General features: G+C 72.8%; 188 protein-coding genes and 2 pseudogenes. 93 read left to right on the forward strand and 97 right to left on the reverse strand.

Annotation, left to right across the window (positions count from 1 at the left end):
* A partial coding sequence (locus tag ACZ5CW_RS10595; protein WP_468599922.1) for a WD40 repeat domain-containing protein occupies positions 1-484 on the reverse strand: 484 nt, incomplete at its 3' end.
* A gap of 166 nt (positions 485-650) precedes the next feature.
* On the opposite strand from ACZ5CW_RS10595, the gene ACZ5CW_RS10600 reads away from it, so the two are divergent.
* Both ACZ5CW_RS10600 and ACZ5CW_RS10605 read left to right on the forward strand, forming a co-directional pair.
* On the forward strand, positions 651-1,631 hold the full coding sequence (locus tag ACZ5CW_RS10600; RefSeq protein ID WP_468599923.1) for a hypothetical protein: 981 nt from the start codon (positions 651-653) through the stop codon (positions 1,629-1,631).
* Positions 1,628-2,758, forward strand: coding sequence for a pyridoxal phosphate-dependent aminotransferase (locus ACZ5CW_RS10605; RefSeq protein ID WP_468599924.1), 1,131 nt, complete (start codon positions 1,628-1,630; stop codon positions 2,756-2,758). Before ACZ5CW_RS10600 ends, ACZ5CW_RS10605 begins: the two co-directional genes overlap by 4 nt.
* Positions 2,759-2,771: 13 nt before the next feature.
* On the opposite strand, the gene ACZ5CW_RS10610 is transcribed toward ACZ5CW_RS10605, so the two are convergent.
* Positions 2,772-3,782, reverse strand: coding sequence for an NAD(P)-dependent oxidoreductase (locus ACZ5CW_RS10610; protein ID WP_468599925.1), 1,011 nt, complete (start codon positions 3,780-3,782; stop codon positions 2,772-2,774).
* 129 nt (positions 3,783-3,911) lie between these two features.
* Complete coding sequence (locus ACZ5CW_RS10615) at positions 3,912-5,207, reverse strand: MFS transporter (RefSeq protein WP_468599926.1); 1,296 nt, start codon at positions 5,205-5,207, stop codon at positions 3,912-3,914.
* A gap of 222 nt (positions 5,208-5,429) precedes the next feature.
* On the opposite strand from ACZ5CW_RS10615, the gene ACZ5CW_RS10620 reads away from it, so the two are divergent.
* Positions 5,430-5,756, forward strand: a complete 327-nt coding sequence (locus ACZ5CW_RS10620; protein WP_468599927.1) for a hypothetical protein — start codon at positions 5,430-5,432, stop codon at positions 5,754-5,756.
* A gap of 58 nt (positions 5,757-5,814) precedes the next feature.
* On the opposite strand, the gene ACZ5CW_RS10625 is transcribed toward ACZ5CW_RS10620, so the two are convergent.
* Positions 5,815-6,900, reverse strand: a complete 1,086-nt coding sequence (locus tag ACZ5CW_RS10625) for a DUF8017 domain-containing protein (protein ID WP_468599928.1) — start codon at positions 6,898-6,900, stop codon at positions 5,815-5,817.
* Between the two features lie 128 nt (positions 6,901-7,028).
* Here ACZ5CW_RS10625 and ACZ5CW_RS10630 point away from each other — a divergent pair, with 128 nt between their 5' ends.
* Positions 7,029-7,487, forward strand: a complete 459-nt coding sequence (locus ACZ5CW_RS10630; protein WP_468599929.1) for a DUF4442 domain-containing protein — start codon at positions 7,029-7,031, stop codon at positions 7,485-7,487.
* Between the two features lie 52 nt (positions 7,488-7,539).
* Here the strand turns inward: ACZ5CW_RS10630 and galU are convergent, their stop codons facing one another.
* Positions 7,540-8,613: a UTP--glucose-1-phosphate uridylyltransferase GalU gene (galU, locus tag ACZ5CW_RS10635; RefSeq protein ID WP_468599930.1), complete on the reverse strand. Its 1,074-nt coding sequence runs from the start codon at positions 8,611-8,613 to the stop codon at positions 7,540-7,542.
* A gap of 299 nt (positions 8,614-8,912) precedes the next feature.
* Here galU and ACZ5CW_RS10640 point away from each other — a divergent pair, with 299 nt between their 5' ends.
* The 7 genes from ACZ5CW_RS10640 (at position 8,913) to ACZ5CW_RS10670 (ending at position 27,138) form a co-directional block, all read left to right on the forward strand.
* Entirely contained in the window at positions 8,913-10,895 is a 1,983-nt protein-coding gene (locus tag ACZ5CW_RS10640) for an RICIN domain-containing protein (RefSeq protein ID WP_468599931.1), read from the forward strand.
* 273 nt (positions 10,896-11,168) lie between these two features.
* Positions 11,169-18,698, forward strand: a complete 7,530-nt coding sequence (locus tag ACZ5CW_RS10645; protein WP_468599932.1) for an SDR family NAD(P)-dependent oxidoreductase — start codon at positions 11,169-11,171, stop codon at positions 18,696-18,698.
* Position 18,699: 1 nt separating this feature from the next.
* On the forward strand, positions 18,700-23,772 hold the full coding sequence (locus ACZ5CW_RS10650) for a type I polyketide synthase (RefSeq protein WP_468599933.1): 5,073 nt from the start codon (positions 18,700-18,702) through the stop codon (positions 23,770-23,772).
* Positions 23,769-24,089: an acyl carrier protein gene (locus ACZ5CW_RS10655; RefSeq protein WP_468599934.1), complete on the forward strand. Its 321-nt coding sequence runs from the start codon at positions 23,769-23,771 to the stop codon at positions 24,087-24,089. Before ACZ5CW_RS10650 ends, ACZ5CW_RS10655 begins: the two co-directional genes overlap by 4 nt.
* A 3-nt stretch (positions 24,090-24,092) precedes the next feature.
* Positions 24,093-24,893, forward strand: coding sequence for an alpha/beta fold hydrolase (locus ACZ5CW_RS10660; protein WP_468599935.1), 801 nt, complete (start codon positions 24,093-24,095; stop codon positions 24,891-24,893).
* Positions 24,890-26,071 carry a glycosyltransferase gene (locus ACZ5CW_RS10665; RefSeq protein WP_468599936.1) on the forward strand — a complete coding sequence of 394 codons (1,182 nt, stop codon included), beginning with the start codon at positions 24,890-24,892 and terminating at the stop codon, positions 26,069-26,071. The genes ACZ5CW_RS10660 and ACZ5CW_RS10665 overlap by 4 nt, the downstream gene beginning before the upstream one ends.
* Complete coding sequence (locus ACZ5CW_RS10670) at positions 26,068-27,138, forward strand: class I SAM-dependent methyltransferase (protein WP_468599937.1); 1,071 nt, start codon at positions 26,068-26,070, stop codon at positions 27,136-27,138. The genes ACZ5CW_RS10665 and ACZ5CW_RS10670 overlap by 4 nt, the downstream gene beginning before the upstream one ends.
* Before the next feature lie 294 nt (positions 27,139-27,432).
* Here the strand turns inward: ACZ5CW_RS10670 and ACZ5CW_RS10675 are convergent, their stop codons facing one another.
* A complete protein-coding gene (locus tag ACZ5CW_RS10675; protein ID WP_468599938.1) occupies positions 27,433-28,494 on the reverse strand; it encodes a lysylphosphatidylglycerol synthase transmembrane domain-containing protein in 1,062 nt (353 codons plus the stop codon).
* Positions 28,495-28,743: 249 nt separating this feature from the next.
* On the opposite strand from ACZ5CW_RS10675, the gene ACZ5CW_RS10680 reads away from it, so the two are divergent.
* Positions 28,744-29,388 (forward strand): DedA family protein, encoded by a 645-nt coding sequence (locus ACZ5CW_RS10680; protein WP_468599939.1) that lies wholly within the window; start codon positions 28,744-28,746, stop codon positions 29,386-29,388.
* A gap of 66 nt (positions 29,389-29,454) precedes the next feature.
* Here ACZ5CW_RS10680 and ACZ5CW_RS10685 read toward each other — a convergent pair whose 3' ends face one another.
* Complete coding sequence (locus ACZ5CW_RS10685; RefSeq protein WP_468599940.1) at positions 29,455-29,982, reverse strand: gamma carbonic anhydrase family protein; 528 nt, start codon at positions 29,980-29,982, stop codon at positions 29,455-29,457.
* 111 nt (positions 29,983-30,093) lie between these two features.
* Between ACZ5CW_RS10685 and ACZ5CW_RS10690 the strand changes: the two genes are divergently transcribed.
* The gene (locus ACZ5CW_RS10690; RefSeq protein WP_468599941.1) at positions 30,094-30,858 is read left to right on the forward strand and encodes an acyltransferase; all 765 of its coding nucleotides are present in this window, start codon (positions 30,094-30,096) and stop codon (positions 30,856-30,858) included.
* A 29-nt stretch (positions 30,859-30,887) separates the two neighbouring features.
* On the opposite strand, the gene ACZ5CW_RS10695 is transcribed toward ACZ5CW_RS10690, so the two are convergent.
* Positions 30,888-31,745, reverse strand: coding sequence for an EamA family transporter (locus ACZ5CW_RS10695; protein WP_468599942.1), 858 nt, complete (start codon positions 31,743-31,745; stop codon positions 30,888-30,890).
* Between the two features lie 108 nt (positions 31,746-31,853).
* Here ACZ5CW_RS10695 and ACZ5CW_RS10700 point away from each other — a divergent pair, with 108 nt between their 5' ends.
* Positions 31,854-32,426 carry a helix-turn-helix domain-containing protein gene (locus ACZ5CW_RS10700; RefSeq protein WP_468599943.1) on the forward strand — a complete coding sequence of 191 codons (573 nt, stop codon included), beginning with the start codon at positions 31,854-31,856 and terminating at the stop codon, positions 32,424-32,426.
* Between the two features lie 32 nt (positions 32,427-32,458).
* Positions 32,459-33,016 (forward strand): YbaK/EbsC family protein, encoded by a 558-nt coding sequence (locus tag ACZ5CW_RS10705; RefSeq protein ID WP_468599944.1) that lies wholly within the window; start codon positions 32,459-32,461, stop codon positions 33,014-33,016.
* Between the two features lie 179 nt (positions 33,017-33,195).
* Here the strand turns inward: ACZ5CW_RS10705 and ACZ5CW_RS10710 are convergent, their stop codons facing one another.
* Entirely contained in the window at positions 33,196-34,254 is a 1,059-nt protein-coding gene (locus tag ACZ5CW_RS10710; RefSeq protein ID WP_468599945.1) for a cation diffusion facilitator family transporter, read from the reverse strand.
* A 61-nt stretch (positions 34,255-34,315) separates the two neighbouring features.
* On the opposite strand from ACZ5CW_RS10710, the gene ACZ5CW_RS10715 reads away from it, so the two are divergent.
* Positions 34,316-34,699, forward strand: coding sequence for an ArsR/SmtB family transcription factor (locus ACZ5CW_RS10715; protein WP_468599946.1), 384 nt, complete (start codon positions 34,316-34,318; stop codon positions 34,697-34,699).
* A gap of 38 nt (positions 34,700-34,737) precedes the next feature.
* Positions 34,738-34,878 (forward strand): hypothetical protein, encoded by a 141-nt coding sequence (locus ACZ5CW_RS10720; RefSeq protein ID WP_468599947.1) that lies wholly within the window; start codon positions 34,738-34,740, stop codon positions 34,876-34,878.
* 96 nt (positions 34,879-34,974) lie between these two features.
* Here ACZ5CW_RS10720 and ACZ5CW_RS10725 read toward each other — a convergent pair whose 3' ends face one another.
* From ACZ5CW_RS10725 to ACZ5CW_RS10735, 3 genes are all read right to left on the reverse strand, one after another.
* Positions 34,975-36,204 (reverse strand): 4-hydroxybenzoate 3-monooxygenase, encoded by a 1,230-nt coding sequence (locus ACZ5CW_RS10725; RefSeq protein WP_468599948.1) that lies wholly within the window; start codon positions 36,202-36,204, stop codon positions 34,975-34,977.
* A gap of 65 nt (positions 36,205-36,269) precedes the next feature.
* Positions 36,270-37,904: an APC family permease gene (locus ACZ5CW_RS10730; protein ID WP_468599949.1), complete on the reverse strand. Its 1,635-nt coding sequence runs from the start codon at positions 37,902-37,904 to the stop codon at positions 36,270-36,272.
* A 151-nt stretch (positions 37,905-38,055) separates the two neighbouring features.
* Entirely contained in the window at positions 38,056-38,517 is a 462-nt protein-coding gene (locus ACZ5CW_RS10735) for a CoA-binding protein (protein ID WP_468599950.1), read from the reverse strand.
* Positions 38,518-38,671: 154 nt separating this feature from the next.
* On the opposite strand from ACZ5CW_RS10735, the gene ACZ5CW_RS10740 reads away from it, so the two are divergent.
* From ACZ5CW_RS10740 to ACZ5CW_RS10765, 6 genes are all read left to right on the forward strand, one after another.
* Entirely contained in the window at positions 38,672-39,571 is a 900-nt protein-coding gene (locus tag ACZ5CW_RS10740; protein ID WP_468599951.1) for a hypothetical protein, read from the forward strand.
* Positions 39,568-40,116 carry a SixA phosphatase family protein gene (locus ACZ5CW_RS10745; RefSeq protein WP_468599952.1) on the forward strand — a complete coding sequence of 183 codons (549 nt, stop codon included), beginning with the start codon at positions 39,568-39,570 and terminating at the stop codon, positions 40,114-40,116. Before ACZ5CW_RS10740 ends, ACZ5CW_RS10745 begins: the two co-directional genes overlap by 4 nt.
* 48 nt (positions 40,117-40,164) lie before the next feature.
* Complete coding sequence (locus ACZ5CW_RS10750; RefSeq protein WP_468599953.1) at positions 40,165-40,797, forward strand: YigZ family protein; 633 nt, start codon at positions 40,165-40,167, stop codon at positions 40,795-40,797.
* 101 nt (positions 40,798-40,898) lie between these two features.
* On the forward strand, positions 40,899-42,062 hold the full coding sequence (locus tag ACZ5CW_RS10755; protein WP_468599954.1) for an exonuclease SbcCD subunit D: 1,164 nt from the start codon (positions 40,899-40,901) through the stop codon (positions 42,060-42,062).
* A complete protein-coding gene (locus ACZ5CW_RS10760; RefSeq protein ID WP_468599955.1) occupies positions 42,059-45,052 on the forward strand; it encodes an AAA family ATPase in 2,994 nt (997 codons plus the stop codon). The genes ACZ5CW_RS10755 and ACZ5CW_RS10760 overlap by 4 nt, the downstream gene beginning before the upstream one ends.
* A gap of 392 nt (positions 45,053-45,444) precedes the next feature.
* Entirely contained in the window at positions 45,445-47,013 is a 1,569-nt protein-coding gene (locus ACZ5CW_RS10765) for a LamG domain-containing protein (RefSeq protein ID WP_468600150.1), read from the forward strand.
* An 83-nt stretch (positions 47,014-47,096) separates the two neighbouring features.
* On the opposite strand, the gene ACZ5CW_RS10770 is transcribed toward ACZ5CW_RS10765, so the two are convergent.
* A complete protein-coding gene (locus ACZ5CW_RS10770) occupies positions 47,097-47,543 on the reverse strand; it encodes an Lrp/AsnC family transcriptional regulator (protein WP_468599956.1) in 447 nt (148 codons plus the stop codon).
* Positions 47,544-47,637: 94 nt separating this feature from the next.
* Here ACZ5CW_RS10770 and ACZ5CW_RS10775 point away from each other — a divergent pair, with 94 nt between their 5' ends.
* Positions 47,638-48,114, forward strand: a complete 477-nt coding sequence (locus ACZ5CW_RS10775) for a rhodanese-like domain-containing protein (RefSeq protein ID WP_468599957.1) — start codon at positions 47,638-47,640, stop codon at positions 48,112-48,114.
* A gap of 26 nt (positions 48,115-48,140) precedes the next feature.
* Positions 48,141-48,656 (forward strand): immunity 21 family protein, encoded by a 516-nt coding sequence (locus ACZ5CW_RS10780; protein ID WP_468599958.1) that lies wholly within the window; start codon positions 48,141-48,143, stop codon positions 48,654-48,656.
* 30 nt (positions 48,657-48,686) lie between these two features.
* Here ACZ5CW_RS10780 and ACZ5CW_RS10785 read toward each other — a convergent pair whose 3' ends face one another.
* From ACZ5CW_RS10785 to ACZ5CW_RS10800, 4 genes are all read right to left on the reverse strand, one after another.
* Positions 48,687-49,922: a cytochrome P450 gene (locus ACZ5CW_RS10785; protein WP_468599959.1), complete on the reverse strand. Its 1,236-nt coding sequence runs from the start codon at positions 49,920-49,922 to the stop codon at positions 48,687-48,689.
* 35 nt (positions 49,923-49,957) lie between these two features.
* Positions 49,958-51,349, reverse strand: a complete 1,392-nt coding sequence (locus tag ACZ5CW_RS10790; protein ID WP_468599960.1) for an NAD(P)/FAD-dependent oxidoreductase — start codon at positions 51,347-51,349, stop codon at positions 49,958-49,960.
* Positions 51,339-51,596 (reverse strand): ferredoxin, encoded by a 258-nt coding sequence (locus tag ACZ5CW_RS10795; RefSeq protein WP_468599961.1) that lies wholly within the window; start codon positions 51,594-51,596, stop codon positions 51,339-51,341. The genes ACZ5CW_RS10790 and ACZ5CW_RS10795 overlap by 11 nt, the downstream gene beginning before the upstream one ends.
* 162 nt (positions 51,597-51,758) lie before the next feature.
* Entirely contained in the window at positions 51,759-52,436 is a 678-nt protein-coding gene (locus ACZ5CW_RS10800; protein WP_468600151.1) for a hypothetical protein, read from the reverse strand.
* Positions 52,437-52,539: 103 nt separating this feature from the next.
* Here ACZ5CW_RS10800 and ACZ5CW_RS10805 point away from each other — a divergent pair.
* Positions 52,540-52,818: pseudogene (locus ACZ5CW_RS10805) on the forward strand (SDR family oxidoreductase); the annotation flags it as partial.
* 49 nt (positions 52,819-52,867) lie between these two features.
* Here the strand turns inward: ACZ5CW_RS10805 and ACZ5CW_RS10810 are convergent.
* Both ACZ5CW_RS10810 and ACZ5CW_RS10815 read right to left on the reverse strand, forming a co-directional pair.
* Complete coding sequence (locus tag ACZ5CW_RS10810) at positions 52,868-54,559, reverse strand: DUF885 domain-containing protein (RefSeq protein WP_468599962.1); 1,692 nt, start codon at positions 54,557-54,559, stop codon at positions 52,868-52,870.
* Between the two features lie 53 nt (positions 54,560-54,612).
* Positions 54,613-55,098, reverse strand: a complete 486-nt coding sequence (locus ACZ5CW_RS10815; RefSeq protein WP_468599963.1) for an Lrp/AsnC family transcriptional regulator — start codon at positions 55,096-55,098, stop codon at positions 54,613-54,615.
* A gap of 60 nt (positions 55,099-55,158) precedes the next feature.
* Here ACZ5CW_RS10815 and ACZ5CW_RS10820 point away from each other — a divergent pair, with 60 nt between their 5' ends.
* Entirely contained in the window at positions 55,159-56,394 is a 1,236-nt protein-coding gene (locus ACZ5CW_RS10820; protein WP_468599964.1) for a trans-sulfuration enzyme family protein, read from the forward strand.
* Between the two features lie 727 nt (positions 56,395-57,121).
* On the opposite strand, the gene ACZ5CW_RS10825 is transcribed toward ACZ5CW_RS10820, so the two are convergent.
* The 6 genes from ACZ5CW_RS10825 to ACZ5CW_RS10850 all read right to left on the reverse strand — a co-directional run bounded on the left by ACZ5CW_RS10825 (position 57,122) and on the right by ACZ5CW_RS10850 (position 66,127).
* Positions 57,122-58,600, reverse strand: coding sequence for a GNAT family N-acetyltransferase (locus ACZ5CW_RS10825; protein WP_468599965.1), 1,479 nt, complete (start codon positions 58,598-58,600; stop codon positions 57,122-57,124).
* Positions 58,601-58,707: 107 nt separating this feature from the next.
* Entirely contained in the window at positions 58,708-61,389 is a 2,682-nt protein-coding gene (locus ACZ5CW_RS10830) for a DUF7824 domain-containing protein (RefSeq protein WP_468599966.1), read from the reverse strand.
* Positions 61,390-61,452: 63 nt separating this feature from the next.
* Complete coding sequence (locus tag ACZ5CW_RS10835) at positions 61,453-62,844, reverse strand: SWIM zinc finger family protein (protein WP_468599967.1); 1,392 nt, start codon at positions 62,842-62,844, stop codon at positions 61,453-61,455.
* 147 nt (positions 62,845-62,991) lie between these two features.
* Positions 62,992-64,578, reverse strand: a complete 1,587-nt coding sequence (locus ACZ5CW_RS10840) for an alkaline phosphatase D family protein (protein ID WP_468599968.1) — start codon at positions 64,576-64,578, stop codon at positions 62,992-62,994.
* 471 nt (positions 64,579-65,049) lie between these two features.
* Positions 65,050-65,880, reverse strand: a complete 831-nt coding sequence (locus ACZ5CW_RS10845) for an alpha/beta fold hydrolase (RefSeq protein ID WP_468599969.1) — start codon at positions 65,878-65,880, stop codon at positions 65,050-65,052.
* Between the two features lie 106 nt (positions 65,881-65,986).
* On the reverse strand, positions 65,987-66,127 hold the full coding sequence (locus ACZ5CW_RS10850) for a hypothetical protein (RefSeq protein WP_468599970.1): 141 nt from the start codon (positions 66,125-66,127) through the stop codon (positions 65,987-65,989).
* Between the two features lie 113 nt (positions 66,128-66,240).
* Between ACZ5CW_RS10850 and sigJ the strand changes: the two genes are divergently transcribed.
* Both sigJ and ACZ5CW_RS10860 read left to right on the forward strand, forming a co-directional pair.
* A complete protein-coding gene (sigJ, locus tag ACZ5CW_RS10855; RefSeq protein WP_468599971.1) occupies positions 66,241-67,122 on the forward strand; it encodes an RNA polymerase sigma factor SigJ in 882 nt (293 codons plus the stop codon).
* Positions 67,123-67,360: 238 nt separating this feature from the next.
* Positions 67,361-68,122 (forward strand): GntR family transcriptional regulator, encoded by a 762-nt coding sequence (locus ACZ5CW_RS10860; protein WP_468599972.1) that lies wholly within the window; start codon positions 67,361-67,363, stop codon positions 68,120-68,122.
* Positions 68,123-68,412: 290 nt separating this feature from the next.
* Here ACZ5CW_RS10860 and ACZ5CW_RS10865 read toward each other — a convergent pair whose 3' ends face one another.
* From ACZ5CW_RS10865 to ACZ5CW_RS10875, 3 genes are all read right to left on the reverse strand, one after another.
* Positions 68,413-69,570, reverse strand: a complete 1,158-nt coding sequence (locus ACZ5CW_RS10865; RefSeq protein WP_468599973.1) for an ROK family transcriptional regulator — start codon at positions 69,568-69,570, stop codon at positions 68,413-68,415.
* A 412-nt stretch (positions 69,571-69,982) separates the two neighbouring features.
* Complete coding sequence (locus ACZ5CW_RS10870; protein ID WP_468599974.1) at positions 69,983-70,639, reverse strand: response regulator; 657 nt, start codon at positions 70,637-70,639, stop codon at positions 69,983-69,985.
* 14 nt (positions 70,640-70,653) lie between these two features.
* Complete coding sequence (locus ACZ5CW_RS10875; RefSeq protein ID WP_468599975.1) at positions 70,654-71,826, reverse strand: sensor histidine kinase; 1,173 nt, start codon at positions 71,824-71,826, stop codon at positions 70,654-70,656.
* A 107-nt stretch (positions 71,827-71,933) separates the two neighbouring features.
* Between ACZ5CW_RS10875 and ACZ5CW_RS10880 the strand changes: the two genes are divergently transcribed.
* Genes ACZ5CW_RS10880 through ACZ5CW_RS10890 form a run of 3 tightly spaced genes read left to right on the forward strand, consistent with a single transcriptional unit; the run spans position 71,934 to position 74,091 of the window.
* Positions 71,934-72,854 carry an ATP-binding cassette domain-containing protein gene (locus tag ACZ5CW_RS10880; protein WP_468599976.1) on the forward strand — a complete coding sequence of 307 codons (921 nt, stop codon included), beginning with the start codon at positions 71,934-71,936 and terminating at the stop codon, positions 72,852-72,854.
* Between the two features lie 2 nt (positions 72,855-72,856).
* Entirely contained in the window at positions 72,857-73,573 is a 717-nt protein-coding gene (locus tag ACZ5CW_RS10885) for an ABC transporter permease (protein ID WP_468599977.1), read from the forward strand.
* Between the two features lie 41 nt (positions 73,574-73,614).
* Positions 73,615-74,091 carry a hypothetical protein gene (locus ACZ5CW_RS10890; RefSeq protein WP_468599978.1) on the forward strand — a complete coding sequence of 159 codons (477 nt, stop codon included), beginning with the start codon at positions 73,615-73,617 and terminating at the stop codon, positions 74,089-74,091.
* A gap of 127 nt (positions 74,092-74,218) precedes the next feature.
* Here ACZ5CW_RS10890 and mug read toward each other — a convergent pair whose 3' ends face one another.
* From mug to ACZ5CW_RS10940, 10 genes and pseudogenes are all read right to left on the reverse strand, one after another.
* Entirely contained in the window at positions 74,219-74,707 is a 489-nt protein-coding gene (gene mug, locus ACZ5CW_RS10895) for a G/U mismatch-specific DNA glycosylase (protein WP_468599979.1), read from the reverse strand.
* A 62-nt stretch (positions 74,708-74,769) separates the two neighbouring features.
* Entirely contained in the window at positions 74,770-76,212 is a 1,443-nt protein-coding gene (gene purB, locus ACZ5CW_RS10900) for an adenylosuccinate lyase (protein ID WP_468599980.1), read from the reverse strand.
* A gap of 59 nt (positions 76,213-76,271) precedes the next feature.
* Positions 76,272-76,645 (reverse strand): annotated as a pseudogene (locus ACZ5CW_RS10905) (DUF4326 domain-containing protein).
* Between the two features lie 10 nt (positions 76,646-76,655).
* Positions 76,656-77,444, reverse strand: a complete 789-nt coding sequence (locus tag ACZ5CW_RS10910; RefSeq protein WP_468599981.1) for an SGNH/GDSL hydrolase family protein — start codon at positions 77,442-77,444, stop codon at positions 76,656-76,658.
* 225 nt (positions 77,445-77,669) lie between these two features.
* On the reverse strand, positions 77,670-78,683 hold the full coding sequence (locus ACZ5CW_RS10915; protein ID WP_468599982.1) for a hemolysin family protein: 1,014 nt from the start codon (positions 78,681-78,683) through the stop codon (positions 77,670-77,672).
* Entirely contained in the window at positions 78,680-80,023 is a 1,344-nt protein-coding gene (locus tag ACZ5CW_RS10920) for a hemolysin family protein (protein ID WP_468599983.1), read from the reverse strand. Before ACZ5CW_RS10920 ends, ACZ5CW_RS10915 begins: the two co-directional genes overlap by 4 nt.
* A gap of 151 nt (positions 80,024-80,174) precedes the next feature.
* A complete protein-coding gene (locus ACZ5CW_RS10925) occupies positions 80,175-80,600 on the reverse strand; it encodes a GNAT family N-acetyltransferase (RefSeq protein ID WP_468599984.1) in 426 nt (141 codons plus the stop codon).
* Positions 80,601-80,645: 45 nt separating this feature from the next.
* Complete coding sequence (locus tag ACZ5CW_RS10930; RefSeq protein WP_468599985.1) at positions 80,646-81,566, reverse strand: LLM class F420-dependent oxidoreductase; 921 nt, start codon at positions 81,564-81,566, stop codon at positions 80,646-80,648.
* 82 nt (positions 81,567-81,648) lie between these two features.
* Positions 81,649-84,216 (reverse strand): ABC transporter permease, encoded by a 2,568-nt coding sequence (locus ACZ5CW_RS10935; protein ID WP_468599986.1) that lies wholly within the window; start codon positions 84,214-84,216, stop codon positions 81,649-81,651.
* 3 nt (positions 84,217-84,219) lie between these two features.
* Positions 84,220-85,062, reverse strand: a complete 843-nt coding sequence (locus ACZ5CW_RS10940; RefSeq protein ID WP_468599987.1) for an ABC transporter ATP-binding protein — start codon at positions 85,060-85,062, stop codon at positions 84,220-84,222.
* 164 nt (positions 85,063-85,226) lie between these two features.
* Between ACZ5CW_RS10940 and ACZ5CW_RS10945 the strand changes: the two genes are divergently transcribed.
* Positions 85,227-85,469: a toxin-antitoxin system HicB family antitoxin gene (locus tag ACZ5CW_RS10945; protein WP_468599988.1), complete on the forward strand. Its 243-nt coding sequence runs from the start codon at positions 85,227-85,229 to the stop codon at positions 85,467-85,469.
* Between the two features lie 4 nt (positions 85,470-85,473).
* On the forward strand, positions 85,474-85,848 hold the full coding sequence (locus tag ACZ5CW_RS10950; RefSeq protein ID WP_468599989.1) for a fic family toxin-antitoxin system, toxin component: 375 nt from the start codon (positions 85,474-85,476) through the stop codon (positions 85,846-85,848).
* On the opposite strand, the gene ACZ5CW_RS10955 is transcribed toward ACZ5CW_RS10950, so the two are convergent.
* The 4 genes from ACZ5CW_RS10955 to bioB all read right to left on the reverse strand — a co-directional run bounded on the left by ACZ5CW_RS10955 (position 85,849) and on the right by bioB (position 90,059).
* A complete protein-coding gene (locus ACZ5CW_RS10955; RefSeq protein ID WP_468599990.1) occupies positions 85,849-86,541 on the reverse strand; it encodes a class I SAM-dependent methyltransferase in 693 nt (230 codons plus the stop codon). It lies immediately after the preceding gene.
* 312 nt (positions 86,542-86,853) lie between these two features.
* Complete coding sequence (gene bioD, locus ACZ5CW_RS10960; RefSeq protein ID WP_468599991.1) at positions 86,854-87,570, reverse strand: dethiobiotin synthase; 717 nt, start codon at positions 87,568-87,570, stop codon at positions 86,854-86,856.
* A 1-nt stretch (position 87,571) separates the two neighbouring features.
* Positions 87,572-88,861, reverse strand: coding sequence for an adenosylmethionine--8-amino-7-oxononanoate transaminase (locus ACZ5CW_RS10965; RefSeq protein WP_468599992.1), 1,290 nt, complete (start codon positions 88,859-88,861; stop codon positions 87,572-87,574).
* On the reverse strand, positions 88,854-90,059 hold the full coding sequence (gene bioB / locus ACZ5CW_RS10970) for a biotin synthase BioB (protein ID WP_468599993.1): 1,206 nt from the start codon (positions 90,057-90,059) through the stop codon (positions 88,854-88,856). The genes ACZ5CW_RS10965 and bioB overlap by 8 nt, the downstream gene beginning before the upstream one ends.
* 147 nt (positions 90,060-90,206) lie before the next feature.
* Here bioB and ACZ5CW_RS10975 point away from each other — a divergent pair, with 147 nt between their 5' ends.
* A complete protein-coding gene (locus ACZ5CW_RS10975) occupies positions 90,207-91,334 on the forward strand; it encodes an 8-amino-7-oxononanoate synthase (protein WP_468599994.1) in 1,128 nt (375 codons plus the stop codon).
* A gap of 78 nt (positions 91,335-91,412) precedes the next feature.
* On the opposite strand, the gene ACZ5CW_RS10980 is transcribed toward ACZ5CW_RS10975, so the two are convergent.
* Complete coding sequence (locus ACZ5CW_RS10980; RefSeq protein ID WP_468599995.1) at positions 91,413-91,634, reverse strand: DUF397 domain-containing protein; 222 nt, start codon at positions 91,632-91,634, stop codon at positions 91,413-91,415.
* Positions 91,635-91,643: 9 nt separating this feature from the next.
* Positions 91,644-92,504, reverse strand: coding sequence for a helix-turn-helix domain-containing protein (locus ACZ5CW_RS10985; RefSeq protein ID WP_468599996.1), 861 nt, complete (start codon positions 92,502-92,504; stop codon positions 91,644-91,646).
* A gap of 213 nt (positions 92,505-92,717) precedes the next feature.
* On the opposite strand from ACZ5CW_RS10985, the gene ACZ5CW_RS10990 reads away from it, so the two are divergent.
* Positions 92,718-93,176, forward strand: a complete 459-nt coding sequence (locus ACZ5CW_RS10990) for an ATP-binding protein (protein ID WP_468599997.1) — start codon at positions 92,718-92,720, stop codon at positions 93,174-93,176.
* Between the two features lie 66 nt (positions 93,177-93,242).
* On the opposite strand, the gene ACZ5CW_RS10995 is transcribed toward ACZ5CW_RS10990, so the two are convergent.
* On the reverse strand, positions 93,243-94,166 hold the full coding sequence (locus ACZ5CW_RS10995) for a LysR family transcriptional regulator (RefSeq protein WP_468599998.1): 924 nt from the start codon (positions 94,164-94,166) through the stop codon (positions 93,243-93,245).
* An 83-nt stretch (positions 94,167-94,249) separates the two neighbouring features.
* Between ACZ5CW_RS10995 and ACZ5CW_RS11000 the strand changes: the two genes are divergently transcribed.
* A complete protein-coding gene (locus ACZ5CW_RS11000) occupies positions 94,250-94,867 on the forward strand; it encodes a LysE family translocator (protein ID WP_468599999.1) in 618 nt (205 codons plus the stop codon).
* A 7-nt stretch (positions 94,868-94,874) separates the two neighbouring features.
* Here ACZ5CW_RS11000 and ACZ5CW_RS11005 read toward each other — a convergent pair whose 3' ends face one another.
* The 3 genes from ACZ5CW_RS11005 to ACZ5CW_RS11015 all read right to left on the reverse strand — a co-directional run bounded on the left by ACZ5CW_RS11005 (position 94,875) and on the right by ACZ5CW_RS11015 (position 96,871).
* Positions 94,875-95,348, reverse strand: a complete 474-nt coding sequence (locus ACZ5CW_RS11005) for a C40 family peptidase (protein ID WP_468600000.1) — start codon at positions 95,346-95,348, stop codon at positions 94,875-94,877.
* Positions 95,349-95,922: 574 nt separating this feature from the next.
* The gene (locus ACZ5CW_RS11010) at positions 95,923-96,228 is read right to left on the reverse strand and encodes a hypothetical protein (protein WP_468600001.1); all 306 of its coding nucleotides are present in this window, start codon (positions 96,226-96,228) and stop codon (positions 95,923-95,925) included.
* Positions 96,229-96,235: 7 nt separating this feature from the next.
* Positions 96,236-96,871, reverse strand: a complete 636-nt coding sequence (locus ACZ5CW_RS11015) for an ATP-dependent Clp protease proteolytic subunit (RefSeq protein ID WP_468600002.1) — start codon at positions 96,869-96,871, stop codon at positions 96,236-96,238.
* Between the two features lie 87 nt (positions 96,872-96,958).
* On the opposite strand from ACZ5CW_RS11015, the gene ACZ5CW_RS11020 reads away from it, so the two are divergent.
* The 8 genes from ACZ5CW_RS11020 to ACZ5CW_RS11055 all read left to right on the forward strand — a co-directional run bounded on the left by ACZ5CW_RS11020 (position 96,959) and on the right by ACZ5CW_RS11055 (position 103,810).
* Positions 96,959-97,246 (forward strand): type II toxin-antitoxin system Phd/YefM family antitoxin, encoded by a 288-nt coding sequence (locus ACZ5CW_RS11020; RefSeq protein ID WP_468600003.1) that lies wholly within the window; start codon positions 96,959-96,961, stop codon positions 97,244-97,246.
* A 227-nt stretch (positions 97,247-97,473) separates the two neighbouring features.
* Positions 97,474-97,776 carry an urease subunit gamma gene (locus ACZ5CW_RS11025; protein ID WP_361252808.1) on the forward strand — a complete coding sequence of 101 codons (303 nt, stop codon included), beginning with the start codon at positions 97,474-97,476 and terminating at the stop codon, positions 97,774-97,776.
* 11 nt (positions 97,777-97,787) lie between these two features.
* Positions 97,788-98,099 carry an urease subunit beta gene (locus ACZ5CW_RS11030; protein ID WP_468600004.1) on the forward strand — a complete coding sequence of 104 codons (312 nt, stop codon included), beginning with the start codon at positions 97,788-97,790 and terminating at the stop codon, positions 98,097-98,099.
* The gene (locus ACZ5CW_RS11035) at positions 98,092-99,813 is read left to right on the forward strand and encodes an urease subunit alpha (RefSeq protein WP_468600005.1); all 1,722 of its coding nucleotides are present in this window, start codon (positions 98,092-98,094) and stop codon (positions 99,811-99,813) included. Before ACZ5CW_RS11030 ends, ACZ5CW_RS11035 begins: the two co-directional genes overlap by 8 nt.
* A 10-nt stretch (positions 99,814-99,823) precedes the next feature.
* Positions 99,824-100,498 (forward strand): urease accessory protein UreF, encoded by a 675-nt coding sequence (locus tag ACZ5CW_RS11040; RefSeq protein WP_468600006.1) that lies wholly within the window; start codon positions 99,824-99,826, stop codon positions 100,496-100,498.
* 80 nt (positions 100,499-100,578) lie between these two features.
* On the forward strand, positions 100,579-101,256 hold the full coding sequence (gene ureG, locus ACZ5CW_RS11045) for an urease accessory protein UreG (RefSeq protein WP_468600007.1): 678 nt from the start codon (positions 100,579-100,581) through the stop codon (positions 101,254-101,256).
* Entirely contained in the window at positions 101,253-102,011 is a 759-nt protein-coding gene (locus tag ACZ5CW_RS11050) for an urease accessory protein UreD (protein WP_468600008.1), read from the forward strand. The genes ureG and ACZ5CW_RS11050 overlap by 4 nt, the downstream gene beginning before the upstream one ends.
* 203 nt (positions 102,012-102,214) lie before the next feature.
* Positions 102,215-103,810, forward strand: coding sequence for an alpha/beta hydrolase (locus ACZ5CW_RS11055; protein ID WP_468600009.1), 1,596 nt, complete (start codon positions 102,215-102,217; stop codon positions 103,808-103,810).
* A 66-nt stretch (positions 103,811-103,876) separates the two neighbouring features.
* Here ACZ5CW_RS11055 and ACZ5CW_RS11060 read toward each other — a convergent pair whose 3' ends face one another.
* The 7 genes from ACZ5CW_RS11060 to ACZ5CW_RS11090 all read right to left on the reverse strand — a co-directional run bounded on the left by ACZ5CW_RS11060 (position 103,877) and on the right by ACZ5CW_RS11090 (position 113,590).
* On the reverse strand, positions 103,877-104,917 hold the full coding sequence (locus ACZ5CW_RS11060) for an NAD-dependent epimerase/dehydratase family protein (protein WP_468600010.1): 1,041 nt from the start codon (positions 104,915-104,917) through the stop codon (positions 103,877-103,879).
* 61 nt (positions 104,918-104,978) lie between these two features.
* Complete coding sequence (locus ACZ5CW_RS11065) at positions 104,979-105,704, reverse strand: lysophospholipid acyltransferase family protein (RefSeq protein WP_468600011.1); 726 nt, start codon at positions 105,702-105,704, stop codon at positions 104,979-104,981.
* Between the two features lie 247 nt (positions 105,705-105,951).
* Positions 105,952-106,512, reverse strand: a complete 561-nt coding sequence (locus tag ACZ5CW_RS11070) for a hypothetical protein (protein WP_468600012.1) — start codon at positions 106,510-106,512, stop codon at positions 105,952-105,954.
* 61 nt (positions 106,513-106,573) lie between these two features.
* Positions 106,574-108,529: a PLL family lectin gene (locus tag ACZ5CW_RS11075; RefSeq protein WP_468600013.1), complete on the reverse strand. Its 1,956-nt coding sequence runs from the start codon at positions 108,527-108,529 to the stop codon at positions 106,574-106,576.
* A 188-nt stretch (positions 108,530-108,717) separates the two neighbouring features.
* Complete coding sequence (locus tag ACZ5CW_RS11080; protein WP_468600014.1) at positions 108,718-109,845, reverse strand: acyltransferase family protein; 1,128 nt, start codon at positions 109,843-109,845, stop codon at positions 108,718-108,720.
* Positions 109,842-112,673, reverse strand: coding sequence for a stealth conserved region 3 domain-containing protein (locus tag ACZ5CW_RS11085; RefSeq protein WP_468600015.1), 2,832 nt, complete (start codon positions 112,671-112,673; stop codon positions 109,842-109,844). The genes ACZ5CW_RS11080 and ACZ5CW_RS11085 overlap by 4 nt, the downstream gene beginning before the upstream one ends.
* Positions 112,670-113,590 carry a hypothetical protein gene (locus ACZ5CW_RS11090; RefSeq protein WP_468600016.1) on the reverse strand — a complete coding sequence of 307 codons (921 nt, stop codon included), beginning with the start codon at positions 113,588-113,590 and terminating at the stop codon, positions 112,670-112,672. Before ACZ5CW_RS11090 ends, ACZ5CW_RS11085 begins: the two co-directional genes overlap by 4 nt.
* 316 nt (positions 113,591-113,906) lie before the next feature.
* On the opposite strand from ACZ5CW_RS11090, the gene ACZ5CW_RS11095 reads away from it, so the two are divergent.
* From ACZ5CW_RS11095 to ACZ5CW_RS11110, 4 genes are all read left to right on the forward strand, one after another.
* A complete protein-coding gene (locus tag ACZ5CW_RS11095) occupies positions 113,907-115,733 on the forward strand; it encodes a stealth family protein (RefSeq protein ID WP_468600017.1) in 1,827 nt (608 codons plus the stop codon).
* Between the two features lie 59 nt (positions 115,734-115,792).
* Positions 115,793-117,025: a hypothetical protein gene (locus tag ACZ5CW_RS11100; RefSeq protein WP_468600018.1), complete on the forward strand. Its 1,233-nt coding sequence runs from the start codon at positions 115,793-115,795 to the stop codon at positions 117,023-117,025.
* Between the two features lie 280 nt (positions 117,026-117,305).
* On the forward strand, positions 117,306-117,719 hold the full coding sequence (locus ACZ5CW_RS11105; protein ID WP_468600019.1) for a DUF6153 family protein: 414 nt from the start codon (positions 117,306-117,308) through the stop codon (positions 117,717-117,719).
* 97 nt (positions 117,720-117,816) lie between these two features.
* Complete coding sequence (locus ACZ5CW_RS11110) at positions 117,817-118,443, forward strand: DUF305 domain-containing protein (RefSeq protein ID WP_468600020.1); 627 nt, start codon at positions 117,817-117,819, stop codon at positions 118,441-118,443.
* 51 nt (positions 118,444-118,494) lie between these two features.
* On the opposite strand, the gene rocD is transcribed toward ACZ5CW_RS11110, so the two are convergent.
* The 8 genes from rocD to ACZ5CW_RS11150 all read right to left on the reverse strand — a co-directional run bounded on the left by rocD (position 118,495) and on the right by ACZ5CW_RS11150 (position 125,808).
* Positions 118,495-119,712, reverse strand: coding sequence for an ornithine--oxo-acid transaminase (gene rocD, locus ACZ5CW_RS11115; protein WP_468600021.1), 1,218 nt, complete (start codon positions 119,710-119,712; stop codon positions 118,495-118,497).
* Positions 119,712-120,521: a dimethylargininase gene (ddaH, locus tag ACZ5CW_RS11120; RefSeq protein WP_468600022.1), complete on the reverse strand. Its 810-nt coding sequence runs from the start codon at positions 120,519-120,521 to the stop codon at positions 119,712-119,714. The genes rocD and ddaH overlap by 1 nt, the downstream gene beginning before the upstream one ends.
* Positions 120,522-120,674: 153 nt before the next feature.
* On the reverse strand, positions 120,675-121,160 hold the full coding sequence (locus tag ACZ5CW_RS11125) for an Lrp/AsnC family transcriptional regulator (protein ID WP_468600023.1): 486 nt from the start codon (positions 121,158-121,160) through the stop codon (positions 120,675-120,677).
* Between the two features lie 36 nt (positions 121,161-121,196).
* Complete coding sequence (locus tag ACZ5CW_RS11130; protein WP_468600024.1) at positions 121,197-121,376, reverse strand: hypothetical protein; 180 nt, start codon at positions 121,374-121,376, stop codon at positions 121,197-121,199.
* A 71-nt stretch (positions 121,377-121,447) separates the two neighbouring features.
* On the reverse strand, positions 121,448-122,398 hold the full coding sequence (locus ACZ5CW_RS11135; protein WP_468600025.1) for a cytochrome c oxidase assembly protein: 951 nt from the start codon (positions 122,396-122,398) through the stop codon (positions 121,448-121,450).
* Between the two features lie 108 nt (positions 122,399-122,506).
* Positions 122,507-123,532 (reverse strand): 6-phosphofructokinase, encoded by a 1,026-nt coding sequence (locus ACZ5CW_RS11140; protein ID WP_468600026.1) that lies wholly within the window; start codon positions 123,530-123,532, stop codon positions 122,507-122,509.
* Positions 123,533-123,819: 287 nt separating this feature from the next.
* Positions 123,820-124,548: a type 1 glutamine amidotransferase gene (locus ACZ5CW_RS11145; RefSeq protein ID WP_468600027.1), complete on the reverse strand. Its 729-nt coding sequence runs from the start codon at positions 124,546-124,548 to the stop codon at positions 123,820-123,822.
* A 21-nt stretch (positions 124,549-124,569) separates the two neighbouring features.
* A complete protein-coding gene (locus tag ACZ5CW_RS11150) occupies positions 124,570-125,808 on the reverse strand; it encodes a DUF1727 domain-containing protein (RefSeq protein WP_468600028.1) in 1,239 nt (412 codons plus the stop codon).
* A 152-nt stretch (positions 125,809-125,960) separates the two neighbouring features.
* Between ACZ5CW_RS11150 and def the strand changes: the two genes are divergently transcribed.
* Complete coding sequence (gene def, locus ACZ5CW_RS11155; RefSeq protein ID WP_468600029.1) at positions 125,961-126,500, forward strand: peptide deformylase; 540 nt, start codon at positions 125,961-125,963, stop codon at positions 126,498-126,500.
* Positions 126,501-126,527: 27 nt separating this feature from the next.
* Here the strand turns inward: def and ACZ5CW_RS11160 are convergent, their stop codons facing one another.
* Complete coding sequence (locus tag ACZ5CW_RS11160) at positions 126,528-127,172, reverse strand: TetR/AcrR family transcriptional regulator (protein ID WP_468600030.1); 645 nt, start codon at positions 127,170-127,172, stop codon at positions 126,528-126,530.
* A 168-nt stretch (positions 127,173-127,340) separates the two neighbouring features.
* On the opposite strand from ACZ5CW_RS11160, the gene ACZ5CW_RS11165 reads away from it, so the two are divergent.
* Complete coding sequence (locus tag ACZ5CW_RS11165) at positions 127,341-128,570, forward strand: acyl-CoA dehydrogenase family protein (RefSeq protein ID WP_468600031.1); 1,230 nt, start codon at positions 127,341-127,343, stop codon at positions 128,568-128,570.
* Between the two features lie 84 nt (positions 128,571-128,654).
* Here ACZ5CW_RS11165 and ACZ5CW_RS11170 read toward each other — a convergent pair whose 3' ends face one another.
* From ACZ5CW_RS11170 to ACZ5CW_RS11205, 8 genes are all read right to left on the reverse strand, one after another.
* Positions 128,655-129,176 carry a cupin domain-containing protein gene (locus ACZ5CW_RS11170; RefSeq protein ID WP_468600152.1) on the reverse strand — a complete coding sequence of 174 codons (522 nt, stop codon included), beginning with the start codon at positions 129,174-129,176 and terminating at the stop codon, positions 128,655-128,657.
* Positions 129,177-129,270: 94 nt separating this feature from the next.
* Positions 129,271-130,485 carry a cytochrome P450 gene (locus ACZ5CW_RS11175; protein WP_468600032.1) on the reverse strand — a complete coding sequence of 405 codons (1,215 nt, stop codon included), beginning with the start codon at positions 130,483-130,485 and terminating at the stop codon, positions 129,271-129,273.
* On the reverse strand, positions 130,482-131,546 hold the full coding sequence (locus ACZ5CW_RS11180) for a type III polyketide synthase (RefSeq protein WP_468600033.1): 1,065 nt from the start codon (positions 131,544-131,546) through the stop codon (positions 130,482-130,484). Before ACZ5CW_RS11180 ends, ACZ5CW_RS11175 begins: the two co-directional genes overlap by 4 nt.
* 178 nt (positions 131,547-131,724) lie before the next feature.
* Positions 131,725-131,958, reverse strand: coding sequence for a DUF6213 family protein (locus ACZ5CW_RS11185; protein ID WP_073894992.1), 234 nt, complete (start codon positions 131,956-131,958; stop codon positions 131,725-131,727).
* Positions 131,959-131,984: 26 nt separating this feature from the next.
* Positions 131,985-133,370, reverse strand: coding sequence for an NADP-dependent succinic semialdehyde dehydrogenase (locus ACZ5CW_RS11190; RefSeq protein WP_468600034.1), 1,386 nt, complete (start codon positions 133,368-133,370; stop codon positions 131,985-131,987).
* A gap of 75 nt (positions 133,371-133,445) precedes the next feature.
* Positions 133,446-133,919: an NUDIX hydrolase gene (locus tag ACZ5CW_RS11195; RefSeq protein ID WP_468600035.1), complete on the reverse strand. Its 474-nt coding sequence runs from the start codon at positions 133,917-133,919 to the stop codon at positions 133,446-133,448.
* Positions 133,916-135,454: an ATP-dependent DNA ligase gene (locus tag ACZ5CW_RS11200; protein WP_468600036.1), complete on the reverse strand. Its 1,539-nt coding sequence runs from the start codon at positions 135,452-135,454 to the stop codon at positions 133,916-133,918. Before ACZ5CW_RS11200 ends, ACZ5CW_RS11195 begins: the two co-directional genes overlap by 4 nt.
* 113 nt (positions 135,455-135,567) lie before the next feature.
* Positions 135,568-136,491: an NAD(P)/FAD-dependent oxidoreductase gene (locus ACZ5CW_RS11205; protein ID WP_468600037.1), complete on the reverse strand. Its 924-nt coding sequence runs from the start codon at positions 136,489-136,491 to the stop codon at positions 135,568-135,570.
* A gap of 79 nt (positions 136,492-136,570) precedes the next feature.
* Between ACZ5CW_RS11205 and ACZ5CW_RS11210 the strand changes: the two genes are divergently transcribed.
* From ACZ5CW_RS11210 to ACZ5CW_RS11235, 6 genes are all read left to right on the forward strand, one after another.
* Positions 136,571-137,152 carry a helix-turn-helix domain-containing protein gene (locus tag ACZ5CW_RS11210; RefSeq protein WP_468600038.1) on the forward strand — a complete coding sequence of 194 codons (582 nt, stop codon included), beginning with the start codon at positions 136,571-136,573 and terminating at the stop codon, positions 137,150-137,152.
* Positions 137,153-137,293: 141 nt separating this feature from the next.
* The gene (locus ACZ5CW_RS11215) at positions 137,294-138,265 is read left to right on the forward strand and encodes an NADPH:quinone oxidoreductase family protein (RefSeq protein WP_468600039.1); all 972 of its coding nucleotides are present in this window, start codon (positions 137,294-137,296) and stop codon (positions 138,263-138,265) included.
* Positions 138,262-139,443 (forward strand): acyl-CoA dehydrogenase family protein, encoded by a 1,182-nt coding sequence (locus tag ACZ5CW_RS11220; protein ID WP_468600040.1) that lies wholly within the window; start codon positions 138,262-138,264, stop codon positions 139,441-139,443. Before ACZ5CW_RS11215 ends, ACZ5CW_RS11220 begins: the two co-directional genes overlap by 4 nt.
* Complete coding sequence (locus tag ACZ5CW_RS11225; RefSeq protein ID WP_468600041.1) at positions 139,440-140,522, forward strand: acyl-CoA dehydrogenase family protein; 1,083 nt, start codon at positions 139,440-139,442, stop codon at positions 140,520-140,522. The genes ACZ5CW_RS11220 and ACZ5CW_RS11225 overlap by 4 nt, the downstream gene beginning before the upstream one ends.
* 167 nt (positions 140,523-140,689) lie before the next feature.
* Positions 140,690-141,553, forward strand: coding sequence for a phosphatidylinositol-specific phospholipase C/glycerophosphodiester phosphodiesterase family protein (locus ACZ5CW_RS11230; RefSeq protein ID WP_468600042.1), 864 nt, complete (start codon positions 140,690-140,692; stop codon positions 141,551-141,553).
* A 102-nt stretch (positions 141,554-141,655) separates the two neighbouring features.
* The gene (locus ACZ5CW_RS11235; RefSeq protein WP_468600043.1) at positions 141,656-141,850 is read left to right on the forward strand and encodes a hypothetical protein; all 195 of its coding nucleotides are present in this window, start codon (positions 141,656-141,658) and stop codon (positions 141,848-141,850) included.
* 15 nt (positions 141,851-141,865) lie between these two features.
* Here the strand turns inward: ACZ5CW_RS11235 and ACZ5CW_RS11240 are convergent, their stop codons facing one another.
* The 3 genes from ACZ5CW_RS11240 to ACZ5CW_RS11250 form a co-directional block, all read right to left on the reverse strand.
* Positions 141,866-143,101 (reverse strand): phosphodiester glycosidase family protein, encoded by a 1,236-nt coding sequence (locus tag ACZ5CW_RS11240; protein ID WP_468600044.1) that lies wholly within the window; start codon positions 143,099-143,101, stop codon positions 141,866-141,868.
* Positions 143,102-143,176: 75 nt separating this feature from the next.
* The gene (locus ACZ5CW_RS11245; protein WP_468600045.1) at positions 143,177-143,536 is read right to left on the reverse strand and encodes a DUF779 domain-containing protein; all 360 of its coding nucleotides are present in this window, start codon (positions 143,534-143,536) and stop codon (positions 143,177-143,179) included.
* Between the two features lie 181 nt (positions 143,537-143,717).
* Positions 143,718-145,169: a purine-cytosine permease family protein gene (locus ACZ5CW_RS11250; protein WP_468600046.1), complete on the reverse strand. Its 1,452-nt coding sequence runs from the start codon at positions 145,167-145,169 to the stop codon at positions 143,718-143,720.
* A gap of 92 nt (positions 145,170-145,261) precedes the next feature.
* Between ACZ5CW_RS11250 and ACZ5CW_RS11255 the strand changes: the two genes are divergently transcribed.
* Together ACZ5CW_RS11255 and ACZ5CW_RS11260 are read left to right on the forward strand one after the other, a co-directional pair.
* Positions 145,262-145,897, forward strand: coding sequence for a TetR/AcrR family transcriptional regulator (locus tag ACZ5CW_RS11255; RefSeq protein WP_468600047.1), 636 nt, complete (start codon positions 145,262-145,264; stop codon positions 145,895-145,897).
* Between the two features lie 450 nt (positions 145,898-146,347).
* Positions 146,348-147,967: an amidohydrolase gene (locus ACZ5CW_RS11260; protein WP_468600048.1), complete on the forward strand. Its 1,620-nt coding sequence runs from the start codon at positions 146,348-146,350 to the stop codon at positions 147,965-147,967.
* A gap of 31 nt (positions 147,968-147,998) precedes the next feature.
* Here the strand turns inward: ACZ5CW_RS11260 and ACZ5CW_RS11265 are convergent, their stop codons facing one another.
* The 6 genes from ACZ5CW_RS11265 to ACZ5CW_RS11290 all read right to left on the reverse strand — a co-directional run bounded on the left by ACZ5CW_RS11265 (position 147,999) and on the right by ACZ5CW_RS11290 (position 157,767).
* On the reverse strand, positions 147,999-148,637 hold the full coding sequence (locus ACZ5CW_RS11265) for a DedA family protein (protein WP_468600049.1): 639 nt from the start codon (positions 148,635-148,637) through the stop codon (positions 147,999-148,001).
* Positions 148,638-148,727: 90 nt separating this feature from the next.
* Positions 148,728-149,753 (reverse strand): 2,3-diaminopropionate biosynthesis protein SbnA, encoded by a 1,026-nt coding sequence (sbnA, locus tag ACZ5CW_RS11270; protein WP_468600050.1) that lies wholly within the window; start codon positions 149,751-149,753, stop codon positions 148,728-148,730.
* A 36-nt stretch (positions 149,754-149,789) separates the two neighbouring features.
* Positions 149,790-150,860, reverse strand: a complete 1,071-nt coding sequence (gene sbnB / locus ACZ5CW_RS11275) for a 2,3-diaminopropionate biosynthesis protein SbnB (protein ID WP_468600051.1) — start codon at positions 150,858-150,860, stop codon at positions 149,790-149,792.
* Positions 150,857-151,861 carry a TauD/TfdA family dioxygenase gene (locus tag ACZ5CW_RS11280; protein ID WP_468600052.1) on the reverse strand — a complete coding sequence of 335 codons (1,005 nt, stop codon included), beginning with the start codon at positions 151,859-151,861 and terminating at the stop codon, positions 150,857-150,859. Before ACZ5CW_RS11280 ends, sbnB begins: the two co-directional genes overlap by 4 nt.
* Before the next feature lie 40 nt (positions 151,862-151,901).
* Positions 151,902-155,165 carry a non-ribosomal peptide synthetase gene (locus ACZ5CW_RS11285; RefSeq protein WP_468600053.1) on the reverse strand — a complete coding sequence of 1,088 codons (3,264 nt, stop codon included), beginning with the start codon at positions 155,163-155,165 and terminating at the stop codon, positions 151,902-151,904.
* A gap of 13 nt (positions 155,166-155,178) precedes the next feature.
* Positions 155,179-157,767: a Pls/PosA family non-ribosomal peptide synthetase gene (locus ACZ5CW_RS11290; RefSeq protein WP_468600054.1), complete on the reverse strand. Its 2,589-nt coding sequence runs from the start codon at positions 157,765-157,767 to the stop codon at positions 155,179-155,181.
* Between the two features lie 395 nt (positions 157,768-158,162).
* On the opposite strand from ACZ5CW_RS11290, the gene ACZ5CW_RS11295 reads away from it, so the two are divergent.
* From ACZ5CW_RS11295 to ACZ5CW_RS11330, 8 genes are all read left to right on the forward strand, one after another.
* Positions 158,163-158,831 (forward strand): GTP cyclohydrolase II, encoded by a 669-nt coding sequence (locus ACZ5CW_RS11295; RefSeq protein ID WP_468600055.1) that lies wholly within the window; start codon positions 158,163-158,165, stop codon positions 158,829-158,831.
* Positions 158,828-160,513, forward strand: a complete 1,686-nt coding sequence (locus ACZ5CW_RS11300; RefSeq protein ID WP_468600056.1) for a WD40 repeat domain-containing protein — start codon at positions 158,828-158,830, stop codon at positions 160,511-160,513. Before ACZ5CW_RS11295 ends, ACZ5CW_RS11300 begins: the two co-directional genes overlap by 4 nt.
* Positions 160,514-160,630: 117 nt before the next feature.
* Positions 160,631-161,332 (forward strand): SAM-dependent methyltransferase, encoded by a 702-nt coding sequence (locus ACZ5CW_RS11305; protein ID WP_468600057.1) that lies wholly within the window; start codon positions 160,631-160,633, stop codon positions 161,330-161,332.
* A complete protein-coding gene (locus tag ACZ5CW_RS11310; RefSeq protein WP_468600058.1) occupies positions 161,329-162,678 on the forward strand; it encodes an SGNH/GDSL hydrolase family protein in 1,350 nt (449 codons plus the stop codon). The genes ACZ5CW_RS11305 and ACZ5CW_RS11310 overlap by 4 nt, the downstream gene beginning before the upstream one ends.
* Complete coding sequence (locus tag ACZ5CW_RS11315; protein ID WP_468600059.1) at positions 162,675-163,658, forward strand: formylglycine-generating enzyme family protein; 984 nt, start codon at positions 162,675-162,677, stop codon at positions 163,656-163,658. The genes ACZ5CW_RS11310 and ACZ5CW_RS11315 overlap by 4 nt, the downstream gene beginning before the upstream one ends.
* Before the next feature lie 83 nt (positions 163,659-163,741).
* On the forward strand, positions 163,742-164,839 hold the full coding sequence (ribD, locus tag ACZ5CW_RS11320) for a bifunctional diaminohydroxyphosphoribosylaminopyrimidine deaminase/5-amino-6-(5-phosphoribosylamino)uracil reductase RibD (RefSeq protein ID WP_468600153.1): 1,098 nt from the start codon (positions 163,742-163,744) through the stop codon (positions 164,837-164,839).
* Positions 164,836-166,620 (forward strand): flavodoxin family protein, encoded by a 1,785-nt coding sequence (locus tag ACZ5CW_RS11325; RefSeq protein WP_468600060.1) that lies wholly within the window; start codon positions 164,836-164,838, stop codon positions 166,618-166,620. Before ribD ends, ACZ5CW_RS11325 begins: the two co-directional genes overlap by 4 nt.
* Positions 166,617-167,354 (forward strand): class I SAM-dependent methyltransferase, encoded by a 738-nt coding sequence (locus tag ACZ5CW_RS11330; RefSeq protein ID WP_468600061.1) that lies wholly within the window; start codon positions 166,617-166,619, stop codon positions 167,352-167,354. The genes ACZ5CW_RS11325 and ACZ5CW_RS11330 overlap by 4 nt, the downstream gene beginning before the upstream one ends.
* Positions 167,355-167,741: 387 nt before the next feature.
* Here ACZ5CW_RS11330 and ACZ5CW_RS11335 read toward each other — a convergent pair whose 3' ends face one another.
* Positions 167,742-169,196, reverse strand: a complete 1,455-nt coding sequence (locus ACZ5CW_RS11335; RefSeq protein ID WP_468600062.1) for an MFS transporter — start codon at positions 169,194-169,196, stop codon at positions 167,742-167,744.
* Positions 169,197-169,260: 64 nt separating this feature from the next.
* Here ACZ5CW_RS11335 and ACZ5CW_RS11340 point away from each other — a divergent pair, with 64 nt between their 5' ends.
* Both ACZ5CW_RS11340 and ACZ5CW_RS11345 read left to right on the forward strand, forming a co-directional pair.
* Complete coding sequence (locus tag ACZ5CW_RS11340) at positions 169,261-169,920, forward strand: TetR/AcrR family transcriptional regulator (protein WP_468600063.1); 660 nt, start codon at positions 169,261-169,263, stop codon at positions 169,918-169,920.
* 54 nt (positions 169,921-169,974) lie between these two features.
* On the forward strand, positions 169,975-172,893 hold the full coding sequence (locus ACZ5CW_RS11345; RefSeq protein ID WP_468600064.1) for a helix-turn-helix transcriptional regulator: 2,919 nt from the start codon (positions 169,975-169,977) through the stop codon (positions 172,891-172,893).
* 105 nt (positions 172,894-172,998) lie between these two features.
* On the opposite strand, the gene ACZ5CW_RS11350 is transcribed toward ACZ5CW_RS11345, so the two are convergent.
* Positions 172,999-173,346, reverse strand: a complete 348-nt coding sequence (locus ACZ5CW_RS11350; protein WP_468600065.1) for a VOC family protein — start codon at positions 173,344-173,346, stop codon at positions 172,999-173,001.
* Positions 173,347-173,538: 192 nt separating this feature from the next.
* Here ACZ5CW_RS11350 and ACZ5CW_RS11355 point away from each other — a divergent pair, with 192 nt between their 5' ends.
* Complete coding sequence (locus ACZ5CW_RS11355) at positions 173,539-174,915, forward strand: FAD-binding oxidoreductase (protein ID WP_468600066.1); 1,377 nt, start codon at positions 173,539-173,541, stop codon at positions 174,913-174,915.
* A 78-nt stretch (positions 174,916-174,993) separates the two neighbouring features.
* Here the strand turns inward: ACZ5CW_RS11355 and ACZ5CW_RS11360 are convergent, their stop codons facing one another.
* Positions 174,994-176,214, reverse strand: a complete 1,221-nt coding sequence (locus tag ACZ5CW_RS11360; protein ID WP_468600067.1) for a cytochrome P450 — start codon at positions 176,212-176,214, stop codon at positions 174,994-174,996.
* A gap of 179 nt (positions 176,215-176,393) precedes the next feature.
* On the opposite strand from ACZ5CW_RS11360, the gene ACZ5CW_RS11365 reads away from it, so the two are divergent.
* Both ACZ5CW_RS11365 and ACZ5CW_RS11370 read left to right on the forward strand, forming a co-directional pair.
* On the forward strand, positions 176,394-177,581 hold the full coding sequence (locus ACZ5CW_RS11365; protein ID WP_468600068.1) for a cytochrome P450: 1,188 nt from the start codon (positions 176,394-176,396) through the stop codon (positions 177,579-177,581).
* A 572-nt stretch (positions 177,582-178,153) separates the two neighbouring features.
* Positions 178,154-178,582, forward strand: coding sequence for a helix-turn-helix domain-containing protein (locus tag ACZ5CW_RS11370; RefSeq protein WP_468600069.1), 429 nt, complete (start codon positions 178,154-178,156; stop codon positions 178,580-178,582).
* A gap of 38 nt (positions 178,583-178,620) precedes the next feature.
* Here ACZ5CW_RS11370 and ACZ5CW_RS11375 read toward each other — a convergent pair whose 3' ends face one another.
* Together ACZ5CW_RS11375 and ACZ5CW_RS11380 are read right to left on the reverse strand one after the other, a co-directional pair.
* The gene (locus ACZ5CW_RS11375) at positions 178,621-179,322 is read right to left on the reverse strand and encodes a 4'-phosphopantetheinyl transferase family protein (RefSeq protein WP_468600070.1); all 702 of its coding nucleotides are present in this window, start codon (positions 179,320-179,322) and stop codon (positions 178,621-178,623) included.
* Positions 179,309-180,916, reverse strand: a complete 1,608-nt coding sequence (locus ACZ5CW_RS11380; protein WP_468600071.1) for a (2,3-dihydroxybenzoyl)adenylate synthase — start codon at positions 180,914-180,916, stop codon at positions 179,309-179,311. Before ACZ5CW_RS11380 ends, ACZ5CW_RS11375 begins: the two co-directional genes overlap by 14 nt.
* 224 nt (positions 180,917-181,140) lie before the next feature.
* Between ACZ5CW_RS11380 and ACZ5CW_RS11385 the strand changes: the two genes are divergently transcribed.
* The 8 genes from ACZ5CW_RS11385 (at position 181,141) to ACZ5CW_RS11420 (ending at position 189,292) form a co-directional block, all read left to right on the forward strand.
* Positions 181,141-182,712, forward strand: a complete 1,572-nt coding sequence (locus ACZ5CW_RS11385; RefSeq protein WP_468600072.1) for an AMP-binding protein — start codon at positions 181,141-181,143, stop codon at positions 182,710-182,712.
* 7 nt (positions 182,713-182,719) lie between these two features.
* Positions 182,720-182,998 carry a hypothetical protein gene (locus ACZ5CW_RS11390; RefSeq protein WP_468600073.1) on the forward strand — a complete coding sequence of 93 codons (279 nt, stop codon included), beginning with the start codon at positions 182,720-182,722 and terminating at the stop codon, positions 182,996-182,998.
* 133 nt (positions 182,999-183,131) lie between these two features.
* Complete coding sequence (locus tag ACZ5CW_RS11395; protein WP_468600074.1) at positions 183,132-184,106, forward strand: ATP-binding cassette domain-containing protein; 975 nt, start codon at positions 183,132-183,134, stop codon at positions 184,104-184,106.
* Positions 184,103-184,891: an ABC transporter permease gene (locus tag ACZ5CW_RS11400; protein WP_468600075.1), complete on the forward strand. Its 789-nt coding sequence runs from the start codon at positions 184,103-184,105 to the stop codon at positions 184,889-184,891. The genes ACZ5CW_RS11395 and ACZ5CW_RS11400 overlap by 4 nt, the downstream gene beginning before the upstream one ends.
* Positions 184,888-185,691 (forward strand): ABC transporter permease, encoded by an 804-nt coding sequence (locus ACZ5CW_RS11405; protein ID WP_468600076.1) that lies wholly within the window; start codon positions 184,888-184,890, stop codon positions 185,689-185,691. Before ACZ5CW_RS11400 ends, ACZ5CW_RS11405 begins: the two co-directional genes overlap by 4 nt.
* A gap of 74 nt (positions 185,692-185,765) precedes the next feature.
* Positions 185,766-186,977, forward strand: coding sequence for an FAD-dependent oxidoreductase (locus tag ACZ5CW_RS11410; protein ID WP_468600077.1), 1,212 nt, complete (start codon positions 185,766-185,768; stop codon positions 186,975-186,977).
* Between the two features lie 6 nt (positions 186,978-186,983).
* Positions 186,984-188,444: an NAD(P)/FAD-dependent oxidoreductase gene (locus ACZ5CW_RS11415; RefSeq protein WP_468600078.1), complete on the forward strand. Its 1,461-nt coding sequence runs from the start codon at positions 186,984-186,986 to the stop codon at positions 188,442-188,444.
* A gap of 14 nt (positions 188,445-188,458) precedes the next feature.
* Positions 188,459-189,292, forward strand: a complete 834-nt coding sequence (locus tag ACZ5CW_RS11420; protein ID WP_468600079.1) for an alpha/beta fold hydrolase — start codon at positions 188,459-188,461, stop codon at positions 189,290-189,292.
* A 53-nt stretch (positions 189,293-189,345) separates the two neighbouring features.
* Here the strand turns inward: ACZ5CW_RS11420 and ACZ5CW_RS11425 are convergent, their stop codons facing one another.
* Positions 189,346-190,437 carry a methyltransferase domain-containing protein gene (locus tag ACZ5CW_RS11425; RefSeq protein ID WP_468600080.1) on the reverse strand — a complete coding sequence of 364 codons (1,092 nt, stop codon included), beginning with the start codon at positions 190,435-190,437 and terminating at the stop codon, positions 189,346-189,348.
* 38 nt (positions 190,438-190,475) lie between these two features.
* Positions 190,476-191,462, reverse strand: coding sequence for a ferritin-like domain-containing protein (locus ACZ5CW_RS11430; protein ID WP_468600081.1), 987 nt, complete (start codon positions 191,460-191,462; stop codon positions 190,476-190,478).
* 109 nt (positions 191,463-191,571) lie between these two features.
* Here ACZ5CW_RS11430 and ACZ5CW_RS11435 point away from each other — a divergent pair, with 109 nt between their 5' ends.
* From ACZ5CW_RS11435 to ACZ5CW_RS11485, 11 genes are all read left to right on the forward strand, one after another.
* Positions 191,572-192,897 carry a condensation domain-containing protein gene (locus tag ACZ5CW_RS11435; RefSeq protein ID WP_468600082.1) on the forward strand — a complete coding sequence of 442 codons (1,326 nt, stop codon included), beginning with the start codon at positions 191,572-191,574 and terminating at the stop codon, positions 192,895-192,897.
* A 26-nt stretch (positions 192,898-192,923) separates the two neighbouring features.
* Positions 192,924-199,469 carry an amino acid adenylation domain-containing protein gene (locus ACZ5CW_RS11440; protein ID WP_468600083.1) on the forward strand — a complete coding sequence of 2,182 codons (6,546 nt, stop codon included), beginning with the start codon at positions 192,924-192,926 and terminating at the stop codon, positions 199,467-199,469.
* Positions 199,466-204,973 (forward strand): non-ribosomal peptide synthetase, encoded by a 5,508-nt coding sequence (locus ACZ5CW_RS11445; protein ID WP_468600084.1) that lies wholly within the window; start codon positions 199,466-199,468, stop codon positions 204,971-204,973. Before ACZ5CW_RS11440 ends, ACZ5CW_RS11445 begins: the two co-directional genes overlap by 4 nt.
* Complete coding sequence (locus ACZ5CW_RS11450) at positions 204,970-206,106, forward strand: saccharopine dehydrogenase NADP-binding domain-containing protein (protein WP_468600085.1); 1,137 nt, start codon at positions 204,970-204,972, stop codon at positions 206,104-206,106. Before ACZ5CW_RS11445 ends, ACZ5CW_RS11450 begins: the two co-directional genes overlap by 4 nt.
* Positions 206,103-207,230, forward strand: coding sequence for a Gfo/Idh/MocA family oxidoreductase (locus ACZ5CW_RS11455; protein ID WP_468600086.1), 1,128 nt, complete (start codon positions 206,103-206,105; stop codon positions 207,228-207,230). Before ACZ5CW_RS11450 ends, ACZ5CW_RS11455 begins: the two co-directional genes overlap by 4 nt.
* A complete protein-coding gene (locus ACZ5CW_RS11460; protein WP_468600087.1) occupies positions 207,227-208,009 on the forward strand; it encodes a thioesterase II family protein in 783 nt (260 codons plus the stop codon). The genes ACZ5CW_RS11455 and ACZ5CW_RS11460 overlap by 4 nt, the downstream gene beginning before the upstream one ends.
* Positions 208,006-208,641 carry an O-methyltransferase gene (locus ACZ5CW_RS11465; protein ID WP_468600088.1) on the forward strand — a complete coding sequence of 212 codons (636 nt, stop codon included), beginning with the start codon at positions 208,006-208,008 and terminating at the stop codon, positions 208,639-208,641. Before ACZ5CW_RS11460 ends, ACZ5CW_RS11465 begins: the two co-directional genes overlap by 4 nt.
* Before the next feature lie 158 nt (positions 208,642-208,799).
* Entirely contained in the window at positions 208,800-209,549 is a 750-nt protein-coding gene (locus ACZ5CW_RS11470) for an SDR family NAD(P)-dependent oxidoreductase (protein WP_468600089.1), read from the forward strand.
* 74 nt (positions 209,550-209,623) lie between these two features.
* Positions 209,624-210,526, forward strand: coding sequence for a methyltransferase domain-containing protein (locus ACZ5CW_RS11475; protein ID WP_468600090.1), 903 nt, complete (start codon positions 209,624-209,626; stop codon positions 210,524-210,526).
* Positions 210,526-211,767 carry a pyridoxal phosphate-dependent aminotransferase gene (locus ACZ5CW_RS11480; protein WP_468600091.1) on the forward strand — a complete coding sequence of 414 codons (1,242 nt, stop codon included), beginning with the start codon at positions 210,526-210,528 and terminating at the stop codon, positions 211,765-211,767. Before ACZ5CW_RS11475 ends, ACZ5CW_RS11480 begins: the two co-directional genes overlap by 1 nt.
* Positions 211,764-212,486 carry a tryptophan 2,3-dioxygenase family protein gene (locus tag ACZ5CW_RS11485; protein ID WP_468600092.1) on the forward strand — a complete coding sequence of 241 codons (723 nt, stop codon included), beginning with the start codon at positions 211,764-211,766 and terminating at the stop codon, positions 212,484-212,486. The genes ACZ5CW_RS11480 and ACZ5CW_RS11485 overlap by 4 nt, the downstream gene beginning before the upstream one ends.
* Positions 212,487-212,732: 246 nt before the next feature.
* Here ACZ5CW_RS11485 and ACZ5CW_RS11490 read toward each other — a convergent pair whose 3' ends face one another.
* Positions 212,733-213,794 (reverse strand): ferritin-like domain-containing protein, encoded by a 1,062-nt coding sequence (locus tag ACZ5CW_RS11490; RefSeq protein ID WP_468600093.1) that lies wholly within the window; start codon positions 213,792-213,794, stop codon positions 212,733-212,735.
* 243 nt (positions 213,795-214,037) lie between these two features.
* Here ACZ5CW_RS11490 and ACZ5CW_RS11495 point away from each other — a divergent pair, with 243 nt between their 5' ends.
* Positions 214,038-214,895 carry a hypothetical protein gene (locus ACZ5CW_RS11495; RefSeq protein ID WP_468600094.1) on the forward strand — a complete coding sequence of 286 codons (858 nt, stop codon included), beginning with the start codon at positions 214,038-214,040 and terminating at the stop codon, positions 214,893-214,895.
* Positions 214,896-215,015: 120 nt separating this feature from the next.
* Here the strand turns inward: ACZ5CW_RS11495 and ACZ5CW_RS11500 are convergent, their stop codons facing one another.
* From ACZ5CW_RS11500 to xylB, 8 genes are all read right to left on the reverse strand, one after another.
* Entirely contained in the window at positions 215,016-215,822 is an 807-nt protein-coding gene (locus ACZ5CW_RS11500) for a DUF817 domain-containing protein (protein WP_468600095.1), read from the reverse strand.
* Positions 215,823-215,939: 117 nt separating this feature from the next.
* Positions 215,940-217,463, reverse strand: coding sequence for an acetaldehyde dehydrogenase ExaC (exaC, locus tag ACZ5CW_RS11505; protein ID WP_468600096.1), 1,524 nt, complete (start codon positions 217,461-217,463; stop codon positions 215,940-215,942).
* A gap of 56 nt (positions 217,464-217,519) precedes the next feature.
* Positions 217,520-218,827: a GAF domain-containing protein gene (locus tag ACZ5CW_RS11510; protein WP_468600097.1), complete on the reverse strand. Its 1,308-nt coding sequence runs from the start codon at positions 218,825-218,827 to the stop codon at positions 217,520-217,522.
* Positions 218,828-218,931: 104 nt separating this feature from the next.
* On the reverse strand, positions 218,932-219,537 hold the full coding sequence (locus ACZ5CW_RS11515) for an N-acetylmuramoyl-L-alanine amidase (RefSeq protein ID WP_468600098.1): 606 nt from the start codon (positions 219,535-219,537) through the stop codon (positions 218,932-218,934).
* 180 nt (positions 219,538-219,717) lie between these two features.
* Positions 219,718-220,731: an acetamidase/formamidase family protein gene (locus tag ACZ5CW_RS11520; RefSeq protein WP_468600099.1), complete on the reverse strand. Its 1,014-nt coding sequence runs from the start codon at positions 220,729-220,731 to the stop codon at positions 219,718-219,720.
* Between the two features lie 198 nt (positions 220,732-220,929).
* Positions 220,930-222,420 (reverse strand): APC family permease, encoded by a 1,491-nt coding sequence (locus tag ACZ5CW_RS11525; RefSeq protein WP_468600100.1) that lies wholly within the window; start codon positions 222,418-222,420, stop codon positions 220,930-220,932.
* Positions 222,421-222,799: 379 nt separating this feature from the next.
* Positions 222,800-224,008, reverse strand: coding sequence for an ROK family protein (locus ACZ5CW_RS11530; protein ID WP_468600101.1), 1,209 nt, complete (start codon positions 224,006-224,008; stop codon positions 222,800-222,802).
* A gap of 28 nt (positions 224,009-224,036) precedes the next feature.
* Positions 224,037-225,497, reverse strand: coding sequence for a xylulokinase (gene xylB / locus ACZ5CW_RS11535; RefSeq protein WP_468600102.1), 1,461 nt, complete (start codon positions 225,495-225,497; stop codon positions 224,037-224,039).
* Between the two features lie 169 nt (positions 225,498-225,666).
* Between xylB and xylA the strand changes: the two genes are divergently transcribed.
* Entirely contained in the window at positions 225,667-226,833 is a 1,167-nt protein-coding gene (xylA, locus tag ACZ5CW_RS11540; RefSeq protein ID WP_468600103.1) for a xylose isomerase, read from the forward strand.
* The last annotated feature ends 157 nt before the right edge of the window (positions 226,834-226,990 follow it).

The following is a 226,990-nucleotide window of genomic DNA, read 5'->3' on the forward strand; positions in this document are numbered from 1 at the left end:
CCGCGGAGTGTCCTGTCAGTGGGTCTCCCACCGCGGCTCCCGCGTCCGGGTCCCAGATGCGGATGGTTCCGTCGTCTCCGGCGGATGCCAGTCGGCGGTCGCCGCCCGGGTCCGTCCAGCTGGTGAGTGCCCATACGCCCGCGGAGTGTCCTGTCAGTGGGTCTCCCACCGCGGCTCCCGCGTCCGGGTCCCAGATGCGGATGGTTCCGTCGTCTCCGGCGGATGCCAGTCGGCAGTCGCCGCCCGGGTCCGTCCAGTTCGTGAGTGCCCATACGCCCGCGGAGTGTCCTGTCAGCGGGTCTCCCACCGCGGCTCCCGCGTCCGGGTCCCAGACCCGGACGGTTCCGTCGTCCCCGCCGGAAGCCAGCCGTGGCACTCCTGCGCTGCTCTGCCAGGCGACAAGTGCCACGGCGCCGCCCGGTTGGCGTTCCAGGACCGGGTCGTCCTCGGGCTCATGGATGGCTGCAGATGGCTGGCCTGGCATGGGAGCCTCCCGCCCGTGGGGTGCTGATCCCACAGCCGTCACGGTGTGGTGATGTTGCGCAACGGTCTGTATCGTAACGCAACGTCAGTTCGTGACGGAGGCAATCAGCACACCGATGGGTGGGGTCACGGTGCGGACGTCCGAAGTCAGTTCACGTGCGTACCACTTGCCTGCCACGCTCGCCGAGTACCGTCCGGATCCCGCGCAGCCCATCGACCGGTGGCACCAGCGGGCCGACTCCGCCAATGCCCGTACGACCCGGCGGATCATCGAGGACCTCGTGGGCCGGCCGTCCGCGGTCATCGATCCCTTCTGCGGAGCGGGGAGTTCGGCGGTCGCCGCTCGCGAGATGGGTGTCCCCTTCATCGGGGTGGACATCGACCCGCTGCTCGTCTGTGTCGCCACGGCGAAGGCCCGTTGTGACCGACGGCATCTGCCCCTGCTCGACGCGCCGGGGCTCTGCGACGGAGTCGGCGCGGTCGAGGCTCTGGTCGCCGGCCTGAGCGGCCCCCTCCCTCCCGCCGCGTCGGAGGACGCGTTCCTCTCCGGGTGTCTCGCCCTGACCGTCGCGGCTTCCGCGAGGTCCATGGCGACGGAGGTCAGGCGGTGGGTCGTTCAGGATGCGGCGTCCGGCCCCAGCCCTGCCGGAGCCGGCGAGGTCAGATGGGGTGACGCGGGCGCGCCCGGAGTGTGGGCCGGATCGGAACGGCTCGGGCCGGGCTGGGTGGTCTACGGCTCGCCCCCGTTCCGCTTCACCGGTCCGACGGCTTCCGGGCGTGCTTCCCTGAGAAAGGCAGCCGCCGACCTGCTGACCGCGGCCGGCCGTGCCTCATGGCCACAGCTGCCTCCGGCTGGGAGGCATGCTGCCGACCCGGCGATCCACGAGCCCCTTCGCAGGACTTCGGACGGGACCGACATGGCCCCTTACACCGCGATCGTGCTGCGTCTGCTCAGCCGGCTTCGCGGTCTGCCGGCTCCAGGCGTGGTCATTCTCGAACATGAACCCCCCGGTCCGGGGGGCGGTGATGCTCTGGCCGTGGCACGCCGGGTCCGACTCGACGGCCCGGCGGCGGGCGTGGAGGTCCTGCGCACCCGCCGCTTCTCGGCGTCGGGCTTCCTGTCGCTCATTGTCTGCGAGGTGCGATGACGGAGGCGGATCCCAATCTCACTCAGCTGGAGAGCGCTGCCCTGACCGCTCAGGTGAACTTGGCCGATGGGCATGCGCGGCAGACTCTCTCCACGCATGCCCGGGCCCGGTTGCGCTCGGTGGTCGACGGGGCCTTCGCCGCTGATGTGTCGATACGGGCCGTGGAACAGCGGTTTCTCCGGTCGCTGTCGCGGTGGACCGGCCAGGACTACGAAGGGGCTTCTCGCCGGCTGCTGTACTCCGCGTCGATCGCGATCGACGCCGTCGGCAAGTTCCTGGCAGGCACCCACCGGGTCACCGGCATGGTGACGCCGACGTTCGACAACCTGCCCGCACTGCTGCGTCTCTCCGGCGTGCCGCTGGTCGCGGTGCCACAGGAGCGGCTGATGCCGTTCTGCGACTTCGCCCATCTCGACAGCCTCGGCATCGAAGCGCTCGTCGTCGTGCTGCCGAACAATCCCACCGGAGTCACCTGGACGCGCGACACCATCGCGCAGACCATGCGCTGGGCGGCGAAGCGGCATGTCCTGCTGGTGTTCGACATGTCGTTCCGCATGCTCGATCCGGCCGCATGCTTCGACCTCGTCGCAGCCGGGGAGGGCGCCGGGGCTTCGGTCATCTGCATCGACGACACGGGCAAGGTCCTGTCACTCCTGGACACGAAGACCAGTGTGCTTTCGGCAACCGCCGACATCGGCCCGGCGCTCGAGGAAGTCTGCAGCGAGATCCTCCTGAACGTCTCGTCGGTGGACCTCCTCCTCCTCACGGCGATCCTGGAGGACGAGCACGACAACGAAGTGGAGCGCGCCCGAAGTCTGGTCGTGGGCAACCGCGTACGGCTGCTGTCGGCACTGCCGCCCCTGACTCCGCCCCAGCGGGAGATGCCGCGAGCCGTCGTCGACACCATGAGCGTGGAGTGGCTGTTTCTGGGGCCCCGTCGCGACGACGTCGTGGAGGCCTGCGCGCGGCGGGGACTGCACGTGTTGCCGGGCGACCGATTCCACTGGGAGTCCGGCGACGGGGCCGGACGTCAGCACATACGGCTTGCCCTGTCGCGAGACCCCCACTACTTCGAGCGCGGTGTGCGCATACTCCAGCGGGCTGTCGAGGAGTGCGACAGAACCTAGAGTGCGACAGAACCTAGGTGTCACGGCCGACACGGCCACGAACCCGGCGGAACTCCGGATTGTCGACCGCCGACGGCGCGCCGCCGTCCAGCACATCACACACGGCGCGGGCCGTGGCCATGGCTGCCCTGCCGTTGGCCTCATGCGTGTTGAAGCCCATCTGTGGCAGTGCGAGGAACCGGTCAGGGCCCAACTCGGTCAGCCGGCTCCACTCCGGGCCCTCTCCCACACCGTCGAAGGCCGCACGTACGCCGCGATCCCGCACCGCCACCAGCAGAGCCGCCAGGTCCACCAAGCGGGGATGGACCGTGTTGATCAGAACGCTGCCGTCGGGCGGCAGCGCCAGGTCCGCTGCCGTGAGTTCCGGTGGCTCGCTCGCGTGCGGACCGGGACGGTGCAGCGAGATGACGTCGCTGGACGCCAGCAGATCGGCTTTGGTCCGGAAGTCCACTCCCAGAGACCGCTCGACCGTGATGTCGCGCCGCGGGCTGTGGTAGGACACGTGCATTCCCAAACCGGCGGAGGCCGAGCGGGCCACGCGCCTTCCGATGCGTCCCAGACCGATGATCCCCATACGCCGACCGGCGCATTCCCGGCCCGGGGCGGGCAGTCCGGGGATCGCGCCGCCGGGACGGACGACGCTCTCGGTGAAGGGGCGCGCCATGGTCAGGCACAACAGCACAGTGAACTCGGCGACGGCGTCGGCGTTCGTGCCGGGAGAGGTGATGAAGGCGATCCCACGGCGGTGTCCCGTTCGCCACCCGGGCACGAACGGCTTGTAGTCGGATCCCAGCCAGGCGACCGCTTCGAGTGCCGGATGCAGAGCGAAGTGCTCGTCCGCCGGCTCTTCGTAGCCACCGATGAGGTAGCCGGCCACCCCGTCGAGAGCTTCGTGCAGACCGTCTGTGCCGAGGTGGTCGTCGGTGATGCGGCGAATGCCGTAGTGACGACTGCGTACGTAGGCGCACGCCTCGTCGGTGACCAGACCGGAACCCGTGGCCAGAACGAGCTTGGGACCTCCCACCGCTTCCCCTTTCGAGAAGGCATGAGGGGACAGGATCACTCGGTGTGCATCGGGCGAGGCGTCATTCCCTCGGGACCATAGTCGGGTTCGACGCGGTGGACAACGGTCGAGGAGGTCGACGCCGTACCGTCACCCGAGCCCCCCGACGGGGCGTTCGGCATCGGCCGGCGCCGGCGGGGAGGCGGCGACCGGGCGGGTGCGGCGGGTCAGGTCGCGGACGTCCGGGACGAGCAGCACCAGGGCGGTGACCAGGACGACGAGGGCGGCGCAGCCCCACAGGGCGGCCGTGCGGCCGAAGGCCGTCTCGGCGGGTCCGGCCAGGGCTGTCGCGACGGGGATGAGGGAGACCGAGCCGAACCAGTCGTACGCCGAGACCCGGGAGAGCTTGTCCTCGGGTATCTCCTGGTGCAGCGCGGTCATCCAGGAGACGCCGAACACCTCCACCGTCGTACCCGCGACGAACATCACCACGTACAGGACGCCCACCGGCACCGGCACGGCCAGCGCGGCCGAGGGCAGGGCCAGCGGGAAGACGCACAACGTGCCGGCGAGCAGCAGCCGGCGGGGCTTCCAGCGGGTCATCAGCAGGGCCCCGGCCACCGTGCCCGCGCCGAACGCGGCCAGCGCCAGGCCCCAGGGGCCCGCACCGCCCAGACTGTCGCGGGCGACCAGCGGGCCGTAGACGGCGTCGGCCGCGCCGACCACCGCGTTGGCGATCGAGAACTGCACGACGATGCCCCACAGCCAGGGCCGGCCGATGAACTCCCGCCAGCCCTCGCGGAGGTCGGCCAGCATGCCCTCGCCCGGGGTGCGCGGCGGGATGTGGCTGACGTCGAGGAAGGAGCGCAGGGAGCCGGCGAGGGCGAAAGCCGCCGCGTCGACCGCGAGCACCCAGCCGGGGCCGATCGCGGCGACCAGGGCGCCGCCGAGGGCCGCGCCGCCGAGGGCCGCGCCCTGGGTGGCCATGCGGAAGAAGGCGAACGCCCGGCCCGCCTGCTCGCCGTCGACGGAGGACAGCAGCATGCCCTCGGCCGCCGGGCCGAAGAACGCCTGCCCGGCGCCGCCGAGCGCGGTGAGCAGCATCATCTGCCACAGCTGGGGCTCACCGGCCAGCACGAGCGCGGCGAAGGCGGCCTGGGAGAGGCAGTTGAGGGCGTTGGCGGCGACCATCACCCGGTGCCGGGGCAGCCGGTCCGCCATGGCGCCGCCGATGAGCAGGAACACCACCAGGGGAAGGGTGCGGGAGGCGGCCACCAGTCCGACGTCGCCGCCGTCGCCGCCCGTCTCCAGGACGGCGAACGCGGCCGCGATGAGCGAGCCGTTGGCACCGAGGCCGGTCACGACGGCGGCCGCGGTCAGCAGGGAGTAGTTGCGGCCGGCCCAGGAGGGCCTGCGGGGGCGGTGGGGGGAGACGGCGGTGTTCACCGGCCGACTATGGCCTGTCCGAGTTCACGATTCAAACGGGTTGTCGGCTGCGTCGAACCAGGTGTCGGCCGCGTCGAGCCGGCGTCGGCGGGGCGACACGCCGAAGTGGCCTTTCTTGACCGCTTCTTTGACGGCGACGGCGATGCCTTTTAAGGTGATCTAGTCATGTTCATGACGATTTGCCACCCCCAGGATCTCTTGGTTCCCAAGGAAAGGACCGTCATGCGGAAGCATGTTGCAGCCGTGTTCGGCACGGCCGCGCTCATCGGCGCGGCCCTCCCCGCAGTGGCCGCCGCGCCCGCCTCGGCCGCCGCGTTCACCTGCCACCCCGTCAGCCACACCTACACCGTCAGCGGGGAGAAGGTGCCCGTCCACGCCACGCCGTCCCCGCGCGGCAGGGTGATCGACTTCGTGTACAAGAACAACAAGGTGCGCGCCCAGCTCCAGTGCGACAACAGCACCGGCACCTGGGAGTGCATCGGCCAGTGTCACGACCCGGAGGAGACGCTCAACGGTCGTTGGGTCGCCCGTAACTATCTGAGGGGCTGAGGCTCCATGGGGTTCCGGCCCGCCTCGACGAGGTGGGCCGGAACCCCTGTGACCTCGATCACTCGCCGGCCGGCGTCCCGTGCAGCCGGACCGTGCTGAGGACCTTGAGCACGGTCGCCTTCGGGACCTCGCCCTTCACGCCCTTGGCGCCGTAGAAGTTGAACGACACGAACTTGTGGGCGCCGTTCTCGAAGCCGAACGTGAGCGCCTTGCCGTCGGACAGGCACTTGCCCTTCCGGGGCGTGTCGGTCGACTGGGCCCAGGCGTAGCTGCCCTTGATGCCCGAGGTGGTCGTGAAGGGAGTGGCCTTCTTGTCCCACGAGATGCTCTTCTTGTCCGGGTCGGTGTAGCCGCCGAAGACCCACCAGGCCGGTGTGTTGAGCGCGATCTCGTCGGTGTTCTTGGCGCCGACGGCGCCCTTGGTGCCCACCGCGGCCAGGGCGGTGTCCTCGGTGCGGCCGTCCTTGTCGGTGTCGGAGGTGCACCACTCGGGCTTGTACTCCGCGGCGCCCGACATGGTGATGCCCTTCTGCTTCTCGTCGTCGAACTCGAAGCCGATGCCGATGCCGGGGGATTTGACCACCCAGTCCGCGGGCACGTCGAAGGCGAGACCCCACTTGGGGTTCACCACCACCTTCCAGCCCGCGATGGTCGGCTTGGCCGTCTCGTTGCCGCGCGGGTCGTCTTCCGTGGCCGAGGAGGAAGGGGCGGGCGACGGCTCCGTGGTGGGCGGCCGGCTCGCGTGCTGACCGTTCTTGCCGCCCTTCGCCTCGTCGTCCTTCGAGCCTCCGAGCACCAGGACGCCGGTCACGGTGGCGGTGGCGACGACCGCCACGGCCGCGACGATCGCGATCAGCTTCGTACGGCCGCCACCGCGCTGCGGGGGTTCGGGTATGGGCATGGTGGGGGGCTGCTGCCCCCACTGCTGCTGCCCGTACTGACCGGCCGGGTGCTGCTGTCCGTACTGCTCCGCCGGCTGCTGCTGCCCGTACTGACCCGCCTGCTGCTGTCCGTACTGACCCGCCTGCGGGTACTGCTGCGGTCCGGGCTGCTGATACGGATTCGGCTGCTGGTATCCCGGCTGCTGGTACGGGTTGTGCTGCGGGTTCTGCGCGCCCCCTGGCGGCTGCTGATCTGGCCACATGGCCAGTAACCCTAGTGCGGCGGCGGGCACGGTTCGGTCACCGGTCCTCGGCGGACCTGTGACGAAGTGGGGTGACCGTCGGCACATGACCTGGTCAGGCTCTGCTACTCGTGAGTAACATGGCGTGCATGAGCGCAGACCAGATGTCGATCGGCGAGATGCTCGCCGCCACCGTGCCCATGGCCCGGACGCTGAACCTGGAGTTCCTGGAGACCACTGCGGACCAGGCCGTGGTCTCGCTGCCGGACCAGAGCGCGTACCACAACCACGTGGGCGGGCCGCACGCCGGTGCGATGTTCACGCTGGGGGAGTCGGCCAGCGGCGCCATCGTGCTGGCCGCCTTCGGTGACCAGCTCTCGCGCGCGGTGCCGCTCGCCGTGCGGGCCGAGATCGCCTACAAGAAGCTCGCGATGGGCGCCGTCACCGCGACCGCGACCCTGGGCCGGCCGGCCGCCGAGGTCGTCGCCGAGCTGGACGCGGGCCGGCGCCCCGAGTTCCCGGTGGCGATCGAGATCCGGCGCGCGGACGGAGCGGTGACCGGTGAGATGACGGTGGTGTGGACCCTGCGTCCCAACAGCCAGGACTGATCCCGGCGTTCGGAGAGGGGCTCGAGCGGGCCCCTCTCCGTTTCCGGCCGGGTCACGCCGCCCGGTGCGGCTCCCCGGTGCCGGTGCCGGTGCCGGTGTCGGTTCCGGTGCTGGTGCCGGTGTCGTTTTCCGGGCCTCTGTCTGTGTCGGTGCCCGTGCCCGTGCCCGTGCCCGCGCCCGTGCCCGTGCCCGTGTCGGTACGCGTGCCGCCGGCCTCCAGCCCGGCCACGAACTCCTGCAGCCAGTCCGTGAATTCGGGTCCCAGGTCCGGGCGGGCGCACGCCAGGCGGACCACCGTGCGCAGGTAGTCGGCCTTGTCGCCGGTGTCGTAGCGCAGGCCCCCGAAGACCACCCCGTGGACGGTGCCGGCCGCCGCGAGGTCCTGCAGGGCGTCGGTCAGCTGGATCTCGCCGCCGCGGCCCGGCGGGGTGCGCTCCAGGACGCCGAAGACGGCCGGGTCCAGGACGTACCGCCCGATGACCGCGTACCGGCTCGGCGCGGTGCCGGGCGCCGGCTTCTCCACCAGGCCGGTCACGCGGACGACGCCTTCCTCACCCGTCGGCTCCACTGCCGCGCAGCCGTAGAGGTGGAGTTGCGCCGGGGCGACCTCCATCAGCGCGACCACGCTGCCCTCGTACCGTTCGCGGACCTCCAGCATGCGGCTCAGCAGAGTCTCGCGCGGATCGATCAGATCGTCGCCGAGCAGGACCGCGAAGGGCTGGTTCCCGACGTGGTGGCGCGCGCACAGCACGGCGTGGCCGAGGCCGAGCGGATCGCCCTGGCGTATGTGGTGGATGTCGGCGAGCCGCGCCGGATCGCGGACGGCGTCCAGGCGCACGGTGTCGCCCCTGGCCGCCAGCGCCTGTTCCAGTTCGAAGGCGTGGTCGAAGTGGTCCTCGATGGCCCGCTTGTGCCGGCCGGTGACCATCAGGATGTCGTCCAGACCGGCCACGGCGGCCTCCTCGACGACGTACTGAATGGCCGGCTTGTCGACGACCGGCAGCATTTCCTTCGGGGTGGCCTTGGTCGCGGGCAGGAACCGGGTGCCGAGACCGGCGGCGGGTACGACCGCTTTGCGAACCGTACGGGCAATGGCGGGAGTTGCTGTCGAGTGCGGGGCGATCATGTGGCCCATGCTGGGGCACGCGGATGAGAGCGCGCCCGGAGAATCATGGGAACCGGCTGTGTGTGGGGTTCCAGGGGATACCGTCGGTAACCTTTGTGGAACAAAAAGAGATTGAGGCCGAGTCATTCGAACTTCTTGTTTCCCGTGAGGCGCGTGTGCGAAGGTGAGCCTCCCCGCGGGAGGGCAAAGGCAGGCGCAGAACGCCATGGCCGACCCCTTAGGTACGCACCAATCAGGCACTGCTTTCCGACAGGACGCGGTTTGGCATGCCGTCCTGCGGCTGGAAAGGAATTGGTTCCGTGCAGTCCCCTCACCCCCCACGCCCGCCGTACCCGCCGCTGCCCGGTCCGACCGGGGAGTCCGACCGTGATCTCGTCGCCCGGCTCGGCGGCCCGCACATCGCCCACCATCACGCCGTCGCCCTGCTGCTGGCCCGGCACTGGCGCGCCGCCCGCGACTACGCGATCGTCTGCCTGGCCTCCGCCGGGCCCACGGCCCACCTGGTCGCCACCGCCGCGTTCCACCAGGTGCTCGGCCGCATGGCCGGCGGAGCGGTCGGTGGCGCTCTGCGCCCGCAGCTGCTGACGGCCGTCCGTGACATCGTCCGCGCCTGGGCGACGGACGAAGGAACCTGCGCCACTCTGCCGGAATTGCGCAAAACCACCGGCGGACGCGGGCTCAGCGCGACAAAGCCCGGGACGCCGGAAAGGCGGCAGCTCGCCGAACGCGCATTCCGGGCCCTTCCCGGCGCTTCGCAATGCCTTCTCTGGCACACCGAGGCGGAGGCGGAACCCATAAACATACCCGCTGGTCTGCTGGGGGTCGACGTTGCCACCGCGACGGCCGCCCTGGAGCAGGCGCGGGAGCAATTCCGTGCGGGTTGCGTACGTGCCCACCGTGAACTCGCGCCTTCCCGGGAATGCCGCTTCTACAACCGGCTCCTCGACGTCCCCACGCGCCGCGGCGGCACCCTGCTGCCGGACGTGCGCCGGCACCTGGCGGCCTGCCGGTACTGCCGGTACGCCGCCGAACAGCTCGCGCGGTTCGACGGCAGTACGGAACTCCTGCTCGCCGAGACCGTGCTCGGCTGGGGCGCCCGCCGCTATCTCGACTCACGCCCCGGCCGCGGCCCCGTCGCGCAGGGGCCGCCCTCCGAAGCGGCGGAGACGGCCCCGGTGGCCGGAGGCCGGCACCGCACCGGGCCGGCGGGCCGCCACCGCACGGCGCTGGCCGTCGGCGTCGGGCTGACCTCACTCGCCCTGCTCGGCACCGTCCTCGTGGCCAGGAGCTGGTCCCATGACAACGGTGTCCCCGTGCCCGCCACATGGGGCGCCCCCGCCGGACACGCCACCCGCCCGAGCGGCACCGGCGCGCGGCCCGCCACGTCGCCCTCCGCCGCCTCGGTCGGCGCACCCACCGAGGTCGCCCACGGCCGGCTGCGCGCCCTCGCCTCCGGGCTCTGCCTGGAACCGCGCGGGGGCAAGACCGTGGCGGGCGCGGGCGTCCGGCTCGCGCACTGCTCGTCGGCGGCCGCCCAGCAGTGGTCGTACCAGGACGACGGACTCCTGCGCAGTGCCGCCGACCCCTCCCTCTGCCTCGTCGCCGACCCGGGGACCCGGAGTGTCGTGGTGGACGGCTGCGTCGTGCACGCGGGAGAGGTGGCGTACGACGTCACGGTGCGGGGCGAGATCCTGCTCCGCTGGCACAAGGGCCTTGCCCTGACCCAGGGTTCCGCCGGCTCGTCCACCCGTGTGGGGGCCGCGGCCCGGGACGGCTCGCCGGGGCAGCGGTGGGCGCTGGAGCCGGTCACGGGCGGGCTGCCGCGCGTGGGCTCGGGGCCGGGTTCGTCGGCTGCGCCGGACGGCCGGGAGCCGACGCCCTCGCAGGGAGACGGCACCGGGCAGGAACCCGAAGGGAGAAGACCGGGCGACACCTTGCGCGGGACGCCCCGCGGCGAGGGGGAGAGGCCCCGGGGCGAGGACGAGAGGTCCCGGGGCGCGGGAGAGAGCCCCGGGAACGACGACGAGGCGCCCCGCGTCGCCCAGATTCGTGCCGACGGGGACGAGCGGCGCCAGGGCGGGTCCGCCCCAGCGGGCGACGCGCTGGACGCGGTGGACGCGGTGGACGCGGTGGACGCGGTGGATGTGGCGGATGTGGCGGATGCGGTGGGTGGCGTCGTCACGCCGATCTCCGACGCGCTCGGCTCACCGGTCACCGACGACCCACCGGTACCCGCCTCGGTCGCCTCCGTGCCGGCCTCCGCGGGGTCGCTGCTCGGCTGACGCATGCGCGAGACAGCCCGAGAAGGGGCCACCCGGGCAGGGTGGCCCCTTTCGATGCGCTCGTACCTCCCGACGGGCGAAGGTAATTGATCGGATTTCCGGGCTCTTGCGGGAGTTTCTTCCGGCTGGCCGAATCGAGGCCACCGCACGTGAAAAGGACGCGGCGTTATTGACCCGTGAGTAGGCCCTCGCTAGTTTCCGATGCCCTCGCACCAGAGCGATCCGCCGCACAAACCCCCCACCGTGCTGTCTCGCCGATTGTGCCGGAGCATCATGACCTCCCCTGTGCGTGCCCACGACCTCATCCTCTGCATCACTCCCTTCGGTGAACCCGACGCAGGCCTCGCCGCTGCCGCCTGCGCCGCCGGCGGGCTCGGTGTCCTCGACCTGGACACCGGAGACCGAAGATCCCGCGAGGAGCTGTCCCGGCTGAGCCGGGCCGCACCGGGACCCTTCGGCGTCCGCGTGACCGGGCGCTGCACCCTGGCCCCCGCCGACCTCGACGGCGCCCCCGACACCGTGGTCCTCGCCTCGGACGCACCCTGGCGAGTGGACCGACTCGCCGCCGACCACCGGGTGCTGGCGGAGGTGACCGACCTCGGACAGGCGCGTGCGGCCGCCCGCGCCGGTGCCCACGGGCTCATCGCCCGGGGGACCGAGGGCGGCGGCCGTGTCGGTGAGCTGAGCACCTTCGTCCTGCTGCAACAGCTCCTGGCCGACGAGGAGCTGACCGGCCTGCCGGTCTGGGCCCGCGGGGGCATCGGGCCGCGTACGGCGGCCGCCGCCGTGGCGGGCGGGGCGGCCGGAGTCGTCCTCGACGGTCAGCTGGCTCTGCTGGCCGAGTCCCGGCTGCCCGAGGCGGTCCGGGCCGTGCTGCGGTCCCTCGACGGCTCGGAGACCGTGGTGCTGGGCGGCCACCGAGTACTGCGCCGACGGGGACCGGACGCCCCGCGGCCACCCGCCGACGATCCCGGCACGGTCGCGTCCCTGCTGGGCGCCCGCGACCTCCGCAGCCACCTGCTCCCCGTGGGCCAGGACGGCTTCCTCGCCGCGCGTTTCGCCGAGCGGTGGAGGGATGTGCGGGGGGTGGTGCGGGGGCTGTCCGGGGCGATCCGGGAGGTGGCCGGTCCGGAAGCGGGAACGGGGGCGGCCGTGGCCCCCGTCGCCGGGGCCGGCAGGGCGCTGCGGCCCGGGTCCCTGATGAGCCGGGCGCTCGGCACCCGGATCCCGGTGGCTCAGGGTCCGATGACCCGCGTCAGCGACCAGGCGGGGTTCGCCGCCGCCGTCGCCGAGGACGGGGCGTTGCCCTTCCTGGCGCTGGCTCTCGCCGACGGAACACGGACCCGGGCGCTGCTGACCGAGGCGCGGGCCGTGCTGGACGGGCGGCCCTGGGGCGTGGGCGTGCTCGGCTTCGCACCCGAGGACGTCAGGAACGCCCAGCTCGAAGCCGTACGGGAACTGCGGCCCACGCACGCGGTCATCGCCGGCGGCCGCCCCGCCCAGGCCGAGGCACTGGAACGGGCCGGAATCCACACCTTCCTGCACGTGCCCTCGCCAGGGCTGCTGCGGCAGTTCCTGGACGCCGGGGCGCGCAGGTTCGTCTTCGAGGGGTCCGAGTGCGGCGGCCACGTCGGGCCCCGGGCCTCCTTCCCGCTGTGGGAGGCCCAACTCGCCGTACTCGAGGACTTCCTGGCGGACACGGATGCCACAGCGGACGGCGGCTCCGGTGACGAGACGACCCGGCGGCTGGAGGTCTTCTTCGCGGGCGGCATCCACGACGAGCGGTCGGCGGCGATGGTCGCCGCGCTGGCCGCACCGCTCACCGCGCGCGGCGTCGCCGTCGGCGTCCTCATGGGCACCGCCTACCTGTTCACCGAGGAAGCCGTCTCGCACGGCGCCGTCCGGCCCCTCTTCCAGCGCCAGGTCCTCGCCGCCACCGCGACCGCGCTGCTGGAGACCGCACCCGGACACGCCACCCGCTGCGTACCCAGCCCCTTCACCCACAACTACCGTGACGAGAAAGCCAGGTTACGAACGCGAGGGGTGCCCGACCGGGACGCATGGGAATCCCTGGAACGTCTCAACGTGGGCCGGCTGCGCATCGCCAGCAAGGGCCTGGAGCGCGCCGCGGACGGCGAGCTGCGGGCGGTCGGCGAGGAACGGCAGTTCACCGACGGGATGTTCATGGCGGGCGAGGTCGCCGTCCTGCGCACGACGACCACCACCGTGGCCGCCCTGCACCGCTCGGTCACCGACGCGGCCGCCGACTTCCTGGACGCGCGGGCCGTACGGGCCGCGCAGGCCGCCCGCGCCGCAGGGCCCGGCCCCCGCGTCACGGCCGAACCCGTACCCCCCGCGCCGCTCGACATCGCGATCGTCGGCATGGCCTGCATGTTCCCGCAGGCCCCCGACCTCGCCACCTTCTGGGCCGACGTCGTGTGCGGACGCGACGCCGTCACCGAGGTCCCGCCCGACCGCTGGGACCCCGCCGTGCACCACACCGCCGGCAGCACGGCCTCGAAGTGGGGCGGCTTCCTGCCCCGCATCCCCTTCGACCCGCTGCGCTACGGCATCCCGCCCGCCTCCCTCGGCAGCATCGAACCGGTCCAGCTGCTGTCTCTGGAAGCGGCCCGCAGGGCGCTCGAGGACGCCGGATACGGTGAGCGGGGACGGAAGTTCGACCGCTCGCGCACCTCCGTCGTCTTCGGCGCCGAGGCCGGCAGCGACCTGTCCAACGCGGTCACCCTGCGCGCCGTCCTGCCGTCGTACTACGGCAAGGTTCCCGAGGGACTGGACGGGCAGCTGCCCCGGCTGACCGAGGACTCCTTCCCCGGCATGCTCGCCAACGTCATCTCCGGCCGGATCGCCAACCGCCTGGATCTCGGCGGCGCCAACTACACCGTCGACGCCGCCTGCGCCTCCTCCCTCGCCGCCCTCGACGTCGCGTGCAAGGAACTCGTCTGCGGCACCAGTGACGTCGTGCTGTGCGGTGGCGCCGACCTGCACAACGGCATCAACGACTACGTACTCTTCTCCTCCGTCCACGCGCTGTCCCCGACCGGCCGGTCCCGTGCCTTCGACGCCTGCGCCGACGGCATCGCCCTCGGCGAGGGCGTGGCCTGCGTGGTCCTCAAACGGCTCACGGACGCCGAACGCGACGGCGACCGCGTCTACGGCGTCGTCAAGGGCCTGGGCTCCGCCAGCGACGGCCGCTCCCTCGGCCTGACCGCGCCCCGCCCGGAGGGTCAGCGGGCGGCACTGGAGCGCGCGTACCGCAACGCCGGTGTCTCGCCCGCCGACGTCGGCCTGGTCGAGGCGCACGGCACCGGGACCGTCGTCGGGGACCGCACCGAACTCGCCGTTCTCAGTGAGGTTTTCACCGAGGCGGGCGCGGCGAACGGGGACTGCGCGCTCGGCTCGGTCAAGTCGCAGATCGGGCACACCAAGTGCGCCGCCGGACTCGCCGGCCTGATCAAGACCACTCTCGCGCTGTACACCGGCGTCAAGCCGCCCACCCTGCATCTGGAGCGGCCCAACCCGGCCTGGACGGAGGGCGACAGCCCGTTCGTCTTCCACGTCCGCGCCCAGCCCTGGGCGGCCCCGGCCGCGGAACGCCTCGCCGGGGTCAGCGCGTTCGGCTTCGGCGGCACCAACTTCCACGCGGTACTGTCCGCGCACGAGACCGCCGTACCGCCCCGCCAGACACTGGACGCCTGGCCCGCCGAGCTGCTCCTGTTCCGGGGCCGGGACACCGCGGCGGCCCACCGGGAGGTCGCGGAGCTGCTCCGCGCCGCCGAGACCGACGGCCGCCCCTGGCGCCTGCGCGACCTCGCCCTGGCCGCGGCCCGCCGCGCGGACACCTCCGACGAGCCGGTCCGGGCCGCGATCGTGGCCCGCACCGCGGAGGAACTGACCGGACAACTGCGCCGCGTCCTCGCCGGGGAACACGATCCGGCGTCCGGGGTACACCTCGCCGAGTTGCCGGACGGTGCCACGGTTACGGCCGGGGTGCGTCCGGCGGAGTCGCCGGGCGGCATGGAGGCCGCCCCCGGGATCGGCTTCGTGGAGCTGCCGGGCGGTGAGAGGGCTGCCTCCGGGGTCGGTCTCGTGGAGTCGACGGCCGGCAGTGTGCATGGGGGCGGGGCGCGTCCAGCGGAATTGCCGGGCGGCATGGAGGCCGCCCCCGGGATCGGCTTCGTGGAGCTGCCGGGCGGTGAGAGGGCTGCCTCCGGTGACGGCCTCGCCGAGTTGCCGGACGGTGCCACGGTTACGGCCGGGGTGCGTCCGGCGGAGTTGCCGGGCGGCATGGAGGCCGCCCCCGGGATCGGCTTCGTGGAGCCGCCGGGCGGTGAGACGGCTGCCTCCCGGATCTCCCTCGCGGAGCTGCCCGGCGGCGAGAAGTCCGACGCCCGGGTCGGCCTCGCGGAGCATCCGGGCGCCGCGAAGACCGCCGCCGGGGTCCGTCTCGCGGAGCTGCCGGACGGCGAGAAGGTCTCCGGGAGTCGCCCCGCGCACCCGGTGGGCGGCAAGGTGGCCTTCCTCTTCCCCGGTCAGGGCAGCCAGCGGACCGGCATGCTCGCCGACCTTCTGATCGTCCTGCCCGAGCTGCGTCATTACCTGCATCTCGCCCGTGCCCACGCCGACCTGCTCCACCCGCCGGCCGCCTTCGACGACACCACGCGCGAGCGGCGCCGTGCCGCGCTCACCGACACCCGGGCCGCGCAGCCCGCGCTCGGCATCACGGGCCTCGTCGCCCACGCCTTCCTCACCTCCGCGGGCGTCCACCCCGACCTGGCCGCCGGGCACAGCTACGGCGAACTGGCCGCACTGGCCGCGGCCGGCGCCCTCGATCCGCGGACGCTGCTGGAGCTGAGCGCCGAGCGTGCCGGCGCGATCCTGGCGGCGGCGGGCGACGAACCCGGCGCCATGGCCGCCGTCGGAGCCGCCGCCGAGGACGTCGTACGCGCCCTGCGCACCGCCGGGGCACCAGGGTCGGTGGTCGTCGCCAACGTCAACGCGCCGCAACAGACCGTGATCTCGGGCCCCACCGCGGACCTCGACACCGCCGTACGCCTGCTGCGCGCGACCGGTCTCGGCGCGCGGCGCATCCCCGTGGCCTGCGCCTTCCACAGCCCGGTGGTGGCCGGGGCGGGGGAGCGGTTCGCCAAGGCACTCGCGGACCGGACCGTACGCGCCCCGGAGTTCCCCGTGTGGGCCAACCGGACCGCCGCCCCGTACCCGCCGGACCCCGACGCGGTACGTGCCGAACTCGCCGCGCAGATCGGCGCACCGGTCGCCTTCGCCGCACAGATCGAGGCGATGTACGAGGCGGGCGCCCGGATCTTCGTCGAGGCGGGCCCGGGTACCGTCCTCACCCGCCTCGTCGGGCAGATCCTCGGCGACCGCCCGCACCGCACGGTCGCCTGCGAGCCTCGCGCCGACAGCGGCCTGTCCGGCTGGCTCCACGCACTCGCCGAACTCGCCGTCGCGGGACTCCCGGTGCGCGCCGCATGGCTGTTCGACGGTCGTGACGCCGTGGACGCGCTGCGTACCCCGGTGCCCGAACGGCCCGGCTGGACGGTCGACGGACACCTGGTCCGCACCGCCGACGGAGCCCCCCTCCCCGGTGCCCTGGCACCGGCCCGACGCGTCCTGGAGACGACTGTGACGACCGACCAGCCGCACGGCGCCCCGGCCGACCGGGACGCCCTGATCTCCGAATTCCTGCGTACCAGCCGGGAGATGATCGCCGCCCAGCGTGATGTGCTGCTCACCTACTTCGGTGCCACGGCACCGGCGCCCGTCGCACCGGCCGTACCGCATCAGCGGCCCGCGGTGCCGGAACAACTACCCCCCATACAGCAGCAGTTGCCCGTCGCCGACACGGAAGAGCCGGTGGACGACGTGGAGCGGGTCGTCCTGGAGGTCATCAGCGAACGCACCGGGTACCCCGTCGACATGATCGAGCCCGGCCTCGATCTGGAGGCGGACCTGAGCATCGACTCGATCAAGCGGGCCGAGATAGCGGGCGAACTCGCCAAGCGCCTGGGCATCGCGGGCGGGGCGGAGCTGCTGGACGACGCGGAACTGGAGGAACTGGCCAAGGCCCGCACGGCGGCGGCGGTCACGAGCTGGCTCACCGCGCGGGTCGGGGCGAACGGCGCCGCCGACGCCGGGCCGGCCCGGGAGGAGACCGGGGATCCGGCCGAGGAGGGGAACACCGCGGTTCCACAGCGCTGCGAGCTGCGGCCCGTCCCCCTTCCGCGACCGGATTCCGGCGCCGATGCCGCCTCCGCCCTGTCCGGCCGGCGATTCGTCGTCCTCGGTGACGGCGCCGGCGAGGGGGGCGTGGGTGAAAGGCGGGGTGGCGAGGACGAGACCGGGCGTGGCACCGGCGGTGACGGCGGCACGGGCGGTGACGGCGGCACGGGCGCCGGGCGGGTGGCGGCCGAGGTCGCCGCGCGGCTGTCCGGGCACGGCGCCGACGTCGCACTCCTCGGCAGCGGCCACCTCCTCGACGCCGCCGACGGCACGCTCGACGGTGTCGTGTACCTGGGAGCGCTGGCGGGCCCGGACCTCCCGGTGCTGCCGGTCGCCTTCCCGGTGCTCCGGGCGGCGCTGGCCCGCGGGCCGCGTCGGCTGCTGGCCGTCCGGGCCGCCGACCGGGCCAGGACACTGCGCTCGGCGGGTCTGGACGGTCTGTTCCGCACGGTCGTCCGGGAGTACCCCGACCTCCTCGCCCGGGTCGTGGCCGTCGCGGACACTTCCCCCGGGGCCGTCGCCGACGCCGTGCTCGCCGAGCTGCTCTCCGCGGAACCGGCCCCCGTCGTCCTGCGCCCGGCGGCCGGAATCCGACAGGGGCTCGACCTGGTGCCCGTGCCACTCGGCCTGCTGGGCAGCACCGGAGCCGGACCCGCCGGGGACGGTGCCGCCGAGGCCGCAGCGCTCGGGCTGGACCGGGACTCCGTGGTGCTGCTGGCGGGCGGCGCCCGCGGCATCACCGCCAGGTTCGCGGCCACGCTCGCCGCCGCCTCCCGGTGCCGCGTCGAACTGCTCGGGCGTACCCCCGCGCCCTCCGGTCCCGAGGAGCCGCGGACCGCCGCCGCCCGCACCCTCGCCGACCTGAGGGCGGCGCTCGCCGCCGGGCCCGGTGCGCCGCGGCCCGCCGAGATCAACCGGGCCGCCGAACGGATCCTCGCCCAGCGGGAGATCACCACCACCCTCGCCGACCTCGCCGCCCTCGGCAGCGCGGCCCGCTATCGCTCGGTGGACTTCCGTGAGCGGGACGCCGTCCTGCAAGCCGTCAAGGAGATCCACGCCGAGCACGGCCGGCTCGACGGGGTCGTCTTCGCCGCCGGCGTGATCGAGGACCGGCTGATCGCCGAGAAGACCCCCGAGTCATTCCAGCGGGTGTACGGCACGAAGACGGCCGGGGCCGCCGCGCTGTTCGCCGCCCTGGACGAGCTGCCCGCCGCACCCGCGTTCACCGTCCTGTTCGGCAGCATCGCCGCCGTCCTCGGCAACCGTGGCCAGGCCGACTACGCCGCCGCGAACGACGCCATGGAAGTGCTCGGCGCCGAGTGGGCCGCCCGTACGGGCCACCGCGCGCTCACCGTCCACTGGGGACCCTGGGCGCCGTCCGGCACGCACACCGGCATGGTCGGCGCGGAACTCGGCCGCGAGTACGCCCGGCGCGGGGTACGGCTGATCGACCCCGAGGAGGGCACCGCGGCCCTGCTCCGGGAACTCGCCTGGGGCGACCCGTCCGCCCGAGCCGTCGTCTACACCGCCTCGGGCTGGTGACATGGCATACCGTCAGAGTCCTGTCGCGATCGTCGGCATGGCGGTGCTGCTGCCCGGCGCTCCCGGTCTCGACGCCTACTGGCGCAACCTGCGCGACGGTGTCGACGCCATCCGGGACGTCCCCGCCGACCGCTGGGACGCCGACTACTACCACCCCGGCTCGGCCGCCGGTCCCGCCGTCCCCGGCCAGGTGTACTGCCGGCGCGGCGGATTCGTGGACGGCCTGGCCGAGGTGGAGGTCACCCGGTACGGCATCATGCCCGCCTCCGTACGGGGCACCGAGCCCGACCAGTTGATCGCACTCGAGGTGGCCGCCGCCGCGCTCGCCGACGCGGGCGGCGAGCAACGGCTGCCCGCCCGGCACCGGGTCGGCGTGGCCCTGGGCCGCGGCGGCTACCTCACCCCCGGCCTGGCCCGGCTCGACCAGCGGGTGCGCACGGCCGGACAACTGGTCCGCACGCTCGGCGAGTTGCTGCCCGGTCTGTCCGCCGCGCAACTGGACCGGGTACGGGCGGCGTTCACCGAGCGACTCGGTCCGGACAGCCCCGACTCCGCGATCGGCCTGGTTCCCAACCTCGCCGCCTCCCGTATCGCCAACCGGCTCGATCTGCGCGGTCCCGCCTACACCCTGGACGCGGCCTGCGCCTCCTCCCTGGTCGCCGTCGACCAGGCGGTCACGGAACTGGCCACCGGGCGTTGTGACGTGATGCTGGCCGGGGGAGTGCACCACTGCCACGACATCACCCTGTGGAGCGTCTTCTCCCAACTGCGCGCCCTGTCCCCGAGCCAGCGCATCCGCCCCTTCCACCGCGACGCCGACGGCATCCTCATCGGCGAGGGCACCGGCGTCGTCGTACTCAAGCGCCTCGCCGACGCCGAACGCGACGGCGACCGCGTCTACGCGGTGATCCGCGGCACGGGTGTGGCCGGCGACGGCCGTACGGCCGGGCTCGTCACCCCGGACCCGGCCGGACAGGCCCGGGCCGTGCGCCAGGCCTGGCAGGCCGCCGGACTCGACCCCGCGGCACCGGACTCGATCGGCCTGCTGGAGGCCCACGGCACCGCCACACCCGCCGGAGACACCGCCGAACTCACCACGCTCGCCGAGGTGTTCGGTCCACGGCCGGCGTACGGCCCGGCCGACGACGGCGATTTCCGCCCTGTCCTCGGCTCGGTGAAGTCGATGATCGGGCACACCATGCCGGCCGCCGGGGTGGCGGGCCTGGTCAAGGCCGCCCTCGCGCTGCACCACGGCACGCTCCTGCCCACCCTGCACTGTGACGACCCCCACCCCGCACTCGCCGCGACCCGCTTCCGCACCCTGGAGCGGGCCCGGACCTGGGGCACCGACGCCCGGCAGCCCGTCCGGCGTGCCGCCGTGAACGCCTTCGGCTTCGGCGGCATCAACGCCCATGTGGTCCTGGAGGAGGCCCCAGGCGCACACTCCGCGCCGGCCTCCACGCCTCCGCCGACGCCCCTTTCCGCCCCTCCGCCACGGTCCGCCTCTGCGTTTCCGCCGGGGTCCTCCTCTGCGTTTCCCCTGGGGCCCGCTTCCGCCCTTCCGTCAGGGTCCGCCTCTGGGTTTCCGCCGGGGTCCGCTTCCCCGTCTCCGTCCGGGTCCGCGTCCGTGCCTCCGTCCGGGTCCGCGTCTGTGCCTCCGTCCGGGTCCGCGTCTGTGCCCCCGTCGGTGTCTGCCCCTGTGACTCCGTCCGGGTCCGCCTCCGCGTCCCCCTCCGGGTCCGCCTCCGCGTCCCCCTCGGTGTCCGCCTCCGCGCGCGTCGCCGAACCCGAGCGCATTCTTCTGCTCTCCGCTGCCCGCCCGGGGGATCTCGCCGCCCTCCTCGACGCCGACGACACCGCCGTGCGCGCCGCCGGTCTCGACGCCGACCTGCCCCATCCGGACGCCGGTCCCGTCCGGCTCGGTGTCGTGGACCCGACCGCCAAGCGGCTCGCCCTGGCCCGCCGCGCGGTGGCCAAGGGCCGGGCCTGGTCGGGCCGCAACGACGTGTGGTTCCGGCCGGGCCCCCTGCTCGGCGGTGCCGGCGGCAGGCTGGCGTTCGTCTTCCCGGGCCTGGAGGGCGACTTCACCCCCCGCACCGACGACATCGCCGCCCACTTCGGCCTGCCCCCGGTCACCGGCACGGACGTCCACGTCGGTGACGTCGGACGGCACGGCTTCGGCGTCGTCGGTGTGGGCCGGCTGCTGGACCAGGCGCTGCGCCGCATCGGCGTCGTACCGGACGCGGTCGCCGGGCACAGCGTCGGCGAGTGGACGGCGATGGTGGCCGCCGGACTGTACGCGGCCGCCGAAGTGGACGCCTTCATGGCCGAGTTCGATCCGGACGCGGTGACCGTCCCCGGACTCGTCTTCGCCTCCGTCGGCACCTCCGCCGCACGCGTCCGCACCGCGCTCGCCGAGACCTGGGCGGGGTCCGGGATCGTCCTCTCCCACGACAACGCGCCCCGCCAGTCCATGGTCTGCGGGCCGGACGCGGCGATCGAGGAGTTCGTACGGTCCTTCCGTGCCCAAGGCGTGCTCTGCCAGGTGCTGCCCTTCCGCTCCGGCTTCCACACACCCATGCTCGAGCCGTACCTCACCCCCATCAAGGAGGCCGCGCACCGTTTCCGGATCCATCCGCCGACCGTCCCGCTCTGGTCCGGGACGACCGCGGCGCCGTTCCCGCGGCCGGAGCGGGAGGTGCGCGAACTGTTCGTACGGCATCTGCTGGAACCCGTCCGCTTTCGCCATCTCACCGAGGCCCTGTACGCCGACGGGCACCGCGTCTTCGTCCAGACCGGCCCGGGACGGCTGACCTCCCTCATCGGTGACACCCTCGGCGACCGCGACCACCTGGCCGTCGCCGCCAACTCGCCCCACCACGGCGGAATGGCCCAACTGCGGCGCGTGGCCACGGCCCTGTGGGCCGCGGGTGCGGCCGTGGCACCGGCCGTCCCGGCGCACGCGGCGGCAGGGGCCGGTGCCGCCCGGCACACCCGGCGGGCCGCGCCGGGCCGGACCGGCAGCGAGCACCCGCCGGTCCGCCTCGACCTCGGCGGTGCCCTGGTGTCGCTGGACGGGCCGGTCCTGGACGCGCTGCGCGCGGAGCTGCGGCCGGGTGCGCACCCTCAGGGCCCGCCGAGCCCCCTCGACGACCTCGCCGCGCGTTTCCCTGCCGCCGCCGAACTCTCCGCCCTGCTCCGGGACACCGCGGACACGGCGGCGGAGCTGATCACGGCAGACCATCGCCGAACCGCCGCCACCACCCCTCCCACGTACCCCAGGCCGTCGAGGGCCGACACGAGTCCGGAACCCTCTCCGCCCACCAGGCCTGCGACGGCCGTCACGACGACCCTGCGCGTCTCCCCGCAGACCATGCCCCACCTCCTGGACCACTGTTTCTTCCCGCAGCGTCCCGGCTGGCCGGATCTGGAGGACCGTTGGCCGGTGGTGCCCGCCACCACGATCGTCCGGCACATGATGGACGCGGCGGAGGAGGCGGCCGCCGCGCCGGGCATGCGGGCGGTCGCGGTGCACGAGGCCCGGTTCGACCGGTGGCTCACCGCCACACCCCCCGTCGCCGTACAGGTCACCGTCACCCCGGCCCCCGACCGACCGGACCGCGCCGCCGTCACCCCGGCCCCCGACCGACCGGACCGTGCCACTGGCACCCACGCCGCCGACCAGACCCACCGCGTCACCGTGACGCCGGCCCCCGCCCAGCCGGACCGCGTCACCGTCGCCCCGCCCCCCGACCGGCCCCACCGCGTCACCGTCACCTTCGGCCCCACCGCCCGTGCCGAGGTCGAACTCGCCGCGCGGTACCCGGCAGCGCCCCCGCCGAGCCCCCTCCCGGACACCCGCGAACGCGCCCCCGAGCACACCGCGGCCCAGCTCTACCGTGACCGCTGGATGTTCCACGGCCCGGGGTTCCAGGGCCTCACCGAGCTGACCGCGATCGGTGAGCGGCACATCCGTGGCGTGATCACCGCGCCCGCCGCACCCGGTGCCCTGCTGGACAACGTCGGCCAGCTGCTCGGCTACTGGATCATGGCGACCCGCACGGAGCGGACCGTCGTCTTCCCCGTGCAGGTGAGGCGGATGCGCTTCCACGGGCCGCACCCGGCCCCCGGCACCGAGGTCGGCTGCCTGGTGCGTGTCACCTCGCTCACGGACGCCGTCCTGGAGGCGGACGCGGAGTTGACCGTCGACGGCCGGGTGTGGGCGGTGCTGAGCGGCTGGCAGGACCGCCGCTTCGACAACGACCCGACGACCCGCCCCGTCGAACGCTTCCCGGAGCGCCACACCCTCTCCCTGGCCCGGCCCGGCGGCTGGACGCTGGTCCACGAGCGGTGGCCGGACCTCGCCTCCCGCGAGCTGATCATGCGCAACTCGCTGGGCGGCGCCGAGCGTGCCGAGTACGCCGACCGCCCGCCGCGCGGCCGCCGGCAATGGCTGCTCGGCCGTATCGCGGTCAAGGACGCCGTACGGCAGTGGCTCTGGCAGCACGGCGAAGGGCCGGTCTTCCCGGCCGAGATCCGGGTCCGCAACGACGAACTGGGCCGCCCGTACGTCACCGGCGTGCACGGCCGCGTTCTGCCCCGGCTGGACGTCTCGCTCGCCCACCGGGCCGAGGCGGCCGTCGCGATCGTACGGCCGCACACCCCGCAGCCCGGCCCCGGTATCGACATCGAGGAGGTCACCGCACACGACCCGGCGACCCTGGCCACCGCGCTCGGCCCCGCCGAACTACGGCTCCTGCGCGCCCGGTCGGCGGACGGCACCGGCCCGGAGGCCCTGTGGTTCACCCGCTTCTGGGCCGCCAAGGAGGCCGTCGCCAAGGCCGAAGGCGTCGGATTCGGCGGCCGTCCGAGGGACTTCACCGTGCTGGAGGCCGTCCGGGACGGCAGCCGGCTGCTCGTCTCCGGGCGCCTGGAACGCGCCTACACCGTGCGCTGCGCGCCGGTGGCCAACCCGCCCGCCCTGCCGGAGCGCGCCTACGTCGTGGCCTGGACGACGGGGCCGGGAGCCGAGAGCGGACCACACGACCCAGCAGCCGAGGAGTACACCCGATGAACCCCACCCCGCCGGCCCCGGCTCAGCCCACCGCCGAAGCCGTGCTCGCCGATGTCACCGGCATGCTCCGCACGGTGCTGGCGGAGTACGGCGACGACGACGTGGTGATCGGCATGTCCACCACCTTCAACCGTGACCTGGAACTGGAGAGCATCGACCTCGTCACCCTGGCCGGCCTGCTGGAGGAGCGGTACGGGGGGCGGGTCAACCTCGCCGAGTTCCTGGCCGGCATGGAGTTCGACGAGATCATCGAGCTGACCGTCGGCCGGCTCGTGGAATACGTGGTGTGGAGCCTCAAGTCCGCACAGGCGGGCTGAGCCATGGCCATGGTCGACGCCGGCGGTATCCGGCTGCACGTCCAGCGCATGGGCCCCGCCGGCGGCCGCGCCCCGCTCGCCACGGTGGTCCTGGTGCACGGGCTGCTCACCGACAGCCTGGCCAGCTACTACTTCACCGTCGCCCCCGGCTTCGCGGCCGCCGGACTCGACGTCGTCATGTACGACCTGCGCGGGCACGGCCGCAGCGAGCGCCCGCCGTGGGGCTACACCCTGGACCACAACATCGACGACCTCACGGCACTCCTGGACCGTCTCGGCGTCGCGGGGCCCGTGCACCTCGTCGGCAACTCCTACGGCGGCACCGTCGCCTTCGGCTACGCGGCCCGCCACCCCGGCCGTACGGCCAGTCTGACGCTGATCGAGTCGGAACCCGCGACAGCGGCGTGGGCGGCCAAACTGGGGCACATCCTGCGCAGGGTGACGACGGAACTGGCGCACAACGAGCCCGACGCGATCGCCTGGATCACCGCCCACCGCGGCCACAACACCGCCCGCCTCGCCAAGGGCGCGGCCCGGCTCGCCCGTGACACCAGCCTCGGCCGGGACATCCCCGCCAGCCGGGTACTGACCGAGGCCGAGATCAGCGCCGTACGCTGCCCGGTCCTCGGCGTGTACGGCGGTGACTCGGACCTGGTGGACCTGGTGCCGTTGAAGCGGGGACTGCTGGCCGACTTCCGGGCGGTGGTGCTGCCCGGGCACGAGCACTCGGTGCTGGTCGAGGCGCCCGGCACCGTCGGCGGTCACATCCTGGACCTGATCGCGGCGGGGGCGGGCGTCCGGTGAGCGGCTTCCTCTTCGTCGTCCCGCCGCTGACCGGGCACATCAACCCCGCCGTCGGCGTCGCCGCCCGGCTCACCGCGCACGGACACCGCGTGGCCTGGGCGTGCGCCGACCCGGCGCTGGTCCGGCGGCTGGCGGGCGCGGACGCCGAGGTGTTCGGGTGCGCGGGTCCCGTGCCCGGCGCCGCGGGCGCCGTACGGCCCCCCGACCTGCGGGGCGCGGAGGCGCTGAAGTTCCTCTGGGAGTGGTACCTGCTGCCGCTCGCCGACGCGATGGCGCCCGGGGTCCGCACGGCCGTGGCGACGTTCCGCCCGAACGTGGTGGTCGCCGACCAGCAGGCCTTCGCCGGCGCCCTGGTGGCCGAGCGGCTGGGGGTGCCGTGGGCCACCTCCGCGACCACCTCGGCGGAGTTCACCGGCGCCTACGACGGCCTGCCCAAGGTCGCCGCGTGGCTGCGACTGCGCCTGGCCGACCTGCGCGCCCGCATCGGCGACCCGGCGGGCAGCGCCGACCCGCGGTCCTCTCCGCACCTCCTGCTGGTGTTCAGCACACCCGAACTCGTCGGCCCCCGAGCCCCGTCGGCGCCGCACGTCCACTACGTCGGCCCCTCGCTCGACGGCCGCCCGGCCACACCGGGCTTCCCCTGGGAATGGCTGGACCACGGCCGGGCCAGGGTCCTGGTGACCCTGGGCACGGCCAACGCCGACGCCGGCGGTCGCTTCCTCGCCGAGTGCGTCACCGCGCTGCGGGACCGGGCCGACCGGGTGCAGGCCGTGTTCGCCGACCCGGGCGGCACGCTCCCCGCCACGGCAGGCGACAAGGACGTGCTGATCCTGCCGTCCGTGCCCCAGCTCCCGCTCCTGGCACGGATGGACGCCGTCGTCTGCCACGCCGGACACAACACCGTGTGCGAGGCCCTGTGGCACGGCGTTCCGCTCGTCGTCGCCCCCGTCCGGGACGACCAGCCGGTGGTGGCCGGTCAGGTCGTGGACTGCGGTGCCGGCGTCCGGGTCAGGTTCGGCCGGGTCACCGCCGCCCGGCTGGGCGAGGCCCTCGACACCGTCCTGCACGACTGTGCCCCCCGGGCCGCCGCCGCCCGGGTCCGCACCGCGTTCCGCGCGGCGGGCGGCGCCCAGGCCGCGGCGGCCCACCTCGAACGACTCGCAGCGGAGGGCCCATGAGCGACCACAGCGACGACAGGACGGCCCGCATCGCCGCCCTGCGCCCCGCCTACCGGACCGGCCTGGCCACCGGCACCGACCGCTTCTTCGCCCCCCGGCGCACCACCTGCCCCTGGTGCTCCTCCGGCCGGCTCACCACCCGCCTGCGCACCACCGACCTGCTCCAGCACAAGCCCGGCCGCTTCGTCCTCGACCGCTGCGCCGACTGCGGCCACGTCTTCCAGAACCCGCGGCTGACCGACGAGGGGCTGGAGTTCTACTACCGGGACTTCTACGACGGCCTCGGCGAGCAGCGCATGAGCGGCACCTTCGGCGGCCGCGGCGCGATGTACCGGAGCCGTGCCGAGGCGATGCTGGCGCACGACCCCGCTCCGAAGTCATGGCTGGACGTCGGCACCGGCCACGGCCACTTCTGCGAGGCCGCCCGCACCGTCCTGCCCGGCACCGCCTTCGACGGGCTCGACTTCACCGACGGCGTCGAACTCGCCGCCCGCGCGGGCCGTGTGGACCACGCCCACCGCGGGGCCTTTTCCGCCCTCGCCCCCGAACTGGCCGCCCGCTACGACGTGGTGAGCATGTTCCACTACCTGGAGCACAGCACCGACCCCGACCGCGAACTCCGCGCCGCCCATGAGGCCGTACGCCCCGGCGGGCATCTCCTCATCGAGGTCCCGGACCCGGACAGCCGCTACGCCCGCCTCCTCGGGCGCTGGTGGCTGCCCTGGCTCCAGCCGCAGCACCTGCACCTCATGCCGGTCGCCAATCTCCGGCGGCGGCTGACGGAGATCGGCTTCACGGTGGTCGCGGAGCAGCACGCCGAGCCGCACGATCCGGTGGACCTGCTCGCCGCCGTCTGGCTGGCCCTCGACCACACCGCTCCGCGGGAGGACGCGCCCTGGCTCCCCGAGCCGCCCGGCGCGCTGCGGCGCGGCCTGCGTACCGCGCTCCTCCTCACGGGCGTGCCCGCCCTCGCCACAGCGACCCTCCTCGACCGCTTCGCGCTCCGCCCTGTGGCCCACCACCTCGGCCTGTCCAACGCCTACCGCCTGGTGGCTCGCCGCGAATGACGCGGCCGGGGCCGAGGCCCGGGCCCCGGCCGCGTACGACTGAGGTCCGGGTGGTGCGCTGTGCCTCCGGTGGCCCCGATGGCCCCCTCCGGCTGGCCCGTGTCGTCCCCGGGTGACTCGGGTGGTGGCTTCGCGGTTTCGGCCGTGTGCGGCCGGTGGCCGCCGTGTGAGACCGGCGGTCCTCATGGACGCCGTGTGCGACCGGCGGTCCTGACGGTCGGCGTATGTGACCGGCGGTCCCGGTGGTCGGCGCATGTGTGCCGCGGTTTCGGGGGTGCTTTGCGTGAACCGCGTTCACAGCACCTTGGCGCGGATCAGCGCCGACAGCATCAGGGCGCCGGGCAGCAGCGGCAGCCAGTCGGTCAGGAGCCGGTAACCGATCACGGTCGCCGTGGCCGTCGCCGGCAGGGCACCGAAGGTGACCAGCGTCCACACCAGCGCCGCATCGACGGCGAGCCCGCCCGGCGCCGGCAGCGCGCCGGCCGCCGTGCCCGCCGCGAGGTAGGCGAGCGTCACCTGCTCCCACGGCAGGCCCAGCCCCAGCGAGGCCCCGACACAGGCGAGGACGCCCGCGTGCACCAGCGGCATCGCGACCGCGCCGCCCCACAGCGCGAACACCCGGCAGGGCCGCGCGTGCACGGCCCGCGCGTCGGCGAGAGCCGACCGCACCAGCCCGGTCACCGGCCGGCGCAACGGCCGTACGAAGGTCAGCAGCACCCCCACGACCGCGAGGACGCCCCCCGCCACGGCGGCGACCGGCACGAGCAGCCGCCCGTCCGGGACCAGCACGCCGAGCCGCCGCCAGGCCGGCGAGGCCGCCAGGAAGACGAGCAGCACCAGTGTCTTCGCGCAGGACCGGGCCAGCGAGTACAGGCCGATCGACGCGGTGGCCCGGTGCAGCGGCACACCCCGCGCCCGCAGGAAACGCAGGGTGACGGCATGGGCGCCGAGCCCGCCGGGCAGCGCGTGGTTGGCCGCGCCGGCGGCGAACTGCGAGGCCAGCAGCAGTCCCGGCGGCAGCCGGTCGGGCAGGGCGCCCTGCCGGACGCACGAGGCCGCCACCCAGGTCAGACAGGTGAGGCCGACAGCGGCCGGCAGCCATCGCGGGTCGGCGGCGACCAGCCGCCGGGCACCCTCGTACAGGACGGGCCGGTTGCCGACGGCCCAGACCCCGGCGAGCAGCACCGGGAGCAGACACACGGCCAGCCGCACGGGCCGGGCCGACAGGAGGGACGCCGGCCGGGCCGGGGTGCCCGGCGGGGGGCAGGGAGCCTCGGGCTCGGCAGGGGGCTGCCGTGGGGGGAGGGAGCCGGAGGCGGCGGGAGCGAGCGGGGTGAGCGGGGACAGTGAGGACACGGGGACGTCGTCCTTCCGCAGCGGGCCCCGCGGCGGGGACCTGGGGAGGCGGGCCGGGCGAGCAGCGGGGAGCCTTCCCCTCCCGCGTGACACCGGGATGTCCGAAAACCGAAGGAGCGAGGGCGGGACCGTGCCACCGGGCGGGTGCGCGCGAACAGCCGTTCACGGCCGACCAGGTAGCCTTCCCGTGGGGCGCACTTCGCATGCGAGGCCCCGACGCCCAGGACATCGACAGGGGAGGAACCGGCGGTGCACGTCCAGGAATGGCTCGACTCGGTGCCCGCGGCCGCCGTCTACGCCCTGGTGGGCCTGGTGATCGGCCTGGAGAGCCTGGGCATCCCGCTGCCGGGGGAGATCATCCTGATCTCGGCGGCGCTGATGTCCTCACAGAACTCGGGCGTCAACCCGATCGTGCTCGGCGTGTGCGCCACCGCCGGTGCCGTGATCGGCGACTCCATCGGCTACGCGATCGGCCGCAAGGGCGGACGCCCGCTGCTGGCCTGGCTCGGCAAGAAGTTCCCCAGGCACTTCGGCGAGGGACATGTGGCCACGGCCGAGCGGTCCTTCGAGAAGTGGGGCATGTGGGCCGTCTTCTTCGGCCGCTTCGTCGCCCTCCTGCGCATCTTCGCCGGCCCGCTCGCGGGCGTCCTGCACATGCCGTACTGGAAGTTCCTCACCGCGAACGTCCTCGGTGGCATCTGCTGGGCGGGTGGCACCACGGCCGTCATCTACTACGTCGGCGTCGTCGCCGAGGACTGGCTGAAGAGGTTCTCGTACCTGGGCCTGGCGGTGGCCCTGCTGATCGGCCTGGCCTCCATGCTGGTCATCAAGCGCAAGGCCAAGAAGGCCCAGGCGCCCCGGCGAGAGGCAGAACCGGTGAACGCCGGGGAGTGAGTGTGCCCAGGGGCGCGGGGAACCGGACGACGGTCCCGCCGCGCGCCCGCATCCGCCGTAGCGGGTCTACTCGTGCACCCCGCGATGCTTCTTGGCCAGCTCGGCGTACAGGGTGCCGTTGAGGGTGACCCCCTCCCGCTCCTCCTGCGTGAGTTCCCGCTTCACCTTCGCCGGCACGCCCGCCACCAAAGATCCCGGCGGAACCGTCATCCCCTGCGGTACCAACGCCTGAGCGGCGACGAGGGACCCGGCACCGATCACCGCACCGTTGAGCACGGTCGCCCCCATCCCGATCAGGCAGTCGTCCTCGACGGTCGCCCCGTGCACCACCGCGTTGTGCCCGATGGACACCCGCTCCCCGACCCTGACCGGGAACCCGGGATCGGCATGCAGCGTGACGTTGTCCTGCACATTCGCGTCGGCACCCACGGTGATCTTCTCCACGTCACCGCGCACCACAGCCCCGTACCAGACACTCGCTCCCGCGTGCAGGGTGACGTCACCGATCACGGAGGCCGTGGGCGCGACGAACGCCTCCGGGTCGACCTGGGGCTCCTTGCCACCGATGCCCACGATCAGTGCCTTGTGCGTCATCACCGTCTCCTCCGGTCCGTGGTGTCCCCGCACGGTACGGCACCGGGTGGGGTGAAGATCACAGCAGCCCACCCTCTCCTGCCGGGCAACCGGTGAGTAACGTGTGGCCTCGTGCCGAAGCGCAAGAACACGTTCTCATCCTGGCGACGCCACCTGGTGCAGCGCGCCGTGCACACCGGCTGGTCGTGGATGCAGCGGACGGGGTCGGTGACGGCCGAGAACCCCGGCCGCTTCCGTTTCGGATCGATCGGCGAAGCCACCAGGCTGGCCTTCCCGCTCGGCACGGTCTTCGGCGAACCCTGGATCCACCTCGGTTCCCACTGCATCATCGCCGAGCAGGTCACCCTCACCGCGGGACTGATGCCGGACCTGGATCTCGGCCCGGACCCGATCCTGCGCATCGGCGACGGAGTCGTCCTCGGCCGGGGCAGCCATGTCATCGCGGACACGACGGTCACCATCGGCAGCGACTGCTACTTCGGCCCGTACGTCTACGTGACCTCCACCAACCACTCCTACGACGACCCGCACCAGCCCATCGGCAAGCAGTGGCCGCGGATGGAGCCGGTCGAGATCGGCCCGGGCTGCTGGATCGGCACCGGCACGGTGATCCTGCCGGGCGCGCGGATCGGCCGGAACGTCGTCGTGGCGGCCGGGGCCGTCGTACGCGGCACGGTGCCCGACCACGCCGTGGTGGCCGGGGCGCCGGCGCGCGTGGTACGCCGCTGGACCCCCGACGAGGGCTGGCAGCCGCCGCTCCGGACCCCGGCCCCGGTGCCGATCCCGGAGGGGACGACGCCGGACCAGCTGCGGGCGCTGGCGGAACTGGACGAGGACGGGGTGGCGCGGCTCGCCGCACTGGAGCCCGAGAACTGAGCGGAGCGGACCGCGGGCCGGGACGCGGCTCAGCCGGTCGCCAGCAGCAGCGTGCCCAGCAGGGCCAGCCCCGCTCCCGCCGCCTGCACCGTACGCAACCGCTCGCTGAGGAAGCCGAGCGCGGCCAGCGCGGTCACCACCGGATACAGCGAGGCGAGGACGGCCGCCACCGTGACCGGGCCGTGCTGGGCGGCGATGGCGTAGGTGCCGTTGGCCGCCACGTCGGCGAGCCCGACGAAGGCCAGCGCGGGCAGCGAGGCCCAGGGGAAGCCGGCCTCAGGCAGGGCGGCACCGCCGCGCCGGACCGAGACGGCGAGCGCGGCCCCGCCCACGGCGACGTTCGTCAGCCGCTGCACGAACAGTGCGAGGAACAGGCCGGTGACATTCGTCGAGGCCTCCGTGATCAGCGCGAACACCGTGCCGAAGCCCAGCGCCGCGACCAGCGTGAGCAGGATCGTCCGCCGCTGCACGGCCGCGCCCCGCAGCTGCGGACCGCCCGCGAGCACGACGCCGGTGACGGCTACGGCGATGCCCGCGACCTGGAGCAGGCCCGGGCGCTCGCCGAGGACCAGGCCCACCCCTACCGGGACGGCGACACTGAGGGTGGCGAGCGGCGAGACGACCCCCATCGGGCCGAGCGCGAGGGCCTTGTAGAAGGAGAGCAGCGCCACGGGTCCCACCAGGCCCGCCGCGACCGCGAACCAGAGCCGGGGCCCGGCCTCGCTCCACCCTCCCGTGGCGAGGACGACCGCACCCAGCACGGCCGCCGCGATCGCCTGCGAGACGACGACGACCGTCAGCGCGGGGGTACGTCGTGTCAGCAGCCCGCCGCCGAAATCGGCCAGCCCCCACAGGAGACTGGTGGTCAGGGCGAAGATTGCTGTCACGGTTCCTCGCAGTACAGTTCGTCGGACGAGCGGGTGCGCCTCACCGTAGTTCAGTCCACTGGACTGCGTCATCCACAATAATGAACGATCTCGGATATTGGACGGAATGTGTCGGACCTCGAACTCCTGACCCAGTCCCTGGCGCGCAACGTGAAGCACTGGCGCTCGGTGCGGGGCTTCACCCTGGACGTGCTCGCCGCCCGGGCCGGTGTCAGCCGCGGGATGCTCATCCAGATCGAGCAGGCGCGCACCAACCCGAGCATCGGAACGGTCGTGAAGATCGGGGACGCGCTCGGCGTCAGCGTCACCACGCTCCTCGACTACGAGCGGGGCCCCAAGGTCCGTGTCGTCCCCGCCGATCAGACCGTACGGCTGTGGCACACCGAGGCCGGCAGCTACAACCGGCTCCTCGCCGGCACGGAGGCCCCCGGACCGCTGGAGATGTGGGACTGGCGGCTGATGCCGGGCGAGCAGAGCCCCTCCGACCCGCACCCGGTGGGCACGGTGGAACTGGTCCACGTCACCGCCGGTGAACTGACGCTCACCGTGGACGGCGTCAAGCACCTCGTCCCGGCCGGCGCGAGCGCCACGTTCGAGGCCAGTGCGTCGCACACCTACGGCAACGAGGGCGACGAACCGATGCAGATGCTGATGGCCGTCTCCGTACCCCCCGTGCGCTGAACCGCGCCGGAGCGGACTGTTAGCGTGCGGCCATGCGCGCACCCATCGGAGACTTCGACACCGCCGCTCCCGCCCCGGACCGCCTGGACGAACTGACCGCCCCGGTCGCCGACGCCGTACGCAACTGGCAGGGTGCCGTCCCCGCCGACCGGATCGTCTACGTCGACACCGACCCGCGCTGGGCCGACACCGCCGTCTTCGTCGAGCACTACGGCCGCGATCTGCTGGAACGGTCGGCGAACTGCGTGGTGGTCGCGGGCAAGCGGGGCGGCGCGACCACCCTTGCCGCGTGCGTGGTGCTCTCCACCACCCGGGTCGACGTCAACGGCGTGGTCCGTCGTCAACTCGGCTCCCGCAAGGCCTCGTTCGCCTCGATGGAGACGGCGACGGGGGAGACCGGCATGGAGTACGGCGGCGTCACCCCGGTCGGACTGCCGACCGGCTGGCCGGTGCTGGTGGACTCGGCCGTCGTCGAGCTGCCCTACGTCCTGGTCGGCAGCGGCCGCCGACGCGGCAAGCTGCTCGTACCCGGTAAGGCCCTCGCCGAACTCCCGGGCGCGGTGGTGCTGGAGGGCCTCGGAACCGCCTGACCCTTGCGGCCTGCCCGTCCGCCCACCCTGTTCGTCGGCCCGGCGGTCCGCCTGCCGATCGGCCCGTGGGCCGGCGCGTTGACCGGCCCGTGGGCCGATCGGTGTGACGCCCCGTCCGTCTCCCGTCTCCCGTCGCCCGTCGATCGGCCCCGAGCCCCTCGGCTCGTCCGTTCCGCCCGTCAGGCCGTCGCGTGGTGGGCCAGTGCCGCATGGGGGTCCGTCTCGCCCGGAGCCGGTGCCGGGTCGGCGTGCACCAGGGCGGCGGTCAGCCTGGGCACGGCGTGCAGCAGCGCGTGTTCGGCCTCGACGGCGATCGCGTGCGCCTGCCGTACCGTCGCCTCGCCGTCCACCACCACCGCGACCTCGGCCCGCAGCCGGTGCCCGATCCAGCGCAGTCGCAGCTCGCCCACCTCCCGCACTCCCGGCACGTCCCGTACCGCCCGCTCGGCCCGGTCCACCAGCGCCGGGTCGACGGCGTCCAACACCCGCCGGAACACCTCCCGCGCCGCGTCCCGCAGCACCAGTGTGATCGCGGCCGTGATCACCAGCCCCACGATCGGATCCGCCGCCTGCCAGCCGAGGGCCGAACCCGCGGCGCCCAACAGCACCGCCAGCGAGGTGAATCCGTCGGTACGGGCGTGCAACCCGTCGGCGACCAGCGCGGCGGAGCCGATCTCCCGGCCGACCCGGATCCGGTACCGGGCCACCCACTCGTTCCCGGCGAAGCCCACCAGCGCGGCCACCGCGACCGCCGGCACGTGCTCGACCGGGCGCGGGTCGAGCAGCCGCCCGACCGCCGCCCACGCGGCGAAGGCCGCCGAGGCGGCGATGGTCAGCACGATGACGAGCCCCGCGAGGTCCTCGGCCCGCCCGTAGCCGTAGGTGAACCGGCGGGTCGCCGCCCGCCGCCCCAGCACGAAGGCGATGCCGAGGGGTACGGCGGTCAGCGCGTCGGCCGCGTTGTGCACCGTGTCCCCGAGCAGCGCCACCGAACCGGACGCGGCCACCACGACCGCCTGCGCCAGCGCGGTCGTCCCGAGCACGGCCAGTGACACCCACAGCGCCCGCATCCCGCGCGCCGAGGACTCGAGCGCCGGGTCCAGCTTGTCGGCGGTCTCGTGGGAGTGCGGGGTGAGGAGGTGGCCGAGACGGTGGCGCAGGCCGGGGGCCGGGGCGTGCCGGTGCTCGTGCGGGGCGTGGCCGTCCGCCTCGTGGTGGTGCGGGTGCCGGTCGCTCACGTCGATCCCCTTCCGGTGTGCGGGAGTGGACGCGAGGCGTCCACGGAGCCATTATGTGCGTATGAGCGCACGCATGCACCTATCACCTGCGCACCATGCGCACCCGCGCAGCCCGGGCGAGGAGCAGTTCGCGCTCGCCGCCGAACTCCTGTCCCTGCTCGGCGACCGGACCCGCCTCGCGCTGCTGCACGCCCTGACGGCGGGGGAGGCCGACGTCACCACCCTCACCGAGGCGTGTGGTGCCGCCCGCCCGGCCGTCAGCCAGCATCTGGCCCGGCTGCGGCTCGCCGGGCTGGTGGACACCCGCAAGGAGGGTCGCCGGGTCATCTACTCACTCCGGCACGGGCACCTGCGCCGCCTGGTCGAGGAGGCCCTGAAGACGGCGGACCACCGCCTCGCCGAACGGACCGGGGAAGAGGAGCGGATCACCGAGACAGGGAGCTGAACGTCGCGTACCGCCCGCAGGCGCGGGGAGGCTCGGGGGTGGCGCTGAGCAGCGCGCGGCTCGGGCAGGGGGTGGCGGCGGCCCTGCTCGCGCCGCAGACCATGGCGCTGATCACGGCCCTCTTCCCGGCGGCCGCCCTCTGCCCGACCCGGACGCGAGCGGCGGCGGCCGCCGCCTGAGCGCCTCTTCGACGCCACGGGCGGGGCCGGCCGCCGGCTCCGGGGACGGCCCGCCGGCGGGGTCGGACACGGCGGCCCGAGCCCGCGGGCCGTGGCTCAGTAGCCGGGGGCCGTCCCCAGGTACTGCTCGGCGAAGGCGGCCGCCGCGGCCGGCGAGGTGAACAGCCGGCGGAGCCGGGCCAGCGTGGTGCCGGCCCGGTAGGGGTCGCCGCAGGAGGTGCCGTGGTAGATCTCCGAGAGCCACTCGGAGAACTCCTCGTAGTCCCACACCCGCCGCAGGCATGCCTCCGAGTAGCCGTCCAGGCCCGAGGGATCGCCCTTCGTCAGATGTGCGACCAGGCCGTCGCCCAGCAGGAACGCGTCGTTCAGGGCCAGGTTCATGCCCTTCGCGGCGATCGGCGCGACGAGATGTGCGGCATCGCCGGCCAGGAAGAGACGGCCGAACACCATCGGCTCGACGACGTAGTTGTGCATGTCCAGCACGCGCTTCTCGAGCAGCCGTCCCTCCGTCAGCGGTGGGCGGCCGGCCGCCCGCAGGCGCTGCTGCAGCTCGCCCCAGACACGCTCGTGCGACCAGTTGTCCGGGTCGTCGCCGGGCGGGCACTGGAGGTAGTAGCGGGTCACCTCCGGACTGCGGGGCATGTGCCCGGCGAATCCGTCCGGGTGCATGCCGAACAGCACGCAGTCGGAGGACGGTGGTGCCTCGGCGAGCAGCGCCAGCCAGCCGGTGCCGTAGTCGCGCCGCGACGTCCGTGCCCGTTGCGGCAGTGCGGCCCGGCTCGCCCCGCGGGCCCCGTCGCAGCCCGCGACGAAGTCGCAGCGCACGATCACCCGTTCGCCGCTGTCCGGGTCGGTGTACGAGACGGAGGGCCGGTCCGAGTCCGGGTCGTGCAGGGTCACGTCCCGCACGCCGAAGCGGATCTCACCGCCGCGCACGTCGGCGTACTCTCGCACGAGATCGGTCACGAGCAGTGGCTGCGGATAGACCCAGTGGTGACGCCCGGTCAGCTCCGTGTAGGAGAAGCGGTGTCCTCGGCCGTCGAAGCGGAACTCGCACTCGGAGTGCCGCTCCGCACGCTCCAGCAGAGGGCCGCCCAGGCCGCGCTGTTCGAGGCCGCGTACGGCCCATTCCTCGATGACCCCGGCACGTGGCCGCTGTTCGATGAACTCCCTGCTCTCGGCTTCCAGGACCAGGCAGTCGACACCGGCGGCCCGCAGGATGTTGCCGACGGTCAGGCCCGCCGGTCCGGCGCCCACGACGACGACCGGAAAGCGGTGCGGGGCAGGGGAGTTGGAGTGGGGGGAGTGGGGGGAAGGAGACGTCACGCGAGCATTATGACGGTGTCCCGTCAGCCGAGCCGACGGGACACCGTGCGTGCCGCGCGAGGTGGTCAGTGCGCGGGCGCGTCCGTGACCACGACCTCGTCGATGCTGCGCTCGATCGCCTCGGGCGCGGAGGCGGTGGCCTTGGCCCAGTAGTAGATGGCCAGGGAGAAGGCCGCGACGACCAGGATGTCCCACCACAGCGGGATGCTGCCCCGGCCGCCGAAGCCGCCCAGCCAGGAGATGACGCCGAGTCCGATCAGGTAACCGGGCAGCCACTGTGCGGCCTTGAAGTCCAGCCGGGGCGCGTCGGGCAGCCGCTTGGCGGTGGCGTACCAGGCGTAGGAGCCGAGCAGCACGTAGCCGAGCAGGATCGCGAAGCCCAGGCGCCACAGGGTGTCCCAGCCGGCCCAGTAGATGATGAGGTTGGCGACCACGAACGACAGCGGCGAGATGATCCTGCCGCCGGGCAGCCGGTAAGGACGCTCGTGGTGCGGCAGACGGTCGGCGAAGACGCCGTAGGCCAGCGGCGCGCCCGCGTACATCAGCACGCTCGCCGAGGTGATGAAGCCGACCAGCTCCTGCCAGCTCGGGAACGGCAGGAAGCAGACCACACCGGTGACGAACGACATGAGGAGGCCGAACCACGGCACGCCGCGCTTGTCGGTCTTGGCGAACGCCTTCGGCGCGTAGCCGTTCTTGGCCAGGCCGAAGGAGACGCGGGAGGTGGCGGTGGTGTAGATCAGGCCGGTGCCGCCGGGCGAGATGATCGCGTCGACGTAGAGCACCCAGCCCAGCCAGCCCAGGCCGACCAGGGTCGCCAGGCCCGCCCACGGGCCGCTGATGCCGGGGAAGTCCAGGTTGGCCCAGCCGTGCGCGAAGGAGGCGTGCGGCAGCGCGGCGATGAACACGACCTGCAGCAGGACGTAGATCACGGCGCCGATCGCCACCGAGCCGAGGGTAGCGCGCGGCAGGTCGCGCTTGGGGTTGCGGCTCTCGCCCGCGAGCTGGATCGCCTGCTCGAAGCCGAGCAGCGCGAAGATGATGCCGCTGGAGCTGATGGCGCCCAGGATGCCCTTGGCGCCGAACGGCGCGAAGCCCTCCGAGGTGAAGTTGCTCGCGTGGAAGTTGCCCGCCGCGATGACGAAGATCGCCCCGAGCGGGACGGCGATCTTCCACCAGGTGGCGGCGCTGTTGGTGTGCGCGAGGGCCCGGACGCCGAAGAAGTTGACGCCGACGAAGACCGCCATCAGGACGACGGCCGTGAGGAAGCCGCCGGTGGTCAGCGTTCCGTCGGCGTGCTGCAGGCCCTGGGCCCACTGCCAGTGACCGGCGTAGCCGATCATGGCCTCGACCTCGATCGGGGCCACGGTCGCCGCCTGCAGCCAGGCGAACCAGCCGAAGGACATGCCGGCCAGGCCGCCGAACGCGTAGTGCGGGTAGCGGGCCGTGCCGCCCGCCACCGGGAACATGCCGCCCAGCTCGGCGTGCACGAGCGCCAGCAGGACGATCGCGACCGCGCCGATCACCCACGAGATGATCGCCGCGGGGCCGGCCACGACGACCGCCTTCTCGGCGCCGTACAGCCATCCGGAGCCGATGATGGAGCCCACGGAGGCCCACATCAGACCGATCAGTCCGACATCTCGGCGCAGACCGCCGGACTCCGTCGTGGCCTGTGGCAAGGCGTCGACTTTCGCCATGTGCAAGTGGCCTCTCAGTTCATGAACGCTAAATCAACGAGCAAGGACGCCACAGGCTAGGAAGGCTATCTGCGCCGGCAAAAGACTGTTTCCCAAAACTTGACCCAGGATCTTGCCTGTCTTGGGGAACAGTCTTCGCACAGGTCAGACATCAACTCGGAATGTCAATATTCAGCGCCGAATTGTGAGAAGAAGGAGAGACAGTCTCGCGCAGTCGGGGAATTTCGATCGCCGGGCAACGGTCCATGACCATCTCCAGACCGGCCCCCCGGCTCCGGTCGTAGGCGGCCTCGTCGACGACGCCCAGCTGGAACCACAGGGCCCGCGCGCCCTTCGCCACGGCCTCGTCGGCCACCGCGCCCGCCAGCGAGCTGTTGACGAAGACGTCCACCACGTCCACGTCGAAGGGGACGTCCGCGAGGGAGGCGTAGCCCGGCTCGCCGTGCACCGTCTCGGCCTTGGGGTGCACCGGCACGATCCGCTTGCCGAAACGCTGCAGCACGTGTGCCACCCCGTAGGCGGGCCGGTTCCGGTTGCCGGACAGGCCGACCACGGCCCAGGTGTCACCCAGCTCGGTCAGAATCCTGCGGATCGTCGCTTCGTCGCCGTACACGGCGGCCTCCTCGGGGCGCGGGGGATGTCGGATGGTCGTCGGTTCGGGCAACAGCACCCCGGAGGCACTGATTCCCGCGTCCGTACCCCGCCACGGTGCCGCGAATCGGTGCAAGGTACCTGCATGCCGCCGTCCGTCCGCCTACGCTCGCCCCGTGCTGCGCATCCTCGACGCCCGAACCGGTGAGCCCGTCGCCGCCGCGCCCGCCCGCCGTGGTCTGACCCGCATCGAGGCCCACGCCTCCGGTCTGGACCCGACGGCCCTGCGGGTGCTGCTCACCGCCGACCTGCTCGTGCGCGCCCTGGAACTGGGCGGCACCCCGGTCTGGACGATCCTCACCGCGCCCCATCGGCAGGCCGAACTCCGCACCGCCGCGACCAGCCTGGCCATCCGCCCCTTCGAGGACGGCCGTGACCTCGCGTCCGGGCTGGGCGAGGCGCAGGCGATCCATGTCGTGGCGCAGGGCGGTGAGGCCGTTCCCGGCGAGGGGCCGGTGCTGAGCGTGGCGCCGGTGGTGTGGGCCGAGGCCCGGCCGTCGGGCCCCGCACCGGAGGCCGCGGGCCCGGCAGAGCACGAGAGGGCGCCCACCGGTGCCGGTCCGGCGGCCCCCGCACCTTCCGGCACCGGCCAGGACGCCGTACCCGGCCGGCCCGGCACCTCCCCGGTGTCCCCGCCGGCGGATCCCGGCGCCGCTCCGCTGCCCGTCGTCCTCTCCGACCCCGCCGCCCTGCGCCTTGCGCTGTTCTCCGTTCCGCGCGGTGAACCCGTGAGGCTGAACCGCACTGTGCTGGACGAGGCCGCAGGACGACTGTCCCGCTGGCGCCGGGCGGTGGCCGGCTGGGCCCGGCGGCCCTCGCGGCCGGTGCCCGACGAGGTGCGGGCGCGGCTGCGGGCCGCCTGGGAGGACGATCTCGACCTGCCCGGGGTCCTGGAGGTGCTGCGGGACGTGGAGCACGCCCCGGACCTGCCCGACGGCGCCCGCTTCGAGACGTACGCCTACGTCGACCGGCTGCTCGCCCTCGACCTGCCCCGCGATCTCGGGACCCTCGCGTGATCGAGCGGGCGGGCGCCGGCCCGCTGCGCCGCCTGGTGGTGCTGCGGCATGCCAAGTCCGCCTGGCCCGAGGGCGTGGAGGACCACTCGAGGCCGCTCGCCGCGCGCGGCCTCAGGGACGCCCCGGCCGCCGGCCGTGCCCTCGCCGAGGCCGGCGGCCTGCCCGACCTCGCCCTGTGCTCCACCGCCGTACGCGCCCGCCGCACCTGGGAACTGGCCTCCGCCCAGTGGGGCACCCCGCCCCCGGTCCGCTATGACCGGCGGCTGTACGCGGCCGGCGTGGCGGACCTGCTGGAGGTCGTGCGGGAGGTGCCGTCCTCGGTGGAGACGCTGCTGCTGGTCGGGCACAACCCGGGGCTGCAGGAGCTGGTCCTGGAGCTGGCCGGGGACGGCCTGGACGACTCGCTGGAGCGGGTGCGGGTGAAGTTCCCCACGTCCGCGATCGCCGTGCTGACCTGGCGCGGCACCGGCTGGCCGGCCCTCGCCCCGGGTACGGCGCTGCTGACGTCGCTCACCGTGCCGCGCGGCAAGAAGGGCAAGAGGTAGCCAGGAGCCCCGCTGACCTCGCACGCACCCTCGGCATAGGCTGGCCGGATGCAGGACGAGTACCGCACAGTCGCCCGCGCGGGCGTGCACGAGACCGAGATCAACCGCTCCCGCTTCCTGTGCGCCCTCGCCCCGGCCGCCACCGAGCAGGAGGCGCAGGACTTCATCGCCTCCGTCCGCAAGGAGCACGCCGACGCCACGCACAACTGCTCGGCGTACGTCATCGGCGCCGACGCCTCCGTACAGAAGGCCAGCGACGACGGCGAACCGGGCGGCACCGCCGGCGTCCCGATGCTCCAGATGCTGCTGCGCCGCGACATGCGGTACGTGGTCGCCGTCGTCACCCGCTACTACGGCGGGGTCAAGCTGGGCGCCGGTGGCCTCATCCGCGCCTACGGCGGAGCCGTCGGCGAGGCCCTGGACGCGCTCGGCACGATCACCCGGCGCCGCTTCCGGCTGGCCACCGTCACCGTCGACCACCAGCGCGCGGGAAAGGTCCAGAACGACCTGCGCGCCACGGGCCGCGAGGTCCGGGACGTCCGCTACGGCGAGGCCGTCACCATCGAGATCGGCCTGCCGGACGCCGACGTGGAGTCCTTCCGCGGCTGGCTCGCGGATGTGACGGCGGGCACGGCGGGGTTCGAACTGGGCGGCGAAGCCTACGGAGACGCCGGCCAGTAGTGGCAAATCGGGCATAACGGGCATGTGCGGGGCGGGTCATGACGGGCCGATACGGGAGTAACCGCCCGTGATGTCAGACCCGGCCGTTAGTCTCGGGGATCATGAGACTCCTGCACACGTCCGACTGGCATCTCGGCCGGGCCTTCCACCGGGTGAGCATGCTCGGGGCCCAGGCCGAGTTCATCGGTCACCTCGTCACCACCGTGCGTGAGCGCGAGGTCGACGCGGTGGTCGTGTCCGGGGACGTGTACGACCGCGCGGTGCCGCCGCTCGCCGCGGTCGAGCTGTTCGACGACGCCCTGCACCGCATCGCGGACCTCGGCGTGCCCACGGTGATGATCTCCGGCAACCACGACTCGGCCCGCCGCCTCGGCGTCGGCGCCGGACTCATCGACCGCGCGGGCATCCACCTGCGCACCGAACCGTCCGCCGTCGGCACCCCGGTCGTGCTCACGGACGCCCACGGAGACGTCGCCTTCTACGGGCTGCCCTATCTCGAACCCGCCCTGGTGAAGGACGAGTTCGCGGTGGACCGGGCCGGCCACGAGACGGTCCTCGGCGCCGCCATGGACCGCGTCCGCGCCGACCTCGCCACCCGCGCGCCGGGCACCCGCTCCGTCGTCCTCGCCCACGCCTTCGTCACCGGCGGACAGGCCAGCGACAGCGAGCGGGACATCACCGTCGGGGGAGTGGCCGCCGTCCCGGCCGGCGTCTTCGACGGCGTCGACTACGCGGCACTCGGGCACCTGCACGGCTGCCAGACGATCACCGAGCGCGTGCGCTACTCCGGCTCCCCGCTCGCCTACTCCTTCTCCGAGGCCGGCCACCGCAAGAGCATGTGGCTGATCGACCTGGCCGCCGACGGCTCGGTCACCGGCGAGCGCGTCGACTGCCCCGTGCCGCGCCCGCTCGCCCGCGTCCGCGGCACGCTGGACGACCTCCTCGCCGACCCGGAGCTGGCCCGGCACGAGGACGCCTGGGTCGAGGCCACCCTCACCGACCCGGTCCGCCCCGCCGACCCGATGGCCCGGCTCGCCGAGCGCTTCCCGCACACCCTCAGCCTGGTCTTCGCCCCGGAGCGGGCCCCCGACGACCCCCAGGTGTCCTACGCCCGCCGCCTCGCGGGCCGCAGCGACCAGCAGATCGCCCAGGACTTCGTCGCCCATGTGCGCGGTGCCGGACCGGACGAGCGGGAGACGGCCGTGCTGCGGGACGCCTTCGACGCGGTACGCGCCGACGACGCCGCACGGGAGGTGGCCCGGTGAGGCTGCACCGGCTGGACATCACCGCCTTCGGGCCCTTCGGCGGCTCCCGCAGCGTCGACTTCGACGCCCTGTCCGCCGCCGGGCTCTTCCTGCTGCACGGCCCGACCGGCGCGGGCAAGACCTCCGTCCTGGACGCCGTCTGCTACGCCCTGTACGGCGCCGTCCCCGGCGCCCGGCAGAGCGGCCAGGGCATGAACCTGCGCAGCGACCACGCCGAGCCGCGCACCCGCACCGAGGTCCGCCTCGAACTGACCGTCGCCGGACGCCGGCTGGAGATCACCCGGCAGCCGCCCTGGGAGCGGCCCAAGCTGCGCGGCACGGGCACGACCGTCGAGAAGGCCCAGACCTGGCTGCGCGAGTACGACAGCGCGGCCGCCGTCTGGAAGGACCGCAGCCGTTCCCACCAGGAGATAGGCGAGGAGATCACCCAGCTGCTCGGCATGAGCCGCGAGCAGTTCTGCCAGGTCGTCCTGCTGCCCCAGGGCGACTTCGCCCGCTTCCTGCGCGCCGACGCCGAGGCCCGCGGCCGCCTGCTCGGCCGCCTCTTCGACACCCAGCGGTTCGCCGACGTCGAGAAGCGTCTCGCCGAACGCCGGCGTGCCACCGAGGCACGCGTGCGGGAAGGGGACGCGGCCCTCCTCGCCGATGCCCACCGCATGCAGCAGGAGGCCGGGGACGCCATGGAGCTGCCCGAGCTGGCCCCCGGCGACCCGGGTCTCGCCGAGGCGGTCCTCGGCGCCGCCGCCGTCGCCCGCAGCACCGCCCGGGAACGCCTCACCGTCGCCCACTGCCGCCTCGGCGCCGTGGAATCCGCCCACGCCGCGGCGCGGCGCGCGCTGGAGGACGTACGCGAACTCGCCCGGCTGCAAAGCAGGTTCGCCGAGGCGCGGCGGCGCGCCGAGCGCCTCCAGGAGCGGGCCGGCGCCCACCGCGAGGCGCAGGAACGCATGGAGCGGGGCCGCAAGGCGGAGGCCGTCGCGCCCGCGCTGGAGCTGCGGGAGGCCGCCGAGGCGGAGCACCGCAGGGCCGCCCAGGAGGAGTCACGCGCCCGCGCGGCGCTCCCCGGCTCCCATGCCGACGCCGGTGCGAGCGGACTCGCCTCCGCCGCCCGCCGGGCCGCCGAGGAGCTGGGCGGTCTGGACGCCGCCCGGCGAGCCGAACAGCGGCTCGCCGACCTGGTCGAGGAGCGGGCCGGACTCGACCGGCAGGAGCGCGCCGACGAGGACGTGCTGCGCGAGGCCGACGCCTGGCTCGCCGACTGGGACACCACCCGCTCGGCGCTCCAGGCCCGCACCGAATCCGCCCAGGAGGCCGCCACCCGCGCCGAACAGCTCGCCGTGCGGCGGGAGCCGATGCGGGGGCGCCTCGCCGCGGCCCGCACCCGGGACGAACTCGCCGCCGACCTGACGGAGGCCCAGCGCCGGGCGGTCGCCTCCGAGCAGCGCGCCCTCGGCGCGCGCGCCCACTGGCTCGACCTCAGGGAACAGCGCCTGAACGGCATCGCCGCCGAACTGGCCGCCCACCTCACCGCCGGCGAACCCTGCGCGGTCTGCGGAGCCACCGAACACCCGGCACCGGCCCGCAAGGCCGCCGGGCACGTCGACCGCGAGTCGGAGGACCGCGCCCTCGCCGCCTGCCGGCGCGCCGAGGAGCAGCACACCGAGGACGAACGGCGCCTCGGCGTCGTCCGCGAGGCCCTGGCGGCCGCCACCGCCGAGGCCGGCGACACCCCCACCGCCCGGCTCGCCGCCGAGGCCGAGGAACTGGAACAGCAGTACGCCCGCGCCCGCCGTGACGCCTCCGCCCTGCACGCCGCCCACGAGGAGCTGCGGCGGGCCGAGCACGAGCGCGAGCAGCGCCTCGCCGACCGCCAGCAGGCCGCCGTACGCGCCGCCTCCCGGCTCACCCGGCGCGAGAGCCTGGAGCGCGAACATGCCTTGCTGGAACAGGAGTTGACCCAGGCGCGCGGCGCGGCGGACAGCGTGGCCGCGCGGGCCGCGCAGCTGGAGCGACAGGCGACGCTCCTCACCCGGGCCGCCGACGCCGTCCGGGCCGCCGAGGACGCCGCCCAGCGCCTGAAGGACGCCGACGCCCGCCTCGCCGACGCCGCCTACCGGGCCGGCTTCGACACCCCCCGGGCCGCGGCCGCCGCCCTGCTGGACGCCGCCGCCCACCGCGAGCTGCAGCACCGCCTGGACGCCTGGCAGGCGGACGAGGCCGCCGTACGCGCCGTGCTGGCCGAGGCCGACACCGCCGCGGCCGCCCAGCTCCCGCCCGCCGACCCCGCCGCGGCCGAGCGGATCGCGGCCGCGGCCGAACGCCGGCTGCGCGAGGCCGCCTCCGCGCGCGACGCCGCCGCCCGCTGCCGCACCGAGCTGGACCGCCTCTCCGCGCGGGCCACCGAGGCCGTACGACGCCTCGCACCGCTCCGCGACGAGTACGACCGGGTCGCCCGGCTCGCCGCCCTCACCGCCGGCACCTCCGCCGACAACGAACGCAAGATGCGCCTGGAGTCGTACGTGCTCGCGGCCCGCCTGGAGCAGGTGGCCGCCGCCGCGACCGTCCGCCTGCAGCGCATGTCATCCGGCCGCTACACCCTGGTCCACTCCGCCGACCGCACCGGACGCGGCCGCAGCGGCCTCGGCCTGCACGTCGTCGACGCCTGGACGGGCCGGGAACGGGACACCGCCACCCTGTCCGGCGGCGAGACCTTCTTCGCATCCCTCGCCCTGGCCCTCGGCCTCGCCGACGTCGTCACGGACGAGGCGGGAGGCGTCCGGCTCGACACCCTCTTCATCGACGAGGGCTTCGGCAGCCTCGACGACCAGACCCTGGACGAGGTCCTGGACGTCCTCGACTCCCTGCGCGAACGGGACCGCAGCGTCGGCATCGTCAGCCACGTCGCCGACCTGCGCCGCCGCATCCACGCCCAGCTGGAGGTGGTGAAGGGCAGATCGGGGTCGACGCTGCGGCAGCGGGGGGTGGCCTAGGGCCCGCCGCGAAGACCGGTCCCGGCCGTATCGCGTCGCCGTCGACGCAGCCAAGGCATCACCCCGACCCGGGGACCTCAGTCGAAGCCTGGTGGACGGACGCGGCAGGAGTGGCACAGCGCCGTACCTACACGACCGTCACCCTGTCGTCGGGGTCGCGCCAGTACTGGACGATGCCGGACGACATCCCGGCGAACACGGTCGTCTCCTGGCACGTCCGCGCGAACGACGGCAAGGCGACCTCCGCGTGGAGCGACGAGGGCGACGGCTCGGTCTGGTCGTTCGTGTACGACGACGCGAACCCCGAGAAGGCGACGATCAGCTCGCCCGAATACCCCGAGCCCGAGGACGTGTTCTGGGTGGACGGGGTGGGCGTCTACGGCCACTTCACCATGGACTCGCCCTCCGACGACGTGGTGTCGTACACGTACTACTTCCTTGACGGCCCTCATGGGACCGTCGACGCCGAGCGGCCGGGCGCGGCTGTGACCATTCCGTACCTTCCCCTCAGGTCAGGGCCCAAGTCGTTGACGGTCCAGGCGATCGACCGGTCGGGCCGAAGCAGCGGGGAGTCGCGGTACGACTTCAACGTGAAGTCCGGACGTGCCCCGGTCGCCCGCTGGAAGCTGGACGACCCGGCAGGCTCCCGCGCGGCAGCCGCCGAGACGGGCAGCGCCGCCCGTGCCGGCACCGGCGTGACCTTCGGCGGCCCGGCGCCCACGGGCACCGGAGCCACCGCCACGGTCGGCCTCGACGGCAGCGGCCACGGCTTCCTCACCACGGACGCCGCAGCCACCGACATCAGCAGGACGTTCGCCGTCAGCGCCTGGGTGCGGCCCGCCGAAACCGGCCCGAACATGACCGTCGCCAGCCAGGACGCCGACGGCGAGCCCGGCTTCAGCCTCGGGCTGCGCAGCCAGGACGGCGGCCCCGTCTGGTCGTTCGCGACCGGGGGCGCGCGGGTGTCCGGGGGCGCGCCCGAGACCGGCGAGTGGGCGCATCTGCTGGGGCTCTACGACGCCGAGACCGGACGCGCGCAGTTGTACGTCAACGGCCAAGAGGCCGGCACCGCGGCAGCGGCGACTCCCGCCGAGAGGGCCGGCGCGTTCCAGATCGGGCGCGCACGCGGAGCCACCGGCTACCGTGACCGGTGGCACGGTGACATCGGTGACGTACAGGTGCACGACCGGGTCGTAGTCCCGGGCGAGGTGGCCGAACGGGCCTGGCGCAAGCCGAAGTCCACCGGCCACTGGTCGCTGGAGAACGCGGCGGACGGCGCGAGCCCCGAGCAGTCGGACGGGGCGCCGCTGCGGCTGGGCACGGGCGCTTCGATCTACCGGGGCACCGACAGTTCCTGCATCCCGGAGATCGACCCCGACTGCACCTACGTGCCGCCGGCCCTCGTCGGCGACGGGCATCTGCGCCTGGACGGCGAGTCCGGATACGCCGCTACGGACGGGCCCGTCGTGGACACCGGGGACAGTTTCACCCTCGGTGTCGCGGTACGCCTCGCGGACTCCGAGCCGGCCCACCCGATGACCGTGCTCTCGCAGGCCGGCGAGCACACCGACGCGTTCAAGGTGCGCTACGCGCCGTCCACGCACACCTGGCAACTGGTGATGCCGGAGAAGGACGAGGCCGGAGCCCCCGAGAAGGTGGTGTCCCAGATCGAGGCCGCGGACGGCGGCCAGGGCCAGGGCCATCGGCTCGCCGTGGTCTACGACGACGCGAGCGACACGATCAAGCTCTACCTCGACGGCTACACGAACGCCGAGGCGACCGCGAGCTTCCCCGACGGCTGGCACAGCACCGGTGCCCTCCAGATCGGCCGGGCCGGAGCCGGTGACAGCTGGGGCGAGTACCTCCACGGCGATGTGGACGAGGTGCAGGCCTACTCCGGTGCGCTGCGGGACGGCGACGTGCCCGGCCTGGGCTGGGGCACGGAGCCCTGCTTGTGCTGATCCGCCCGTGCTGAGTCCGGAGGCCTGACCTCCCGACGGCCCGCCGTGACCCGGGTTCCGGCGGGCCGTCGGGCTCCAGGGGGTCAGCGGCCCAGTGGCCGCCGGGGCAGGGGGGACGAGTAGACCACGCTGGTGGTCACCGAGCCCAGGGCGCCGATCTTGCCGGAGACCTCCTCCAGGTGGGACATGGAGCGCGCGGTCACCTTGATGACGAAGCAGTCGTCGCCCGTGACATGGTGCGCCTCCAGGATCTCGGGGGTCGCCGCGACCAGATCGTGGAAGGGCTTGTAGTTGCCGTTCGGATACCTGAGGCGCACGAACGCCAGGATCGGCAGGCCGAGCCGCTCGGGATCGACGACCGCCGCGTACCCCTGGATCACGCCCGCCTCCTCCAGGCGGCGGACCCGTTCGGTGACGGCGCTCGGCGACATGGAGACCTCGCGGGCCAGCTCGGCGTAGCTGGCCCGTCCCGCGCGCTGGAGGACCTCGAGGATGCGCCAGTCGGTGGCGTCCGGGGAATACACGGTCATCCCGGATGAATAGCAGGGGGATCCCCGGCCGGGCAAGGCCAACCCCGGGGAATCCCCCTTCAGTGAGCGGGCCAGGAGCCATAGATTTCCAGTCATGATCACCACGACTTCCGAGAACCCCGTCCTGCGCGTCGCCCCCGCCGCTCCCGCCGAGGCCGCCGCCTACTTCCGGGCGAGCCTGGCCTTCCACGCCGACGTCTCCGACGTGGCCGCCGCCCTCGCGGGCGGCGGTGACCCCGGCTTCGTCGTCATCGACACCCGCTCCACCGAGTCCTGGGACCAGGGCCACATCCCCGGCGCCGTCCACCTGCCGACCGCGCTCATCCCCGAGCAGGCCGAACAGCTCCTCGACAGGTCCGTGCCGGTGGTGACGTACTGCTGGGGCCCCGGCTGCAACGGCGCCACCCGCGCCGCCCTCGCCCTCGCCGAACTCGGCTACCGGGTCAAGGAGATGCTGGGCGGCTTCGAGTACTGGGCCCGCGAGGGCTTCGCCTACGAGACCTGGCAGGGCCCGGCACGCCGGGACGCCGACCCGCTGACGGCACCCGTGGAAGGCGAGTGCGGCTGCTGACGCCCGCCCGTGTAGGTTCTCTGCCCATGGCTCGATACGCGGACCCAGGCGTGCTGGAGTGGGTGGAGTCGGGCGGCGGCCCGCTGATAGCCGTTCCGGAGACGGTCCTGCCGTTCTGGGCCGGCGCCGACACCGAGGAACTCGACACGGACTACGACCGGGCGTGCGAGGTCGCCGGATACGCCGGCTTGCTCCCGGTCGGCGACAGCGCGGCCCTCGTCCTCGGCGACGAACCGGCTTCCACCTCCTACCTGCCCGAGCACGGCACCTTCGTGCGCTGGTCCGCCGCGGACTCCGAGGACGAACTGCTCGCCGCCGTCCCCGCCGCGCTCGAGGAGGCCGAGTGGGGGGACGAGATCCGCTGGACGGTCCCCGGCCCGGTCGTCCTCTTCGACTCCGCCCGGCAGGGCGGCCACATCACCCTCGGCGATCACCTCCGGGTCCCGCTCGAGCGGGGCCGCTACGCGGTGCGCGCCGCCTGGACCACGCCACGACCCGAGACCTGGATCGGCCTGGTACGGCTCAGACGGCTCGCGCACTGACGCGCCCCGCCCCCTGCCTCGGCGAAGCGCTCAACGCAGACCGTCGAAGGCGATGTTCAGGTGCCGCGGGCCGCGCAGCACCGCGTTCTGCCGGTACGGCGGCGGGTCCTCGACCAGGCGGGGGTTCTCCAGCCTTCGCGCCAGCGCGGACAGCGCGAGCTGGGTCTCCAGCCGGGCCAGCGGAGCGCCGAAGCAGCTGTGGATGCCGCTGCCGAAGCCGAGGTGCTGGATGTCCTCACGGTCCGGGTCGAAGCGCTCGGGGTCCTTGAACCGTTCCGGGTCCCGGTTGCCCGCCGCGAGCACCAGCCAGATGCGCGATCCCTTCGGGATGGTCACCCCGCGCAGCTCGATGTCGGCGATGCAGGTGCGCTGCGGCACGAGCTGCACCGGTGGCTCGTAGCGCAGGAGTTCCTCCACGATCCTGACCGACAGGCCCGGGTCGTCGCGCAGCCGCTGAAGGACCTCCGGGTGGCGCAGCAGCGTCAGCATGCCGTTGGTGATGAGGTTGACGGTCGTCTCGTGGCCCGCGATGAGCAGCAGCACCGAGGTGGAGAGCACCTCCATCATCGTCATGGCGCCGTCCGGACCGTGGCTGTTCACCAGGTCGGAGAGCATGTCGTCGCGGGGCTCCTTGGTGCGCTGTTCGACCAGCCCGGCGAGATACATGCCCAGCTGCATCCGCGCCTCCCGCGCGGTCCGCGCGAACTCGGCGTCGGCGCTCTGGCGCGTCTCCGGGTCCAGGGTGGCGACGATCGGATCCACCCAGGCGCGGAACTGCGGCTCGTCCTCCCGCGGTACCCCGAGCACCCGGCAGATGGCGGTGACCGGGAACGGGTAGGCGAACTGGTCGACCAGGTCGACCTCGCGGGCGTCCCCGAAACCGTCGATCAGACCCTCGACGATCTGGCCCAGCTCGCCGCGCATGGACTCGATGCGGCGGGGCCGGTGCGGGGGGCCGAAGGAGCTGTTGGCGATCCTGCGCAGCCGGTCGTGCTCGGGCGGGTCGAGCCGGATGAAGCTGGGCGGCAGCCCCGTCTCCTCCGCCTGGCCCAGCTCGTCGTCCCCGGCGGCGGCCAGGTTGGCGGCGTCGGAACTGATCCGCGGATCGTGGAGCAGGGCCTCGATGTCCCAGTACGAGCTGATGACGTAGGGGCCGCCCTCCTCCTCGTGCAGCACCGGAGTCCTGCGAAGCTCCTCGTACAGCGGATACGGGTCGGCGCGGTTGGCGAAGTCGGTGATCCGGCGGAACAGCGAGGCTTGCGTCATGACACGTCCTTGGAGCGTCGGGGCCGCGGCAGCGGTCAGTGGCGGGCCGGGGTGAAGACCAGCTGCTGATCGGCCGGTGAGTAGCCGCTCAGGGTCACGGTGGGCCCATGGGTCGGCAGGGACGGGTCGGGGAAGTCGGCCGCGACCGGCTGCCGGCCCTCGGGACGCCGGTCCACCGTCGGGAACTGGACCGGAAACGGCGCGCCCCGCTCGATCTGCCGCTGGTAGAACTCCAGCCACCGCGTGTTGTCGAAGCTCACGGCGGCGATCATCCGGCCCTGGTAGCCGTAGACACCGACGAACCTGCGCTCGGCCAGGGAACCCTGAGTGATCATGATCTGGTCGCCCATGGGCGGCACACCGACCGACTTGATGTTCACGCCGAACTGCGAGGACCAGAACGCGGGCATCCACAGGTGCGGCCGGCGGTCGGCGCCGGAGCAGATCATGTTGTGCGCGGCCGTCTCCGCCTGGGCGACGGCGTTGCCCCAGTGCTCCAGCGAGAGGAACTGGTAGCCGAACAGCGCGTGCGGGGAGCGCGCGACGTCACCGGCGACGAACACGTCGTCGGTGACGATGCCCCGGAAGTCGAAGGCCCGGCAGCCCGCGTCGCAGGCGATGCCCCGGGGACCGGCGCCGAGCCCCGAGCCGGTCAGCCACTCGGTGTTGCGCAGCGAACCGAGCGAGACGACCACGACCTCCGCCTCGACGACGCTCTCGTCGGACAGGTGGACGGCCCGCACCCTGCCGACCGCATCACCCTCCAGCGACGTCACCGTGACCCGGGTGCGCAGATCCACGCCGTTCTCGATCTGCAGGTCGGCGGCGACCGCGCCGATGACCCCGCCGAGGGCGCCCACCAGCGGGGCGCCGGCACGTTCCGCCATCGTGACCTCGAGACCCATCTCCCGGCAGGCCGAGGCGACCTCGCACCCGGCGAAACCGGCGCCGATCACGAACACCCGGCGGGGCCCCGCCTTCAGCTTCTGCAGCAGCGCGGCCGCGTCGTCACGGGTGCGCAGCAGACAGACCCCGTCCAGCCGGGCCTCCTCCTCCTTCAGCCAGGGCCGGGCGCGGACACCGGTCGCGATGAGCAGCCGGTCGTACTCCACCTCGTCACCGTCGGCCAGCCGCACCCGCCTGGCCCCCAGGTCGAGACCGGCCGCCGGGACACCCAGCCGCCACTTGGCGTCGATCTCCCGGCGGTGCGGCAGCTCGGTGTGGAGCGGGGACGCCTTGCCCAGCAGGACCGCCTTCGACAGCGGCGGCCGGTCGTACGGCTCGTACGGTTCGTCACCGATCAGGGTGAGCGAACCGGTGAACCCCTCGGCACGCAGCGTCTCGGCGGCCCGCAGGCCGGCCAGCGAGGCGCCGACGATCACGATCCGGCCCTCGCGCCTCAGCCGGTCCACGTGGTCATCGGCCATCGGACGCCTCCCGCGCGGATCCGCCCGGGGATCCGCCCGCCGCCCCGCCCGCTCCGTCCAGGCCGTCGGCCGTGATCGCCTGCACCGGGCAGGCGGCGACGGCGCGCGCCACCCGCTCCCGCTGCTCCTCCTCCGCGCGCGGGTCGTACACCAGCGACTCCTCGCCGTGCATGGCGAAGACGTCGGGCGCGAGGAACGCACACTGGGCGTATCCCTGACACTTGTTGAGATCGACGACGAGCCGCATCGGCGCTCCGCCCTTCCGGTGGCCAGGTCCGGGGCGCACCACCCGTGGCGTGCGGTCGTCTCCGGACGGCGGTCATGTCCCGCACGCCAGCATGGGAGCGGCGCCGGGGACCCGGCGCGCCGGGCGAGCCGTTCGGGTGAACGGCGCCACCGCACCGCCAGGTCACGCCGACGCCGCGGAACGGGGTTCCGCGCGGCGGTTCACCGCGAGGATGTGGATGCTGAGCACCAGCGACCAGGCCGGGAAGACCAGCTCCGCCCACGGGACGTTCGACGAGACGAAGAGCAGCGTCAGCGCGGTGAGGAAACCGAGGATCGTCAGCCAGCGCGGCAGGACGCCGAGGCGGTGGCCGATCACCGACATGGAGCACACGAAGACCGCCGCCATCCGCATGGCGTACCCCGTCATCATCGCGTACGCGAAATGGCGGCCGAGGTCCCAGGCGGACGGGCCGGGTGCCGTGCCGGTGGGGTGCCCGACCGCGAGCACGGCACTCGCCGCCGCGGCGGCACCGAACATCGTGGCGGTGAAGACCAGTCCGCTGCCGAGGAGGACGGTGGCGAGGAACTTGTCCTCGACGGCACCGACGTGCGCGCGTACCGCGCCGACGAACCACAGGAAGAAGATGCCGGCGAACGGCACGAGCGCGAGGGCCGTCCGCAGCGCGTCGCGCCGCCCGGAGTCGGTGAACCCCTGTGCGGTGACCGCGTCGGCCCCCTCGGGGATCCCCAGGCGGACCAGGACGATCGCCGCCGCCAGCAGCAGCGCGAAGACCACTCCGGCCAGTCCCGCGGCCCGCGGCGTCTCCAGCGCCTGCTGCCCCGGCCCCTTCTCCCGCACCACCGGCCCGCCTCCCTCCGCATCGGCCCCCGCACCAGCTAGCGGCCTCCCCACCCCGCGCGCCACCGGGAGGCGGCCGTCCGGCCGAGTGAGGGTTGTCCGGCTCGCCTACGCCCTGCAGAAGGGCGCACCGGCCTCGATCACCCGCTCCCTGTCCACCGCCCTCGTCGAACACGGCATCACCGTGAACACCGTCAACCCCGGCCCGGTGGACACGGGCTACGCCACCGGCGAGGCCCACGCGGCCGTCGCCGCGCGGTTCCCCGCCGGCCGCTGGGGCGTACCCGACGACCCGGCCCGCCTCATCGCGTGGCCGGCCACCGACGAGGCGGGCTGGATCACCGGGGAGGTCATCGACTCCGAGGGCGGCTTCCGGCGTTGAGTCGACCTATCGACTCGGCGAGGTCTCCGGGAGGCCGAGGCCGCGAGGCTCAGAGCCCGGACAGCTCGTCCACCAGGTCGTCCAGGCCCAGCGAGCCCTGCGACAGCGCCGCCATGTGCCAGGCCTTCAGGTCGAACGCGGCGCCGTGCCGCTCGCGCGCCTTCTCCCGGCCGAGCAGCCACGCCCGCTCACCGAGCTTGTAGCCGATCGCCTGACCCGGAATCGTCAGATACCGGGTCAGCTCGCTCTCCACGAAGTCGGCCGGCCGGCTGCTGTGCGCGCCGAAGAACTCCTGCGCCAGCTCCGGAGTCCACCGCTCACCGGGGTGGAACGGCGAGTCCGCCGGGATCTCCAGCTCCAGGTGCATGCCGATGTCCACGATCACCCGGGCCGCCCGCATCATCTGCGCGTCCAGGTAGCCGAGCCGCTCCTCCGGATCCGTCAGGTAGCCCAGCTCGTCCATCAGCCGCTCCGCGTACAGCGCCCAGCCCTCCGCGTTGGCGCTGACCCCGCCGACCGTCGCCTGGTACCGGGAGAGGTTCTCGGCCACGTGCGCCCACTGCGCGAGCTGGAGGTGATGGCCGGGCACACCCTCGTGGTACCACGTCGACACCAGGTCGTAGACCGGGAACCTGGTCTGCCCCATCGTCGGCAGCCAGGTGCGGCCGGGCCGGGAGAAGTCCTCCGACGGGGCGGTGTAGTAGGGGGCGGCCGCGCCGCCGGGCGGGGCGATGCGCGACTCCACCCTCCGCACCCGCTCGGCGAGTTCGAAGTGCGTGCCGTCCAGGTCCTCGATGGCCTTGTCCATCAGACCCTGCAGCCACGCGCGGACCTCTTCCACGCCCTCGATGTGCCGGCCGTGCTCGTCCAGGTGGGCGAGCGCCACCCACGGGGTCTCGGCGCCGGGCAGGATCTTCTCCGCCTCCCGCTCCATCTCGCCGAGGATCCGGTGGAACTCCGACCAGCCGTACGCGTACGCCTCGTCCAGGTCCAGGTCGGTGCCGTTGAAGTAGCGGGACCAGCGCGCGTACCGCTCACGGCCCACCGTGTTCGGGGCGCCCTCGACGGCCGGCGCGTACACGTCCCGCAGCCAGTCCCGCAGCTCCACCAGGGCGCCGGTCGCCGCACGGGCCGCCTCGTCCAGCTCCGCACGCAGCGCCTGCGGCCCGGTGGCGGCGAAGTCCTCGTACCAGCCGCGGCCCGAGCCGTCCGTGTCCGCCCACTCGGTGAGCTGCTCGATGAAGGTCGCGGTGGGCCGGGGGGCCGCGAAGAGCTTGCGGTCCAGGCCGAGTCGCAGCGACTCGCGGTAGCCCGCGAGCGCGCCCGGGACCGCGCGCAGCCGCTCGGCGATCGCCGCCCAGTCCTCGTCCGTCTGCGCCGGGGTGACCGTGAAGACGTCCCGCACCGCGTGGCCGGGCGTGTGCATGTTGCCCACCGCGCGCAGGTGCTCGTCCGCCTCGTGAACGGCGAGTTCGGCGGTCAGCCGCTCCCGCAGCAGCCGCCCGCAGCGCCGCTCCGCATCGCTGTCCGCGCCGGGCCGGCGCTCCGCCTCGTCCAGCTTCGCGAGCGTGGTACGGGCCAGCTCCGCGAGAGCCTCCTGGCCCGCGGGCGAGTAGTCGGGCAGCCTGCTCGAACTCTCCTGCACACCGAGATAGGTGCCGGTGATCGGGTCGAGGGCGATGAGGTCGTCCACGTACGCGTCGGCGACCTGACGGGGCAGCGGGCTCTTGGTCTCAGACATGCGGTCCATCCTCGTACGGTGAGGATCACCGCGTCACCCACGTATGGGGGGATTCAGCTCTCGGCGTGGCCGGCCGGCAGCAGGGGTCCGCACTCCCACTGCTGGAAGATCAACCGGGTCTCCACCCGTGCCACCTCCCGCTGCGACGTGAACTCGTCGAGCACCAGCCGCTGCAGATCGGCCATGTCCGCGACGGCCACATGCACCAGGTAGTCGTCCGGCCCGGTCAGATGGAACACCGTCCGTGCCTCCGGCAGCGCCCGGATCCGTTCCACGAACGGCCCCACCAGTTCCCGCCGGTGCGGCCGCACCTGCACCGACAGCAGCGCCTGGAGCCCCCGGCCGAGTTTGGCCGGATCGAGCCGCAGCTGGTGACCGAGGATCACGCCGGAGCGGCGCAGCCGGGTCACCCGGTCCAGACAGGTCGACGGCGCCACGCCCACCTGCGCGGCGAGGTCGCGGTAGGTGGTCCGGGCGTCGTTCTGCAGCAGCCGCAGCAGATGGAGGTCCACCGGATCCAGTACGACAGATTCGGCCATCGGCCGAACGTAGCACGCTGTTCGATTCCCGGGAACCGTTCGATGTTCACCCTTCCGTCCATGGACACCGCGAGCACCCGTGCCTACGACGACGTACGCACCGCATCGAGAGCCCTGGCCACCGAGGCCGTGCACGCCGGCCGAGACGATCTCGCCCGCCAGGGGCTGCACGCCCCGCCGATCGACCTGTCCACCACCTACCCCTCCTACGACAGCCGCGCCGAGGCCGCCCGCATCGACGCCTTCGCCACCGACGGCGCCGACCCGGTCGGGCCGCCCGTCTACGGCCGCCTCGGCAACCCGACCGTCGCCCGTTTCGAGACCGCCCTGGCCCGCCTGGAGGGGACCGAGTCCGCGGTCGCCTTCGCCAGCGGCATGGCCGCGCTCAGCGCGGTCCTCCTCGCCCTCCCCCAGCCCCGGCTCCGCTCGAGCGGGGGGGACCCCCTCGCCATGGGCCTGCGCCACGTCGTCGCCCTGCGGCCCCTGTACGGCTGCAGCGACCACCTGCTGACCGCCGGGCTCCTCGGCTCGGAGGTCACGTGGACCGACCCGGCCGGTATCGCCGACGCATTGCGCCCGGACACCGGCCTGGTGATCGTCGAGTCCCCGGCCAACCCCACCCTCGCCGAACTCGATCTGCGGGCCGTCGCGCGCGCCTGCGGTTCCGTCCCGCTGCTCGCCGACAACACCTTCGCCACGCCCGTGCTGCAACGCCCGGCCGAGCAGGGCGCCCGGCTGGTGCTGCACAGCGCCACCAAGTACCTCGGCGGCCACGGCGATGTGCTCGCCGGAGTCGTCGCCTGCGACGAGGAGTTCGCGGGGCGGCTCCGGCAGATACGGTTCGCCACCGGTGGGGTCCTGCATCCGCTGGCCGGCTACCTGCTCCTGCGCGGCCTGTCCACGCTTCCCGTACGGGTCCGGGCGGCCTCCGCGAACGCCGCCGAACTGGTCCGCCGGCTCGGCGCCGACCCGCGTGTGGCCCGCGTCCACTATCCGCGGCTGGGCGGCGCGATGATCGCCTTCGAGGTGCACGGCGACCCGCACGAGGTCATCTCCCGGGTCCGGCTCGTCACCCCGGCGGTGAGCCTGGGCAGCGTCGACACCCTCATCCAGCACCCCGCGTCCATCAGCCACCGCATCGTCGACGCCGACGACCGGCGGGGCGCCGGGGTGAGCGACCGCCTGCTCCGGCTGTCCGTGGGCCTGGAGGACGTGGACGACCTGTGGGCCGACCTGGATCAGGCCCTGGGCGAACGAGCCCGCAAGCCGGTCCCGCTGCAGGAGGCAGTGGTCTGACGGCCCGGCCTGCGGGTACGGCCCCCCGGGTACGGCCGGTGGGCTCGGCGCCCGGGGCTCGGCTGGCGGGCTTGGCCTCCGGGCTCGACCCCTGGATACGGCTGGTGGGGCTCGGCCGGCGGTGGCCTGAGTGACTCTCGACGTCGCCGGAGACCGCCGGACACCGCCGGAGACCGCCGGACACCGCCGGACACGGCCGGACACCGCCGGGCCGCTGGGGCCGATCGCGTGTCCGGTAGCCGTGGCGGCGGATTCGGCCCCGCCTGATGTGCGATGCGGACGACGGGTGGGGTGTGGACGCCTCGGCCGGTCGCGGGGGGACCCGGTCCGGACGGCCCGGCGGAGTGCGGATGGTCGGGCCGTCGAGGGGATGCAGACGACCTGCCCGGTGGCGGGTGACCCGTGGTGGGAGGCCCGGCCGGTGTGGATGGGCGGGCGCTCGGGAGGGGTGTGGACGGCTCGGCGGGTTGCGTTGTCGTGGCAGGTTGCGGGACGGCCCGGCGGGCGGTGACGGCATGGCGTGTTGCGAAGAGCCGGCGAGTCGCGGACGGCCCTGCGGGACGCGGGCGTCCTGGCAGGTTGCCGATGACCCGGTGCGGAGCGAGCGGCCGGAGGTGGGCGGTCGGGCGGGATGCAGGCCTGGCCGGTTGCGGAAGGACCGGTTGCGGAAGGACCGGTGCGGACGGCCCGGCAGGAGGTGCCGGGCCGTTGCTCGTGGGCCGTCGGGTCAGTCGCGGTGGGCCGGGTCGCCGAGGCGCTGCCGGCCGATGTCGTACGGCGCGCGAGCGGTGACCGGTGCGGCGTCCAGGCGGGCCGTGATGACCAGCGTGCCCTCCTCGACCTGGTAGTCCAGGGGCAGTCCGAGCCCGCGCATCGCTGCGACCATGCCCGTGTTGGAGGCCTGCGTCACGGCGTACACGCTCTCGCAGCCGGCCTCCACCGCCATCGCCACCAGCCGGCCGAGCAGTTCGGCCCCGATGCCGCGCCGCTGCCAGTCGTCCTCGACCAGCAGCGCGACCTCCGTCTCGTCGCCGTCCCACAGCAGATGGCCGAGGCCGATGATCCGGCCCGTGGCGGTCTGCACGGCCAGCGTCCGCCCGAAACGGGGGCTGAGCAGGTGGTTCAGATAGCGGTCCGCGTCGCCGACCGGGCCGTGGTAGCGCATGCCGAGGGTGCGCGTCGAGCACCGCTCGTGCATCGCCTTCGCCGCCGCCAGGTCGCCGGTGTCGACGCGGCGCACGGTGATGTCGTTGCCCTCCGGCAGCGTCAGCACGTCGTGTCCGCGCGGAATCCGCGGGCCGAGCCGGCTGTCCAGGTCGACCAGTGCCCGGGCCCGCGCGAACTCGGTCGGCGTGAACGGCAGATACGGCCGCTCCACGGTGAGCACCCCGCCCTCCGGCGCCCGCAGCCGCATGACCGTGTCCTCGAGCACGCCCTCGACCGGCACGGGCTCGGGACCGCGGCCCCCGCCGACCGGCCTCCCGGGCAGCGAACGGATCGTGCACCGGCCCAGCAGCTGACGCAACGCCAAGGGAAGTTCGGCGGCGTCCAGCGCGGTGCGGGCCGCCAGGCCGAGCACCCGGGTGGGGGCGTCGACCAGGTCGTGCGCGTCGGCCCGCTCGATCCAGGTGGACGTGCCACCGGCCAGCGAGACCGCCCGGGTGATCCCGGCCGCCGGCAGCGTGCCCGGCGCCCGCAGCAGGAACTCGTCCACCGTGCCGTCGGCCAGTGGGTGCGTCTGCAGGCTGAGAATGTCGACCCGGTGCCCGGCCAGCGCCGCGCACAGCGCGGCCAGGGAGCCCGGCTCGTCCTTCACCGTCGTCCGCATCCGCCACAGCGCGCCGGCACCGGTCACGCCGTCCGTGTCGGCACCGGGGTGCTCGGTGCCGGTCCGGTCGCCGGCGGGCTGCGCGGCGTGCCCGGCCGGCCGCGTCTCGGCGGTCGGCCGGGCACCGGTATCGCTGACCGGCGGTGCGTGTCCGTGGCGCCTTGCCCACCACACGTGGAAGCCCGCCGTCGCCGCCAGCACGATCGCCGAGATCACCAGCAGCGCCGGGCCGTCGGGCCCGTGGCCGATCATGTTCGCCACCGCGTCCGCCACGGCCACGGCCGTGAAGAGCGCGGCCAGCTCGACGACGTCCCGCCGCCAGTGGTGCACGGGCCGCCCGTGCTTCGTCCGGGTCACATCAGACATCTCTGGAGTCATGCAGCCACTGTGAAGGAAGGGTGTTGCGTGATCACGAACGGTTTGTGACCGATGGGTAAAGCATGCTCCGCACCATTTGTTGCACTTTCCACCATAGAGTGAACGGTTCAGGCGGCCGCCGCCCCCCTCGCCCCCGTCTCCGCGTCCAGCGCCGCCCGCAGCCGCCGGGCCTCGGTGGCCAGGCGGGAGCCGCCCTTGCGCGCGGCGGTGTGCGCGAGGTGCGGCAGCTCCCCGTGTGCCCCGGACCGCTCGGCACAGTCCGCCGCGACGGCCAGCAGGTCCCCGAGCCCCCGGGCCGGCACGGGGCTCGCCTCCGGCCGGGCGGTCGCGAGGTCGGCGAGCAGCACGGGCAGGGTGTGCCGGAGCACGCCCCAGATCGTCGCGTTGGCGCCCGTGGCCGCCGCCGTCCGCACCGACTCGGCCAGCCGCTGCGGCTTGACCGCACCACGCCGCACCAACTGGCCCAGGTCCGCGCCCAGCAGCGCCGCATCCAGCTGCCCCCGCGCGGCGAGCACCAGCAGGGCGTCCACGGCGGCCAGCCGGTCCTCGGCGTGCCGCGCGCCGAGCCCGTACGCCAGGCACAGATGGACCGCCTCGCCCGCCTCTCCGCCGGACTCGGCGAGCAGGGGCAGGACGGAGGCACCACGGCCGTCGTCCACGGCCGTGGCGGCGAGGTCGGGCAGTATGCGGACCGCGACCAGGTCCCGCCGCTCGGGGAGGACGGCGAGCCAGTGCGCGCGTATCGCGAGGTCCCAGTGGCCGCAGCGCCAGCGGTCGCTGAACACGGACACCGGCCGGCCGAGCCGGTGGAACTCCTGCGGGAAACCCTCCAGCAGCTCGGGCAGCTCGGGCAGCTCGCCCTGCTCGAGGAGAATGCGCACGCCCTTGGTACGGCTCCGCGTCGGCGGCCGTTCCGGGGCCGCCGCGGTCAGCCGACGGGCGAGCCGGGCGCCCTCCCGGGTGCCGAGCGCCCGTGCGCGCCGCGCCGCCTCCTCGGCCGCCGCACGGTCGTCCGTACGCACCCGCAGCAGGGCCTGGGCGAAGTCGGTGGCGCAGACCCGGGCGTCCAGGCGCCGGTACTCCGCGAGGCGGTCCACCAGGTGCTCCGGTTCCAGCAGGCCGGTGCTCCAGGTGGGTGTGGCGAGCAGCAGGGGCAGCGGTTCCGTGCGGATCCGGTACGCCACCTCGCGGAGCCGGGCGTCGAACACGCGGCTCAGGCCACTGTGTGTGCACTCGTGCTCGCCGGGCCCGCGCCGCACGGCGTCCAGGAGCGTGGCGGTGCGCACCTTGTCGTGCAGGGTCGCGAGAAGCAGGTCGAGGCCCTCACGAGCGTCGAGCGTGCCGTGCCGGGTGTTGCCGAAGTAGTCGTCGAGGTACGGCCCACGGGGGTGCGGCGCGGCCGCCCACCAGCGGTTCGCGACGACCGGTGCGAGCGCCTCCCGCAGCGCGTCCGCGTCCTGGTGGGCGTGGCGCACCAAGCCGTCCAGGGCCCGCTCGAACGCGGCGACGTCGTCACCGGCGGACGCCAGCAGCGCCCCGACCTCCTCGGCCAGTTCCACCGCCGTCCGCGGCGCCGGCCGGAGCCGCACCGGCTCGGGGACGGGCGGCAGCACCTCCTCGTACACCTCCCGGGGTGCCATGGCGACGCCCAGCAGTGCGGCCGCGCGGGTGCGCAGCGCCGGGCTCAACCGTTCGGCCGCGTGGGCGAGTTCCGCCGCGGAGTCCAGGTGCGCGGCATGCCGTTCGACCAGCTTGAGCGCGCGCTCCTGCACCTGGCTGTCCTCGTGCCCGAACGCCTGGACCACCACCGGCAGCAGCTCCGCCGCGGCGCCCGGATCGCGGGCGAACACTTTGCCGAGGAGCACGAGCTGTGCCCGGACCAGCTTCTTCTCGGCCCGGAACAGCAGTCCCTCGGAGGCCTCGGCAAGCTGCCGCGAGGTCAGGTCCCCGTCCAGAGTCAGGGCCGTGAGCACCGCCTGGGCGTGGGCGGCGACGGGAGAGACCGCGTCCCGGGCGAGTGCGGTCCAGTCGGTGATCCGCGACCGCTCCTCCTCCCGGGTCGGACCGAGCCCGGTCAGCAGCGGCAGGAAGACCCGGTGGTCCGTGGGGCCGCCGCCGCGCAGCAACCGGGCCACGCACGCGTCGATGAGGAACGCGCGGTCCAGTGAGCCCTCCCGGGCCAGGTCCGCGAGGGCGCTCTGCCACGAGCGGGGCCCGTCGCCGAGCAGCCACCGGACCTCGCGCACGTCCGTGAGGGTGAACAGCCCGGCGACCAGCGGGACCAGATGCGGCTCGCTTCGCAGCTTGTCGAGCACACCGGACTCGCCCCAGCCGCCGCCGATGTCCCGGATCCAGCCGACGACGTAGGCGTCCGTCACCGGCGCCTCGCAGCCCGCCCGGTGCACCAGCCCTGCCATGAGCGGATACGGCACGCGCGCGGACACCGGTCGCCGTGCCAGTCGGTGCGCGACATCCGCCAGCCAGCCGGTGTCCCGGTGCCCCAGCGCCCGCAGGATGCTCTCGGTGGGGGCCTGGCTCCAGCGCAGGTCGGTCGCGGCGAGCCAGTCGGCGGCCGCCGCCGCGCCCGTGTGGCAGGCGGCACCGGCCAGGTGCAGCGCCGGCAGGATCCGCTCGGACCGGGACTCCCACGGAGGGACGGCCCGCAGCTCCTTGCGCAGCCGCTTCAGCTCCGGAAGATGCGTCCGCCGTTCGGCGTCCGTCAGGCCTGTCAGCACCCGCAGCGTCTCCGCCGTGCGTCCCGCCCGTACCGCTTCCATCAGTTCACTCATCGCACACCCCCGTCGATTCCCGCCAGATCCCGTCCCGCCATGGCAGCTGTCCCGCCGTAGCCGTTATCCCGCCATGGCCGCCGCGTCGGCCACAGAGCCCCGCCGCACCATCCGCACCGCCAGCGCGTGCTTGCACGGCCCGCGCCCGCCCCGGTACTTCGCCCACCACAGGCAGCTGCAGGTGAGCACCCCCGCCTCGTCCCGCACCCGGTGCACATGGCCGTCCTCCGCCGTCACCGTGGCGAGGGTGCCGTCCTGGGCCACCGCCCCCGCTGCCACCAGGGCTCTCGCGGACCGCAGCCGCGGGTTGTGCCGCTCGGCACGCCCGGCGTCGTAGGGCAGTTCCCGGTGGAAGTAGGCCGCCTCCGCCGTGTCGTACCCGACCTGGCCGGAGGTGCCGAGGCGCACCAGGGCGGCGCGCACCCGCTGCGGGGTGAGCCCGCACGCCGCGGCGAGGTCGGCCACGTCGATGCGGGGTTCCCAGGCCAGCAGCACGGAGATCAACTCGGCGTCCCCGGCGGCCTCCCCGGTGGTCAGCGCGTCCAGGACGCCGCCCTCGCCGGAGAAGCCGCGCGAGGCGTCCGGGGACAGCGTCAGGGTGAGCCGCATGCCGGGCAGGACGACCTCCCAGGCGGCAGCGGCCGGGACCGTGCCGGTGGCCGCGGGCCCGTACACGCGCAGGGCCGTCGCGTGCCGCAGCACCCGCTGGAGGGCGGCCAGCCGCTCCGGGCCCGGCAGACAGACCGCGCCCGGCACCGCACGGGTCGTCGGCCGCAGGCCGCGGCCCACCGGCACGACCCAGCGGGGCCCACTCGGGGCGCGCCGCGCTCCGCCCGGCCCCGGCAGCCCGCGCAGGAACCGCACCGCCTCCTCCGCCGGCAACTCGGCCCGCAGGTCGAAGCCGGCCGCGACCACCTGGGCCTCGGCGAAGCCGCGCAGCCACCGGTCGGGCAGGGGCACCTTCTTCTCCACCACCGGGCCGTCCAGCGTGGTGACCGCCAGCTCCTCCGGGCCGACACGCAGATGCAGTGGATCGCCGCCGCCGAGCCGGGACAGCGCCTCACGCAGGGGGTTGTTGACGTCGACGTTGGTGGTGCCGTGGCCCACCTCACCGCCGTCCAGGCCCGGGGCGAGCACGTCCAGGCGCGCGTACACCCCACCGCAGCCGGAGAAGGACTCGAAGCGCAGCCGGTCGCCGTTGCCCGTCACCACCGGGTCGAGCGAGGCGCGCAGCTGCGGCTGGTAGTACCGCGCGGCCGCCACGTCGGCCACCGCGAGCAGCGCGGCGGCGGCCACCTGAGGCGAGGTCAGGAAACCCGCGAAGAACCGCGGATGGTCCTCGACACCCGTGGGCGTCGCCCCCCGGGACGTTTGCAGCCCGAGCCGGCGCCCGTCCGCGGCGGACTCCAGCGCGGAGGGTCGGCGATAGGCCACGGCCTGCAGTGATCGCGTCATGGAAAAACCGTAGAGGCGACCACTGACAATCGGCCTGACCTGCGAAAACGCCTGGGTGGCGGGGGAGTTGCCGTGCCGCGCTCCGGGGGATGACGCCGGTGCGCGGCACGGTGTGAAGGGTACGGGACCCGGCGGCCCCGCCCGCGCCTACTGGCCGACCCGGCCCGGCTGGAGCGTCTGTGTGAACAGCACGGTGCCGTCCTGCTCGCGCAGCCGGACCGTCAGCTCGCCGCTGCCGCCGTCGATGTCGACCTCCCCGAAGAACTGGTAGCCGCCCGCCGGTGAGACGTTCGACGCGGTCGGCGCCTTCACGAACACCCGTTCGGGACCGAAGGTGCCGTCCAGCGCGCTCGCCGGGAACGCACCGGCGTTGAGCGGCCCGGAGACGAACTCCCAGAACGGCTCGAAGTCGGTGAACGCGGCCCGCGACGGCTGGTAGTGCTGGGCGGAGGTGTGGTGCACGTCCGCCGTCAGCCACAGCGTGCCGGTGATCCGCCGGTGCTTGATGAACCGCAGCAGCTCCGCGATCTGCAGCTCACGACCGAGCGGTGCGCCCGGGTCTCCCTGGGCCACCGCCTCGAAGTTCGGCTTGTTCTCCATCGGGTCGGGAACGACGAGACCGAGCGGCATGTCGGCGGCGATCACCTTCCACACCGCACGCGAGCGGGCCAGCTCCCGCTTGAGCCACTCCAGCTGCTCACGGCCCAGGATGCCCTGCGGGTCGGTCGTCTGGGCGTCGGTGGAGTTGGCGTTGCGGTAGGTCCGCATGTCCAGCACGAACACATCCAGCAGCGGGCCCTGGCGCAGCACCCGGTGGACGCGGCCCTCCCGCGCGCCCGGCCGCAGCGTGGAGATGGGGAAGTACTCACTGAACGCCCGCCGGGCCCGCGCGGCGAGGACGTCGACGCTCTTCTCGGTGTAGCGGGTGTCCGTGGTGGCGATCACCTCGCCGGGGTACCAGTTGTTGCGGACCTCGTGGTCGTCCCACTGGACGACGGACGGCACCTGAGCGTTGAACCGGCGCAGGTTCTCGTCGAGCAGGTTGTAGCGGAAGTTGCCCCGGTACTCGGCGAGGGTCTCGGCGACCTTCGACTTCTCCTCCGTGGTGATGTTCCGCCAGGTGCTCCCGTCGGGCAGGGCCTGGGTGGCGGTGATGGGGCCGTCGGCGTAGATGTTGTCGCCGCTGCACAGGAAGAAGTCGGGGTCGAGCTTCGCCATCGCGTCGTAGATGCGGTAGCCGCCGCGGTCGGGGTTGATGCCCCAGCCCTGGCCGGCCAGGTCGCCCGACCACAGGAACCGCACGCCGTCACGGCGGTGCCGGGACACCGTGCGGAAGGTCCCCGGTACCGGTTCGCCGGTGCGGCGCGGGTCGTCCGGGTCGGCGAGGAGCACGCGGTAGTGGATCTGCTCGCCCGAGGGCAGACCGCGCAGGCGGGTGGTGCCGGTGAAGTCCGTGTCGGCGCCCAGCAGCGGGCCGTGCCATCTGCGCGGGACGCGGAACGACTCCGTGGCCGAGGTCTCCACGATCATCCGGGCCGGCCGGTCCGACCGCACCCACACCAGACCGGAGTCGGCGGTCACGTCGCCCGTCTGCACGCCCCAGCCCGCCTGGGGGCGCCCGGAGCGGGCGAACGCCGGGGCCGCGCCGAGGCCCACGGGCAGGGTCAGGGCCGCCGACGCGGCGAGGGAGCCGCGCAGCACGCTGCGGCGGCCGGGGAACGGACGGTGTGACATGGCTGCGCCTCCAGGGACGGGATCCGGCCAGTGTGCAGAGCCACACCTACTGGTGTGCTGCGGCGCGCACGGAAACCCGAGGTGAACAACCGGCCGTGGGAGCGGGGGAGCCCGGCCGGCCGCGTGGCCGACGGCCCGTCAGCGCACACCATGGCCCCCTGACGCCTGTCCGTTGCGCGAAACCGCCGCCACGCGCGCGTGCCGCCACAATGACGAGAGGCGGAGAACCGGTGCCGCACGGAAGCCCGCCCTCATGCCCCGCACCGCCTTGTCAGCCGGGCCCGTTGCCGGAGCCGGCCGTCGGGCGTGCGGCTCCGGCCGGTACGTCGGCTCCTCCGCATGGCCGGCGGGGGTGCGTCGAACTCCGGGACCCGGTCGGCTCCTGCGCGATGCGGCTCGGCGGGCGCGCCGTTCCGGCTGGTACGTCGGCCGTGCAGCCGGCGGGCGGACGGCTTCGGCGGGGCGGGCCGCTCAGCGGCTGCCGTCCAGGATGACCCGTGCGACCAGCGCCGGGTCGTCGTTCATCGGGCAGTGGCCGCAGCCGGGCAGTCGCACCAGCCGGGCGTGCGGGATGAGCTGCTTGGCGCGGACGCCCTGGCGCCGGAGGAGGAGCCGGTCCCGGGTGCCCCAGGCCACCGTGACCGGCAGGCCCGGCAGGTCGTCGGTGAACCGGACGGTGGCGCCGGCCCGCAGGGTCGCGCCGAAGCCGGTCGCCCCCACGAGAGCGAGGGTCTCGGCGACCACGGCCTCCGGGGCGCGCCGCGCGGGGCGGGCGTAGATGGTGCTCGTCAGCGCGGTGCGGCCGGCCACGGTGCGGCTCAGCCGTTCCACCAGCGGCAACGGCAGCCGCTGGGCGATGCCCCGCATGGCGAGCAGCACCGCGAAGGCGTACCGGCGCTCGGCCTCCGACCAGAAACCGGCCGGGGACAGGGCGGTGACGGACCGTACGCGCTTCTCCCGGCCCAGTTCCAGGGCGAGCAGGCCGCCCAGCGAGTTGCCGGCGATGTGCGGGCGGTCCAGGTCCAGAGCCTCGAACAGGGTGCCGAGCACGGAGTTGGTCGTGGGCAGGTCGTAGGCGAGGTCGCCCGGCAGGGCGGGGGAGTCGCCGAAGCCCGGGAGATCGACGGCGATCACCTCGCGCTCGGTGGCGAGGATGTCCACGACCGGGTCCCAGGCCTGCCGGTGGTGGCCGATGCCGTGCAGCAGGACCAGCGGTTCGCCGTGTCCCGCGCGCGCGTAGGACACGGTCACGTCCTTCGGGCCGTGCGCGGTGGGGACCTTGAAGGAGACGGTGGCGGACATGGGGGTGCTCCTCGTCTGGGTGCTGACGGACGCCGTAGACAGCTTGTCAGCAATTGCTACCGACGGGTAGCCCCCAGGGGGCCCGCACCGCACCGGCGCAGCGCCCTCAACCCGCGTGCCGCACCTCGATGTCGAAGTCGGCGTTCCCGAACTCACGGAACAGGGTGAGCCACAGCGGCCGACACATCTCCATCGCGCGCGCCGAGCGGATACCGCCCAGGTCCGGTACGCGCTCCGCGTACCGCATCGGTCCCTCCAGGCCGCCGGCCGCCGGCGGTCCGCGGTCATGGTTGTCCGGGCCGGCCCGGACAGGCCTATTCCGGCTGGACACCCGCCGGGCGAGTCGGATGGGATGGAGGGGTGACCGCCGACCTCTTCACCGACGTCTTCGAAGAACACCGGCCCCTGCTCATGGGGGTCGCCTACCGCATGCTGGGTCGGGTCGCCGACGCCGAGGACGTGGTCCAGGACGCCTGGCTGCGCTGGTCCGGCGCCGACCGGACGGAGGTGCGCGAACCGGGCGCCTACCTCGTGCGCATCACCACCCGCCTGGCCATCGACCGGCTGCGCCAGGTACAGGCGCGCGGCGAGGCGTACCCCGGGCCCTGGCTGCCCGAGCCGTACCTCACGGAGTTCGGCGACATCGCCCCGGACACCGCGGACCGCGCCGTGCTCGCCGACACGGTCTCCCTCGCCGTCCTGGTCGTCCTGGAGTCCCTGTCCCCTCTGGAACGGGCCGTCTTCGTGCTCCGTGAGGCCTTCGGCTACCCGTACGCCGAGATCGCCACCCTGCTCGACCGGGGCGAGGCGGCGGTACGGCAACTCGCCGGGCGGGCCCGCCGGCACGTGGCCGAGCGGCGGCCGCGCTACGAGGTCGACCCGGCCCAGCGCCGGGACCTGACCGAACGTTTCCTCGCCGCCGCGGGCAGCGGCGATCTCGAGGGGCTGATGTCCCTGCTCGCCCCGGACGTCCGCCTGGTCGGCGACAGTGGCGGCAAGGCCAAGGCGCCCGTGCGGACCCTGCACACCGCCGACAAGGTCGGCCGCTTCCTCGTCGGCGTCGCGCGCACCGCCCCGGTGCTGTCCTTCCGTTTCCTGGAGATCAATGGCGGCCCCGCCGTGCTGGCGCTGTCCGGCGACAAGCCGGACAGCCTGTTCCAGGTGGACGTCGCCGACGGCCGCGTCAGCACCGTCTACATCGTGCGCAACCCCGACAAGCTGCGGCACCTCGTCGAGCGCTGAGCCGCCCTTCCCGCGAGCCCCCGTCGTACGACGGGGGCTTTGCCGTGATGTCACCGACACCGTCCCGTACGAACGCCTCGTGAACGCTCCGCGGCAGACCGGCCGTGCGCGGCCCATGGGACCGAGGATTGGTCTTGACCAAGGGTGACGGCGGCCCTATGGTCGCAGAGAAGTGCAACAACCTTTAATAAACAAGGGCGCTAAAAACCGCCGGACCACGGCTCTTGCGGAGGACAGGGTGGGGACCACGCAGCTGGAATCGGTGCCGGAACCGAAGTACTGGCATCTCAAGACCGTACTCAGTGAGGCACTGGACTCCGAGTTCTCGGTCGGCGAGATCCTGCCCAACGAGCGCGACCTCGCCGCCCGCTTCGGCGTGGCCCGGGCCACGCTCCGCCAGGCCCTCGAACAGCTGGAGCTGGAGGGCCGGCTGCAGCGCCGGCGCGGCGTCGGCACCACTGTCGCGCCCCCGCGCGTGGGCGTGGCCGTCGGCACCGAGCAGCACACCTGGCCGGGGGCTCCGGGAGACGCCTGGCAGCCCGTCGACAGTGCCCTGGCGGCCCCGCCGGCGGCCGTCGCCGCGGCCCTGGAGACCGGCTCGGACGAGCCCGTCCACACCGTCCACCGCTCCCGCACGTCCCACGGACAGCGCGTCGCCACCGAGCTGCTCTACATCCCTGCGGCCTCGGTGCCCGACCTCACCGCCATCGACGCACCGTCCGGCGCGGCACGCGCGCGTGCGGTGCTGCGCGAGGTGCAGCACCTCGAGCTGGAGGGCCAGGACCGCGCCGTCGAGCTGGGTTCCGCGCGCGCGGACGACGCCAGGGAACTGGACCGCCTTCCCGGCTCGCCCGTCCTCGTCGTCACCACCCGCTTCTTCGCCCTGGGCCGTACGGCGGCCCTCTCCGTGGCGACCTACCGCGCCGACACCTGCCGGCTGACCTTCGGCGACTCGGCGGGCGTGGAGATACACCACGACCCCGAGCGACAGGCGTCCTGAGCGCGTCCGCGGGGTAGGCCCGCATCGCACCCACCGCGCCCCGGAACTCCACCGGGGCGCGCAGCGTTTCATCGATGACGGGGGCGGGGTTCCGGCGGGTGCCACGGGATGACTGGCATCGGGCGTTCAGCGGTGCCTGGAGCCGGGGGCAGGGACGTCCGGGACCGAGAGCCGCACGTACCGCACCGCGAGCTACCCGCACCGGGCCGCGAGCCGCCCGCACGGGCCGTGAGCCGCACGTACCGGGCCGTGAGCCGCCCGCACCGGCCCGGGAGTACCACGCAACCGGGTCAGTGCCGTGCCGTCACCGTGCCGTCGACCGCGAACAACTGCTTCTCGACGTGGTCCAGGGCGAGTCGCAGCGCGCCCGTGGCCACGGCCGCCTCGCCCAGCAGGGACAGCGCCACCCGGGGCGGCCGCAGGCAGTAGCGGGCCAGTTCGCGGCGCAGCGGTTCCAGGACGCCGTCCAGACCGGCCGCCCAGCCGCCGACCACGACCAGTTCCGGATCGAGCGCCAGCACCAGCGCGGCCACATCGTGCACGAGCCGCTGGAGGAACCGCTCCACGGCCGCCCGCGCCCGCTGGTCACCCTCGCGTGCCAGCGTGAACACCTCGGCGACCGCCTGCTCGTCCAACGGATGCAGCGGCTCGTCGGTGGTGGACAGCAGCGTCTCCGGCGTCGCCTCCCGGCCCAGCAGATGCAGCGCCCCGATCTCCCCGGCGGCCCCGCCGTAACCGCGGTGCAACCGCCCGCCGATCAGCGAACCGGCCCCGGGACTCAGCCCGGCCAGCACGAACACCACGTCGTCGGTCTCGGCCGCCGCGCCCTTCCAGTGCTCGGCGACGGCCGCCGCGTTGGCGTCGTTCTCCACCAGCACCGGGCACTTGAAGGAGCGGCTGAGCCGGTCACCGAGCTTCAGGCCCGTCCACTGCGGCAGGGCCGTGCTCAGCCGTACCGTGCCGTCGGCCTCCACGATGCCCGGCGTGCCCACGCCCACCGCCCGCAGCGAGCCGCGCGCGACCCCGGCCCGGCGCAGCAGTTCGGCGACCGCGCCGCGCAACCGGTCGAGCCGCTCGTCCGCCGGGGCGGTCTCGTCGACCTCCTTGGCCTGCGCGCCCAGCACCCGCCCGTCCAGGTCGGACAGGAGCGCGGCGACCCGGTGCGGCCCGATCTCCAGGCCCAGCAGATGCCCCGCCTCGGCCCGGAACCGGAACCGGCGGGCGGGCCGCCCCTGACGGCGCGCGGTGCTCTCGTCGGCCGCCGTCTCCACGACGAGCCCGGCTTCGATGAGCCCTTCGACGACGCCCTCCACGGTCGGCCGGGACAGTCCGGTGACCCGGGTGACCTCGGTGAGCGTCGCGCAGTCCGTGGCACGCAGCGCGTGCAGCACCACCGCGGAATTGATCCTTCGGAGCAGCGAGGGATCGCCACCGGTCAGCTGCCCCACCGTCCGTCCTTCCAGCTCGCGGGCGTGTTGGGCGGATCGTACTCGGCCCGGCGCACCCCGGCGAGTGCCGGGTTCCGCCGGCCTGCGCGGGCCGCCGTGGACCAGCGGCCGTGTGACGGAGCGGAATGGCGGTCCGCCAGGGGGAGCAGTGCGGGGTGGGAGACCTTGAGCGGGGGTGCCGCCGCGGAGCTGGAGTGGCTGGAGTGGTGTGGGAGACCTTGAGCGGGGGCGCCGCCGCGGAGCAGGGGTGAGGTGGGAGACCTTGAGCCGGGGCGCCGCCGCGGAGCGGGGCGCGGTGCGACAGACCCGAAGCTGGGGGTGCCCGTGGATCCGTGGTGGTGCGGGAGGCCCGGACGCGTGTGCCGGCGGGGAGCCGTGGCGTGCGGCAGGCCGGCCTGCCGGTCGTCGTTCGTCAGCGCGGCTCCACGAAGCCCGACTCGTACGCCGCGATCACGGCCTGCGTGCGGTCGCGCGCGCCGAGCTTGGCCAGTACCCCGCTCACGTGCGACTTCACCGTCTCGGTTCCCACGACCAGCCGCTCGGCGATCTCGGCGTTCGACAGCCCCCGCGCCATGAGCCGCAGCACCTCCGCCTCCCGCTCGGTCAGCCGGGCTCGCTCCAGCGCCGCACGTGCCGGGCGGTCGCCGTCGCCGTACCGGGCGGCGAGGCGTCGCAGGGAGGCCGGGAACAGCAACGACTCGCCCTCCGCCACCAGCCGTACCGCGTGCACGATCTCGGCCGGCCGGGCCCGCTTCAGCAGGAAGCCGTCGGCACCCGCGCGCAGCGCCTCGTACACGAACTCGTCGTCCTCGAAGGTCGTCACCACGAGGATCTTGGGCGGCGCGTCTACGGTGCGCAGCACCGCGCGCGTGGCCTCGATCCCGTCCATCAGCGGCATGCGGACGTCCATCGCGACCACGTCCGGGCGCAGTCGGCGCACCAGCGGGATGACCGCCGCGCCGTCGGCCGCCTCGCCCACCACCTCGATGTCGGGCTGCGCCTCCAGCACGGCGCGCAGGCCCGCGCGGACCAGGGGTTCGTCGTCGACGAGGAGAACGGTGACCGGCATCCGGCCAGCGTAGATCAGCCGAGCGGCAGCTCCGCGCGCACCTGCCAGTCGCCCTCGTCCGGGCCGGTACGGGCGCTGCCCCCGAGCAGAGCGGCGCGCTCCCGTATGCCGCGCAGCCCGCTGCCGCTGCCGCTGCCGCTGCCGCGACCGGGGCCGGATACCGAGGCCGGCAGCGGATTGCGGACCTCCAGGGCGAGCGTGCCGTCGGTGACGGCCACCCGGACCCGCACGGGGACGGCACCCGCGTGCCGCAGCACATTGGTGAGCGCCTCCTGAAGGATGCGATATCCCTCGCGGGAGACCGGCCCGGACACCGCCTCCACCGCTCCGGTCACCTCGGCGTCGACCTTGGCGCCCGAGGCGCGGGCCGACTCCAGGAGCCGGTCGGCGTCGGCCAGTGTCGGCCGTGCGCTCACCGGCCGACCCGACTCGCGCAGCACCCCGAGCACCCGTTCCAGGTCCGCCAGGGCGGCCCGCCCGGTCTCCTCGATGGCGTCCAGCGCCCGGTCGGTGAACGCCGGATCGCCGGCCGCCCGCGCCGCACCCGCCTGCACCACCGCCACCGTCAGGGCGTGCCCGATCGAGTCGTGCAACTCCCGGGCGATGCGCGTGCGTTCGAGCAGCTGCTCGGTGCGCTCCTCCAGGGCGGCCAGCCGCTCGGCGGCCGACGGCCCGAGCAACCCGCGCGCGCAGGCCGTGACGAGCATGCCGAGCCCGACGACGGCCCCGTACAGGGCGAGCAGCGGCAGGGGGGCCAGCAGGGCGTACGCCCGGTTCGGCGGCAGCCGGTCCAGCAGCGGAACACCGGAAGGCGCGCGCCCCCAAGCGCACTTGCCCAGCTCGTAGGCGACCACCAGCGGCCACACCGTGGCCATCGCGGTCACCCAGCCGAGCGCCATCCGCAGCTCCAGCCACAGCACCGTACGCATCCGGTCCCGCCAACCGGCCGAAGGCGTCACGGAGATGCCCGGCTCCTGCGGGCCCGGTGTCAGCAGCAGCCTCGCCTGCACGCCCTCGCCCATCCGCACGGCGGGCACCAGGCCGAGCGGAAGCAGGAAGAGAGCCGGCACCCAGGGAGTCGACTTGTCGATGAAGAGCCACACGCTGACGATCAGCATGGGCACCCACAGATGCAGCAGGCGCGTGTACGTCGTCCCGCGCAGCAGCGGGCGCACCAGGCGGTCCATGGGGACATCGTCGCAGGCGGCACCGGCGACGGGCCTCCCCCGCACGGGGGAGACGATCTCCGCCGGCGGGGGAGGAACCGAGGCCCGCGTCCGTCCAGGCTGGGGTCATGACCAGCATCGACGTACGAGACCTCACCAAGGAGTACGGCGGCCGGCGGGCCGTGGACCGTCTCACCTTCAGCGTCCGGCCCGGCCGTGTCACCGGCTTCCTCGGCCCCAACGGCGCCGGCAAGTCCACCACCATGCGGCTCGTTCTCGGCCTCGACCGGCCCACCTCCGGCACCGCCGTGATCGGCGGCCGCGCCTATGCCGAACTCCGCGAACCCCTGCGCCGGGTGGGTGCCCTGCTGGACGCCGGGGCGGCGCACGGTTCGCGGACCGCGCACGACCATCTGCGCGCCCTGGCGGTGAGCAACCGCATCCCCGTCGGGAGGGTCGACACCGTCCTGGAGGAGACCGGACTCGCCACGGTGGCGCGGCGCCGGGTGAAGACGTACTCCCTCGGCATGCGCCAGCGGCTCGGCATCGCCGCCGCGCTGCTCGGCGAGCCCGAGGTCATCCTGCTCGACGAGCCCGCCAACGGCCTCGACCCCGAAGGCATCGTCTGGATCCGGACGCTGCTGCGCCGGCTCGCCGCGCAGGGCCGTACGGTCCTGGTCTCCAGCCACCTGATGAACGAGACCGCCGCCTTCGCAGACCACCTGGTCATCCTCGGCCGCGGGCGGCTGCTCGCCGACACACCGGTGCGGGACTTCATCCATGCGCGGGTACGGCCCCACGTCAGGATCCGGACCACTGAACCCGGTGCGCTCGGCGACCTCCTGGCCCGGCACGGCCACGACGCCTCCCGAGAGGAGGACGGGGCGTGGACCGTGCGGCACACGCGCGTGGAGGATCTCGGCCGCCTGATGGCCGAGGCGGGAGTCCCCGTACTGGAACTCGCCACGCAGGAGGCCACCTTGGAGGAGGCCTACCTCGATCTGACCGCGGCCGAGACCGAGTTCACCGCACAGCCCCAGGAGGCCTGACCATGTCCTTCGCACCCGTGCTCCACGCCGAGTGGATCAAGATCCGTACCCTGCGCTCGCTGCTCGGCGGGCTGGCGGCGATGCTGGTGCTCACCGCCGCGTTCGCCGCGCTCGCGTCGGCGAAGGCCGACGGGGGTGATGCCGACCCGCTGTTCTCGGTGTTCTTCGGCGTCGGCTTCGGGCAGGTCGCCGCGATCGCCTTCGGCACCACGGCCGTCGCGGCCGAGTTCCGGGGCGGCGCGCTGGGGCTGACGCTGGCGGCGGCGCCCGACCGCCGGCGCTGGTTCGCCGCGAAGGCGACGGCGATCGCCCTGCCCGTGCTGGCGGTCGGTCTGCTCACCGGTCTGGTGACGCTGCTGGTCGGCAGAACCGTCCTCGAAGACTCCGGGCCGACCTGGGCGGAGGGGCTGCGCGGCGCCGTCGGCTGCGGTCTGCACCTGACGCTGATGGCTCTGTTCGCCGCCGGACTCGCGGCCGTGCTGCGCAGCGGGGTGGCTACCCTCTCCATCCTGATCCCGTTCCTGCTGATCGTGTCCTTCGTGGTCGGGGACCTGTCGGGCGGGGTGGCCGACTTCCTGCCCGACCGGGCCGGCCAAGTGGCCCTGCACAGCACCTGGGACGGCACCCTGGGCCCGTGGACCGGGCTCGCGGTCACCGCGCTGTGGACGGCGGCGGCCCTGCTCGCGGGGGCATGGGCCGTCGACCGGAGGGACGCCTGACGGCCCGCCAATTGTCAGTGGGTCCCGCTTTACTGGATCGCATGGACATCGCGAACCACCTTGCCGTGATCGACCGGCTGTGCGCCCGGGGCTTCCCGCCCGAGCGCGGCAGGACGGACGTCGGCACGGGCGGGCCGGGGTACCTGATAGCCGAGTTACAGCGCAGCGGCGACTTCGCGGACGGCGACGGCACCGAGCGGGAGGAGACCGCGGCGCAGTACGAGGCCGACCGGGACGCGCTGGCGGAGCGGCTCACCGAGCGGTGGGGGCCGCCGCAGAACTTCAGCCTCTACAGCGTCCTGGAGCGGACGATCGAGGCCGGGGGAGGGGACGGGGACGGGGGGAGAGGGAACGGGGACGGGCTGGAGCCGTGGGCCGGGCTGAGCGGCCATGTTCCGGACGTCCAGCTGTGGCGGGTGCCGGAGGCGGGCCGCTGGGTCGCCCTCGGGGTGTCCCGGTGGGGCGAGCAACTGCCGTTGCAGCTGCTGGCGGTGATCACGGACACGGACCCTCCGTGACCGGCCGGAGCCTTCCGGCGCCACGCACGGCCGGGTGCTCGGCCGTCCGCAGCCGGCGGGTGCTCAGCCTTCCGGAGCCGTTCGCAGTCGGGTGCTCAGCCTTCCGGAGCCGTTCGCAGCCGGGTGCTCAACCCTCCGCCGCCGTCCGCAGCCGGGCGTACTCCTCCGCCATCGTCGCCGCCGTCCAGTGCGCGTTCAGGCCGCTGGGGTTGGGCAGCACCCACACGCGGGTGTGCCCGATGGCCCGCTCCTGCGGCCCCACCCGGGCGGTGCGGTCGCCGAACGCGGCCCGGTACGCGGTCACTCCGACCACGGCCAGCCATGCCGGCCTGAGCCGCGTCACCTTGGCGGTCAGCAGCCGTCCGCCCTCGGCGTACTCCGCGGCGGTCAGCTCGTCCGCGCGCGCCGTCGCCCGTGCCACCACGTTCGTGATGCCCAGCCCGTACGACAGCAGCTCCTGTTGCTCGGCCGGCTTCAGCAGCCTGGGTGTGAAGCCGGACAGGTGCAGCACCGGCCAGAACCGGTTGCCGGGCCGGGCGAAGTGGTGGCCCGTCGCCGCCGTCATCAGCCCCGGGTTGATGCCGCAGAAAAGCACCTGGAGGCCGTCCGCGACCACGTCCGGGACGAGACGGTCGCGGGCGGCCTCCAGGTCCGCCTTCGTGAAGCGGGGAGAGCGGGTCAGAGGATCGCTCCGGGGGTGTATCCGGCGGCCTCCGGGTGCTGCTTGACGATCTCCTCGATCCGGCCGGCGACCACGCCGACCTGGTCGGCCGCGGCACCGGTGAAGGACAGCTTGTCGGCCATCAGCGCCCCCAGCTGCTCACGGTCGAGCGGCAGCCGCTCGTCGGCGGCGAGCTTGTCGAGCAGGTCGTTGCGCTCGGCGCCCTGCTCGCGCATGGCGAGCGCGGTGGCCACGGCGTTCTCCTTGATCGCCTCGTGCGCGACCTCGCGGCCGACCCCCGCCCGCACGGCGCCCATCAGCACCTTGGTGGTGGCCAGGAACGGCAGGTAGCGGTCCAGCTCACGGGCGACGACGGCCGGAAACGCACCGAACTCGTCGAGTACCGTCAGGAACGTCTCCAGCAGGCCGTCCAGCGCGAAGAACGCGTCCGGCAGCGCGACGCGGCGCACCACCGAGCAGGACACGTCGCCCTCGTTCCACTGGTCGCCGGCCAGCTCGCCGGTCATCGAGGCATAGCCGCGCAGGATGACCATGAGACCGTTGACACGCTCGCAGGAGCGGGTGTTCATCTTGTGCGGCATGGCCGAGGAACCGACCTGGCCCGGCTTGAAGCCCTCGGTGACCAGCTCGTGCCCGGCCATCAGCCGGATCGTCTTGGCCAGCGAGGACGGCGCGGCGGCCAGCTGCACCAGCGCGGTGACGACCTCGTAGTCCAGCGAGCGCGGGTAGACCTGGCCGACGGAGGTGAACGCCTCGGAGAAGCCGAGGTGCCGGGCGATCCGGTTCTCCAGGTCGGCGAGCTTCGCGGCGTCCCCGCCGAGCAGGTCCAGCATGTCCTGCGCGGTGCCGACCGGGCCCTTGATGCCGCGCAGCGGGTAGCGGCCCAGCAGCTCCTCGACGCGGCCGTACGCGACGAGCAGCTCGTCGGCGGCGGTTGCGAAACGCTTGCCGAGGGTGGTGGCCTGAGCGGCGACGTTGTGGGAGCGGCCGGCCATGACCAGCTCGGCGTTCTCACCGGCCAGCTTGCCGAGGCGGGCCAGCACGGCCACCGTACGGTCGCGCACCAGTTCCAGCGAGAGCCGGATCTGCAGCTGCTCGACGTTCTCGGTGAGGTCACGGGAGGTCATGCCCTTGTGCACGTGCTCGTGCCCGGCGAGGTCGTTGAACTCCTCGATCCGCGCCTTCACATCGTGCCGGGTGACCTTCTCGCGCTCGGCGATCGAGGCCAGGTCGACGGTGTCGAGGACGCGCTCGTAGTCGGCGATCGCCTCGTCCGGCACCTCGATGCCGAGGTCCTTCTGGGCCCGGAGCACGGCGAGCCAGAGCTGCCGCTCCAGCTTCACCTTCTGCTCGGGGGACCAGAGTGTGGCGAGTTCGGCGGAGGCGTAGCGTCCGGCGAGGACGTTCGGGATGCGGGGCTTGGCGGGCGCAGAAGTCACGTGTCCAGATTCTACTGGCGGTTTGTGCAGGCCAGCGCCATGGGGTTGTTCGGCGGAAGCTACGAGACGCCGGTCACCCCGCCTGGGTCCGCGGGCCCGTCCGCGTCGGCCAGCTCCGCCAGCACGTCCGCGTGGCACGGCTCCGGCGCGCACCAGCAGGCCAGTGTCCTGCCGCGCAGTTCCGCGACCAGCTCCAGCAGCTCCGGCCGTTCCAGCAGGTGGGCCCGGTACATGGCCATGACCTCGCCCCGGGTGCCGTCCCGCTTCTTCGCCGGGGTGTCGTAGGCGAACGGATTGGACAGCGGGTGCCGGGGGAGGTCCCAGCCCCCCATCGTCCACCGGCGGCCGACATAGACCACGTCCGCGGGCGCGTGCTCCAGCCGGGGGCCGAACTCATGGATCCGGCCCGGACACTGATCACGCGGGTGGTCATGGCCGCGAGGCTACGCCGGACCCTCGTAGGGCAGCAGCTCCGGACGCTTCGGCGGGCGGCCGTCGCCCGAGGAGCGGCCGGTCAGGCGCCGGCCTATCCACGGCAGGAGGTGCTGCCGGGCGAAGCGCACGTCGGCCACCCGGCGGGTCGTCCAGCCCGGCGGGAGCGTGGCCGCCATCGGCACATGCCACTCGCTGTCCTCCGGCTCGTACCCGAGCGTCTGCCACACCGCCTCGGCGACCCGGCGATGCCCCTCGGCCGTCAGATGCAGCCGGTCCACGTCCCACAGCCGAGGATCGGCCAGTGAGCGCGCCCCGTACAGGTCGGCCACCACGGCCCCGTGCCTCTCGGCCAGCTCGTCCACGCAGGCGAACAGCTCCTCCATACGCGGCCGGAACCGCTCCAGCACCGGGCCCTGGCGGCCGGGGCTGCGCATCAGCACCAGCTGTTTGCAGGACGGGGCCAGCCGCTCCACGGCCTCGGTCAGCAGGCCCTTCACCCGGCCCATGTCGCACTTGGGCCGCAGGGTGTCGTTGAGTCCGCCGACCAGGGTGATGACGTCGGCGTTCATGGCCGCCGCCACGTCCACCTGCTCGTCGACGATCTGCCGGATCAGCTTCCCGCGCACGGCAAGGTTGGCGTAGCGGAACCCGGGCGTGCGGGCCGCCATCCGCGTGGCGAGCAGGTCGGCCCAGCCCCGGTAGGAGCCGTCGGGCAGCAGGTCCGACATGCCCTCGGTGAAGGAGTCGCCGACCGCGACCAGGCTGGTGTGCGTGGGAGATGTGGGATTCGTGTGCATGGCGACAGCGATGGTATCCCTGTTCCATACCCAACGGTCGGTCGCCCTCGACCCGGCGGCAGCGAGGCCTCTGGCAGACAAGCCACCAAAAGCCGCGTCACCGGCAGAACCGGCCGCCGGAAGCCGCGCCTCCGGCAGGCCGGCCGCCGGAAGCGGCATCACCCGCAGAACCGGCCCGACCCGCCCGTGCCCGGCCCGCCCGTGCCAGGGCCGCCGCCGGGGGACTCACGCGGGCTGCCCGAACAGCTCCCGCAGCACGTCCTCCATGGTCACCAGCCCCGCCAGCCGGCCGTCCTCCCCGAGCACGGCCCCGAGATGCGTACGGCTGCCCCGCATCGCGGTGAGCACGTCGTCCAGCGGGGTCCGCTCGCGGACCCGTGGGATGGCCCGCATGTCCCCGAGCCGGAACGGCACGTCGCGCGGTGAGGCGTCCAGCGCGTCCTTGACGTGCAGGTAGCCCACGATCCGCCGTCCCGAGTCGACGACCGGGAAGCGGGAGAAGCCCGACTCCGCCGACAGCCGCTCCAACTGCTCCGGGGTGACGCCCACGCGCGCGTAGACCACACGCTCCAGCGGCACCACCACGTCCCGCACCGGCCTGCTGCCCAGCTCCAGGGCGTCGTGCAGCCGTTCCTGGGCCCGGTCGTCGATCAGGCCCGCCTCGCTGGCGTCCTTGACGATCTCGGCGAGTTCGGTGTCCGTGAAGGTCGCCGCGACCTCGCCCTTCGCCTCCACGCGCAGCAGCTTCAGCAGCCCGTTCGCGAAGGCGTTGATCGTGAAGATCACCGGGCGCAGCGCCCGGGCCAGCGCGACCAGCGGCGGGCCGAGCAGCAGCGCGCTGCGTACCGGTTCCGCGAGGGCGATGTTCTTCGGGACCATCTCGCCCAGCAGCATGTGCAGGTAGGTCGCCAGGGTCAGCGCGATCACGAAGGACACGGCGTGGCCCACGCCCAGGGGCACGCCCAACGCGTGGAACACCGGCTCCAGCAGATGCGCGATCGCCGGTTCGGCGACCACACCGAGGACCAGGGTGCACAGCGTGATGCCGAGCTGGGCGGCGGCCAGCAGCGCCGACACGTGTTCCAGGCCCCACAGCACGCTCTTCGCGCGCCGGTCGCCCTCCTGGGCGAGCGGCTCGACCTGCGAGCGGCGCACGGAGATCAGCGCGAACTCGGCACCCACGAAGAAGGCGTTGACGACGAGGGTCGCCAGACCGATCAGCAGCTGTACGACGGTCATCGCGCCCCCTCCGGCGTCTCGTCGGCCTTCTCGTCGTCCAGCGGGGCGTGCAGCAGCACCCGGGCCGCCCGACGGCCCGAGTCGTCCACGACGTCCAGGCGCCAGCCGGCGACCTCGACGGTGTCTCCGTTCTCGGGTATCCGGCCCAGCTCGGTGGCGACCAGGCCGGCCAGGGTCTCGTACGGTCCCTCGGGCACGCGCAGACCCACGCGCGCGAGCTGGTCGGTGCGGGCGGCGCCGTCGGCGGAGTACAGGGCCCGGCCCTCGGCGTCCGCCCCGGCCGGGGCGAGGTCGGGCGTCTCGTGCGGATCGTGCTCGTCCCGCACCTCGCCGACGACCTCCTCGACGATGTCCTCCAGCGTCGCCACGCCGGCCGTGCCGCCGTACTCGTCGATGACGACGGCCATGGTGCGCCGGCCGGAGAGCCGGTCCAGCAGCCGGTCCACGGTCAGGGACTCGGGCACCAGCAGCGGCTCGCGCATCACCTGGGAGACACGGCGGTGGCGCCGCTGCTCGGCGGGCATGGCCAGGACGTCCTTGACGTGGGCGGTGCCGACCACCGAGTCCAGGCTGCCCTGGTAGACCGGGAACCGGGACAGGCCGGTGGCCCGGGTCGCGTTGGCCACGTCCTCGCAGGTGGCCTGGGTGTCGAGGGCGATGACCTGGACGCGCGGCGTCATGACGTTCTCCGCGGTCAGGTCGGCCAGGTTCAGCGTCCGGACGAACAGCTCGGCGGTGTCCGCCTCCAGCGCGCCCTCCTTCGCGGAGTGCCGGGCGAGGGCGGCCAGCTCCTGCGGGCCGCGCGCGGACGCCAGCTCCTCGGCCGGTTCGATGCCGAGCCGGCGCACGAAACGGTTGGCCGTGTTGTTCAGGTGCGTGATGAAGGGCCGGAAGGCGGCGCTGAACCAGCGCTGCGGGTTGCCCACCCGCTTCGCCACGGCCAGCGGGGAGGAGATCGCCCAGTTCTTGGGCACCAGCTCGCCGACGACCATCAGGAACACCGTCGACAGGGCCGTGCCCAGCACCAGCGCGACCGAGGTCGCCGTGGTCTCGGACAGGCCCATCGCCTGGAACGGCCCGGAGAGCAGCTTGGCGATGGACGGCTCGGCGAGCATGCCGACCACCAGGTTGGTGACGGTGATGCCGAGCTGGGCACCGGACAGCTGGAAGGTCAGGTTCCGTGCGGCTTTCAAGGCGCCGGCGGCGCCGCGCTCGCCGCGTGCGGCGGCCCGCTCCAGCTCGCCGCGCCCCACCGTGGTCAGCGAGAACTCCGCCGCCACGAAGGCGCCGCAGGCGAGCGACAGCAGGATCGCCACCAGAAGGAGGAGCACTTCGGTCATCGGGTCACCCCCGTCCCATGATCGGACAAGGCGGGGCGGAACGCGCGGTGTCGCGGACTGGGAGGCTCGCCCATGGGCGGACGCTCACAACCTTTCATAGAGGGCCGAGTGCTCCCTCCAGGGTAAAGGATGAGCAAAAAGTGATTCGGCCTCAGTCCGTGAGCGGCTTCACCCAGCGCCGCCACCGCTCCTCCGGCCCGTACCCGGCGGCGCGCCAGGCGTGCTGGGCGGTCTCGTTGCGCACCAGCACCATCGCGTCCGCCCGCCGCCCGCCGAGCCGTACGAAGCGCTCCTCGGCGGCGGCCAGCAGCGCCGAGCCGACGCCCTGCCGCCGCCGCTCCGGATGCACCGCGAGCCGGTACAGATGGCACCGCCAGCCGTCGAAGCCGGCGATCACCGTGCCGACCAGTTCGCCCGCCGACTCGGCGAGGATCAGCGCCTGCGGGTCGCGGTCGACCAGCCGCTCCACACCGGCGCGGTCGTCGCTGATGCTCGTGCCCTCGGCGGCCGTCTTCCAGAAGACGAGGACGGCGTCGAGGTCGTCGGGGCCGGCGGGGCGTACACGCAGCTCAGTCATGTGATCATCGGAGCATGGGCGGAGTGCCCGGCTCCGGGAATTCCATCATGCGGACTCCTCCCGCAGTCGTTCCATCACCGGCGCGAACGCCTCCATGGACGGTTCCAGGACCGTCAGGTACGAGAAGCCGAACCGCTCGCGCTGCGCCCGCACCTTCGCGACGACGTCGTCGAGGGAGCCGGCCAGCACGATGGGCAGGGCCAGCGCCTGGTCCGCGGTCAGCGACTGGCGTTCCGTCAGCGGCTTCACGGCCGGCTCCGGGTCGTCGGTGACGGCCACGAGCTGGAGCAGCAGGTTCAGCTCGGCGGGCGCCGCGCGGTCCGCCGCCAGCTCGCGGTAGCGGGCCACCCGAACGTCCAGCTCCTCGGCGGTGAGGGGCTCCAGCCCCCCGGGAGTGCGCCCCGGCCGGGCCCCGGTGAAGGCCGCGATGTCCGCGTGCTCGGCGGTCAGGCGCAGCATCCGGTCGCCGTTGGCCCCGATCAGCAGCGGCACCCCGGGCTGGGCCGCCCCGGGCAGGGGGGCCCGCCCGCTCGAGCGAAGCCGGGTGTGGGGGAGGTCCGCCGAGCCCAGCAGCCGGTCCAGTTCCCCGATCGTGCGCCGGAGATGGTCCACCCGCTCGCGCGGCGAACCGTACGGCAGCCCGGCAGCCTCGTGCTCCGCCTGGACGTATCCGGTGCCGAGGCCGAGTTCGAGGCGTCCGCCGGCCAGCGCGTCCGTGGTCGCCACCTCGCGCGCCAGCAGCGTCGGATTCCAGAAGCCCGTGTTGAGCACGAACGTGCCGACCCGGGGCCGTTCGGTCGCCTCCGCCGCGGCGACCAGCGCCGGGAACGGCGCGACCATGCCGAGGTGGTCGGGGACGAGGATCACGTCGTACCCCAGCTCCTCGGCCCTACGGCACTTGGCGCGCCATTCGGCGGCGGGCGCGGGCGTGAGCAGGTTGACCCCGAAACGGAACGGACGCGACATGAACTCTCCCCGTGAGTACGTGACTTGACGTTGCCCTTTGATTCCATCACGTCCGCCGGCCCGCGAGTGATCAAGGTGCCGGTCACTCGTGCGCGATCGCCGCCAGCACGTTCATCCGCGACGCCCGCAGCGCCGGCAGCAGGGCCGCCACGACGCCCACCACCGCCGAACCGATCACGACCGCGACGATCGTGCCCCAGGGGAACGCGAGCGCCGTCAGCCCGCGCAGCGCCAGCACCTGCTGCATGCAGACACCCCACACCAGGCCCAGCGCCAGCCCCAGGACCGCGCCGAACACCGCGATCACCACCGACTCCAGCCGGATCATCCGGCGCAACTGCCGCCGCCCCAGCCCGATCGCCCGCAGCAGCCCGATCTCCCGGGTGCGCTCCACCACCGACAGCGCGAGGGTGTTGACCACACCGAGCACGGCGATGACGATCGCCAGCCCGAGCAGCGCGTACACCAGGTAGAGCAGCACGGCGATCTGGTCGTGGACCAGCTTCTTGTAGTCGGCCTGGTTGCGCACCTGCACCTGCGGGAACGGCTTCAGAGCCCGCTCCAGCCGGGGCCGCAGGTCCTCCGCCTTCGTCCCGGGGGCCGCGTTGACGTACAGCGCGGAGTCCTGCCCCTTCGGCACGTACTTCTCCAGCGTGCCCAGGCCGAAGAAGACACCGCCCTGTGCACCGAAGCCCTCGGCCGAACCCTGGTCGGTGAGCGCCCCGACGGTCAGCTCGGTGCGACGAGCGCCCGGGAACTCGACCGGGAGCACGCTGCCGACCCGCACGCCGTGGTCCCGCGCGAAGCCGGCGTCCATGGCGAGGTGCCCGTCCGCCAGCGCGGCCGCCGAACCGCCGCGCGCGTAGGCGAGGTGCACCACGTCGTCGAGCCGGGGGCCGTATCCGGCGGCGTTCGTCCTGACCCGGTCGCCGTCCGGCAGCCGTACGGCGACGGGGCTGAGCCGCTGCCGCACGACGAGCCCGACACCGCGCGTCGCGCCCACGGCGTCCGTCACCGCCTCGGTGTACGGCATGAAGTTGGCGTTCTGGACGATGAAGTCGGCGCCCAGCGTCCTGTCGATCTGCCGGTCGAACGACGCGGACAGGGAGGCGCTCGCCACCGACATCCCGCCGACGAGGGCGAGGCCGACCATCAGCGCGGCGGCCGTCGCGCCGGTACGGCGCGGATTGCGCAGGGCGTTGCGCTGGCTCATCCGCCCGACCGGACCGAACAGCGCGGGGAAGGCCCCGCCCAGCACCCGGATCACCGGCCGCACCAGCAGCGGTCCGGCGACCACGGTCGCGATGAGGGTCAGGACCACGCCGAGCCCCAGCAGCGAAGCCGCCTGCGCGGTCTTCGTGGCCACCGCGCACCCGCCCAGCGCGGCCGCTCCGGCCGCCCCGACCACCGCGCCCGCGACCGCCCGCACCTTCAACGGCTTGCCCACGCCGGCCACCTCGGCGTCCGCGAGCGCCGCCATGGGGGAGACGGCCGCCGCGCGCCGCGCGGGCAGATAGGCGGCCACGAAGGTGACACCGAGACCGACGACGTACGCCGCGACGGGCGTCCCCCAGCCGATGACCATCTCCGTGGCCCGCAGGTTCATCCCGAACGCGCTCATCAGCCGGATCAGTCCGAGAGCCAGCCCGATCCCGGCCGCGAGGCCGAGCGTGGAGCCGGCCAGCCCCAGCAGCAGCGCTTCGGTGAGCACCGACCGCCGCACCTGCCGCCGGTCCGCGCCGAGCGCCCGCAGCAGGCCGAGTTCCCGGGTGCGCTGGGCGATGAGCATGGAGAAGGTGTTGACGATGAGGAACACGCCGACGAGCAGGGCGACGCCGGCGAAGCCCAGCATCACGTACTTGATCACATCGAGGAAGGTGCCGAGGTTGGCGGCGGCCGACTTGGCGTGCTCGTTCGCTGTCTTCAGGTCGTAGGTACCGGTGCCGATCGCCGCACCGATGCGCCGCTTGAGCTCGGCGTCGCTCACGCCCTCGGCCGCGTCCACCGAGATGCCGGTCGCCTGCGCGGCGGAACCGAGCAGTTCCCGGCCGGCGACCGCCGGGTCCAGGTAGACCAGGGCGGAGCCCGGGTTGGTCGTGGTGAACGTGGCGATGCCGACGACCCGGACCCTGAACGTGCCCGGCTGCGCCTGCACGGTCAGCGAGTCGCCGATCCGGACGTCTCTCCTGCCGGCCGTGTCGGCGTCCAGCAGCGCCTCGCCGGCGCCGTGCGGCGCGTGCCCGGAGGTCAGCCTCACCGGGCTGCGGCGGGTGACGTACCAGGAGTTGGCGATGGTGGGGGCGCCGGTGGTCGGGCCGACGGACCTGTTGCGGCTGTCGACCACCACGACGTTCTGCACCGACACGTCCGCGTGGGCCGCCGCGACCCCGGGGACCTTCGCCACCCGGTCCCGCAGCGCAGCGGGCACGGTCTGCACCGCACCCGTCGACCGGGCCGAGCGCAGGTCCTCCTGGGGCCCCACGGTCACATCGGCGGCGGTGGAGGCGAAGAGGCGGTCGAAGGTGCGGGTGACGGTGTCCGAGAAGATCAGACTGCCCGAGACGAACGCCACGGACAGCAGCACGGCCAGCCCGGACAGGGCCAGCCGCCCCTTGTGCGCGAGGAAGCTGCGCAGGGTCGCCTTGAGCACCGGTCAGTCCTCCTGGACGACGACGTCGTCGCCGAGCCGGCCACGGATCACGTCGGGAGGGGAGGGCTGCGGGTTCGCCCCGGGGAAAACACGCATGCGCTCCAGGACGGCCTCTGCCGTGGGCCGCGCCATCTCGTCCACGATCCGCCCGTCGGCGAGGAACAGCACCAGGTCGGAGTGGGCGGCGGCGCCCGGGTCATGGGTGACCATGACGACGGTCTGGCCGAGATCGTCGACGGCACCGCGCAGAAAGCCCAGCACCTCGAGTCCGGCCCGCGAGTCCAGATTGCCGGTCGGCTCGTCGGCGAAGATCAGCTCGGGCCGGGAGGCCAGCGCCCGCGCGCACGCGACGCGCTGCTGCTGGCCGCCGGAGAGCTGCGCGGGCCGGTGCGCCAGGCGCCCCCGCAGGCCGAGGGCGTCGATGACCTGGTCCAGCCACTTCTCGTCGGGTTTCCGGCCCGCGATGTCCATCGGCAGGGTGATGTTCTCGGCGGCGGTCAGGGTCGGGATCAGATTGAACGACTGGAACATGAACCCGATCCGGTCCCGCCTGAGCCGGGTCAGCTCCCGTTCCTTCAGCCCCGTGATCTCGGTGTCGCCCAGCCACACCTGACCCGCCGACACGGTGTCGAGGCCGGCCAGGCAGTGCATGAGCGTGGACTTCCCGGACCCCGAGGGGCCCATCACGGCGGTGAAGCGGCCGCGCGCGATGTCCACGTCCACCGAGTCCAGGGCCACCACGGCCGTCTCGCCGGAGCCGTAGGCCTTGGTCAGCGCGCGGGCGCGGGCCGCCGGACCGCCGTCCGGTGCGCGCCCCGGGGCATGCTCCGCAACAGGTGTGGACAAGACCGCCTCCCGGTCGCCTCGACGTCCCGACTCTTGGTCCGGGCTGAGCCTAGTGTGACCCGTACCACAGCCGGAATCCCTCCACGCACCGAGGACACGACCCGCGGGCGAGCCGTCCGCCCGTCCCCTTGCCGTCGCTAGCACCCCGGCGCTAGCGTCGAGGCATGGCGAAGACCCAGCTGAACGTGCGCGTGGACGAGGGCACCGCCCGCGCGGCCCGCGAACGCGCCCTGGCCCGAGGGATGAGCGTCAACCGCTACATCGAAGAGCTGGTCAGACAGGACACCGGGGAAGCCGGCCGCACGTTCGTCGAGGCCGCCGCCGACTTCATGAAGCAGTACGAGTCCGTGTTCGCCGAGGAGTTCGCCGAGCCCCGCGGCACCGACGCCGGTGAAGGCCGCCGCTGATCCCTTGGACGAACTGAGTATCGACCTCGCCTGGCTGCTCATGCTCGCCGAACAGAAGACGCCCGGGGACCCGCAGGTCACCGACTGGGGCGCGCTGGTCGCAGCCGTCGCCCGGCACCGGGCGGAGATATTCGGCGTGCCCGTGTACGACAGCCCGCACGCCCGCGCTGCCTCCCTGCTCCAGCTGCTCATCCACGTACCGGCGCTGGAACGCTCCAACGCGCTGTTCGCCTCGGCGGTCGCCTACGCCTACCTGGTCGCCGGCGGCGCCAAGGTCGCCACCACACCCGAGCAGGTCCGCGATCTCGCCCGGCTGGTCAAGGACGGCACGGCGAGCGTCGACGACATCGCGCGGGAGCTGCGCCGCTGGTGCGTCTGATCAGCGCGCGTCCGGCTCCTCGGGCCGCCAGGCGACGCCCAGCGCGCAGTACGAGGTCGGCAGCGCCGGTCCCTTCTCCGGCAGCAGCACCTGCCGGAGCGGGCCGAGCCGGAACCCGGCCGCACGCAGGGCGGCGACCGGCTCCCGGGACAGGTGACAGCCGCCGTTCAGCACGGGCCACAGGGTGCGGTCCAGGGCCTGCTGGGTCAGTGTCATCACCGCCCCGCCGCCCCGCCCGTGCTCGAAGAACCGCAGCTCGCCACCCGGCCGGAGCACTCGCCGTACCTCGCCCAGCGCCCGCGTCACGTCCCGTACGCTGCACAGCACCAGCGACAGCACCACCGCGTCGAAGGCCTCGCTCTTGACGGGCAGCGCCTCCGCCGCACCCGGCACCACGTCCACCGGGACCTGCGCCCGCAGCGCGGACTCCAGGGCCAACTGCCGCAGATGCGGTTCCGGTTCGATCGCGACCACCTCCGCGACGGCGCCGGGATAGTGCGCGAAGTTCAGCCCGTTGCCCGCGCCGATCTCGATCACCCGCCCGGACAGCCCGGCGAGCAGCCGCTCCCGCACCCCGGCCATGCCCAGCCGGTTCTCGGCGCCGACGCTCAGCCGGGCGTAGTAGCGGGCGAACAGCGGATGGTGGACGGGACCGCGTGCCACCGTGCCGGAACGGGTCGACGACAACCGCATGACAACCTCCCCGGGCCGCTCGGGCCTACGGTGATTGTCCCCCGTACGGCGCTGTCGCACCCCTGCCGGACCCGGGGCGCGAACCGAAGGAGACGTCACCGGGAGCCGTGCAGCCGTACGAGCTGCGACGCTCACCGCAGGGCGAGGTCGATCAGGCCCGGGAATCGAACGACACGGCGGCATGATCGCGGTGCCGGCCGCACCGCCGGCGAAGCCCGGCGTACGGCGTGACCCCGGGTCGCACGGCGCGTGCCTTCCCCCTGGGGCGGCAGAAGCCCTGGGCAGGCCCTGCCGTCCCGGGTCGGGTAGGTGTCAGGGCGCTTCCCGGATGCGGAACGCCTCCGCGTCCCAGCTCCCGTCCAGGCGCGGTGCCAGCCAACTCGGCGCCGCCGCCCGGAAGTCGGCGGGAGGCAGGGCCCCGGCCCCGGCGGGCAGCAGGCCGAGCAGCGGCGCGTCGGCGACCTCCGGCAGGTCGGCGACGTTGCAGCGGGAGGCGAGGTCCGGGTCGGTGGGCCAGCTGCCGATCACCACTCCGGCCAACTCCAGCTCCCGCCGCCGCAGTTCGCGGGCGGTCAGCTCGGTGGTGTTCAGCGTGCCCAGGCCGGCCTGGGCGACGACCAGGACCGGCGCGTTCAGCAGCCGGGCCACGTCGGCCAGCGTGCCGCCCGCCGCGTCGAACCGGACGAGCAGCCCGCCCGCCCCCTCGACCAGCACCAGATCGTGCTCGGTGGCCAGCTTGGCGGCCCGGTCGGCAACGTCGTGCGGGCGCACCGGTGCCATGCCCGCCCGCCGGGCCGCCGTACCCGGTGCCAACGGCTCGGGAAAGCGGGCCAGTTCGTCGGTCGTGACCGGCCCGGCCAGCCGCGCGACCTCGTCGGCGTCCCCGCGCTCGTCCGGCCGTACACCCGTCTGGGCGGCCTTCAGTACCGCCACCGAGCGCCCGGCCGCGAGGGCCGCGGCGGCGACGGCGGCGGTGGTGACGGTCTTGCCGACCTCCGTGCCCGTCCCCGTGATCACCAGTACCGGCATGTCATCCCTCCCGCGCCGCGGCGCACACCGCACGCGTGATCCGTGCCACGTCCTCGTCCGAGGTGACGTACGGCGGCATCGTGTAGATCATGTCGCGGAACGGGCGCAGCCACACGCCCGCCCCTACGGCCGCCCCTGTCGCGGCGGCCATGTCGACCTCGTGGTCGAGCTGGACGACCCCGATGGCGCCCAGTACGCGGACCTCCCGCACCCCGGGCAGTTCCGCGGCCGGAGCCAGTCCCTCGCGCAGGCCCGCCTCGATCCGCTTGACCTGCGACAGCCAGTCCTGGCCCAGCAGCAGCTCGAGGGAGGCACAGGCGACCGCCGCCGCCAGCGGGTTGCCCATGAACGTGGGGCCGTGCGCGAGCACCGGCACCGCACCCTGGGAGATGCCGTCGGCGACCCGGGCGGTGCACAAGGTGGCCGCCATCGTCAGATAGCCGCCGGTCAGCGCCTTGCCCACGCACATCACATCGGGCGTGACGGCCGCGTGGTCCGCCGCGAACAGCGCGCCGGTGCGGCCGAAGCCGGTGGCGATCTCGTCGAACACCAGCAGCACGTCGTGCGCGTCGCACGCCTCGCGCAGCACCCGCAGATAGGCGGGGGAGTGGAAGCGCATACCGCCCGCGCCCTGCACCACCGGCTCCACGATCACCGCGGCCAGTTCGTCCGCGTGCTCCGCGATCACCTCGCGCAGATGCTCGGCGTACGACTCCTCGTACTCCGTCGGTGGTGCGTCCGCGAAGACCTGGCGCGGGAGCACGCCGGTCCACAGCTCGTGCATCCCGCCCTCGGGGTCGCACACGGACATCGGGTTCCAGGTGTCGCCGTGGTAGCCGCCGCGCCAGGTCAGGAGCCGTCGTTTGGCCGGCCGGCCGAGCGAGCGCCAGTACTGCAGGCACATCTTCACGGCGACCTCGACCGACACCGACCCCGAGTCGGCCAGGAAGACGTGCTCCAGCCCGTCGGGTGACATGTCGACAAGGAGCTTCGCGAGGCGTACGGCGGGCTCGTGCGTGAGCCCGCCGAACATCACGTGACTCATCCGGCCCAGCTGCTCGCGCACGGCCTCGTTGAGGACCGGGTGGTTGTAGCCGTGGATGGCCGACCACCACGACGACATGCCGTCGACCAGCTCGCCGGAGCCGTCCGCGAGCCGCAGCCGGACCCCGCTCGCCGACTCCACGACGAGCGGTTCGACGCGTCCGGGCATCGGCCCGTAGGGATGCCAGACGTGCCGCCGGTCCAGCTCCAGCAGTTCGGGCGCGCTCAGGGCGGTGGGCTCAGGCATTGGGCGCGAGGTCCGTTCCGGCGCCCCGGCGGCGGACGGCGACGAGGTCGGTGCGCGGCTCCTGAGCGGCCGGCGCGGTCGCCGTACCGCAGGCGCCGCCGGCCTCGTGGGAGCCGCAGCCGCCCTCGTGGGAGCCGCACGCGTCCCCGCCCTCGTGCGAGCCGCAGACGGAGCCGCAGCCGCCCGTGACGTCCGCCCGGTGCTGGGGCAGCGTCACCTGGTCGGCGCCCTCCACCTCGAACCCGGCGTCCGCGATCATCTCCAGGTCGGCCTTGCCGGCCTGGCCCTCGCTGGTCAGGTAGTCGCCGAGGAAGATGGAGTTGGCCAGGTTCAGCGCGAGCGGCTGCATCGTGCGCAGGTGGACCTCGCGGCCGCCCGCGATGCGGACCTCCACGTCCGGGCAGACGAAGCGGACCATCGCGAGGATGCGCAGGCAGCGCTGCGGGGTGAGGTTCCACTCCTTGGCCAGTGGGGTGCCCTCGAACGGGATCAGGAAGTTCACCGGCACCGAGTCCGGGTCCAGTTCGCGCAGCGAGAAGACGACGTCGACCAGGTCCTCGTCGCTCTCGCCCATGCCCGCGATCAGACCGGAGCAGGCGGACAGACCGGCCGCGTGCGCCTTCTGCACCGTGTCCACCCGGTCGGCGTACGTGTGGGTGGTCGTGATGTCCCCGTACGTCCCCTCGGACGTGTTGAGGTTGTGGTTGTAGGCGTCCGCGCCCGCCTCGCGCAGCCGTTCGGCCTGGCCGTCGGAGAGCAGGCCGAGGCAGGCGCACACCTCGACGGCCTCGTTCTGGTCCTTGATCGCCTTGATGGTCTCCGAGACCCGGTCCACGTCCCGGTCCGTCGGGCCGCGCCCGCTGGCCACCAGACAGACGCGCTTGGCGCCGCCCGCCAGACCGGCGGCGGCCGCCTCGGAGGCCTCGTCGGGCTTGAGCCAGGTGTACTTCAGGATGCCGGTCTTGGAACCGAGCCGCTGGGAGCAGTAGGAGCAGTCCTCCGGGCACAGGCCGGACTTGAGGTTGACCAGATAGTTGAGTTTCACCCGGCGCCCGAACCAGTGCCGGCGTACCTTTCCGGCCGCGGCCACCACATCGAGCAGGTCGTCGTCGGAGGTGGCCAGCACGGCGAGCGCTTCCTCGCGGGTCGGCAGCTCGCGCCGAAGCCCCTTGTCCACCAGCGTGTTCAGCAGGTCCATGAGATCCGATCCTGTCCTACGGGACGGCTCCGGGCCAAGGAGAGATCGGACAACGGAGACCGTTCACCGTGTGGGTATTGCCACACACTGGGTGGCTGGTCATGCCGCTAGGGTCTGTCCGCTACCTACAAAACCACCGGAGGACCCATGGCGTTCGGCTGGATCGACGAGCAGGCGGAGGCGCGTCGACGCGCCGGACTCGTACGCACCCTGCGCCCGCGCCCCGCCGACTCGCCGCTGCTGGACCTGGCGAGCAACGACTACCTGGGCCTCGCCCACCATTCCGAGGTCACCGAGGGAGCTGCCCGTGCCGCCCGGGTCTGGGGTGGCGGCTCCACCGGCTCCCGGCTGGTCACCGGCACCACCGAGCTGCACACCGAGCTGGAGGGCGAGCTGGCCGCCTTCTGCGGCTTCGAGGCGGCCCTGGTCTTCTCCTCCGGTTACGCCGCCAACCTGGCCGCGGTCACGGCGCTCGGCCCGCACGGCTCTCTGATCGTCTCCGACGCGGGCAACCACGCCTCGCTCATCGACGGCTGCCGGCTCGCCCGGGGGGAGACCCAGGTCGTCGGGCACGCCGATCCGGAGGCCGTGCGCAAGGCGCTGGCCACGCACGGGGGCCCGGCGATCGTGGTCTCGGACACGGTGTTCTCGGTGGACGGCGACCAGGCACCGCTGGCGGCCCTGGCCGAGGCGTGCCGGGAGCACGGCGCGGGACTGGTCGTGGACGACGCCCACGGTCTCGGCGTGCTGGGCGACGGCGGCCGGGGCGCGCCGTACGCGGCCGGGCTCGCGGGCGCCGGCGACGTGGTCGTCACGGCCACCCTGTCCAAGTCGCTGGGCAGCCAGGGCGGTGTGGTGCTCGGCCCGGCCCGGGTGATCGACCATCTGGTCAACGCGGCCCGGACGTTCATCTTCGACACGGGCCTGGCCCCGGCGGCGGCCGGTGCGGCCCTCGCCGCGCTCAGGCTGCTCGTCCGCGAACCGCGGCGGGCGGCGCGGGCCCGCGAGGTGGCCGCGGAGCTGCACGCACGGCTGACCGCCGCGGGCCTGGAAGCGGTGCGTCCGGACGCCGCGGTGGTCTCCGTGCGGGCTCCGTCCCCGGAGCAGGCGGTGCGCTGGGCGGCCGACTGCCGTACGGCAGGGCTGGCCGTGGGCTGCTTCCGTCCTCCTTCCGTGCCCGACGGCATCTCACGGCTGCGGCTGACCGCCCGGGCGGACCTCACCCGGACCGAGATCGAACGCGCTGTACGTGTGATCGGCGAGACGCGACCATGAGTCGGCGTGACACGGCCGTGCATCGCACGAAAGGGACGAGAAAGTGGCGAGAGGCTGATCGACTCTGATCAGGTCTGATCAGAGCGTGGCGACGAAGCCCGCCCAGCTCTCGGAGGAGAAGAGCAGCGCGGGTCCGGCCGGGTTCTTCGAGTCGCGCACGGCGAGCAGTCCGGCCGAGGGGCCGGAGCGCGGCCGGGCCGTCTCCACGCAGTTGTTGGCTCCCGTGCTGTAGCTGCTGCGCAGCCAGTGCACGTCGTGCAGGTCAGTACTGGCAGGGACGTTCCGAGGCAGTGCTGACATGGTGCCTCCTTACGCGCCGTCACCTATCCCGGCGATGTAGTCCAACGATTCCTCGGGTGAAAGGGCATGTCGCTGAAGGGTGCTGAAGGCCTCGGAGTAGGCCAACAGGTCTTCTTTCCGTTCCAGGTAGAGGCTACTCGTCAACTGGTCGAGAACAACCACATCCAGATCAGAAGTGCTCGGAAATGAGAAGATAACGAAAGGCCCCGTGAGGCCGACATGCGCTCCTGCCGCGAACGGCAGGACCTGCAGCCGTACCTGGGGCAGCCGGGCGGCGTCCAGCAGCCGCTCGAGCTGCCGGGCCATCACCTCCGGACCGCCCACCTCGCGCCGCAGCACCGCCTCGTCGAGCACGGCGCACAGCTTCAGCGGCGGGTCCGAACGCAGCACGTCCTGCCTGGCCAGCCGCACCTCCACCAGCGCGTCCAGGCGTTCCTCGTCCAGGTCCTTCACGGCCGTCCGGGTCACCGCGTGGGCGTACTCGGGCGTCTGCAGCAGGCCGGGCACGACCGTGGTCTCCAGAGTGCGCATCGCGCTCGCCTGCGACTCCAGGCTGATGAAATCCCGGTACGTGGGCGGCAGCACCCCGCGGTAGGCGTGCCACCAGCGGTTTCGGCCGCCGGCGTCCTCGGACCCGGCCAGCACCAGCAGCAACTCGCGCAGATGTTTGTCCCGCACCCCGTAGGCATCCAGCAGTGACCGCAGATCGGCCGGTTTCACGCCACTGGCACCCGTCTCGATGCGGCTCACCTTCGACTGGTGCCAGCCGACCAGGTGGGCCGCGTCGCCGCTCGTGAGCCCAGCGCCGGTACGCAGCATGCGCAGTTCGGCGCCCAGTTTGCGACGGCGCACCGTCGGCCCGTTCTGCATGGGCTCCTCCTTACTCCTGACGGGCCGCCCAAATACGGTCTCGCGTCGCAGAGTTCACCGCTTCGAGCGACAGATATATGCATATCCTGGTGGATCGCACCCCGTGACCGGCCCGGTGATGGCAGTCTGGCGACGAAGCACCAGTCCGGGACCGTACTCGAACCATCCGCTCCGTGTCGGACTGCGGTCCCGTGGGAAAGGGACGACGTCGCCATGGCAGACCATCTGGAAGCATCCGTCACTCTGCCGAGCGATCCCGCCTCGGTCTCCGCCGCCCGCACCTACGTCGTGGGGACCCTCGTGGAATGGGGTCTGCCGTCGGACACCGACGTGGCCGACACCGTGCGGCTCATCGTCTCCGAACTCGCCACCAACGCCGTACAGCACACCTTCGGACAGTCACCCACCTTCACGGTCGACATCGCCCTGGACCGTGACGAACACCTGCGCATCGGTGTCACGGACAGTCATCCCCGCTTCCCCAAGAGACTGCCCGCCGCCGTCCAGCAGGACAATGGGCGCGGCATGGTCATCATCCGCTGTCTCACCGCGGAGTGTGGCGGCAGACTCCGCATCCGCCCCACCCGCGAGGGCGGCAAGACGGTCTCCATCGAACTGCCCTGGATGATCCCGTCCGAGCCGGTCACGGCGGCGGGGCAGCAGGACCCCTAGGAGGCGTCGCGGACCCGGACTGATCCAGACGAAACCCCCTGGGTCCCGACCACGGGAGTCCCGGCCTCAGGTCCCCGTGCTCCGCCCCGCCCGGCCGAAGGCCCCCCGCAGCAGTGCCCGGAAGGCATCCGCGGCCGGAGCGGTCTCGTCGGCGCGGTGGGCCACCGAGATCGTGCGGCGCAGACGGCCCTCCGCCAAGGGACGCACGCCGACCGGTGTGGTCGCGGTGCGCGCCACCATCTCCGGTACGACGGCCACCCCGAGCCCGGCGCTGACGAGCGCGCAGACCACGGCGTACCCGGGGGTCGGTACCAGCAGCGCCGGGGTGGCCCCGGCCTCGGCCAGCAGGGCCTCGATCTCCCGCCGGGCCGGATGGTGCGGCGCCATGCTGATCAGCGGCTGCCCGGCCAGCTCCGTGAGCGGCAGCCGGGAGGAGGTGGCGCTCAGGGCGTGTCCCGGAGCGGTCACCAGTACGAGTTCCTCCACCAGGACCGGCTCCAGACGCACCGCGGACGGCACGGGAACGGGCTCGGCCGGGTGGTAGGTGTGCGTCAGCGCCAGGTCCACCTCGCCGGCCGCCACCGCCGTCACCCCGGCCGGCGGGTCGTAGTCCGCGACCGACAGCGTCACGTCCGGATGCGCCCGGCGGAACGCGCTCAGTGCCGGCGGCAGCAGATGCACCCCCGCCGTCGGGAAGGTGCCGAGCCGCAGCGCGCCGCCGGTCAGACCGGTCAGCCGCGCGAGTTCGTGCCGCGCTCGCTCCAGTTCGTCGAGCACCCGACGGGCCCGTGCCACCAGCACCTCGCCCGCCTCCGTCAGCCGGGCCCCCCGGTGGTGGCGCACCAGCAGGGCCGTGCCCGCCTCCCGCTCCAGCTTGGCCAGCTGCTGGGAGAGGGCGGGCGGCGTGTAGCCGAGCCGGTCGGCGGCCCGGGTGATCGAGCCGGCCTCCGCGACCGCCACGAGCGCGGCCAGCCGAGTGGGGTCGTACATAGGCCCAGGCTAAAGCATTGCTTAAGGCTGGCCATGGCTATCCGAAATACCTGCTGAAGGCTCCGCGGAGGCAGTCTGGCTTCATGGACGGACAGCTCATCGCCTTCACCGGGATCGCGGCCGGACTCGTCGCCATGCCGGGCGCCGACTTCACCGTGGTCGTCCGCAACGCGCTCGTCTCCCGCCGCGCGGGCGCGGTCTGCGGGCTCGGCATCGCGGGCGGACTGCTGGTGCACACCACCCTGGCGGTGGCGGGGGTCGCGGCCGTGCTGGTGGCCGTACCGGCGCTGTTCCGGGCGCTGCAGCTGCTGGGCGGCGCCTATGTGCTGCAGCTCGGGGTGCGCACCCTGGGGGCGCTGCGGCGGGCCGACCGGACGCCGCAGGACACCGCGGCCGAGGCGGCGCACCCGCTGCGGCAGGGCTTCGTGACCAACGTGCTCAACCCGAAGGCGTCGCTGACGTTCCTCAGCCTGCTGCCGCAGTTCGTGCCCGCGGGGGGCCACGCCCTGCCCAGGACGCTGCTGCTCGCGCTGATCGTGTGCGCGCTGGCCCTCGTGTGGTTCCAGGTCGTCGCGCTGCTGGTGGACCGGCTCGGCCGATGGCTGCGCCGGCCCCGGGCCGCCCGTGGGCTCCAGGCGGGCACCGGGGTGGCGCTGACGGTGCTGGGAGCGGCCCTGCTGCTGGAGCCGCTCCTGCCCTGACTACAGGTCAGCTGACCCGGCCGTACCACACGCTCTTGGTCCAGATCTTCTGGAGCTTCACCACGTCACCGGTCTTCGGGGCGTGCCAGATCTTGCCGTGGCCGGCGTAGATGCCGACGTGGTAGACGCTGGAACCCGAGTGGAAGAAGACCAGGTCGCCCGCCTTGCGGCTGCGGGCGGAGATGTGATGCGTCTTGTTGTACTGCTGGGCGGCGGTACGCGGCAGCTTCTTGCCCGCCTTCTTGAACGAGTAGAGCGTCAGTCCCGAGCAGTCGAACCGGCGCGGCCCGGTGGCTCCCCAGCTGTACGGGGCGCCCTTCTTGGAGGCCGCGACCTTGAGTGCCTTCGACGCTATGGTCGCGGCCGAGGCGTCGGTGGCGAGACCGGGCACCGCGATCGAGCCGCCCACGGCGGCGAGGGTCAGAGCCGAGGCCGTGCCGGCCCGGGCCATCAGCGACGGGACACGATTGAGCGCAGTCATGCGCAACCCTTCGTCAGCCGCCTGTGAAGGATGACCTGTCGGATTCGGGCTGGCGAAGTTGCCCGGCCGCGTTGCCGCGGCTTCACCCCAAGGGCTGCTCGGGACATCAGACCGTCTGCGACGTGCAGACGAACGTCCGTTCCGGCGACCCGCCTTGCCTGGGTCCTCCACTCCTGCCGATCCACTCCTGTCGACCGGTCATCCGGGCGGCGGCAGGACTCGGCGTCCGCCCGGATCGCCCCGCCGCGGTGGCGGGGGCTTGTCGTCAGTCAGGGATCTTGACTCACAGCTGTCCGGAAATCCCAACGGAACCGAAGATTTGTGGCGTTACTCACCACTCACCCGTTCGGGTGGACAGGGCTGTGTTCGATTCGTCGTCAAGTCCCGGACGTAGCCCCGGACCTGGGGCGGAGTACGTCCCGGCGCGTCTCAAACCGGTCCGGCGCGCAACTCGGGAGGCCCGGAAAGCGACCTGGATATACACCGGTCGGCGGTACGTCGTTCGGGCCGTTTCAATTCCGGCCCGAACGACACGTCGACGCGCGGGCGCCGCCGGGCCGGATGCGTGTCCGGGTCAGCCGACGCAGTCCGGCGGGAGCGCGACGCGCGCAGTACGGCGCTCGCCGTCCAGCACCCGCAAGGCCCGTGCCAGCGTGTCCCCGTGCAGCTCCGTCTCGCCCCGCCGGTGCATCGACGCGAGCGCGTCACGCAGCTGAGCCGCCTTGTGGACCAGGGCCTGTGCCGCACGCAGAGCGGCGTAGGTGTCTCCGTGCCGCGCCGGATTGACGCGGCCGAGCAGGTCGGCCGCCTCCAGGTAACGGTCGATCAGCTCGCCCTCGGCGCGGGTCAGCGCGGGCAGCGGCGGCAGTTCCGGCATCATCCCGGGCTCACCTCGCATCCGATGCGCCGGGCATGGTCCGGCGGCTGGGCACGACACCGTCCACCAGACCGTAGGACAGCGCTCCGGGCGCGTCCAGGACCAGGTCCCGCTCCAGATCCCCGTGCACCTGCTCCGCCGTGCGCCCCGTGTGCCGTACGAGCATCCGCTCCGTCAGCGCGCGGGTCCGGGACAGCTCCTCGGCCTGGATCTCCAGGTCGCTGGGCCGGCCGCGCACCGGCTCGGGCAGCGCGGGCTGTTCGAGGACCATGCGCGCGCCCGGCAGCGTGAACCGCTTTCCCGGGGTGCCGGCCGCGAGCAGGACCGCGGCGACGGACACGGCCTGCCCCAGGCAGTAGGTCGCCACGTCGCACCCGACGTACTGGATCGTGTCGTAGATCGCCGTCAGCGCGCCGAAGGAACCGCCCGGCGAGTTGATGTAGAGCGTGATGTCCCGGTCGGGTGCCGCGTGTTCGAGGTACATGAGCTGAGCCGTGACGTCGTTCGCCGCGGCGTCGTCGACCGGCGTCCCGAGGAAGACGATCCGGTCCTCGAAGAGCTTCCCGTACGGATCGAGCGTGCGGGTCCCCGTCCCGTCGCGCTCGGTGAACTCGGGCAGGACGTGGCGGGCGGTCGGTCGGGACATGGGCATACCCCTCCTCGTGGCGCGGCCCCTCATGGGCTCGGCTTCTGTAAAAAATGTACAGGACGTACGTGACGTTAGAATGGGGGCATGGCCTATGAGATTCCGGTGACGCAAGCCAGGGCTGAACTCGCCGACCTGATCAACCGGGTGGTGTACGGCGGTGAGCGCGTCGTCGTGACGCGGCACGGCAAGCCCCTGGTCGCGCTGGTCTCGGCCGCCGATCTGGACCGGCTCGACGCGCTCGACGCGCTCGACGAGCCGGCCGAGGAGCAGATCGTCAGCACGGTGTCGGGGGTCCGCGAGGCCGGTTCCGCCCCGCGTGAACAGCGGCGGTTCGGGATCGCGGCCGAGCATCGCGGGCACGGCACGTCCTGAGCCGCGCCGGTATGCGGGGGCCCATCGCGCGGTCATGCCGGGACCAAGGTCTGGTTAACGTCGCTGAAACTCCGGCGCTCTAGCCTGCCGATCCACGCCACCAGGGGTTTTTCTGCCCGGGATTGACGACGATCCGGGGATTTGTCTGTGTGTTACACCTATCCCCGCCGTGGTGGCTGCGGCAACCGGACCCCGCACGGTCCGGAGCAAGGACTGTGAGGTGGGACGTGCAACTGACCCCGCACGAGCAAGAGAGGCTGCTGATCCATGTGGCGGCCGACGTGGCCGAGAAGCGCCGGGCCCGTGGGCTCAGGCTCAACCACCCGGAGGCGGTCGCCCTCATCACGTCGCACATCCTCGAGGGCGCGCGTGACGGCCGCACCGTCGCGGAGCTGATGTCCTCCGGCCGCAAGCTCCTCACCAGGGACGACGTCATGGACGGGGTGGCGGAGATGATCCACGACGTCCAGGTGGAGGCCACCTTCCCGGACGGCACCAAGCTCGTCACCGTCCACGAGCCGATCATCTGAGGGGGCCCGCCGTGATTCCCGGAGAGATCGTCTTCGCGGACGACCCCGTCGTCGTCAACGAGGGCCGCGAGGTCACCCGCCTGACCGTCCTCAACGCCGCCGACCGGCCCGTCCAGGTCGGCTCCCACTACCACTTCGCCGAGGCCAACCCCGGCCTGGAGTTCGACCGTGCCGCCGCCCGCGGCAAGCGGCTGAACGTCGCCGCCGGCACCGCCGTCCGCTTCGAGCCCGGCATCCCCGCCGACGTCGAGCTGGTGCCCCTCGCCGGTGCCCGGATCGTGCCGGGCCTGCGCGGCGAGACCGGAGGTGCCCTCGATGCCTGAGATCTCCCGCGGCGCCTACGCCGACCTGTTCGGCCCCACCACCGGTGACCGCATCCGGCTCGCCGACACCGATCTGCTGATCGAGATCGAGGAGGACCGCTCAGGCGGCCCCGGGACCTCCGGGGACGAGGCGGTCTTCGGCGGCGGCAAGGTCATCCGCGAGTCGATGGGCCAGTCCCGGGCCACCCGCGCCGAGGGCACCCCCGACACCGTGATCACCGGCGTCGTCGTCGTCGACCACTGGGGCATCGTCAAGGCCGACGTCGGCATCCGCGACGGCCGGATCACCGCCCTGGGCAAGGCCGGCAACCCCGACACCATGGACGGCGTCCACCCCGACCTGGTCATCGGCCCCGAGACCGAGATCATCGCGGGCAACGGGCGGATCCTCACCGCCGGCGCCATCGACGCGCACGTCCACTTCATCTGCCCCCAGGTCGCCGACGAGGCGCTGGCGTCCGGGATCACCACCCTGGTCGGCGGCGGCACCGGCCCCGCCGAAGGGTCCAAGGCGACCACCGTGACGCCGGGCCCCTGGCACCTGGCCCGGATGCTGGAGGCGATGGAGGCCTACCCGGTCAACGTCGGCCTCCTCGGCAAGGGCAACACCGTCAGCCACGAGGCGATGCTCTCCCAGATCCGCGGCGGCGCCGTCGGCCTGAAGCTGCACGAGGACTGGGGCTCCACCCCGGCCGTCATCGACGCCGCGCTCACCGTCGCCGACCGCACCGGCATCCAGGTCGCCATCCACACCGACACGCTCAACGAGGCCGGGTTCGTGGGCGACACCCTCGCCGCGATCGCGGGCCGGGGCATCCACTCGTACCACACCGAAGGCGCCGGCGGCGGGCACGCCCCGGACATCATGACCGTGGTCTCCCAGGCCAACGTGCTGCCCAGTTCCACCAACCCGACCCGGCCGTTCACCGTCAACACCGCCGAGGAACACCTCGACATGCTGATGGTGTGCCACCACCTCAACCCGGCCGTCCCGGAGGACCTGGCGTTCGCCGAGTCCCGGATCCGGCCCTCCACCATCGGCGCGGAGGACGTCCTCCACGACCTCGGCGCGATCTCGATCATCTCCTCCGACTCCCAGGCCATGGGCCGCGTCGGGGAGGTCGTCCTGCGCACCTGGCAGACGGCCCACGTGATGAAGGGCCGCCGGGGGGCGCTGCCGGGCGACGGCCGCGCGGACAACCACCGGGTGCGGCGCTATGTCGCCAAGTACACGATCAACCCGGCGCTCGCCCAGGGCCTCGCCGCCGAGATCGGCTCCGTCGAGACCGGCAAGCTGGCCGACCTGGTGCTGTGGGAGCCCGCGTTCTTCGGGGTCAAGCCCCTTCTCGTCATCAAGGGCGGGCAGATCGCGTACGCGCAGATGGGTGACGCCAACGCCTCCATCCCCACCCCGCAGCCGATCCTGCCCCGCCCGATGTACGGCGCGATCGGGCGGGCCCCGGCCGCCAACTCCGTCAACTTCGTCGCCTCCCCGGCGATCGAGGACGGGCTGCCCGAACGGCTGGGGCTCGGCAAGCGGTTCGTGGCGATCGAGTCGACGCGTGCGGTCACCAAGGCCGACATGCGCGAGAACGACGCCCGGCCGGACGTCCGGATCGACCCCGACAGCTTCGCCGTGCACATCGACGGCGAGCTGGTGGAGGCGACCCCGGCGGCCGAACTGCCCATGGCCCAGCGCTACTTCCTCTTCTGATGGCGTCGCGATGACACGGGCAGCACTTCTCGTCCTGGCCGACGGCCGCTTTCCCGCCGGAGGACACGCGCACTCCGGCGGGGCGGAGGCCGCCGTCAAGGCGGGCCGTATCACGTCCGCCGCGGGCCTGGAGGACTTCTGCCGGGGCCGGCTGCACACCGCCGGGCTGGTCGCGGGGGCGCTGGCGGCCGCCGCCGCGCTCGGCGCGGACCCGGCCGGGTTGGACGCGGCGGCGGACGCCCGCACGCCGTCGCCCGCGCTGCGGGCCGCCGCGCGGCGGCTCGGGCGGCAACTGCTGCGGGCGGCACGGGCGAGCTGGCCGTCCGCCGAACTCGACGCTCTGGGACGGGAGTTCCCCAAGGGGGCCCATCAGCCCGTGGTCCTCGGGCTCGCCGCGCGGGCGGCCGGGCTGGGACCCGAGGACGCGGCGTACTGCGCGCTCTACGAGAGCGTGAGCGGGCCGGCGACGGCCACCGTGCGCCTGCTGAGCCTCGATCCGTTCGACGCGACCGGCGTGCTGGCCCGGCTGGCGCCGGAGCTGGATCGCGTCGCGGACGCGGCGGTGGGGGCGGCACGGCGGGTGGCCGACGAGGGCGTCGACGCCCTGCCCGCCGCCTCCGGCCCCCTGCTGGAGGCGGGTGCGCAGTGGCACGCCGGCTGGCCGGTGCGGCTGTTCGCGTCCTGACATCGTCCGCCCCTCCACCCCATCCGCCCGGACGTAGAGGCCCCTCGCCGACACCATGCCTCTCGCATTAGGAGCCGTACATGCACCTCGACCACACCCACCCCGGCCCCGCCGCCCTCAGCGCCGACGCCCACCGGCCCGACGGAACCCGCCGCGCCCTGCGCATCGGGCTCGGCGGGCCTGTCGGATCGGGCAAGACCGCCACCGTCGCCGCGCTCTGCCGGGCGCTGCGCGAGCAGTTGTCCCTCGCGGTCGTCACCAACGACATCTACACGCGTGAGGACGCCGAGTTCCTGCTCCGGGAGGCCGTGCTGCCGCCCGAGCGGATCACCGCCGTGGAGACCGGCGCCTGCCCGCACACCGCGATCCGCGACGACATCTCCGCCAACCTCGAAGCCGTCGAGGACCTGGAGGACGCGGTCGGGCCGCTCGACCTGATCCTCGTCGAGTCCGGCGGCGACAACCTGACCGCGACCTTCTCCAAGGGGCTCGTGGACGCGCAGATCTTCGTGATCGACGTGGCCGGCGGCGACGACATCCCGCGCAAGGGCGGCCCCGGCGTCACCACCGCCGACCTGCTCGTCGTCAACAAGACCGACCTCGCCCCGTACGTCGGCTCCGACCTCGCCCGGATGGCCGCGGACGCCAAGGCGCAACGGGCCGAACTCCCGGTCGTCCTGCAGTCGTTGCGCGGCGACACCGGAGTCGCCGACGTGGCCGCCTGGGTGCGTCAGCGGCTCGCCGCGTGGACGGCATGACGGCCACGGGGGTCCGGGCGGGCGCGCGGATCGTCGCCCGCGCCGACGGCCGCGGCGGTACGGCGCTGCCCGTACTGGACGGCGAGGGCCCGCTGGCGCTGCGCCGCACCCGGGCGAGCGGCACCGAGGCGAGGGTCATGGTCGTGGGCGCGATGAGCGGCCCGCTCGGCGGCGACCGCTTCACGCTGACCGCCCGGGTGGAGGAGGGTGCCAGGCTGCACGTCGGGTCGGCCGCCGCCACCCTCGCGCTGCCGGGCCAGGCCAAGGGCGAGGCCCGCTACGACGTACGGCTCGACGTGGCCGACGGCGGCGAACTGCACTGGCTGCCCGAGCAGTTGATCTCGGCCGCCGGCAGCGATCTGGTCGTCGCCACCCGTGCCGAACTCGGCGCCGCAGCACGGCTCGTGCTGCGCGAGGAACAGGTGCTGGGCCGGACCGGGGAGGAACCCGGGCGGCTCACCAGCCGGTTGACCGTACGGGTCGCCGGGCGGACCGTGCTGGACCAGGAGCTGGCCTGCGGACCCGGCGCCCCGGGCGGCTGGGACGGCCCGGCCGTGCTCGGCGGGCACCGGGCCGTAGGTCAACTGATCGTCGTGCGACCGGAGTTCGCCGAACGGCCGGCCGCCGCCCGGATGCTCGGCGAGTGCGCCGCGCTGATGCCGCTCGCCGGGCCCGCCGCTCTCGTCAGTGCGGTGGCCCCCGACGCGCTGCGGCTGCGCCGGCTGCTGGACGAGGCGCGGACGCTGCTCGGTTGAACGGCGGCCTACGAGCGGGCTGTTGACTGTCCGGAGCCACGGCAGGGCGGAAGACCCGTCACGGGACGGCCTTCCGCTCAGCGGGACATGATCATCCGGTTATCGGATTGGTAAAGAAGGGGGGCGACCCCTGTTCTCCGGTGGCTCACAGCCGAGAGGATCCCCGCCTGACCACTCGCAGCGAGGTACGGGGAGGGGCCCCCTTGAGGGAGAACAGACCGAAGAGCCGCCTGCTGGCGCTCGGTTCGGCCGGAGCACTCGTCACCGCCACTCTGATCGCCGGCGCGATGTCGGCCCCGGCGGCCAGCGCCGACAGCCGGCACGGCCAGGACCGGGAGGCCAAGGGCGCCGAGACAGCCGCCGCCCGGGCGGCCAAGGCGGGCATCAAGTGGCAGGACTGCCCGGCCGACTGGGGGCTGGAGAAGCCCATCCAGTGCGGCTGGGTCACCGTGCCGCTCGACTACGCCCACCCCGACGGCAAGCAGATCAAGCTCGCCGTGGACCGCATCGGCAACACCGGCACCAAGAAGGAGCGCCAGGGCGCGCTCATCTACAACCCGGGCGGCCCCGGCGGCTCCGGCCTGCGCTTCCCGCGCCGCGTCACCACGAAGAACGCCGTCTGGGCCAACGTCGCCAAGGCCTACGACTTCGTCGGCTTCGACCCGCGCGGCGTCGGACGCTCGACACCCATCTCCTGCGTCGACCCGCAGGAGTTCGTCAAGGCGCCCAAGGCCGACCCGGTGCCCGACACCGAGGCCGACAAGACCGCGCAGCGCAAGCTGGCCCGCCAGTACGCCGAGGGATGCGCGAAGCGCAGCGGCGCGATGCTGGCGCACATGACCACGCCGAACACCGCACGCGACCTCGACGTCATCCGCGCCGCGCTGGGCGAGAGGAAGCTCAACTACCTCGGCGTCTCCTACGGCACCTACCTGGGTGCCGTCTACGGCACCCTCTTCCCGGGCCACCTGCGCCGCATGGTCGTCGACAGCGTGGTCAACCCCTCGCGGGAGAAGATCTGGTACCAGGCCAACCTGGACCAGGACGTCGCCTTCGAGGGCCGCTGGAAGGACTGGGAGGACTGGGTCGCCGCGAACGACGCCGCCTTCCACCTCGGCACCACCCGCGCCGCGGTCCAGGACAAGTGGCTCCAGCTGCGCGCCACCGCCAAGAAGAACCCGATCGGCGGGGTCGTCGGCCCGGCCGAGCTGATCTCCTTCTTCCAGAGCGCGCCGTACTACGACTCCTCATGGGTGCCGGTCGCTACGGTCTTCGGCAAGTACTTCGCCGGTGACACGCAGGCGCTCGTCGACGCGGCCGCCCCGGACCTGTCGGACACCGCGGGCAACATCGCCTCGGAGAACGGCAACGCGGTCTACACCGCCGTCGAGTGCACCGATGCCAAGTGGCCCACCAGCTGGCGGAAGTGGGACCGGGACAACACCCGGCTCAACAAGGACTACCCGTTCATGACCTGGGCCAACGCCTGGATGAACCTGCCCTGCGCCACCTGGCCGGCCAAGCAGCGGACCCCGGTCGAGGTCAGGACCCACCAGGGCCTGCCGAAGGTGCTGATCGTGCAGTCCACCCGGGACGCGGCCACCCCCTACGAGGGCGCCGTCGAACTGCACCAGCGCTTCAAGGGCTCCCGCCTGATCACCGAGAAGAACGCGGGCTCCCACGGCGTCACCAGCCTGGTCAACTCCTGCATCAACCAGCGCGTCGACGCCTACCTGCTCGACGGCAAGCTGGACGGCAAGGACGTGACCTGCGCTCCGCACGCCACGCCCCAGCCGTAACCCCTTCCGGTACGACGACGAGGGGCGGCCGGTCCTTCCGGCCGCCCCTCGCGCACGCCCGGGCCTCTACGCCGTGCCCGCTCGGGACCGCAGCCAGGCGTCCTCCGCCGCGTAGTCGAACAGGTCGCCGTAGGCCTGGACCATCTTCGGATACGCCTCCCGCCAGTCCGCCCCGGCGAGCCGGCGCTCGATCCACGCGACGGTCTCCGCCAGGGAGTCGGCGTACCCGACCACCGGGCGGTACCCCAGTTCGCGTTCCGCCGCCGACATGTCGACGACGACCGGGCGCGGTGTCGACCACGGGGTGTCGCCCACCCGGGGCACCGGGGGAGGGCCCTCGACCAGGACGGTCTCGTTCTCCACGCCCATCACGGCGTCGATCGCCGCGGCGATCCCGGCGACCGTGGGCGCCTCGGCGTCGCAGGCGTTCAGCACCCGCGAGCCGGGCCGCGCCGCCGCCAGGCGGACCATCTCCGCGATGTTGTGCGCGCTCGCCGGATGGAAACGGCTCTCGCCGCCGTACGCGAGCACCCGCCTGCCCCGGCCGTCCAGGTTCCGCTTGACGAAGTACAGCTCGCGAGGGCTGCGGCAGTACGGCCCGTGGATCGCGCCCGCGCGCAGCAGCGTGGCCGGCAACCGGTCGCCCGCCGCGAGGAGTTCGCGCTCCAGTGCGACCTTGCGGGTGCTGTACGTGGCCTCGCCGGGAGCCACCGTCGGCTGGGTCTCCGGGACGGGCACCGGGTACTCGGGGAAGCCGTCCGGCTCTTCCTGGGTGTCGAAGCCGCGGCCCTTGCCGTCCTCGTACACCGACACGCTGGAGACCACGACGGCCGATCCGACCCGGTCGGCGAGGGAGGTCAGCTGCCGGGCGTGTGCGGCGCCGTAGGCCACGATGTCGACCAGCACGTCGCATCCGTCGCCGACCACCTCCGCCAGGGCCCGCCCGTCCTCTCGGTCGAGCCGTACCGCCCGCACCGTCGCCGGCCACGTCTCGTCCCGGCCTCCGCCGTGCGAGGCGGCCGTCACCTCCCAGCCGTCCCGCGCCAGCGCGTTCACCGCCGGCCGCCCGATCTGCCCGGTCGCCCCGATCACCACAGCACGTCTCATGCCGCGACCGTACGGCCGCCGGAACGCTCCGGCCACGGTGTTCTGCCGACGGCAGAGGAGGTCAATGAAGGGGCGTCCGCGGGAACCTGCGCCCTTTGCCGCCCTTCTCCGCCGCCTGCCGCTCCTTGACGACGGCCGCGTACTCGTCGACGTACTCCTGCTCGGACAGCGTCAGGATCGCGTACATGATCTCGTCGGTGACGGCCCGCAGGACCGCCTTCTCGTGCTCCATCCCGGCATAGCGGGAGAAGTCGAGCGCCTTGCCGAAGCGGATGGTGACCGGATGGATCCGCGGGAGCACCCTGCCGGGCGGCTGGGCCTCGAAGGTGCCGATCATCGCGCAGGGCACGACCGGGACCCCGGCCTTCAGCGCCATCACGGCGACGCCCACCTTGCCCTTGTACAGCCGGCCGTCGTGCGAACGGGTGCCCTCCGGGTAGATGCCGAGCAGCTCGCCCTTGCCCAGTACCCCGAGGCCCTCGCGGATCGCGGCCTGCCCCGCCTCCTTGCCGGAGCGGTCCACCGGGATCTGCCCGGCGCTGCGGAAGAAGAACGCGGTGAGCCGTCCCTTGACGCCGGGGCCGGTGAAGTACTCCGCCTTGGCGAGGAAGGTGATGCGACGTTTCAGCATCGCCGGCATCAGAAAGTGGTCCGAGAAGGACAGGTGGTTCCCGGCGACGATCGCGGGACCCTCCGCCGGGACGTTCTCCAGGCCTTCGCTCCGGGGCCGGAAGAAGAGTCTCAGCAGCGGGCCCAGCAGCACGTACTTGAGCAGGTGGTAGAACACGGCACGCCCCTCACTTCGGCAGGTCCGCTGCTGACCAGGTTTCCGCAGGTCAACGCGGGGATGGCGGTACTTGACCCACGTGCACCTGTAGTCATCTGTAACCATGTTCGGCAGGACTCATGCTGCCGCCTCGCCGAGTGGGCTGATGGCTCGTCAAGAGGAGCGGTTGCCCCGAGGCCGACGCGGCAGCGTCGTGTGCGCTGTCCGCCACGCGTGCGGCCGTGTCAGGGCATCGGGCGGGGTTCTCTCACTCCTCGCATCCCTCGATGTCGTCCTCGCAGCCCTCCACGTCGGCGGGGGCGACCGTGTTGAGCCGCCACAGCACGATGCCCTGGGTGTGCCGGCCCGAGGGGGAGATCCGGGTGGTGAAGCGGCTGCCGGCGGGGATGTTGAACCGGTCGGCCTCGCGGTCGCCGCACGTCACCTCCCACTCGCTTTCCGCGTCACCCCGGGCGAGGGTCAGCGTCAGCGTGAGGCCGGTGGGTGCCTGGCAGGCGATGTCGAAGGTGTGGGGCCGGTTCCCCTTCGGGGTGAAGGCCTTGTCCAGTCCCCGGGCGAGATCTTCCACCCCCTCGTCGACAGGCGAGGCATCGTCGGGTTCCACGGCGTTCAGGGCCCGGGTGGCGCGTCGTACGGCGTCTTCCCGGGGTGCCTTGCCTTCCCAGGAGGGGGCCGGAGCGGCGGTGGCCGTGCCCGAGGAGGCCGTGGCGCCGGGTTCGCTCGTCGTCTCCCGGTTCTTCTGCCACGTGCAGCCGGCGGTCAGGGCCGTGGCGGCGACGATGAGGGCGAGGCCCTGGCGTGCACGCATGGGACTCCAGTCGGTGGAAGGGGGTGCCGCCGCGCCCCGGCTCGGTCACAGGGCGCGAGGGTCAGACGGTGAGCCGGCAACCCGGGATGTGATGGGCCGTCCACGAGGGGAGGGTGGTGAGGGCTGGGTCGCTGGCCAGGTCGACAGTGAGGGTGTTGAGGCAGGCCTGGGCGTCGATGCAGGCGATGACCAGCCGGTCCATGGCGTCCAGGGCGGCGGCGGGGGTGTGGACGAAGGGGCCGCTGCCGAGCGGGGTCCACTGCGTCCGTACGGGGCTGCCGTCGAGGGGCTGGATGCAGAGACTGAGTCCGTGCTCGTCGCTGCGTTGAATCAAGGCGGCTTCCCCGGTGGCCAGTACGGCGTGGGCGAGGGGGCCGAAGCCGGGAGTGGTGGCAGCGATGTCGGGCTGCGTGTTCCACGTGCCGTTCGGATGGTGCTGACGGTGGGCGAGGATCCAACCCGTCCCGGGCTGCCGGGAGTACATCAGCAGGCGGCCGTCCGGCTGCTCGATGAGCGTCACGGGGGCGGCGGGCTGGGCGAGTTGGGTGCCGTAATCGCGCGCGAAGTCACCGTCAGGGGTGGTCTGGCACCAGCGCAGGACGCCCATGCCGCTTGTGCTGCTGGCGGCATAGATCTCGACGGTGCCGTTGCTTGTGGCGACGGCGGCGAGGCCTTCCAGAACACTGCCCTTGAGGTCCCTCCACGGCTCCCATCCCTTCCCGGTCAGGCTTCGGGAGCTGAGACCGCCACCGAAGTTGCGGACCACGACCTGCACGCTGTCGCCGGAGGAAACGATCACCGGCATGCCCAGGGCTCGACGGCGGGCTTCATGCTCCGCCGACGAGTTGTAGGGGCTGTGGAGGTCGGTCCAGGCTCCGAACTCGCCTGTCACGGGGTCCTGGGTGAGGTGCATGAGATTGCGCTGCTGCTGTTCGCGGGCGGGGCCCACCGCGGCTCTCATCCCGGTGAGGTGAACGCGGCCGGCGGCGTCGCGTGTCGCGTCGAGGCGAGCAGTGAAGCGCCCGCCGCCCGGCGACCGGCCGAGTGGTGCGGGCCCCGACCACCTGTCGCCGCCGGGCTCGTCCTGGGTCCACATGACCGGACGGCCGCCGAGCACGGCGAAGGCGGCGAGTCGTCCGTCAGCCAGCCGCTGGAGCCAGTTGGTACTGGTCTGCCAGCGGTAGTTCGTGCTCTGTCCGTAGAAGCGATTGTATGCGCGGTTGCCGAGTGGCTTGTCACCGCACAGGCCGGGGGGTTGCTCGCATGCATGACCGTCCTCGCCGCCGTAGACCGCAAGGTAGGAGAACTTGCGGGCGGCCTGCTGGGGGCTGAGGTTGCGGGGGCGCAGCTTGTTGCAGTACCCCACGTAACTCTCGACGGCCGCGGGTCGCTGTCGGCCGGTTCGCTCGTACTTCTCGAGTGCTGCCATGGCGAAGAGGGCTGCGGCTGTGTGGTCGGAGTTGTCGCAGTAGGTGACGCCGCCTGTCTTCCTGTCGATCACGGTCCATTGCGGATCGGGATCCATGACGCGAACGACGGCTGGGGCATACCGCTGCAGGATGTCGTGGAGTGTGCCGATGACGGCATCTCGGGTGAGCAGCTGCCCGTCGCATCGGGACGGGATGGGGCTGGACGCGGGGCGCAGTGTCGCGAGTGTCTTGCCGGTCTGCTGCCACAGCCCGAGAAGGTTCGTCCCCTGCGCGCCCTGGCCGGTGCGCAGGTTGAGGAAGACCAGGGTGATGCGGCCGTCGTCCAGGCTGTCGATCTCCGCCGTGACTCCATGGATCTTCACGACGGTGCGCTGCCACGGGGCCCGGCGGCTGCCGGTGACCATGGATGCGTAGGCGGCACGGATTCCGTGCTGGCGGGCGGCGGTATAGGCATGCGGATCAGGCGTGGCGGTCTTGCGGGCCGCATCGTCCATGGGGAGATTGATCCCGTCGGCTTCGCCCGTCGTCAGGTAGACGTTGACCTGGGGTACTCCGGAGTCCACGGATTGCCACAGATCCGGCGTCATGAAATACAGATCGTCGTCCGTGTGGGCACATATCTGTACGTGGGGCGCCGGCGCCGTGGGATCGTGCCGGCCCGGTAGCCCGACGGCGGAGAGGCGATTGAGCAGACGCATGGTGTGGAGAACTTTCTTGAACTGAGACGGAGGCCGGTGCGCACCGAACCGGGGAGGACATTGCGTGGACAGCGCGATCAGAGCTGAGCGAGGCCTCGTTTCAGGCGGCGTCCGAGAGGGCGTTCGACGTAGCGGTGCACCAGCCAGGCAAGAATCAGCATGGCTGCGGCCACCAGCAGGACCAACGCTCCGGACGGCGCACGGGGAGATCGGAGGCTGAACAGCTCCCGGCCGATGGTCTGATGAAGCAGATACACCGGATAGGTGAGGGCGCCTGCGCCGGTCAGCCATCGCCACGATATCCAGGAGAGTTTCGTGGTGGCCACGAGCGCCATGATCCCGAAACTCGCGGCAAGGATGACGATCACCGGCCATGACGGGACCCTGTGCCCGATGTAGGTGCCAGTGTTCTTCCAGGTGTTGAGCACGAAGGGGAGCGACGAGCCGAAGCACAGCAGAACCACGCCGGACAGCATCAGGTTGGGGCGAAAGCGGTGCATGAGATAGAACGCGATGCCGGCGATGAAGTACCAGCTGCTGTCCGGCATGATCAGCAGCCGCAACGGGTCGTTCACCGGGGCCCGCGCGTAGCTCGCACTGGCCACGGCCCAGATGCAGCAGAAGAGCAGCACACGGCGGTAGGTCAGTCCCCGCCAGGCGACGATCGCGAACAGCAGATAGAACCTCAGCTCCACGAAGAGCGTCCAGTAGGCGCCGTCGACGTGTTCGACACCGAGGGGCTCTTGCAGCATCGTCAGGTTGGTCAGAACATCGTTCCACGGCAGGGGGTGTGCGCCGCCGGGTATTACCGCGACCGTCACCGTGGTGGCGACGACCGCGAACCAGTAGGCCGGGTAGAGCCGCACCACGCGCGAGACGAAGAATTCCCGCAGTGACTTGCCCCAGCAGCTCATGCAGATGACAAATCCACTGATCAGAAAGAAGAGCTGAACTCCCATCCAGCCGTACGCGGCCACCGGGAAGGCCGAAGGGAATTGTGCCTTCAGGTCTGTGTGTCCGCCGCTGTCCCGGGCCAGGTAGTGATAGGACATCACGGCGACCGCGGCGATGAGCCGGAGTGCGTCCAGCAGACGTATCCGCTGGGGGCGGTCACCGCCCGGTGGGGAGTCCCTGTTCTCCTGCCGTGGTGAACTGCGCACGTGGCTGTCCCGATCAGGCATGGCTTTGTACACGTACGCGCTCACTTCCGCTCGAACCGTGACGGTACGGGGAAGTAGGCGTTGAGGAAGGCCCGCAGGACCCGGTCCTGTTCGTCGACGGGTACTTCCGCGTTCGGAGATTCACCGATGCAGAACACGCTGTGGCTGCGGGTGGCGAGCAGACGGCTCAGCCGGGTGTGGTGGTCGTACCGGCCGGCGTTGACGAACGAACAGGAGAGGGTGGAAGGCTGCGAACGCCCGGTCAGGTAGCTGTAATGGTGGTGGAGCGAGGAGGGGACGGACAGATCTGTCCTGGCCCGGAAGGCGCTGGAGGCGGTGGTGGCGAACTCCTCCGGATACCTCTCCTCGATCTCGGTGAGCACGCTGCGCCTGAGCGGGTGCGGCGTGTGCAGGAAGCCCTGGGTCGCGGTGCGCCGGAAGTCCCGCTGCAGCAAGGCCCGGTTGTTCTTGGCCGCGGCGAAGTAGCCCTCGTCCTGCGGGGACAGCGGCACGGGAGGTACGGCTGTGGGTGACCAGAACAAGCGGGTGTGACCGTTGCTGGTGAAGAATGCCTGGGGAGTGAGGGGCCGGCCCAGGAAGACGTCGTCGTTGAAGTAGAGGAAGTGCTCCGACAGGCCCTCGATGTGGTGCAGCTGGGTCTCGATGGCGTGCGAGTTGAACGTCGGCAGCCAGTCCGCCTTCGTGAAGATCTCACGGTGGCCGACGACTGTGACGCCGGGCTGGGACGTGTCCAGCCAGTGCGGGGTCTGGTCGTCGGTGACGATGTAGATGTTGCGGATCCACGGCGCGTACATGGCCAACGACCGCAGTGAGTAGCGGAGTTCGTCCCGGTTGCGGAAGCGGACATCACCGCTGTCCGCTTCCTCGTCGACGATACCTGCGGACTTCCTCGCCGCGTCTCGCTGTGCGCGCCACTCGGGGTCTGTGTCGTCGACCCATGTGTAGACGGCATCGATGGGGAAGTCGATGTCCCCCATGAGGTGGTCGGTGAACACCGCCGCGGTGGGATGGTCGCGCTCGCCGACACGCAGCTGCGCAGTGGGGTTCAGATCGGGCAGGCAGGGTCCGACCAGGGTGGATCCGCGAGGAGCCCTGCGCCAGCCGGGGAGTTCGTCGTCCTCCTCGTTCTCGGCCCAGAACTCGACCTGGCAGCCGTACGCGGGACCGTAGCGCAGCGTGCGGCTCTCGGTGGTCACCGGTTTGAAGACACGCAGGCCCATGACTTCCCCGACCGTGCGGAGCCGTTCGGCCAGCACGGCGCCGGGGGCCACGCCCTTGGGAGTGATCAGCTCGGCGTAGACGGGTTCGGCACGGAGTTCGGTGGCCAGGGCGTCGAGGACCTTCTCGCGGTGTTCGACCGCGACAGCGAGACGATGGGTCGGAGATCCGTCGCGCAGCATGAGGTAGGGGACGCGGTGCGCGGTGAACGCCTCGGCCACGATTTCGAGGTTCCACTCGGCCATGCGTGCTGCGGAGATGTCGTCTCGGACCTCGGCAAGACGGCCGGCGGTCCTGACGAGTTTCCCCGTGCGGTCCTGGGCCTGGAGCATGACCTCCCGGGCCTTCTGTTCGTCGGCGGAGGCCGCGAGTGTGCTGACGGGGGCGGCGATGTTGAAGTGGCGGCTTCCGCCGGCGGCGACCCGGCGGGCCATGCGGTCCGCGCGGTCGGCGGTACGGGAGGCCGTGGCCCGGCGCGCTCTCAGGCGGGTGAAGAGTTCCTCCCACTCGGCAGTGATGCGCTGCGCCGAGAACCTCTCCTGAACACCGGCACGGCCGGCCGCACCGTACGAGCGGCGCAGCGTGTCGTCGGCCATCAGCGTGGCCATCGCACGGGCCAGGGCCTCCTTGTCCGCCGCGGGGACGAGCAGGCCGTCGACTCCGTGGCGGATGATCTCTGCCGGTCCGGTGACGACGTCGTAGGCGACGACGGGCAGTCCGGCAGCCATCATCTCCAGCAGGACGAGCGGGAACGCCTCGTTGCGGGAGGGCAGCACGGCCATGCCCGCCTTGGCCCATTCGCTTGCCATCTGGCCGGAATGGCCGAGAAGTTGGACGCGGTCGTGCAGGTTCAGGCCGTCGATCATCCGGCGCAGACGAACCTCCTGCGGGCCGTCCCCGAAGATACGCATGGTCCATTCCGGGTGCTCGTCCGTAAGGGACCCGAAGGCCTCGATCGCGTGGTCGAGCTGCTTCTCGGGTGTCATACGGGCAGCCAGGACGATCGTCTTGTGCGTGAGGTCCGAACGGGGCCGGAAGCCGTCCGGAACGGCATTGGGTATGGCAGCCAGGACCGGTGCGGTCGCACCGAGGGAGTCGGCGAACCACTCGCTGGTGCGTTCGGTGAGGGAGACCAGCGCGTCGACGGCAGGCGCATACACCAGCAGGGGATCGCCGGTGACTCCGCGCAGCTGAGAGGCGCGATGTTCCTGATGGACGGTGATGACGTCCCAAGGCACCAGCTCCGCTGCGGCAACCATGAGAGCCGGAGTCGTGGTGATCAGGATGTCGGTGTCGACGGTGGAGAGTGCTGCCGTCATCTCGATGTCCGAGAGCCGGTCGAACGTGGGCTCCCAGTCCGGCTTGATGATCTCGCTGGGGAGCGAGGTGAGATAGCGGCACGTCCGCTCGTCGAGCGTGCTGGTGCGCACCGGCCGGCCGACGTGTCCGGTGCGGTCGACGAGATAGCGCCGGGGCACCCCGCGGCCGGCCTCGAAGAAGGGCTCCTCGCTGGTCTTGAAGACGCTGAGCACTTCCACGTCATGACTCCGGGCGAGGTGCGCGGCCTGGGTGTAGACGGCCATCTCCGTTCCGCCCATCCCGTCGGCCCAGGTGAGCAGAAAGGTGATCTTCATCGGGTGCTGTCCTCGAGTGTGGGAACGACTGTGCAACTCACCGCGGCCCATCCGGCTGCGGAGACGTGGGCGTGTACCCGCAGCAGCGTGCCGGTGGGCAGTGCGACGGTGCGGAACGGGGTTCGGAAGACTTTGCCGGGATACCTCACGTCGGTCAGTCGGCGGCCGATCCTGATCTTCGTGCGGCCGCACCGCAGACGCAGGTCCCACACATGCGTTGTCCTGCTTCCCCCGGGCATGGCGGACAGCGGTACGTCGAAGGTGAACCGGTCGCCCTGCCACTCGGGGTGGACGGGAACGACGGTGCCCCCTGCGCGCGATACCGCTTCGGCGGTGAACTGCGACGGTGGGAGACCGGCCGCGATCAAACGGCCGTGGACGGTGATGCGGTCCCACCGTGCGCTGAAGCCGGTCAGTTCGGCTTGCCGGCGGGGTCCGACGACCTTGAGCATCGCGCGACCGTCGATGGAGCGCACGACTCGAAACACCGTGCCGGAACCGGCACTCGGGCAGGACAGGAGCGTGGGACCGTCCGCAGCGGGTGCGGGCGGGGCCGTGACAGCGAACCGATCCGTGGCACCGGAGCGGTATGTGACGACGACGGTCAGCTGCCACAGCCCGTCCCCGACGCGGAGACCAGGCTGCTGCGGATCGTCGTGGCGCGGATGACACAGCGCGGTGGTCGTCGTCAGCAGAGTGGAGCCGTCCCACCGGCACTCCAGGTCCAGGGGAACGCTGAGTGACTCGCCGCGCTGTCGCACCTGCAGTAACGCTGCTTCGGGTTCGTCTTCACCAGCGGGACGAGGCACGGCCACGTTGAGCGTCCCCCCACCGAGAACCGAGAGGTGAATCGGGCGGAGCGCCGGTCGGCCACGTCCCGGACCACCGAAGGCGGGAACAGTTCGGATCTGTTCCACGCTGCGACGGGTCCGTCTCACTGTGCGGCGGGCGCGCGCCGCAACGGACACGGCGCGGGACAACAAGGCTTGGTTCATGGCACTCGGTCACCTCTGGTCGCGCTTGAGGGTGCAGCGTGGGAGTGGGCACACACTTGTTGGCCAACAGGACCGCTCCACGTCACCGTTCGTTCCCCATCGGGCTTGTGATCCCTGTTACTGCCGCGACAGTGAACCCGCCCATTCTTCATGGCCTCTTCACCCAGCAAAGGTCTCTGCACTGCCGGCGCTGTGATCCCGGCACACCTGGAATGGCCCGGGAAAGGGAAGGCACACCATGGACCCCACCACCGCTGAACAAGAAGTGGCGCAGGCGCGGACGCTACCTCGAAACACCCCGGTCGACTCCCCTTCCGCCAAAGGCCGCTCGGTCAACGCCGAAGGAGCCGCCCTTGTCAGGGCCTACCGAGCCTTAATGCCTCACCGGCTGCGGCGGGCCGTCGCGAGCCGTTTCTCTGCCGAGTCACGAAGAAAACTCAAGGCTGTGGTGAGCGGTGCGTCCCTCACGGCGGCGGTGCGCCTCTTGAGGCGGTCGGTGCTGGCGCTGCTGTGCCGTTCACGGATTGAGGCCTCCGGTGCCGTCGTGACATGGGCACACGGCCGTGCGCGCATCGCATTCAGGGAGCAGAACCTCGCGCCGCATGTGGCCCGGGCGGGCAACCTTTCCAGAGTGACAGCCGCACTCGAGCAATCGGGCATCGGCTACTTCTGCGTTCGAGGTCTGGAGCGGCACTCCACCGTCGTCGCGGTGCCTGTCGGTGAGCGGCGCCAGGCGGTGAACTCACTGCGGAAGCTGTGCGATGAGGTTCCGGGATATCTGGTGTGCGCGGAAGCCCGCGGCGATCGAATCTTTCCCGCCTACCGGGCACGCGGATGGCGGGCGGCCTCGAAAGCCTCGGCGCTGAGCCTGTTCTGGTTCCACAGCGAGCCCGGGGAGCGGCTGGTGCTGGGGCCCGAGCATGCGTGCGAGGTCGAGTTCTGGGACCCGGAAGACGGCATGCTCCGGGCACCGCGACGCAACGCCGTCACCGAATCCGTACCCCTTGACGAGCCCGTGGTGCGGACCCCCCTTTCCGATTTCACGGCCTCGGCCGGCCTGGGCGATCCCTCCGCCGCGACGGTGCGCACGCACAAGGCCTTCACGGCCCGGCTCCCGGGAGACGTCGCCTTTCCCGTGGATGCCGTGTACACCTGGGTCGATGGCAGTGATCCGGCGTGGCTGCGCCGTCGATCGGCGGTGTCGAGCGAGGGACATCATGAAGAGGCGGCCAACGCGGGCCGGTATGCCGACCACGACGAACTGCGTTACTCGCTCCGTTCGCTGTGCATGCACGCCCCGTGGATCCGCAACATCTACATCGTCACCGACGACCAGACGCCCCCCTGGCTGGACACCGCCCAGCCCGGCGTCACCGTGGTCAGTCACCGCGACATATTCAGCAGGCGCGAATACCTCCCCACGTTCAACTCGCATGCCATCGAAAGCCAGCTCCACCACATCGACGGCCTGTCCGAGCAATTCCTCTACTTCAACGACGACGTCTTCCTCGGGAACGAGGTCCTTCCCGAAGACTTCTTCCTGGCCAACGGCCTGAGCAAGTTCTTCCCCTCGCCCGCTCTGGTTCCGCTCGGCCCCCGCCTCAGTCAGGACGCACCGGTCTCCCTCGCGGGCAAGAACAACAGGGCCCTCGTTCAGAAGCGCTTCGGCACGTTGCTGGTGCAGAAGATGCGCCACGTCCCACACCCATTGCGGCGCACCATTCTCGATGAGATCGAGAAGGACTTCCCCGAACAGCACCAGCTGACGGCCAGCACCCGCTTCCGGGGTCCGGACGACCTGGCCGTGCCGTCGTCTCTGTACCACTACTACGCGTTCCACACGCAGCGGGCTCTGCCCTCGGAACTCTCCTACGCCTACATCGACGTGTCGTTGCCGAACTCGGCCAATCGACTGGATCAGTTGCTGCTGAACCGCGACAAGAAGGTGTTCTGCCTCAACGACACCTGCTCGACGGAAGCGGACTTCGACCGGTGCAACCGTCTCCTGGGATCCTTCCTCGACGCCTACTTCCCCGTGCCCAGCCGGTTCGAGAAGCAGTCCTGACCTGGACGCCCACAGTGCTTGCCGAGGCATGTGCTTCGGTGTTCGCGGAAGGACCGACTGTGCGTAACGGCGAGAGGGCGTCGGCCTCGCCCGGGGAAGGCGTGCGGCTCGGCCGCATCGGCCGTTACCCCGTGCGGTGGCACACGACCCTGCTGACCGTGTGGACGGCCGCCTGGTTCCTCGTGACCGAACGGCACGAGGCCGTCTCCTGGCATTATCTGAGAACCGGTGAGGAACTGCTGTTCAGCCAAGTGCCCGGTGGGGGCCTGGCACTGTACGCCGACCATCCGGAACTGCAGATCGGGCCGGTCAGTTTCGGGGTCGCGGCGTTGTTCGAGCCGTTCCCGGCGGCCCTGGGCGAGAACCTCGCCGAGGCGGTCATGTGCGTCCTGGGCCTGTACATGCTGGTCCTCATAGGCCGTACCGCGGCCGAGTACAACCTCGGCACCGGTGTGAACCACAGGCGTCTGCAGCAGCGCGTGCTGATCGCCGGGGCCGCGTTCATGCCCATGTGGGTGGAGGTCTCGGTGCGGTTCGCGCACCTGGACGACGTACTGGCGCTGTTCTTCACCACCCTGGCCTTACGTGCGCTGGTGCGCGGCAACGCCACCGCCGTGGGCGTGCTGCTGGCGCTGGCCGTGGACTCCAAACCGTGGGCGGTCGGCTTCCTGACGCTGCTGGCCGTGCTGCCCCGCCCGGTGCGGCTGCGCGCCGCCGCCTGGACGGTCGGCCTGGTGGCCGTCGCCTGGCTTCCCTTCTACCTCACCCACCTGGCGACCTTCCACGCCGCCCGGTTCACCATCCCGAACCACCCGGCCTCGGCCCTGCGCTGGTTCGGCGTCGACGCCCCGGCCACGCCCTGGTGGGACCGTCCCGCGCAGATGAGCCTCGGCATCGCCCTGGGCGCGCTCGCGGTCCGCAGGAACCGCTGGGCCGCCGTGGTGCTGCTGGCCGCCGACGCACGGATCATGCTGGACCCGAGCGTGTACACGTACTACAACGCGTCAGTGCTGCTGGGCACCCTCATCTGGGACTGCATCGGCCAGCGGCGCCTGGTGCCCTGGGTGAGCTGGACAGCGCTGGTCTCCCTCTACGGCAGCGCCCTGCTGGTCCCCTCCGACTCCGCCCAGGGTCTGATCCGGCTGGCCTTCGCGGTCGGTTCCGTGCTGTACGTCCTGTTCTGGCCCCAGCGCACGCCCCGCAACAGGCGCGGGTACCGGTCCGAGCCACCGGGGGCCCCGCCGTCCCTCCCGCGCTCGGCCGGCTCTTCGGTGCGCCCGTGGAAGAGCTGACGGGGCGGCAGAGCCGTCGCCGCCCCATGGCCTCAGCTCCCCGGGACGGCCGGCACGAGGCGACGGCGAAGACCTCGAGCCCCGAGGCCCGGCCGCTGTCATCGAAGGTGACGGGGGGCGCCGACGGCCGAGGGGACCACCTGGCGGGGACGGAGCCGTAACCGCCTCGCGCCTGCCTCGTGCCGCGCCCGGCTCGCGCCCACGACCGCTGCGCCGGCCGGGTGTGCCCGAACGGTGAGCCGCCGAACGTCGGCGACACCCGCCCCGTACGATGGCCCCGATGCACAGCACCCGACCCCACGACCCGCGCCCGCCCCGCCGGCGGCATCGCGCGTTGCTCGTGCTGACGGTGCTGGCCGGGCTGCTGGGCATGCACGCCCTGGCACCCGGCGGGGGTACGGGACACCCGGAGCACACCCGCTCCGCGCACGCGACCGTCGCCGTCGCCATCGCCGTCGACGCGCACGACGACTGTCCCGGCGGCGACGGTCACTGCGGCGGCCACCGCGCGCACCACGCCGACCCCACCTGTGCGTCCGGCGCGGTGAACGGTGGCCCGCAGCCGCCCGCCCTGCTCCCGGACCCCGTCGCCGCCCCCGTGCCGGCGCACCTCGCACGTTCCCGTACGGCCACGGCACCGGAAGGCGCGCGCGCCCCGCCCTCCCTGGCCGAACTCCAACTCCTGCGGATCTAGAGGCCGCCACGGCCCGGACGGCCCCCCTCCCGGCGGGGCGTCCGCGGCCGTGACCACGCGTGCCCGAAATCCGTCAGAGACCAGCAGGAGTTCCCACATGACCAGCCGTACCCCGACACGCCGTGCCGCCCTCGTCGCGGCCGCCGCGACCGCCGCCCTCCTCGTCCTGTCCGCCTGCGGCGGCGACAAGCCCGGCCACGGCAGCCACGGCAGCCACGGCACCACGGCCCCGAGCGCGTCCGCCCCCGCCACGGCCACCGCTCACAACGCCCAGGACGTCACCTTCGCGCAGGGCATGATCCCGCACCACCAGCAGGCCCTGGAGATGGCGCGGCTCGCCGCCGACCGGGCCTCCTCGGCCCGGGTGAAGGATCTCGCCGCCCGCATCGAGAAGGCACAGGACCCCGAGATCCGCACCATGACCGGCTGGCTCAGGGCCTGGGGCGAGCAGGTCCCCATGGCCGGCATGGACCACTCGGGCCACGCCGGCATGTCCGGGATGATGAGCGACGGTGACATGGCGGCCCTGGAGAAGGCCACCGGCAAGGCATTCGACACGAAGTTCCTGCGCCTGATGGTCGAACACCACCAGGGCGCCGTCGAGATGGCCGGCACCGAGCGCGACAAGGGCGCGTACGCGCCCGCCCGGCGCATGGCGGGCGCCATCGTCACCGCGCAGAACGCCGAGATCAAGGAGATGAAGCAGCTCCTCGGCACGAGCTGACGACGTGCGCGGGGGCCGGCGCCCACGGCACCGGCCCCCGCCCGCGGACCCTCAGACCAGCACCTTCTCCAGCGCGGCCAGCGCGGAACGCAGCTCCTGCGCCGTGATGGTCAGCGGGGGCGCCAGCCGGATCGTGGAGCCATGGGTGTCCTTGACCAGGACGCCCTCCCGCATGAGGCGCTCGCTGACCTCGCGACCGGTGCCGATCGCCGGGTCGACGTCGACGCCCGCCCACAGCCCACGGGAGCGGAAGCCGAGGACGCCCTTGCCGACCAGCTCGGTCAGCCCGTCCCGCAGGACCACGCCCAGCTCGGCGGCCCGGCGCTGGAACTCACCGGTCTCCAGCAGCCCGACCACGGCCGTGCCCACCGCGGCGGCGAGCGGGTTGCCGCCGAACGTCGAGCCGTGCTCGCCCGGGCGCAGCACGCCCAGCACCTCACGCCGGGCCACCACCGCCGACACCGGCACGATGCCGCCGCCGAGTGCCTTGCCGAGGAGCAGCACGTCCGGGACGACGTCCTCGTGCTCGACGGCGAGGGTACGGCCGGTGCGGCCGAGGCCCGACTGGATCTCGTCGGCGATGAACAGGCAGCCCTTGCGCCGGGTCAGCTCGCGCACCCCGGCGAGGTAGCCGTCGTCCGGGATGACCACGCCCGCCTCGCCCTGGATGGGCTCGATCAGCACCGCGGCGGTCGTGTCGTCGACCGCGGCCTCCAGCGCGGCCAGGTCGTTGTACGGCACGATCCGGAAGCCGGGCGTGAACGGGCCGAAGCCCGTCCGGGCCGTCTCGTCGGTGGAGAAGCTGACGATGGTCGTCGTCCGGCCGTGGAAGTTCTCCGCGGCGACGACGATCGTCGCCCGGTCGGCCGGGACGCCCTTCACGTCGTACGCCCACTTGCGGGCGACCTTGATGCCGCTCTCCACGGCCTCGGCGCCGGTGTTCATCGGCAGCACCATGTCCAGCCCGGTCAGCTCCGCGAGCCGCTCGGCGAACTCCGCCAGCCGGTCGTTGTGGAAGGCGCGGGAGGTGAGCGTCAGCAGGTCCAGCTGGCGGTGCGCGGCCTCGATCAGCGCCGGGTGCCGGTGGCCGAAGTTCAGCGCCGAGTACCCGGCGAGCATGTCGAGGTAGCGGTTGCCCTCGACGTCCTCCACCCAGGTGCCCTCGGCCTGCGCCACCACCACGGGCAGCGGGTGGTAGTTGTGGGCGAGAACGGGCTCCTCGGCACGGATCAGGTCGGTGGACGTACGCGTGCGCGCGGGTGCGGTCATCAGCGGATCTCCTGGGTGCAGCACTTGATGCCACCGCCGGCCTTGTGGAACTCCGACAGGTCGACGGGGACGGGGACATAGCCGTGGTCGGCGAGGCGTTCGGCGAGGGCCTCGGCGCGGGGGGCGATGAAGACGTTCCGGCCGTCGGAGACGGAGTTCAGGCCGAACGCCATCGCGTCCTCGCGGGTGGCGAGCACCGCGTCCGGGTACAGCCGCCGCAGCACCTCCCGGCTGCCCGCCGAGAACGCCTCCGGGTAGTAGCAGACGTTGTCGTCGTCCAGCACGAACAGCGCCGTGTCCAGGTGGTAGAAGTACGGGTCCACCAGGGTCAGGCCGATCACCGGGTGGCCGAGGAACTCCTGCGCCTCCCGGTGTGCCTCGCGGGTGGTGCGGAACCCGGTGCCGGCGAGCACGTACCGGCCCGTCCACACCAGGTCGCCCTCGCCCTCGGACACCGCCTCGGGGCGGTACACGTCGTAGCCCGCTCCCTTGAACCAGGTGTCGTAGTGCACCGACTCCGGGCGCCGCTCCGGGGCGTGGAAGAGCGAGCCGAAGACCCGGCCGCCGACCACGAACGCCGCGTTCGCGGAGAAGACCATGTCCGGCAGGCCGGGGACGGGCTCGACCGACTCGACGGTGTGACCGTGGGCGCGGTAGGCGCGGATCAGCGCCTGCCACTGCTCCCGGGCGAGATCCACGTCCACGGGCCGGTCGGGATGCATCCAGGGGTTGATCGCATACTGCACCGCGAAATGTCTGGGTTCACAGACGAGAAAGCGCCGAGGGCGCGGCACACGGCTTTCGGACACAGAGGGTTTCCTCCGGTTTCCTGTGTGTCACTGAGGGGTGACACCACGGTAAGAAGGGAGGAAGACGGACGACAAGAAAGAATGGCTGCGTGGATGCGCAGCATCGCTGCGCATTGATGGGAGAACACGCAGGAGTGCTGCGCATGACAGGCGTCATTCCGGTGCCGCGTGGGTGGCGCCGGCTTCCGGGCTTTCCGGGAGAAGGTGGGACAGCACCATCACGCTGATCGTCTTCCGGATGAACGGCTCGGCGCGAATACGCTCCAGCACCTCCTCGAAGTGCTCCACGTCCCGCGCCCGCACATGCAGCAGCGCGTCGGCGCCGCCGGTCACCGTCATGGCCGCCGTGATCTCCGGATGGTTGCGGACCACCTCCGCCAGGCGCCGGGGCGGGGCCGCGCCCTCGCAGTAGACCTCCACGTACGCCTCGGTGCGCCAGCCGAGCGCGGCGGGCTTCACGGTCGCCGTGAACCCGGTGATCACGCCGGTCTCCCGCAGGCGGTCCACCCGGCGCTTGACCGCTGTCGCGGACAGCCCGATCGCCGCCCCGATCTCGGCGAAGCTGGTCCGGGCGTTCGCCATCAGCGCGGTGATGATCTTGCGGTCGAGGTCGTCGAACGAGGGCGTCCTGCTGTTCATGCGGGCACTGTAGTCAGCGGCGGCCCCCGGGCGGCCTCAGGACTGGGTGACGACCATCGCGAGGGTCAGCAGGCCCAGCACCACCCAGCCGAACCACAGCCAGCCGTTGCTGCCGAGGGCGACCGTGTAGGCGGTCACGACGACGAGCCCGCCGACCGTGAGTGCCCCCATCGTCTTGGTGGAGCCGTTCGTGGAGCCGTTCGTGGAACCGGGCATCGCGACACCCTCCTCGTGGTCCGTCCATGACCATGGTGCCTCGGTTCCGGCCCGAGCGGCATACCGCGGACTCAGCTCTCCCGCGCGCTCAGCGAGGCCAGATAGGCGTTGTACGCCTCCAGCTCCTTGTCGCCGTCCCGGTCGGCGGCCCGGTCCTTGCGCCTCGCCTGGCGCTGCTCGGAGCCGTACCACTGGAACAGCAGAGCGATCAGCACCAGCACGGACGGGATCTCGCTGAACGCCCAGGCGATGCCGCCGGCCGCGCTCTGGTCGGACAGCGCCTCGATGCCGAGCGAGGCGGGCGGGTTCTCGAACGTCTCCACCATCGGCGTCGACGCCATCATCAGCGCGATGCCGAAGAACGCGTGGAAGGGCATGCCCGCGAACAGCTCCAGCATCCGCATCAGGTGACCCGGCCGGCGCGGACCCGGGTCCACGCCGATGATCGGCCAGAAGAACACCACACCGACCGCGAGGAAGTGCACCATCATCGCGAGGTGCCCGGCCTTCGACCCCATCAGGAAATCGAAGATCGGGGTGAAGTACAGGGCGTACAGGCTCGCGATGAACAGCGGGATGGTGAACGCCGGGTGGGTGATGATCCGCATGTACCGGCTGTGCAGCAGGGCCAGGAGCAGCTCGCGCGGGCCCTTGCGGCCCTTGCCGGCGGTCGGCAGCGCGCGCAGCGCCAGGGTGACCGGGCCGCCGAGCAGGATCAGGATCGGCGACAGCATGCTGATCACCATGTGCTGCACCATGTGCACGCTGAACATGACCATGCCGTAGTCGTTCAGCCTGGTGCACATCACCAGCCCGATGGTGAGCACGCCGATGACGTACGAGACGGTACGGCTCACCGGCCAGGCGTCCCCGCGCCGCCGCAGCCGTACGACCCCCCAGCCGTACAGACCGAGCCCCACCAGGCAGCCGACGAGGAAGAACGGGTCGGCGGACCACTCGAGCCCCCGCCCCAGCGTGAACGGCGGCAGATCCATGGTCATGCCGTGCCCGCTGTGATCCATCCGCCGGCTCCTGATTCGTGGGGGTTGTGCGAGTTGTCCGCCCCCAAGACTAGAACCGCCCCCGGTCACGTCTGCGACCGGGGGCGGCTGCGGCTGCGGCGAGCCTTCCTACAGCACGCACTCCGCCTCGTCGTACCGCTCGGCCGGCACCGTCTTCAGCGTCTCCACGGCCTCCGCCAGCGACACCATCACGATGTCGGTCCCGCGCAGCGCCGTCATCATGCCGAACTCACCCCGGTGCACGGCCTCCACCGCATGCCACCCGAACCGGGTCGCGAGCACCCGGTCGTACGCCGTCGGCGTGCCGCCCCGCTGCACATGCCCGAGGATCACCGGGCGCGCCTCCTTGCCCAGCCGATGCTCCAGCTCGACCGACAGCTGCCGCGCGATCCCCGCGAAGCGCTCGTGGCCGTAGATGTCCTTGCCGCCCTCGTCGAACTCCATGGAGCCCGGCCGCGGCTTGGCCCCCTCCGCGGCGACCACGATGGCGAACCGCTTGCCCGCCTCGAACCGCTCCCCGACCTTCCGCGTCAACTCGTCGATGTCGAAGGGGCGTTCCGGTACGACGACGGCGTGGGCGCCGGCCGCCATGCCGGAGTGCAGCGCGATCCAGCCGGTGTGGCGGCCCATGACCTCCACGATCAGCACGCGCTGGTGCGACTCGGCGGTCGTCTTCAGCCGGTCGAGCGCCTCCGTCGCCACGGTCACCGCGGTGTCGAAACCGAAGGTGACGTCCGTGACAGCGATGTCGTTGTCGATGGTCTTGGGCACGCCCACGATGGGCAGCCCGTTGTCCGACAGCAGCCGGGCCGCCTTCAGCGTGCCCTCGCCGCCGATCGGGATGATCGCGTCCAGACCGAGTTCCGCGACATGGCCCCTGGCCCGCTCCACGCCGTCCCGCAGGTGCTCCGGGCGGACCCGGGAGGAGCCGAGGATGGTGCCGCCGCGAGCCAGGATGCCGCCCACGGCGTCGAGGTCGAGCTTGAGATAGTCGCACTCCAGGAGGCCCTTCCAGCCGTCCCGGAAGCCGATGACCTCGTCGCCGTGGTCGGCGACGGCACGGTGCACGACGGACCGGATGACGGCGTTCAGGCCGGGGCAGTCGCCGCCGGACGTGAGGACACCAATGCGCATAGCCCGATTTACCTTCTCAACGTGGGCCGGTAAACCGGACCACGTTGTCCGGCGGATTCCCGGCCACCCTACCGGCGTGACCGGGTGGCTCCGTAGCGGGCGTCCGCCTGCTGGACGCGCCCGCACATGTGAGCGGACGGCCTGTCAGGCGGGCCCACGACGGAGCCTGCCGGAAGGTGCTTCAGGATGCCTTCAGCGCCACTGGAAGGACACTGGCGCGCGCCGCACCGCGCGGGCACGCGGGCTGCCGCGCAGCAGTGTTCACGCAGGCTGCTGCGCAGCTGTGTTCACGCAGGCTGCTGCGCAGCCGCGATGCGCTCGCTGCGGAGTGCCTCGTACCAGCGGTCGTCGGTCGGCGGCAGCGCGTTGACGTCGAGCGCGAGCTTGAGCAGCAGGTCCGCGATCTGGGGATTGCGGGCGAGGACCGGCCCGTGCATGTACGTACCGAAGACGGTCCCGTTGTACGCGCCCTCCGTGCCGTCCCCGGTGCCGTTGCCCTTGCCGATCTGCACCCGGGCGAAGGGCCGGGCGGTGGGACCGAGGTGGGTGACGCCCTGGTGGTTCTCGAAGCCCGTCAGCTGGGGCAGGCCCAGCTGCGGGTCGATGTCCGCGAGGACGTCGCCGACGCAGCGCTCACCCTCGCCGCGCACCGAGACCACGTCGAGCAGGCCGAGACCCGGCTCGCGCTGGCCGAGGTCGTTGATGAACTCGTGGCCGAGGATCTGGTAGCCGGCGCAGACGGAGAAGACGATCGCGCCGTTCTCCACCGCCCGGTGCAGATGCCCGTCACGGCGCAGCCGCTCGGCCGCGAGCCGCTGCGGACGGTCCTCGCCGCCGCCGATCAGGTAGATGTCGCCGGAGGTCGGGATCGGCTGGTCGCTGCGCACGTCGAGCCGGGCCACGTCCAGGCCGCGCTGGCGCGCCCGGCGCTCCACGACGAGCGCGTTGCCCTGGTCGCCGTAGGTGCTCAGCAGGTCCGGGTAGATCCACACCAGCCGCAGTTGGTTGTCACTCATGAGGTGATCGCCCTTCGAAGATCAGTTGCCGACGCGGCGGCGCAGGTCCTGGAACGCGGTGTAGTTCGCGATGACCTCGATCCGGCCGGGCGGGCACATCTGCACAGCCTGGTCGAGGTTCTCGCAGACCTGGAAGTGCTGGTTCGCGACCTCCAGACGGACGGCGAGGTCCAGCTTCCGGTCGCCGACGACGAAGATCGGGTGGCCGGTCAGCCGCGTGTAGTCGACGTCCCACAGCCAGGAGGTGTCGGTGCCGTCGGCCCCGCGCGCGTTCACGGACAGGATCACCGGGGCGGGCGGCGGGTCGATCAGGGAGAACGTCTCGAGCCAGCCGGCCGGGTTCTTGGCCAGCAGCAGGCGCAGGTCACGGCCCTGGAACTGGACGACGTCGTACCGTCCGGCCACGGCCTGCACCTGGTACATCCGCTCCAGGGCGACCTGCGGCGGCACCCCGAAGACGGCGGCGACGGCCGCGGAGGAGGCCGCGTTCGCCTTGTTGGCGCGGCCCGGCAGCTGCAGATGGATGGGCCAGGCGGACCCGTGCGGGTCGAGCACGTGGTCTCCGGACAGTGCCCAGGTCGGCGTCGGGCGGCGGAAGCCGCACTCGCCGCAGAACCAGTCGTCGCCCGGGCGCTGCATCACGCCACCGCAGGACGGGCAGGACCAGGCGTCGTCCTTCCACATCTGCCCGGCCGCGACCCAGATCACATTCGGGGAGGAGGACGCGGCCCACACCACGAGCGGGTCGTCGCAGTTGGCGACGACGACGGCCTTCGACCCGGCCAGACCCTCGCGCCAGTTCTCGGCGAGCATGCGGGTCTCCGCGGCGCGGTCCAGCTGGTCGCGGGAGAGGTTCAGCAGGGCGATGCACTTGGGGTCGGTGTCCCGGGCCACGCCGGCCAGGTACTTCTCGTCGACCTCGATGACACCGAACTTGGCGTCCGAGCCGCCCGCGAGCGCGGAGGTGATGCCGGCCGGCATGTTGGCGCCGAGCGCGTTCGAGACGACCGGACCGGCGGCGCGCAGCGCCTCGGCGATGAGCCGGGTGGTCGTGGTCTTGCCGTTGGTCGCCGAGACCAGGACCACGTCCAGGTTCTGGGCGAGCCGGGCGAGCAGGTCGGGGTCGAGTTTCAGCGCGACCCGGCCACCGATCACCGACCCGCTGCCGCGTCCTGCGGCGCGCGATGCCGCGGCTACCGCCTTGCCCGCGGTCACGGCCAGCTTGGCCCGCGGCGAGAGCGGGTCCGAGTTGCCTGCCATCAGTTCTCGATCCTCCTTGCGTACGCGCCGCGCCTGGGGCCATCCGGCAACGTGGGTGTGGACCTCAGCCTATCGAGATCCATTCGCACACCCGAATCCCGGGCCATGCCCGTGCGGCGGGTATGGGCTGAACGAACCGTACCCTTGCCGCTATGCGACACGGCTCGATCCCGGGCGCCCACGGGCGCGTCCGGCCCCTTTCCCTGCTCGGCGACCCCGTCCTGCACCAGCCCTGCCGGGAGGTCACGGACTTCGGCTCCGAATTGGCCGACCTGGTGGAGGACTTGTTCGCGACCATGTACGCGGCACAAGGGGTGGGCCTGGCCGCGAATCAGGTCGGGGTGCCTTTGCGGGTGTTCGTGTACGACTGTCCCGATGACGAGGACGTCCGTCACCTGGGCCACGTGGTGAACCCGCGCCTGGTCGAGAGCGACGGCGTGGTGATCCGCGGTCCGGAGGGCTGCCTGTCCCTGCCGGGCCTGGAGGCGGGGACGGAGCGCCACGACCACGCGGTGGTGGAGGGCGTCACGATGACGGGGGAGCCGGTCACCGTGCACGGCACGGGATTCTTCGCCAGGTGCCTGCTGCACGAGTGCGACCACCTGGAGGGCACGGTGTACGCCGATCACCTCACGGGCCTGCGGAAACGCAGGCTGACGAGGCAGGTCCGCCGGGCGTCCTGGCACCGGTGAGGGCAGTCGCCCCTGTCGTTGCGCCCCTCAGAACCCCGGACCGCCGATCTTGTCGCCGGCCGCCGCGAGGCGCCCCCACAGCAGATCGGCCAGGGAGCGCACCAACTCGGCCCGCGAGCACGGTCGCTCCCCGAGCCACCAGTCCCCGGCCGCGTGCATCATCCCGACGATCCCGTGTCCCCACACCCGGGCCAGTTGCTGACTGCCGGGCCCGAGGTCCACTCGCTCCTCGATGACCTGGGCCAGCTCCTCGCCCATCCGCCGAAGCAGCGGAGCCGAGTGCTTGCCGACGTCGAAGCCGTGGTCGCCTCCCGTGCTCCCCTCGGCCGGATGCATGAGGAACCGGTACACCTGGGGCCGCGCCTCGATCGCGGCGAGGTACGTGTCCAGCGTGGACTCGACCCGCTCCCGCCGATCGGCGGGAGCGTCCAGCGCCGCCCGCAGGGAGGCGAGCAGTGCGTCGGTGTGCCGCATGGCAAGCGCCGCGTAAAGTCCGCCCTTGTCGCCGAAGTGGCGGTAGAGGATGGGCTTCGTGATTCCCGCCTCCGCCGCGATCGCGTTCATCGACGCCTGCGGTCCGTCGCGCAGCACCACCCGGTCGGCGGCCTCCAGCAGCTCGCGCCGTCGGCGGTCGGCGGACCGCTGCTGATCGGTCCGCTGCGTGGTGTCCATGTGCTCTCCCCACCCGTGCTGATTCGGTGACGCCTGCGCAAACTAACACTGACGGTGCCCCTGACATCGAACGGGATGCCGAGGCGTCATCAGCGGTTGACATTCCTACCCGCCGGTAACACACTCGGGTTACCGCTAGTAACATCGCACGCCGCCGCTGGAGGGGACATGGCCGAGTTCACCATGGAGCTGAACGACGAACAGAAGGAAGTCCGGGACTGGCTCCATGGCTTCGCGGCGGACGTGATCCGCCCCGCGGCCGCCGAGTGGGACGAGCGCGAGGAGACGCCCTGGCCGGTCATCCAGGAGGCCGCGAAGGTCGGCATCTACTCCCTCGACTTCTATGCGCAGCAGTACTTCGACCCCACCGGCCTCGGTATCCCCATGGCCATGGAGGAGCTGTTCTGGGGCGACGCGGGCATCGCCCTCTCCATTGTGGGCACGGGCCTCGCCGCCGTGGGCGTTCTCGCCAACGGAACCGAGGAACAGATCGGCACCTGGATCCCGCAGATGTACGGCGACCAGAACGATGTCAAGGTGGCCGCGTTCTGCTCCTCCGAGCCCGACGCCGGCTCCGACGTGGCCTCCATGCGCACGCGCGCCGTGTACGACGAGGCCAAGGACGAGTGGGTGATCAACGGCACGAAGACCTGGGCGACCAACGGCGGCATCGCCAACGTCCACGTCGTCGTCGCCGTGGTCGACCCGGAGCTGGGCTCCAAGGGCCACGCGTCCTTCATCGTCCCCCCGGGCACGCCGGGCCTGGCGCAGGGACAGAAGTTCAAGAAGCACGGCATCCGCGCCTCGCACACCGCCGAGGTCGTCCTCGACAACGTCCGCGTCCCCGGTTCCTGCCTGCTCGGCGGCAAGGCGAAGCTGGACGAGCGGCTCGCCCGGGCCCGGGAGAAGGCGAAGGCCGCCGACGGGGAGCGCGTGAAGAACGCGGCGATGGCGACGTTCGAGGCGTCGCGGCCCGCCGTCGGGGCCATGGCGGTCGGCACCGCTCGGGCGGCCTATGAAGTCGCCCTCGACTACGCCAGGACCCGGGAGCAGTTCGGGCGGCCCATCATCGACAACCAGGGTGTCGCGTTCCAGCTGGCGGACATGCGGACGCAGATCGACGCGGCCCGGCTGCTCGTGTGGCGGGCGTCGTGGATGGCGATCAACGGCAAGCCGTTCACGGCGGCCGAGGGATCCATGTCGAAGCTGTTCGCCAGCGAGACGGCGAAGAAGGTGACCGCGCAGGCGATCCAGATCCTGGGCGGTAACGGGTACACCCGCGAGTACCCGGTCGAGCGGATGCACCGGGACAGCGCGATCTACACGATCTTCGAGGGGACGAGCGAGATCCAGCGGCTCGTCATCGCGCGGACCCTGGCCGGGATGCCCATCCGATAGCACCGCGGGGGGATCCTGCGCGATCCGGACCGCGAGCCCGTCGTGGCCGGTCGCGCAGTTCCCCGCGCCCCTCGACGGGGACGCTCAGCGGTGTCTCAGGGGGGTCAGTTGCTCGATGTCGTACTTCTCCCTCAGTGCCTCGATGGCTTCCTGGTCCGGTGGGCCGCCGTCACGCAGGATCTCCAGCAGTTCCTCGAAGTAGCGCTCGTGGTCCGGCGGCGGGCTCGCCTGGAAGAACATCTTCGCGGGCGTGCCCGTCGGGTTCGCGAACGCGTGCGGGCACCCGGGCGGCACGACGATCACCGTCCCCGGCGTCGCCCGCACCACCCTGCTGCCGGAACCCGACTCCCACTTCTGCCAGTTGTCGGGGGTCCGGACGCGGGGCTCGAAGGCGAGCACGTCCAGCTCGCCCTCGAGCACGTAGAACAACTCCTCGCTGCGCGTGTGCACATGGGCGCCCACGTCGAAGCCCGGCGGGACCTCCACCTCGAAGGTGGAGGCCATCCGCGAGTGGGCGCCGGTGACCTTGAACGTCACCCGCTGGGCGGCCGTCTCGACGACACGCCCGTGGCCCGGCGGTACGAGCAGCCCTTCGACCGGTGTCACTTCCTGGACCGGCGGATCCGCCCGGGCCGTCGCCACTCCTGGTGCCGAGGGCCCTTCGGGTACCGCCAGTCCTTCGGCCGTCGTCATCGCCCGCTCACCACGTCACGGGCAGGGCCTCGGGCCCGCGGATCAAGGCGCCCTTGCGGAAGCGCACCTGGTCCGGGGGCACGGCCAGCTTCAGCCCCGGGATCCGGTCCAGGAGGGCGTCCACCAACAGCTCCGACTCCAGCCGGGCGAGCTGGCCGCCCGGGCAGTAGTGCGGGCCGAAGCCGAACGCCACGTGCGGGTTCGGGCTGCGGGAGAAGTCGATGGTCTCCGGGTCCGGGAAGACGTCCGGGTCGCGGTTGGCGGCCAGGTAGGAGACGTAGACCGGATCGCCCGTCCGGATGCGGACCCCTCTGATCTCCACGTCCTCCCGGGCGATCCGGGACAGCCCGACCGCGTTGCGGTGCGGGATGTAGCGCAGGAGTTCGTCGATGGCCCTCGGGCGGATCGCCGGCGCGTCGCGCAACCGCTGCGCCAGCTCGGGGCGGGTCAGCAGCAGGTAGAACATCTGCCCGCTGTTGTTGGTGACCGCCTCGCCGCCGATCTGGAGCAGGACGGCGAGGCCGACGGCCTCCTCCCGCGTCACCTCGCCCCGGCCCACGGCGGCACCGAGCAGAGAGGCGACGTCCTCGGCCGTGCTGTCCCCGCGCCGCCCGATCAGGTCGGAGAAGTAGGCGCTCATCTCGCGCTTCGCCTTCTCGCTGACCTCCTTGCCGTGCGCGGAGGACAGGATCAGCTGGGTCCAGGTGTGCATCTCGTGCCGGTCATCGGCCGGGACGCCCATCAGCTCGCAGATCACCGCGACGGGGAACGGGCTGAGCACCGCACTTGTGAGATCGGCGGGCGGGCCGTCCCGGAGGAGTTCGTCGACCAGCTCGTCCAGCATGCCGCGCGCCTTGTCGCGGACACGCTCCACACCCTTCGCGGTGAAGGCGGCGGCCACCGAGCGGCGCAGCCGGGTGTGGTCGGGCGGGTCGAGGAAGCCGACCGCGCCCCGGTCGGGGATGAAGTGCGGGGCGAGCCTGGTGACCGGCTGCTCCATGACCGCCTCGCGGCTGAAGCGGGGGTCGTTGGTCACCATGCGCACGTCGTCGTACCGGGTGACCAGCCAGGCCCAGCCCTCGCCGTTGTGCAGCTGGATGCGGGTGACCGGTCCCTCGCGTATCAGCTCGGTCAGCACCGGGTCGAAGTCCGTCCCGGCCAGGTCCACCGCCGGCCACTGCCGGACCGGCGGCTGGACCTCGGTGAGCGTGTCGTCGGTCATCGCCCGTCTCCGTCCGAGGAGACCCAGCGGCCCACCGTCATCTCGGCGGTGATGCCGGGTCCGAAGCCGGCGAGCAGGCCACGCGCCCGGTCCTCCGCGCCGCCCTCGTCGAACAGCCGGCGCAGCGCGTCCAGCACGACGGCGCTGGCGATGTTGCCGTACTCGGTGAGCGTGGACCGGCTGAACCGGAACGCGTGCGGGTCGACCTGCAGGAACTTGCTGAGGTCGTCGAGTATTCGGGGACCGCCCGCGTGGATGATGTAGAAGTCCAGGTCGGACGCGTCCCAGCCGTGCGTGCCTGCCAGGTCCTTCAGCGCCGGTGCGAGCGGCTCCATGGTCGTCGGCACCCGCTTGTCCAGCAGGAAGTGGAAGCCGGTCGCCCGGACGTCGTAGGCGATCCAGTCCTCCGTCTTCGGGATCAGGTAGGAGCCGTTGCGCTCCAGCCGGACGCCCGTGCCGCCGCGTCCGCGCACCACGGCGGCGGCGATGCCGTCACCGAACAGGCCGTTGGAGAGCAGCGAGCCGACGCTGAGGTCGGTGGGCTGGTAGCACAGCGAGCAGAACTCGCAGGCCACGATGAGCGCGTTGGCGTTCGGGTAGGCCGAGCAGAAGTCGTGGGCCCGGTTGATCGCGGCGCCGCCGGCCGCGCAGCCCAGCTGGGCTATCGGGAGCTGACGGGTGGTGCTGTCGAAGTCCATCTCGTTGATCAGCCACGCCGTCAGCGAGGGCATCATGAAGCCCGTGCACGACACGTAGATGATCACGTCGATGTCGCTGGTGAGCAGCTCGGCGTCGTCGAGCGCGCGCTGGATCACCGCCGGGACCCGGGCCTTGGCCTCGGCCTCGTAGAGCTTGTTGCGCTCCTCGAAGCCCGGGTGCTTGAGGGTTTCCTCGATGGGCTGCACGATGTGCCGGGTCTTCACGCCCGTGTTCTCGATCAGCCGCAGGGCGAGTGCCAGTTGAGGGTGGTCCGCGTGGCGGGAGCGCGCCAGCTCCAGCGTCTCCTCCACCGTGATCACGTACTCCGGGACCGACACCGAGGGTCTGCACAAAGTCGCCATGAACCGTCCCTGCTTTCCGCGAGTGGTTCACCTCTGGGGTGCTCCACCCACGGTCACTCGGGAGGGCGACGATCTCGCGTTGGACTACTCCAAATCGGGGACCCCGGACCACGCCCACCGGGCGATTTCTGCGGCCGGACGAGGGAAAACGCCAGGACGACCGTTACGGCGCAGGGTCCTACGGCGCCCCGCTGCTGTGGGCGATGCACGCCACGTCGATACGATCCGCCAGCTTCGCCAGCTCGATGGTCAGGGCAGCGACCGTGTCCTCGTCCAGTCCCTGCTCCCCGGCCTCGACAAGATGCAGCCACCGCCCGCCCACGGTCCGCAACAACTTACTCACATCGGCCGCAGCGACCTGCAAGGTACCGCGGTCGTCGACGATCAGAGGCAGGGTCACTTCGCGGTTCACAAAAGGGGATGGTAGCCGCGCAGTGCTCACGCACCCTGCCAAACCGTGGTGATGTTGCAGAACTCGCGGATTCCGTGCCCGGACAGCTCACGCCCGTAGCCCGACCGCTTCACGCCGCCGAACGGGAGCGCCGGATGGGAGGCGGTCATCCCGTTGACGAACACGCCGCCCGCCTCCAGATCCCGAGCGAACCGCTCCACCTCGTTCTCGTCCCGCGTCCACACGTTCGAACTCAGTCCGAACAGCGAGTCGTTGGCGATCAGGACCGCCTCGTCCAGGTCGCCGGCCCGGTACAGCGTGGCGACCGGCCCGAACGCCTCCTCGCGGTGGATGCGCATCTCCCGGGTGATGCCGGCGAGCACGGTCGGCGGGTAGTACCAGCCGGGCCCGTCCGGCCGCTCCCCGCCGCACAGCACCTCGGCCCCGCTGCGCCGGGCGTCGTCGACCAGCTCCTCCAGATCCTTGCGCCCCCGCTCGCTGGAGAGCGGCCCGATCTCGGTGTCCTCCTCGAGCGGGTCGCCGGTCCTGAGGGCCCGCATGCCCGCGACGAACTTCTCCGCGAAGGCGTCGTAGACGTCGGTGTGCACGATGAACCGCTTGGCGGCGATGCAGGACTGCCCGTTGTTCTGCACCCGCGCGGTGACCGCGACCTGGGCCGCGCGGTCGAGGTCGGCGGAGGGCATCACGATGTAGGGGTCGCTCCCGCCCAGCTCCAGCACCGTCTTCTTCACCATCTCCCCGGCCGTGGAGGCGACCGCCCGGCCCGCGGGCTCGCTGCCCGTCAGGGTGGCCGCCTTCACCCGCTCGTCGCGCAGGATGTCGTCCACCGCGCCCGAGCCGATCAGGAGTGTCTGGAAACAGCCCTCCTGGAAACCCGCCCGGTGGAACAGGTCCTCCAAGTACAGGGCTGTCTGGGGGACGTTGGAGGCGTGCTTGAGCAGGCCCACGTTGCCGGCCATCAGCGCGGGCGCGGCGAACCGGATCACCTGCCAGAGGGGGAAGTTCCAGGGCATCACGGCGAGGACGGGCCCGAGCGGCCGGTAGCGGACCCGGACCCGGGAGGCGCCGGAGTCCCGCACGTCCGAGCCGGCCGGCTCCTCGTCGGCCAGCAGGCCCTCGGCGCGTTCCGCGTACCAGCGCATCGCCTTGGCACACTTCGCCGCCTCCGCCCGTGCCTGCTTGACCGGCTTGCCCATCTCCGTGGTCATGACCCTGCCGATCTCGTCCTGGTCCTGGTCCAGCAGATCGGCGGCCTGGTTCAGCAGCCGGGCGCGTTCGGTGAACGTGGTCGTCCGGTACGTGCGGAACGTGGCCTCGGCGAGCTGGAGCCGGCGTTCCAGCTCCTCCTCGCCCATGGGCTCGTACGTCTTGAGCGTCTCGCCGTTCGCCGGGTTCACCGTCGCGATGGGCATGGCTGACCTCCCTGGGAGCGGGCTTGCTTCGACCTTCGCGCGCGACCGCGCCCGTCGCAACGCGTGGGGCCCCGTTCAGCCCGAGTGCTCCGCCAGCCGGTCCAGAAACGCGGCCTGTGCCCGGACGATCACCTCGCCGGCCCGGTCCAGACCGAGCCACGCCACCCGGTCCAGCTCCGGGAACTCCTGCGTCCGGCCGGACCTCGGCGGCCACTCCATGGTGAAGGTCCCGGGGGTGATCGACTCCGGGTCGAGGTCCGCCTCGACCGCCCACGCCGTGACGATCTTGCCGTTGCTCTGCACGACCTCGCCGAGCGGCAGGGCCTCGCCGTCGGGGGGCGCGAGCCCCAGCTCCTCCTGGAACTCCCGCCGGGCCGCCTCCCAGGCCGGCTCGTCCGGCTCGTACTCGCCTTTCGGGACGGTCCACGCGCCCGCGTCCTTCTTCGCGAAGAACGGACCGCCCATGTGCCCGAGCAACACCTCCAGCCCTTCGTCGGTGTGCCGGAACAGCAACAGACCCGCGCTGCGCTTCGTCGCACGCACCGTCACGGCTCGACCTCCGGATGGGCCGCCAGCAGGGCCTCCACGGTATCCGCCTCCTCGGGCCGTTTGTCCTCGCGGTAGCGGACCACGCGGGCGAACCGGAGCGTGACACCGGCCGGGTAGCGGGAGGAGCGCTGCAGACCGTCGTAGGCGATCTCCACGACGAGTTCGGGGCGGACCCGGACCACCCAGCCGTCGTCCTCGACCGCCAGTTCCCGCAGCCGGTCGGTCTGCCAGGCGAGCATCGCGTCGGTCATGCCCTTGAAGGTCTTGCCGAGCATCGCGAAGCCGCCGTCGGGGGCGCGGGCGCCGAGGTGCAGGTTGGAGAGCTTGCCGGTGCGGCGGCCGTGCCCCCACTCGGCGGCCAGCACCACCAGGTCGAGGGTGTGGACGGGCTTGACCTTCAGCCAGGCGGCACCCCGCCGGCCCGCGCTGTAGGGCGCGTCCAGCGCCTTGACCACCACGCCCTCGTGGCCGCGGGCCAGGGTGTCGGCGAGGAACCGTTCCGCCTCCGGGATGTCCCGAGGCCCGGAGGCCACCGTGCGCCGGACCCGCATCGGCTCGGGCACCAGCCGTGCCAGCTCCCCGTGCCGCTCGGCGAAGGGCAGGTCGAGGAGGTCACGGCCGTCGACGGAGAGGGCGTCGAAGAAGACGGGGGAGACCGGGACCTCCCCCGCGGCCCTGGCCACGTCCGTGCGGGAGCCGACCCGGCCCGCCGTCTCCTGGAAGGAGCGGGGCCGCCCCGCGGCGTCGAAGGAGATCACCTCGCCGTCCAGGATGAAGCGCTCGCCGGGCAACTCCAGGGCGACGGCCGTCACTTCGGGCAGCCGGTCGGTGATGTCGTCCAGCGTGCGGGTGTGGATCCGCACGGTGTCGCCGTCCCGGTGGACCTGGACCCGGATGCCGTCCAGCTTCTCCTCCACCGCGCAGCCGCCCAGCTTCTCCACCGCCTCGGCGACCGAGGAGGCGCTGTGCGCCAGCATCGGGAGCACCGGGCGGCCCACGGTGAGCCGGAACCGGTCCAGCGACCCCGGTCCCTCGCCGAGCAGGGCCCGGGCCACCGCCTGCAGCGACCCGGCGAGCATCACCGCCCGCCGCACCTCCGCCGGGTCCGCGCCGGTCGCCCGGGCCAGCCCCTCCGTCGCGACCGCGTCCAGCGCGCCCTGCCGGACCTCTCCGGTGAGCAGGCCCAGCAGGAAGCGCTGTTCCGCCTCGGTGGCCGCGCCCATCAGCTCGCCGACGAGCCGGGACCGCTCCGCCTGGGAGCCGGGTCCGGCCACCTTGCCCAGCTCGGTGAGCCGGGCGTCGACCTCCCGGACGGTCAGGGAGGGCTCGGCCGCCGGCGGGACCGGCCGGCCGAGCACCTTCCAGCCGACGCCGATGCGGCCCTGCGGCAGCCGTCCGGCCAGATAGGGGATGACGATCGGCACGTCGTCCGCCTCCGCCTCCCGGAACAGCTCCGCGAGCAGTGCGGTCTTGCGGGACCGGGCCGCCGTGGCGGCCACCTCCCGGGACACCTGGGCGAGCCGGCTCAGCAGCATGCAGTCATGGTGCCCCAGCGCTCCGCCGGACGCACGGTGCCTCACCTGCCGGTACGCCGTGGCCGGTCGCACCCGCGCGGCGGTGGCCGCACGACGGACACGGACCCGCGCTCCTAGAGCTTGTCGAGGTCCGCCATCAGCAGCTCCCCGTTGATCGCGGCGCCCGCCCGGTAGCCCCGGCTGACCGCGTTCGCCACCTGCTCGGCGAACCCGCTCGCGTTGCCCGCCGCCCACAGCCCGGGCACGCTCGTCAGGCCCCGCTCGTCGATCACCGGGTAGGCGCCGAAGGGCGTCTCGGCGAGCTTCGCGCCCAGCCGGACCAGCAGGTCGTTGTGGGGCACGGCGCGCGGGGCCGCGTACAGCACCTCGCGGTCGTGGACCGTTCCGTCCGCGAGCCGGACCCCGGTGAGCCGGTCGTCGGCGACGACGAGTTCCGCGACCCGGCCGGGCACGACCGTGACCTGGGCGGCGGCCAGCCGGCGCAGGTCGTCGTCCGTCAGCTCGGACTCGTCCAGCTCGTGCAGGAAGAACCGCACGTCCTTCGACCACTGCGTGACCATCAGGGCCTGGTGCACGCCGAGCGGGGAGGTCGCGAGCACCCCCGTCGGCAGGTCCCGCGCCTCCCAGCCATGGCAGTACGGGCAGTGGACCACGTCCCGGCCGAACCGCTCGGCCAGCCCCGCGACCGGCGGCAGCTCGTCCCTCAGCCCGGTGGCGATCACCAGCTGCCGGGCCCGTACGGTCCGTCCGCCGGCCAGCTCCACCGTGAAGCCCGCGCCGTCCCTGCCCGCGTCCACGGCCCGGTCCCGGACCAGTTCCACCCCGTACCGGGCGATCTCCTCCCGCCCGACCGCCAGGAACTCGGCCGGGGACATGCCGTCCCGGCTCAGATAGCCCTGCATGTGCGCGGACGGCGCGTTGCGCGGCTCGCCCGCGTCGACGACCAGCGTGCGGCGCCGGGCCCGGCCCAGCACCAGGGCGGCGGACAGGCCCGCCGCGCCGCCTCCGACGACGACCACTTCACAGCTCTCGGTCATGGTGACCACCTCCGGCTCCCGACGGTCGCCGTGCCATGGCCGTATTGACAAACGAACTTGCCGAAATTGCAATACGGGCATGAGTACCGACAGAACCGACGACGTTCTCGCCGAGGTGGGCCCGCGACTGCGGCGCATGCGCAAGGAGCGGGAGGTGACCCTGGCCGCGCTGGCGGAGGCGACGGGCATCTCCGTGAGCACGCTCTCCCGGCTGGAGTCCGGCCTGCGCAGGCCCAGCCTCGAACTGCTGCTGCCGATCGCCCAGGCCCACCAGGTGCCGCTGGACGAACTGGTCGGTGCTCCGCCGGTCGGTGATCCGCGGGTGCGGGCCCAGCCCCTCCAGCGGTACGGCCGTACCTTCTGGCCGCTGACCCGCCAGCCCGGTGGCCTGCAGGCCTTCAAGGTCCTCGAACCGCAGCGCAGGCAGGAGCCGGAGCCGCGCTCCCACGAGGGCTACGAGTGGCTGTACGTGCTGGCGGGCCGGCTGCGGCTGGTCCTCGGCGAGCACGACGTGGTGCTGTCGGCGGGGGAGGCCGCCGAGTTCGACACACGCGTGCCGCACTGGTTCGGGTCGACGGGGGAGGGGCCGGTGGAGTTCCTCAGCCTGTTCGGGCCCCAGGGGGAGCGCATGCACGTACGGGCACGCCCGCGGAAACCGTGACGCACGGGATCGTGACGCACGGGATCGTGACGCACGGGATCGTGACGCACGGGTCATCGGAGGAGTGTTCCCTGATCGGCAAGCGACCGCTTAGTATGCCGTTGGACCCGGTCAGACGAAGCAGTCCCGTGGAGGCCCCCCATGCAGGCATGGCAAGTGCACGAGAACGGCGAGCCGAACCAGGTGATGCGCCTGGCGGAGGTGGAGCGGCCCACGCCCGGGGACGGCCAGGTGCTGCTGCGCGTGCGCGCCGCCAACATCAACTTCCCGGACGCGCTGATGTGCCGGGGCCAGTACCAGGTACGCCCGCCGCTGCCCTTCACACCGGGTGTGGAGATCTGCGGCGAGACCGAGGACGGCCGCCGGGTGATCGCCAACCCCGAGCTTCCGCACGGCGGTTTCGCCGAGTACGCCCTCGCCGACGCCCGCGCCCTGCTGCCCGCCCCCGAGGCGCTGGACGACGCGGAGGCCGCGGCGCTGCACATCGGCTACCAGACCGGCTGGTTCGGCCTGCACCGCCGCGCCCGCCTGGAAGCGGGGGAGACCCTGCTCGTGCACGCCGCCGCCGGTGGTGTCGGCAGCGCGGCCGTGCAGCTCGGCAAGGCGGCCGGGGCCACCGTGATCGGCGTGGTCGGCGGCGCGGAGAAGGCCGCCGTCGCCCGGGAGCTGGGCTGTGACGTGGTCGTGGACCGCCGCACCGAGGACGTGGTCGCGACCGTGAAGGAGGCCACCGGCGGCCGGGGCGCCGACGTGATCTACGACCCCGTCGGCGGCGAGGCCTACACTCAGTCCGCCAAGCTGGTCGCCTTCGAGGGCCGGATCATCGTCGTCGGCTTCGCCAGCGGCACCATCCCGAGCCCGGCGCTGAACCACGCCCTCGTGAAGAACTACTCGATCGCGGGCCTCCACTGGGGCCTGTACAACACCAAGAACCCCAAGCTGGTCCTCCAGTGCCACGAGCACCTCACCGAGCTGGCCGCGCGAGGTGCGATCAAACCGATGGTGAGTGAGCGGGTGCCGCTGGCCGGCGCCGCCGCGGCCGTGCAGCGGGTCGCCGACGGCGTGACCACCGGCCGCGTGGCCGTCGTCCCGGAGAAGGGAGCCGGCGCATGACCGACGCCGAGGAACTGCGCAGCCGTACACAGGAGTTGCTGGCAGCGCACCCGCCCGCCGAGACGGGCAGCCTGGAGTTCCTCCAGGCCCGCTTCGACGCCGGCCTGGCCTGGGTGCACTACCCGGAGGGTCTCGGTGGCCTGGGCGCCCCGCGCTCCCTCCAGGTCGTCGTGGACGCCGAGCTGGAGGCCGCGGGCGCGCCGGACAACGACCCCCGGCGCATCGGCATCGGCCTCGGCATGGCCGCACCGACCGTCCTGCGCTACGGCACCGAGGAGCAGAAGCGGCAGTATCTGCGCCCGCTGTGGACCGGCGAGGAAGTCTGGTGCCAGCTCTTCAGTGAGCCGGGCGCCGGTTCCGACCTGGCCGCCCTCGGCACCCGAGCCGTCCGGGAAGGGGACACCTGGGTCGTCAACGGGCAGAAGGTGTGGACGTCCAGCGCCCACCTCGCCCGCTGGGCCATCCTCATCGCCCGCACCGACCCGGACGTGCCCAAGCACCAGGGCATCACCTATTTCATCTGCGACATGACCGACCCCGGTGTCGAGGTCCGGCCGCTGCGCCAGATCACCGGCGAGGCCGAGTTCAACGAGGTCTTCCTCACCGACGTCCGCATCCCCGACTCCCGCCGCCTGGGCGAGGTCGGCGACGGCTGGCGCGTCGCGCAGACCACGCTGAACAACGAACGGGTCGCCATCGGCGGCATGCGGCTGCCCCGCGAGGGCGGCATGATCGGCCCGATCGCCGAGACCTGGCGGGAGCGCCCCGAACTGCGCACCCACGACCTGCATCAGCGGCTGCTGAAGCTCTGGGTCGAGGCCGAGGTCTCCCGCCTCACCGCCGAACGCCTGCGCCAGCAGCTCGTCGCGGGCCAGCCCGGCCCCGAGGGCGCCGGCATGAAGCTCGCCTTCGCCCGCCTCAACCAGGAGATCAGCGGCCTGGAGGTCGAACTCCGCGGCGAGGAAGGCCTGTTGTACGACGACTGGACCATGCGCCGGCCCGAGCTGGTCGACTTCACCGGCCGCGACGCCGGCTACCGCTACCTGCGCTCCAAGGGCAACAGCATCGAGGGCGGGACCACCGAGGTGCTGCTGAACATCGTCGCCGAGCGCGTGCTGGGCCTGCCCGCCGAGCCGCGCACCGACAAGGACGTCGCCTGGAAGGACCTGGCCCGATGAGCACACAGCCGGATCTCCTCTACTCCGAGGAGGAAGAGGCGCTGCGCGCCGCCGTCCGCGACCTGCTCACGGACCACTGCGCCGCAGCGGACGTCATCGCCCGCGGCGAGTCCGACGCCCCGCACGACCTCGCCCTGTGGAAGTCCCTCGCCGACGGCATGGGCCTCGCCGGCCTCCTGGTGCCCGAGGCGCAGGGCGGCCAGGGCGCGTCCCACCGCGAAGTCGGCGTCGTCCTGGAGGAGCTGGGCCGGGCGGTCGCCCCCGTGCCCTATCTCACCAGCGCCGTCGTGGCCACCGAGGCCGCCCTCGCCTGCGGCGACGAGCAGCTGCTGGGAGAGCTGGCCTCGGGGCGGACCATCGGCGCCCTCGCGGTCGGGCTGCACCGCGCTCCGGGCGCCGCCTTCACGGTCGTACGCGCCGAGAACGGCACCCTGCACGGCGAACTGGCCGGGATCGCGGACGCCGCCGTCGCCGACGTCCTGCTCGTCCCGGCCGACGACGGCGGCCTGTACGCCGTGACCGCCGACGCCGTGACGGTCACCCCGCAGATCTCCCTGGACCTGACCCGCCCGCTCGCCACGGTCACCCTCGCCGGTGCGGCCGGCCGCCGCATCGGCGACACCGAACCCGCCGTACACCGGGCCCTGCGCGCCGCCGCCGGACAGCTCGCCTCCGAGCAACTGGGCGTGGCCGAATGGGCGTTGACCGAGACGGTCCGGTACCTGAAGGACCGCAAGCAGTTCAACCGGCCGGTCGGCGGCTTCCAGTCGCTCAAGCACCGGCTCGCCCAGCTGTGGCTGGAGGTCGTGAACCTCCGGGCCGCCGCCCGCGCCGCCGCCGACGCGCTGGCCTCCGGCGAGGACACCGACGTCTCGGTCGCCGTCGCCCAGGCGTACGCGGCGCCCGTCGCCGTCCACGCCACCGAGGAGGCGGTGCAACTCCACGGCGGCATCGGCATGACCTGGGAGCACCCGGCCCACCTGTACCTGAAGCGGGCCAAGGCCGACTCGATCGCCTACGGCACCGCCGGCGCCCACCGCGAGGCGCTGGGCCGGCTGGTCGATCTCCAGGCACCCTGACACCCGAGCGTGAAGCCCGCCCCACCTGGGGCGGGCTTTTTCGTGTGCCTGCCGAGGCGAAGTGAACACAGAGCGGCGGTCCGGACAACTCCGCGCACGGCAGGGTCCGTTGAGTGCCTTGCGCACGCATACTCTCCCCGGTCCCATCAGCCCCAGGGAGGCAGCGCATGGCCCTCACCACCCGTCGCAGAGCCCTCACCACCCTCGGCGCCGCCCTCGCCGGCGCCGTCGTCCTGCCCGCCGCGCAGGCCCGGGCGGCCGGCGGCCACCGAGGCAGACGCCCGCTGTGGCACGCCCACGCCCACAACGACTACGCGCACCCGCGTCCCCTCCACGACGCGCTCGACCACCGCTTCGGCAGCGTCGAGGCCGACATCTTCCTCGTCGGCGACCAGCTCCTCATCGGCCACGACGCCACCGAGCTGGACCCGTCCCGCACCCTCGAATCCCTCTACCTCGACCCGCTCGCCGCCCAGGTGAAGGCCCACCACGGCTCGGTGTACCAGGGGTGGCGCCGGCCGTTGCAACTGCTCATCGACATCAAGACCGAGGGCGCGTCGACGTACCGGGAACTCGACCGCCACCTCAGGCGCCACCCGCACCTGTTCACGCGGTACGCGCACGGCCGCGTCCACCCCGGTCCGGTCACCGCCGTCGTCTCCGGCGACCGGGCGGCCCGTGCGCCGATGGAGGCGCAGACCGAGCGCCGCGCCTTCTACGACGGCCGGCTCAGCGACCTCGGCGGCCTTGCCCCCGCCTCCTTCGCCCCGCTGATCAGCGACAACTGGGCACTGAACTTCAGCTGGCAGGGCGAGGGGCCCTTCCCGGACGCGGAGCGGCAGAAGCTGCGCGGCATCACCGCCGCCGCCCATGCGCGCGGGCAGCAGATCCGTTTCTGGGCGACCCCGGACACGCCCGGCCCGGCCCGGGACGCCCTGTGGGCGGAGCTGCTCGCCGGGGGCGTCGACTACCTCAACACCGACGACCTCGCCGGCCTGGAGGCCTTCCTCGACGGCCGCCCCGCCGCGTAACACCACACGATCGGAGGACATGTCAGCCGCCCGGCGGAACCCTCCGCTACGCCACACTTGCGGCCGAACGCCGTTCACGGGGCGTGGCGGAGGAGGTTCCCGATGGCCGTTTCCATCTCTGTGGTGCTGCTGCTCCTGATCCTGGCCGTGGTCTTCATGCGCAACGGTGCGCTGAAGATCTCCCATGCCCTGGTCTGCGTGCTGCTCGGCTTCTATCTGGCCAGTACGAGCATGGCGCCCACCATCCACAGCGGGCTCACCGCTACCGCGGACCTGGTGAGCAGCCTGCGGCCGTGAGCACGCGGGGCCGGATCAGCCGACCGAGAAGACTCCGATGCCGTTCGGTACCGGGCGCTCGGCGCCGCCGCTCGGGTGGTTGCGGACCGTCACGGCGGTGTCGTCCTCGCCGCGGGTGACCAGCTCCGTCGAGCCGCCGCCGTCGAGGTTGAACGCGTCGGACGCCCCCAGCGTCCGCATGGTGTCCGCCTCCTCCGCGACGGTCATGCCGGTCCGGTAGGCCGCGGCCCCGTCCAGCGCCAGGATCAGCAGCTGCTGTCCGCCGCCCTTGAAACCCACGACCGTGCGCACCGCCGAGGTGACGTCGTCCAGGCCGGACAGCGGCGTGCCGCCGCGCAGGACGGGGAAGCCGCCGACCGCGAACGTGTACGGCGCCCCGGACGTGGCCGCCTCCAGGGTGTGGGTGACGGTCACCGGGTCACCGACGGAGAGCCCCCGCAGCTGCTGCGCGCCCTCCTCACGACCCAGCAGGACCGTGGTGTCCGCGGGGATGGAACCGCCGCCCGGCTCGTCGGACACGGAGACCACCCGGCCGCCCGTCACCTCGACCTCGTAGGTGTCGGTGCTGCACGGCGCCGCCCGCTGGGTGTCGGTGCCGCACACGGCGCGCTCCCGGGAGGCGCTGCCCCACTTCGCGGTGAAGGCGCCGACGGAGTCCACGGGGAGCGCGTACTGGTTGAGGCCCTCGAGGGGCAGCCGGCCCTCCGGCGTGTCGACGGCGCCGACGAGGGAGAGGCGGTCCAGGCGGGCCCGCCGGTCGGTGCCCACGCCGAAGACGTCCTCGGTGTTCGTGCCGGAGGGGAGCGCGGGCCCGAACCGCTGCCCCTTGGGCACCGCCGCCTTGAGCACCTGCCCGCCCGCGACGGCCGGTCCGACGGGCGCGCCGGTGGCCTCCACGCCCGGGTGCTGGGTCTCGGTGATGTTGAAGAAGTCACCGTTGACGCCCGCGATCGCCCCCGCCGAGTCCGCCAGCCGCGAGACGGTGGCCCGGGCCGCCACCGCACCCGGGTGGAGCAGGTCGACCCGGACATGCGGATTGCCCAGATCGATCGTGAGCAGATGCGCGTGTGCGGTGCCCGCGGCCGCGTCGACGTCGAACTGCCGGTAGGTGACGCCCGGCGCGATCCGCCGGCCCGCCGGTGCGGCCCCGGCCGGTGCCGCACCCGCCAGGGCCGCACCGGCCAGTACACCGAACGTCGTGACGACCGTGAGAACCGCTCTGCCCGCCGAACGCCTGCGAGGTCTGGTCACCGTGCCCCCTGATGTCTCGTCAACTCTCCCTGCATTCAAGGGCAGTGGACCAGAGAGTGGGGGCCGGCGGGCTGACTAGGCGTCGACTACGCGAGAACGGGTGAGAAAACGCACCCCCTCGGGTGCCTCCAGCGAGAAACCGCTGCCCCGTCCCGGTACGACGTCGACTATGAGCCGGGTGTGGCTCCACGCCTGGTACTGGCTCCGCGACATCCAGAAGGTGACGGGCTCCTCGACGCCCTCCACCGACAGCTCCGCCAGCAGCACGTCCGAGCCGCCGGTGCGGAACTCGCCGTCCGGGTAGCACATGGGCGCGCTGCCGTCGCAACAGCCGCCGGACTGGTGGAACATCAGCGGGCCGTGCTCGGCGCGCAGCCGGCGCAGCAGTTCCGCGGCCTGCGGGGTCAGTTCGACGCGGGGGACTTCCTCTTCCATGTCACCGTCCTGGAGAGCGGGGGCGCCGGACCCGGTCCAGTCTCACGGATGCTCACCAAGCCGTCCAGAACGCGTCGTTGCCCGCCTGTCGCACCGCACCGGGAGCGGAAGGCGCCGAAGAGGAGGCGCGCTGCGGTGCGGGACGCCCTCGGTGTGGGTGGTGACTTCGAGGTGCGGGTGGTCATCCGGTGGTGCCGGTGCGGCGGGTGAGCAGGGCGTACACCACCGCCGCCACCACCAGGCCGGCCGGCAGGGCCAGGTCGATGCCGTCGAGGGCGGCGGCCACGGGCCCCGTGTAGACCGTGTCGACGCACAGCGCGGAAGCCGTCACGCCCGCGCCGAGGGCCAGCGCCCCGGACCGGTTGACACCGCCCGCGTACCAGAAGGGGCCGGCGGGGGTCTCGTCGGCGAGGGCGAGCCCGTCGTAGCGGTTGCGGCGCAGCAGGATGTCGGTGGCGTACACGGCCGTGCTCGGACCGAGCAGGACCACGGTCAGCTGGAGCACGTCGCCGACGGTGTCGAGGAAGTCGGAGACGAGCAGGGCGTACAGGGTGAGGGAGACGGACACGGCGCCGTCGACGAGGACGCTGAGCGAGCGCCGGATGCGCAGGCCGACGGCCTGGAGGGCGAGACCGGCGCTGTAGGCGGTCAGCGCGTTGAGTGCGACGGTGCCGAGGACCAGCGCCAGCAGGAAGACCGGGCGGAACCAGCCGGGCAGCAGCCGCTGCAGCGAGGAGTCGGGGGCGCCCATGTCGACGGCGGTCGCGGCGCACGCGCCGAGTCCGCACACCACGATGCTCGGCACGAAGCCGCCGAGCGCCGTCCAGCCGGCCACCGCCTTCGCGGGCGTGGTGCGCGGCAGATAGCGGGAGAAGTCCGCGCTGGTGGTGTAGGACAGCGGACCCGAGGCGATCAGGGCGACGCCGGCCAGCAGGGTCGCCCACAGGGCGGAGCCGGTCAGCGGCCGCTCGGGGACGTATCCGAAGTCGGTGTGCCGCACCACCGCGACGGCCACCACGGCGAACACGGCCGTCAGGGCGAGGGTGATCGGGACGTAGAGCCGGACGATCGCGGAGTGGCCGTAGACGCTGATGGCGAGGGTGACCGCGGCGATGAGCACCACGACGACCGCCTTCACCACGGAGTTCAGCGGCAGACCGGTCCGGGCCACCAGGGAGAAGGCCGCGGTGGCCGCGGCGGCCAGGTTCAGCGCGAAGTAGCAGACGGAGATCATCCAGCCGGTCACCGCGTTGTTGACCCGGTTCCCGCGCACCCCGTAGACCGCCCGCGTGATGACCTCGCTGGGCGCACCCGCCGCCGGACCCGGGATCGCCAGTACCCCGGTGAGCAGCCAGAACAGATTGCCGACGACGATCACCGTCAGCGCCTGCCACAGGCTCAGGCCCATCAGCACGAGCGCGCCGCCCACCACCAGGCTCAGGTAGTTGACGTTCGCGGCGGCCCACACGGAGAACAGCTCGCGGGGCCGGCCCCGGCGCTCGGAGTCCGGGATGTGGTCGATGCCGTGGGCCTCGACGCCGCCGGCGCGCTCGGCCGCCCGGGACGCGGTGGCGTTCCCGTCGGCGGCCGTGGGCGGCGCGTCGGGGTACGGGTCGGGGAGCGTGGACGCCATGAGGCCCTCCGGAAGCGGTGGGGATCGGCCTGGTCGCTTATTGATCGCTTGACCAGTTGCTTATTGGTCGCACACTCAATAGCATCGCCGTCATGTCGTCAAGCGTTCAGCGCAAGCGGATCCGCAAGGACCCGGCCGCCCGGCGGGCGGAGATCGTCGGCGCGGCCGCAGCCGTCGCCCTGACCGAGGGCCTGGAGTGCGTCACCCTGCGCCGGATCGGCGAGGAACTCGACGTCCGCCCAGGGCTGATCAGCCACTACTTCCCCTCGGCCGAGGACCTCGTCGGCGAAGCGTTCGGCAGTGCCGCGACCGGGGAACTGGACCGTCTCCTGCCGGCCGAGCGACCCGAAGGCACCCCCACCCGGCACCTGGCCCGATTCCTCGCCCGCACCTCGGGAGAGGCGTACGACGCCCTCAGCCGGCTGTGGATCAACGCCCGCCACCTCAGCCGCTACCGGCCCGTGCTCCGCGACCGGGTCGCGCGGCAGGAGGCCGCCTGGCGCGGCCGGCTCGAGGACCTGATCCGGGCCGGCGTGGCCACCGGCGAGTTCGTCACGGACGACCCCGAGGCCACCACCCTCCAGATCCTCGTCGTCCTCGACGGTCTGGGCGCCCACGCCAACACCGCGACCCCGCGACGCCCCGCCTCGGTGATCCGCATGCCGGTCACGACCGCCGAACGGGAACTCGGCCTGCCGCCCGGCACGCTCGACCGATCCGCCGACTGACCCTACGTGCGGCGTCCCGGGCCGCTTCCGTTCCCGGCCGCTTCCGCTCCGGGCCGGGTCCGGTCCGGGGTCTGCGTCCGTGCCCGGGCCGCTCCGGGTCGGGTTCGTCCCGGGTCGGGTTCGTTCTGTGCCCGGGCGGCTCCGGGTCGGGTTCGTCCGGTGCCGGTCCGTCCCTGCTCGGCCGACCCGGCCGGCTGCTGGTCCGTCCCTGCTCGGCCGCCCCGGCCGGCTGCTGGTCCGTCCCTGCTCGGCCGCCCCGGCCCGCTGCCGGTCCGTCCCTGCCCGGCCGACCCGGCCCGCTGCCGTGCCGGAGCCCGCCCGTCCCGCATCGGCCGACCGGCACCGGCCGCCGCGTCCCGGCACCGCCCGCCGCGCCGGCCGGTCGGCGCTGCCCGTCCCGTCTCGCACCGTCTCGCCCGTCCCGTCTCTCCCCGTTCCGAAGGAGCCCCCGTGCCCGCCGACCTCGTCCTGCTCTCCGCCCGGCTGCTCGACCCCGGCACGGGCCGGTTCCTGCCGCACACCGCGCTCGTCGCGGAGGAGGGGCGGATCAGCTTCCTCGGCGACGACCGGGCGGCCCGAGCCCTCGCCGGACCCGGCAGCACGGTCGTGGACCTGCGCCGAGCGGTGGTCACCGCGGGCTTCACCGACGGCCATCTGCACCCCGTGTCCGGCGCCGAACGCACCATGGGCGTCGACCTGTCCGCCTGCCGCGACCTGGACGCCGTACGGACCGCGCTCGCCGAGGCCGCCCAAGCCCTCCGGCCGGGCGCCTGGCTGCGCGGCTGGGGCCTCGACCCCAACGCCTTCGGCACGGCCCCCGTCGGCAACGCCGCCCTCGGACCCGTCCTCGACGGCATCCCCGCCCTCGTCGACCTGTTCGACGCACACTCGCTGCTGGCCAGCGAACGGGCGCTGGAACTGGCCGGCATCGACGGACCGCGCACCTTCGACCAGGGCTCGGAGATCGTCTGCGACGCCGAGGGCCGGCCCACCGGCCTGCTGCTGGAGGACGCCGCCTGCGAACTCGTCGAGGCCGTCGCCCCCCGGCCCACCGGGGCCGAGACACGGACCCGTACCGCCCAGGTGCTGAGCGCCATGGCCGCGTCCGGCCTCACCGGCGGCCATGCCATGGACGCGAACGGGGACAGCCTCACCGTCTACGCCGCCCTGGAGGCCGAGGACGCCCTGCCGCTGCGGCTGCGGATCGCCCCCTGGTGCCGGCCCGAGGCGGACGACGCCGCCGTCGCCGGCCTCGTCCGGCAGCAGGGCACCGGGGGCACGCTGTGGCGGGTGGCCGGCGTGAAGCTGTTCATGGACGGCACCATCGACAACGGCACCGCCTGGCTCGAGACCCCCGACTGCCACGGCGAGTCGGGTCACGCCCACTGGCCCGACCCGCAGCGCTACACCCAGGTGATCGGCACCCTCCACCGTGCCGGTGTGCCCACGGCCACCCACGCGATCGGTGACGCGGCGGTGCGCCATGTCCTCTACTCCGTCGAGAAGGCGCAGACGGACGGCCCGGGAGCCGTACGCCATCGCGTCGAGCACATCGAGACCGTTCCCGACGACACCGTACGGCGCTTCGCGACGCTCGGGGTGGCGGCCTCCATGCAGCCCACCCACTGCTGCGAGTTCACCCGGGCGGACCACACCGACAACTGGTCGCGCCGGCTCGGCGAGGAGCGGGCCGGGCGGGCGTTCCGCTGCCGTGACCTGTGGGAGGCCGGAGCGCGGGTCGTGCTCGGTTCCGACTGGCCCATCGCCCCCTACCCGCCGCTCCAGGTCATGGCCGGCGCCCGGCACCGCCGCCCGGCCGACCTCTCCCTGCCCCCGCACGGCCCCGGCCAGGCGCTCACCGCCCTGCAGGCGCTCCAGGGCATGACCGTGAACGCCGCCTGGGCCGCGGGGGAGGAGCAGCACGCCGGCCGGCTCGCCGTCGGCCACCGCGCCGACCTCACGGTCCTGGCCGACGACCCGCTGGCCGTGGCCGACACCGACCTGGCCGAGCTGCCGGTCGTGCTCACGGTGGTGGGGGGACGGGTGACGCACCGGGCAGCCGACCTGTAGCGCCTGCTCCGATCCGGGGGAGCCGGCCGGCTCAGGGTGAGGACCGGCGGCGTTCGCGGCGCGCGCGCCGGGCCTCGACGAGCAGGGGCAGCAGCGACAGGACGACGACCACGGTGACCAGCGGCAGCAGATAGTCGTCGATGTGCGGGAAGGAGGCGCCGAGGGTGTAACCGGCGAGGACCAGCGTCTGCGACCACAGGACACCGCCCACGACCTGCCAGCAGGTGAAGGGCCGCCGCGGCACCCCGAGCGCACCGGCCACCGGGTGCAGGACCGTCCGCAGCACCGGCACGAACCGGCCGATCACCAGCGCCTTGCCGTAGCCGTACCGGGCCAGCAGCTCCTCCGCCCGCGCCGCCGCGTCCTTCACCCGCCGGCGGGAGGTGCGTGCCAGCAGGGCCCGCCCGCCGTGCTGCCCGATCAGGTACCCCACCTGGCCACCGGCCACCGCTCCGACGGCCGCGCACACCAGCACCTGCCACAGCGACAGCCGCGGCGCCTGGCCGGCGGTCCCCGCACACAGCACACCGGCCGGGAACAGCAGCGTGTCACCGGGCAGGAAGAAGCCGACGACCAGCAGACCCGACTCCGCGAAGATCACCACCAGGACGCCCAGGGCGCCGAAGGCGGCCAGCACCGAGGCGCTGTCCAACGGATTGACGGCGATCACGGGCCGAGCCTCCTGGCCTCCTCGCTGAGCTACCAGTATGGATCCGTTCTCCGTACGGTGCCGGAGGCGCCCCCCGGGGCGGATGCGCCGCTAGGGTCTCCGCCGGCGGCCCGGCGCCCGTGACGCCGGCTTGGCCTCCTCGGGTCCGGGGCCCGCCTCCTCGGAGTCGAGGATGTGATCGCCGTACAGGTCCCGCAGCCAGTTGCTCTGGTAGACGGTGTCGAGGTAGCGCTCGCCGAGGTCCGGTGCGATGGCCACCGCGGTGAGGCCGCGTGTGTCGTGCCGGGACAGCCAGTCCGTCGCGCCGCTGACCACCGTCCCGGTGGAGCCGCCGAACAGGAAGCCACGGCGGGCCATGCGGTGGCACATGCGGATGGTGTCGGCCTCCTCCACCCGGATCACCTCGTCCACGAAGGACTCGTCGAGCAGCGGCGGACGCATGCTCATGCCCAGGCCGGGGATCATCCGCCGGCCGGGCTCACCACCGAAGGCCACCGAACCCACGGCGTCCACGGCGACGATCCGCACCGGCCGGTTCCACTGCCGGAAGTAGCGTGCGCACCCCATCAGGGTTCCGGTGGTGCCCGCCCCGACGAAGAGGACGTCCAGTTCCGGGAACCGGCCGGCGATCTCCGGGCCCGTCGTGCGGTAGTGCGCCCGCCAGTTGCCCGCGTTGGTGTACTGGCTGAGCCATACGTACCGGTCGTCGGACGCGCACAGCGACTGGACGTACTCGATCCGCGTGCCCAGGAAGCCGCCGTTGGAGTCCTGGTCGGCGACGACATGCACTTCGCTGCCGAGCGCCTCCATGAGCAGCCGGGTCGACAGGTTGCAACGGGAGTCCGTCACACACAGGAACCGGTAGCCCTTGCTGGCGGCGATCATGCTGAGCGCCACGCCCAGGTTTCCGGACGAGGACTCGACGAGGATGGAATCCGGCTTCAGGACTCCCTCGCGCTCGGCCGACTCCACCATCTCGTTCGCGGCCTTCAGCTTGATGGAGCCGGCGAAGTTGAAGCCTTCGCACTTCAGGTAGAGCGGATGTCCGCAGATCGACTCGAGGTCGACGAACAGCTGGCCTTCGTTGAAGGCGTAGGGAGCCGAGATGACAGGCACGACGGGCCTCCTGGTGCCGGACAGAGGACAACGGCTTCAGCCGTACCGGCGCAGTTCGTGGAAGAAGTCGTCGATGAGGCGGAGCTGTCCCGCCCGGGCTACTTCGTCGTAGACGTACTTTCCGACGGCGAGATCCAGGACGCCGAGCCCGAAGGGAGAGAAGATCACCGGCCGGTCGGTCGGCGGTGCTGCCCGTCCGAGCATCACGTCGTTGAGGGTGCCGTTCAGGAAGTCGCGGTTGCCGGTGAGCTGTTCGACCAGATGAGGGGAGGTGTCGGCTTTCAGGCAGTGCTCGACGTCGTCGACGAAATTGGCCGAGCCGAGCAGGATCTCCGGCGCGAGGTCCCGCAAGGACACATGCAGGACCAGGGGATTGTGGTCGAACCAGGCCGGGGTGGTGACATGGGGCCGGCCTGCGACGGTGGCGAAGACCACGAGGTCGCTGGAGCGGATGAGGTTCTCGGCGCTGTCGTGGAGGGTGACCGGTTCGGTGGCGCCGGCATGCCGCAGATAGCCGCAGAAGCCTTCGGCGCTGTCGGCGGACACGTCGTGCACGCCGATCGCTTCGAAGTCCCAGCCCGTGCGGGCCAGGAACGTGTGGATGTACCGGGCGATCAGGCCCGTACCGACGAATCCGACGCGACGGGGGCGGGGCCGGTCCCGGCTGAGCCAGTCGGCCGCCAGCGCGGCGGACGCCGCGGTCCTGGTCGCGCTGATGACGGAACTCTCCAGACAGGCGAACGGGTAGCCCGTGTCGTGGTCGTTGAGGATGAGCACCGCCGAGGCCCGCGGCAGCCCGGCGCTCACGTTCTCCGGAAAGCTGGAGATCCACTTCAGGCCGTCCACGGGGGCGGACCCGCCGATGGACGCCGGAAGCGCGATGATCCGCGCCGTGGGCCGGTCGGTGAAGCGCAGGAAGTACGACGGCGGGTTCACCGAGTCCCCGGCGCCGTGCAGCCGGTAGGTGGCCTCGACCAGCCGCACGAGCTGTTTCTCGGCCCCGTTCAGTGCCCTTTGCACCTGCTCCCCGGAGATCACCGCGAACGTCGGCGCCGGGGCCGCGCCGGGCACGGCCGCCTGCGAGGTGGTGGACAGCACGTCGGTCATCGCTCGCTCGCCTCCGGGGTGGGGCAGTGGTCGGCCAGGCGGCGGGGCTCACCCATGCCCACCAGCACCTGCCGCTCTCCGCTGAAGGGCTCCCTGCTGTGCGCGGTGCCGATGTTGTCCACGAGCAGCAGATCACCGGCCTGCCAGGGCTCGCGCCGGGTGTGCGCCTCGTAGGTCGTGTTGAGCAGCTGGACGACGTCCTCGCCGATCGGGGTGCCGTCCCCGTAGCGGGTGTTGAACGGCAGCCCGTCCTCGCCGTACTCGTCCACCAGGTACTCGCGCACCTCCGGGGCCAGCGTCCACTCGTTGAGGAAGGCGATCTGGTTGAACCAGCAGCGCTTGCCGGTGAGCGGATGCCGGACGACGGCGCTGCGGCGCTGCTCGGTGTGCAGCGACCCGTCGGCCTGCCAGGCGAAGTCGATGGCGTGGTCCCGGCAGTAGCGCTCGATCTCGGCGCGGTCGTCCGTGCCGAACGACTCCGCCAGGGACGCCCCGATCTCGTCGTTGTAGGTGCGGGTCAGCAGCCAGCCCTCCCGCTCGAACCGCTGCGTCAGCCCGGTGGGCAGGGCCTGCAGTACCTGTTCGGCGTCGGCCACGGCCGTCGCCCCGCCCTGCTCGGGCGCGGTCAGGCACGCGAACAGCATCAGGCCGGGCACCTCCAGCGGGTAGCTCAGCTCGTGGTGCATGCACATCGGCTGGTTGTCCGGCCAGGGCGTGGAGGAGTACAGACCCGGGCCATGGGCCTCACGGGGGGCGAAGGCCTCCCGCTCCGTCATGAGCGGTCCGGCCAGCCGGGTGAAGACGGCGCCGACCTGGTCCGCGTCCCGCAGGCGCAGACCGCGGACGAGCAGCGCCCCGTGCTCGGCGACCTGCGCGCGCAGCGCCTCGCGGTACTCGGCCGCCCAGCTGGAGGCGTCACCGGGCGGATCGACCCGCAGCAGCGCGGGTCCGTCTGGCCGCGGCTCCACATCGAGCGGGGGTGCCAGGGATGAGAACGACATCTCGGTTTCCTTTCGGTGGCCCGTCGGGAAGTCCACGGGCTCAGGAGGAGGCCAGCGGCAGGACGGCACTCAGCACCGCCTGCGCCGCCTCGGCCGGACGGGTGCGGGGGAAGTAGTGGCCGCCGTCGGCCAGCTCGTGCAGATCGACGTGCTCGGCCATGAGCAGCCAGTCCCGGTACTGGTGGGCGTATCCGGCCGTGTGCGGGTCGTCGGCGGCGACCACCACCGTGACCGGCACCGAGAGCTTCACCGGCGGCGGGACGTCCAGGGCGGCGCGGAAGTAGCGATGTGCGCGGACACAGTCGTGCCGGTAGGCGGCACCGATGTGCTCGGCGTGCCGCGCGTTCAGTTCGGCGAGTTCCGGATAGCCGCTGTCCGCGGTCAGCCGCGCCGCGATCTCGGCGTCGCTCCGGCTCGTCAGTTCACCGGCGGCCGCGCTCCGGTAGGCGGCGGTGCCGAGCAGTTGCGCACCGAGGAACACCCGCGTCGGGGACACGCCTCGCTCCTGGAGCCTGCGGGCCGTCTCCAGGGCGGCCGCCGCCCCCGAGGAGTGGCCCCACAGCATGACCCGGGTGAGACCGCGCGCGGCGATCTCGGCGGCGACGCGCTCGGCGACCTGCTCGATCGACGCCAACGGCTCCTGGTGCCCGGCCAGATCGTGACCGGGCAGGTCCACCGCGAGGACCGTCAGGCCGCTGCCTGCCAGCGCGCTCGCCATCGGCTGGTAGTTGACCGCGTTGCCGCCCGCGTAGGGGAAGCACACCAGCGCGCACTCCGGCGGGCCGGCCGGCTCCGCCAGGGGCTGGAGCAGTTCCGCGTGCCGGCGTGCCGTGCCGTCGAGGAGGGCGGCCAGGTCGGCGAGCACCGGGTGCCGGGTGATGTCCTTGAGGGACACCGTCCGGTTCAGCGCGAGGCTGAGCTTGACCGCCGTCAGGGAGGTGCCCCCGGAGTCGAAGAAGTGGTCCGTCCGGCCGACCTGGTGCTCGGGGACGCCCAGCACCCCGGCCCACGCCGCCGCCACCCTTCGCTCGGCGGGGCTGAGCGGGCCGGCGTCCTCCTCGCCCGGCACGTCCCTGTCGGTGGTCGGCGGGGTCTGTTCGGCGAGGGCGGTCAGGGCCTTTCTGTCGGTCTTGCCGTTGGCGGTCAGCGGCAGGCTGTCCTGCCAGTGGAAGGCCGAGGGGACCATGTAGGCGGGCAGCACCGCGCCGAGCGCCTCGCGCAGCACCTCGGGCCGGTGCCGCCGGCCCGAGTAGAAGGCGATCAGATGCCTGTTCCCGCCGGCCAGCTCGGCGACGACCACCGCACCGTCGCGCACGCCGTCCACCCGCAGCAGGGAGTTCTCGATCTCGCCGATCTCGATCCTGAAGCCGCGGATCTTGACCTGGTTGTCCCGCCGCCCGAGGAACTCCAGCTTGCCGCCGGGGTGCCAGCGCCCCCAGTCACCGCCCAGGTAGAGCCGCTCACCCGGCCGGTACGGGTCCGTCCGGTAGGCCTCTCGGGTGCGCTCGGGATCGTTGACGTAACCGCGGCCCACGCAGACCCCCGAGAACGCGATCAGGCCCGGCGCGCCCAGCGGTACCAGCGACAGTTGCTCGTCCATGACGTGGACGCGCACGTTGCCGACCGCGCGCCCCAGCAGTACGCGCTCGGGCACCCCGTCCATGACCTCGTGGTTGGTGTCGTCCGACGTCTCCGTCAGGCCGTAGGCGTTGACCAGCTTGATGCCGGGCTGGATCGTGAACCAGCGCTGCACCAGCTCCCGCTTCAGCGCCTCACCGGTCACCGACACACACCGCAGGTCCGGCAGCTCCCGGGGGTGCTGTTCCAGGTACGAGACCACGACCTCCAGATAGGAGGGCACGACCTGCGCCACGCCGACCCGGCCGCTCACCAGCGTGTCGACGAACCGCTCCACGTCCACGATCACGTCCTGCTCGACCAGCAGGGTGCGCCCGCCGACCAGCAGCGCGGAGATCAGCTGCCACAGGGAGATGTCGAAGCACTGCGGGGCCGTCTGCGCCACCACGCAGCCCTCGCCGACACCCAGGTCGTCGATCTTGGCGTGGAGGTGGTTGAGCATGCCCGCGTGCTCGCACATCGCGCCCTTCGGCTCGCCGGTGGAGCCGGAGGTGAAGTAGATGTAGGCCAGCTGGCCCGCGTCCACCCGCACACCGGGGTCCCCGTCGGCGTGCTGTTCCGCGTACGCCGCGTCGACCTGCAGCTTCTCGGTGCCCGGCAGCGTGGCCAGCGCCTGGTCGAGGGTGGCGGTGCTGCCCGCCTCGGTCAGCACCAGACGGCACCCCGCACGCGACAACGTCGCCGCGATGCGTCCGGCCGGGAAGTGCGGCTCGATCGGCAGGTACGCGCCGCCCGCCTTGAACACCGCCAGCGTCGCCGCCAGCCAGTCCAGGTTGCGCTCGGTGACGACGGCGACCACGTCTTCCCGGTCCAGCCCCCGGTCCAGCAGCGCCCGCGCCAACCGGTTCGCCCGCCGGTTCAGCTCCCCGTACGTCCACTGCCGCTCGCCGTGCACGGCCGCCACCGCGTCCGGATGGGCCCGTACCCGCCGCTCGAACAGCTCGTGCGCCCGGGCGTCCGGCAGCGGCCGGAGCGGTCCGGCCAGCCCTTCCAGCTGCTCACGGACCTCGTCGGCCGACAGCAGACTCTGCCGCGCGTGGTCGGCGTCCGCGTCGGCCGCCATCAGCCGCAGTGCCGTCAGGTGGTAACCGCCGATCCGGGCCGCCGCCGCCGCGTCCAGCACGTCGGTGCGGAACCGCAGCCGCAGCATCAGTCGTCCGCCCCGGTCGGACCAGCGCACCTGCAGCACGCCGTCGTCCCCATGGGTCTCGTCGGCTCCCATGGGGCCGAACACGACCTCGTACGACGGCTCGGTCACGCCCAGTTCCCGTCGCAGTTCCTCCACCGGGAACTCCCGGTGCGCCAGCACCTCCGCCTCGGCGCGCTCGGCGGTCGACACCAGCGCACGCCAGGGGCCCGGGGGGACGGCCAGGCGGCACGGCAGCGGCTCGCCCCGCACTCCCGTGGTGTATCCCGTCACCACGTCCTGCTCGCCGGAGAGCGCGGCGAGCACCTTGGCGTGCGCGGCCAGCAGCAGCGCACTGACGGGCACTCCCCACTGCCGCACCCGGGCGCGCACCGCGTCCGTCACGTCGTCCGGGACCGGCGTCTCGTGCTCGGCCGCTCCCGGGACCGGCTCCGCGGCCCAGCGCGGCACAGCGGTGACACCGCCGGCGCTCAGCATGCGGCTCCAGTACTCCCGGTCCGTTTCCACGCGCGTTCCCATCGAATGGCCTTCCTCAACTCACGGTCGCCGCACAGGCGTCGGCGGAGAACGGTGGTACTGCCCGGGCGGCGCCGCGGTCGTGGCCGGTGGTGTCCGGCATGTCCGCGGCCGGATTGCCACCCCACCGGGAGTGCGGCGGGACTTCCTCGCCCTTCATGAGGAAGGAATCGGGTGCCAGCACGGAGCCCTCGCCCATGGTCACGCCGTAGTGCACGGCGGCTCCGACGCCCAGCGTGCAGCCGGCGCCGAGCGTGGTGTTGTCGGACTTGAAGGTGCCGTCCTCCTGCGAGTGGCACTGGATCTTGGACCCGGCGTTGAGGATGCAGTCGTCACCGATGGTGGTGAGGGTCCTCTCGGTCATGTAGCAGCCGTCGTCGAACACCCTGCGGCCGGTGCGCACGCCCAGCAGACGCCAGACGAGGTTCTTGAAGGGCGTGCCGTTGTAGAGGTTCAGATAGTGCGACGGCATCTTCCACACGCGCTCGATGTGCCAGAACTTCGGGTCGTAGATGGAGCACAGTTCGGGCCGCATCCTGCGGAACTTCAGCAGGCAGCGCTCCCACAGGATGTAGTACGCGGTGGACATCGCGAGCGTCAGCGCCAGATAGCCGCCGATCACCACGTGCCCCAGTACGCCGTACAGGTCGACGGAGGTCAGCGCCAGCAGGGTGATCACGAACGTGAGCAGCCAGCGCATGCACAGCATCAGAGCCATCGAGCGAAGGTTGTAGCGGTTCTTGGCGGCCAGCCGGCGGTGCAGCGAGTCGCCCGTCCTGAGGTGGTCGAACCGTGAGTCACGGTCGACCGAACGCGGGATCTCGAAGCACGGTGAACCGAGAAGCCCCACGCCTTCGCGGACTTCGCCGTCCAGGGGGATCATCACCTTGGTCGCGAGGAGGCAGTTGTCGCCTGTCCGGCCGCCCGGGGGATAGGCGATGAGGTTGCCCAGGAAGTTGCGCGGCCCGATCGACACGCGGGACACCCGGAAGGACGTGCTGGAGAATTCCGCGTTCATCACGGAGAGCCCGTCGGCCACCATGGTCCCGCTGCCGATGGTGACCAGGAACGGGGTCTCGTGCTGGACTTCGGTGCCGAAGTTGGACCCGGTCTGCTCGACCCGTGACAGGTCGTAGCCGAGCCCGCGGAGGTAGTACACGATGTAGGAGCTGTCACCGAAGAGCCAGGCGAAGAACTTGATGTTCGTCATGCGGGCCGTCGCCCGGTGCAGGGCGTAGTGGACTCCGTAGAGCGGATAGACCCGGTCGGGCTTGACGGCCAGATTCAGCAGACGCGGAACGGTGCACAGAGTGGCGAGGCCCAGGACGACGAAGCCGAAGAACAGGATGAGGGAGAGGACCAGTGCGTCGGAGATCAGTTCCGGCCGGCTCAGCGCGGCCGTGCTCGGATCGAGCCGCTTGCCGATCGCCGGGACCTCGGTGAACAGCATGTACACCCCGCCGACGGCGAGCGGGAGGTACAGGAAGATCAGCTGCAGGAGCGTGACCGAGCCGAACCAGGCCCGGCGCGCGGTGCCGCACCTGGCCGGCGGCACCCGCAGGTACTCGGTCCGCGTGGGCTCCGCCGGGGACCCGTGCCAGTGCTCGCCGTCCGGGACGGCCATGCCGCGGTGCAGTGCGGAGGCGTGGCCGAGCTGAGCGCCGTCACCCATCGAGGTGTCGATGTCCAGGACGGTCTTCTCGCCGATGAACACGTCTCTGCCGAGGGTGACCCGGCCGGTCTGTATACGGCCCGCCTGGGCCCGGTAGCCGAGGAGGTACGACTCCTTGCGGATCACCGTACCGGCGCCGATGGTCACCAGGTCGGTACAGACCGGGACGGTGCGGGAGAGGATCGTGACCCCCTTGCCGATCCGCGCGCCGAGGGCGCGCAGATACAGCACGTACAGCGGGGTCCCGGCGAGGAGCACCATCGGATTCGCGTGGAGCAGTGTCTTGACGAGCCAGAACCGCAGATAGGACAGACCCCAGATGGGGAACTCGACCGGTTTCCACCGGCCGACGAGCAGCCATTTCGCGAGGATCGGGAACACGCACAGAGCGAGGAATCCGACGCCTCCGAACACGAGTGAACGCAGGTATACGTCGACCACACCGGAAGCGCCGGCGATCCACTCGTATCCTCTGGCGGTGACGTACCCGGAGACGAGGGAATAGCACAGGAAGATCAGCAACTGTGCGGTGCCGCAGAGCGCATGGCCGAGCCGGCTCGTGCGGGACACCGGGGCCGGCGGCGTCGGGGGTGCCGGCGCCGGCGCGGAGGGCGCCGGCCCGGCGGGAGCGGTCGTCACGAGAGCCGCTGCCAGGCTGCGGACGGTGGGGTGCCGGTAGATGTCCCGCATGGAGGGGGACGGCAGATCCGGTATTTTCCTCACCCGCGCGCAGAACTGGGCCATGACCAGGGAGTTGGCACCGAGATCGGCGAAGAAGTCACTGTCGACCGGAACGCGCTCGGCGCACACGACGGCCGCCAGCACCTCCGCTAGTTTTCTCTCGGTCTCCGTCTCGGTCCTGCCGACGCCGTTCATGGTGACGCCAGGGTCGTCCGGCCCGGATATAGGGACCTCGGAGGACTGCTCCACCATTCGATCTCCTGGGGACGTACGGAATCGCTGGTTCGTGTCCTGTACTTTCCTGATCACGAACCGCCAGCTTCAGTTTGGCCAGGCCATCGTGAGGTTGCCACTTCGGATCGGCCGCGGGGATCGCGGGAAAATGCCGAGGGGCTTGTATTTCTGGCTTTTCGCGCCTGGCAGGGCTGCGCCGGTGTTCACCCGAACGGCGGTTCGGTCGATGGCGGCGGACGGTGACCCGGCGGTTGCCGAGCGCTTCCCGAGGGCTTCCCGCGCGTTCACGCTGACCGTTCTCATTTCGGTGTTGAGTACAAAACGTTTCGGAGAGCGTCTCGGTCTGTCCGTACTGTGCGCAGTGGTGACGGTGTGATTACGTAATCGGGCCGTTACCAGCGGAGGGACGATCCATGTTGAGCACGTCCAGCGGCAAGATGCCGCAACCGAGGACCGGTCCGCTCACCACCGAGGCCACGATCCGCACCCGGGTCGAGGTACCGGTGAACCTGAGCGACGGCTCCTGGCGCACCGCCGAGATGATCAGCTTCACCGGGCTCGCCGACGGACGCGAACACATCGCCGTCGTCTTCCCGTCCGCACGGCCCGTACCCCTGGTGCGCGTGCATTCGGAATGCCTCACCGGAGACGTGTTCGGCTCCGCCCGCTGCGACTGCGGACCGCAGCTCGCCGAAGTGGTGGATCTGTTCGCCGAGTCCGGGGGCATCCTGCTGTACCTCCGTCAGGAAGGACGCGGCATCGGGCTCTACAACAAGCTGGACGCCTACCGCGTCCAGGACGACCAGGGCCTGGACACGTTCGCCGCGAACCGGGAGCTGAACTTCTCGGACGACATGCGCGACTACCGCGTCGCCGCGCAGATGCTGCGCGCCCTGGACGTGGCGCGCATCCACCTGCGGACCAACAACCCCGACAAGGTCTCGCAGCTGGAGGGCTACGGCATCGCCGTGGAGGAGGTCATGCCCACAGGCATCCACCGGACCGAACGCAACCACGACTATCTGCGGGTCAAGGCCGAGCAGGGCGGACACACCATCGAGCTTCTGGGAGAGTCCATATGATCCAGCATCGTGGACCCATCAGCGGCATCGCCGCCTGGCGGGACGAGTACGTCGCCACGGCCGGCTACGACAACCAGGTCATCTGCTGGGACCAGCGCACCGGGCGGGCGGTGGCCCGCTCGTTCCACGACCACCTCGCCAACCAGTGCCAGTTCGCGCCGGACGGCAAGCACCTGCTGACCTCCTCCAGCGACTACACCGCCCGCTTATGGACCGTGCCCGACCTGCGGCTGGTGGCGGTCTTCGGGGACCAGGAGGACGACGTGGAGATGTCCGTCTTCCACCCCGGCAAGGAACTCGTCGCCACCGCCTCCCGCGACCACCGGGTACGGGTCTACGACTTCACCGGCCGGCTGCTGCACCGCTTCGAGGGGCACACCGCCGACGTCATCTCCGTCGAATGGGCCCGCGACGCCGACGAGCTGATCTCCTCCAGCGACGACGGCACCATCAAGCGCTGGTCGCTCCGGACCGGCGGTATGGTCGCCGACCTGGACATGGACGGCGTGGAGACCGACACCGTCGCCATCTCCTCCTCCGGCACCATCTTCGCCGGCAACGACGAGGGCCAGATCATCGTCGTCGGCCCCGGCGAGCGCAGCACGGTCCCCGCGCACGACGCGGGCATCAAGCGCCTCGTCCTCGACGACTCCCGCCACCTGCTGGTCAGCCTCTCCTACGACCGCAGGATGCGGCTGTGGGACGTCTCCTCCGGTGCCCCCGAGGCCCGCGACACCACGGCCCTGCCCGACGACGTCTGGCCCCGCTCCTGCGCCTTCGCCGGCGGCACCCGCCTGGTCTTCGCCACCTTCGGCGCCACCTACCGCGGCTACGACTACCAGGCGCGCACCTGGGACACCGCCGTCGTGCCGCCCACCGGCGGCGTCAACGCGGTGCTGCCGGAGCGCGGCGGCTCGACGCTCACCGTCGGCGACGCGGGCGTGGTGCGGCGCGACGGCGAGCAGGTGGCCGAGACCGGCAGCCTGTGCAACTTCCTCACCCCCCTGGGCGGCCTGGTGCTCTCCGGCGGCCAGCTCGGCAAGGTCTTCGACGCGCTCACCGGCCGCGAGCTGTACCAGCACCGCTCGCCACTGAACTGCGGCGTCGCCTTCGAACGCGACGGCGAGCAGTACGCGGTGATCGGCGCCTACACCGGCGAGGGGCTGCTGCTGAGGCTGGCCGGCGACACCGTCGAGCACGTCGCGGACCTGCCGCTGAACGTCAACGCCGTCAAGAGCGTCGCGGTCTCCGGCGACCTGCTGTTCTCCGTCGCCGCCGACGCCTCCGCCACCTGGTACCGCATCTCGACGCTGGAGCGGACCGCCACCGTCGAGGACGCCCACGACAAGATCGCCAACGGCTGCGCGGGCCTCGGCGACGGCTGGTTCGCCAGCATCAGCCGGGATCTGAAGCTGCGCATCTGGAACCCGGACCGCACGGTGCGGGTCCTGGACACGCCGCACACCCACTCCATCAAGTGCGTCGCCGCCGACACCGACGGCCGCCTGATCGCCACCGGCAGCTACGACGGCCGGGTCGCGATCCACGACCGGGCCGACGGCCGCTGGTCCGTGACCGACCGGCCCACCACCGCCGGCATCTCCTCCCTCGCCTACGACGCGGCCCGCAAGCTCTTCGTCGCCGGTTCCTACGACGGGCAGGTCTACACGGTCGCCGGCTGAACGACAGCGGGAGCGCCACTCGAACGGTGCCGGAGCAGCGTGTCCTCTCCGGCACCTTCCCGTGCCGGCCCCCGGCCCGCCGCCCCCGTGCCCTCACACGACAGGACGTCATCACCCATGTCCGACCACCAGATAGCCGACCGCTACTCCGTCACTCCCGCTTCCGCCCCCTCGCTCGACGAGTCGGCGTACGCGGACGTGCTGCGCTCCGACTTCCAGGACCACTACGTCAACGGGCGCGACGTGTGGACCGCCGAGGACGCCATGCGCGAGGCCCCCCGCCTGCTGCTGCGTGCCCTCGGTGACCGCCCCGGCGCGCACGTCCTCGACATCGGCACCGGACACGGCCGGGACGCCGCCGTCCTGTCCGACGCCGGCTGCCGGGTCACCGGCATCGACCTCGTCGAGTCCCCCGAGTGGGCCGCGCTCACCGCCCGCAGCGACGGGCGGGCCCGGTTCGCGGTGTGCTCGCTGACCGACCTGGACGGCACGGCCGTCCACGACGCCGTCCTCGACAACGGCTGCCTGCACCACCAGCACCCCGACGGCTACGACCGCTACCTCGGCCGGATCCGGGAACTGCTCCGCACCGGCGGCCTGCTCACGGTGTCCGTGTTCCGCTCGGCGGACGGGCCCGGCCGCCTCTTCGCCAACGGGGCGCGGCGCCTGTACCGGGAGTTCACCGAGGAGGAGCTGACCGGGCTGGTCACCGCGCACGGCTTCACCCCCGTCGACGTACGGCTCGTACGGCGCGGGACGGCCGGGCTGCACTACCTGGTGGGCACCTACCGCGCCGTCACGGCCGGCGGTGACCGATGAGGGCGTCCCGCAGACGCGGCAGAACGCTCTTCGGCGCACTGGTCGCGGTGGCCATGGCCGGCCTGCTGGGCACCGCCCCGCCGGCCGCCGCCCGCCCCGCCGGTGCTCCCGACGCCCGCCCCGCCCGCCTTCCCGCCGCGGGACCCGCCGGGGGCACCTGGTCCGGAACCTGGGGCACCGCGCCGGCGCCCGCCGCACCGGACGGCATCTCGCAGACCGGCATCGACGACCGCACCGTACGCATGATCGTGCACACCTCCGTCGGCGGCGGTGAGCTGCGGCTGCGGCTGTCCCACGCCCACGGCACCCGGGACCTGGCGCTCGGCCGGGTCACGGTGGGGCTCGCCGAGTCCGCCGGCTCGGCGACGGCCGTCCCCGGCAGCCTGCGCCCGGTCACCTTCGGCGGCGCCCCCGGCACCACCGTGCCCGCCGGGGCGGAGACCGTCAGCGACCCGCTGCCCTACGACGTGCCCGCCGGCGCCGACCTGCTGGTCAGCATGCACCTGCCCCGGCCGACCGGCCCCGCCACCTGGCACTGGCTGGCCCAGCAGACCGCCTACGTCTCCGAACCCGGTGACCACACCGGCGACCAGGGCGCGACCGCCTTCACCTCCACCCAGACCTCCTGGTTCTTCCTGACCGGAGTCGACGTGCGCGGCCCGGCCACACGCGGCACCGTCGTCGCGCTCGGCGACTCGCAGACCGACGGCTCCGGCTCCACCCTCGACGGCAACGGGCGCTGGACCGACGCCTTCGCCCGCCGTCTCGGCGCCGACCCCGCCACCAGGGGGCTCGGTGTGCTCAACAAGGGCATCGGCGGCAACCGCGTGCTGCGCGACGGCACCGAGACCGAGCGTCCGCAGCGCGGCACCAGCGCGCTCGGCCGGCTCGACCGGGACGTGCTGAACCAGTCCGGGGTGCGCGCCGCCGTCCTCTACGAAGGCATCAACGACCTCCAGCTCGCCCCCTATGCGAACGCCGGGGAGGTCCTGGCCGGGCTGCGCACCCTCGCCGCACGGCTGCACGCGCGCGGCATCCCCGTCATCGTGGGCACCCTCACCCCGTTCAGGGACTCGCCGCTGTGGACGGCCGAGGCCGAGCGGAAGCGGGTCGCCCTCAACGCCGCGCTGCGCACCTCCCCGGACTTCGACGCCGTGGCCGACTTCGACGCGGTCGTGCGCGACCCCGCCGAACCGCAGCGGGTGCGGGCCGCCTACGACTCCGGCGACCACATCCACCTCAACGACGCCGGCTACCGGGCGGTGGCCGAAGCCGTCCCCACCGACCTGCTCACCGCCGGCGAACCGGCGATCCCCGCTTCGAGCACCGACGGGAGGAATCCGTGACCGGCACCCCGGTGATGGCCAACCCCAACACCCTCTCCGACCGGGCCGCGATGGGGCTGCCCGGCTCCTTCGTGGCACGCACCGAGCCCTGGGCGCTGCAGGACCACCGCGATCTGCTCGGCGCGCCCGCCGACACCCTCGTCGCGGTCGCCGAGGACCCCGGGCAGTCCCGCGCGCGCCGGTACGCGGCGGGCACCGTGCTCGGCCTGGTCGGCGACCCCCGCATCCGCCCCGACGACCCGCCCATGGCCGGCGTCCCCGCCGCCCGCGTCCGGCTCGGCCTCGACCCGGACCAGGTCGGCAGGGTCACCGCGCGCTGGCGGCACGCCGGGGTGATCGAGGACTGGATCGCCAAGGAGTGCCCCGTGTACGAGGCGGACCTCCCGGCGTTCCGGATCGCGCTCCATCCCGTCACCAACGCCGAGTACCGGCGCTTCCTCGAGGACACCGGCAGCACCGTGCTGCCGTCCTCCTGGCGGTTCGGCCGCTACCCCGACGGGCTCGGCAACCACCCGGTGTGGACCGTGCCGCCCGAGGCCGCCGACGCCTACGCCGTCTGGCTCGCCGGCCGGACCGGCCGCGCCTTCCGGCTGCCGACCGAGGCGGAGTGGGAGTACGCCGCCGCCGGGCCCGAGGGGCGGGAGTTCCCCTGGGGCGGGACGTTCGAGCCGGACCGCGCCAACACCGTGGAGGACGGGCCGCTGGCCACCACCCCGATCGGCGTGCACCCGGCCGGACGGTCCCCGTTCGGCGTGCACGACATGGCGGGCAACGTGGAGGAGTACACCGCCGACGACTACCGGCCCTACCCGGGCGGGAGCGCCGTCGCCGACGACCTGGCCGTCACCCGGGGGACCTACCGCATCGCGCGGGGCGGCAGCTTCACCCGCTTCGGCGACCTGGCCCGCACCCGGCGCCGCCACGGCTGGTACGACCGCGCCATCTACGCCATGGGCTTCCGGCTCGCGGAGACACCGTGACCGCGCGGCCGACGGGCCCCCAGGGCGGTGCCGGGGAGGACGAGCCGGCGTCGCCTCCCGCCTCCCCGGCCGAGGAGACCGCGATGCGCCGGGCCGTCGAGCTGGCCGCGACCGCGCTGGGCCGGACCAGCCCCAACCCCGTCGTCGGCTGCGTGATCCTCGGCGCGGACGGCACACCGGTGGGGGAGGGCTTCCACCGCGGCGCCGGGCAGCCGCACGCCGAGGTCGAGGCGCTGGCCGTGGCCGGGGACCGGGCGCGCGGCGCAACCGCCGTGGTCACCCTGGAACCCTGTGCGCACCAGGGCCGCACCGGGCCGTGCGCCGAGGCACTGCTGCGGGCCGGGATCGCCCGGGTGGTGTACGCGGTACCGGATCCGAATCCGGCCGCGGCGGGCGGCGCGCGGCGGCTGCGGGACGCCGGGGCCGAGGTCGCCGGCGGGGTGCTGCGCGCCGAGGCGGAGCGCGGCAACGAACTGTGGCTCACCGCCGTCCGCCGGGGAAGACCGTGCGTGACGTGGAAGTTCGGCGGCACCCTGGACGGCCGGGCGGCGGCAGCGGACGGCACCTCCCGGTGGATCACCGGCCCAGAGTCCCGGCAGGACGCGCACGTCCTGCGCGCCGCGCACGACGCGGTGCTGGTCGGCTCCGGCACGCTGCGCGCGGACGACCCGCACCTGGGCCTGCGGCACGGCGTGGCCGGCGCGCCCCCGCTCCGCGTCGTCCTGGACCGCGACGGCACCGTCGCGCCGCACGCGCGCGTGCTGGACGATGCGGGGCCCACCCTCGTGGTCACCGGTCCGCACACGCCCAAGCCGGCGCTGCGCGACCGGCACGAGGTGCTGCGGGTGCCGGTCGCCGAGGGTGCGCTCGACATCGCCGTCCTGCTCGACGAACTGTGGGCCCGGGGCGTGCGCTCGGTCCTGCTGGAGGGCGGCGCCCGCCTCGCCGCGTCCTTCGTCGCCCAGGGCCTGCTGGACCGGGTCGTGGCGTATGTGGCGCCGCTGGTGCTGGGCGCGACCGCCCGCCCCGTCCTCGGTGACTTCGGCGCCCCCACCCTCATGGCGGGCCTGCGGCTGCGACTGGGGGAGGTGACCCGCCTCGGCGACGACGTACGGCTGCTGCTGCGCACCCGGGACCTGCCGGGCGGCGAGGCGCCGGGCGGCACGGGAGGCGCGGGATGAGCCACCGGATCACGGTGGTGTACCACAGCCGGCGCGGCACCGTGCGCGCCCTGGCGGCGCTGGCCGCCGAGGGGGCGCGGGAGACCGGCGCCGAGGTGCGGCTGCTGCGCGTCCTCGACGACGAGCCGGCCGGCCGGGGCTGGCCGGAGCGGGTGGCCGAACCGGAGGACGTGGTGTGGGCGGACGGGCTGGTGCTGGCCTGCCCCACCTACTACGGCAACGTGTCCTCGCCCTTCAAACGGTTCCTGGAGTCGACCGCGCCGCTGTGGCGGCAGGGCCTGCTCGCCGACCGGGTGGCGACCGGCATCACCGTCTCCACCCAGCGCCACGGCGGCCGGGAGGCGACGCTGACCGCCCTGCACCACACGCTGTACCACTGGGGCTGCTGGGTGGCCGGGGCGGACCCGGCCGACCCGGTCACCCGCGCGGCGGGCGGCAACCCGTACGGCCTGGCCGCCGACAACCGCCGCGGCGACCCGGCCCCGCACGAGCGCGCGGCCGCCCACGCCCTGGGCCACCGCCTGGCCACCCTCACGACCCGCGCCCGCACCACACCCCCAGAGCCACCCCGGCCCACGGTCCCCGTACAACGAACAACACCCTGCGCCCCGGCTGCGTCCGCCCCGGCTGCCCCGGCTGCGTTCTCTCCGGCCGCTTCCGCCTCGGCGGCTTCGGCCTCGGCGGCTTCGGCCTCGGCCGCTTCGGCTTCGGCCTCAGCTGCGTCCGCCTCGGCTGAGCCTGCCCCGGCTGCGCTTGCCTCGGCTGCGTCGGCCCGGGTTGTGTCTGCCCCGCCTGTGTCGGGCTCGGCCGCTTCTGCCTCGGCTGCTCCTGCCACGGCTGAGCCCGTACCGGCTGTGTCGGGCCCGGCTGCTCCCGCCTCGGCTGCTTCCGCCTCGGCTGCTCCCGCCTCGGCTGAGCCTGCCCCGGCTGCCTCGGCCCGGGTTGTGTCTGCCCCCGCTGTGTCGGGCCCGGCCGCTTCCGCCCCGGATGCGTCAGCCCGGCCGGCTCCCGGCCCGGTCGCTCCGGCCCCCGTCGGGCCGCGGGCGACCGTTTCGGATGGTCGAGCGCGTGGCCCGGGCGCGGTGGCGGCGGGGCTCGACGTCGTCCTCCGGCCCGTCCGGCTGGCGGTCGTGTATCACGGTGAGGACGCCGGCACCCGGATCCTCGCGCAGGAGGCCGCCGCGGCGGCGCGGGCCGTGGGGGCGCGGGTGCGGTTGCGGCGGGTGCCCGGTGGCGGCGGGGCGCGGCCCGCCGAGTGGCTGGGGCCCCGGGCCGCGCTCGCCGCGCCCGAGGACGTCGCCTGGGCCGACGCGGTGCTGTTCGGCGCGCCCGTCCGCCTCGGCGCACTGGCCGCGCCGCTGCTGGACTTCCTCCAGGCGCTGGAGCCCGCCGAGGGCGCCCGGAGCCCGCTGTGGGGCAAACCGGCGAGCGGCTTCGCCACCACCCCCGCGCCGCACGCGGGAGCGGAGACGGCCGTCCTCGACCTGGGCCACGTCCTGCTGCACGCCGGCGCGGTGCTGGTGCCGCCCGGCTACACCGACCCGGCCGTCGAGGCGGCGGGCGGCAACCCCTACGGGACCTCGCACCCCCGCTCCGCGGGCGAGCTGCCCACCCCGCGGACCATCGCCGCCGCGGCCCACCAGGGCCGGCGCACCGCCCTCGCGGGAGACCTGCTCCGCCGCGCCCCGCGCCCGTGCCGCGCGGCACGCGAGGACACCGCGCGCACCGGCCCCGAGCCCGTGCGGCTCGTACCACGGACCACCGGAAGGAGCACCGCATGAGCGTGCAGCAGTACGACGAGATCGGTGAGACCTACGAGGGCTTCAAGTCGCTGCCGATGGCCCGCTACGCGGAGTCCGCCAGTTTCCTGGCGCTGCTCGGCGACGTACGCGGCAGTTCGGTGCTCGACCTGGCCTGCGGCACCGGCTTCTACACCCGGCAGATCAAGCGCCGGGGCGCCGCCGACGTGCTCGGCGTCGACATCTCCACCGAGATGGTCGCCGCCGCCCGCGCGATCGAGGAGCGTGCCCCGCTCGGCGTGCGCTACACCGTCGCCGACGTCGCCGACCTACCCGTCCCCGAGCGGGCGTTCGACGTGGCGAGCGCCGTGTACCTGCTCAACTACGCCGAGGACGCCGCCGCGATGGAGCGGATGTGCCGGGCGGTGCACGGCGGCCTCGAGCCCGGCGCCCGGTTCTGTGTGCTGACCCAGGCGCCCGCCTACCGCTTCGACGGCCCGTCCATGGCCAAGTACGGCTTCACGTACGAGCCCGTGGGTGAGGGGCCGGTCGGCCGCCGGGCGCGCATCACCGCCCTGCTCGACCCGCCGGTCGAGTTCGTCACGTCGTATCCGCGTCGCGAGGTGTACGAGCAGAGCCTGAGCCGGGCGGGCTTCCACGACGTGACGTGGGTGCCGCTGCACGTGCCGGAGGACGGCCTGCGCGAACTGGGCGCCGACTACTGGGCGGACTTCCTCGCCAACCCGCCGCTGACCATGCTCCACTGCCGGGCCTGACCGGGCGCACCGGGGAAGCGGGAAAGACGGAAGTCCTCGTCCGGCCGTGCTGACGGCCGGACGAGGACTTCCTTGTGCCGCCGGGCGGGTCCGGCGCGGTCCGGTGTCACGCGGACGGGGGATGAGACGCGCGCACCGTCCGCCGGGGCCGTCCCGACGGCAGCCTGTGGGGAAGGGGCGCACGGACCGGCCGCCCGCCCGTCTTCGGCACGTACGGCGGGCCGTTCGGCGTCCGGCACGGTGAGCCGCGTCCGTGCCGGACGCCTCATCGGTCGGTGCTCGCGCCGCAGCCCCAGCGGCGGAGCACCCCCCGGCACGGTGCCGGCCGTTCCCAGCAGCCGGCACCGGCCGTTCCCGGCCGGACCCGGGGGCCCGGCCGGGAAGCCGTCACCCGGCCGTGGCGGCGGGCCGCAGACGCCGGGAGATCAGGACGCCGATCAGGGCGAGCAGCGCCGTCAGGGCGAACAGCCCGCCCAGTGCCGTGCGCGTCGTGGCGTCGTAGTGCTCGGCGATGGCCAGGGCCGCGCCACCGAGACCGGCGATCACACCGGTGGCGAGGGTCTGCGCGAGCTGGAGCGCCCCGCTCATCTCGCCCTGCCGGTCCGCCGGTGTCTGCTCCAGCGTGTCGGTGGTGGCGGCGTTGAACGCCACACCCATGCCGATGCCGCCGATGGCCCAGCCCACCACCGCGAGCCACGCGGGGACCGATTCGGTCAGGATCGACAGGGCGATCACGCCCACGCCCAGCAGCAGGACGGCGAAGCCGAGGACCACGCTGCCGGTCCGCCCGTCCGCCTCGGCGTCCCGCTTGGCCTGCCAGGCCGAGCCCACCACCCAGGCGATGGCACCCGCCGACAGGCCGAGACCGGCCGCCCAGGCACTCTGCCCCCGCAACTCCTGCAAGCCCAGCGGCAGGTACGCCTCACTGCCGAAGTACACCCCGCACAGCAGGCCGCGGATCACCACACCGGCCCCCAGCCCCGCGCGCGCCGTCAGGGTCCCCTCCGGGGTGACCCGGCGCAGCGCCGGCAGGGCGACGGCGATGCCCACCACCGCGAGCACGCCCAGCAGGACCATGTTCTCCAGCAGCAGCGCCTGGAGCAGCACGCCGGTTCCCGCCGTCAGCAGCACGGCGTTGGCCAGCGGACCCTTCCACCACGGCTCGGCCGGGCTCGCCCGCCGCTCGTCGCGCGGGCGCTCCAGGCGGCGCAGACCGGGCAGGGTGAGCAGCGCCGCGATCGCCACGATCGGCAGCATCAGCAGGAAGACCGCACGCCAGGTGGTGCTGTCCGCCAGCGTGCCCGCGACGACCGGGCCGACCAGCGACGGGATCGTCCAGGCCGAGGAGAGCAGGGCGAACATCCGCGCGCGCAGGTGTTCGGGGTAGGCCAGCCCGATCACCGTGTAGGCCATGGCCATCACGGCGCCCACGCCCAGGCCCTGGAGGAAGCGGCCCACCAGGAACAGCGGCCAGGAGCCGGCCGCTCCGGCCACCGCGCAGCCCACCGCGAAGACGGCCGTCCCCGCCGCCACCGGAGCCCACGGGCCCCGCCGGTCGGCGGCCCGGCCCGCGAGCACGGTGCCGATGATGTTGGCGAGCATCAGCGCGGACAGGCCCCATCCGTAGGCGCCCAGGCCGTCCAGGCTCCGCGCGATGTCGGGCAGCACCGTGGCCACGCCCAGGGACTCGAACGCGACCATGCTCACCGACAGGATCACGCCGAGGCTGAGCGCCCGGTAGGGGCCGGAGAAGACGCTCTCCGACCGCATCGGCTGCGCGGATTCGGCGGCGGCCGCAGGCCCTCCCAGGTCTTCCGGTAACTCGCCGACGTGCTGAGACATGACGTCACCTCGTGTGAGAGAATTACTTTCCGATGCGGAACGGAATCATAAATATACTGGAGGCATGGTGAGCACGCCACAGGGCGCCGCGGGCACCGCCCCGTCGGCCGCACAGCGCTCGCGCGGACGACCGCGCGACGAACGCATCGACGCCGCGGTACGGCACGCGGTGATGGAGATCCTCAACGAGGTCGGCTACGGCCGGCTGACGCTGGAGGCGGTCGCCGCCCGGGCCGGCACCACCAAGCCGACCCTGCGCCGCCGCTGGCGCTCCCGGCAGCACCTCGTGGTCAGCGCGCTCGTGCAGACGATGGGCGCCTCGCCGACCCCCGACACCGGCTGCACCCACTGCGACCTCATCGCGGGGATCCGCACCCTGAGCCACGCGTTCACCACGACCGTCGGGCGACGTGCCCTGCCCGCGCTGATCGCGGACCTCGCCGACGACCCGGAACTGGAGTCGGAGTTCCTGAACGAGCTGTTCCACCCGCGCCGCGCCGCCACGGCGGCCGCGCTGCGCCGGGGCATCCGGCGCGGTGACATCCGCCCCGACGCCGACATCGACCTGTTGCTGGACATGCTCGGCGCGACCGCCTACTACCGGGTGCTCTTCGGCCACCTGCCGCTCACGCCCACCCTCGCCGAGGACGTGGTGGAGGTCGTCCTCGCCGGCGTGGCCACACCGCAGTGGCGCAGCCAGCACGGAGCGGTGGACAGCGTCTGAATCCGGACCCTCCGCCGGCCGGTGAGACCCCAACGGGACGAAGAAGGGATTCGTGTGCTCAGCCGTGACTGTGAAGTGTCCGATTTACAAAGGGTCCTGGCCTCCGCGGCGTCCGGCGCGGGGGCCAGCCTCCTGCTGGAAGGGGGCATCGGGTCCGGCAAGTCGTACCTGATGCGCGCCGCCGTCAGATCCGCCCGCGCGGGCGGATTCGAGACGATCTCCATCCGCGCCCGGCCGTCCGGCACCGCTCTGACCCGCGACGTGCTGCGCCAGCTGCACCCGCGCCCCGCGGCCGTCCTGGCGTCCACGGCCGGGTGCTCCGGGCCGTCCGACGAGGAACCCGACACCCCCGAGGCCGCCGCCGGCCGGCTCGACCGGCTCATCGGCGCGCTCACCCCCCGCACGCCGCTGCTGATCGCGGTGGACGACCTGCACTGGGCCGACCGGCACTCGCTGCGCTGGCTGGAGCACCTGACGGCCCGCCTGGAGGGGCTGCCGGTGGCACTGCTGGCCACGATCGCCCCCGGCCTGTCCCGGCCCCGCGATGCCACGGCGCCCGGCGACGGCCCCGGGCGGGTGGGCCCCGGGCGCGGAGGTGACGGCACGGGGGCGGACGGCACCGCCGCCCTCGCCCGCGTCGTCTCCGACTTCCACCAGCGCACGGTGCTGACCGGCCTGGACCCGGCCGCCGTCGGCTACCTGCTGGCCTCCTTCTTCGGCCGCCCCGTCGCCGACGCCCTGGTGCACGCCTGCCACCGGGTCACCGGCGGCAACCCGCTGCTGGTGCACGCCCTGTTGCGCGAACTCAGACGCGGCGGCACCGCCACCGAACCGACCTGCGAACAGATCGAGGCCCTCGGCTCGGTGGAGGTCGCGGAGACCGTCGTCGCCCGTTTCGAGGAACGCTTCCCCGGCGTCGGCCGGGCCCTGGACTCCGTCGCCGTCATCGGCCGGGCGGGCACCGCCGCCCTGGTCGCCGACCTCGTCGGCGTCCCCCGTACCGAGGCCGCCGACATGCTCCACGCCCTCGTCCGCTGCGGCGTGCTCCAGGAGACCGGCGGGGGCGTCGCCTTCGCCCAGCCGATGATGCCGGTCTCCTTCCTCGCCGCGCTGCGGCCCAGCGAACACGCCCGGCTGCACACGGCGGCGGCCCACGCCCTGCACGCCTGCGGCACCCCCGCGCACGAGGTGGTCCACCACCTGCGGCACGCCCCGCGCATCGGCACGCGCTGGGCCTACCGGCTGCTGTTCGACGCCGCCTGCGCCGCCCTGTCCCGGCACGACCTGGAGGAGGCCCGCACCCTGCTGGAGCGGTGCGCCCAGGAAAGCGACCCCGGCGACCGGCCCGAACTGCTGCGCAGGCTCAGCTGCGTCGAACTCGCCGCCGACGCGCCCGCCACCGCCGCCGGCCGGCTGCGTGCCCTGGGCCGGCCGCGCCACGGCGGCGACACCGCCGCCCTCGCCACCCTCGTCAACCTCGCCCAGGCCACCGTCCTCGACGGCGACCTGGAGGGCGCCCAGCGCACCGTGCGGGGCGCGCTCGCGCACCTCGGGCCCCTCGACCCCGCCCAGGAACCGGCCGTCGGCGCCTTCGCCGTCCTCGGCGTCCTCACCCTGCTCTCCGGCGGCCACCGCGCGCCGCTGCCCGTCCCGGCCGCGGCCACCACCGTCCGCACCTCCTGGGTGCGCTGCGCCCAGGCGACGCTGGCGGCGCTCGCCGCCCGGGCACAGGACGGACGGCGCGAGGAGGTCGTCCGCCACGCCCGCGCCGGGCTGAGCGAACCCGTCGGCCCGGCCGACGTGCCCACCACCCCGCTGCGGCTGCTGCTCGTGGAACTGCTGTGCGACGCGGGGGAGCACGACGAGGCGCTGGAAGCCTGCCGCGCGCTGGCCGCCGCGGCCCGCGCGGAGGGCGCCCGCACCATGGCGGCCCTCGCCGAGATGGTCCTGGCCGTGTGCGGCTACCGGGCCGGGCGACTGCGCGAGGCGGCCCGGGCGGCCCGGGCGGCCCTCGCGGACGGGCCCGCCGGGACCTGGCTGGGCAGCGCCCTGGCCCGCTGCTGGCTCGGCGGCATCCTGCTGGAGACCGGCGATCTGGACGGGGCACGCCGGCTGCTCCTGGACGACCTGGCGCTGACCGGCCTGCCCGAGGCGGTCCTGCCCGACCTGCTGTTCCACCGGGGCCGGCTGCAGGCGGCGCTCGGCCGTACCCAGGCCGGGCTCGCCGACCTGGAGGAGTGCGGGCGGCAGCTGCTGCGCGGCCCGCACCGCCACGACCGCTATCCGTGGCGCACGGCCGCCGCCGCCCTGTACGCCCACACGGGCGACACCGCCACCGCCGAGCGGCTGGCCCGCGAGGAACTGGACCTGGCCCGTGCCTGGGGCGCTCCGCAGGCCGTCGCCACCGCGCTGCACACGCTCGCCCTCGTCAGCCGGGGCGGGCAGCGCGCCCCCCTGCTGGACGAGGCGGCCAACCTGCTCCAGGACTCCGGGGCGTGGCTGGAGCAGGCCCGCGTGCTGCGCTCCGTGGGCCACGAACTACGGCGGTTGCGCAAGGTCCGCGAGGCCCGCGAACAACTGCGCGCGGCTCTCGTCCTGGCCGAGAAGTGCGGTGCCGGCACGCTCGTCGACGCGCTGCGCGCCGACCTCGCCTCGGTGGGCGCCCGCCCCCGGCGCGGCGCCGAGACCGGCCTCGACGCCCTCACCCCGGCCGAGCACCGCACCGCCCTGCTGGCCGCCGAAGGACTGACGAACAAGGAGATCGCCGACCGTCTCTACGTCACCCGGCGCACCGTCGAACTCCATCTCAGCCGCGTCTACCGCAAGCTCTCCGTCTCGGGCCGCGCCGACCTGCCCGCCGCGGTCGCCGGCCGGCGTCCCGACCCGGGCCGCCGCGCCCTGCGGCGCGTCGACGCCGCGATGAGCCCGCCGGACCGTGCCGGCCGCTCGATGACGCTCCGCCCGGCCTCGTGACCTGAGCAGGTCGGTACCCGATCGACGCGCTGTCCGGTCACGGCCCGTGTGACAGGGCCGTGGCGGACAGCGCGTCGACCGCACACAGGTGCGGCCGAAGCGGCGTCAGTTGTGGCTGAGGACGTTGACCACCTGGCCGTTGGGGTCCCGCACGAAGAACCGCCGCACCCCCCACTCCTCGTCGGTCAGCGGATGGACGATCTCCGCGCCGCGCTCCCGCATGGCGCTGTACACCGCGTCCACGTCCTCGACCTCGATGCTCATGTCCGGTGCGACCGGTGCCGTCTTGTCGTCGGTCATCAGGCTGACCTGTACGGCCGGGTTCTCGGTGGATGCGAGGGTCATGATCCAGCCGTGGTTCATGACTTCCTCGAAGCCCAGGACGCCGTAGAACTCCGCGCTCTCGCCGAGGGCTTCTGACTGGACGTTGGGGACGACACGGCGCACCTGCATCTCGCGGCTCCGGTGGTCGGTTCGGACGCGTCTGAGGACCGGGCCAGCCTAGCCGTTGCGGTGCCGGACCGCCCGGAGGACCGAGCGGCCCGGCGCGGATCTTTCGGGGGTCTGTCCCCTCCCGGCCGGAACACCGCGGACGGGAATTGAATGGCCGGCAAGGCCAAGACACCCACCCGTGCGGGAGACGCGATGCGGTTGACCACGTCCCAGGGCGCAAGCGTGCCGGAGCGCACCGTCACCGAGCTGCGCGAACAGCTGCGCGGCCCCGTCATCACCGAGGAGGACCAGGAGTACCCGGCCGCCAAGGCCATCTGGAACGCCTACTTCGAACGCCGTCCGGGCGCGATCGTACGGGTCCGGGGCGCCGCCGACGTGATCACCGCCGTGCGGTTCGCCAAGGAGCACGACCTGCTGCTCGCGGTGACGGGCGGCGGCCACTGCTTCGCCGGCACCGGCAGCTGCGAGGGCGGACTGGTCATCGACACCTCCGCGCTCAAGGGGATCCGGGTCGACCCCGAGCGGCGCACCGTGCAGGCCCAGCCCGGCCTGCTGCAGGGCGAGTTCGACGCGGAGACGATGCACTTCGGGCTGGCGGTGACCGGCTCGCAGGAGTCGTACATCGGCATCGGCGGGATGACCCTCGGCGGCGGTCTCGGCTGGCTGGGCCGCTACCGGGGGCTGCTCGTGGACAACCTGCTGTCCGCCGACATCGTGCTCGCCAGTGGCGAGGTGCGCAGGGCGAGCCCGCAGGACGACGCCGACCTGTTCTGGGCGATCCGCGGGGGCGGCGGCAACTTCGGCGTGGCCACCGCCTTCGAGTACAAACTCCATCCGCAGGGCGACTGCCTGGCCGGGCTGCTGGCCTTCCCCGTCGCCGAGACCGGTGCCGTGGCCAGGAGGCTGGGGGAGTTCAACGAGACCGCGCCCGACGCGCTGACCACCTCCTTCGCCTTCCTCACGGTGGACGGAGAACCGGCGGTCGGTCTCGGATACGTGCACGCCGACACCTCGGCCGGGGCGGAGGAGGCCGTGGCGCCGCTGGCCGGGCTGGGTCAGAAGCCGCTCCTCAACCACGTCGGCCGGATGCCCTACCTCGCCGTGCAGCAGATGCTGGACGACAACACCGTGGCCGGCCGCAGGCTGTACGCGCGCTCCTTCCACATGGACGAGCTGCACCCCGAGGCCGTGGAGGTCCTGGGCGACGGCTACGCGAGCAACCCCTCACCCCTGTCGCTGGTCGGCGGCGGCCTCATGGGCGGCGTGATGGCCCAACTGCCCGCGGAGACCACGGCCTTCCCGCACCGCGAGGGATATCTCGTCAGCGTGCTCAGCCAGTGGGAGGACGAGAGCGAGGACCAGCAGAACATCGAATGGACGCAGAACGTATACGAACGCGTCCTGCCGTACACGACCGGCGGGGTGTACGTGAATCACCTCGGCGACGACGGTCCGCAGCGCGTGGCCGACGCCTACGGAGTGAACTATCCGCGCCTGCGGACGCTCAAGGCGAAGTACGACCCGGAGAACGTGTTCCGGGCGAATCACAACATCCTCCCGGCCGACTGACGCCCGGCACGGCCGGCGGCGCGCACGAAACGGCCGGCGAGACCCCTGCCGAAGGGGCTCGCCGGCCGTCCCGCGTTTTCAGCGAACCCGGATCGGGACGCTTCGATAGGCGCAATAGGGAAATCGGAAGCCGCCCCCGCTGGGCTGCCAGTCCGCGGGCCCCGCGGGCTCGAGTCGCGCGAACCGGTCGAGGAGCCGTCCGAAGACCGCGGTGCCCTCCACCCGCGCCAGCATCGCCCCGAGGCAGTGGTGGGCCCCGCCGCCGAAGCTGAGGTGCGGATTGGGGTGCCGGCCCACGTCGAGCCGGCCGGGGTCGGTGAACCGCCGCTCGTCGTGGTTGGCCGACGCCAGGAGCAGGACCACGACCCGGCCCCGGCGCAGGGTGCGCCCGCCCACCTCGACCGGTTCCAGGGTGAGCCGGGTCGTGGTGTGGATGGGCGCGTCCCAGCGCAGGAACTCCTCCAGCGCGGTCGGCAGCAGCGAGCGGTCGGAGCGCAGCCTGGCCTGCTCGCCCGGGTGGCCGGCCAGAGCGGCGCAGCCGGTCGCGATCAGGTTCGTCGTCGTCTCGAAGCCCGCGTAGTACAGGAACAGCGTGTTGTCGACGGCCTCGTCCTCGGTGAGCCGCCAGTCGCCCTCCCGTGCCGTGGCGATGGCGGTGAGCAGGTCGTCGCCCGGCTCGGCCCGGCGCCGGCGCATCAGCTCGCGGAAGTAGTCCCGCAGCCACACGACCGCGGCGTGCGCGGCGGCGCGCTCGGCCTCCGGGATGAACACGGCGAAGGCCTTGGAGACATCGATCGAACGCTCCATCACCGCCTCGCGGTCCTCCTGGGGGATGCCGAGCAGGGTGCTCATCACCAGCACCGGCAGGGGCTGGGCGAGATCCCGGACCGCGTCGAAGGTCCCGTGTGTCACGGCCCGTTCCAGCAGGTCGTCGGTCATGGCCGCGATCGGGTCCGCCAGCGAGCGCACCACCGGCGGACTCAGTGCCCGGGTCAGCAGCCGGCGCAGCCGGGTGTGTTCCTCGGGATCCCGGTCGATGACGATGCGCCGCAGGAAGTCCACCGCGGGCCCCGGGCCCACCGACAGGTTCTGGAACTCCTCGGGAAACTCCCTCCCGAGCCGGCGGTCGCGCAGCAGGGCGGAGACCTCCGCGTGGCGGGTGACGACCCACTGGGCCGGCCCGCCCCGGCACAGCGGCCCCTGCGCACGTAGTTCCCGGTAGACCGGATAGGGATCTCGCAGGAATTCTGGATCGCCCAGGACGAACCTGGGGAGTTGTGTGTCCATTGCCTCGGTCACAGGCAGAGGATGCCTGGTCCCGTCGTATTCACGGCGGTTTCTGAAAGGGGTTGGACAGGGAATTGCGCGCATTGCAGAAGTCCTGTTCCGGGCGCCGTGTCCGCGCCCGGCCGGTGGTAGGGTGCGCGAGCCGGAGGAATTTCTCGATCTGGGGGAGTGGAATGTCTTCCGATCTGCCCTTGAAATTCGATTCCAGGGACCCCGCGGTACTCAAGGACCCCTATCCGATCTACGCGGAGCTGCGTGCCTCCGGAGGTCTGAGCAGAGGCGGCCCCGGCCAGTGGGTGGTGAGCCGGTACGACGATGTCGCGCCGCTGCTGCGGGATCGCCGCCTCAGTCACGAATATCCCCCGGAGTACCACCAATTCAGCACGGGTGACGGTCCTGCCCAGAGCTTCTTCCAGCGGATCCTCCTCGACCGGGACGCGCCGGACCACACACGGCTGCGCCGGCTGATGGTCCAGGCCTTCAGCCCGCGTCTGCTGCAGCGGATGCACGACTACATCGAGCGGCAGGTGGACCTGCTGCTGCGGCCCGCTCTGGACCGCGGCTCCTTCGACGCGGTCACCGAGCTGGCCTTCCCGCTCCCGGTCACCGTCGTGTGCGAACTGGTCGGCATCCCGGCCGTCGACCGCGACCTGGTGCGACCGCACGCCATCGACCTCGCCAAGGCCTTCGCCCTGTACGTCCCCGAAGAGGACCGGGCCGCGGCCCACGGGGCGGTGGCCTGGCTGCGCGAGTACATCGGCGAACTGCTGCGCGAACGGCGCGCGTCGCTCGGGGAGGACCTGCTCTCCCGGATGATCGTCGCCGAGGACGCCGAGGAACCCGGCGCCCGGCTGACCGCCGAGGAGATCGTCGACAACACGGTCTTCCTGTTCTTCGCCGGGTTCGAGACCACCACCAATCTCATCGCCACCAGCGTGGCGGCGCTGCTCGACCACCCCGGGCAGACCGCCCGGCTGCGCAGTGACCCGGGTCTGCTGCCGAGCGCGGTGGAGGAGTTCCTCCGCTTCGACGCGCCGATCCAGGCGACCGCGCGCATGGTGCGCGAGCCGGTGGAGGTCGGCGGCCGCACCGTGCGGCCCGGGCGGGTCCTGGTGCTGCTGCTGGGTTCGGCCAACCACGACGAGCGCCGGTTCGCCGACCCCGGCCGTCTCGATGTCGCCCGTACGCCCAATCCCCACCTCAGCTTCGGCGGCGGTGCCCACCACTGTCTCGGCGCCAACCTGGCCAGGATCGAGGGGCAGGCGGCGATCGGCTGGCTGCTGCGGCACGCGCCGGCGCTCAAAGCGGCCGGTGACGTCGTCCGCAGGCAGAGCGTCACCTTCCGCTCCTATCGCAGTGTGCCCGTGGCGCTGCGCTGAACCTGGCCGAAACACAACTGACAGATTTGACCGTCCGCAATGGCCGCGGACCGTACATTGGCTGTGGGAATTCCAGGGAGACCGAACGGGCCGGACCAGCCGTCGTGCGGCCCCACGCCGAATTCCCGGCAGGACTTGATCATCATTCGGTTGTCCACGGGGGAGTGATGGCCGTGTACGCGTGGTCATGCCACGGTTTGACGAAGTCCTGGCCGGCACGTGGCCGCCCGCGCTCCCGCGTCGCGGGGCCGGGCATTTTCATTCGAAACTAAACCACCTCTCCGGTGGCGCCTGGGCGTGCCGATGCAGGTGCCTGCCTAATCCAGTGGGGACGAGGGTTGGGTGGAATCGTTTCATCCGCCGGAATCGGCAGTACGGTTGTGCATGCCCACCTGGCGTGCCGTGGGTGCCCGTTGAACGCTGCTCGGATTTCCGGCGGCGAGAACCACGGGGGCCGGTGTGTGGTGCATCAGCAAGCGCGTGGAGGGAGCGCGTAGTTGGCACGTGAAGAAGTCCGGCTCCTGCGATGGCCGGCACAGCGTGAATTGCGTGATCGATGTCGGTCCAAGGGCTTGCCCAGGATACTGGTCGTCGAAGCGGGCGCGGCGGCCCCCGTCTGTGAGGACGTGTGCGAGGACTGGGTGCGGGCGCCGATCCCGGCCCATGATCTGCAGGCCCGGGTGGACGCCCTCAGCCGCAGGTACCAGATGAATCGCTTACCCTACCTGGACGAGAGCGGTGTCCTCCATTTCTGTTCCCGCTCCGTCACCGTCTCACCCACCCAGGCGGAGCTGCTCGAACTGCTCGTGGCGCGTCACCGCGAGGTGGTGCCCCGCGAGGCGCTGCGGTTCCGCCTCGGCCAGGTCAGCGGATCCCGAACGCGCAACGCCCTGGATCTGCACATGATGCGGATCAGGGACCGGATCCAGCCGCTCGGACTCTCCATCCGCACGGTGTGGGGCCGGGGTTACGTCCTGGAGGCGCAACCCGACCTGTCGTGACCGGCCGGTCCCGGTCCGGGCCGGGACCCACGCGACACTCACCGCTCGGCCGTCCGCCGCGCGATCACCACGCAGGTCAGGAGCAGCCCCGCTGCGACGTGCCACCTGCCGTGGAGGTACGGGCCGCCCGGCAGCGCGTACCCCTCCGGAAGCCGCACCACGAACGCGCCCGACACCGAACCGGGTCCGGGCCCGGTGACCGACTCGACGCTCAGGGCGCGCAACGGCGGCGGCGCCTCCCGCGAGGAAGGCCATGCCTTGTAGGCCGCCTCCCGCGCGCTGAACAGCAGACGGTCCACGGGCACCCGGGGCAGCCGCCCTTCCGTCTCACCGGCCAGTGCGGCCTCCCGCGCCGTCAGCAGCCTGGCACGCACACGAGCGGGCAGCGGTCGCGCCGGCTCGGCGTCCAGCCCCAGTCCCCACGCGTGGCGGGACCGGCACACCGCGGCCGCCCGGTAGCCGGCGCAGTGCGTGATGCTGCCGACCACACCCGCGGGCCAGACGGGGGCGCCGCGCGGACCACGCGGCACCGCCGCCGGTACTCGGCCCAGCGCGGCCAGCGCACGGTGCGCGCACCAGCGCCCCGCGGTGAACTCGGCCCGGCGGCGCGGTCCGGCGTCCGCGCAGGCCATCGCCTCCGGCTCGAACAGCTCACCGGGCGCCACGTCGTCGACGCGGGCCGCGCCGCACGCCCAGGGCGGCAGCACGGCCCGCAGCAGCGGTTCCTCAGTCCTGACCACGGGCCCGCAGCGCCTTCTTGTCGACCTTCCCCACGGGTGTCTTCGGGAAGCCGTCCACGAGTTCCAGCCGGTCCGGAAGCTTGTAGGCGGCGAGCCCGCGTTCGGTGAGATATGCCTTGAGGCGTCCCAGCCGCAGCGGCTGACCGTCCAGGGGCGGGGACGAGGGCACCACGAAGGCGCACACCCGCTCGCCGAGCCGCTCGTCCGGCAGCCCGACCACCGCCACGTCCCGCACGGCCGGATGCGTCAGCAGATGGCTCTCCACCTCCTCCGCGGACACCTTGTCGCCGCCCCGGTGGATGATGTCCTTCACCCGCCCCGACACCACCAGGTTCCCTTCGGGAGTCAGCCGGACCAGGTCCCCGGTGCGGAAGAACCCGTCCGGCGTGAACGCCAGGGCGTTCTGTTCGGCGGCCCGGTAGTACCCGCGGATCGTGTACGGGCCGCGTGCCAGCAACTCGCCCACCTCACCGGGCGGTACGTCCCGTCCCGCGTCGTCCACCACCCGGATCTCGTCCGCCGGGCAGAGCGGGCGTCCCTCCGTCGTGAGGACCACGTCCTCGGGATCGTCCAGCCGGGTATGGGTGAGCAGTCCCTCCCCGATGCCGTACCACTGGGTGAGCCGGCACCCCAGGGTGGCCGTCACCCGCCGGGCCACCTCGGGCTGGAACTTGGAGCTGCCCACCTGCAGCAGCAGCCCGGACAGGTCGGCCTTGGCCACCTCGGGATCCGCCAGCCACATCATCACCAGCGGCGGGACCAGCGTGGTCAGGGTGACACCCTCCCGCTGCACGAGCGGGAGGGCTTCGTCCGGGCTCGGGTTCGGGGCGAGCACGGCCTTGCCGCCGACGAGCAGGGTGCCCAGCACGCCGGGACAGCCGAGCGCGGCGTTGTGGGCCACCGGGGTGGCGGCGAGGTACGCCCCGCGCTCGTCCATGCCCAGGGCCCGGGCACACGCCAGCGCGTTGTAGGCGTAGTCGTCATGGGTGCGCGGGATCAGCTTGGGCAGCCCGGTCGTACCGCCGGACAGCAGCAGCAGCGCCACCTCGGAGGGGTCGACCGCCGGCAGGTCCAGCGGGGCCGCACGCACCTCGTCGAGCGGGGTGAACTCCGCGGCGTCGCCCGCCACCAGGACATGGCGCAGCCCCGGCACCTGTGCGCGCACCTCACGGGCCAGAACCCGGTGGTCGAAGCCCTGGAAGCGGTCCGGCACCACGTAGGCGACGGCCTCCGTGTGCCGGCACAGGTGGACGATCTCGTTGCGGCGGTGCCCGGGCAGCGCCATCACGGGCACGGCGCCCAGCCGGAACAGCGCGAAGCTCAGGCCGACGAAGGACGCGTGGTTGGGCAGCTGGACGACCACCCGGTCCCGCGCGCGCACCCCGAGCCGGTACAGCCCCGCCGCCAACTCGTCGACCTGGGAGAGAAGTTGCCCGAACGTGAGCCGCAGCTCACCCGCGACCACCGCGGTGCGCTCCCGGTGCTCGCGCTCCGCGGACCGCAGCAGGTCGTACAGAGTACGACCCTGCCAGTAGCCCTCCTCGCGATAGCGCGCGGCGAACTCGGCGGGCCACGGTACAAAGCCTTCCAGCATGGAACGCCTCCCTCTGGACGTGCGGTGCGGTGCGGGGCTGCCCGCCCGGCCGGTGTGCGGCGCGGCCGGGCACGGCGCGAGAGCCCACACGGCGGGGAGACCAGCATCCATCGCGGCGCGCGCACGACGGAGCGGGGTGAAAGACACCCAACAGCATCCGCCGGCCCGCTCAGGACCGCCTCTACGCTCGCCGATGTCCACGGCGGATCGGAGGTGAACCGGCCGTGCCCGCACCCACGTTGCTCACCTGGCTCGAAGCACCCAGCACCCGCACCGGCGTGAACTTCGGCAGCAAGGACGGAGGATGGCGCCGGTACAGTTACGACGAGTTGGCCCGGCTCAGCCGCCGGGCGGCCCACGCGCTCACCGCCGCGGGAGTGCGCCGTGACGACCTCGTCGCCCTCGTGCTGCCCTCCTCGCCCGCCTTCCTCGCCGCGTTCTTCGGCACCCTGCTGGCCGGCGCCACCCCGGCACCGCTGGCGCCACCGGTCGAGGGAGCGCCCACGGCGACGGGCTACGACGACCGGATGTCCGCGCTCCTGACGGCCGCCCGGCCACGCGTCGTGATCGCCGACCGCACCCCCGGACACCCGCTCCCCGCGGACGTGCGCCTGCTGCACGGCGCCGGGCTGCTCGACCCGGCGCACGAGCGGGACGCTGGCCCCGGCCGGATGCCGGCCGCGCGCGGACTCGTGCAGTTCACGTCCGGCTCCGGCGGCCGCGCCCGCGGGGTCGCCCTCGACGCCACCGCCCTCGCCGGTCACGTCGCCGCCATCCGTGACTGGCTGGAGGCCGCACCGGACACCGTGTGGGCCAGCTGGCTGCCCGTCCACCACGACATGGGACTCGTCGGCTGCCTGCTCGGCGCCGTCCTCGCCCAGGACGAGCTGTGGCTGATGCGGCCGGAGACCTTCGTACGTCGGCCGCTGGAATACCTGCGCTGCTTCGGTCTGCGCGGCGCCTCCATCAGCGCCACCCCCGCCTTCGGCCTCGACCACATCCTGCGCAAGGTCCGCCCCGAGGACCTGACCGGCCTGGACTTCTCCGGCTGGCACTCCCTGGTCGTCGGCGCCGAGCGCATCCCGCCGGCCACCCTGCGCGACTTCCACGCGCTGCTCGGCCTGCGCGGCCTGCGCCGCGGGGCACTGCTGCCCGCCTACGGGCTGGCCGAGGCCTCGCTCGCCGTCACCGGCCTGCGGCACGGGCAGCAGTGGACCGAGGAGAAGTCGGTCGTCGGCTGCGGCAGCCCGCTGCCCGGCACCACCGTGCGCATCGTCGACGACGACGGCCGGGACCTGCCGGACCGCACCGTCGGCGAGATCGCCGTACGCGGACCGCAGCTCGCCCTCGGCCACCTCGGCGACGACCTCCGTGACACCCGCATCAGCGACGGCGAACTGCGCACCGGCGACGCGGGGTTCCTCGCCGACGGACAGCTCTTCGTGCACGGCCGGATCGGAGACGCGCTGAAACTGCGCGGCCAGTGGGTGTTCGCGGAGGACGTGGAACAGACCCTCGGCCGTGCCGGTCTGCTGCCCCCGCGCGCCGTCGTGGTGCTCGGCGAGGACGCGACCGGTCCCGTCGCCGCCCTGATCGCCGAGGACGGCACCGGCACACCGGACCCGGCCGTGGGCGACGCCGTACGCCGGCTGCTGCGCCACACGGTCCCGGGAGCCGACACCCTTCTGCTCACGGTGGCGCGGGGTGCCCTGCCGCGCACCCCGAGCGGCAAGCCGCGGCGCCGCACGATCTGGCACACCCTCGTCGAGAACGCGGCAGACCATCCTCAGCCCTAGGAGAGACATGGCCCACACCGAGAGCGCGGTCCGCGAGAGCATCCTGAGCATCGTCCGCCAACTCGCCCCGGACGCCGAGGGTTTCCCCGAAGAGGGGCCCGCCCACCTGGTCAACGACCTCGGCTACCACTCCCTGGCCCTGCTGGAACTCGCCTTCGCGATCGAGGACGACTTCGACCTGCCGCCCATCGACGAGGAGACCGGCCGCAAGATCGCCACCTCCGAGGACGTGATCGCCTACGTGGTGGGCCAGTTGCGCGAGCAGAACGAGCTGGTGTCGGGCTGACCCGCGGGTCGCCGGCCGCCGAAAGAACTCTGACAGGAGACCGGAGGGGACATGCACACATCGTTAGCTTCGGAGGGCCCTGTGCGCTCGCCCGAGACGTGCGCACCTCCGGCGTGAAGAGAGGGGCTTTCCCGTGTCCGACGCCGTGATCTCCATCGAACGGCTGTGCAAACGCTTCGGACCGAACACAGCCGTCGACGACGTGTCGTTCTCCGTCTCCGCCGGTTCCGTCGTGGGACTGCTGGGACCCAACGGGGCCGGCAAGACCACGCTCATCAACTGCCTCACCACCCTGCTCACCCCGGACGGCGGCACCGCCACCGTGGCCGGTCGCGACCTGCTCGCCGATCCGCACGGAGTGCGTGCGGGCCTCGCGGTCACCGGGCAGTTCGCCGCCGTCGACGAGAGCCTCACCGGCCGCGAGAACCTGGTCTTCTTCGCCCGGCTGCTCGGCCTGCCCAAGCCCCGCGCCGCGGCCCGGGCCGAGGAACTGCTCGACCGGTTCGGGCTGGGGGAGAGCGCCGACCGGCCCGTCGGGCACTACTCGGGCGGCATGCGACGCAAACTCGACCTGGCCGTCGGGCTGGTCGTCCCGCGTCCCGTCCTGATCCTCGACGAACCCACGACGGGGCTCGACCCGCGCAGCCGCGAAACCCTGTGGGACGCCGTGCGCGCCCTCGCCGCAGACGGGATGGCGATCCTGCTCACCACCCAGTACCTGGACGAGGCCGACGCCCTCGCCGACCGGATCGTCGTCATCGACCACGGCCGCGTCATCGCCCAGGGCACCCCCCGCGAACTGAAACAGCAGACCGGGGGGTCGGTCTGCGAGGTGGTCGTCACCGACGACTCCGTCCGCGCCCGCGCGGCCGAACTCCTCGCCGCCACCGCCGCGGTCAACGTCCGCGACGACTGCCTCGTCGTGCCCGTGGACGGCGTGGCGGACCTCGGCGGGGTCATCGACGTCCTGAAAGCCGGCGGGATCCGCGCCGACGACGTCGCGGTGCACCCGCCCACGCTCAACGACGTCTTCTTCGCCCTCACCGCCGACCGTTCCGGCACCACCGGTGCCACGGCCGACAGCCCGGTCCCGGAGGCCCGCGCATGACCACCCTCGCGCCCGCCCCGGTCTCCTCACCCGGACTCGTCCACGACGTACGGGTCCTCGCCGAACGGGACTTCCGGCGCTCCTTCAGCGGGGGCGCGCTGATCGGCACCGTGGTCGAGCCGCTGGTGTTCTTCGGCATCTTCTACGCCACCTTCAGCCGGATGCTGGACGCCAAAGGCATCGACTACGGCCGCTTCGTCACCCCGACCATCATCGTGCAGGCGCTGATGTTCGTGGCCATCGCCTCCGCGATGTCCCTGGCCGGCGACCGCGGCAGCGGGCTGTTCAACCGGCTGCGCACCATGCCGATCGCGAGTCCGGCCCTGGGGACCGCCCGGCTGCTGGTCGTCGCCGCCGAGGCGCTGACCTCCACCGTGGTGATCTGCCTCGTCGCGCACCTCGCCGGATTCCGGTTCCACGCCGGGGCGGCCGCCGCGGCCGGCTTCTTCCTGGTGGCGGTCGCCTTCACGGTCGCCCTGGCCGCCGTCACCGCCACCCTCGGGCTGACCCTGCGCAACCAGGAGGCGCTGGCCGCCGCGCTCTACCTGCCGTATCTGCCCCTGCTGGTGGTCTCCACCGGGTTCGTACCCGCCTCGCTCTTCCCGGGCTGGCTCCAGCCCGTCGTGCGCAACTCGCCGGTGTCCGCCGTGATCGACGCGCTGCGCGCGCTGTCCACCGGCGATCCCACGACCGGACGGATCGTGCCGGCCGTGCTCTGGTGCGCGGGACTGGCCCTGTTCTTCGGATGGACCACCGCACGCGCGTTCCGGAAGGTGACCCAGTGACCGCGACCAGCCCGACCCCCGTACCGGCACCGGCGACCGGGCTGTGGGCGCAGTCCACGCTCATCGGCGGCCGGGTGCTCAAGCACTTCGTGCGCAGCCCCATGATGCTGCTGTCCACCTTCGGGTTTCCGCTGCTGCAGCTGTTCATGCTGCTGGCCGCGTTCAAGATCATCGTGCGGGACACCCTGGGGGAGAGCTACGTCGTCCGCCTCGCCCCGCTGATCATCCTCGTCACCGCCTTCTCCGCGATCGGCTCCAGCGCCATCGCCTTCTGGGTGGACATCCGCAGCGGCGTCTTCAACCGGCTGCGGGCCATGCCGATCAACGCCCTGTCCGTCCTGCTCGGCCGTATGCTCGGCGACCTGGTGCGCAGCCTGGGCATCGCCGTCCTCGTCGCGCTGATCGCGCAGTTCCCCGGATTCCGCTTCAGGCAGGGCGTGGCCGCCGCGCTGGGCTTCTTCCTGCTCGTCGCCCTGTTCGGGCTGATGTGCACCTCCATCGCGGTGGTCGCGGCACTGTCCGCCCCGTATCCGCCGGTCATCATGCGCTGGGTACAGCTGCCCACGCTCACCCTGACCATGCTGTCGTCCGGTTACATGCCGTACGACGCCTTCCCCTCCGCGATCCGCCCCGTGGTCGCGGCCAACCCCGTCTCGACCGCCGTCGAGGCGCTGGTCGGACTGTCGCACGGCGGGCCGGTGCTGGTGCCCGTGCTCGCCACCGTCGCCTGGACGGTGGGCGTGAGCGTGCTGTGCGCGTTCGTGACCGTACGCAAGTTCCGCGGTTTCGTGGCCGGCTGAGGACCGACCCCCTCGCCGAGTCCCAGGGAGTTCCGTCGTCCGTGGCGCGGTCCACGGAGAATGAGGAGTCCGTCATGCCTGAAACACCCGTGTTCCCCGTGCCCGGCGAGCGGCGCGCGCTCATCGCCGGATGCGGCATCACGGGCCCGGTGCTCGCCCTGTTCCTGATCCGCTGCGGCTACAGGCCCGTGCTGTACGAGGCCCGCCCCGGACCGGACGACCACGCCGGCTCCTTCCTCAACCTGGGCCCCAACGGACGCAGCGTCCTGCAGACCCTCGGCATCGACGACACCGTGCTGCGGCACGGCGCCCCGACCACCCGGCTCGTCTTCACCAACCACCGGGGCCGCACCATCGGCAGCAACCCCGAACACACCACGTGCGTCAAGCGCGGTCTGCTCAACAAGGCACTGCGGGAGTGTGCCCAGCGGGCCGGAGCGCGCGTCGAGTTCGGCAAGCGCCTGGTCGACGTGAAGGGCGGACGACCCGGCGAGGTCACGGCGGTCTTCGCCGACGGCACCACCGCCGACGGGGACATCCTCATCGGGGCCGACGGCATCAACTCCGCCACGCGCGCCGCCGTGTTCCCCGAAGCCCCCGCACCGTGCTTCACCCAGGGCATCGGCTCCGGCGGGTTCGCCCGCACCAGCGCGCCGGGCGACCCGGACGGCACCTTCCGCATGATGTTCGGGCTGCGCGGCTTCTTCGGATACCAGGTGCTGCCCGGCGGCGAGGTCTACTGGTTCGAGAACCACACCCGGACCCGTGAACCCGCCCGCGGCTGGGCCGGATCGGTCACCGACGAGGAGTGGCGGGAGCAGTTGCTGCGCCGGCACGCCGGCGACCACGCCCTCGTCGGCGAGATCCTGAGCGCCACCGACGGGCCGATCGGACGGTGGCCGCTGTACGACCTGCCGTCCCTGCCCGCCTGGCACCGCGGCGACGTGACCCTGATCGGGGACGCCGCGCACGCCATCTCCCCGCACCTGGGCCAGGGAGCCGCGCTCGGCATGGAGGACGCCGCCGTCCTCGCCAAGTGCCTGCGCGACCTGCCCGACGCCCGCGCCGCCTTCGCCGCGTTCGAGGCGCTGCGCCGCCCCCGGGTCGAGGACCTGGTCCGGCAGGCGCGCCGCACCGGCGGGCAGATGACCCCCGGCGGGCCCGTGGGGCGTGCCGTACGCGACCTGATGCTGCCGTTCTTCCTCAAACTCGGCCTGCGCAACGCCGAGTCGGTCTACGGCTACCGCGTCGACTGGTCCACCCCGCTGACCGCCGCGGACCGGTGACCGGCCGTGGCCCACATCCTGGTCATCGGAGCCGGACTCGCCGGGTCGGCCACCGCGCTGTTCAGCGCCCGGCGCGGCCACCGGGTCACGGTCCTGGAGGGCGGCGGCCCGCCACCGCCCGGAGCCGGCGCGGACGACGACTGGCACGACTGGGAACGCAGAGAAGTGCCGCACGCCCGCCAGGGACACGCCTTCCTCGCCCTGTCCACCCGGGTCCTGCGCGAGGAGCGCCCGGACCTGCCGGCCGCCCTCGCCGCCCGCGGAGCCCGCGTCACACCGCTGGAGGCCGGCTCCGAGGACGCCACCGTCCTCAGCCGGCGCCTGGTCTACGAGGCGGTGGTACGCCGGACCGCCGCGGCCGAGCCGGGGGTCACGCTGGTCACCGGGGCACGCGTGACCGCCCTGCTGACCGCGGGCCACACCGACGGCCTGCCCCGGGTGACCGGCGTGCGCACCGAGGACGGCACCCAGCACACCGCCGATCTCGTGGTGGACGCGGGCGGCCGCCGCTCGCAGCTCGCGCGATGGCTGACCGCGGCGGGCCTGGCCGCCCCCCGGGAGACGGTCCAGCCGTGCGGCTTCTTCTACCTCACCCGGCACTACCGGCTGCGCCCGGGCTGCTCCTTCCCGTCCACCACCGTCCCCATCGTCACCGAGCTGGACTACGGCACCGCCCTGGCCTTCCCCGGTGACAACGACACCTTCCAGCTCTCCGCCACCGTGGCCGTCGACGACCCGTACAAGCACCGCTTGCGCGAGCCGGAGATCTTCACCCGCTTCCTGCAGGCCGTGCCGAGCACGGCCGAGTGGTGCGAGCGCGGTCTGCCCCTGGACGACCCCGCGCCCATGGGCCGGCTGGAGAACCGCCGCCGGACGCTGCTCGACACGGACGGCAGGCCGGTCGCCGCCGGTCTGGTCGTGGTCGGCGACGCCGCCCTGCAGACCAACCCCACCTTCGGCCGCGGTGTCTCCCTGGCCTTCGTCCACGCCCGGCAGCTCGCGCGCACCGCGGAGCGGGCGGCGGCCGAACCGGCGGCGTACACCGAGCGGTTCGAGCGCTGGACCGACGACAACCTCGGTGTGTGGTTCGAGATCCAGCGGGCCACCGACCGCGCCCGGCTCGCACAGCTGCGAGCCGGACTCCGCGGCGAGCACGCGCCGCCCGCCGACGATCTGCCCAACCGGTTCGTCCGGGCGATGGCCGTGCTGCGCGACGACGACGAGCGCATCCGCAGCGCCTCGCTGCGGCTGTACCACATGCTGATGACGCCGCAGGACCTGATGAGCGACCGGGCCGTGTCCCGGCGCATCCTCGCCTTCCTGCGCGAGCACCCGATGCCCGAGAACCCTGCCGAGGGCCCGGACCGCGCCACCTTCGAGGCCCTGGTCACGGGCGCCTCCACTCCCTCGGTTCTGCCCTCCGCCGGCATCCCGGCGAAGGGGACCGGCCCACGGGCCCGTACCTGACGAAGGACGACAGCGTGGACATCGCACTGAAGACAGGCGTGACACTGAGCTACGACATCTTCGGGGACCCGGACGGCTCCCCGGTGCTCCTGGTCGCCGGACAGCACCAGGCCAACCTGTTCCACCAGACGCAGGTGCCCTTCCTCACCAAGCGCGGGCACCGGGTCATCACCTTCGACCACCGGGGGGTGCAGCCGTCCGAGGAGACCCCGCCGCCCTACACGATGGAGGGCCTGGCCGAGGACACCGCTGCCCTCATCGAGCAGCTCGACATCGGGCCGTGCGCCATCGTGGGCTACTCGCTCGGTGCGACGATCATCCTGGAACTCGCCGTCGAACGGCCCGACCTGCTCACCCGTGCCGCGCTGGTGGGCGTGCCGTGGAAGCCGAGCGCGCTGCACCGGGCGATCCGCGAGGACGCCCTGGAGCGGCTCCGGTCGGGCGCCGTGATGCCGCCGGTGACGGAGGGCATCTACCGGGCGATGTACCTCTTCGGCCCGCGGGCGCTGAACCGGGACGCCTTCATCGGGCCCTACCTCGAGGGCCTGCGCGGACTCGCCGCTTCCGGCGGGCACGGGGCCCTCGGGCACGCGGAGGCCTCGGCGGCCTACGCCCCCGATCCGCAGCGGATCGCCAAGATCACCGTGCCCTGCCTGATCGTCGGCATGGAGCACGACATCATGGCCCCCTACCCGATGGCCCGCGAACTGGCCCGGCTCATCCCCGGCTCCGAGTACCGGGAGATCAAGAACAGCGGCCACGCCGCCCTGCTGGAGAAGCCGACCGAGGTGAACCGGCTGCTGGACGAGTACCTCGGCACCGGAGGGCCGACGGCGGCGCATAGCTGAACGCGGTCGGCCGGCCCGCGCCGAACAGGACGCGGGCCGGCCGCAGGCCGTTGTCAGCTCAGGTGGTACAGGCGGTGGAAGGTGTGCCGGACCGGCAGGATCCGTACCTGCCGGAAGCCCGCGGCCGCCGCGTACGCCCGCACCGTGCCGGGCCGCATCACCGTACCGGTGGCGGCAGACCCCTCCTCCACCCTGCCGACCGGCAGACAGTGCAGCACGCTGACGGCGTACTGGTACCGCTCGGTCTCCGGCGCCGGTGCCCGGAAGTGTTCGCCCACGTTGGGCTCCATCAGCAGCACGCTGCCACCGTCCGCCAGCAGCGCGCGGCACGCGCCGAGGACCTCGACCGGGCGAGCCATGTCGTGCAGCGCGTCGAAGACGCAGACCAGGTCGAACCGTCCGGCCAGCGCGGGGTCGGCCGCGTCCCGGACCTCGAAGTCGACCCGCTCGGCGACCCCGGCCTCCCGCGCGTTGCGCACGGCGTCCGCCACCGAGGCGTCATCGAGGTCCAGGCCGTGCACCCGCGCACGCGGGTAGGCCTGCGCCAGGGCGATCGACGACCAGCCGGTGCCGCAGGCGACATCGGCGATCCGGCCGCCCTCGCCGGACAGCGCCGCGTGCACCTGCGGGAGGGTCGCCGCGATCCAGCCGGCGAGCTGGTGGCGGAACACCGACTTGTTCAACCCCTCCTGCCCGCCCCGCAGTTCGCCACCGTACGCGGCGTACGGAACCCCCTGCCCGGAGCGGAAGGCATCGGCGAGCCGCGGCAGGACGGCGGACAGCCCGCCGATCGGCAGCACCACCAGTGGTGCGATCGAGTGCGGGCTGTCGGGGTCGGTGAGCGCCTCCGCGTGCCCGGCGGGCAGGGTGAACACGCGCCGGGCGGCGTCCGGCTCGGACTCGTCCGTGGTCACGATCCCGGCCGCCGCCTGCTGTTCCAGCCACTCGCGTGCGTAGCGCGGATCGACCCCGGCGCGCCGGGCCAGTTCGCCGGCGGTGGCCGGGGACTTGGCGAGCTCGTCGTACAGACCGAGCCGCAGGCCCAGGTAGGCGGTCATCAGCTCCGCCGCGCCCAGCCCGGCCGTGAACAGCCGTACCGACAGCGCCCGTGCCGAACTCTCCGTGTCCTGCGCTTCCATGGTCATGTGCCCCGCATCCCTCCGACTCGACCGCCGGGAATCCCTCACGCGGGCCGGCCGGACGGCCGTCGGGACAGCCGGCGGGGCACCGTCCCGTAACTGAGCAGATCCAGGTCCGCGAGCCCCTGACGCACCCGCTCCGACATCAGCCCGATGTGCACCAGCGAGGACACCACGCGCGCGAACACCGTCTGCCGGTACAGCACCATCGCCGGGTCCGTCGCGGCGTAGGCCAGCCCGGCGGACCGGTCCACGTCCAGCCGCTCCCAGATGTCGGCGAGCAGGAAACGCCGCCGCATCAGCGCGGCGGCCTCCACCACCAGCTCCTCCCGCTCTGCCAGCTCACGGCTGGACAGCTCCCGGTACGCCTCCTCGAGCGAGACCACGCCGAGCGAGACGTGCCGGGCCTCGTCGCGCGCCACCAAGGTGGTGATCCGGCGGATCAGCGGGTCGTGGAACGTGGAGCCGGCCAGCCGGAACGCGGCCATCGCCAGTGCCTCCACCATGATCTGCATGCCGAGTGCCGTCACGTCCCACCGCGAGTCGCGCAGCACGTCCTCGAGCAGGGCACGCAGGTCCGCGTTGATCGGGTACGGGACGGGGACGTGCTCGCGCAGATAGCGCGCGAACACCTCGACGTGCCGGGCCTCGTCCGTCACCTGGGTCGCGGCGCACAGCTTCGCCTCGACCGTCGGCAGGGACTCCACCAGCCGTGCCGCCACCGTGAGCGCGGCCTGCTCGCCGTGCAGGAACTGGCTGACGAGCCAGGCCTGCAGCTCCCAGCGGAAGGCGTCCCACATCGGGCGTCCCCGCCCGGCCATCGGGGAGGCTTCGAACGAGGCCCTCGCCAGGTCGGTCCCGTCGCTCAGGGGGGCGCCGAAGGGCACGGGTAGCGACCAGTCGATGTCGCGGTCCGCGTCCCACTGACCCGCGTGGGCGCGGCGGGTGAGACTCTGAAGCCGGGGGGTGCTCGCCGTGTAGTCCCAGGACAGGCGGGTGTGCACCCGGGCCTGAAGATCGAGGTCCTGCATGCGGGCGAGGCTAACCGCACGCACCGGGTACCGGGAGAAATCTTTCAATGCCGCCAAACATCTTTCAGTGAAAGCCCGGCCTTCTTCCGGCCACGGGTAGCTTGACCGCGTGGCCAGCCCAGAAGAGCGAGAGCCAGAAGAGCGAGAACCGGAAGAGCGAGAGATCGAGCCTTCCGCCGGACAGCGGCTGCTGTGGTTCCTGGACCGATATCGGGGACACGACGGCGCCTTGAACTGCCCGATGATGTGCCGAATTCGAGGCCCGCTGGAAACGCAGGTGCTCAGGCAGTGCCTGGCGGCGGTGATCTCCCGTCACGAATCCCTGCGGTCGGTTTTCCGGGGCGGCGGACGCAATCTGCGCCAACTCGTGCGGGCGTCCGCGCCCGTCGACCTCAGGGTGCGGCCCCTGGACGGGGAGCCCGATCCCGAGCGGGCACTGCGCGAAGCCGTCGCCGAGGAACTCGCCACCCGCATCGACCCGACGCGGAGCGCGTTCCGCGTCACGCTGTGGCGGATCGCGGACGGCGACCACGTCCTGTGCCTCAACATGCACCACCTCGTCACCGACTCCTGGTCGTGCGGCGTCGTCTTCCAGGACCTGTGCGCCCTCCTCGACCAGGCTCGCGGCGGCAGCGCCGAACCAGCGCCGCCGGGACTGCCGTTCGGCGCGTTCGCCGAGTGGCAGCGCACCGCCCTGGACGGCGGTGAACTGCGCGGACAGCAGGAGTACTGGCACGACCGTCTGGCCGGGCTCGCCCTGTCCCCGCTGCCCGCCCGGGAGGTCCCGGGCGAGCGCCGTACCGCGCTGGTGCGGCGGGAACTGGACCGGGCCACGGTGGCCGGCCTGCGCGAGGCCGCCCGGTCCGGCCGCAGCACCCTCTTCGCGCTGCTGCTGACCCTCTACTACGCCGTGCTGCACCAGGCCACCGGCCACACCGACCTCGCCGTCGCCTCCCTGTACGCCAACCGGACCAGGCCCGAGCTGCGCAGGACCGTCGGGTTCCTGGCCAACATGGTGGTGCTGCGCACCCGGTTCGACCCCGCCGCCGGTGTCCTGGAGGCCCTGCGCGCCACCCATGCCACCGTCACCGGCGCCTTCCTCAACCAGGGCGTCCCCTACCAGCTGCTGCCGTTGCGGGAGGCACAGAGCCAGGGGGCGAGAGCCGACGACATCGTCTTCCAGATGCTCGCCGAGCCGGTCTACAGCACCACCGCGGGCGGCCTCGGCCTGGACGTACTGGTCCCCGACGGAGTGGGCAGCAGATTCGAACTCGAACTGGTTCTGGTGCCACACGAAGAGGGATTCCACGTGCTGCTCTTCTACAACGAGGGACGACTCGACGAGAAATTCGCCACCGAATTGTCAGAGCGTTATGTCGCGGCGGCCGAACGCGTCTCCCAGAACACCGACCTGCCCTTCGGCCGAGTCTGCTGAGTACCGCGGGAAACCAGGGGATCTTCATGCGAATAACGCTCGAGACGATGCGCACGGCCGTCGCCGACATCCTCGACGAGCCGCCCGGCGCCATCGGCGACCAGGACGATCTGACCGCCCTGGGCCTCGATTCGATGGCCATCATGAACCTCGCCGCGCTCTGGCGCCGCGAGGGCGCCGAGATCCGCTTCGGCGACCTCGTGGAGCGGCCGCGGCTGGCGGAGTGGTGGGCGCTGGTCGAGCGGGCCGCCGAAGCGGCGGCGGACGCGACAGGGCCCGCCGTCCCCGGCGCCGGCCCGCCCCCGGCCCCGTTCGACGAGTCCGCCGCCTTCCCCCTCGCCCCCATGCAGCACGCCTACTGGGTGGGCCGCGCCGACGGCCAGGTGCTCGGCGGCGTCGGCGGGCACTTCTACTTCGAGTTCGACGGACCGGGCCTCGACCCGGACCGGCTGGACGCGGCGCTGCGTGCGCTCACCCGCCGGCACGCCATGTTCCGTGCCCGCTTCCTGCCCGACGGCACCCAGCGCGTGACCGACCGGCCCACCGGCCTCACCGGCGTCCACGACCTGCGGGACGCGGACCCCGAGCGGGTCCGCGGCGAACTGGACCGGCTGCGCGCCGAACTCTCCCATCAGCGCCTCGACGCCGCAGCCGGCCCCCTGCTCGACGTACGCCTCACACTCCTGCCGGACGGCACGAGCCGGCTGCACCTCGACGTCGACATGCTGGTCTGTGACGCGATGAGCTTCCGCATCGCCCTCGCGGACCTCGCGCGGTACTACGACCAGCCCGAGCGGGAGCCCGAACCCCTCGGCTACAGCTATCCGCACTACCTGGCGGACCGGGCCGCCCGGCCGCCCGCCCACCTCGAACGGGACCGTGCCTACTGGGCCGGCCGGCTGCCCACCCTGCCCGGCGGGCCGCAACTCCCGCTGGCCGGACCGCCGGAGCGGCTGTACCGGCCCCGCACCGGCCGCCGCACCCTGTGGCTGACACCCAAGCGCCGTGAACGGCTCACCACCCGCGCCCGGGAGCACGGTCTGAGCCCGGCGATCGTGCTGGCCACCTGCTATGCCGAGGTCCTGGCCGCCTGGAGCGCGGAGAAGCGCTTCCTGCTCAACCTGCCGCTGTTCGACCGCGACCCGGTCCACCCGGACGTCCCCGCGCTCGTCGGAGACTTCACCAGCCTGCTGCTGCTCACCGTGGACGCCACCCGGGAGGAGTCCTTCGCCGAACGGGCCCGCCGGGTGCACGCCGACTTCCGCGAGGCCGCCGGACACAGCGCCTGCCCCGGCACCGACGTCCTGCGCGATCTGGCGCGCACCCGCTCCCGCAGCGCGGTCGCGCCGGTGGTGTTCACCTCGGCCCTCAGCATGGGCGAGCTGTTCGCGCCCGAGGTACGCCGGACGCTGGGCGAATCGGTGTGGCTCAGCTCCCAGACACCGCAGGTGTGGATGGACCTCCAGGCAGTCGAGCACGACGGCGGGATCCGGCTCGTCTGGGAGGCCGTGGAAGAGCTGTTCCCCGCGGGCCTGCTGGACGACATGGCCGCTGCCCTGGGCCGGCTCCTCGACCGGCTGACCGCGCCGGACGGCGACTGGACGGACCCCGTGCCCGACCTGCTGCCGGCGGCACAGCGTGCGGTCCGGGCCGCCGTCAACGCCACCGACAGGCCCTGCCCCGACCACGCCCTGCACGACCCCTTCTTCACCACCGCGCACCAGGAGCCGCACCGGCCCGCGCTGCTGTGGGCGGACGGCTCGCTGACCCGGGCGGAACTCGCCGACCAGGCCCTCAGGCTCGCCGGCCTGCTGCGCACCCGGGGAGTGGCCCCGGGCGACCCGGTGATGATCTCCCTGCCCAAGGGGCCCCGGCAGATCGTCGCCGTGCTCGGCGTCCTCGCGGCCGGCGGCACCTACGTACCCGCCGGCATCGACCAGCCCGAACACCGCCGCCGGCGCATCGCGGCCTCCTGCGGCGCACACCTGACCGTGACCGAGCGCACCCTCGACGAGGCCCGCACCGCGCCACCGCTGCCCGGGCCCCTCCCCGTACCGCCCGACCGGATCGCGTACATCCTCTACACCTCCGGATCCACCGGCGAACCCAAGGGCGTGGAGGTGCCGCACCGCAGCGCCGTGAACACCGTGGCGGCGCTCAACGAACGGTTCGGCCTCGGCCCCGACGACCGCACCCTCGCCGTCTCCGCGCTCGACTTCGACCTGTCGGTGTACGACGTCTTCGGACCCCTGTGCTCGGGAGGCGCGGTCGTCTGCGTGCGGCAGGAGGAGCGGCGCGACGCGCGGGCCTGGCTGGACCTGGTCCGCGGCCTGGACGTCACCGTCGTCAACTGCGTCCCCACCCTGCTGGAGATGCTCCTGGAGGCGACCGAGGGCGCCGCAGCCACCGCCGGGATCCGGGTGGCCCTGCTCGGCGGCGACCGGGTCGCCCCCGACCTGGCGGCGCGCGCCCGGCGCGTGTTCCCCGCCGTGCGGTTCGCCGGCCTCGGCGGCACCACGGAGACGGCCATCCACTCCACCGTCCAGGAGGTCGAGGAGGCGCCCGCGCACTGGACCTGCGTGCCGTACGGGGTCCCGCTGCCGGGCCAGCGCTGCCGGGTCGTCGACCCGCGCGGCCGGGACTGCCCGGACCGGGTGCCCGGCGAACTGTGGATCGGCGGCGCCTCGGTGGCCCGCGGTTACCGGGGCGATCCCGAACGCACCGCGGACCGGTTCGTGGAGCACGCCGGGCTGCGCTGGTACCGCACCGGCGACCTGGCCCGCTATCTGCCGGACGGCTCACTGGAGTTCCTGGGCCGGGCCGACTTCCAGCTCAAGGTGCGCGGGCACCGGATCGAACCCGGCGAGATCGAGGCCGCGCTGCGGGACCACCCCGCGGTGGCCGCCGCCGCCGTGGTCGGCGTCGGGGACCCGGCGACCCGGCTCGCCGCCGCGGTCGTCGCGCGCGAGCCGTCCGCGCCCGGCGACGAGCCGGCGGAGCCGCTCACCGAGGCGCTGCGGGAGCATCTGGCCGACCGGCTGCCGCCCGCCATGGTCCCGGACGTCCTCGCGGTGCTCGACGCGCTGCCGCTCAACACGAACGGCAAGATCGACCGCGGTGCGCTGCGAGACCTCCTCGCCCGCGACGAGCGCACCACCGCGGGACACGAGCCGCCACAGGGCGTCGTGGAGAGCCAGGTCGCCGAACTGTGGGGCGAGTTGCTCGGGGTGGAGCGGGTCGGGCGCGGCGACGGGTTCTTCGAGCTGGGCGGCGACAGCCTGCTCGCGACCCGGCTGCTGACCCGGCTGCGGGCGGCAGGACTGCACGGCGCCGATCTGGGACGCCTGTTCACCGCACCGGTCCTGCGCGACTTCGCCGCCGGACTCCGCCTCGGCCGGCCCACCCGGCTGCCACCGGTCACCCCCGACCCCGGCGACCGGTACACGCCGTTCCCCGCGACCGACATCCAGCGGGCCTACTGGCTCGGGCGCGGCACGGACTTCACGCTCGGCGGCGTCGGATCGTACTGGTACTGGGAGTTCGACGGCCGGGACGTGGACCTCAAACGCCTGGAGGACGCCTGGAACCGGCTCGTGGAGCGCCACGAGATGATGCGCGCGGTCTTCGACGAGGAGGGCAACCAGCGCATCCTCGAACAGGTCCCGCCCATCGCCTTCGAGGTCACCGACGCGCCGCCCGGCCAGGCCGAGGAGATGCTGCGGGCCCAGCGCACCGAGCTGGACCACCGCGTGTTCGACGTGGCGCAGTGGCCGCTGTTCCACATCGCCGCCACCCGCTACGACGGCGACCGCACCCGCATCTCGTTCGGCTTCGACTACATCGTCCTCGACGCGCTGAGCATCATGACGATCTTCTGGGAACTGTCCCGGCTGTACGACGACCCGGCGTGTACGCTGCCGTCCCTCGACGTCTCCTTCCGCGACTACGTCCTGCAGGCCGCCCCCGACCCCGAGGAGGTCGCCGCCGACCGGGCGTACTGGACCGGGCGTCTGCCCGAACTGCCGCCCGCCCCGGCGCTGCCGCTGGACGTCGCCCCGGAGCAGGCGGGCCGGCCCCGCTTCACCCGGCGCGAGTTCTTCCTCCCGCCGGACGCCTGGCAGGCGCTGACCCGGACCGCCCGCGGCACCGGACTGACCCCCTCGGCCGTGCTGGCCGCCGCCTTCGCGGACGTGCTCTCCGCCTGGAGCGCACAGCCCGAGGTCACCGTGAACCTGACCCTCTTCGACCGGCGCGAGGTCCACCCGGACATCAACAACATCGTCGGCGACTTCACCTCCCTGCTGCTGGTGGGCCACCGGCCGAAGGACGGCGACGGCTGGGCCGACGCGGCGCGCCGCTTCCAGCAGCAGATCTGGGAAGGGCTCCAGCACAGCTCGGTGTCGGCGCTGTGGGTGCTGCGCGAGCTGGCCCGGCGCACCGGCACGGCGGAGGTGGCCATGCCGGTCGTCTTCACCAGCACCCTCGGCGTCTCCGACCGGCTCGCCGACCTGACCATGCCCTTCGGCGAACAGGTGTACGGGCTCTCCCAGACCCCGCAGGTGTGGCTGGACTGCCAGGTCGTGGAGCGCGACGGCGGCATCGCCGTCAACTGGGACGCCGTCGAGGAACTGTTCCCCGCCGGGCTCCTGGACACCATGATCACCGCCTACGAGCGGCATCTGACCGGTCTGGCCCGGGCGGACTGGCGGCGGCCCGTCGCCGTGGAACTGCCCGCGGAGCAGGCCCGCGTCCGTGCCGAGGTGAACGCCACCGAGGCCCCGCTGAGCGGACGCCTGTTGCACGAACCCTTCTTCGCCGGTGCCGCCGCCGCGCCCGGCCGCCCCGCGCTGCTGTGGCGGGACGGACGACTGGACCACGGGGAACTCGCCGAGCGGGCCCTGCGGGTCGCCGGCGCGCTGCGGGCCGCGGGCGTCCGGCCCGGCGACACCGTCGCGATCGTGCTGCCCAAGGGGCCCGACCAGATCACCGCCGTGCTCGGCACGCTCGCCGCCGGCGCCTGCTACGTGCCGGTGGGCGTCGACCAGCCGCCGGTCCGGCGGGCGCGGATCCTGCGGCGCGCACGCGCCGTGGCCGTCCTCACCGACGCGGACCCGACGGCGGACGCCGGATGGCCGGACGGCGTCGCGGTGCTGGACGCGCAGTCCGCCCGCACGACCGCCGACCCCCTGGACGCACCGGTCACCGTGCCGGACACCGCGCTCGCCTACACCATCTTCACCTCGGGCTCCACCGGTGAACCCAAGGGCGTGGAGACCACCCACCGAGCGGCCGCGAACACCGTCGAGGACATCGGCGACCGCTTCTCGGTGGGGCCGGACGACCGTGTCCTCGCCCTGTCCGCCCTCGACTTCGACCTCTCCGTCTACGACCTCTTCGGCCTGCTGGGAGCGGGCGGTGCCCTCGTCCTCGTCGAGGAACGCGACCGGCGCGAACCGCACCGCTGGCTCGACCTGCTGCGCACCCATCGGGTCACCGTGTGGAACACGGTGCCGGCGCTCCTCGACATGCTGCTGACCGCGGCCGAGGGAGCGGACGGGCTCCCGCTGGAGCCGCTGCGCCTGGCCCTCGTCTCCGGCGACTGGGTCGGCCTCGATCTCCCGGGCCGGCTCGCCGCCCGCGCCCCGGACTGCCGGCTGGTGGCGCTCGGCGGCGCCACCGAGGCCGCCATCTGGTCCAACGCCCACCCCGTGACCGAGCCGCCGCCCGGCTGGCCCTCCATCCCCTACGGCCACCCCCTGCGCAACCAGCGATTCCGCGTGGCCGATCCGGCGGGCCGCGACCGCCCGGACTGGGTGCCGGGGGAGCTGTGGATAGGGGGCGCGGGCGTCGCCCGCGGCTACCGCGGCGACCCCGAGCGCACGGCAGCGCAGTTCGTCGAGCACGAGGGCCTGCGCTGGTACCGCACCGGCGACCTCGGCCGCTACCGGCCCGGCGGCATCCTGGAGTTCCTCGGCCGGGCGGACCAGCAGGTGAAGATCCGCGGCCACCGCATCGAACTGGGCGAGATCGAGGCCGCGTTGCAGGACCTGCCCGGCATCGCCCGGGCCGTCGCCCGCATCGTGGGGGAGCGTCCCCGGCACCGGATCGCGGCGTTCGCCGTGCCGGCCGGCGACCCGCCCGAACCGGTCGCGCTGCGCGCCGCCCTCACCGAACGGCTGCCCGGCTACATGATCCCCGAGCGCATCCGGATCGTGGACCGGCTGCCGCTGACCGCCAACGGCAAGGTGGACCGGGGCGCCCTGGCCGCCCTGCTCGACGAGGAGCCGTCCCAGGCCGACGAGGAGCCCAGGGGAGAGCTGGAGACCGCCGTCGCCGCGCTCTTCGCCGACCTCCTGGGCGTCGAACGGGTCGGCCGCACCGAGAGCTTCTTCGCGCTCGGCGGTGACAGCCTCACCGCCACCCGGGCCACCGAACGGCTGTGGAGCACCACCGGCGTCCGCCTCACCCTGCGCGGGTTCTTCTCCGCGCCGACCGTCGAGGCGCTCGCCCGTCTCATCGAGCACCGACGCGCCGAGAGCGCCCTGATCCCCATGGAAGAAGGAGTGCTATGAACCTGGCCGGGCTCTTGGCCGAACTGGAGGCCAGCGGTGTCGAGCTGTGGGAGGAATCGGGCAAGCTCCGCTTCCGGGCCCCGCAGGGCGCCCTGACCGGGGAGCAGCGGGCCCTCCTGAAGGCCCACAGGAACGACGTGCTCGACCTGCTCCGGGCCGGGCACGACCGGGTCACCGTGACCCCGCGCCCCGCCGAACGCCACGCTCCCTTCCCGCTCACCGACGTACAGACCGCCTACCTGCTCGGCCGTCGCGACGTCTTCGACTACGGGTCGGTCGCCTGCCACGCCTACGGCGAGCTGCGGTTCGCCACCCTCGACCCGGACCGCCTGGAAGCCGCCTGGCAGGCCCTGATCGACCGGCACGACATGCTGCGCGCCGTCGTGGAGGACGAAGGCGCCCAGCGCGTCCTTGAATCCACTCCGCCCTACCGCCTCGCGGTCACCGACCTGCGCTCGGCCACCGGCACCCAGACGGCGGCGGCGCTCGCGGCGGTGCGTGAGGAGATGGAGCACCAGGTCCTGCCCGCCGGCACCTGGCCGCTGTTCGACCTGCGGATCACCCTCCTCGCCGACCACGCCCTGCTGCACCTCTCGATCGACTTCCTCATCGCCGACTACATCTCCCTGCACCTCCTCCTCGACGAACTGCGCACCCTCTACACCGACCCGGACGCCACCCTGCCCGAACTGCCCGTCACCTTCCGGGACTACCTCCTGGCCGAACGCCGGCTGCGCCAGGGCCCGCGCCGGGAACGCGACCGCGCCTACTGGCTGGACCGGATCGACGACCTGCCCCCCGCCCCGCCGCTGCCGTTGCGCGAGGGACGGCGCAGGGGCGGGCCGGCCCGGTTCGACCGGCACCAGCTCGTCCTGGCCCCCGAACGCTGGCGCGCCCTGCGCCGCCGGGCCGTCGACCGCGGCCTGACCCCGTCCGGGGCCGTCCTCGCCGCCTACGCCGAGGTGATGGGCCGGTGGAGCGGACGCGAGCGCTTCACCCTCGACCTCACCCTCCTCAACCGGCTGCCCCTGCATCCGCAGGTCGCCGCCCTCGTCGGTGACTTCACCTCCGTGGAGCTGCTCGCCGTCGACCGCCGTCGGGGCACGACGTTCACCGAGCGCGCCACCGCCGTGCTGGGTCAGCTCTTCGAGGATCTGGACCACCGGCTGTTCACCGGCGTCGAGGTCCTGCGCGAACTCGCCCGCCGCCGCGGCCAGGAGGCCGCGCTGATGCCGGTCGTCTTCACCAGCGCCATCGGCCTGCGCGACCAGGACGCCCCGGACGGCACCGCGCACGCCGAGGACACCGCGGATCCCGAGGGCACGGTCCCCGACGGCGAACTGGTGCACGGCATCAGCCAGACCCCGCAGGTGTGGATCGACTGCCAGGCGATGGAGCGGCGCGGAGCCCTCTGCATCAACTGGGACGTCCGCGACGGCGTCCTGGACGAGACGGTCGTGGCCGACATGTTCACCGCCTTCCGCGATCTGCTGCACCGCCTGGCCGACGGCGACGACCCCTGGGAGTCGTCCTCGCCCGTCCGCCTGTCGGCCGCGCAGCTCGAGCGCCGTGACCGGGCCAATGCCACCGACGCCCCGCTGTCCGACGCGCTGCTGCACGAGGGCGCGCTCGCCGCCGCGCTGCGCACCCCCGACGCCCCCGCCGTGATCGCCGGGGACCGCCGGCTGACCCACGGCGACCTCGCGGCCCGCGCCGCCGCCGTGACCCGGGCGCTGCGCTCGGCCGGATGCGCGCCCGGCGATCCGGTCGCGATCGTCGCCGACAAGGGCTGGGAACAGATCGCGGCGGTCCTCGGCGCGCTGTCCGCGGGCGCGGTCTACATCCCCGTGGACACCCACCAGCCGGCCGCACGCCGCGAGCGCATGCTGCGCGACGCCGGGGTCCGGCACGCCCTGGTCCGCTCCGGCACCACAGGGCTGCCCGCCGACGTCACCGCGATCACCGTCGACACGTTCCCGCCCGAGCCCGTGCCCACCGGGCTGCCCGAGCGGCTGCGCGCTCCGGACGACCTCGCCTACGTCATCTACACCTCCGGCTCCACCGGCAGCCCGAAGGGCGTGATGATCACGCACCGGGGCGCGGTCAACACCATCGACGACATCAACCGCCGTTTCTCCGTGGGCCCCGAGGACCGGGTGCTGGCCCTGGCCAACCTGGGCTTCGACCTGTCCGTCTACGACGTCTTCGGCGTCCTCGCCGCCGGCGGCTGCCTGGTCCTGCCCGACCCCGCCCGCCGGGCGGACCCCTCGCACTGGGCCGCGCTCCTGGCCGAGCACGACGTCACCCTGTGGAACTCCGTGCCCGCCCAGCTCCACATGGTCAACGAATACCTCGGCACCAGCCCGGTTCCGCTGCCCCGCCTGCGCCTGGCCCTGCTGTCCGGCGACTGGATACCGGTCCGGCTGCCCGACAGCATCCGCGCCAAGGTGCCCGGACTGCGCGTGATCTCCCTCGGCGGCGCGACCGAGGCGTCGATCTGGTCCATCCTCCATCCCGTCGACGGCGAGGTCCCCGAGGACTGGCCGTCCATCCCGTACGGCACCCCGCTCGCCAACCAGCGTTTCCACGTCCTGGACGCCCGGTTCGAGCCCTGTCCCGAGCTGGTCGCCGGCGACCTGTACATCGCGGGCGCGGGCCTCGCCGCGGGCTACCTGCACGACGAGGAGAAGACCGCCGAGCGCTTCGTACGGCATCCCGTCACCGGCGAACGCCTCTACCGGACCGGCGACCTGGGGCGCTATCTGCCCTCGGGCGAGATCGAGTTCCTGGGCCGGAACGACCGGCAGGTCAAGATCCGCGGACACCGCATCGAGGCGGCCGAGGTCGAGGCGGCCCTGCAGTCCCATCCGGCGGTCGCCGCGAGCGCGGTGATCGTGGAGGGTGAACGGCCCCTGGAACGCCGCCTCGTGGGCTTCGCGCAGACCGCCCGCGCCACCCGGGGCGCCGCCGAGCGGACCGACGGCGCCGCCCTCGTCGCGGCCGTCGCCGAGGAAGGCGAGGAGGTCCGCTCCGGCGTGGACGCCGAGCGGGTGGTCGGCTTCGCCCGGCACCTCGACGAGGCCGCCCTGCTGGCCATGATGGACGTCCTGCAGAGCAGCGGGCTGTTCCCGGACGAGGGGACCCGGCACCCGCTGCCCGAGATCCTCGCCGCCGCGAAGGTCGCCCCGAAGCACCACCGCCTGGTGCGCCGCTGGCTCGCCGCCCTCGTCCGCGAGGGCCACCTCGAGCACCGGCCGCAGGACGGCTACCGGGCGCTGCGCCGGGCCGCGCCGGGCGCCGTGGAGGAGGCATGGCGGCGGGTCGACGCGACGCTGCCCTCCGCCCAGGACGGCTCGCAGCTCCTGCAGTACTTCCGCACCGCGACCGCCCACCTCCCGCAGCTGCTGCGCGACGAACAGGACCCCGTGCAGCTGCTGTTCCCCGAGGGCAGCATCGACATCCAGGAAGCCGCCTACACACAGGGCTTCCTCAACTCCTACCTCAACCGCATCGCCACCTCGGTCGTGCGCCGCATCGCCGACGACCGCGCCCGGCACGGCACCGTGCACCTGCTGGAGGTCGGCGCCGGGGTGGGCGGCGTCAGCGTCGAGGCGGTGCCCCGGCTGGCCGGCACCGACTGCTCCTACCTCTTCACCGACGTCTCGCAGTTCTTCCTGAACAAGGCCGCCGAACGGTTCGCCGACTTCCCGTGGGTCGACTACGCCCTGTTCGACATGAACGAGGACTTCCGCCCCCAGGGGATCGAGCCGAACTCGCTCGACCTCATCCTGTGCGGCAACGTCATGCACTACTCCCGCAACGCCACGACGGTCCTGGACCGGATGCGGCAGATGCTGGCCCCCGACGGCTGGCTGGTGTTCATCGAGACGACCCGCGACAACTACCAGATCCTCACCTCCATGGAGTTCCTCTTCGACGCCACCGCCGGCGACTTCGAGGACGTGCGCCAGGGCAAGGACCAGACGTTCGTGGCCCGCGACCAGTGGCTCGAGCTGATCTCCCAGGCGGGCGGTGAGACCGTGCTCTGCCTGCCCGGCCAGGACGACCCGCTCTCGGCCATCGGCATGCACGTCTTCGCCGTCCGCTTCAAGGCCGACCGGGCCCGGGTGGCACCCGCCGAACTCGTCGCACACCTCACCGAACGGCTGCCCGAGGAGATGGTCCCCGCACAGATCCAGGTCGTCGACGAACTGCCGCTCACGGACAACGGCAAGGTGGACCGGCGCACCCTGAGGTCCTGGCTCACCCCACGCCGGACCGCCGAGCAGACCCGCGGCGCGGACCCCGCCCCGATGACGGACCTGGAGCGCCGGATCACGGCATTGTGGTGCCGCGTCCTGGACACCCCCGCGGTGGGCAGGGACGACACGTTCTACGAGGCCGGCGGCGACTCCCTGCTCGCCGCCCAGCTCGTCGGAGCGCTGCGGGAGGAACTGCCCGAGGCCGAACACACCCTGTTCGACGAGCTGTTGCGCGAACTCCTCGACGGGGCGAGCATCCATCACCTCGCAGGGGTCCTCACCACGGCCCCGGCACCCCAGGCGGCCACGCAGCCGACCGCCCCCGCCGTCCCGGTGCCGACCGCGTCCGCCGGCACCCCCGACGACCGGCTCTGGGCGGTGTTCCGCGAGGGCTTCCCCGCCGGCGGCTCCCACCAGGAGCTGTGCGCCCGGCTGGAGGAGACCGGCCCGCTGCTCGACGCCTCGGCCGCGCACCCCCTCAGCGCCCACCTGGACACCGCGCCGCACGCCGTGATCGAGCGCGTCGCCCATGAGCGGGCCCGGCTGCTGCGCGCCACGGGACACACCCGGTTCCGACTGGTCGGGGCCCACAGCGGAGCCCTGCTCGCGGCCGAGACGGCCCGGCAGCTCATCGAGGGCGGCGCCGACGTCGACCTGACCGTCATCAGCAGCTATCCGCTGCCCGCGGTGGTCGAGGACCCCGTCTTCGCCGAGTACCTCTTCGCCCTCGGCAGCGGAGCGGACCCCCGTGACCTGGGCTGGCCCGACCAGCCTGCGGCCGGAGCGGCCCTGGCCGCCGTCCTGGCCCGCACGCCCGGCAGGGTGCCCGACGGTGCGCTCGCGGCACTGGACGACGGCCTCTCCGGTACCGCGGCCGCGTTCGCCCGGCTGGCCGCCACCCCCGCCGACGAGCGGCGGGCCCGTCTCGCCGCGGCCCTGGGCAGCACCACGGACGCCGTCCAGGAACGGTACGCGGCCCACCGCCTGCTCGCCGAGGCCGCGGCCGCCCACCGGCCGGACCCCTTGGCGGGGGACGTCACCCTGCTCCTGCACCGCGACGACACCCCGCTGTGGCCGACGCTCGCCGCCGACGCCACCCGCTACTGGGACGAGCTGAGCCTGGGCCGGCTGCGGACCCGCTCCGTCCCCGGCGACCACTTCACCTGCCTGTCCGCCGGCCACGCGGCCGAACTGGCCGCCGCCCTCACCGCTCCCGCGACTCATCAGGAGGACACCCGGTGACCACCACCCTCGCCGTCCTCGGCGGCTACGGCGCGGTCGGCGCGGTGGCCGCACGCGAACTGGCCGCCACCCACCCCGAGGCACGACTGCGCATCGGCGGCCGCCGCCTCGACGAGGCGACCCGCTGCGCCGACCGCATCGGCGGCCGCGCCGAGCCGCACGCCGTCGACCTGACCGACCCGGACTCGCTCGCCGCGTTCTGCGCCGGCAGCCAGGTCGTCGTCAACTGCGCGGGCCCCTCCTACCGCGTGCTGGACAAGGTCGCACGGGCCGCCCTCGCCGCCGGCGCCGACTACGTCGACGCGGGCGGCGACGAACCCGTCCACCGGGCGCTGTCCGAGCAGGACCCGGCGGAGCAGGGCCGCGCCGCCGTCCTCACCGCCGGCATGATGCCCGGCCTGACCGGCCTGCTGCCGCGCTGGCTCGCCGCCCAGGGAGTGGACGAACCCGAGCAACTGCTCGGCTACGTCGGCACCATGGACCGGCTCACCCCGGCCGGCGCCGGCGACTACCTGCTCAGCCTCGGCGGGGCCTACGGCGAGGCCCAGTCGGCCTGGCGGGGCGGCGCCCGGGTGCTGCGCGTCCTGCAGCCGCTCACCGACACCGAACTGCCCTTCTTCCCGGGCACGGTCAGCGCCTACCCCTACCTCAGCTACGAGGTCGAGCGGCTCGCCCGCGACCTGGGACTGGCCACCGTCGACTGGTACAACGTCTTCGACGGCGGCTCCCGGATGCTCAAGGCCCTCGGCCGCCTCCAGGGCGCCATGACCGGACAGAGCGCACTGGAGCCCGCCGCCCGCGAACTCATCGAGGCCGCCGGCCTCGACCTGTTCGGACGCGACCCCTACCAGCTGTTCGCCCTGCAACTCACCGGGCGCAGCGCGGGCCGGGAGACGGCGCGCTCCCTGGTGCTGCGGGGCACCGACACCTACGAACTGACCGGCGCGGTCGCCGCCGTCGCCGCCCAGGCGCTGCTCGCCGGCCGGGTACCCGCCGGGGTCCACTACGCCGCCGAGGTGCTGGACCCCGACCTCGTCGTCCAGCGGCTGAGGGACCTGGCGGCGGTGACCTCGCTGGACCTCTTCGACCACCCGCTGGCCGAGGCGTGCGCCACGGAGGAGGGCGAACTGTGAGCGGCGAACGGCCCCGGATCGTGGTGGCCGGCACCAAGTTCGGCCGCATCTACCTCGCGGGCGCGGCCCGTCCCGACTCCCCGTACGCGCTCGCCGGGATCCTGGCCCGCGGCAGCGAGCGCTCGGCGCGCATCGCCCGCCACTACGGCGTACCCCTGTTCACCGACCCGGAGCAGATACCCAAGGACGTCGAGGCCTGCTGCGTGGTGGTCGGCGCCGGCATCAACGGCGGCCCCGGTGCCCGGCTCGCCCAGCAGCTCATGGCGCGCGGCCACCACGTCCTGCAGGAACACCCGCTGCACGCACGCGAGCTGGCCGACTGCCTTCGCACGGCCCGGGAACACCGGGTGGCGTACCGGCTGAACAGCCACTACGTGCACGTCGAGCCGGTGCGCCGGTTCATCGCCGCCGCCCGCCGGCTGCTGGCCGGACAGCGTGCCCTGCACATCGACGCGGCCTGCGCGTTCCAGGTGCTGTACACGCTCTTCGACATCCTCGGCCGTGCGCTGGGCGGCGTCCGGCCCTGGGGTTTCGGACCGGTGTGCGACCTGCCGCCCGCACTGCGGGACCTGGCGGACGCACCTCCCGTCTACCGCAGCCTGGACGGGGTGATCGCCGGGGTGCCGTGCACCCTCCGGCTGCAGAACGACATGGACCCCGCCGACCCCGACAACCACACCCACCTCTTCCACCGCATCACCCTGCACACCGAGGGAGGGCACCTCACGCTGCTCAACACCCACGGCCCGGTCCTGTGGAGCCCCCGTCCGCACATGCCGGGCGACATGCGAGAGACCGTCCGCATGGAGGAGTCGCGAGCGGCCCACTTCGGCCACCTCAGCGCCGAGCCGCTCGGACCCGCGACCGGCCCCGACTACCGGGACATCCTCGGCGAGCTGTGGCCGGAGGGAGCGGTGGGAGCCCTCAGGGCGCTGCGCGGGGACATCGAGGGCGGCACGGACCCGGGCAGGGACGGCCAGTACCACCTGACGCTGTGCCGGCTCACCCGCGAGGTCGGGGACCGCTTCGGACCGGTCCGCCTGCACCGCGACACGCCCGAACCCCGCGTCCTGCCCGCCACGGCCCTCACCGAGGGCACGCCGGCACCGAGGAACCGTTCATGAACCCGCCGAGCAACGCCCGTACCGCACCGACCTCTTCGGACCTCGCCGTGTGGTTCCGCCGCTACTGGCCGCGGCCTTCGGCACGGCGCCGCGTCGTGCTGTTCCCGCACGGCGGCGGCGCCGCCAGCTTCTACCGCGGGCTGGCCAAACGGCTCCTGCCGGCCGCCGAACCGCTGATCGCGCAGTACCCGGGGCGCGAGGACCGGCTGGAGGAACGCCACATCACCGAGATGGCCGAGCTGGCGGACCGGATCAGCGCCGCGCTGCTGCCCGCGCTGGACCGCGAGTTCGTGCTCTTCGGACACAGCATGGGCGCGGCCGTCGCCCATGAGGTGGCGCTGCGGCTGGAGCACGAGCACGGGGTGACCCCGGCGCTGCTGTGCCTGTCCGGCCGGCCCGCCCCACGCCACCACAAACCCGGCAGCAAGCACCTCGACGACGAGGCCCTGTGGGACGAACTCGGCCGCCTGGGCGCGACCCCGTCCCTGCTGCTCGACAATCCGCAGGTCCGGCGTGTCGTCCTGCCCACCCTGCGGGCCGACTACCGCCTCGTGGAACGGTACCGGCCGGGCACGGGCCCGGTGCTGTCCTGCCCCGTCGCCGCCTGCCTCGGCGACGACGACCCGGAGGTCACCCCCGTGGAGGCCGAGGCCTGGTCGGAGGTCTCCCGCGGCGGCTTCACCTTCCGCCTCTTCACGGGGGACCACTTCTACTTCCGCGGCCAGGAGGACGCCCTCGCCGGCTGGCTGCTCACCACAACGGACCGGGAGGCCGCATGATCGTCAGGCCCACCGTCGAGGCCTACGCCGAGGCGCACTCGACGGGCGAACCACCGGAGCTGGCGGCTCTGGCCGAGGAGACCCGCAGCCGGTGCGAGATCCCGCAGATGATGGTCGGCCCGCTGGAGGGCCGCCTCCTCGCCCTGCTGGTCCGGATGCTGCGCCCGCGCACCGTCCTGGAGATCGGCACCTTCACCGGCTACTCGGCGCTGTGCATGGCGGCGGAACTCCCGCCGGACGGCACCCTGGTGACCTGCGAGGTGGATCCGGCGCACGCCGAGATCGCACGGCGGCACTTCGCCGCCTCGCCCTACGCCGACCGGATCGAGCTGCGGCTGGGACCGGCGCTGGAACAGCTCAAGAGCCTGGACGGGCCCTGGGACTTCGTGTTCATCGACGCCGACAAGGTGGGCTACGGCGACTACTACGACGCGGTGCTGCCCCGGCTCGCCGAGGGCGGACTCATCGCCGTCGACAACGTGCTGCAGTTCGGCGGCGTGGCCAACCCCCTGGACCAGAAGGCGGACACCGTGGCACTGCGGGAGTTCAACGAGAAGGTCCGCGACGATCCCAGGGTGGAACAGGTGGTGCTGACGGTACGCGAGGGCATCACATTGATCCGCCGCGTCTGACGTCGCGGAATTCCCTGATCCGGTACTTGGAAAGTTCTTTATGAACCCTGAAAGATTGCGCCGGGACCGACGCGCCGGACCATAGGCTCTCGGCGACGGGCGAAGCAAGCGAAAGCCGCAGACATCGACCGCGGAAGAAAGCGAGCGGGATTTCCCTCATGAGCCTGCACGGAAAGACCTTCCTCGTGACCGGTGCCGGCAGCGGCATCGGGCGCGCCGTGGCGCGGCACCTGATCGGCGAGGGCGGCCGCGTCGTCCTGGTCGGCCGGCGGGCCACGGCCCTGCGCGAGACCGCCGGGGCGGCGGCGGACGAGCAGGCCCTCGTGCATCCGGCGGACGTCGCCCGGCCCGCCGCGGCCGCCGGTGCCGTACGCGCCGCACTGGACCGCTTCGGCGGGCTCGACGGCCTGGTCAACAACGCCGGACTGGCTCGTTTCGGTCCGCTGGCCGACGCCGATCCGAACGATCTGACGGCCATGCTGGACGTCAACCTGCTGGGGCCGGTCCACCTGATCCGGGCGGCGCTCCCCGCGCTCCGGGCCGCCGGCGGATCGGTGGTCAACGTCTCCTCCGTCGGCGGTGTCCTGGCCATGCCCCGCCGGGCGGTGTACGGCGCGTCCAAGGCCGCCCTGAACAGCCTCACACGGTCCCTGGCCCGGGAACTCGCCCCGCACGTCCGGGTCAACGCGGTGCTGCCCGGCCCGGTCGACACCCCGATGTACGACGATCTCGGGCTCGCGCCCGAACAGGTGGCGCAGTTGCGCGACGACATGGTCGAAAGCACCCCGCTGGGCCGGTTCGGAACCCCGGACGACATCTCCTCCTGGGTGTGCCGGCTGCTCGACCCGGAGGCCGCCGGATGGGTCACCGGCGCTCTCATTCCCGTCGACGGGGGCCGCACTTCGTAATTCCGTCACTCGTTGTTTCGTAGAGCAGTCCGGTAGCGCGAAGAGCATTCCGGAAAGGACGAGGGAGAACAAGAATGAGCAGCGAAGAGGTTTCCACCGTCTATGGCCGTGAGGAATTCAAGCGGGTCGACGTCGGTGCCGTCATGCGTGACGGTCACCCCGACATCAGCGACGGCGACCAGCTCATCGTGGACCTGGTGGCCAAGAAGCGCGAGTCGGCCGGGCGTCCGCTGACCGTCATCGACGTGGGCTCCGGATCGGGGGTGCTCTCCGAAATGATCGCGCAGCGCCTCCCCGACTGCCGGGTGATCGCCAACGAGATCGCTCCCAACCCGGCCCGGCAGGCCCGCGAGCGGCTGGCCGGCCACCCCCGCGCCGAGGTCTTCACCGACTCCGTCATGGACTGGAAGGACCCGCTCGACGTCATCATCTCCTGGGGCAGCCACCACCACCTGCCGCACAGCCACCTCCAGCACGCGCGCGGCCTCCTCGAGGACGGCGGCGTGCTGATACTCGGCGACGAGTTCTGTCCCGAGTACTGCACCGACGAGGACGTCAAACGGCTGAGGAACGCCGACGTCATCGAGTTGGGCGGCGGCTACCTGCTCGCCAGCCGGCAGGAGATCGAGGCGTACCGCAAGGACGGCACCGTCCCCGAGTGGTCCCGCACCCTGGAGGACCGCCGTCGCCGCACGCTGTGGAACTGGTACAAGTTCGTCATCGACTACGCCATCGAGCGGGACCACTGGCCGGTGGCGATCGCCGAGATGCAGATCACCAAGGACGACATGGTCACGTCGTTCGAGGAGGAGCACAAGCTGTCGCCGCTCATCGTCGAGCACGAACTGGCCGTGAACGGGTTCGAGCAGATCGCCAAGCACGTCATCGGTGACCGGCCCGCCGCGCTGCAGAGCTTCTTCATCTACGAGTTCGTCCCGGCCAACGGGGCCGCCGACGACGGCGACGGCGACCGGTGATGGGCCGGGTCTCACACGCCGGCACCATCCCCCCGTCCTGCCTGCACGCGGTCTTCCGCGCGGCGGAGGAGCGGGAGCGGACCACCGGCCGGCCGGTCGTCAAACTCCACGTCGGCGAACCCTACTTCCCGCCGCCGCGCGAGGTCGCCCTGGCGGTGGAGCACGCGGTGCACACCGGCCGGACGGCCTACACCTCCGCCGAGGGCATGCACGCGCTGCGGGAGGCGCTGGCGGTCAAACTGGAGACGGAGAACGGCCACCGCACCAGTCCCGAACGGGTGTTTGTGACACCGGGCTCGTGCCAGGGGCTCGCCGCGCTCTTCCAGTCCCTCGTGAGTCCGGGCGACGAACTGCTGATGCCGGAACTGCACTGGCCCATCCACCTCCAGCAGGTCCTGCTCGCGGGCTTCCGGCCCGTGTTCTACGCCCTCGGACCCGGATACCGACCCCTGCTGGAGTCCCTGCGCGAGTCCGTCACCCCCCGCACCCGGGCCGTGCTGGTGAACTCCCCGGCCAACCCGACCGGTGCGGTGCTCGACGCCGAGACGATGGCCGGCATCCTCGAACTCGCCCGCGAGCACGACCTGCAGATCATCAGCGACGAGGCGTACGAGCACTTCGTGTACGAGGGCGAGCACGTCTCGTTCGCCTCACTGGAGAGCGGCGTGCCCGAGGAGGAACGATGCGTCTACAGCACGTTCACCTTCTCCAAGAGCCTGGCGATGACCGGATACCGGCTGGGGTACGTGGTGACGCCCCACGCGGACGCCGCGCACGCCCTGCGCGTGGTGCAGGAGGCGAGCATCATCGGCCCCTCGACGCCCGTCCAGTACGCCGGCCTCACCGCACTGAAGGCGGAGGACAGCGCCCGGGCCAACGCGCGGATGGTGCGCGCCAACCGCGACCGGGCCCTGCCCGCCCTGCGCGAGGCGGGCCTGCTCGCCGAACTGCCGCAGGGCGGCTGGTACGCCGTGATCGACGTCGGCTCGACCGGCGTCGACGCGGAAACCTTCGCCGCGAGCCTGCTGCGGACCCACGAGGTGGGCGTGGCTCCGGCCGCCGGGTTCGCGCTGCGGCCGGTGTTCTCGGACGACGGCCGGGTGCTGTCGTCCGACCCCGCGCCCGAGGCCCGCACCCTGGTCCGGCTGGCGTTCTGCGGCGACCCCGTGGAACTCGACACGGGCGTCTCGCGGCTGCTCGCCCACGCGAAGGACCTGCGCTCCCGGGGCGGATCACCGTGAAGGACCAGGACTACGCGGGATATCTGCGCCTGGAGCGGCTGCTGTCGCTGCAGGACCCGCTGTACCCGGCCGGCGACGACCCGGCCACCGGCTCGGCCGAGCTGTTCTTCATCGTGGCCCACCAGACCAGCGAGCTGTGGCTCGTGCAGGTGCTGCACGACCTGGACGCGGCGACCGAGGCACTGGTGTGCGCCGACGGGACGGGGACTCCCGACGGCGCGGAGCAGGCGCTGGAGCACCTGGGCCGGGCCGTGGCGGTGCTCGGCGTGCTGGGGGAGACGGTACGGCTCCTGGAGCGGCTTCCGGTGCAGAGATTCGCCGCGTTCCGCCCCCGGCTGGGCAGCGCCAGCGGAGCCCAGTCGCGCAACTTCCACGAGCTGGAGGTGCGCATGGGCACCGCGGACGAGGCCGAGAGCCCGCTGTACCGGGCCTTCCTCAAGTCGCTCGCCGCACGCGGCACCAGTGTGGAGGAGGTCTGCCGGCTCGGGGCCGCGGGTGCGGGCGCGCCCCACCGGCTCGCGGAGACCCTGCTCGACCTGGGGTACCGCTTCTGGCAGTGGAAGGTGGCCCACCTGGTGCTGGTCGACCGCGCGCTGGGCGGTCTGTCCGGGACGGGCGGCACGGCCGGCGCCGCCTATCTGGTCTCGCGGGCCCGCATGCCCTTCCCGGAACTGCGGTCGGCCCGGGAGCGACTGCACCGGGACGAGCCCGAGACCTGACGGACGCGGCTGCGGGAAGGGCGCCTGCCCTGGCCAGGCGCCCTCCACCAGCGCCACCTCGTCAAAGCCGCGCCCTGCCGCCGAATTGCCCAAGCACGCCGGCAACTCGGTGCGCAGGACCGATGCGTCGGGTCACCTCATCACCGACCTGAGCACGTGTGACCTCGGCACCGTGTACACGGAGCCCGGCGGGCTCTTCCAGTCCCACAACTCGGGGTCGATCAGTTAGCCGTCAGTCCTGATCATTCAGCCGTCAGCCGCAGGTGCGTACCGGAACTCCGGGCCGTAGGTGGCCCCGCTGCCGTCGGGCAGAGGACGCTCCATCAGCGCCGGAGCACGGTCCTGAAGCGCGGCCATCTGGTCCACGGCTTTCGCCACAAGCGCCTCCGCCTCCGACGACAGGCCCGTCCGCCAGGCTGCTTCCAGGGATCGCAGCAGCTCGCTGTAGGCCTGGTTGAACTCGTCCAGGAGGCGCCGCGTCCCGGTGTCGGGGGCCGATGCGCCCGTCGTCCCCCAGCCGCCCGGCGGGACGGTGGCCATGCGCAGGCATCGCGGCATGGGGATCTCGTCGCCCTCGAACCTCCATCCGTCCGGCGTCTCGACGAACTTGCGGCCGTACTGGATCTCCCTGAAGACGAAGTAGTGGGCCAGCTCGCCGGCGTCCCCGGGATGCGGATTCAGCGGCGACGCCGACGTCCCCTCACCCTGTTCCTTGATCACACCGATCGCCGCCTCGACGTCGGCGAGCGACCCGAGCGGCACGACGTCGTTGCCCTGCCCGTGGTGGGACAGGTCCATGGTGAGCTGGCGAGTGCCGGTGATCAGCTCCGGACGCTCCCGGAACGCGTCCAGGACGGCACTGTAGAAGGCCCCGATCGAGGTGTGGGTCTCCGCGTCCGCGAGTGCGTGGTCGGGTTCCTCGATGCGCGCGTACATGTCCAGGGAGTCCTTGGTGAGCCCGCTCAGGGAGACGATGAGTCCGGGCCGTACGTCGCCGGGCAACGGGCCCGGGTACCGGGGCACCGTCCTCTCGTCCGCGAGCCGGGGCGCGCCGCCGATGGTGGTGAGCATGTTGCCGGCGAGGGCCAGGTGCGACATCTCGTCGAAGATGATCTCTCGGACTGCATGGAACACCCCCGCGTCCTGGTCCGGGTCCTTGATCGACCACAGGCCGCACAAGTAAGGCGGCAGCGTGGCGAGTTCCAGCAGAACGGCCTGTTGCAACGAATCCCTCAACCACGCCGCGTCACGTCGCTCGGCAGGTTCCCGCATCAATTCGACGATCCTGTTGCTCGGGTAGTCGGTCACCGCAGTCACTCCTCGATGAGATGGCCCACGACGTCATCAGAGGTCCCGCGAAGTGTGTTTCGCCAACGGGATTCGATCTCCCCCAGGTCGTTTCATGGTACGTCGGAGAACCCCACGTTGCCTGTCTGAACCACATCTCCACGGGTGGCGCAAGTCGGAGCGCAGGTGCACGCTGAAAGGGGAGGGTGAAAAGCAGCGACGCTCATCAAGGCTGTTCCACGCCCGTATGAGAGGGAAACCGGCATGGCCGAGAACATGATGAAAGGTCAACAAAACGACCTCACCACTCTGTTGGAACGGGCGGCCAAGCGTAGTTCGACCGTTCCCTTCGAAGGCTACAGCCGCGAGGACGGAAACATTCCCGGCAACATATTGCTGGTCGCGTCCGACGAAGTCGTCTACTCGTTCGCCAATTCCGACATCATGGAGCGGGAACAGATCGGCGAGGACCGGATCAGGGTATGGGTGCGGGCAGGAGCCACGGCGTTCCGCCTGAGCCGGATACGCGCCGGTGAATCCGCGGACCCGTTCACCGTGGCGATGGAGCACATCGCACCCCCGGTCGCCTCCCTGCTGGCCGGTGATCCGACCCCGGCCGACGTGTCCGTGACCGCCGAGCAGATGGAGCACATCGCCCCTCCGCAGGCCGAGGAGCTGCCGGACGCTCCCCGGTACGCCGCCGGGGAGTCGGCTCAGGTGTCGATGGTCCGTGTCGTGCCGCCGCTGTCCTCCGTGGGGCGGTACTGGATGAACAGTTGCCTCGGCGGAGACACGTTCGACAACAACTGCGCGCATTTCCTCTCGGACGCCTTCATCCGCGCGGGATACACGGACCTGGCCTCGGGCAATCCGTACATCAACGCCCGGTGCTACACCTACGCCCATCGGCCCCTCCGGGCGCGCGAGATGTGGGCCTGGTTCCGGTCCAGAGCGGTGACCACGAGCAACGTCGCGAGGCGGAACACGGGATGGTGGGCCGTCTTCCAGCTCAACGAGGCCGTGTACTGGGGTGGTCACGTGCTCCTGTTCGACACCGACGCATGGACGTACTACGGCACGGGCTACTACGGAGCCTGGAACCAGTACCTCTACCAGTGGTGACCGGGGCGTCGATGCCGGCCGGCCGGTTATGGGCGGTGAAAGTTGAAATCGCCATGGTTGAAGCGTCCTATATTGCCGCCGCAATGGAAATGCGCCTGACGGGCAGAAGGCGTTGCCACGTCACCCGGTGGAGTCCGCCCGCGCCCCGGGTGTCCTCGACCGGCCGAGTGCCGCGAGCACGAACGTGACGCTGATGAGCAGGGCCCAGGCGCCGAACTTGCCGACGCCGACGGGCTGCCACCCGTGGAGTTGGTACGGGTAGCGCCAGGCGCCCACATAGGTGGCGACGTTCTCCGCCACCCACAGGAAGAACCCGATCAGCGTGAAGGACAGCGCGAGCGGCATGCTGCGGCGTACCCCGCGCACCGTGAAGCGTACGGAGGTGCCCGCGGTGACGGCCACGAGGAGGGCCGCGAGGAGCCAGCGGGCGTCGGGCAGCCAGTGGTGGCTGAAGAAGTTGATGTAGATGCCGGCGGCCACCAGCGCCGTCGCCCGTGGCCGGTAGCGACACAGCTCCAGGTCGAACAGGTGCCAGGCCCGGCAGATGTAGCTGCCGACGGCCGCGTAGAGGAAGCCCCCGTACAAGGGAACGCCCGCGAACTTCAGCACGGCCGGCTCCGGGTAGCTCCACGAGCCCTGCGAGACCTTCACGAGTTCGAACGCGAGGCCGATGACGTGGCAGGCGCTGATGACGGCGACGTCCCGTCCGCTCTCCCAGCCGCGCCGCCAGAACAGCAGCGTGAGCAGCACGCCGTAGACGACGAGCAGGTCGTAGCGGGCCACCGGGAGCCGTGGCAGCAGGGTCGAGGTCGCCACTCCGGACAGCAGGGCGATGGCGAAGGCACAGGCCCGGGTCTGGTTCCAGGTGAAGTCGAGCAGCTGGCCGAGCAGGGAGGCCGGGGGACCGGCCGACTTTGTAGTGAGCATGGTGAGAAGGGGGACGCTGCGCGGCCCCCTTCGGGTTGCCCTGGGCCCGCCGGCACGGCGGGCCCAGGGCAGGCGCCTTACGGGCAGAGTTTCAGGTAAGGCGCCTTTCTCGTGCGTTTAGAAGAAACCGAGCTTCTTCGGCGAGTACGACACCAGCAGGTTCTTCGTCTGCTGGTAGTGCTCCAGCATCATCTTGTGCGTCTCGCGGCCGATCCCGGACTGCTTGTAGCCGCCGAACGCCGCGTGCGCCGGGTAGGCGTGGTAGCAGTTGGTCCAGACGCGGCCCGCCTGGATCGCGCGGCCCGCCCGGTAGGCGGTGTTGACGTCCCGGGTCCACACACCCGCGCCGAGGCCGTACAGCGTGTCGTTGGCGATCTTGACTGCGTCGTCGAAGTCGTCGAAGGAGGCCACCGAGACGACCGGGCCGAAGATCTCCTCCTGGAAGATCCGCATGCGGTTGTCACCCTCGAAGATGGTCGGCTGGACGTAGTAGCCGCCCTTCAGCTCGCCGTCGTGCTCGACGCGTTCCCCGCCCGTGAGGACCCGCGCGCCCTCCTGCCGACCGATGTCCAGGTAGGAAAGGATCTTCTCCAGCTGATCGTTGGAGGCCTGGGCGCCGATCATCGTCTCCGTGTCGAGCGGGTGTCCCGGCTTGATCCGCCGGGTGCGTTCGACCGCCGCGTCCAGGAACTCCGCGTAATGGCCACGCTGGATCAGCGCCCGGGACGGGCAGGTGCAGACCTCGCCCTGGTTGAGCGCGAACATCGTGAAGCCCTCGAGCGCCTTGTCACGGAACCCGTCGTCGTGCGCCCACACGTCGTCGAAGAAGATGTTCGGCGACTTCCCGCCGAGTTCCAGGGTGACCGGCTTGATGTTCTCCGAGGCGTACTGCATGATCAGCCGCCCGGTCGTGGTCTCCCCGGTGAACGCGACCTTCGCCACCCGCGGGCTGGACGCCAGCGGCTTGCCCGCCTCCACACCGAAGCCGTTGACGATGTTCAGCACGCCCGGCGGCAGCAGGTCCGCGATCAGGCTCACCCAGTAGTGGATGGAGGCCGGGGTCTGCTCGGCGGGCTTGAGGACGACCGCGTTGCCCGCCGCCAGCGCCGGCGCGAGCTTCCACGCCGCCATCAGGATCGGGAAGTTCCACGGGATGATCTGCGCGACGACACCGAGCGGCTCGTGGAAGTGGTACGCCACCGTGTCGTCGTCGATCTCGCCCAGCGATCCCTCCTGCGACCGGATAGCCCCCGCGAAGTAGCGGAAGTGGTCGATGGCGAGCGGGATGTCGGCCGCCAGTGTCTCCCGCACCGGCTTCCCGTTCTCCCAGCTCTCGGCGACCGCCAGAGGCTCCAGATGGGCCGCCATACGGTCGGCGATCTTCAGCAGGATGTCGGAACGCTCCGCCACCGGCGTACGACCCCACCCCGGCGCGGCCTCGTGCGCCGCGTCCAGCGCCCGCTCGACGTCCTCCGCGGTGCCGCGCGCGATCTCGGTGAACGGCTGCCCGTTGACCGGCGACGGATTCTCGAAGTACTGCCCGCGCACCGGCGGCACGTACTCGCCGCCGATGAAGTGGTCGTAGCGCGCCTGGTAGGAGACGATCGCGCCTTCGGTGCCCGGCGCCGCGTAACGAGTCATGCTGGTCTGCCTCCCGGTGCAGCGCTGCCCGCCGTTGGGCTGCTGTCGGCGCGAGGCTAGGCAGGCGGACGTTGCAAGTACGTTGCGCCGCAGGTCCGCCCCACCCCCCGGCCGGGCGGTACCGTCAGCTCGGCCTCCAGCGCCGCGAGCCGTGCTCGCACCGGAGCCGTGGGGCGCACCGCCGCCAGCGCCCGCCACACCTCGACGTCGTCCTCGCCCCACGCCGCGTGCGCCCAGTCCGCCAGCAGATCCGGGTCGCCGTGCGCGATCAGTGCCGTCCGCAGTCCGTCACCGAGACGGTCCCGCAGCCGTACGATCGCCGGTGCCTGCGAACCGGGCAGCAGCGGGCCGGCGTACGCCTCCGCCGCCGCCGTGAGCGCACCCGCCTCCAGCCGCCGCTCCACCGTCCCGGCGTCCGAGTCGACCGCCGCCGCGAGCCGGTACGGCCGTGAGGCGAGCACACCCGGACCCAACAGCCTCCGCAGCCGGGCCAGCTCGGCACGCAGGGTCACCGGGGTCACCGATTCGTCCGCGTAGAGCGCGCACAGCAGCTCCTCACCGGTCAGCCCCTCCGGATGCCGGGACAGCAGCACCAGGATCTCGCTGTGCCGGCGGCTGAGCCTCGTCCGCCGCCCGTCCAGCACCAGTTCGGCCTCGTCCCGGCCGAGCGCGCTCAGCAGCGGCGCGTCCTCGGCGCGGCGCGGTGGGGCGAGCAGTGCGAGCTGCGCCTCGGCGGCCCGCGCCACCGCCTGCACGAAGCCGAGGCTGTGCGGATGCGCCAGCCCGTCGCCACCGGTGATGTCCACGGCGCCCAGCACCCGGCCCGTACGCGGATCGTGCACGGGCGCGGCCGCACACGTCCACGGCTGCACCCGCCGTATGAAGTGCTCCGCGGCGAACACCTGCACCGGCCGGTCCACGGTGACCGCGGTGCCCGGCGCGTTGGTGCCGACCGCGGCCTCCGACCAGCGCGCCCCCGGCACGAAGTTCATCCCGTCCGCCCGCCGCCGGGTGGCCGGGTGCCCCTCCACCCACAGCAGCCTGCCGTGCGCGTCGCACACCGCCAGCAGATGCTCCCCGTGGGCGGCGAACGTGCCCAGCAGCTCCCGGAACAGCGGCATCACCCGGGCCAGCGGATGCTCCGCGCGGTAGGTGCCGAGGTCGCCGTCGGTCAGTTCCACACTGGCGGCGCCGTCCGGCCCGACCCCGGCCCGCGCACTGCGCCGCCAGGAGTCCGCGACCACCGACCGCACCGGGCGCGGCACCGTGCCCACCGTGGTGAACGTCTCGTGCGCCCGGCGCAGCACACGGACACGCTCGGCGGGGTCGGCCCCCGGCTCCAGGGCCACCCACGGATCGGTCAACTCGGCCTCCCCGGACGGTGAAAGGGCGGTGCTGCCACTGGGACCATCGTCACTCGCGGTGTTCGTGCGGACAACCTGTTCGACGCCGGTTCTCCCGGGGCCGGCTAGGCGAAATTGACGAGCCGGATGTAGCGGACCCAGTCCCAGTACGGTCCCGGGTCGGTGTGGTCGGTGCCGGGCACCTGGTAATGGCCGATGATGTGCTCCCTGTCCTTGGGAATGCCGTACTTGCCGCAGATCGCTGCCGTCAGCCTCGCCGACTGCTCGTAGAGGGCGTTGGTGAAGTAGGCCGGCTGGTCCACCCACCCCTCGTGCTCGATCCCGATGCTGCGGGTGTTGTAGTCCCAGTTGCCCGCGTGCCAGGCGACGTCGGCCTCGTGCACGCACTGCGCGACGTGCCCGTCCGCCGAGCGGACCAGGTAGTGCGCGGACACCTTCTTCTGCGGGTTCTTGAAGATCGCCAGTGTGTCGGTGTACGTCTCCTGTGTGACGTGGATGATCACCCGGTCGACGGCGTAGCTGTCCGGGCGGTCGGACACCGTGTAGTTGGACGTGCTCGCCGACTGCCACTCGGCGGACGGGTAGTCGACGGCCGCGGTCTGCGCACCGGCGAGCGGGTCGGGAAGCAGCGTGTAGGGAACGGCGGCCAGTGCCGCGCCCTTCAGGAGCCGACGTCTGCTCAAGCGTGACTTCGAGCGGTCCATGTCCATCGTGGGGGCCTTTCCGGAGTCAGGGGGCGGACGATGGGGGGAGGGGGATGGGGAGGGGAAAGGGGAGGGGCTGTCCGGGACGGGGGGCCGGGGCTGTGGGGGAGTGCTCCAGCGGGTGCGGGTGCGGGTGCGGGTGCGGGCGTGGCGGGTGCTGCGGGAGCGGCGAGTACCGCGGAGGTGTCAGCCGCGCAGCGCTCGCGCGGTCTCCCGCAGACGCGCGTGCACACCCCGGTAGCTCTCCCGCGCGGGCAGCCACTCCTTGCGGAGCTTGGCCACGCACGTGTAGTTGGTGTCGCACACGTTGGCCAATGGTGACTCGACCGCCTGGGTCGCGAATTGGTACGCGTCCAGCTCACTGAACCCGTAGTCGCGCACCAGCCACTGCACCAGGTCGAGTTGCGATATGCGGAAGGCGTCCTCCAGCGGGCGCGCCGAACCGGTCGAGATGATGTGCGTGTCCGACTCCAGCCGGGGCCACGGTGTGGCGACGTCCTTGAGGAGGTCCACGACCACCACCGTGTCCATCGCGCACTCCACGGCCACCCCGCAGGTCTCGCCCTCGCCCTGCCGGGCATGGCCGTCGCCGAGGCTGAGCAGTGCGCCCTCGACGTTGACGCCCAGATAGCAGGTGACACCGGCCCGCATCTCGGGGGTGTCCATGTTCCCGCCGTGCGCGTCCGGGACCAGGGCCGAGCGCACCTCCAGGTTGGCAGGGGCCACGCCGACCGTGCCGTGCATCGGGTCCAGGGGCAGTTCCAGCTCGATGTCACTGTCCTGCGCCTGGAACAGGGCGGTGCGCCGCGCGCGGTCCAGCTGCCAGATCCAGACCCGCTCCGGCAGCGGTGGGTGCAGGGACGCCGTGGCGTGGGTGGAGGTGAGCGCACCGAAGAGCGGGACCGTCGTGGACGCGGCCCAGTCGCGGGCCGGTTCGATCGACACGAAGTGCACGGCCACGGTGTCGCCGGGCTCCGCACCCTCGATGTGGAAAGGGCCGGTCTGCGGATTGAGGAAAGGGAACTCGCAGACCTCGGAGACGAGGTCCTTCTCGGAGCGGACCCGGCCCGCGAAACAGTCCTCCGTGTACAGGTCGAGCACCGTCCCGGGCGCGATGCGCGCCACGGGTGCCGCGCCGCCGAAGGTCCAGGCGTACTGGTCCGGTTCCGGGCGTACGGTGAGGATACGGGGGTCGGTCATCGTGACAGGGGTCCCTTCTCACAGCGGTGGTCGTGGTCGTGATCGGGCTCGTGGTCGTGGGATGCGGTTGCCGGGGCAGCGGCTTCCCCTCGACCGGGGCCGGCCAATCGGCCACAGCGGGTCAGTGGGGCAGTGGGACACGGCGGGGTCAGCGGGGCACGGCGGGTCAGCGGGGCAGAGGCTCGGCGAGGCCGGGGCTCAGCGAGGCACGGTGCCGTCCCGCCGGTGGTCGGCCGCCGGGTCGTACTCGTCGAGGTGCACCCGCGCGGTCCCGGCTATGCGCTCCGGGTGACGCCGTATCAGCACGAGCAGCACGACCACGCCGAAGGCCATCCAGATGCCGACGACCGGGCCGGCGTAGGACACCGGGGCCGTCAGTTCGGTCACGAAGTCGAACACCGGGATACCGGCGGCGGTCAGCAGCGCCGGCACGAAAGCGACGATGCCCAGCACCGGGAACAGCAGATGTCGTACCGGCTTCAAGGCAGCCCGGCCGGCTCGCAGGAAGTGGCCCGCGCAGGCGAGGTTCACCACGATGTAGACAGCGACGACCACGGTGACGATCACGGTGGCGAGAAGCAGGAAGGCGGTCACGGGGTCGTAGGCGAAGCCGAGTCCCAGCACGGCTCCGACCGCCACGACGGTCTGCACCGCGATGCCCGCCACAGGGGAGCGGTACCGGGGGTGGAGCGTGGCGAGCAGACGCGGCAGGACCCGGATGCGGGCGAGAGCGAAGGCCGTGCGGGTCGAGACGTTCGCGCACGCGTTGGCGTTGGCGATCGCGGAGTTGACCACCGCCAGGAAGACCAGCACCCAGAAGAAGCCGAACGACGCCCGGGCTACCCCCTCCCAGGAGGCCGCACCCGACGAGCCGAACGTCGCGAAACGGTCGGGACCGAAGTACACGGTCATCGCGTAGGTCGTCACGACGTAGAACACGCCGATGGACAGAGCCGCTCCGAGGACCGCGCGGTGCATCGTCCGGCGGGGATCGCGGGTCTCCTCCGCGAGTGGCGCCGCCGCCTCGAACCCCGCGAACGCCAGCACCGTGTACACGGACCCGGCGAACACCCCGCCGGCCCCCGCATAGCCTTCGGCGGTGTGCGAAGTGCCGAAGACCGACAGGGTGTTGGCGCTGCCCGCCTTGCCGATGAGCCAGACGGCGAACACCAGGAGGACCAGGATCTCGAAGACTCCGAGAGCGGTGCCGAAGCGAGCCGACGCGCGGACGCCGAGGTAACCGCTCACGGCGATCACGAGCGCACCCGCCAGGGACCACGGCCACCACAGGTCCGCCGGGTACGAGGACCACTCCGCGTGCAGCGTGCCCGCGGTGGTGAAGCCCAGCTGCAGGAGCAGCAGCGGCGGGACGAGCATCTCCACGAAGACGTAGGCCCAGCCGACGAGGAAGCCGACGGCCGGATGCAGGCCCCGCGCGGCGTAGGTGGCCACCGAGCCGGCCGCGGGTAACTCGCGAGCCAGCTCGGCCACGCACGAGGCGGTGAACAGGCAGGCGACCAGGGCGACCAGCACCGCCAAGGGGAGGCTGCCGCCCGCGAAGGCGGCGCCGGACGGAATCGACGCGGCCACCGCGGCGGCCGGCGCCATCGCCGTGATGCTCTGGAACAGGACTTCGCGCAAACCGATGGCGTCGCGCCGCAGCGCTCCGGTCGTCGTGTCCCCGTGCATGTGTCCCCCGATCCGTGTCAGTCCGATCCCTGTCAGCTCGTACCTGTCAGCCCGATCCCTGCCGGCCCGATCCCTGTCGGCCCGATCCGTGTCGGCCCGATCCGTGTCAGGCCGCTGTCACCGGTCGCGTGTGGATTCGCCTCGCTCCGGCGGGAGCCCACCGTCCGTGACGGCCAGGCAGCCGCGCCTCATGCGAATCACGGTACGACTCGGGCGGGTTGGGCAGAAGGCCGCAGCGCGGTTCCGTGGACAACCCGCCACCTGTGGACAACTCGGCCACCCGTCCGGGTGAGTACGACGAGTGCGGATGGGTCATCGGCTCCGGTGACGTGGCGTCAGGGCGCGGTCGAGTGGGAGACGACAGGCTCAGCGGGAGACGTCAGGATCGTTCCGCCACGATCGCCGGGTCGTCCAGTACGGACCGGACGACCGAGTGCGCCGCGCCCAGCAGTGGGCCTTCCGGCCCCAGCCGGGACACCGCGACCGGGCACACGGGGCCGGCGGTGCGGCCGGTCAACTCTGCCTCCAGCGACGGCAGCAGCCAGGGGGAGAGCCCGGCCAGGGCCCCGCCCAGGACCACCGTCTCGGGATCGAGCAGGTTCACCGCCCCGGTCAGGGCGATGCCGAGTGCCGTACCGGCGTCCCGCAGGGCCGCCCGTACGCTCTCGTCGCCCTCCTCGGCTCGCTCCGCCAGCAGCCGTACCAGGTCCTCGCGCGGCTCCAGTCCCGCCGCGCGCGACACCGCTTCCTCACCGGCGTACTGCTCCAGGCATCCGCGGCCGCCGCACGGGCAGGCGGGCCCGTCCGGCCGCACGGGCACGTGGCCCAGCTCGCCCGCGAAGCCCCGGGTGCCGCGCAGCAGCCCGCCGTCCACGACGACCGCGGCACCGATGCCGATCTCGGCCGACACGTGCAGGAAGTCACGCGGGGCGCCGTCACCGAGCCACAGCTCGGCCAGAGCACCGAAGTTCGCCTCGTTGTCCACGGCCAGCGGCCATCCGCCGGGCAGCAGACCGCCGAGGTCCGTGTCGCGCCAGTCGAGGTTCGGGGCACGGACGACCGTCCGTCCGTCCCGGGCCACCAGTCCGGGAACGGCGACCGCGAGCCCGGCGGGCCAGAGATCCTCCCGCTCGGCGTCCGCGACGACCCGGCGGATCAGCGCCGTCAGATCCTCGATCACCGGCCCGGGCGTCCGGCCCCGGTTGGCACCGTGCCGCACGGCCCGGGCGCGGACCGTCCCGCGCAGGTCGACCGCGCACACCGCGAGATGGTCGACACCGATCTCCGCCCCGATCCCGGCCGGACCGCGGCCGCTCACCGCGAGCGCCGACCCCGGCCGCCCCACCCGGCCCGGCCGCTCCGGGCCCAGTTCCTCCAGCAGCCCCCAGCGGATCAGCTCGTCCACCAGCGTCGACACCGCCGCCCGTGTGAGCCCGATGCGTGAGGCGACCGCGGCCCGGGACAGTGAACCCTCGGCGCTGACGGCGTGCATCACCCGGGCCAGGTTGCGCCGGCGCATGCCCTGCTGGGTGTCCGGCAGGGCGCGGCCGGTGCCCGGCGGGCGGGCCTCGTGCGGGGATGCGGTCATGCCTCCGTCAATCCTCGGTGTCTGCCGCTCAGCTCTGTGTGTGCGGCTGGGCTTCGGTTCCCCGCTCCAGCAGCGGGGCCGCGTCGGAGAGTACCCCGGTGATCCGGTCCAGTGTCCGCCCGTCCCGCTCCACGGCCTCCAGCACCGGCCCCGCGGCCGTGTTCCAGCGGCGGGCCACGGCCGCCGGATCCTCCCCGGTCAGCAGCCCGGCCGCCTGCGCCGCGGCGCCCAGCGCGACCAGTTCCCTGGCCTCCGGAACCTGCACGGGACGCCCCGACAGGCGGCGCACGGTCTGCTGCCAGGCCGTGCCCCGGGCTCCGCCGCCGATCAGCAGCAGCGGGGTGCCGCGGTCGGCGTCCTCGTCGAGGACCAGGTCGAGGGCCCCGAGCAGCGCGTGCACCGCTCCGTCGTACGCGGCCTGCAGCACCTGGCCCGGCGTGGTGTCGTGGCGCAGCCCGTGCAGCAGACCCGAGGCGTTCGGCAGGTTCGGGGTGCGCTCGCCGTCCAGGTACGGCAGCAGCGTCACCGAGCCGCCCGGCTCCACGGCCTCCCGGTCCAGGCCCAGCAGGGCCGCGACGCGGTCCACGGCGAGGGTGCAGTTCAGCGTGCAGGCCAGTGGCAGCCAGTCCCCGTGCGCGTCGGCGAAGCCCGCCACCGTGCCGGTCGGATCGACCGGACGGTGCTTGGAGACGGCGTACACCGTGCCGGACGTACCGAGACTGAGCACGGGGGCGCCGGGCCGCAGCCCCAGCCCCAGTGCCGCCGCCGCGTTGTCGCCGGTGCCCGGCGCCACCAGCGTGCCCTTGGAGAACGGCAGGTCGTGGCTGTCGCGTACGGTGCCGGCCACCTCTCCCGGGCGCACCACCCGGGGCAACAGCGCCGGGTCCAGTCCGACGTGCGCGAGGGTCGCCTCGTCGTACGCCTCCGTGCCCGACGACCACCAGCCGGTGCCGGAGACGTCGCCGCGGTCGGTCGTGCCCTGCCCGGTCAGACGCTCGGTGAGGTAGTCGTGCGGGAGCCGGACCGCCCGGGTCGCCCGGATCGCCTCCGGCTCGTGCTCGGCCAGCCAGGCCCACTTCGTGACCGTGAACGACGCTCCCGGCACGCTCCCGGTGCGTTCCGCCCAGGCCTTGGGGCCGCCCAGCTCCTCCACCAGACGGCGGGCCTGCGGTGCCGAGCGGACGTCGTTCCACAGCAGTGCCGGACGTACGGGCTCGCCGTGCCCGTCCAGGGTGACCAGGCCGTGCTGCTGGCCGCCGATCGACACCGCCGCCGCCTCGTGCGCCGCGTCACCGCACTGGCGCAGCGCCTCGCACAAGGCGTCCCACCACTGACGCGGATCACTCTCCCGGCCCGCGCCGGAGGACACGGTGTGCGGCGCCTGGCCGCCCGCCACCACCTCCCCGGTGGCCGCGTCGACCACCAGCGCCTTCGTGGACTGGGTGGATGTGTCCACGCCGACGACGAGCGGACCCTCGGCTGCTGACATCGGGTTCTCCTCTTCCGCGGCTCTGCGGGATGTGCGGTGGGCTGTCGAAGACACCTTGCTGACGAAGACACATTGCCGTCGAAGACATCTTGTCTCTTCCCAGGGTGCGTCCGCATACTAATTTGTAAACCGCGATGACGAAATAGTCCGAGCAGCAAGGAGCCATGGCATGAGCTACCAGCCCACCCCCGAGGACAGGTTCACCTTCGGCCTGTGGACCGTCGGCTGGCAGGGAAGGGACCCGTTCGGCGACGCCACCCGCCGCGCCCTCGACCCGGTCGAGACGGTGCAGCGCCTGGCCGAGCTGGGCGCCCACGGGGTGACCTTCCACGACGACGACCTGATCCCCTTCGGGTCCTCGGACACCGAGCGCGAGTCGCACATCAAGCGGTTCCGCCAGGCCCTGGACGCCACCGGCATGACCGTCCCGATGGCCACCACCAACCTCTTCACGCACCCCGTCTTCAAGGACGGCGCGTTCACCGCCAACGACCGTGACGTGCGCCGCTACGCCCTGCGCAAGACGATCCGGAACATCGACCTCGCCGTCGAGCTGGGCGCGCGGACGTACGTGGCCTGGGGCGGTCGCGAGGGCGCCGAGTCCGGTGCCGCCAAGGACGTACGCGCGGCCCTGGACCGCATGAAGGAGGCCTTCGACCTGCTCGGCGAGTACGTCGTCTCGCAGGGCTACGACATCCGCTTCGCGATCGAGCCCAAGCCGAACGAGCCCCGCGGCGACATCCTGCTGCCCACCGTCGGCCACGCGCTGGCCTTCATCGAGCGCCTGGAACGCCCCGAGCTGTACGGCGTCAACCCGGAGGTCGGCCACGAGCAGATGGCCGGCCTCAACTTCCCGCACGGCATCGCGCAGGCCCTGTGGGCGGACAAGCTCTTCCACATCGACCTCAACGGCCAGTCGGGCATCAAGTACGACCAGGACCTGCGGTTCGGCGCGGGTGACCTGAGGTCCGCCTTCTGGCTCGTCGACCTCCTGGAGAGCGCCGGGTACGAAGGGCCCCGCCACTTCGACTTCAAGCCGCCGCGGACCGAGGACCTCGACGGCGTGTGGGCCTCCGCGGCGGGCTGCATGCGCAACTACCTCATCCTGAAGGAGCGGGCGGCCGCCTTCCGTGCCGACCCGGAGGTGCAGGAGGCGCTGCGCGCCGCGCGCCTGGACCAGCTTGCCCAGCCGACCGCGGCCGACGGTCTGCAGGCCCTCCTCGCCGATCGCGCCGCCTTCGAGGACTTCGACGTGGAAGCGGCCGCCGCACGAGGCATGGCCTTCGAGCGGCTCGACCAGCTGGCGATGGACCACCTGCTGGCGGCGCGAGGCTGACCGCCCGCGCGCGCGACCTCCCGAACAGCAGGGCACGCGGCGGGGCCGGGCATGCGGCGGGGCCGGGGGGGGGGGGGGGGGGGGGGGGGGGGGAGGGCGAATACGCGGCGTCTTGCGCCGGCACTAACCACCCAACCCCCCCATCCACCTCGAAACA

Source organism: Streptomyces sp. NPDC031379, assembly GCF_055569615.1.

What these genes read in the sequence shown, in the direction of transcription:
- ACZ5CW_RS10605 (WP_468599924.1), top strand. Translation starts at nt 1,628, where the DNA reads ATGACGGAGGCGGATCCCAATCTCACTCAGCTGGAGAGCGCTGCCCTG.
- ACZ5CW_RS10620 (WP_468599927.1), top strand. Translation starts at nt 5,430, where the DNA reads ATGCGGAAGCATGTTGCAGCCGTGTTCGGCACGGCCGCGCTCATCGGC.
- ACZ5CW_RS10625 (WP_468599928.1), bottom strand. Translation starts at nt 6,900, where the DNA reads ATGTGGCCAGATCAGCAGCCGCCAGGGGGCGCGCAGAACCCGCAGCAC.
- ACZ5CW_RS10630 (WP_468599929.1), top strand. Translation starts at nt 7,029, where the DNA reads ATGAGCGCAGACCAGATGTCGATCGGCGAGATGCTCGCCGCCACCGTG.
- galU (WP_468599930.1), bottom strand. Translation starts at nt 8,613, where the DNA reads ATGATCGCCCCGCACTCGACAGCAACTCCCGCCATTGCCCGTACGGTT.
- ACZ5CW_RS10645 (WP_468599932.1), top strand. Translation starts at nt 11,169, where the DNA reads ATGACCTCCCCTGTGCGTGCCCACGACCTCATCCTCTGCATCACTCCC.
- ACZ5CW_RS10650 (WP_468599933.1), top strand. Translation starts at nt 18,700, where the DNA reads ATGGCATACCGTCAGAGTCCTGTCGCGATCGTCGGCATGGCGGTGCTG.
- ACZ5CW_RS10655 (WP_468599934.1), top strand. Translation starts at nt 23,769, where the DNA reads ATGAACCCCACCCCGCCGGCCCCGGCTCAGCCCACCGCCGAAGCCGTG.
- ACZ5CW_RS10660 (WP_468599935.1), top strand. Translation starts at nt 24,093, where the DNA reads ATGGCCATGGTCGACGCCGGCGGTATCCGGCTGCACGTCCAGCGCATG.
- ACZ5CW_RS10670 (WP_468599937.1), top strand. Translation starts at nt 26,068, where the DNA reads ATGAGCGACCACAGCGACGACAGGACGGCCCGCATCGCCGCCCTGCGC.
- ACZ5CW_RS10685 (WP_468599940.1), bottom strand. Translation starts at nt 29,982, where the DNA reads ATGACGCACAAGGCACTGATCGTGGGCATCGGTGGCAAGGAGCCCCAG.
- ACZ5CW_RS10705 (WP_468599944.1), top strand. Translation starts at nt 32,459, where the DNA reads ATGCGCGCACCCATCGGAGACTTCGACACCGCCGCTCCCGCCCCGGAC.
- ACZ5CW_RS10715 (WP_468599946.1), top strand. Translation starts at nt 34,316, where the DNA reads ATGAGCGCACGCATGCACCTATCACCTGCGCACCATGCGCACCCGCGC.
- ACZ5CW_RS10730 (WP_468599949.1), bottom strand. Translation starts at nt 37,904, where the DNA reads ATGGCGAAAGTCGACGCCTTGCCACAGGCCACGACGGAGTCCGGCGGT.
- ACZ5CW_RS10750 (WP_468599953.1), top strand. Translation starts at nt 40,165, where the DNA reads ATGCAGGACGAGTACCGCACAGTCGCCCGCGCGGGCGTGCACGAGACC.
- ACZ5CW_RS10755 (WP_468599954.1), top strand. Translation starts at nt 40,899, where the DNA reads ATGAGACTCCTGCACACGTCCGACTGGCATCTCGGCCGGGCCTTCCAC.
- ACZ5CW_RS10765 (WP_468600150.1), top strand. Translation starts at nt 45,445, where the DNA reads ATGGACTCGCCCTCCGACGACGTGGTGTCGTACACGTACTACTTCCTT.
- ACZ5CW_RS10770 (WP_468599956.1), bottom strand. Translation starts at nt 47,543, where the DNA reads ATGACCGTGTATTCCCCGGACGCCACCGACTGGCGCATCCTCGAGGTC.
- ACZ5CW_RS10775 (WP_468599957.1), top strand. Translation starts at nt 47,638, where the DNA reads ATGATCACCACGACTTCCGAGAACCCCGTCCTGCGCGTCGCCCCCGCC.
- ACZ5CW_RS10780 (WP_468599958.1), top strand. Translation starts at nt 48,141, where the DNA reads ATGGCTCGATACGCGGACCCAGGCGTGCTGGAGTGGGTGGAGTCGGGC.
- ACZ5CW_RS10785 (WP_468599959.1), bottom strand. Translation starts at nt 49,922, where the DNA reads ATGACGCAAGCCTCGCTGTTCCGCCGGATCACCGACTTCGCCAACCGC.
- ACZ5CW_RS10790 (WP_468599960.1), bottom strand. Translation starts at nt 51,349, where the DNA reads ATGGCCGATGACCACGTGGACCGGCTGAGGCGCGAGGGCCGGATCGTG.
- ACZ5CW_RS10795 (WP_468599961.1), bottom strand. Translation starts at nt 51,596, where the DNA reads ATGCGGCTCGTCGTCGATCTCAACAAGTGTCAGGGATACGCCCAGTGT.
- ACZ5CW_RS10810 (WP_468599962.1), bottom strand. Translation starts at nt 54,559, where the DNA reads ATGTCTGAGACCAAGAGCCCGCTGCCCCGTCAGGTCGCCGACGCGTAC.
- ACZ5CW_RS10815 (WP_468599963.1), bottom strand. Translation starts at nt 55,098, where the DNA reads ATGGCCGAATCTGTCGTACTGGATCCGGTGGACCTCCATCTGCTGCGG.
- ACZ5CW_RS10820 (WP_468599964.1), top strand. Translation starts at nt 55,159, where the DNA reads ATGGACACCGCGAGCACCCGTGCCTACGACGACGTACGCACCGCATCG.
- ACZ5CW_RS10825 (WP_468599965.1), bottom strand. Translation starts at nt 58,600, where the DNA reads ATGACTCCAGAGATGTCTGATGTGACCCGGACGAAGCACGGGCGGCCC.
- ACZ5CW_RS10830 (WP_468599966.1), bottom strand. Translation starts at nt 61,389, where the DNA reads ATGAGTGAACTGATGGAAGCGGTACGGGCGGGACGCACGGCGGAGACG.
- ACZ5CW_RS10835 (WP_468599967.1), bottom strand. Translation starts at nt 62,844, where the DNA reads ATGACGCGATCACTGCAGGCCGTGGCCTATCGCCGACCCTCCGCGCTG.
- ACZ5CW_RS10840 (WP_468599968.1), bottom strand. Translation starts at nt 64,578, where the DNA reads ATGTCACACCGTCCGTTCCCCGGCCGCCGCAGCGTGCTGCGCGGCTCC.
- ACZ5CW_RS10845 (WP_468599969.1), bottom strand. Translation starts at nt 65,880, where the DNA reads ATGTCCGCCACCGTCTCCTTCAAGGTCCCCACCGCGCACGGCCCGAAG.
- ACZ5CW_RS10850 (WP_468599970.1), bottom strand. Translation starts at nt 66,127, where the DNA reads ATGCGGTACGCGGAGCGCGTACCGGACCTGGGCGGTATCCGCTCGGCG.
- ACZ5CW_RS10870 (WP_468599974.1), bottom strand. Translation starts at nt 70,639, where the DNA reads ATGCCGGTCACCGTTCTCCTCGTCGACGACGAACCCCTGGTCCGCGCG.
- ACZ5CW_RS10875 (WP_468599975.1), bottom strand. Translation starts at nt 71,826, where the DNA reads ATGGACCGCCTGGTGCGCCCGCTGCTGCGCGGGACGACGTACACGCGC.
- ACZ5CW_RS10880 (WP_468599976.1), top strand. Translation starts at nt 71,934, where the DNA reads ATGACCAGCATCGACGTACGAGACCTCACCAAGGAGTACGGCGGCCGG.
- ACZ5CW_RS10885 (WP_468599977.1), top strand. Translation starts at nt 72,857, where the DNA reads ATGTCCTTCGCACCCGTGCTCCACGCCGAGTGGATCAAGATCCGTACC.
- ACZ5CW_RS10890 (WP_468599978.1), top strand. Translation starts at nt 73,615, where the DNA reads ATGGACATCGCGAACCACCTTGCCGTGATCGACCGGCTGTGCGCCCGG.
- ACZ5CW_RS10910 (WP_468599981.1), bottom strand. Translation starts at nt 77,444, where the DNA reads ATGCACACGAATCCCACATCTCCCACGCACACCAGCCTGGTCGCGGTC.
- ACZ5CW_RS10915 (WP_468599982.1), bottom strand. Translation starts at nt 78,683, where the DNA reads ATGACCGTCGTACAGCTGCTGATCGGTCTGGCGACCCTCGTCGTCAAC.
- ACZ5CW_RS10920 (WP_468599983.1), bottom strand. Translation starts at nt 80,023, where the DNA reads ATGACCGAAGTGCTCCTCCTTCTGGTGGCGATCCTGCTGTCGCTCGCC.
- ACZ5CW_RS10925 (WP_468599984.1), bottom strand. Translation starts at nt 80,600, where the DNA reads ATGACTGAGCTGCGTGTACGCCCCGCCGGCCCCGACGACCTCGACGCC.
- ACZ5CW_RS10930 (WP_468599985.1), bottom strand. Translation starts at nt 81,566, where the DNA reads ATGTCGCGTCCGTTCCGTTTCGGGGTCAACCTGCTCACGCCCGCGCCC.
- ACZ5CW_RS10945 (WP_468599988.1), top strand. Translation starts at nt 85,227, where the DNA reads ATGGCGAAGACCCAGCTGAACGTGCGCGTGGACGAGGGCACCGCCCGC.
- ACZ5CW_RS10955 (WP_468599990.1), bottom strand. Translation starts at nt 86,541, where the DNA reads ATGCGGTTGTCGTCGACCCGTTCCGGCACGGTGGCACGCGGTCCCGTC.
- bioD (WP_468599991.1), bottom strand. Translation starts at nt 87,570, where the DNA reads ATGCCGGTACTGGTGATCACGGGGACGGGCACGGAGGTCGGCAAGACC.
- ACZ5CW_RS10965 (WP_468599992.1), bottom strand. Translation starts at nt 88,861, where the DNA reads ATGCCTGAGCCCACCGCCCTGAGCGCGCCCGAACTGCTGGAGCTGGAC.
- bioB (WP_468599993.1), bottom strand. Translation starts at nt 90,059, where the DNA reads ATGGACCTGCTGAACACGCTGGTGGACAAGGGGCTTCGGCGCGAGCTG.
- ACZ5CW_RS10975 (WP_468599994.1), top strand. Translation starts at nt 90,207, where the DNA reads ATGGCGTTCGGCTGGATCGACGAGCAGGCGGAGGCGCGTCGACGCGCC.
- ACZ5CW_RS10980 (WP_468599995.1), bottom strand. Translation starts at nt 91,634, where the DNA reads ATGTCAGCACTGCCTCGGAACGTCCCTGCCAGTACTGACCTGCACGAC.
- ACZ5CW_RS10985 (WP_468599996.1), bottom strand. Translation starts at nt 92,504, where the DNA reads ATGCAGAACGGGCCGACGGTGCGCCGTCGCAAACTGGGCGCCGAACTG.
- ACZ5CW_RS10990 (WP_468599997.1), top strand. Translation starts at nt 92,718, where the DNA reads ATGGCAGACCATCTGGAAGCATCCGTCACTCTGCCGAGCGATCCCGCC.
- ACZ5CW_RS10995 (WP_468599998.1), bottom strand. Translation starts at nt 94,166, where the DNA reads ATGTACGACCCCACTCGGCTGGCCGCGCTCGTGGCGGTCGCGGAGGCC.
- ACZ5CW_RS11000 (WP_468599999.1), top strand. Translation starts at nt 94,250, where the DNA reads ATGGACGGACAGCTCATCGCCTTCACCGGGATCGCGGCCGGACTCGTC.
- ACZ5CW_RS11005 (WP_468600000.1), bottom strand. Translation starts at nt 95,348, where the DNA reads ATGACTGCGCTCAATCGTGTCCCGTCGCTGATGGCCCGGGCCGGCACG.
- ACZ5CW_RS11010 (WP_468600001.1), bottom strand. Translation starts at nt 96,228, where the DNA reads ATGATGCCGGAACTGCCGCCGCTGCCCGCGCTGACCCGCGCCGAGGGC.
- ACZ5CW_RS11015 (WP_468600002.1), bottom strand. Translation starts at nt 96,871, where the DNA reads ATGTCCCGACCGACCGCCCGCCACGTCCTGCCCGAGTTCACCGAGCGC.
- ACZ5CW_RS11020 (WP_468600003.1), top strand. Translation starts at nt 96,959, where the DNA reads ATGGCCTATGAGATTCCGGTGACGCAAGCCAGGGCTGAACTCGCCGAC.
- ACZ5CW_RS11035 (WP_468600005.1), top strand. Translation starts at nt 98,092, where the DNA reads ATGCCTGAGATCTCCCGCGGCGCCTACGCCGACCTGTTCGGCCCCACC.
- ACZ5CW_RS11040 (WP_468600006.1), top strand. Translation starts at nt 99,824, where the DNA reads ATGACACGGGCAGCACTTCTCGTCCTGGCCGACGGCCGCTTTCCCGCC.
- ureG (WP_468600007.1), top strand. Translation starts at nt 100,579, where the DNA reads ATGCACCTCGACCACACCCACCCCGGCCCCGCCGCCCTCAGCGCCGAC.
- ACZ5CW_RS11050 (WP_468600008.1), top strand. Translation starts at nt 101,253, where the DNA reads ATGACGGCCACGGGGGTCCGGGCGGGCGCGCGGATCGTCGCCCGCGCC.
- ACZ5CW_RS11060 (WP_468600010.1), bottom strand. Translation starts at nt 104,917, where the DNA reads ATGAGACGTGCTGTGGTGATCGGGGCGACCGGGCAGATCGGGCGGCCG.
- ACZ5CW_RS11070 (WP_468600012.1), bottom strand. Translation starts at nt 106,512, where the DNA reads ATGCGTGCACGCCAGGGCCTCGCCCTCATCGTCGCCGCCACGGCCCTG.
- ACZ5CW_RS11075 (WP_468600013.1), bottom strand. Translation starts at nt 108,529, where the DNA reads ATGACGCCGGATCTGTGGCAATCCGTGGACTCCGGAGTACCCCAGGTC.
- ACZ5CW_RS11085 (WP_468600015.1), bottom strand. Translation starts at nt 112,673, where the DNA reads ATGAAGATCACCTTTCTGCTCACCTGGGCCGACGGGATGGGCGGAACG.
- ACZ5CW_RS11095 (WP_468600017.1), top strand. Translation starts at nt 113,907, where the DNA reads ATGGACCCCACCACCGCTGAACAAGAAGTGGCGCAGGCGCGGACGCTA.
- ACZ5CW_RS11105 (WP_468600019.1), top strand. Translation starts at nt 117,306, where the DNA reads ATGCACAGCACCCGACCCCACGACCCGCGCCCGCCCCGCCGGCGGCAT.
- ACZ5CW_RS11110 (WP_468600020.1), top strand. Translation starts at nt 117,817, where the DNA reads ATGACCAGCCGTACCCCGACACGCCGTGCCGCCCTCGTCGCGGCCGCC.
- rocD (WP_468600021.1), bottom strand. Translation starts at nt 119,712, where the DNA reads ATGACCGCACCCGCGCGCACGCGTACGTCCACCGACCTGATCCGTGCC.
- ACZ5CW_RS11125 (WP_468600023.1), bottom strand. Translation starts at nt 121,160, where the DNA reads ATGAACAGCAGGACGCCCTCGTTCGACGACCTCGACCGCAAGATCATC.
- ACZ5CW_RS11130 (WP_468600024.1), bottom strand. Translation starts at nt 121,376, where the DNA reads ATGCCCGGTTCCACGAACGGCTCCACGAACGGCTCCACCAAGACGATG.
- ACZ5CW_RS11135 (WP_468600025.1), bottom strand. Translation starts at nt 122,398, where the DNA reads ATGGATCACAGCGGGCACGGCATGACCATGGATCTGCCGCCGTTCACG.
- ACZ5CW_RS11140 (WP_468600026.1), bottom strand. Translation starts at nt 123,532, where the DNA reads ATGCGCATTGGTGTCCTCACGTCCGGCGGCGACTGCCCCGGCCTGAAC.
- ACZ5CW_RS11145 (WP_468600027.1), bottom strand. Translation starts at nt 124,548, where the DNA reads ATGAGTGACAACCAACTGCGGCTGGTGTGGATCTACCCGGACCTGCTG.
- ACZ5CW_RS11150 (WP_468600028.1), bottom strand. Translation starts at nt 125,808, where the DNA reads ATGGCAGGCAACTCGGACCCGCTCTCGCCGCGGGCCAAGCTGGCCGTG.
- def (WP_468600029.1), top strand. Translation starts at nt 125,961, where the DNA reads ATGCGACACGGCTCGATCCCGGGCGCCCACGGGCGCGTCCGGCCCCTT.
- ACZ5CW_RS11160 (WP_468600030.1), bottom strand. Translation starts at nt 127,172, where the DNA reads ATGGACACCACGCAGCGGACCGATCAGCAGCGGTCCGCCGACCGCCGA.
- ACZ5CW_RS11165 (WP_468600031.1), top strand. Translation starts at nt 127,341, where the DNA reads ATGGCCGAGTTCACCATGGAGCTGAACGACGAACAGAAGGAAGTCCGG.
- ACZ5CW_RS11175 (WP_468600032.1), bottom strand. Translation starts at nt 130,485, where the DNA reads ATGACCGACGACACGCTCACCGAGGTCCAGCCGCCGGTCCGGCAGTGG.
- ACZ5CW_RS11180 (WP_468600033.1), bottom strand. Translation starts at nt 131,546, where the DNA reads ATGGCGACTTTGTGCAGACCCTCGGTGTCGGTCCCGGAGTACGTGATC.
- ACZ5CW_RS11190 (WP_468600034.1), bottom strand. Translation starts at nt 133,370, where the DNA reads ATGCCCATCGCGACGGTGAACCCGGCGAACGGCGAGACGCTCAAGACG.
- ACZ5CW_RS11200 (WP_468600036.1), bottom strand. Translation starts at nt 135,454, where the DNA reads ATGCTGCTGAGCCGGCTCGCCCAGGTGTCCCGGGAGGTGGCCGCCACG.
- ACZ5CW_RS11205 (WP_468600037.1), bottom strand. Translation starts at nt 136,491, where the DNA reads ATGACCGAGAGCTGTGAAGTGGTCGTCGTCGGAGGCGGCGCGGCGGGC.
- ACZ5CW_RS11210 (WP_468600038.1), top strand. Translation starts at nt 136,571, where the DNA reads ATGAGTACCGACAGAACCGACGACGTTCTCGCCGAGGTGGGCCCGCGA.
- ACZ5CW_RS11215 (WP_468600039.1), top strand. Translation starts at nt 137,294, where the DNA reads ATGCAGGCATGGCAAGTGCACGAGAACGGCGAGCCGAACCAGGTGATG.
- ACZ5CW_RS11220 (WP_468600040.1), top strand. Translation starts at nt 138,262, where the DNA reads ATGACCGACGCCGAGGAACTGCGCAGCCGTACACAGGAGTTGCTGGCA.
- ACZ5CW_RS11225 (WP_468600041.1), top strand. Translation starts at nt 139,440, where the DNA reads ATGAGCACACAGCCGGATCTCCTCTACTCCGAGGAGGAAGAGGCGCTG.
- ACZ5CW_RS11230 (WP_468600042.1), top strand. Translation starts at nt 140,690, where the DNA reads ATGGCCCTCACCACCCGTCGCAGAGCCCTCACCACCCTCGGCGCCGCC.
- ACZ5CW_RS11235 (WP_468600043.1), top strand. Translation starts at nt 141,656, where the DNA reads ATGGCCGTTTCCATCTCTGTGGTGCTGCTGCTCCTGATCCTGGCCGTG.
- ACZ5CW_RS11245 (WP_468600045.1), bottom strand. Translation starts at nt 143,536, where the DNA reads ATGGAAGAGGAAGTCCCCCGCGTCGAACTGACCCCGCAGGCCGCGGAA.
- ACZ5CW_RS11250 (WP_468600046.1), bottom strand. Translation starts at nt 145,169, where the DNA reads ATGGCGTCCACGCTCCCCGACCCGTACCCCGACGCGCCGCCCACGGCC.
- ACZ5CW_RS11255 (WP_468600047.1), top strand. Translation starts at nt 145,262, where the DNA reads ATGTCGTCAAGCGTTCAGCGCAAGCGGATCCGCAAGGACCCGGCCGCC.
- sbnB (WP_468600051.1), bottom strand. Translation starts at nt 150,860, where the DNA reads ATGACCGACGTGCTGTCCACCACCTCGCAGGCGGCCGTGCCCGGCGCG.
- ACZ5CW_RS11280 (WP_468600052.1), bottom strand. Translation starts at nt 151,861, where the DNA reads ATGTCGTTCTCATCCCTGGCACCCCCGCTCGATGTGGAGCCGCGGCCA.
- ACZ5CW_RS11285 (WP_468600053.1), bottom strand. Translation starts at nt 155,165, where the DNA reads ATGGGAACGCGCGTGGAAACGGACCGGGAGTACTGGAGCCGCATGCTG.
- ACZ5CW_RS11290 (WP_468600054.1), bottom strand. Translation starts at nt 157,767, where the DNA reads ATGGTGGAGCAGTCCTCCGAGGTCCCTATATCCGGGCCGGACGACCCT.
- ACZ5CW_RS11295 (WP_468600055.1), top strand. Translation starts at nt 158,163, where the DNA reads ATGTTGAGCACGTCCAGCGGCAAGATGCCGCAACCGAGGACCGGTCCG.
- ACZ5CW_RS11300 (WP_468600056.1), top strand. Translation starts at nt 158,828, where the DNA reads ATGATCCAGCATCGTGGACCCATCAGCGGCATCGCCGCCTGGCGGGAC.
- ACZ5CW_RS11305 (WP_468600057.1), top strand. Translation starts at nt 160,631, where the DNA reads ATGTCCGACCACCAGATAGCCGACCGCTACTCCGTCACTCCCGCTTCC.
- ACZ5CW_RS11310 (WP_468600058.1), top strand. Translation starts at nt 161,329, where the DNA reads ATGAGGGCGTCCCGCAGACGCGGCAGAACGCTCTTCGGCGCACTGGTC.
- ribD (WP_468600153.1), top strand. Translation starts at nt 163,742, where the DNA reads ATGCGCCGGGCCGTCGAGCTGGCCGCGACCGCGCTGGGCCGGACCAGC.
- ACZ5CW_RS11325 (WP_468600060.1), top strand. Translation starts at nt 164,836, where the DNA reads ATGAGCCACCGGATCACGGTGGTGTACCACAGCCGGCGCGGCACCGTG.
- ACZ5CW_RS11330 (WP_468600061.1), top strand. Translation starts at nt 166,617, where the DNA reads ATGAGCGTGCAGCAGTACGACGAGATCGGTGAGACCTACGAGGGCTTC.
- ACZ5CW_RS11335 (WP_468600062.1), bottom strand. Translation starts at nt 169,196, where the DNA reads ATGTCTCAGCACGTCGGCGAGTTACCGGAAGACCTGGGAGGGCCTGCG.
- ACZ5CW_RS11340 (WP_468600063.1), top strand. Translation starts at nt 169,261, where the DNA reads ATGGTGAGCACGCCACAGGGCGCCGCGGGCACCGCCCCGTCGGCCGCA.
- ACZ5CW_RS11350 (WP_468600065.1), bottom strand. Translation starts at nt 173,346, where the DNA reads ATGCAGGTGCGCCGTGTCGTCCCCAACGTCCAGTCAGAAGCCCTCGGC.
- ACZ5CW_RS11355 (WP_468600066.1), top strand. Translation starts at nt 173,539, where the DNA reads ATGCGGTTGACCACGTCCCAGGGCGCAAGCGTGCCGGAGCGCACCGTC.
- ACZ5CW_RS11380 (WP_468600071.1), bottom strand. Translation starts at nt 180,916, where the DNA reads ATGCTGGAAGGCTTTGTACCGTGGCCCGCCGAGTTCGCCGCGCGCTAT.
- ACZ5CW_RS11390 (WP_468600073.1), top strand. Translation starts at nt 182,720, where the DNA reads ATGGCCCACACCGAGAGCGCGGTCCGCGAGAGCATCCTGAGCATCGTC.
- ACZ5CW_RS11400 (WP_468600075.1), top strand. Translation starts at nt 184,103, where the DNA reads ATGACCACCCTCGCGCCCGCCCCGGTCTCCTCACCCGGACTCGTCCAC.
- ACZ5CW_RS11410 (WP_468600077.1), top strand. Translation starts at nt 185,766, where the DNA reads ATGCCTGAAACACCCGTGTTCCCCGTGCCCGGCGAGCGGCGCGCGCTC.
- ACZ5CW_RS11425 (WP_468600080.1), bottom strand. Translation starts at nt 190,437, where the DNA reads ATGACCATGGAAGCGCAGGACACGGAGAGTTCGGCACGGGCGCTGTCG.
- ACZ5CW_RS11430 (WP_468600081.1), bottom strand. Translation starts at nt 191,462, where the DNA reads ATGCAGGACCTCGATCTTCAGGCCCGGGTGCACACCCGCCTGTCCTGG.
- ACZ5CW_RS11440 (WP_468600083.1), top strand. Translation starts at nt 192,924, where the DNA reads ATGCGAATAACGCTCGAGACGATGCGCACGGCCGTCGCCGACATCCTC.
- ACZ5CW_RS11445 (WP_468600084.1), top strand. Translation starts at nt 199,466, where the DNA reads ATGAACCTGGCCGGGCTCTTGGCCGAACTGGAGGCCAGCGGTGTCGAG.
- ACZ5CW_RS11460 (WP_468600087.1), top strand. Translation starts at nt 207,227, where the DNA reads ATGAACCCGCCGAGCAACGCCCGTACCGCACCGACCTCTTCGGACCTC.
- ACZ5CW_RS11465 (WP_468600088.1), top strand. Translation starts at nt 208,006, where the DNA reads ATGATCGTCAGGCCCACCGTCGAGGCCTACGCCGAGGCGCACTCGACG.
- ACZ5CW_RS11470 (WP_468600089.1), top strand. Translation starts at nt 208,800, where the DNA reads ATGAGCCTGCACGGAAAGACCTTCCTCGTGACCGGTGCCGGCAGCGGC.
- ACZ5CW_RS11475 (WP_468600090.1), top strand. Translation starts at nt 209,624, where the DNA reads ATGAGCAGCGAAGAGGTTTCCACCGTCTATGGCCGTGAGGAATTCAAG.
- ACZ5CW_RS11480 (WP_468600091.1), top strand. Translation starts at nt 210,526, where the DNA reads ATGGGCCGGGTCTCACACGCCGGCACCATCCCCCCGTCCTGCCTGCAC.
- ACZ5CW_RS11495 (WP_468600094.1), top strand. Translation starts at nt 214,038, where the DNA reads ATGGCCGAGAACATGATGAAAGGTCAACAAAACGACCTCACCACTCTG.
- ACZ5CW_RS11500 (WP_468600095.1), bottom strand. Translation starts at nt 215,822, where the DNA reads ATGCTCACTACAAAGTCGGCCGGTCCCCCGGCCTCCCTGCTCGGCCAG.
- exaC (WP_468600096.1), bottom strand. Translation starts at nt 217,463, where the DNA reads ATGACTCGTTACGCGGCGCCGGGCACCGAAGGCGCGATCGTCTCCTAC.
- ACZ5CW_RS11515 (WP_468600098.1), bottom strand. Translation starts at nt 219,537, where the DNA reads ATGGACATGGACCGCTCGAAGTCACGCTTGAGCAGACGTCGGCTCCTG.
- ACZ5CW_RS11520 (WP_468600099.1), bottom strand. Translation starts at nt 220,731, where the DNA reads ATGACCGACCCCCGTATCCTCACCGTACGCCCGGAACCGGACCAGTAC.
- ACZ5CW_RS11525 (WP_468600100.1), bottom strand. Translation starts at nt 222,420, where the DNA reads ATGCACGGGGACACGACGACCGGAGCGCTGCGGCGCGACGCCATCGGT.
- ACZ5CW_RS11530 (WP_468600101.1), bottom strand. Translation starts at nt 224,008, where the DNA reads ATGACCGCATCCCCGCACGAGGCCCGCCCGCCGGGCACCGGCCGCGCC.
- xylB (WP_468600102.1), bottom strand. Translation starts at nt 225,497, where the DNA reads ATGTCAGCAGCCGAGGGTCCGCTCGTCGTCGGCGTGGACACATCCACC.
- xylA (WP_468600103.1), top strand. Translation starts at nt 225,667, where the DNA reads ATGAGCTACCAGCCCACCCCCGAGGACAGGTTCACCTTCGGCCTGTGG.